Source organism: Bacillus sp. RC242 (genome assembly GCF_044908245.1).
Lineage (GTDB): Bacteria > Bacillota > Bacilli > Bacillales > Bacillaceae_G > Bacillus_A > Bacillus_A mycoides.
In genome coordinates this window covers 57,672-288,357 of sequence record NZ_JBIYCZ010000004.1, presented here as the reverse complement: position 1 = coordinate 288,357, position 230,686 = coordinate 57,672, and the positions used below count along the sequence as shown (strand labels likewise).

217 protein-coding genes, 12 pseudogenes and 2 riboswitches (2 of these 231 only partly in view) are annotated in these 230,686 nt (G+C 36.4%); of the genes and pseudogenes, 62 read left to right on the top strand and 167 right to left on the bottom strand.

The window, feature by feature from the left end; translation table 11 throughout:
- Both thiC and lldP read right to left on the bottom strand, forming a co-directional pair.
- Positions 1-1,447, bottom strand: the 5' portion of a protein-coding gene (gene thiC, locus ABH957_RS10525; protein ID WP_242310176.1) for a phosphomethylpyrimidine synthase ThiC. It extends 314 nt beyond the left edge of the window; 1,447 of the gene's 1,761 nt are visible here — the first part of the coding sequence; it begins with the start codon at positions 1,445-1,447; the stop codon falls past the left edge of the window.
- 112 nt (positions 1,448-1,559) lie between these two features.
- A riboswitch (TPP riboswitch) is annotated at positions 1,560-1,675 on the bottom strand.
- A 71-nt stretch (positions 1,676-1,746) separates the two neighbouring features.
- Positions 1,747-3,408 (bottom strand): L-lactate permease, encoded by a 1,662-nt coding sequence (lldP, locus tag ABH957_RS10520; protein WP_404511175.1) that lies wholly within the window; start codon positions 3,406-3,408, stop codon positions 1,747-1,749.
- Positions 3,409-3,853: 445 nt separating this feature from the next.
- Here lldP and tnpA point away from each other — a divergent pair, with 445 nt between their 5' ends.
- From tnpA to ABH957_RS29450, 3 genes and pseudogenes are all read left to right on the top strand, one after another.
- Positions 3,854-4,255, top strand: coding sequence for an IS200/IS605 family transposase (gene tnpA, locus ABH957_RS10515; protein ID WP_404511173.1), 402 nt, complete (start codon positions 3,854-3,856; stop codon positions 4,253-4,255).
- A gap of 5 nt (positions 4,256-4,260) precedes the next feature.
- Positions 4,261-5,340 carry an RNA-guided endonuclease InsQ/TnpB family protein gene (locus tag ABH957_RS10510; RefSeq protein ID WP_404511171.1) on the top strand — a complete coding sequence of 360 codons (1,080 nt, stop codon included), beginning with the start codon at positions 4,261-4,263 and terminating at the stop codon, positions 5,338-5,340.
- A 171-nt stretch (positions 5,341-5,511) separates the two neighbouring features.
- Positions 5,512-5,607: pseudogene (locus ABH957_RS29450) on the top strand (DUF4870 domain-containing protein); the annotation flags it as partial.
- A gap of 63 nt (positions 5,608-5,670) precedes the next feature.
- Here the strand turns inward: ABH957_RS29450 and ABH957_RS10505 are convergent.
- Together ABH957_RS10505 and ABH957_RS10500 are read right to left on the bottom strand one after the other, a co-directional pair.
- Positions 5,671-6,162, bottom strand: a complete 492-nt coding sequence (locus tag ABH957_RS10505) for a metal-binding protein (RefSeq protein ID WP_002089644.1) — start codon at positions 6,160-6,162, stop codon at positions 5,671-5,673.
- A 50-nt stretch (positions 6,163-6,212) separates the two neighbouring features.
- Positions 6,213-6,578 (bottom strand): YkvA family protein, encoded by a 366-nt coding sequence (locus ABH957_RS10500; RefSeq protein WP_002089647.1) that lies wholly within the window; start codon positions 6,576-6,578, stop codon positions 6,213-6,215.
- Positions 6,579-7,128: 550 nt separating this feature from the next.
- On the opposite strand from ABH957_RS10500, the gene ABH957_RS10495 reads away from it, so the two are divergent.
- The 6 genes from ABH957_RS10495 to ABH957_RS10470 all read left to right on the top strand — a co-directional run bounded on the left by ABH957_RS10495 (position 7,129) and on the right by ABH957_RS10470 (position 16,319).
- Positions 7,129-9,057: an LTA synthase family protein gene (locus tag ABH957_RS10495; RefSeq protein WP_002089649.1), complete on the top strand. Its 1,929-nt coding sequence runs from the start codon at positions 7,129-7,131 to the stop codon at positions 9,055-9,057.
- A 573-nt stretch (positions 9,058-9,630) separates the two neighbouring features.
- Positions 9,631-10,515, top strand: coding sequence for a D-amino-acid transaminase (locus ABH957_RS10490; protein ID WP_404511169.1), 885 nt, complete (start codon positions 9,631-9,633; stop codon positions 10,513-10,515).
- Between the two features lie 210 nt (positions 10,516-10,725).
- Positions 10,726-12,426, top strand: coding sequence for a C40 family peptidase (locus ABH957_RS10485; RefSeq protein WP_002192265.1), 1,701 nt, complete (start codon positions 10,726-10,728; stop codon positions 12,424-12,426).
- Between the two features lie 365 nt (positions 12,427-12,791).
- Positions 12,792-14,003 carry a NupC/NupG family nucleoside CNT transporter gene (locus tag ABH957_RS10480; RefSeq protein ID WP_002184643.1) on the top strand — a complete coding sequence of 404 codons (1,212 nt, stop codon included), beginning with the start codon at positions 12,792-12,794 and terminating at the stop codon, positions 14,001-14,003.
- Positions 14,004-14,265: 262 nt separating this feature from the next.
- The gene (locus ABH957_RS10475) at positions 14,266-15,021 is read left to right on the top strand and encodes a dGTP triphosphohydrolase (protein WP_404511167.1); all 756 of its coding nucleotides are present in this window, start codon (positions 14,266-14,268) and stop codon (positions 15,019-15,021) included.
- Entirely contained in the window at positions 15,018-16,319 is a 1,302-nt protein-coding gene (locus tag ABH957_RS10470) for a glycosyltransferase family 2 protein (RefSeq protein ID WP_000988776.1), read from the top strand. The genes ABH957_RS10475 and ABH957_RS10470 overlap by 4 nt, the downstream gene beginning before the upstream one ends.
- Positions 16,320-16,538: 219 nt before the next feature.
- Here the strand turns inward: ABH957_RS10470 and ABH957_RS10465 are convergent, their stop codons facing one another.
- Together ABH957_RS10465 and opuD are read right to left on the bottom strand one after the other, a co-directional pair.
- On the bottom strand, positions 16,539-16,673 hold the full coding sequence (locus ABH957_RS10465; protein ID WP_000833065.1) for a hypothetical protein: 135 nt from the start codon (positions 16,671-16,673) through the stop codon (positions 16,539-16,541).
- A 251-nt stretch (positions 16,674-16,924) separates the two neighbouring features.
- Positions 16,925-18,439, bottom strand: coding sequence for a glycine betaine transporter OpuD (opuD, locus tag ABH957_RS10460; RefSeq protein WP_404511165.1), 1,515 nt, complete (start codon positions 18,437-18,439; stop codon positions 16,925-16,927).
- A 677-nt stretch (positions 18,440-19,116) separates the two neighbouring features.
- On the opposite strand from opuD, the gene ABH957_RS10455 reads away from it, so the two are divergent.
- The 4 genes from ABH957_RS10455 to ABH957_RS10440 all read left to right on the top strand — a co-directional run bounded on the left by ABH957_RS10455 (position 19,117) and on the right by ABH957_RS10440 (position 24,878).
- The gene (locus ABH957_RS10455; RefSeq protein ID WP_404511163.1) at positions 19,117-19,992 is read left to right on the top strand and encodes a cell wall-binding protein EntA; all 876 of its coding nucleotides are present in this window, start codon (positions 19,117-19,119) and stop codon (positions 19,990-19,992) included.
- 85 nt (positions 19,993-20,077) lie between these two features.
- On the top strand, positions 20,078-20,380 hold the full coding sequence (locus ABH957_RS10450; protein WP_404491463.1) for a DUF3910 family protein: 303 nt from the start codon (positions 20,078-20,080) through the stop codon (positions 20,378-20,380).
- A 138-nt stretch (positions 20,381-20,518) separates the two neighbouring features.
- Complete coding sequence (locus ABH957_RS10445; RefSeq protein WP_002068435.1) at positions 20,519-22,138, top strand: SWIM zinc finger family protein; 1,620 nt, start codon at positions 20,519-20,521, stop codon at positions 22,136-22,138.
- Positions 22,122-24,878 (top strand): DEAD/DEAH box helicase, encoded by a 2,757-nt coding sequence (locus ABH957_RS10440; protein WP_404511161.1) that lies wholly within the window; start codon positions 22,122-22,124, stop codon positions 24,876-24,878. The genes ABH957_RS10445 and ABH957_RS10440 overlap by 17 nt, the downstream gene beginning before the upstream one ends.
- Positions 24,879-25,033: 155 nt before the next feature.
- Here ABH957_RS10440 and ABH957_RS10435 read toward each other — a convergent pair whose 3' ends face one another.
- On the bottom strand, positions 25,034-25,519 hold the full coding sequence (locus ABH957_RS10435) for a VanZ family protein (RefSeq protein ID WP_404454676.1): 486 nt from the start codon (positions 25,517-25,519) through the stop codon (positions 25,034-25,036).
- A 111-nt stretch (positions 25,520-25,630) separates the two neighbouring features.
- On the opposite strand from ABH957_RS10435, the pseudogene ABH957_RS10430 reads away from it, so the two are divergent.
- The 3 genes and pseudogenes from ABH957_RS10430 to ABH957_RS10420 all read left to right on the top strand — a co-directional run bounded on the left by ABH957_RS10430 (position 25,631) and on the right by ABH957_RS10420 (position 26,883).
- Positions 25,631-25,835, top strand: a pseudogene (locus ABH957_RS10430) (DUF1659 domain-containing protein).
- 21 nt (positions 25,836-25,856) lie between these two features.
- Positions 25,857-26,030, top strand: coding sequence for a DUF2922 domain-containing protein (locus ABH957_RS10425; protein ID WP_404511159.1), 174 nt, complete (start codon positions 25,857-25,859; stop codon positions 26,028-26,030).
- 199 nt (positions 26,031-26,229) lie between these two features.
- Positions 26,230-26,883, top strand: a pseudogene (locus tag ABH957_RS10420) (IS6 family transposase).
- A 243-nt stretch (positions 26,884-27,126) separates the two neighbouring features.
- Here the strand turns inward: ABH957_RS10420 and ABH957_RS10415 are convergent.
- Both ABH957_RS10415 and ABH957_RS10410 read right to left on the bottom strand, forming a co-directional pair.
- Positions 27,127-27,825, bottom strand: coding sequence for a hypothetical protein (locus ABH957_RS10415; protein ID WP_404511157.1), 699 nt, complete (start codon positions 27,823-27,825; stop codon positions 27,127-27,129).
- 753 nt (positions 27,826-28,578) lie between these two features.
- Positions 28,579-28,803 carry a hypothetical protein gene (locus tag ABH957_RS10410; protein ID WP_353050948.1) on the bottom strand — a complete coding sequence of 75 codons (225 nt, stop codon included), beginning with the start codon at positions 28,801-28,803 and terminating at the stop codon, positions 28,579-28,581.
- A 231-nt stretch (positions 28,804-29,034) separates the two neighbouring features.
- Here ABH957_RS10410 and ABH957_RS10405 point away from each other — a divergent pair.
- Both ABH957_RS10405 and ABH957_RS10400 read left to right on the top strand, forming a co-directional pair.
- Positions 29,035-29,202, top strand: a pseudogene (locus ABH957_RS10405) (ABC transporter substrate-binding protein); the annotation flags it as partial.
- A 19-nt stretch (positions 29,203-29,221) separates the two neighbouring features.
- A pseudogene (locus tag ABH957_RS10400) lies at positions 29,222-29,590 on the top strand (MFS transporter); the annotation flags it as partial.
- 76 nt (positions 29,591-29,666) lie between these two features.
- On the opposite strand, the gene ABH957_RS10395 reads toward ABH957_RS10400, so the two are convergent.
- A complete protein-coding gene (locus ABH957_RS10395; protein ID WP_404511155.1) occupies positions 29,667-30,065 on the bottom strand; it encodes a DUF4359 domain-containing protein in 399 nt (132 codons plus the stop codon).
- A 192-nt stretch (positions 30,066-30,257) separates the two neighbouring features.
- Here ABH957_RS10395 and ABH957_RS10390 point away from each other — a divergent pair, with 192 nt between their 5' ends.
- Positions 30,258-30,764 carry a competence protein ComK gene (locus ABH957_RS10390; protein WP_404511153.1) on the top strand — a complete coding sequence of 169 codons (507 nt, stop codon included), beginning with the start codon at positions 30,258-30,260 and terminating at the stop codon, positions 30,762-30,764.
- Positions 30,765-30,818: 54 nt separating this feature from the next.
- Here the strand turns inward: ABH957_RS10390 and ABH957_RS10385 are convergent, their stop codons facing one another.
- From ABH957_RS10385 to nuoA, 56 genes and pseudogenes are all read right to left on the bottom strand, one after another.
- Positions 30,819-31,289: a sigma-70 family RNA polymerase sigma factor gene (locus tag ABH957_RS10385; RefSeq protein ID WP_404511151.1), complete on the bottom strand. Its 471-nt coding sequence runs from the start codon at positions 31,287-31,289 to the stop codon at positions 30,819-30,821.
- 217 nt (positions 31,290-31,506) lie between these two features.
- A complete protein-coding gene (yknW, locus tag ABH957_RS10380) occupies positions 31,507-32,187 on the bottom strand; it encodes a YknW family membrane protein (protein WP_000425723.1) in 681 nt (226 codons plus the stop codon).
- Between the two features lie 124 nt (positions 32,188-32,311).
- Positions 32,312-33,514 (bottom strand): ABC transporter permease, encoded by a 1,203-nt coding sequence (locus ABH957_RS10375; protein WP_404511149.1) that lies wholly within the window; start codon positions 33,512-33,514, stop codon positions 32,312-32,314.
- Positions 33,511-34,191 carry an ABC transporter ATP-binding protein gene (locus ABH957_RS10370; protein WP_002089682.1) on the bottom strand — a complete coding sequence of 227 codons (681 nt, stop codon included), beginning with the start codon at positions 34,189-34,191 and terminating at the stop codon, positions 33,511-33,513. The genes ABH957_RS10375 and ABH957_RS10370 overlap by 4 nt, the downstream gene beginning before the upstream one ends.
- The gene (locus ABH957_RS10365; RefSeq protein ID WP_404511147.1) at positions 34,188-35,372 is read right to left on the bottom strand and encodes an efflux RND transporter periplasmic adaptor subunit; all 1,185 of its coding nucleotides are present in this window, start codon (positions 35,370-35,372) and stop codon (positions 34,188-34,190) included. Before ABH957_RS10365 ends, ABH957_RS10370 begins: the two co-directional genes overlap by 4 nt.
- 248 nt (positions 35,373-35,620) lie before the next feature.
- Positions 35,621-36,955 carry an MFS transporter gene (gene pgtP, locus ABH957_RS10360; RefSeq protein ID WP_002184617.1) on the bottom strand — a complete coding sequence of 445 codons (1,335 nt, stop codon included), beginning with the start codon at positions 36,953-36,955 and terminating at the stop codon, positions 35,621-35,623.
- 19 nt (positions 36,956-36,974) lie between these two features.
- The gene (locus tag ABH957_RS10355) at positions 36,975-38,009 is read right to left on the bottom strand and encodes an ABC transporter substrate-binding protein (RefSeq protein WP_002143816.1); all 1,035 of its coding nucleotides are present in this window, start codon (positions 38,007-38,009) and stop codon (positions 36,975-36,977) included.
- Entirely contained in the window at positions 38,006-38,788 is a 783-nt protein-coding gene (locus ABH957_RS10350) for a DUF3919 family protein (protein WP_002089688.1), read from the bottom strand. Before ABH957_RS10350 ends, ABH957_RS10355 begins: the two co-directional genes overlap by 4 nt.
- Positions 38,789-38,854: 66 nt before the next feature.
- Entirely contained in the window at positions 38,855-40,285 is a 1,431-nt protein-coding gene (locus tag ABH957_RS10345; RefSeq protein ID WP_002034822.1) for a HAMP domain-containing sensor histidine kinase, read from the bottom strand.
- A gap of 11 nt (positions 40,286-40,296) precedes the next feature.
- Positions 40,297-40,965 carry a response regulator transcription factor gene (locus tag ABH957_RS10340; protein WP_404511145.1) on the bottom strand — a complete coding sequence of 223 codons (669 nt, stop codon included), beginning with the start codon at positions 40,963-40,965 and terminating at the stop codon, positions 40,297-40,299.
- A gap of 120 nt (positions 40,966-41,085) precedes the next feature.
- Positions 41,086-42,078 (bottom strand): annotated as a pseudogene (gene galE, locus ABH957_RS10335) (UDP-glucose 4-epimerase GalE).
- A gap of 99 nt (positions 42,079-42,177) precedes the next feature.
- Positions 42,178-42,480: pseudogene (locus tag ABH957_RS10330) on the bottom strand (hypothetical protein); the annotation flags it as partial.
- Between the two features lie 150 nt (positions 42,481-42,630).
- Complete coding sequence (locus ABH957_RS10325) at positions 42,631-43,698, bottom strand: glycosyl hydrolase family 28-related protein (RefSeq protein WP_404511143.1); 1,068 nt, start codon at positions 43,696-43,698, stop codon at positions 42,631-42,633.
- 559 nt (positions 43,699-44,257) lie between these two features.
- Positions 44,258-45,073 (bottom strand): SGNH/GDSL hydrolase family protein, encoded by an 816-nt coding sequence (locus ABH957_RS10320; RefSeq protein ID WP_404511141.1) that lies wholly within the window; start codon positions 45,071-45,073, stop codon positions 44,258-44,260.
- A gap of 105 nt (positions 45,074-45,178) precedes the next feature.
- Complete coding sequence (gene tagU, locus ABH957_RS10315) at positions 45,179-46,084, bottom strand: polyisoprenyl-teichoic acid--peptidoglycan teichoic acid transferase TagU (protein WP_483862339.1); 906 nt, start codon at positions 46,082-46,084, stop codon at positions 45,179-45,181.
- 154 nt (positions 46,085-46,238) lie between these two features.
- Positions 46,239-47,249 carry a UDP-glucose 4-epimerase GalE gene (galE, locus tag ABH957_RS10310; RefSeq protein WP_404511139.1) on the bottom strand — a complete coding sequence of 337 codons (1,011 nt, stop codon included), beginning with the start codon at positions 47,247-47,249 and terminating at the stop codon, positions 46,239-46,241.
- A 197-nt stretch (positions 47,250-47,446) separates the two neighbouring features.
- Positions 47,447-48,769, bottom strand: coding sequence for a UDP-glucose dehydrogenase family protein (locus tag ABH957_RS10305; protein ID WP_404511137.1), 1,323 nt, complete (start codon positions 48,767-48,769; stop codon positions 47,447-47,449).
- A gap of 65 nt (positions 48,770-48,834) precedes the next feature.
- Complete coding sequence (locus ABH957_RS10300) at positions 48,835-49,617, bottom strand: glycosyltransferase family 2 protein (protein WP_404511135.1); 783 nt, start codon at positions 49,615-49,617, stop codon at positions 48,835-48,837.
- A gap of 75 nt (positions 49,618-49,692) precedes the next feature.
- Entirely contained in the window at positions 49,693-51,339 is a 1,647-nt protein-coding gene (locus ABH957_RS10295) for an asparagine synthase-related protein (RefSeq protein ID WP_404511133.1), read from the bottom strand.
- A gap of 28 nt (positions 51,340-51,367) precedes the next feature.
- Positions 51,368-52,900: a murein biosynthesis integral membrane protein MurJ gene (murJ, locus tag ABH957_RS10290; protein WP_404511131.1), complete on the bottom strand. Its 1,533-nt coding sequence runs from the start codon at positions 52,898-52,900 to the stop codon at positions 51,368-51,370.
- Positions 52,901-52,932: 32 nt separating this feature from the next.
- Entirely contained in the window at positions 52,933-54,015 is a 1,083-nt protein-coding gene (locus ABH957_RS10285; RefSeq protein ID WP_404511129.1) for an O-antigen ligase family protein, read from the bottom strand.
- 301 nt (positions 54,016-54,316) lie between these two features.
- Entirely contained in the window at positions 54,317-54,976 is a 660-nt protein-coding gene (locus ABH957_RS10280) for a sugar transferase (protein ID WP_404511127.1), read from the bottom strand.
- A gap of 19 nt (positions 54,977-54,995) precedes the next feature.
- The gene (gene galU / locus ABH957_RS10275) at positions 54,996-55,874 is read right to left on the bottom strand and encodes a UTP--glucose-1-phosphate uridylyltransferase GalU (protein WP_404511125.1); all 879 of its coding nucleotides are present in this window, start codon (positions 55,872-55,874) and stop codon (positions 54,996-54,998) included.
- Positions 55,875-56,119: 245 nt separating this feature from the next.
- On the bottom strand, positions 56,120-56,887 hold the full coding sequence (locus ABH957_RS10270; protein ID WP_404511193.1) for a tyrosine-protein phosphatase: 768 nt from the start codon (positions 56,885-56,887) through the stop codon (positions 56,120-56,122).
- A gap of 110 nt (positions 56,888-56,997) precedes the next feature.
- Entirely contained in the window at positions 56,998-57,702 is a 705-nt protein-coding gene (locus ABH957_RS10265) for a CpsD/CapB family tyrosine-protein kinase (protein WP_404511123.1), read from the bottom strand.
- Positions 57,692-58,426, bottom strand: a complete 735-nt coding sequence (locus tag ABH957_RS10260; protein WP_404511121.1) for a YveK family protein — start codon at positions 58,424-58,426, stop codon at positions 57,692-57,694. The genes ABH957_RS10265 and ABH957_RS10260 overlap by 11 nt, the downstream gene beginning before the upstream one ends.
- A 273-nt stretch (positions 58,427-58,699) precedes the next feature.
- Positions 58,700-59,371: a CpsD/CapB family tyrosine-protein kinase gene (locus tag ABH957_RS10255; RefSeq protein WP_404511119.1), complete on the bottom strand. Its 672-nt coding sequence runs from the start codon at positions 59,369-59,371 to the stop codon at positions 58,700-58,702.
- Positions 59,372-59,696: 325 nt separating this feature from the next.
- Positions 59,697-60,131, bottom strand: coding sequence for a 3-hydroxyacyl-ACP dehydratase FabZ (gene fabZ / locus ABH957_RS10250; protein WP_000931956.1), 435 nt, complete (start codon positions 60,129-60,131; stop codon positions 59,697-59,699).
- A 437-nt stretch (positions 60,132-60,568) separates the two neighbouring features.
- Complete coding sequence (locus ABH957_RS10245) at positions 60,569-61,387, bottom strand: poly-gamma-glutamate hydrolase family protein (RefSeq protein ID WP_404511117.1); 819 nt, start codon at positions 61,385-61,387, stop codon at positions 60,569-60,571.
- Between the two features lie 243 nt (positions 61,388-61,630).
- Positions 61,631-61,771 carry a CapE family protein gene (locus ABH957_RS10240; RefSeq protein WP_404511115.1) on the bottom strand — a complete coding sequence of 47 codons (141 nt, stop codon included), beginning with the start codon at positions 61,769-61,771 and terminating at the stop codon, positions 61,631-61,633.
- A gap of 20 nt (positions 61,772-61,791) precedes the next feature.
- On the bottom strand, positions 61,792-63,387 hold the full coding sequence (locus ABH957_RS10235) for a gamma-glutamyltransferase family protein (RefSeq protein WP_404511113.1): 1,596 nt from the start codon (positions 63,385-63,387) through the stop codon (positions 61,792-61,794).
- Positions 63,384-64,607: a CapA family protein gene (locus tag ABH957_RS10230; RefSeq protein ID WP_404511111.1), complete on the bottom strand. Its 1,224-nt coding sequence runs from the start codon at positions 64,605-64,607 to the stop codon at positions 63,384-63,386. Before ABH957_RS10230 ends, ABH957_RS10235 begins: the two co-directional genes overlap by 4 nt.
- Before the next feature lie 12 nt (positions 64,608-64,619).
- Entirely contained in the window at positions 64,620-65,069 is a 450-nt protein-coding gene (gene pgsC / locus ABH957_RS10225; protein ID WP_404511109.1) for a poly-gamma-glutamate biosynthesis protein PgsC, read from the bottom strand.
- 14 nt (positions 65,070-65,083) lie between these two features.
- The gene (gene pgsB / locus ABH957_RS10220) at positions 65,084-66,274 is read right to left on the bottom strand and encodes a poly-gamma-glutamate synthase PgsB (protein ID WP_404511107.1); all 1,191 of its coding nucleotides are present in this window, start codon (positions 66,272-66,274) and stop codon (positions 65,084-65,086) included.
- Positions 66,275-66,830: 556 nt separating this feature from the next.
- Entirely contained in the window at positions 66,831-67,832 is a 1,002-nt protein-coding gene (gene mreB / locus ABH957_RS10215; protein ID WP_404511191.1) for a rod shape-determining protein, read from the bottom strand.
- 161 nt (positions 67,833-67,993) lie between these two features.
- Entirely contained in the window at positions 67,994-68,266 is a 273-nt protein-coding gene (gene spoIIID / locus ABH957_RS10210) for a sporulation transcriptional regulator SpoIIID (RefSeq protein ID WP_002089714.1), read from the bottom strand.
- A gap of 309 nt (positions 68,267-68,575) precedes the next feature.
- Positions 68,576-68,710 carry a hypothetical protein gene (locus ABH957_RS10205; protein WP_002016211.1) on the bottom strand — a complete coding sequence of 45 codons (135 nt, stop codon included), beginning with the start codon at positions 68,708-68,710 and terminating at the stop codon, positions 68,576-68,578.
- A gap of 141 nt (positions 68,711-68,851) precedes the next feature.
- The gene (gene spoIIQ / locus ABH957_RS10200) at positions 68,852-69,835 is read right to left on the bottom strand and encodes a stage II sporulation protein SpoIIQ (protein WP_002167338.1); all 984 of its coding nucleotides are present in this window, start codon (positions 69,833-69,835) and stop codon (positions 68,852-68,854) included.
- A 162-nt stretch (positions 69,836-69,997) separates the two neighbouring features.
- On the bottom strand, positions 69,998-70,705 hold the full coding sequence (locus ABH957_RS10195) for an ABC transporter permease (RefSeq protein ID WP_061673793.1): 708 nt from the start codon (positions 70,703-70,705) through the stop codon (positions 69,998-70,000).
- A complete protein-coding gene (locus ABH957_RS10190; protein WP_404454745.1) occupies positions 70,705-71,547 on the bottom strand; it encodes an ABC transporter ATP-binding protein in 843 nt (280 codons plus the stop codon). Before ABH957_RS10190 ends, ABH957_RS10195 begins: the two co-directional genes overlap by 1 nt.
- Positions 71,548-71,726: 179 nt before the next feature.
- Positions 71,727-72,734, bottom strand: a complete 1,008-nt coding sequence (locus ABH957_RS10185) for a LytTR family transcriptional regulator DNA-binding domain-containing protein (protein WP_404511105.1) — start codon at positions 72,732-72,734, stop codon at positions 71,727-71,729.
- 102 nt (positions 72,735-72,836) lie between these two features.
- The gene (gene spoIID, locus ABH957_RS10180) at positions 72,837-73,856 is read right to left on the bottom strand and encodes a stage II sporulation protein D (protein WP_404442307.1); all 1,020 of its coding nucleotides are present in this window, start codon (positions 73,854-73,856) and stop codon (positions 72,837-72,839) included.
- A gap of 253 nt (positions 73,857-74,109) precedes the next feature.
- Positions 74,110-75,414 carry a UDP-N-acetylglucosamine 1-carboxyvinyltransferase gene (gene murA / locus ABH957_RS10175; protein ID WP_002068497.1) on the bottom strand — a complete coding sequence of 435 codons (1,305 nt, stop codon included), beginning with the start codon at positions 75,412-75,414 and terminating at the stop codon, positions 74,110-74,112.
- A 39-nt stretch (positions 75,415-75,453) separates the two neighbouring features.
- Positions 75,454-76,158, bottom strand: coding sequence for a YwmB family TATA-box binding protein (locus ABH957_RS10170; protein ID WP_181149507.1), 705 nt, complete (start codon positions 76,156-76,158; stop codon positions 75,454-75,456).
- Between the two features lie 51 nt (positions 76,159-76,209).
- Complete coding sequence (locus tag ABH957_RS10165; RefSeq protein ID WP_002113021.1) at positions 76,210-76,446, bottom strand: DUF1146 family protein; 237 nt, start codon at positions 76,444-76,446, stop codon at positions 76,210-76,212.
- A gap of 207 nt (positions 76,447-76,653) precedes the next feature.
- Positions 76,654-78,168, bottom strand: coding sequence for an NADH-quinone oxidoreductase subunit NuoN (nuoN, locus tag ABH957_RS10160; RefSeq protein WP_404511189.1), 1,515 nt, complete (start codon positions 78,166-78,168; stop codon positions 76,654-76,656).
- 7 nt (positions 78,169-78,175) lie between these two features.
- A complete protein-coding gene (locus tag ABH957_RS10155) occupies positions 78,176-79,678 on the bottom strand; it encodes an NADH-quinone oxidoreductase subunit M (RefSeq protein WP_404511103.1) in 1,503 nt (500 codons plus the stop codon).
- Positions 79,675-81,537, bottom strand: coding sequence for an NADH-quinone oxidoreductase subunit L (gene nuoL / locus ABH957_RS10150; RefSeq protein WP_219300841.1), 1,863 nt, complete (start codon positions 81,535-81,537; stop codon positions 79,675-79,677). The genes ABH957_RS10155 and nuoL overlap by 4 nt, the downstream gene beginning before the upstream one ends.
- 29 nt (positions 81,538-81,566) lie before the next feature.
- Complete coding sequence (nuoK, locus tag ABH957_RS10145) at positions 81,567-81,881, bottom strand: NADH-quinone oxidoreductase subunit NuoK (protein WP_000100081.1); 315 nt, start codon at positions 81,879-81,881, stop codon at positions 81,567-81,569.
- The gene (locus tag ABH957_RS10140) at positions 81,874-82,398 is read right to left on the bottom strand and encodes an NADH-quinone oxidoreductase subunit J (protein ID WP_001012819.1); all 525 of its coding nucleotides are present in this window, start codon (positions 82,396-82,398) and stop codon (positions 81,874-81,876) included. Before ABH957_RS10140 ends, nuoK begins: the two co-directional genes overlap by 8 nt.
- A complete protein-coding gene (gene nuoI, locus ABH957_RS10135; RefSeq protein WP_000677191.1) occupies positions 82,395-82,814 on the bottom strand; it encodes an NADH-quinone oxidoreductase subunit NuoI in 420 nt (139 codons plus the stop codon). The genes ABH957_RS10140 and nuoI overlap by 4 nt, the downstream gene beginning before the upstream one ends.
- Before the next feature lie 25 nt (positions 82,815-82,839).
- Complete coding sequence (gene nuoH / locus ABH957_RS10130) at positions 82,840-83,841, bottom strand: NADH-quinone oxidoreductase subunit NuoH (RefSeq protein ID WP_002068471.1); 1,002 nt, start codon at positions 83,839-83,841, stop codon at positions 82,840-82,842.
- Entirely contained in the window at positions 83,841-84,941 is a 1,101-nt protein-coding gene (gene nuoD / locus ABH957_RS10125; protein ID WP_404511102.1) for an NADH-quinone oxidoreductase subunit NuoD, read from the bottom strand. The genes nuoH and nuoD overlap by 1 nt, the downstream gene beginning before the upstream one ends.
- A 3-nt stretch (positions 84,942-84,944) precedes the next feature.
- Entirely contained in the window at positions 84,945-86,402 is a 1,458-nt protein-coding gene (locus tag ABH957_RS10120; RefSeq protein WP_404511101.1) for an NADH-quinone oxidoreductase subunit C, read from the bottom strand.
- A complete protein-coding gene (gene nuoB, locus ABH957_RS10115) occupies positions 86,399-86,917 on the bottom strand; it encodes an NADH-quinone oxidoreductase subunit NuoB (RefSeq protein WP_002089729.1) in 519 nt (172 codons plus the stop codon). Before nuoB ends, ABH957_RS10120 begins: the two co-directional genes overlap by 4 nt.
- Positions 86,908-87,276, bottom strand: a complete 369-nt coding sequence (gene nuoA, locus ABH957_RS10110; RefSeq protein WP_000179270.1) for an NADH-quinone oxidoreductase subunit NuoA — start codon at positions 87,274-87,276, stop codon at positions 86,908-86,910. The genes nuoB and nuoA overlap by 10 nt, the downstream gene beginning before the upstream one ends.
- Positions 87,277-87,582: 306 nt before the next feature.
- Between nuoA and ABH957_RS10105 the strand changes: the two genes are divergently transcribed.
- On the top strand, positions 87,583-90,312 hold the full coding sequence (locus ABH957_RS10105) for a putative bifunctional diguanylate cyclase/phosphodiesterase (protein ID WP_404511100.1): 2,730 nt from the start codon (positions 87,583-87,585) through the stop codon (positions 90,310-90,312).
- A gap of 17 nt (positions 90,313-90,329) precedes the next feature.
- On the opposite strand, the gene ABH957_RS10100 is transcribed toward ABH957_RS10105, so the two are convergent.
- From ABH957_RS10100 to ABH957_RS10000, 21 genes and pseudogenes are all read right to left on the bottom strand, one after another.
- Positions 90,330-90,983 (bottom strand): DUF975 family protein, encoded by a 654-nt coding sequence (locus tag ABH957_RS10100; RefSeq protein ID WP_404511098.1) that lies wholly within the window; start codon positions 90,981-90,983, stop codon positions 90,330-90,332.
- A gap of 44 nt (positions 90,984-91,027) precedes the next feature.
- Positions 91,028-91,156: pseudogene (locus ABH957_RS10095) on the bottom strand (DUF975 family protein); the annotation flags it as partial.
- 77 nt (positions 91,157-91,233) lie between these two features.
- Positions 91,234-92,355 (bottom strand): IS200/IS605 family element RNA-guided endonuclease TnpB, encoded by a 1,122-nt coding sequence (gene tnpB / locus ABH957_RS10090; protein ID WP_404454770.1) that lies wholly within the window; start codon positions 92,353-92,355, stop codon positions 91,234-91,236.
- 186 nt (positions 92,356-92,541) lie between these two features.
- A pseudogene (locus tag ABH957_RS10085) lies at positions 92,542-92,796 on the bottom strand (DUF975 family protein); the annotation flags it as partial.
- Between the two features lie 183 nt (positions 92,797-92,979).
- Positions 92,980-93,381, bottom strand: coding sequence for a F0F1 ATP synthase subunit epsilon (atpC, locus tag ABH957_RS10080; RefSeq protein WP_002016279.1), 402 nt, complete (start codon positions 93,379-93,381; stop codon positions 92,980-92,982).
- Positions 93,382-93,401: 20 nt separating this feature from the next.
- A complete protein-coding gene (gene atpD / locus ABH957_RS10075) occupies positions 93,402-94,811 on the bottom strand; it encodes a F0F1 ATP synthase subunit beta (RefSeq protein WP_002139020.1) in 1,410 nt (469 codons plus the stop codon).
- A 245-nt stretch (positions 94,812-95,056) separates the two neighbouring features.
- Complete coding sequence (gene atpG, locus ABH957_RS10070) at positions 95,057-95,917, bottom strand: F0F1 ATP synthase subunit gamma (protein ID WP_002016283.1); 861 nt, start codon at positions 95,915-95,917, stop codon at positions 95,057-95,059.
- A gap of 205 nt (positions 95,918-96,122) precedes the next feature.
- Positions 96,123-97,631, bottom strand: coding sequence for a F0F1 ATP synthase subunit alpha (gene atpA / locus ABH957_RS10065; RefSeq protein WP_113936192.1), 1,509 nt, complete (start codon positions 97,629-97,631; stop codon positions 96,123-96,125).
- An 11-nt stretch (positions 97,632-97,642) separates the two neighbouring features.
- The gene (gene atpH / locus ABH957_RS10060; RefSeq protein ID WP_002113044.1) at positions 97,643-98,185 is read right to left on the bottom strand and encodes a F0F1 ATP synthase subunit delta; all 543 of its coding nucleotides are present in this window, start codon (positions 98,183-98,185) and stop codon (positions 97,643-97,645) included.
- Complete coding sequence (gene atpF, locus ABH957_RS10055; protein WP_002113045.1) at positions 98,182-98,688, bottom strand: F0F1 ATP synthase subunit B; 507 nt, start codon at positions 98,686-98,688, stop codon at positions 98,182-98,184. Before atpF ends, atpH begins: the two co-directional genes overlap by 4 nt.
- 128 nt (positions 98,689-98,816) lie before the next feature.
- Positions 98,817-99,035, bottom strand: a complete 219-nt coding sequence (gene atpE / locus ABH957_RS10050; RefSeq protein WP_000052064.1) for a F0F1 ATP synthase subunit C — start codon at positions 99,033-99,035, stop codon at positions 98,817-98,819.
- 56 nt (positions 99,036-99,091) lie between these two features.
- A complete protein-coding gene (atpB, locus tag ABH957_RS10045) occupies positions 99,092-99,811 on the bottom strand; it encodes a F0F1 ATP synthase subunit A (RefSeq protein ID WP_002089740.1) in 720 nt (239 codons plus the stop codon).
- Between the two features lie 7 nt (positions 99,812-99,818).
- Positions 99,819-100,211: an ATP synthase subunit I gene (locus ABH957_RS10040; protein WP_002016288.1), complete on the bottom strand. Its 393-nt coding sequence runs from the start codon at positions 100,209-100,211 to the stop codon at positions 99,819-99,821.
- A complete protein-coding gene (locus ABH957_RS10035) occupies positions 100,211-100,435 on the bottom strand; it encodes an AtpZ/AtpI family protein (protein WP_002089742.1) in 225 nt (74 codons plus the stop codon). Before ABH957_RS10035 ends, ABH957_RS10040 begins: the two co-directional genes overlap by 1 nt.
- Before the next feature lie 26 nt (positions 100,436-100,461).
- Positions 100,462-100,575, bottom strand: a complete 114-nt coding sequence (locus tag ABH957_RS10030) for a DUF4024 domain-containing protein (protein ID WP_000232963.1) — start codon at positions 100,573-100,575, stop codon at positions 100,462-100,464.
- Between the two features lie 376 nt (positions 100,576-100,951).
- Positions 100,952-101,581 carry a uracil phosphoribosyltransferase gene (gene upp / locus ABH957_RS10025; protein WP_002139017.1) on the bottom strand — a complete coding sequence of 210 codons (630 nt, stop codon included), beginning with the start codon at positions 101,579-101,581 and terminating at the stop codon, positions 100,952-100,954.
- Between the two features lie 271 nt (positions 101,582-101,852).
- The gene (gene glyA, locus ABH957_RS10020) at positions 101,853-103,094 is read right to left on the bottom strand and encodes a serine hydroxymethyltransferase (protein WP_242310796.1); all 1,242 of its coding nucleotides are present in this window, start codon (positions 103,092-103,094) and stop codon (positions 101,853-101,855) included.
- A 253-nt stretch (positions 103,095-103,347) separates the two neighbouring features.
- Positions 103,348-103,920: a TIGR01440 family protein gene (locus ABH957_RS10015; RefSeq protein ID WP_002089746.1), complete on the bottom strand. Its 573-nt coding sequence runs from the start codon at positions 103,918-103,920 to the stop codon at positions 103,348-103,350.
- Between the two features lie 66 nt (positions 103,921-103,986).
- Positions 103,987-104,430 carry a ribose 5-phosphate isomerase B gene (gene rpiB, locus ABH957_RS10010; protein ID WP_002089748.1) on the bottom strand — a complete coding sequence of 148 codons (444 nt, stop codon included), beginning with the start codon at positions 104,428-104,430 and terminating at the stop codon, positions 103,987-103,989.
- A gap of 96 nt (positions 104,431-104,526) precedes the next feature.
- Positions 104,527-104,967, bottom strand: a complete 441-nt coding sequence (locus tag ABH957_RS10005) for a low molecular weight protein arginine phosphatase (protein ID WP_404454776.1) — start codon at positions 104,965-104,967, stop codon at positions 104,527-104,529.
- A gap of 247 nt (positions 104,968-105,214) precedes the next feature.
- Complete coding sequence (locus ABH957_RS10000; RefSeq protein ID WP_002016294.1) at positions 105,215-105,712, bottom strand: PTS sugar transporter subunit IIA; 498 nt, start codon at positions 105,710-105,712, stop codon at positions 105,215-105,217.
- A 387-nt stretch (positions 105,713-106,099) separates the two neighbouring features.
- On the opposite strand from ABH957_RS10000, the gene ABH957_RS09995 reads away from it, so the two are divergent.
- Positions 106,100-106,486: a DoxX family protein gene (locus ABH957_RS09995; protein ID WP_016093639.1), complete on the top strand. Its 387-nt coding sequence runs from the start codon at positions 106,100-106,102 to the stop codon at positions 106,484-106,486.
- A 167-nt stretch (positions 106,487-106,653) separates the two neighbouring features.
- Positions 106,654-107,265, top strand: a complete 612-nt coding sequence (locus ABH957_RS09990) for a flavin reductase family protein (RefSeq protein ID WP_404511096.1) — start codon at positions 106,654-106,656, stop codon at positions 107,263-107,265.
- Positions 107,266-107,627: 362 nt separating this feature from the next.
- Here the strand turns inward: ABH957_RS09990 and ABH957_RS09985 are convergent, their stop codons facing one another.
- From ABH957_RS09985 to spo0F, 16 genes are all read right to left on the bottom strand, one after another.
- Positions 107,628-107,906 (bottom strand): DUF3935 domain-containing protein, encoded by a 279-nt coding sequence (locus tag ABH957_RS09985; protein WP_002034899.1) that lies wholly within the window; start codon positions 107,904-107,906, stop codon positions 107,628-107,630.
- A gap of 81 nt (positions 107,907-107,987) precedes the next feature.
- Positions 107,988-108,119 (bottom strand): hypothetical protein, encoded by a 132-nt coding sequence (locus tag ABH957_RS09980; protein ID WP_001037634.1) that lies wholly within the window; start codon positions 108,117-108,119, stop codon positions 107,988-107,990.
- A gap of 19 nt (positions 108,120-108,138) precedes the next feature.
- Positions 108,139-108,687, bottom strand: coding sequence for a manganese efflux pump MntP (locus tag ABH957_RS09975; RefSeq protein ID WP_113936188.1), 549 nt, complete (start codon positions 108,685-108,687; stop codon positions 108,139-108,141).
- A 77-nt stretch (positions 108,688-108,764) separates the two neighbouring features.
- Positions 108,765-109,805, bottom strand: a complete 1,041-nt coding sequence (locus tag ABH957_RS09970) for an L-threonylcarbamoyladenylate synthase (protein ID WP_404511094.1) — start codon at positions 109,803-109,805, stop codon at positions 108,765-108,767.
- Positions 109,806-109,913: 108 nt separating this feature from the next.
- On the bottom strand, positions 109,914-110,372 hold the full coding sequence (locus ABH957_RS09965) for a GNAT family N-acetyltransferase (RefSeq protein ID WP_002016300.1): 459 nt from the start codon (positions 110,370-110,372) through the stop codon (positions 109,914-109,916).
- 49 nt (positions 110,373-110,421) lie between these two features.
- On the bottom strand, positions 110,422-111,282 hold the full coding sequence (gene spoIIR / locus ABH957_RS09960; protein WP_404511093.1) for a stage II sporulation protein R: 861 nt from the start codon (positions 111,280-111,282) through the stop codon (positions 110,422-110,424).
- Positions 111,283-111,682: 400 nt separating this feature from the next.
- Positions 111,683-112,534, bottom strand: a complete 852-nt coding sequence (gene prmC / locus ABH957_RS09955; RefSeq protein ID WP_002143879.1) for a peptide chain release factor N(5)-glutamine methyltransferase — start codon at positions 112,532-112,534, stop codon at positions 111,683-111,685.
- Positions 112,534-113,601: a peptide chain release factor 1 gene (gene prfA / locus ABH957_RS09950; protein ID WP_002139009.1), complete on the bottom strand. Its 1,068-nt coding sequence runs from the start codon at positions 113,599-113,601 to the stop codon at positions 112,534-112,536. The genes prmC and prfA overlap by 1 nt, the downstream gene beginning before the upstream one ends.
- Positions 113,602-113,830: 229 nt before the next feature.
- Positions 113,831-114,415, bottom strand: a complete 585-nt coding sequence (locus ABH957_RS09945; RefSeq protein WP_002016305.1) for a thymidine kinase — start codon at positions 114,413-114,415, stop codon at positions 113,831-113,833.
- A gap of 110 nt (positions 114,416-114,525) precedes the next feature.
- The gene (locus ABH957_RS09940; RefSeq protein ID WP_000643447.1) at positions 114,526-114,771 is read right to left on the bottom strand and encodes a type B 50S ribosomal protein L31; all 246 of its coding nucleotides are present in this window, start codon (positions 114,769-114,771) and stop codon (positions 114,526-114,528) included.
- A 96-nt stretch (positions 114,772-114,867) separates the two neighbouring features.
- Positions 114,868-115,263, bottom strand: a complete 396-nt coding sequence (locus ABH957_RS09935) for a hypothetical protein (RefSeq protein ID WP_404511091.1) — start codon at positions 115,261-115,263, stop codon at positions 114,868-114,870.
- A gap of 203 nt (positions 115,264-115,466) precedes the next feature.
- Entirely contained in the window at positions 115,467-116,738 is a 1,272-nt protein-coding gene (gene rho / locus ABH957_RS09930; RefSeq protein ID WP_002016308.1) for a transcription termination factor Rho, read from the bottom strand.
- Between the two features lie 504 nt (positions 116,739-117,242).
- On the bottom strand, positions 117,243-118,208 hold the full coding sequence (glpX, locus tag ABH957_RS09925; protein WP_002016310.1) for a class II fructose-bisphosphatase: 966 nt from the start codon (positions 118,206-118,208) through the stop codon (positions 117,243-117,245).
- A 183-nt stretch (positions 118,209-118,391) separates the two neighbouring features.
- Positions 118,392-119,681 carry a UDP-N-acetylglucosamine 1-carboxyvinyltransferase gene (murA, locus tag ABH957_RS09920; RefSeq protein WP_002034893.1) on the bottom strand — a complete coding sequence of 430 codons (1,290 nt, stop codon included), beginning with the start codon at positions 119,679-119,681 and terminating at the stop codon, positions 118,392-118,394.
- Positions 119,682-120,028: 347 nt separating this feature from the next.
- A complete protein-coding gene (locus ABH957_RS09915; RefSeq protein WP_002016312.1) occupies positions 120,029-120,886 on the bottom strand; it encodes a class II fructose-bisphosphate aldolase in 858 nt (285 codons plus the stop codon).
- 211 nt (positions 120,887-121,097) lie between these two features.
- A complete protein-coding gene (gene spo0F / locus ABH957_RS09910; protein WP_000398592.1) occupies positions 121,098-121,466 on the bottom strand; it encodes a sporulation initiation phosphotransferase Spo0F in 369 nt (122 codons plus the stop codon).
- A gap of 202 nt (positions 121,467-121,668) precedes the next feature.
- On the opposite strand from spo0F, the gene ABH957_RS09905 reads away from it, so the two are divergent.
- Positions 121,669-122,193: a DUF2529 domain-containing protein gene (locus tag ABH957_RS09905; RefSeq protein WP_404454780.1), complete on the top strand. Its 525-nt coding sequence runs from the start codon at positions 121,669-121,671 to the stop codon at positions 122,191-122,193.
- Positions 122,194-122,225: 32 nt separating this feature from the next.
- Here ABH957_RS09905 and pyrG read toward each other — a convergent pair whose 3' ends face one another.
- The 8 genes from pyrG to ABH957_RS09865 all read right to left on the bottom strand — a co-directional run bounded on the left by pyrG (position 122,226) and on the right by ABH957_RS09865 (position 132,148).
- Positions 122,226-123,833 carry a CTP synthase gene (pyrG, locus tag ABH957_RS09900; RefSeq protein ID WP_002016314.1) on the bottom strand — a complete coding sequence of 536 codons (1,608 nt, stop codon included), beginning with the start codon at positions 123,831-123,833 and terminating at the stop codon, positions 122,226-122,228.
- Between the two features lie 257 nt (positions 123,834-124,090).
- Positions 124,091-124,618: a DNA-directed RNA polymerase subunit delta gene (rpoE, locus tag ABH957_RS09895; RefSeq protein ID WP_002130074.1), complete on the bottom strand. Its 528-nt coding sequence runs from the start codon at positions 124,616-124,618 to the stop codon at positions 124,091-124,093.
- Between the two features lie 165 nt (positions 124,619-124,783).
- The gene (locus ABH957_RS09890; RefSeq protein WP_002034889.1) at positions 124,784-125,413 is read right to left on the bottom strand and encodes a TetR/AcrR family transcriptional regulator; all 630 of its coding nucleotides are present in this window, start codon (positions 125,411-125,413) and stop codon (positions 124,784-124,786) included.
- A gap of 64 nt (positions 125,414-125,477) precedes the next feature.
- Positions 125,478-126,617 (bottom strand): acyl-CoA dehydrogenase AcdA, encoded by a 1,140-nt coding sequence (gene acdA, locus ABH957_RS09885; RefSeq protein ID WP_002016320.1) that lies wholly within the window; start codon positions 126,615-126,617, stop codon positions 125,478-125,480.
- Between the two features lie 22 nt (positions 126,618-126,639).
- Positions 126,640-127,770, bottom strand: coding sequence for an acyl-CoA dehydrogenase (locus ABH957_RS09880; protein WP_404511090.1), 1,131 nt, complete (start codon positions 127,768-127,770; stop codon positions 126,640-126,642).
- Between the two features lie 72 nt (positions 127,771-127,842).
- On the bottom strand, positions 127,843-128,694 hold the full coding sequence (locus ABH957_RS09875) for a 3-hydroxybutyryl-CoA dehydrogenase (RefSeq protein ID WP_404511088.1): 852 nt from the start codon (positions 128,692-128,694) through the stop codon (positions 127,843-127,845).
- A 49-nt stretch (positions 128,695-128,743) separates the two neighbouring features.
- A complete protein-coding gene (locus ABH957_RS09870) occupies positions 128,744-130,027 on the bottom strand; it encodes an acetyl-CoA C-acetyltransferase (protein ID WP_078204707.1) in 1,284 nt (427 codons plus the stop codon).
- 9 nt (positions 130,028-130,036) lie between these two features.
- Positions 130,037-132,148 carry a (Fe-S)-binding protein gene (locus tag ABH957_RS09865; protein WP_002144705.1) on the bottom strand — a complete coding sequence of 704 codons (2,112 nt, stop codon included), beginning with the start codon at positions 132,146-132,148 and terminating at the stop codon, positions 130,037-130,039.
- Between the two features lie 378 nt (positions 132,149-132,526).
- On the opposite strand from ABH957_RS09865, the gene cls reads away from it, so the two are divergent.
- From cls to ABH957_RS09850, 3 genes are all read left to right on the top strand, one after another.
- Complete coding sequence (cls, locus tag ABH957_RS09860) at positions 132,527-133,720, top strand: cardiolipin synthase (RefSeq protein ID WP_215587108.1); 1,194 nt, start codon at positions 132,527-132,529, stop codon at positions 133,718-133,720.
- Between the two features lie 33 nt (positions 133,721-133,753).
- Positions 133,754-134,707 (top strand): UV DNA damage repair endonuclease UvsE, encoded by a 954-nt coding sequence (gene uvsE / locus ABH957_RS09855; RefSeq protein WP_404511086.1) that lies wholly within the window; start codon positions 133,754-133,756, stop codon positions 134,705-134,707.
- A 128-nt stretch (positions 134,708-134,835) separates the two neighbouring features.
- Positions 134,836-137,514, top strand: a complete 2,679-nt coding sequence (locus ABH957_RS09850) for a DUF4084 domain-containing protein (protein WP_404511084.1) — start codon at positions 134,836-134,838, stop codon at positions 137,512-137,514.
- A 16-nt stretch (positions 137,515-137,530) separates the two neighbouring features.
- Here ABH957_RS09850 and ABH957_RS09845 read toward each other — a convergent pair whose 3' ends face one another.
- A complete protein-coding gene (locus ABH957_RS09845) occupies positions 137,531-137,677 on the bottom strand; it encodes a quorum-sensing peptide PapR (protein ID WP_002016329.1) in 147 nt (48 codons plus the stop codon).
- 89 nt (positions 137,678-137,766) lie between these two features.
- On the bottom strand, positions 137,767-138,624 hold the full coding sequence (locus tag ABH957_RS09840; RefSeq protein WP_002016331.1) for a helix-turn-helix domain-containing protein: 858 nt from the start codon (positions 138,622-138,624) through the stop codon (positions 137,767-137,769).
- 410 nt (positions 138,625-139,034) lie between these two features.
- On the opposite strand from ABH957_RS09840, the gene ABH957_RS09835 reads away from it, so the two are divergent.
- Positions 139,035-139,358 carry a bacillolysin gene (locus ABH957_RS09835; RefSeq protein ID WP_050000808.1) on the top strand — a complete coding sequence of 108 codons (324 nt, stop codon included), beginning with the start codon at positions 139,035-139,037 and terminating at the stop codon, positions 139,356-139,358.
- 12 nt (positions 139,359-139,370) lie between these two features.
- On the opposite strand, the gene ABH957_RS09830 is transcribed toward ABH957_RS09835, so the two are convergent.
- The 4 genes from ABH957_RS09830 to ABH957_RS09815 are packed head-to-tail and all read right to left on the bottom strand — an operon-like array spanning position 139,371 to position 142,734.
- Positions 139,371-139,973, bottom strand: a complete 603-nt coding sequence (locus ABH957_RS09830) for a response regulator transcription factor (RefSeq protein ID WP_404511083.1) — start codon at positions 139,971-139,973, stop codon at positions 139,371-139,373.
- Positions 139,970-141,100 (bottom strand): sensor histidine kinase, encoded by a 1,131-nt coding sequence (locus tag ABH957_RS09825; protein WP_201057092.1) that lies wholly within the window; start codon positions 141,098-141,100, stop codon positions 139,970-139,972. The genes ABH957_RS09830 and ABH957_RS09825 overlap by 4 nt, the downstream gene beginning before the upstream one ends.
- Positions 141,101-141,835, bottom strand: a complete 735-nt coding sequence (locus tag ABH957_RS09820; protein WP_404511081.1) for an ABC transporter permease — start codon at positions 141,833-141,835, stop codon at positions 141,101-141,103.
- Complete coding sequence (locus ABH957_RS09815; protein WP_002034877.1) at positions 141,832-142,734, bottom strand: ABC transporter ATP-binding protein; 903 nt, start codon at positions 142,732-142,734, stop codon at positions 141,832-141,834. The genes ABH957_RS09820 and ABH957_RS09815 overlap by 4 nt, the downstream gene beginning before the upstream one ends.
- 157 nt (positions 142,735-142,891) lie before the next feature.
- Between ABH957_RS09815 and map the strand changes: the two genes are divergently transcribed.
- From map to ABH957_RS09800, 3 genes are all read left to right on the top strand, one after another.
- Positions 142,892-143,686: a type I methionyl aminopeptidase gene (gene map, locus ABH957_RS09810; protein WP_016121123.1), complete on the top strand. Its 795-nt coding sequence runs from the start codon at positions 142,892-142,894 to the stop codon at positions 143,684-143,686.
- 527 nt (positions 143,687-144,213) lie between these two features.
- The gene (locus ABH957_RS09805) at positions 144,214-145,614 is read left to right on the top strand and encodes a M28 family metallopeptidase (protein ID WP_404491418.1); all 1,401 of its coding nucleotides are present in this window, start codon (positions 144,214-144,216) and stop codon (positions 145,612-145,614) included.
- Positions 145,615-145,759: 145 nt separating this feature from the next.
- The gene (locus tag ABH957_RS09800) at positions 145,760-146,134 is read left to right on the top strand and encodes a hypothetical protein (RefSeq protein WP_404454806.1); all 375 of its coding nucleotides are present in this window, start codon (positions 145,760-145,762) and stop codon (positions 146,132-146,134) included.
- Between the two features lie 337 nt (positions 146,135-146,471).
- Here the strand turns inward: ABH957_RS09800 and argS are convergent, their stop codons facing one another.
- Positions 146,472-148,142: an arginine--tRNA ligase gene (argS, locus tag ABH957_RS09795; RefSeq protein ID WP_002016342.1), complete on the bottom strand. Its 1,671-nt coding sequence runs from the start codon at positions 148,140-148,142 to the stop codon at positions 146,472-146,474.
- Positions 148,142-148,579: a YwiB family protein gene (locus ABH957_RS09790; RefSeq protein ID WP_002089794.1), complete on the bottom strand. Its 438-nt coding sequence runs from the start codon at positions 148,577-148,579 to the stop codon at positions 148,142-148,144. Before ABH957_RS09790 ends, argS begins: the two co-directional genes overlap by 1 nt.
- A 148-nt stretch (positions 148,580-148,727) precedes the next feature.
- On the opposite strand from ABH957_RS09790, the gene ABH957_RS09785 reads away from it, so the two are divergent.
- Entirely contained in the window at positions 148,728-149,768 is a 1,041-nt protein-coding gene (locus tag ABH957_RS09785) for a S66 family peptidase (protein ID WP_404511080.1), read from the top strand.
- A 25-nt stretch (positions 149,769-149,793) separates the two neighbouring features.
- Here the strand turns inward: ABH957_RS09785 and ABH957_RS09780 are convergent, their stop codons facing one another.
- Positions 149,794-150,156, bottom strand: coding sequence for a YxeA family protein (locus ABH957_RS09780; RefSeq protein WP_002130097.1), 363 nt, complete (start codon positions 150,154-150,156; stop codon positions 149,794-149,796).
- 234 nt (positions 150,157-150,390) lie between these two features.
- Between ABH957_RS09780 and ABH957_RS09775 the strand changes: the two genes are divergently transcribed.
- Entirely contained in the window at positions 150,391-151,428 is a 1,038-nt protein-coding gene (locus ABH957_RS09775; protein WP_404511078.1) for a PTS sugar transporter subunit IIC, read from the top strand.
- 319 nt (positions 151,429-151,747) lie between these two features.
- Here the strand turns inward: ABH957_RS09775 and speB are convergent, their stop codons facing one another.
- From speB to ABH957_RS09755, 4 genes are all read right to left on the bottom strand, one after another.
- On the bottom strand, positions 151,748-152,620 hold the full coding sequence (speB, locus tag ABH957_RS09770; RefSeq protein ID WP_002016350.1) for an agmatinase: 873 nt from the start codon (positions 152,618-152,620) through the stop codon (positions 151,748-151,750).
- Positions 152,621-152,838: 218 nt separating this feature from the next.
- A complete protein-coding gene (gene speE, locus ABH957_RS09765) occupies positions 152,839-153,666 on the bottom strand; it encodes a polyamine aminopropyltransferase (RefSeq protein WP_000424693.1) in 828 nt (275 codons plus the stop codon).
- A gap of 186 nt (positions 153,667-153,852) precedes the next feature.
- On the bottom strand, positions 153,853-155,016 hold the full coding sequence (locus ABH957_RS09760; RefSeq protein ID WP_002089799.1) for an MFS transporter: 1,164 nt from the start codon (positions 155,014-155,016) through the stop codon (positions 153,853-153,855).
- Between the two features lie 5 nt (positions 155,017-155,021).
- Positions 155,022-155,429 (bottom strand): MerR family transcriptional regulator, encoded by a 408-nt coding sequence (locus ABH957_RS09755; RefSeq protein WP_002016353.1) that lies wholly within the window; start codon positions 155,427-155,429, stop codon positions 155,022-155,024.
- A 152-nt stretch (positions 155,430-155,581) separates the two neighbouring features.
- On the opposite strand from ABH957_RS09755, the gene ABH957_RS09750 reads away from it, so the two are divergent.
- Together ABH957_RS09750 and ABH957_RS09745 are read left to right on the top strand one after the other, a co-directional pair.
- Positions 155,582-156,307, top strand: coding sequence for a glycerophosphodiester phosphodiesterase (locus ABH957_RS09750; protein ID WP_219300794.1), 726 nt, complete (start codon positions 155,582-155,584; stop codon positions 156,305-156,307).
- A gap of 100 nt (positions 156,308-156,407) precedes the next feature.
- Positions 156,408-158,459: a transglycosylase domain-containing protein gene (locus ABH957_RS09745; protein ID WP_113936170.1), complete on the top strand. Its 2,052-nt coding sequence runs from the start codon at positions 156,408-156,410 to the stop codon at positions 158,457-158,459.
- Between the two features lie 32 nt (positions 158,460-158,491).
- Here ABH957_RS09745 and ABH957_RS09740 read toward each other — a convergent pair whose 3' ends face one another.
- Together ABH957_RS09740 and ABH957_RS09735 are read right to left on the bottom strand one after the other, a co-directional pair.
- Positions 158,492-159,001 carry a YwhD family protein gene (locus ABH957_RS09740; RefSeq protein WP_002016357.1) on the bottom strand — a complete coding sequence of 170 codons (510 nt, stop codon included), beginning with the start codon at positions 158,999-159,001 and terminating at the stop codon, positions 158,492-158,494.
- A gap of 25 nt (positions 159,002-159,026) precedes the next feature.
- Positions 159,027-159,701, bottom strand: a complete 675-nt coding sequence (locus ABH957_RS09735; protein ID WP_002016358.1) for a site-2 protease family protein — start codon at positions 159,699-159,701, stop codon at positions 159,027-159,029.
- 112 nt (positions 159,702-159,813) lie between these two features.
- Between ABH957_RS09735 and ABH957_RS09730 the strand changes: the two genes are divergently transcribed.
- Positions 159,814-159,999 carry a 2-hydroxymuconate tautomerase gene (locus ABH957_RS09730; protein WP_001147171.1) on the top strand — a complete coding sequence of 62 codons (186 nt, stop codon included), beginning with the start codon at positions 159,814-159,816 and terminating at the stop codon, positions 159,997-159,999.
- A gap of 39 nt (positions 160,000-160,038) precedes the next feature.
- On the opposite strand, the gene ABH957_RS09725 is transcribed toward ABH957_RS09730, so the two are convergent.
- The 6 genes from ABH957_RS09725 to ABH957_RS09700 all read right to left on the bottom strand — a co-directional run bounded on the left by ABH957_RS09725 (position 160,039) and on the right by ABH957_RS09700 (position 165,987).
- Positions 160,039-161,343 carry an HD domain-containing protein gene (locus ABH957_RS09725; protein ID WP_002089804.1) on the bottom strand — a complete coding sequence of 435 codons (1,305 nt, stop codon included), beginning with the start codon at positions 161,341-161,343 and terminating at the stop codon, positions 160,039-160,041.
- 145 nt (positions 161,344-161,488) lie between these two features.
- A complete protein-coding gene (locus ABH957_RS09720) occupies positions 161,489-162,427 on the bottom strand; it encodes an ABC transporter substrate-binding protein (RefSeq protein ID WP_404511076.1) in 939 nt (312 codons plus the stop codon).
- 202 nt (positions 162,428-162,629) lie between these two features.
- Positions 162,630-163,442 (bottom strand): ABC transporter ATP-binding protein, encoded by an 813-nt coding sequence (locus ABH957_RS09715; protein WP_000212073.1) that lies wholly within the window; start codon positions 163,440-163,442, stop codon positions 162,630-162,632.
- Positions 163,443-163,457: 15 nt separating this feature from the next.
- Positions 163,458-164,474 carry a FecCD family ABC transporter permease gene (locus ABH957_RS09710; protein WP_404442426.1) on the bottom strand — a complete coding sequence of 339 codons (1,017 nt, stop codon included), beginning with the start codon at positions 164,472-164,474 and terminating at the stop codon, positions 163,458-163,460.
- Complete coding sequence (locus ABH957_RS09705) at positions 164,471-165,526, bottom strand: FecCD family ABC transporter permease (RefSeq protein ID WP_000388282.1); 1,056 nt, start codon at positions 165,524-165,526, stop codon at positions 164,471-164,473. The genes ABH957_RS09710 and ABH957_RS09705 overlap by 4 nt, the downstream gene beginning before the upstream one ends.
- 236 nt (positions 165,527-165,762) lie before the next feature.
- Entirely contained in the window at positions 165,763-165,987 is a 225-nt protein-coding gene (locus tag ABH957_RS09700; RefSeq protein ID WP_002089811.1) for a YuzB family protein, read from the bottom strand.
- Positions 165,988-166,276: 289 nt separating this feature from the next.
- Between ABH957_RS09700 and ABH957_RS09695 the strand changes: the two genes are divergently transcribed.
- The gene (locus ABH957_RS09695) at positions 166,277-166,972 is read left to right on the top strand and encodes an RsfA family transcriptional regulator (protein ID WP_404511074.1); all 696 of its coding nucleotides are present in this window, start codon (positions 166,277-166,279) and stop codon (positions 166,970-166,972) included.
- A gap of 128 nt (positions 166,973-167,100) precedes the next feature.
- Entirely contained in the window at positions 167,101-167,946 is an 846-nt protein-coding gene (gene lipL / locus ABH957_RS09690; protein WP_002089815.1) for an octanoyl-[GcvH]:protein N-octanoyltransferase, read from the top strand.
- A 69-nt stretch (positions 167,947-168,015) separates the two neighbouring features.
- Here lipL and pta read toward each other — a convergent pair whose 3' ends face one another.
- Positions 168,016-168,987 (bottom strand): phosphate acetyltransferase, encoded by a 972-nt coding sequence (pta, locus tag ABH957_RS09685; RefSeq protein WP_219300788.1) that lies wholly within the window; start codon positions 168,985-168,987, stop codon positions 168,016-168,018.
- A 278-nt stretch (positions 168,988-169,265) separates the two neighbouring features.
- On the opposite strand from pta, the gene hemQ reads away from it, so the two are divergent.
- The 4 genes from hemQ (at position 169,266) to gerQ (ending at position 172,535) form a co-directional block, all read left to right on the top strand.
- Positions 169,266-170,009: a hydrogen peroxide-dependent heme synthase gene (gene hemQ / locus ABH957_RS09680; RefSeq protein WP_001287592.1), complete on the top strand. Its 744-nt coding sequence runs from the start codon at positions 169,266-169,268 to the stop codon at positions 170,007-170,009.
- Between the two features lie 195 nt (positions 170,010-170,204).
- Positions 170,205-171,482 carry a serine hydrolase gene (locus ABH957_RS09675; protein ID WP_404454827.1) on the top strand — a complete coding sequence of 426 codons (1,278 nt, stop codon included), beginning with the start codon at positions 170,205-170,207 and terminating at the stop codon, positions 171,480-171,482.
- 174 nt (positions 171,483-171,656) lie between these two features.
- Positions 171,657-172,079, top strand: a complete 423-nt coding sequence (cwlJ, locus tag ABH957_RS09670; protein WP_002089824.1) for a cell wall hydrolase CwlJ — start codon at positions 171,657-171,659, stop codon at positions 172,077-172,079.
- A 27-nt stretch (positions 172,080-172,106) separates the two neighbouring features.
- On the top strand, positions 172,107-172,535 hold the full coding sequence (gene gerQ / locus ABH957_RS09665; protein WP_002184497.1) for a spore coat protein GerQ: 429 nt from the start codon (positions 172,107-172,109) through the stop codon (positions 172,533-172,535).
- 32 nt (positions 172,536-172,567) lie between these two features.
- Here gerQ and ABH957_RS09660 read toward each other — a convergent pair whose 3' ends face one another.
- The 4 genes and pseudogenes from ABH957_RS09660 to ABH957_RS09645 all read right to left on the bottom strand — a co-directional run bounded on the left by ABH957_RS09660 (position 172,568) and on the right by ABH957_RS09645 (position 173,657).
- Positions 172,568-172,936, bottom strand: coding sequence for a DUF423 domain-containing protein (locus ABH957_RS09660; RefSeq protein WP_002016371.1), 369 nt, complete (start codon positions 172,934-172,936; stop codon positions 172,568-172,570).
- 63 nt (positions 172,937-172,999) lie between these two features.
- On the bottom strand, positions 173,000-173,287 hold the full coding sequence (locus tag ABH957_RS09655; protein ID WP_001198367.1) for a YwdI family protein: 288 nt from the start codon (positions 173,285-173,287) through the stop codon (positions 173,000-173,002).
- Positions 173,288-173,293: 6 nt separating this feature from the next.
- A pseudogene (locus ABH957_RS09650) lies at positions 173,294-173,587 on the bottom strand (cation:proton antiporter regulatory subunit); the annotation flags it as partial.
- Positions 173,556-173,657: an ion channel gene (locus tag ABH957_RS09645; protein ID WP_002130114.1), complete on the bottom strand. Its 102-nt coding sequence runs from the start codon at positions 173,655-173,657 to the stop codon at positions 173,556-173,558. The gene ABH957_RS09645 and the pseudogene ABH957_RS09650, both read right to left, overlap by 32 nt.
- 171 nt (positions 173,658-173,828) lie before the next feature.
- Between ABH957_RS09645 and ABH957_RS09640 the strand changes: the two genes are divergently transcribed.
- The 3 genes from ABH957_RS09640 (at position 173,829) to ABH957_RS09630 (ending at position 176,788) form a co-directional block, all read left to right on the top strand.
- Complete coding sequence (locus ABH957_RS09640; RefSeq protein ID WP_404454830.1) at positions 173,829-175,109, top strand: purine/pyrimidine permease; 1,281 nt, start codon at positions 173,829-173,831, stop codon at positions 175,107-175,109.
- 357 nt (positions 175,110-175,466) lie between these two features.
- Positions 175,467-176,288: a Cof-type HAD-IIB family hydrolase gene (locus tag ABH957_RS09635; RefSeq protein ID WP_002068608.1), complete on the top strand. Its 822-nt coding sequence runs from the start codon at positions 175,467-175,469 to the stop codon at positions 176,286-176,288.
- A 209-nt stretch (positions 176,289-176,497) separates the two neighbouring features.
- Positions 176,498-176,788: a DUF3817 domain-containing protein gene (locus tag ABH957_RS09630; protein ID WP_002144657.1), complete on the top strand. Its 291-nt coding sequence runs from the start codon at positions 176,498-176,500 to the stop codon at positions 176,786-176,788.
- A gap of 43 nt (positions 176,789-176,831) precedes the next feature.
- Here ABH957_RS09630 and ABH957_RS09625 read toward each other — a convergent pair whose 3' ends face one another.
- The 5 genes from ABH957_RS09625 to ABH957_RS09605 are packed head-to-tail and all read right to left on the bottom strand — an operon-like array spanning position 176,832 to position 181,297.
- The gene (locus ABH957_RS09625; protein WP_404511072.1) at positions 176,832-177,509 is read right to left on the bottom strand and encodes a uracil-DNA glycosylase; all 678 of its coding nucleotides are present in this window, start codon (positions 177,507-177,509) and stop codon (positions 176,832-176,834) included.
- A gap of 19 nt (positions 177,510-177,528) precedes the next feature.
- Positions 177,529-178,521 carry an ABC transporter permease gene (locus ABH957_RS09620; protein ID WP_002138969.1) on the bottom strand — a complete coding sequence of 331 codons (993 nt, stop codon included), beginning with the start codon at positions 178,519-178,521 and terminating at the stop codon, positions 177,529-177,531.
- The gene (locus ABH957_RS09615) at positions 178,514-179,431 is read right to left on the bottom strand and encodes an ABC transporter ATP-binding protein (protein WP_404511070.1); all 918 of its coding nucleotides are present in this window, start codon (positions 179,429-179,431) and stop codon (positions 178,514-178,516) included. The genes ABH957_RS09620 and ABH957_RS09615 overlap by 8 nt, the downstream gene beginning before the upstream one ends.
- Positions 179,428-180,309: an SGNH/GDSL hydrolase family protein gene (locus ABH957_RS09610; protein ID WP_113936155.1), complete on the bottom strand. Its 882-nt coding sequence runs from the start codon at positions 180,307-180,309 to the stop codon at positions 179,428-179,430. The genes ABH957_RS09615 and ABH957_RS09610 overlap by 4 nt, the downstream gene beginning before the upstream one ends.
- Before the next feature lie 10 nt (positions 180,310-180,319).
- Complete coding sequence (locus ABH957_RS09605; RefSeq protein ID WP_404511067.1) at positions 180,320-181,297, bottom strand: LacI family DNA-binding transcriptional regulator; 978 nt, start codon at positions 181,295-181,297, stop codon at positions 180,320-180,322.
- Between the two features lie 98 nt (positions 181,298-181,395).
- Between ABH957_RS09605 and ABH957_RS09600 the strand changes: the two genes are divergently transcribed.
- Positions 181,396-182,022: a YczE/YyaS/YitT family protein gene (locus tag ABH957_RS09600; protein WP_404511065.1), complete on the top strand. Its 627-nt coding sequence runs from the start codon at positions 181,396-181,398 to the stop codon at positions 182,020-182,022.
- A gap of 29 nt (positions 182,023-182,051) precedes the next feature.
- Here the strand turns inward: ABH957_RS09600 and ABH957_RS09595 are convergent, their stop codons facing one another.
- The 3 genes from ABH957_RS09595 to ABH957_RS09585 all read right to left on the bottom strand — a co-directional run bounded on the left by ABH957_RS09595 (position 182,052) and on the right by ABH957_RS09585 (position 185,672).
- Positions 182,052-183,347, bottom strand: a complete 1,296-nt coding sequence (locus ABH957_RS09595; protein ID WP_404511063.1) for a homoserine dehydrogenase — start codon at positions 183,345-183,347, stop codon at positions 182,052-182,054.
- A gap of 137 nt (positions 183,348-183,484) precedes the next feature.
- Positions 183,485-184,390, bottom strand: a complete 906-nt coding sequence (gene metA / locus ABH957_RS09590) for a homoserine O-acetyltransferase MetA (protein WP_404511061.1) — start codon at positions 184,388-184,390, stop codon at positions 183,485-183,487.
- A complete protein-coding gene (locus ABH957_RS09585) occupies positions 184,374-185,672 on the bottom strand; it encodes a bifunctional O-acetylhomoserine aminocarboxypropyltransferase/cysteine synthase (RefSeq protein WP_002068601.1) in 1,299 nt (432 codons plus the stop codon). Before ABH957_RS09585 ends, metA begins: the two co-directional genes overlap by 17 nt.
- 235 nt (positions 185,673-185,907) lie before the next feature.
- A riboswitch (SAM riboswitch) is annotated at positions 185,908-186,012 on the bottom strand.
- Positions 186,013-186,328: 316 nt separating this feature from the next.
- Between ABH957_RS09585 and ABH957_RS09580 the strand changes: the two genes are divergently transcribed.
- Positions 186,329-187,558 carry a chloride channel protein gene (locus ABH957_RS09580; RefSeq protein WP_404511059.1) on the top strand — a complete coding sequence of 410 codons (1,230 nt, stop codon included), beginning with the start codon at positions 186,329-186,331 and terminating at the stop codon, positions 187,556-187,558.
- 196 nt (positions 187,559-187,754) lie between these two features.
- Here ABH957_RS09580 and ABH957_RS09575 read toward each other — a convergent pair whose 3' ends face one another.
- Positions 187,755-188,450 (bottom strand): YjjG family noncanonical pyrimidine nucleotidase, encoded by a 696-nt coding sequence (locus tag ABH957_RS09575; RefSeq protein ID WP_404511057.1) that lies wholly within the window; start codon positions 188,448-188,450, stop codon positions 187,755-187,757.
- Positions 188,451-188,556: 106 nt separating this feature from the next.
- Here ABH957_RS09575 and ABH957_RS09570 point away from each other — a divergent pair, with 106 nt between their 5' ends.
- The gene (locus ABH957_RS09570) at positions 188,557-189,228 is read left to right on the top strand and encodes a transcriptional regulator YeiL (RefSeq protein WP_404442465.1); all 672 of its coding nucleotides are present in this window, start codon (positions 188,557-188,559) and stop codon (positions 189,226-189,228) included.
- Positions 189,229-189,285: 57 nt separating this feature from the next.
- On the opposite strand, the gene ABH957_RS09565 is transcribed toward ABH957_RS09570, so the two are convergent.
- The 3 genes from ABH957_RS09565 to ABH957_RS09555 form a co-directional block, all read right to left on the bottom strand.
- Entirely contained in the window at positions 189,286-189,912 is a 627-nt protein-coding gene (locus ABH957_RS09565; protein ID WP_404511055.1) for an FMN-dependent NADH-azoreductase, read from the bottom strand.
- Positions 189,913-190,102: 190 nt separating this feature from the next.
- Entirely contained in the window at positions 190,103-190,750 is a 648-nt protein-coding gene (locus ABH957_RS09560; RefSeq protein WP_002016393.1) for a response regulator, read from the bottom strand.
- A gap of 20 nt (positions 190,751-190,770) precedes the next feature.
- Complete coding sequence (locus ABH957_RS09555; RefSeq protein ID WP_113936147.1) at positions 190,771-192,342, bottom strand: GAF domain-containing sensor histidine kinase; 1,572 nt, start codon at positions 192,340-192,342, stop codon at positions 190,771-190,773.
- A 134-nt stretch (positions 192,343-192,476) separates the two neighbouring features.
- Here ABH957_RS09555 and pdxK point away from each other — a divergent pair, with 134 nt between their 5' ends.
- Positions 192,477-193,301 (top strand): pyridoxine/pyridoxal/pyridoxamine kinase, encoded by an 825-nt coding sequence (gene pdxK / locus ABH957_RS09550; RefSeq protein WP_002016397.1) that lies wholly within the window; start codon positions 192,477-192,479, stop codon positions 193,299-193,301.
- A 111-nt stretch (positions 193,302-193,412) separates the two neighbouring features.
- Here pdxK and ABH957_RS09545 read toward each other — a convergent pair whose 3' ends face one another.
- The 8 genes from ABH957_RS09545 to ABH957_RS09510 all read right to left on the bottom strand — a co-directional run bounded on the left by ABH957_RS09545 (position 193,413) and on the right by ABH957_RS09510 (position 202,725).
- Positions 193,413-194,468 (bottom strand): diguanylate cyclase, encoded by a 1,056-nt coding sequence (locus ABH957_RS09545; protein ID WP_404511053.1) that lies wholly within the window; start codon positions 194,466-194,468, stop codon positions 193,413-193,415.
- 147 nt (positions 194,469-194,615) lie between these two features.
- Positions 194,616-194,819: a YbdD/YjiX family protein gene (locus ABH957_RS09540; protein ID WP_002184484.1), complete on the bottom strand. Its 204-nt coding sequence runs from the start codon at positions 194,817-194,819 to the stop codon at positions 194,616-194,618.
- Positions 194,812-196,887 carry a carbon starvation protein CstA gene (gene cstA, locus ABH957_RS09535; protein ID WP_404511051.1) on the bottom strand — a complete coding sequence of 692 codons (2,076 nt, stop codon included), beginning with the start codon at positions 196,885-196,887 and terminating at the stop codon, positions 194,812-194,814. The genes ABH957_RS09540 and cstA overlap by 8 nt, the downstream gene beginning before the upstream one ends.
- A gap of 122 nt (positions 196,888-197,009) precedes the next feature.
- Positions 197,010-197,726 (bottom strand): LytR/AlgR family response regulator transcription factor, encoded by a 717-nt coding sequence (locus tag ABH957_RS09530; RefSeq protein ID WP_002089871.1) that lies wholly within the window; start codon positions 197,724-197,726, stop codon positions 197,010-197,012.
- Between the two features lie 208 nt (positions 197,727-197,934).
- Positions 197,935-199,134 carry an MFS transporter gene (locus ABH957_RS09525; protein WP_002016404.1) on the bottom strand — a complete coding sequence of 400 codons (1,200 nt, stop codon included), beginning with the start codon at positions 199,132-199,134 and terminating at the stop codon, positions 197,935-197,937.
- A 151-nt stretch (positions 199,135-199,285) separates the two neighbouring features.
- Positions 199,286-200,026, bottom strand: coding sequence for a WecB/TagA/CpsF family glycosyltransferase (locus tag ABH957_RS09520; protein WP_002016406.1), 741 nt, complete (start codon positions 200,024-200,026; stop codon positions 199,286-199,288).
- Between the two features lie 21 nt (positions 200,027-200,047).
- Positions 200,048-201,157, bottom strand: coding sequence for a glycosyltransferase family 4 protein (locus tag ABH957_RS09515; protein WP_088033868.1), 1,110 nt, complete (start codon positions 201,155-201,157; stop codon positions 200,048-200,050).
- A 95-nt stretch (positions 201,158-201,252) separates the two neighbouring features.
- On the bottom strand, positions 201,253-202,725 hold the full coding sequence (locus ABH957_RS09510) for an O-antigen ligase family protein (RefSeq protein WP_404442484.1): 1,473 nt from the start codon (positions 202,723-202,725) through the stop codon (positions 201,253-201,255).
- A 496-nt stretch (positions 202,726-203,221) separates the two neighbouring features.
- Between ABH957_RS09510 and ABH957_RS09505 the strand changes: the two genes are divergently transcribed.
- The 3 genes and pseudogenes from ABH957_RS09505 (at position 203,222) to ABH957_RS09495 (ending at position 205,277) form a co-directional block, all read left to right on the top strand.
- Positions 203,222-203,854 carry a trimeric intracellular cation channel family protein gene (locus tag ABH957_RS09505; RefSeq protein ID WP_000924380.1) on the top strand — a complete coding sequence of 211 codons (633 nt, stop codon included), beginning with the start codon at positions 203,222-203,224 and terminating at the stop codon, positions 203,852-203,854.
- Between the two features lie 124 nt (positions 203,855-203,978).
- Positions 203,979-204,476, top strand: a pseudogene (locus ABH957_RS09500) (protoglobin family protein); the annotation flags it as partial.
- A 99-nt stretch (positions 204,477-204,575) separates the two neighbouring features.
- Positions 204,576-205,277 (top strand): methyl-accepting chemotaxis protein, encoded by a 702-nt coding sequence (locus ABH957_RS09495; protein WP_002184479.1) that lies wholly within the window; start codon positions 204,576-204,578, stop codon positions 205,275-205,277.
- A 67-nt stretch (positions 205,278-205,344) separates the two neighbouring features.
- On the opposite strand, the gene ABH957_RS09490 is transcribed toward ABH957_RS09495, so the two are convergent.
- On the bottom strand, positions 205,345-206,658 hold the full coding sequence (locus ABH957_RS09490; RefSeq protein WP_404454857.1) for an ArnT family glycosyltransferase: 1,314 nt from the start codon (positions 206,656-206,658) through the stop codon (positions 205,345-205,347).
- Positions 206,659-206,957: 299 nt separating this feature from the next.
- Here ABH957_RS09490 and ABH957_RS09485 point away from each other — a divergent pair, with 299 nt between their 5' ends.
- The 3 genes from ABH957_RS09485 to ABH957_RS09475 all read left to right on the top strand — a co-directional run bounded on the left by ABH957_RS09485 (position 206,958) and on the right by ABH957_RS09475 (position 208,771).
- Complete coding sequence (locus ABH957_RS09485) at positions 206,958-207,470, top strand: acyl-CoA thioesterase (RefSeq protein ID WP_002144630.1); 513 nt, start codon at positions 206,958-206,960, stop codon at positions 207,468-207,470.
- Between the two features lie 209 nt (positions 207,471-207,679).
- Complete coding sequence (locus ABH957_RS09480) at positions 207,680-208,408, top strand: glycosyltransferase family 2 protein (RefSeq protein ID WP_113936141.1); 729 nt, start codon at positions 207,680-207,682, stop codon at positions 208,406-208,408.
- 6 nt (positions 208,409-208,414) lie between these two features.
- Positions 208,415-208,771, top strand: coding sequence for a DUF2304 domain-containing protein (locus ABH957_RS09475; protein WP_070145695.1), 357 nt, complete (start codon positions 208,415-208,417; stop codon positions 208,769-208,771).
- Between the two features lie 76 nt (positions 208,772-208,847).
- Here ABH957_RS09475 and ABH957_RS09470 read toward each other — a convergent pair whose 3' ends face one another.
- On the bottom strand, positions 208,848-210,125 hold the full coding sequence (locus ABH957_RS09470; protein ID WP_404454860.1) for a glycosyltransferase family 39 protein: 1,278 nt from the start codon (positions 210,123-210,125) through the stop codon (positions 208,848-208,850).
- Between the two features lie 225 nt (positions 210,126-210,350).
- Between ABH957_RS09470 and ABH957_RS09465 the strand changes: the two genes are divergently transcribed.
- The 7 genes from ABH957_RS09465 (at position 210,351) to ABH957_RS09435 (ending at position 221,210) form a co-directional block, all read left to right on the top strand.
- Positions 210,351-211,331: a glycosyltransferase family 2 protein gene (locus ABH957_RS09465; protein ID WP_404454863.1), complete on the top strand. Its 981-nt coding sequence runs from the start codon at positions 210,351-210,353 to the stop codon at positions 211,329-211,331.
- A 97-nt stretch (positions 211,332-211,428) separates the two neighbouring features.
- Positions 211,429-212,844: an oligosaccharide flippase family protein gene (locus ABH957_RS09460; RefSeq protein WP_404454866.1), complete on the top strand. Its 1,416-nt coding sequence runs from the start codon at positions 211,429-211,431 to the stop codon at positions 212,842-212,844.
- A 346-nt stretch (positions 212,845-213,190) separates the two neighbouring features.
- Positions 213,191-215,869: a YfhO family protein gene (locus tag ABH957_RS09455; protein ID WP_404511049.1), complete on the top strand. Its 2,679-nt coding sequence runs from the start codon at positions 213,191-213,193 to the stop codon at positions 215,867-215,869.
- 84 nt (positions 215,870-215,953) lie between these two features.
- Positions 215,954-216,892: a glycosyltransferase family 2 protein gene (locus tag ABH957_RS09450; protein WP_000175832.1), complete on the top strand. Its 939-nt coding sequence runs from the start codon at positions 215,954-215,956 to the stop codon at positions 216,890-216,892.
- Between the two features lie 129 nt (positions 216,893-217,021).
- On the top strand, positions 217,022-218,614 hold the full coding sequence (locus tag ABH957_RS09445; RefSeq protein WP_404454872.1) for an ABC-F family ATP-binding cassette domain-containing protein: 1,593 nt from the start codon (positions 217,022-217,024) through the stop codon (positions 218,612-218,614).
- A gap of 214 nt (positions 218,615-218,828) precedes the next feature.
- Positions 218,829-220,223 carry an MBOAT family O-acyltransferase gene (locus ABH957_RS09440; protein ID WP_404511047.1) on the top strand — a complete coding sequence of 465 codons (1,395 nt, stop codon included), beginning with the start codon at positions 218,829-218,831 and terminating at the stop codon, positions 220,221-220,223.
- Positions 220,224-220,235: 12 nt separating this feature from the next.
- On the top strand, positions 220,236-221,210 hold the full coding sequence (locus ABH957_RS09435; RefSeq protein ID WP_404511045.1) for an alginate O-acetyltransferase AlgX-related protein: 975 nt from the start codon (positions 220,236-220,238) through the stop codon (positions 221,208-221,210).
- 294 nt (positions 221,211-221,504) lie between these two features.
- On the opposite strand, the gene ABH957_RS09430 is transcribed toward ABH957_RS09435, so the two are convergent.
- Positions 221,505-222,374 (bottom strand): TetR/AcrR family transcriptional regulator, encoded by an 870-nt coding sequence (locus ABH957_RS09430; RefSeq protein ID WP_404491404.1) that lies wholly within the window; start codon positions 222,372-222,374, stop codon positions 221,505-221,507.
- A 299-nt stretch (positions 222,375-222,673) separates the two neighbouring features.
- Here ABH957_RS09430 and ABH957_RS09425 point away from each other — a divergent pair, with 299 nt between their 5' ends.
- The gene (locus tag ABH957_RS09425) at positions 222,674-225,790 is read left to right on the top strand and encodes an efflux RND transporter permease subunit (protein WP_002034974.1); all 3,117 of its coding nucleotides are present in this window, start codon (positions 222,674-222,676) and stop codon (positions 225,788-225,790) included.
- 25 nt (positions 225,791-225,815) lie between these two features.
- Here the strand turns inward: ABH957_RS09425 and msrB are convergent, their stop codons facing one another.
- From msrB to lytS, 7 genes and pseudogenes are all read right to left on the bottom strand, one after another.
- Positions 225,816-226,268, bottom strand: a complete 453-nt coding sequence (gene msrB, locus ABH957_RS09420) for a peptide-methionine (R)-S-oxide reductase MsrB (RefSeq protein ID WP_404442637.1) — start codon at positions 226,266-226,268, stop codon at positions 225,816-225,818.
- 45 nt (positions 226,269-226,313) lie between these two features.
- Positions 226,314-226,781, bottom strand: a pseudogene (gene msrA, locus ABH957_RS09415) (peptide-methionine (S)-S-oxide reductase MsrA); the annotation flags it as partial.
- 91 nt (positions 226,782-226,872) lie between these two features.
- Complete coding sequence (locus ABH957_RS09410; RefSeq protein ID WP_002089894.1) at positions 226,873-227,916, bottom strand: AI-2E family transporter; 1,044 nt, start codon at positions 227,914-227,916, stop codon at positions 226,873-226,875.
- 334 nt (positions 227,917-228,250) lie between these two features.
- Complete coding sequence (lrgB, locus tag ABH957_RS09405) at positions 228,251-228,943, bottom strand: antiholin-like protein LrgB (protein WP_000168872.1); 693 nt, start codon at positions 228,941-228,943, stop codon at positions 228,251-228,253.
- Between the two features lie 34 nt (positions 228,944-228,977).
- Positions 228,978-229,409 (bottom strand): antiholin-like murein hydrolase modulator LrgA, encoded by a 432-nt coding sequence (lrgA, locus tag ABH957_RS09400; RefSeq protein ID WP_088293190.1) that lies wholly within the window; start codon positions 229,407-229,409, stop codon positions 228,978-228,980.
- A 132-nt stretch (positions 229,410-229,541) separates the two neighbouring features.
- A complete protein-coding gene (locus ABH957_RS09395) occupies positions 229,542-230,282 on the bottom strand; it encodes a LytR/AlgR family response regulator transcription factor (RefSeq protein ID WP_088293189.1) in 741 nt (246 codons plus the stop codon).
- A protein-coding gene (gene lytS / locus ABH957_RS09390; RefSeq protein WP_002089899.1) for a two-component system sensor histidine kinase LytS crosses the window boundary here: on the bottom strand, positions 230,260-230,686 show its 3' portion. Its footprint extends 1,343 nt past the window's final position; the window shows 427 of its 1,770 coding nt (coding positions 1,344-1,770); the start codon falls outside the window, past its right edge; its stop codon occupies positions 230,260-230,262. The genes ABH957_RS09395 and lytS overlap by 23 nt, the downstream gene beginning before the upstream one ends.

Here is a 230,686-nt window from a genome sequence, read left to right as displayed (position 1 = left end):
CTTTCGCAAGATCGGCTGCATGCGCAGCGATTTTGTACGTAATAACCCCTTCGCGAACATCATCTTTATTCGGTAAACCTAAATGTTCTTTCGGTGTTACATAACAAAGCATCGCCGTTCCAAACCAGCCGATCATCGCAGCACCAATCGCTGAAGTAATATGATCATAACCTGGTGCAATATCTGTCGTTAACGGCCCAAGTGTATAGAACGGCGCACCCTGACAAATATCAAGTTCTTTCTCCATATTTTCTTTAATTAAATGCATCGGTACATGCCCAGGTCCTTCAATCATAACTTGCACATCATGTTTCCAAGCGATTTTTGTTAATTCACCAAGTGTTTCAAGCTCAGAAAACTGCGCTTCGTCATTTGCATCTGCAATAGAACCTGGACGTAATCCATCTCCAAGAGAGAACGAAACATCGTACTGCTTCATAATTTCACAAATCTCTTCAAAGTGAGTATATAGGAAGTTTTCTTTATGATGGAATAAACACCACTGCGCCATAATCGAACCACCGCGCGAAACAATACCTGTCATACGCTTTGCAGTAATTGGAATGTAACGAAGTAATACACCAGCGTGAATCGTGAAGTAATCAACGCCTTGCTCCGCCTGCTCAATTAACGTATCACGATACACTTCCCACGTTAAATCCTCTGCAATTCCGTTTACCTTTTCAAGCGCTTGATAAATTGGCACAGTTCCAACTGGTACCGGAGCATTACGAATAATCCACTCACGTGTTGTATGAATGTTTTTACCTGTAGATAAATCCATAATCGTATCTGCACCCCAGCGAGTCGCCCACGTCATCTTCTCTACTTCTTCTGCAATAGAAGACGATACAGCAGAGTTTCCGATATTTGCATTTACCTTCACGTGAAAATTACGTCCAATTATCATCGGTTCCGCTTCAGGATGGTTAATGTTCGCCGGCAAAATCGCACGACCTTCTGCAATCTCCTTACGAACAAATTCAGGCTCTACCCCTTCACGAATCGCAACATATTCCATCTCAGACGTAATAATGCCATTACGCGCATAATGCATTTGCGAAACATTTGCACCTTGCTTCGCTCTAAGCGGCTTACGATCCATTTGCGGGAAAACAGGTGTATGTTTTGAAGCCACTTTCACACCGTCATCCTCTGGTTTCACTTCGCGCCCTTCGTATGCTTCTACATCACCACGCCCCACAGTCCAAGAGTGGCGCGGCGCCTGCAACCCTTTTTCCAGCTCCACTTTATACTCTGGATCTGTATAAGGTCCACTCGTATCATACACACGGATTGGCGGATTTTGAACACCGTTCGTATCGCTTTGTTCAATCTCGCGCATTGGTACTTTCATACCTTCACGTGTTCCATCCACATACACTTTCTTACTTCCTGGTAAACTCGATTTCAATTCAATTTGCTCAGCTGAAACAGACTGTTTCATAACCTTTGTTGCCCCCCTGTTCGTGACAAGGACAAGATATGGCCAGCGCATGCCAAAATAAAAAGAGCCAGGTCCATAAAAGAATAAGGACCTGGCTCATAAAGACATAATTATGTAAAGCCGTTAACTTCCCTACGCTGGTACGAGCCAGATCAGGTCCAAAGGGTTAAGAAGTTCACACGCTTCTCTCTCAGCCTACGCATACGTTAGGCACCCCTAGTTTATCACTGATTTAATTTTCAATACTTTCCCATCATACACTATAATCTGAAAAATGCAAAGTTTATTTCTTTTGTTGTTTACGGAATCATCCAAGTTAAATAATAAGCCTGCACATACGTCATAATCCCAACAATAGTAACGAAGAATAAACTATGCTTCAATGTAAAGCGGAACAAATCTGACTCTTTCCCAGCAAGTCCAACTGCCGCACAAGCAATCGCAATTGATTGCGGAGAAATCATTTTACCTGTTACACCGCCCGTTGTATTTGCTGCAACGAGAAGTACTTCAGATACACCGACTTGCTGCGCTGTAATTGCTTGTAAATTCGAGAACAGTGCGTTCGCTGACGTATCTGATCCTGTTAAGAATACGCCAATCCATCCTAAGAATGGTGAGAAGAACGGGAATAGTCCGCCAGTTCCAGCAAGTGCTAACGCTAATGTAGAAGATAGACCAGAATAGTTTGCGATAAATGCGAATCCTAATACGAATCCAATAGATAGAATTGGCATTTTTAGTTCATTTAACGTTTCTTTAAATGTTGCTACTGCATCTTTTGCACTCATTTTCAAAATAAAGATAGAAATGATACAAGCAATTAAAATTGCTGTTCCAGTCGCTGATAAAACATCTAATTTCAAGATTGCTTCATAAGGTGTTGGTTTATTTACAATAGGCTCTGCTTTCATTACTAAATTGTGCAAGCTTGGAACTTCAAATTTAAATACGAGACTTTCTAAAGCGCCGCCCGGGGCGAATAACGCTTTAAAGAAACTCTGGCTCCAGATGACTACCATCACAGTCAAAATAATGAACGGAGACCACGCTTTTACTACTTTTCCTACCGTTAGTTTCGGCATAGATGTCGTTGTCGTCGCCGCGGCTACTTCACTATTCGCTTGCTTAGTTTGATAAATTTCTTTCGGCTGCCAAACTTTTAAGAATAGCGATAAACTTACTAAACTTACAAGCGCTGACGTAATATCCGGAAGTTCTGGTCCTAAAAACGTCGCTGTAATAAACTGTGTAATTGCAAATGAACTACCCGCTACAAATAAAGCAGGCCACGTTTGTTTTACTCCTTTAAAGCCATCCATTAAAAATACGATAAAGAACGGAACAAATAAAGATAAGAACGGTAATTGATGCCCAGCCATTTGTCCAATTTTATGCGGATCAATGCCTGTTACTTGTCCAGCAACTGTAATCGGAATCCCCATCGCTCCGAACGCTACTGGTGCAGTATTTGCGATTAAACAAAGACCTGCTGCATATAAAGGATTTAGCCCAAGGCCTGCCAGAAGCGCTGCCGTAATCGCTACTGGTGCACCAAATCCTGCTGCCCCTTCCAAAAATGCTCCAAATGAAAATCCGATTAAAATAACGAGTAAACGATGATCATTCGTAATGGATAATACAGATGCACGAATGACATCAAATTGACCTGTTTTCACAGAAATTTTATATAAAAATACTGACATAATGATAATCCACGCAATTGGCCATAATCCGTATAAGAAACCGTATCCGGTCGCTGCCATTGCCATTGTGAATGGCATTTTATACGCAAATAACGCCACCAAAATCGTTAATACAACTGTAATAAATCCTGCCACATACCCCTTCATGCGGAAAACTGCTAAAGCTAAGAAAAAAAAGATGATTGGAATAAGTGCGACTGCTGCCGAAATCCAAATGTTACCGAACGGATCGTAAACTTGTGTCCATGTGTTCATTGTTCTCTCCCCCTAAAGAATCCCCTTTTAAATAAGATATAACCTTATCAATAGACTACCAGGTCATCATACCTTTAAGTCTAAAAAATATAAAACGTTCAAGAAAACGTTTTCAATAATTTTATCACAACAATTTTCATTTAAAAAGATTTTTTTGAAAATTTTATCATTTGAAAAGGAAATCTTACAAAAGCGTCACGTTCTTGTAATGTTAATCGATAGGAAGCTTGCCAAATTTATCGCATACTAAAAGTATAACAACGGACATTACAGTCCTTTCCGAACGAGAAAGCCCATCGCCTTTAGGCATGGGCTGAAAGTGAGGTTGGATACGAAGTGCCCCTAAAAATCGCAAGGTTTGTGGTACTTTAAGTATCCAAAGTAGTATCTTTTATTTTTTCTCCTTTATGTTGTAGTTTTTGATAAGAACTGATACGTTGTAACTATGATAAATGATTATAGAAGAACTAAAACAACCGTATCATTCATTAACTATCATTTTGTGTTTTGTCCAAGATACAGAAGAAAGATTTTTCTAAACACAAAAGTAGAAGAACGTTTCAAATTGTTGGTTCAAGAAATATGTAACGAACTGGATATTGTTATTGTCGCAATGGAATGTGAAAAAGACCACGTTCACTTGTTTTTAAATACACTGCCAATGCTTAGTCCTGCCGATACAATGGCAAAAATTAAAGGAGTGACATCAAAGCGTTTGAGAGAAGAATTTCCTCATCTCATGCACTTGCCAAGTCTATGGACACGTTCCTATTTTGTTTCTACTGCTGGAAATGTATCAAGTGAGACAATAAAACAGTATGTTGAGAATCAAAAAACAAGGGGGTGAAACTTATGTCACAAACCATAACAGTTAAAGTTAAGTTGCTTCCAACAAAAGAACAAATCCGTTTATTGGAACAAAGTAGCCACGAGTATATCAAAGTCATTAATACACTTGTATCGGAAATGGTTGAAGCGAAGAAAAGCACTAAAAAAAGTACAAAAGGTATTGAAGCTAATATCCCAAGTGCGGTAAAGAATCAAGCAATTAAAGACGCGAAAAGTTTGTTTGCTACAAAAGTAAAGAAAAGCAAGTATAAAATCATTCCGATTTTAAAGAGACCTGTTTGTGTATGGAACAATCAGAATTATTCATTTGACTCCACTCATATTTCAATCCCGTTTAAGGTAAAAGGAAAGTCAACTCGTTTAAAGGTCCGTGCTTTATTAATCGATAAAAAAAATCGCAATTTGGATTTGTTAAAACATAAGTTAGGTACACTTCGTATCACAAAGAAATCGAATAAGTGGATGGCCCAAATATCTGTCACACTTCCTACAAATGAACGAGCAGGGACGAAAATTTTAGGAATAGACCTAGGTCTCAAGGTCCCTGCGGTAGCAATCACAGACGATGACAAGGTTCGTTTCTTTGGGAATGGTAGGCAAAATAAATATAGGAAGCGTAAGTTTCGTAGTGTTCGTAAGAAGTTAGGAAAAGACAAAAAAGTGAATGCGATTCGGCGATTTGATGATAAAGAACAAAGATGGATGCAAGACCAAGACCACAAAATAAGTCGTGAAATCATTAATTTTGCAACTGATAATAATATCTCTGTCATTCGATTAGAACAACTAACGAATATTAGACAGACGGCACGAACAAGCCGTAAAAACGAAAAAAATCTACACACTTGGTCCTTCTATCGTTTATCACAATTCATTGCGTACAAAGCGACATTAGTTGGTATTCAGGTTGAATATGTAAATCCGGCTTATACAAGTCAAAGCTGTCCGAAATGTTCTGAGAAGAACAAGGCGCAAGACAGAAAATATAAGTGCCCATGTGGGTTTGAGAAACATCGTGATATCGTTGGAGCGATGAATATTCGCTACGCAACTGTGATTGATGGTAACAGTCAATCAGCCTAAGCACCTATATGGTCTGGTTTAGGAGGGGCAATGAGGTGCCCTCATCTTGAAGGCTGTTCAAAACAGAAATGGACTGCGAACGTTTAGTCATTCAAGAATCCCACCCGTTAATCCGTAAGGATTAGGGCTTGCGACTTCAGTCGTGGGAGTCTCAATTATGAGGTGATATATATGAACGGAAACAAAATATTAGCAGCTTTATCATACTTTAGTGTATTATTTGCGCCTATCTTATTCCCTATTATCGTGTGGATTGTGGGCGATACGACAAGAATAACCTACCTATTAATCAGAAAAAACCGTCCCAAAATACCTTTTGGGACGGTTTTTTTATCTTCTGCGTTTCTTCTTTTTTCTCATCATTTTCTTTCGGCGCGTATTCGCTTTATCCGCTATAATGTGGAGCGTACTCGCTACAACAATCCCCATTACAAACGTTACAATTTCAACCTCGTGTTCCTTCGCAATTTCTATTAAATTTCCACCGAATGCGATTATATTTAATAGGAATAAAAACGGAGAAAACACGATTAACATGTATGCAATACGAATAATATCACCAATTATAATCGTATGTGTGAAGAAGGAACGATGGGGCATTACGCTCCTATATGGATACCAAAAAATGCGGAGGAATCCCCATTTATTATACGCATTACTGTACGTATCTAAATCCGGTGTTAAAAATGAAGTACCTACTAAAAAGCCAATTGCAAAAGTTAATAAAAAATCAAAACTTGTTAATCCATACGAAAAGAGCATAAACAAAACAACCGGAAGGGATATTAAGTTTATTTTCGTATGCGTTCTTCCTGATGGCATAATGCACTTCCTCGCTTACGTTCGCCCTGTCATCCTATGACAGTTCTCACCTATTGATCTAATTTTTGATCGATAAATGATGTGTCTATATCCGAACCAAACCATTCTGCCAACTTCACTCGCGACTTATCTTTCACATCTTCATTTACGTATATCGATGCTTGTAATAGTGCGGCCATTAACGCACCTAAATCATCCGTATAACCGACTCCAGCAATGAAATCTGGAATGGCATCAATCGGTGCAATGAAATAAGCAAGTGCTCCGATTACAATAATTTTCACTCGTTTTGGAACATCCGGCCTTTGCAAAACGTAAAACAACAATAAACTCGCGTAGATTACCGACTGCCCTGCCTGCTTCGCAACATGTTTTATTTTCTTCCAAAACGCTTCAACTGAAAATTTTTGTTTCATTCAAAAGCCTCCCTATTTTCAAAAGAAATAAGCTACAATATGTTATGTTATCAGTAAAAGTTCATCAAAATTACACATAATCTATCAATGAAATTTCATTGTAACAAACAAAACCAAAAAGAACAAGTGTTCGTTAATTTTTTCATATTTTCCTTCATATAATAGTTTTCTAGACAACCACTTAAAGATTTCTATTCCATATTTCTCAACCAAAAAACTTTCAATTCCGCTTAACATTCTTTTCTATTTTTGTTATATTTTCTAGTTGACGGGCATATAAACGAATGTTAAAGTTTTCTCTGGTAGTGACAAATCACATACAAAAAATGTAAAATGTTATAGTGTTTCTCAGAAATGAATTTTGTTGTATAATACAGAAATGACGTTATGCTTATGAGCAGCACAAGAAACCAAAAAGGGTATGCATAGTTAAAGTCGTATATGGGTGAATATAGAAACTCTAATTATGGCCAAGAAAACTATGTATTTTTTATTTTAGCATTTTTCGCTCCAAAATCGACCAAGCCTGATAGAGAAAGGGTGGAAATGAATGAAAGAAACCATGAAATCACAATTTCAAAATGTGCGTTTCACTTTATTCGTAGCTTTGGCCGTATGGCTAAAATCCTACATCATTACACGCACTAGCTTCGATTTAAAACTTGAATCTTTCATGCAAGAATTCATTTTATTCATTAGTCCATTAGCAGCATCATTACTGTTTGTGGGTCTTGCATTATTTGCAAAAGGGAAAAAACGTAACTATATAGCACTAGGAATTAACTTTATCTTAACGTTCATTCTTGTTGGTAACGTAATGTTCTACGGATTCTACAATGACTTCGTTACTTTACCAGTACTAGGACAAACGTCTAATTTCGGAAGTTTAGGTTCTAGTGTGAAAGAATTATTTAACTTCAAAATCATCCTTGCATTTGCGGATATTATCGTATTCTTCGTTCTATTGAAGAAGAAGAAAGATTTTGCACCGACAGAGCGGGTAGCACGTCCGATGCGTTCCCTATACTTCGTGTCAACAGTTGCTATTTTCTGCGTAAACCTAGGATTTGCAGAAGCTGAGCGTCCAGAACTATTAACACGTTCATTCGACCGCGTTATGCTTGTTAAAAACTTAGGATTATATGTACACCAAGCATACGATCTTGGCCTACAAGCAAAATCAAGTTCACAAAAAGCGTTTGCTGATAGTAGTAAATTACAAGAAGCAGAAAACTATGTGAAAACAACACAAAGTAAACCAGATCCAAATATGTATGGTACTGCAAAAGGGAAAAACGTAATTGTTGTCTCTCTTGAATCATTACAAACATTCTTAATTGGTGCGCAAGTTAATGGACAAGAAGTTACACCATTCCTAAACCAATTTGCGAAAGAAAGTTATTACTTCGATAACTTCTTCCATCAAACTGGGCAAGGTAAAACATCTGATGCTGAATTCTTAGTAGATACTTCGTTATATCCACTAGACCGTGGTGCTGTATTCTTCACACACGGTAACAACGAATATACAGCAACTCCAGAAATTTTGCGTGAGCAAGGGTATCACACATCAGTATTCCATGCAAACAACGCAACATTCTGGAACCGTAATATTATGTATCCGGCACTTGGTTATGATCGTTACTACAACGAACTTGACTACAAGATTACGCCAGAAACAAAATTAAACTGGGGACTAAAGGATATCGAATACTTCGATCAGTCTATCGATATGTTAAAACAAGTGAAGCAGCCGTTCTATACTCGCTTCCTTACTTTAACAAACCATTACCCATTCACTTATGATGACAGTACGAAATTAATCGACGAGTACAATTCTGGTGATGGAGTATTTGACCGCTATATGGTAACAGCTCGCTACTTAGACGAAGCAATGAAGCACTTTATTGAGCGTCTAAAAGCTGAAGGTATTTACGACAACTCTGTTATCGTATTCTACGGTGACCATTATGGTATTTCTGAGAATCATAACCGTGCAATGGCACAGTTCTTAGGAAAAGAAGAAATCACTACATTTGACCATATGAACTTACAAAAAACACCGATGTTTATTCACGTTCCAGGTCAAAAAGAGGGTAAAACAATTTCAAAACCAACTGGTGAAATTGACATTAAACCAACAATTCTAAACCTACTTGGTGTAGATTCTTCGAATCAAATCCAATTCGGTCATGATGTATTCTCACCAGACAATAAAGGATTCGTTGTTCTTCGTGACGGTAGCTTCATTACAGATAAGTACATGTACACAAACAGTACATTCTACGATCGTAACACAGGTGAAGTTGTACAATTACCGAAAGAAGAAGCTCAACCACTTATTGATCGTGCACAAAATGAATTGCACATGTCTGACAAAATCATTGAAGGCGACTTACTTCGCTTCTCTGAAAGCAATAAGATCAAAACTGGTGAAGTAAAAACGGTTATTAAAGAAGAAAAGAAGAGCGCTGAGTAACCTCAGCCTCTTTTTTATTTTCATCTCTACACATTCTTCTATACATTAACTTTAAAATTACATAACCTTCACCTAATATTTACACCACATTAACGAAACATTTTTATAATAAAATATGTAAACAAGGTTCTACATATTTCTTATCTCTCATCTTCAATAAGATCCCTTAAAGAAATATGTTCATCATTTGTTTTCAACTTTCTTATAATTGTCTTTCCAAGTGTTTTGTTTGCATAAATGAAACCTTTAAAGACGATTTCCCTATGAAAGATAGCTATCCTCCTTTTGCAACATTCCATACGAATGTTGCTTTTTTTTTTCAAAAAGCAGGATTCTTATTTCTCATTTCCGAATTTGTATATACAAAATGCTATAAAGTGAAACTTTCATCAGTGGGGGTTTTGTTCATCCCACACTGATTATTCGCCCTCACCAATCGGGCATTTACGGGCAGTTAATGCGGGATAAATCACCACTACTTCTCTGTGATTTACAAATACATATACGTCATATGTATAGAATTGCTTACATAAAAATTACTATAGTGATTTTTATTCATGTACTAACGAAAGGATGGGACGAAAATTGGCATACGAAAGATTTGTACTATGGAATGATGCAGTTATTGATACAACAAAACATCGCGCGTACATAGAAATTGAAGAAAGAGGTTTACAATTTGGCGATGGCGTCTATGAAGTTATTCGCCTTTATAACGGAAACTTTCACTTATTAGACCCACATTTAACAAGATTATATCGATCCCTTGAAGAAATAGAATTATCACTTCCTTTCTCAAAAGCCGAACTCATCATCTTACTCTACAAATTAATTGAAAATAATAATTTCCACGAAGACGGAACAATTTACTTACAAGTATCTCGTGGTGTACAAGCTCGAGCACATGCATTTTCATATGACATATCTCCGACAATCTATGCTTATATTTCAAAAAAAGAAAGACCATCTTTATGGATTGAATACGGTGTACGTGCTATATCAGAACCTGATACACGCTGGCTCCGCTGTGATATTAAATCGTTAAATTTATTACCAAATGTATTAGCTTATACGAAAGCTGAACGCAAAGGTTGTAAAGAAGCACTTCTCGTACGAAATGGTATTGTAACTGAAGGTAGCCACTCTAACTTCTTTCTTATAAAAAACGGAACACTGTATACGCATCCAGCCAATCACCTTATTTTAAACGGCATTATTCGTCAGTACGTCCTTTCTTTAGCTAACACTCTTCAACTTCCTGTAAAGGAAGAGCTTTTCAGCGTTCGCGATGTTTATCAAGCAGATGAATGCTTCTTTACGGGAACGACTATTGAAATTTTACCGATGACCCACCTTGATGGAACTGCAATTCAAGATGGTCAAGTTGGCCCTATCACAAAAATGCTACAAAAATCCTTTTTTCAAAGCTTGTTACAATCCAACATGTCATCTTCTTAAACACGAATAATTTCTATTCTCTCTACATCCAACATATGTATTTAAATAAAAATCAAGGTGTAGATTTATACCTTGATTTTTTCTTGTAATCTTTTTGTCATATTCAGATTCCCGCATAAGTCTTGACAGTAATCGACATGCTCTTTAGAATTTTTAACAGTTGGTAAATATTTCTTCACTACATTACAGACAGAAAGGAATCGACAAATTATGAAAAAATACCTTGCCGGTCTTGCGGCAGTGTCTGTAGCAGGAGGAGCAGCACCTATACTTGATAGCGTTCAAGCTGCCCCTGAACAAAACACACAAAAAGCTGCTACACAAACTGTCCAAGCTTCCGCATCAAACAGTTCATCTTATACGGTAAATGCTAGCGTGCTACATGTTCGCGCAGGATCTAGCACTTCTCACGATATTATCTCTCGCGTTTATAACGGTCAATCATTAAACGTAATTGGAGAAGAAAATGGTTGGTTCAAAATTAACCATAATGGGAAAACAGGTTATGTGAGTGGTGAATTTGTATCAAAAAATGGGGAAAAAACAAATAACAATGTAAGCACAGGTGGAAACAATAAAGTTACTGCTGATGTATTACGTGTACGTACCGCTCCTAACACTTCTAGTTCTGTTTCAGGACGTGTATATGAAGGACAAACATTAAACGTAATTGGTCAAGAAAATGGTTGGGTGAAAATCAACCATAATGGAAAAGTTGGCTATGTAAGTGGCGAATTCGTATCTGGTGTTTCTTCTAATGCAGGTTCTTCAAACAACAATACGAATAATACTGTAAAACCAGCAAGCGGAAACTATACAGTAAACGTATCTTCCCTTCGCGTTCGTACAGGTCCTAGCACTTCTCATACAACTATAGGTTCTGTGAAAAAAGGACAAGTAGTACAAGTTGTAGGCGAAGTTCAAGATTGGTTCAAAATCAATTATGCAGGACAAACAGCTTACTTAAGCAAAGACTACGTAACAAAAGGCGGTTCTAACGAAAACACCACGCAAGGTAACAACCAGGAACAAAACAATAATGTAACTGTTCAAACTGGTGGCACTTACGTCGTTAACGCAACATCACTACGTGTTCGTACGGGCCCTGCTACTTACCATAGCGTAATTGGTGGCGTATTAAATGGTACGAAATTAAACGTAATTGGATCTGAAGGTAGCTGGTTTAAAGTTAATTATCAGGGAAAAACAGGCTACGTTAGCAGCGAATTCGTAAAATTCGTTAAAGGTGGCACTACTACTCCTGAACAACCTGAGCAACCTAACCAAGGTGCAATTGGCGATTACTACATTAATGCTTCTGCACTAAATGTACGTAGCGGCGAAGGTACAAATTATAGAATCATAGGCGCACTTCCACAAGGACAGAAGGTTCAAGTAATCTCTGAAAACTCTGGATGGAGCAAAATTAACTACAATGGTCAAACTGGTTACATCGGAACACGTTTCCTATCTAAAACACCAGTTGGGGGCGCAGTAGATAATAAGCCTAATGAAAATCAAAACAATAACAATACAAGCAATAATAGCGGTGACAGTTCTTCTATACTTGCATACGCGAAATCTATGCAAGGCGTGCCATACGTTTGGGGCGGTTCTTCTGCTAATGGTGTCGACTGCAGTGGTTACATCTACCACGTATTTAAGAAATTTGGCCATAACATTAGCCGCCAAAGTGTTGCAGGATATTGGAGTAGCTTACCAAAAACTTCAAGTCCACAGCCAGGCGACTTAATTTATTTCCAAAATACTTATAAAGCTGGTCCTTCTCACATGGGTATTTACCTTGGAGGTGGATCGTTTATCCAAGCTGGAGATAAAGGTGTAGCAATCGCTTCATTAAGCAACTCTTATTGGAAAAGCCATTTCTTAGGGTATACGAAAGCACCTTAAGTGATAGTTTCAGAGGCTTCTAGTTTACTAGAAGCCTCTTTTTTTAAGGTTTCAATATATGAATCCCTCTTATTCTCTTTCTCACGAAAAAATTATGCGTTCATTCTCCTATTTCGTACACCATATTCTATAAAAATTGTCCAAAACGTTATCACAATGAATATATTTCAACAAAAAACATAACCTATTTCATGTCGATTCATTTTATATGTGTTTTTTCAAAGAATTTTCTTTTTATTTAAACTTTTCGTTAGACGTTTGACCTCCGATGTCCATTATGATAAGTTACTTAAGATGTTATATTCGCAAAAGTATAGACAACTGGTTTATACACTTTTTTACTATGAGGAAGGAGCATACACTGCATGAATGTTTTATGGGGAATTGGCGGCGTGATTGGAGTATTAGCAATCGCTTTCTTATTATCTTCCAACCGCAAAGCTATTAATTGGCGCACAATTTTAATCGCGCTAGCATTACAAATGTCATTTTCATTTATCGTATTACGATGGGATGCCGGAAAAGCAGGTTTAAAATACGCTGCAGATGGCGTTCAAGGATTAATTAATTTTTCTTACGAGGGAATTAAGTTCGTTGCTGGGGATTTAGTCAACGCAAAAGGACCTTGGGGATTTGTATTCTTTATTCAAGCACTACTTCCAATCGTATTTATTAGTTCATTAGTAGCAATCTTATATCATTTCGGTATTATGCAGAAATTTGTTAGCGTCGTTGGTGGTGCATTAAGTAAACTTCTTGGAACTTCTAAAGCAGAAAGCTTAAACTCAGTAACGACTGTATTTTTAGGACAAACTGAAGCTCCAATCTTAATTAAACCTTACTTAGCACGCTTAACAAATAGTGAATTCTTCACTATTATGGTAAGCGGTATGACAGCTGTTGCCGGATCAGTTCTTGTCGGCTATGCAGCAATGGGTATTCCGTTAGAGCACTTATTAGCAGCAGCAATTATGGCAGCTCCATCAAGTTTATTAATTGCGAAACTAATTATGCCAGAAACAGAAAAAGTAGATAACAACGTTGAACTTTCTACAGAACGTGAAGACGCAAACGTTATCGATGCAGCTGCACGTGGTGCATCTGAAGGTATGCAACTTGTTATTAACGTAGCAGCAATGTTAATGGCTTTCATCGCATTAATCGCTTTATTAAATGGTCTATTAGGATTAGTTGGGTCTTTATTCCATATTAAACTTAGCCTTGATTTAATCTTCGGTTACTTATTATCACCATTTGCAATCTTAATCGGGGTTTCACCGGGTGAAGCTATACAAGCAGCAAGCTTTATCGGTCAAAAACTTGCAATCAACGAATTCGTTGCATACGCAAACTTAGGACCTCACATGGCAGAGTTCTCTGCAAAAACAAATCTGATTTTAACATTCGCAATCTGTGGTTTTGCAAACTTCTCTTCTATCGCAATTCAATTAGGTGTAACAGGAACATTAGCTCCTACTCGCCGTAAACAAATTGCACAATTAGGGATTAAAGCAGTTATCGCTGGTACACTAGCGAACTTCTTAAATGCAGCAGTTGCAGGTATGATGTTCCTATAAATTAATGTACAGTCTCCTCTTTTAAAGAGGAGACTTTTTTGTATACTATAAATATAATTTTCATATATACTAAACACCACATGTCTAGATATCTAGATGATATGTTACGATAATTAGTATGTCTGTTTATTTTTTCTTGCACAAGAGGGATACTATTTGATGTCGCACGCTTTAAAAAAAATTCCAGCTACACGGTCCATTTATTAATAATTGTGCATACTACAAATATCCTGCATGAATTATCTTTAAGGAGGAAAGTTTCGTGAAAGATAAATCCTATAAAGTCCTTTCTATGTGGATTTTACAAATTTTATTTTATTTTACTACTGTACATGTGACGAAATATGAGCACGCGCTCATTTTTACAATTATATATGTCATCATAAATGTACTATTCCTATTTTTAGCTGATAAAACAGCATTTATTTTCTTTATACTGGGAACCATCATTTCAGTATTCTATTTATTTTATGAAGCGTGGCTTCACTTATGGAGTACATCAGATCAATGGGAATATATCATTACCCACTTCCTAATGGCAGCTAACTTCTTCATTGTTTATATTTCAACCCACCTATTAAAAAAGGTCATCCTTAAAAATAAAGAGTTAACTGAACGAGTGAGAGTGTTGGAGCAATACATCGGAGAATCAAAACTATTAACAAGGCAAGAATTCGAAAGACGACAAGCATTATTAAGGACTGCGATGGATCGTCGTAATGAAACAGGCATGATTATTTTCTTTGATTTCACTTCCTTTAGTAAATATACGAAGGAAAGTGTCATGGATCGTGTAGCTTCATTATTAGTTGATACAGTAAGAACTGACTTTGACCTTGCTGCTGAATATGAAAGCAATACATTGGTCATTTTATTACAAAACACAAATGAAGCTGGTGCTGATATTGTAATGAACCGTCTACATCCAAAAATGGAGCAATGGCTTGCCGCTGAAGCAATTCAAGATATTAAAATAAAACGAGAACAAATCAACACAAAAGGACAGACATTATTATGATGACACTCGTTATACTCCTTTTATTCCTTCTGTTCTGCGTACTCGTATTTTGGATTAGCATCACATTTTCAATCAAATATGTACTTATTTTTACTGCCTTTCTATTCTCAGGCCTACTCGTTTACTACTCTCTCTTAACACTCGCGGGCTTAATTCATCGAAATAGTAAACGAAAAGATCGTACGCTAGAACATTATCCAAGTGTAGATATTTTAATACCTGCCCATAATGAGGGTGTCGTTATTAAAGATACATTAGAAGCGATGGCAAAGATTGAATACCCGGGCAAATTAAACGTTTATTTATTAAACGATAACTCTCAAGATGAAACACCTGAAATTGGCGATGATTTCGACAAAGCTTATGCTCATATTCATCACATTCGTGTACCACCTGGCGAACCGAAAGGAAAATCGCGTGTATTAAACTACGGTCTTAGCATTTCAGATGGTGAATACTTCTGTGTTTACGATGCAGATAATCAACCTGAACCACATGCACTGCGAATGCTCGTAGAACATGCTGAAACCATCCAGGATGCCGTTGGAGCAGTTGGACACGTTCGTACAGTAAATGAAAAGAGAAATTGGCTTACACGAATGATTTCATTAGAATTTCAAATTTTCCAGCTCCTTATGCAATCTGGACGCTGGCTATTATTCCAAACAGGCTCACTGACCGGAACAAACATGCTTCTTCGTCGTTCCGCATTAGAAGAACTTGGCGGCTATGATCCTTATGCAATTGCAGAGGATGCCGAATTAACATTGAGAATTACCCAAAAAGGCTATCTCTTACCAATCGTCCCGGAATCGATTACATGGGAACAAGAACCTGAACATTTAAAAATTCTTATTAAACAGCGTACACGTTGGCTTCAAGGAAACTTATATATTTTAGAAAAAATGTTTTCTTCGCTAAGCTTCTTTAAAGGAAAGCTACTCGTCCATTCCTTACAGCAAGTTTTAGTATATGTCGTATTTTGGCTATTCTTAATCATTTCAAACGTTTGGTTTGTAATTGGACTGCTCGGGATATTCCAAATTCAATACAGCATTCCATTACTATTTATGTGGTATGTCGCATATATTACATATGTTTCTCAATTATTTAGTGCCCAGAGCGTCGAACGAACCTTTACACCAACCAACATTTTCATAAGCGTCATTATGTACTTTACGTACGCACAGCTCTTTACGTATTTGTTTATTCGCAGTCTCATTCTTTACTTACGTGCAAAGAGCAAGAAACAAGTAATTGGCTGGGATAAAACAGTACGATTTAAAAAGGAAAAATAAAGTGAAACTTTAATCAGTGGGGTTATTCATTTCCCACTGATTATTAGCCCTCATCAATCGGGCTTTTACGGAATAAAAAATAAGCACAGAGCGCCGTAAGCTCTGTGCTTATTTTTTACCGTAATACTATATATCAGACAATACCCCTTAGCTGAAAGTAATTTCACGTCCATCCCCCAACGAACGATCGACCTTCATTTATATACGAAAAAGTGATTGCTATTTTTGTAGAACCAGTTGCTTTTCTTGCTGCTCTTTGCGCGTTTCAGTCTTAGGTTCCGTGCTTTCTTGGACATTGCGATGTGCCACACGTTTCAAACAAATATGCTTCCACTTTCTTTCGTAACGTTTCATTATTCTAGATGTCCCCCTTGAATGCGATTTAAAAATATTTGAAATCGCTTACAGGAAATAATATAGCACATATACATAAAAGTGACAACACATTTCCGACATATTTTTGTCAAAAATATGAACATAATTTGCATAATATCGAATATTGTCGAAATATATCGATTTTCCTTTTCGAACTGCTGATATCACCCTTTTCCTAATAGGTGCATTAAAAAGGAGCTGATATAAAATCAGCCCCTTTCCTTCTATTATTAATGTTGTTTCATACGTCCTTCTTTTTGCAACTCTTTAAATAGTGCTGCAATCATAAAGAAAATAACAAATACGAACGGGAAGGCCGCAATAATCGACGCAGTTTGCAGCGCCTCTAATCCTCCGACATACAATAAGATCGAAGCTAACGCCGCTAGAACAATACCCCAAACCATTTTAATACGATTTGGTGGGTTTAAGCTACCATGTGTCGTTAACATCGCTAGAACAAACGTAGCAGAGTCTGCCGATGTAATAAAGAATGTTGAAATAAGTAAAATGGCTAACACACATAAAGCCGGTCCCATACTACCCATTTGGTCTAACATAGCAAACAATCCTACTTCTGTGCCCATTTCTTTAATTTGTCCATATATATTTGCATCATCAAATAGCTCCATGTGAATACCTGTTCCTCCGAAAACAGAGAACCAAAGCGCACCAATTACTGTTGGTACGAGTAACACACCAACAACAAATTCACGAATTGTACGCCCGCGTGACACACGAGCAATAAACGTACCTACGAATGGTGACCATGCAATCCACCATGCCCAGTAGAAAATTGTCCATGACTGAATCCATTGATTTCCGCCTTCATTTAATGGACTTAAACGGAAACTCATACTTGGCAATTCTTGAATGTATGAACCGATTGTTGAAGTGAAATAATTCATAATAAAGTTTGTTGGACCTGCAAATAATACAATTATCATAAGTGCAAACGCTAAAATAATATTCGCATTACTTAAATATTTAATTCCTTTATCGAGTCCCGTTTGTGCAGATAACATATAAAGAACAGTTACAATTCCTATGATTACTAGCTGTGTCGGTAATGAGTTCGGAATGGATGTTAAATAACTAACACCACCTGCAATTTGCTTCGCCCCAAGTCCTAATGATGTTGCCACACCAAATACTGTCGCAAATACAGCTAGAACATCAAACGTATGTGCAATACGGCCATGTTCACCGCCTTTAAATAGTGGACCCACTGTCGCACTAATTGTACTCGCTCTTCCTTTTCTAAATGTAAAATACGCAATACATAATGCTACAAGTGCATATAATCCCCACGGATGTAATCCCCAATGGAAAAATGAGAAACGAAGTGCAAGACGTGCACTCTCTTCAGTCGCACCCTCTCCAAACGGAGGTGTGTATAAATGATTCAACGGTTCTGCAACGCCCCAGAAAACCAAACCGATTCCCATGCCGGCACTAAATAACATAGCAAACCATGTCATATAACTATAATCAGGTTCATCATCATCTTTACCTAAACGAATCGAACCATACTTAGAAACAATTAAGAAAATAGCAATTCCTAAGAAAATAGAAACGGAAATAATATAGAACCATCCAAACTTACTAACTAACGCAGCTTGAATTACAGTCGTTACATTTCCTAAGCTACCTTTTCCAATAATAGATTCGGGAATAATCCCCCAAAGTGTAAATGCAATACATAATGTTAATGAGACAATAAATGTTTTCGTCAGTTTCCTCATCAAATCCCCCTTCGTATGTTTCATTTCTTGTAAAAATCATAAATTCCGATATGTTAAATCGGATAGAAAACCATAGTTTTTTGTGGTGATTTTCTTTCGGCTCTCTCAAGTTTGCCTTCACCAATTAGAGTTCTTATGGACAGCCTTACCTTCCGTACAACCTTTCCACTCTGCAAGAGCTACAAGATTGGAATACTACTGTCAAATTGTGTGAGAAAAATGCGGATGGGAAGAGATTTTCCCAAAAAAGGATGTGTTACAGTTTTAAAAAAGGGCAGATTTATTCTTTACAACCCTTTCTTCTTGTAACAATTATGCGGTTTTTTGCTAGTATATAGCGCGTGTTTATAACTTCACAAACGAGATGTTTATGTTTATATAACTATATTACCCATAAAACGGTAAAATACTCAAGGAATGTAACTGTATAGTAATCATTATGTAACACCTCTGTAATATTTTTATTTACACCGAAAAAAATATGTTGTATTAAATATTTTGAATATAACTAGAAACCTACTAATTATATGGAATGAAAAACGCTTTCCTTTCATTCAAGCTATATTACAAAGTGTTAACGACTTATTACGAATGGTTTGTAATTGTGTGTTTTCCCAAAATCCGAAAAAATCTGTTGCTATAATGAGGACACGAAAACAAACGCAATGGAGGCTATCATGAAAAAATTAATTGGAATAGCAACAGCAGCAGTTTTTGGTCTTGGGATTTTCACCGCATCTGCTAATGCAGAAACTGTTGTAACAACAGACGTACTAAACGTACGAGAAAACCCTACTACTGAATCAAAAGTTGTCGGTAAATTACAGAATGGTCATAAATTAGATGTTCTAAATACAGAAAACGGATGGTCACAAATCAAATTAGATGGTAAAGACGCATTCGTAAGTGCAGAGTTTACAAAGAACTCTTACTATGTAACAGCTAACGTATTAAATGTACGTGCTGAAGCGAACACAAACTCAGAAATTCTTGGAACGCTTAAGAAAGACGATATGATCGAAACAACGAACCAAGTACAAAATGAGTGGTTACAATTTGAATATAACGGGAAAACGGCTTATGTTCACGTTCCTTTCTTAACAGGTACAGCACCTGTTATCGAGAAACAAGAACAACCTGCTCCTGCTAAAACTGTAGCAGCAGCTAAGGCTCAAGCACCTGCACCAGTAAAAACAGCTGCTAAGCCTGCTGTGAAAGCTGCTGAAACTAGCGAACCTTCTAATGGTCGTGAGTTAACAGTTGTAGCTACAGCATATACAGCTCATCCGAGCGAAAACGGTGGCACATACGGCGGCCGTGTATTAACTGCAATGGGTCATGACCTAACAGCGAACCCAAACATGAAAATGATCGCTGTTGACCCGAAAGTAATCCCATTAGGATCTAAAGTATGGGTAGAAGGTTATGGAGAAGCGATCGCTGGTGATACTGGCGGTGCAATTAAAGGTAACCGTATCGACATTCTACTTGGATCAGATAGCGCTGCTAACAAATGGGGACGCAAAACTGTTAAAGTGAAAATTTTAAAATAACCAATGACTGCTAAGTTACAGCCGGTTCTCTTTATTGAGAGCTGGCTTTTATTTTTTATATAATACATATAAGGAGGTGACGTCCATGAATTTACAAGCTAAGGTAGACTGGGTCGGTACACCAAAACCGTACATATATAAAGATGATATAACATATGATGCTATCGCAATTGACTTCTCACTCGCAAGTGATGACAATCGCTATAAATTAATTGTGCTCAAGTCTGAAGAAAATACACATTACAAACTCGTACAATACGGAATAAAACCAGGCTCTCAAAAGCCATTCCCTATTGATATTCCATTCGAGCAAAACATGTTACCAATTATAAAACAAATATTACATGATCCATATGTAAAAGCGGTATTACAAGAATCACGCTCTTAATTCCCAAAAAGGATGCTACCTAGTAGGAAAGTTCAACTAGGCAACATCCTTTTTTGTAATCCAAATTTCATTTTTTCTGTTTTGAGCATTTTTTGTTTATAATGGTAAAGGAAAGAAATCTGTGTACGGAGGAATATTATGCTGCAAGACTCAATTACGAAAGATGAAATTATGATGATTGCGAATGAGTTCGTTCAAGGGCTTGATCCACAGCAAGTTGCTGATCAAGAGCATGTCGCTACAGCTCGGCAACTATATCGTAGTGGTGTTGTCTATAACGTTGACTTTGATGGCTATACGCTATCCGGAACTGTAAATGCTGAAGGCAGTGTATATAGCGTTCACATCCCGATTCGTAATGTCACTGAAAGCTATTGCGATTGCTTCGCGCCAACGCAATGTCAGCATATGCTTGCTGTGTTACTATCTGCAGCTTCTAGTTTTGGGCAAGTAGGAGATGTATTAACTTTATTCAAAAATAATACAAAACCTTCTCTTCCTCCTATTCGAACTGCACGACAAGTATTGCAATCATCAGCTTTTGAAGAAATGGATTATAAAAGTTGGCAAACATACTTTGAAAATGAATATGAATCATTTAAAAAAGAACAAGCGCGGCTCACTTATAAACAAATGTATTTTCTTATGAGTCTTTTTACAGACTTCTATACAAAATTAGAACGGAAAGCTCCGCGCATCGTTGCTATTCATGAATTATTTAAGTTGCACGCGGCACTTTATTGCTTTCAAAAATTATTAGAAGAAATTCAAGAATTTGAAGCAAACAAACTATATTCTTATCACCAACCAGTTAACGTCGTTCGCCTATTCGTTGATAAAGTTGAATCTACCGTTAGGGACCTAAAAACAGAGGCGATTCCAGAAGAATCCAAACCGATTTTAGAAGAAACAGCGCGGCTCATACATGAAGCATTCTTCTCTACCGATGCCTATACACAAGAGCGATTCTTCATTTATCGTCACGTATGGGGTGAACTGTTAAGAACAGAAGAGCAGCTACAAGAAGAAAAAAAACGAATCGATACTAAAATCAATCCACTTTCCAAAGCATTAGCATCTTCTCACCTGCTCTTTTTAAACGGTGAAGATGTATCGGCAATGGAATTACTGGAAAAACAGCCTTCTTCTGTTGTGAGCCTTTACTTCTATTGGTTAGAAGAATTATTAAGTGCGATGGAGTGGGACCGCGCTAAAGATTGGCTTTCCTTTACTTATAAACAAGTAAAAGAAACGATAACGGAACAAGAGAATACCGTCTTCATACAAGATATCGTTCGATTATTTGTGATGATGTATGAGACATATGCAACGCATACGAATGAACAAGCGGGATTAGAAATGATTTTACAAGAACTATTACCGTATAGTTTCACAAATTATGAACAATATGTACTTGCGAAGAAACAATACCATGCATGGACGGAACTTCAGCTCTTATATGGATTCGAAGTAATCGAACTTTTGAAAGAACCATTGAAAGATATTGAAAAAGAAGCGCCCGAAGCAGCACTTCCTCTCTATCACCATGCCGCAATGGAAGCAATTGAAGAGCGAAATCGCAAATCATATAAACGTGCCGTTCGTTACTTAAAGAAATTACGTATGCTTTATAAACGACTGAAGCGAACTGATGAATGGGATGCTTTCATTATTCATATCGCTAACTTACATTCACGTCTGCGTGCACTACAAGAGGAATTACGGAGAGGAAAATTAATCGATGATCATACAAACTGAAGTAACAATTAGGCTCCAGCACGTTAGTCAAGGTTGGTTCCTTTGGGTAGAAGATGATAGCGGTACTCTCTTATCCGTAGCAACTTGGAAAAAAAATGCATTCGCATGGCACTCTACTTCTTTCTACGGAACGTTTTTAAAAGAAGCAACGTACGAGGGAAAACAAGGCGTTATGTTAACGAATGCCCAGGCATTTGAATACATCGCAAATAAACCGATGAATTCATTTGCAAATATGCAAATGAACGGTCCTATTACGGCACTTACAAAGGACGCAAGTGAATTATGGGACGCTTTCGTCAGCGGCAGCTTCACACCTGACATGAAGCATTGGTCTCAGCAGCCATCTTGGAAAGTTCAGAATACCTCAATTGAAGATGACATGTTAGCATCTCTTTTCTCTGCCGCTGTGAACGAAAGTATTTTGCAAGATGCTCGCTCAAATGACGGATGGGAAGATGCAAAGAGACTATATGAACATTACGACTTTACGAAAAGGCAATTGGAAGCAGCACTACATGAAGAAGATTGGCTTCGAAAAATTGGTTACATTGAAGATGATCTTCCATTTACAGTCGGCTTAAGACTACAAGAACCGCAAGAAGAACTTGAAATGTGGAAGCTTGAAACAATCGTTACACCAAAACGTGGTGCACATCGCATATATGTATATGAAAGTATCGATTCCTTACCAAAACGATGGCACGATTACGAAGAACGTATCCTTGAAACACAAGAAGGATTCAGTAAGCTCGTACCATGGCTAAAAGAAGACGACAAGTTCCGAGAAGAACTCTTTGAAACGGAAGCTTGGAACTTCTTAACCGAAGCAAGTAATGAATTACTGGCAGCAGGTATTACAATTTTACTACCATCATGGTGGCAAAATTTAAAAGCAACAAAACCGAGGTTGCGTGTACAGCTGAAGCAAAGTACAGCACAAACACAGTCTTTCTTCGGCATGAATACGCTCGTTAATTTCGACTGGCGCATTTCAACGGACGGAATTGATTTATCAGAAAGCGAATTTTTCGAACTCGTTGAACAAAACAAACGTCTTTTCAATTTAAATGGTCAATGGATGAGACTTGATCCTGCCTTTATTGAAGAAGTAAAAAAACTAATGCACCGTGCCGATAAATATGGACTTGAAATGAAAGATGTGTTGCAGCAACATTTATCTAATACGGCAGAAACAGAAATTGTAGAAGACGATAGTCCGTTTACCGATATTGAAATCGAGCTAGATGGATATTACGAAGAGCTTTTCCAAAAACTTCTGCACATTGGAGATATTCCAAAAGTAGATGTACCATCTTCACTACAAGCAACACTCCGCCCGTATCAACAACACGGTGTTGAGTGGTTGCTATACTTACGAAAGCTTGGATTTGGAGCGTTATTAGCCGATGATATGGGACTCGGAAAAAGTATTCAAACGATAACTTACTTACTATACGCTAAAGAAAACAATCTCCAAACAGGTCCTGCATTAATTGTGGCACCAACATCAGTCCTTGGAAATTGGCAAAAAGAATTTGAGCGTTTCGCACCAAGCTTACGTGTTCAGTTACACTATGGAAGTAACCGATCTAAGGATGAGTCATTTAAAGATTTTCTTCAATCAGCAGATGTTATATTAACTTCTTATGCATTAGCTCAGCTTGATGAAGAAGAACTTAGTACGTTATGCTGGGACGCCGTTATTTTAGACGAAGCACAAAATATAAAAAACCCACATACGAAACAGTCGAAAGCAGTAAGAAACCTACAAGCAAATCACAAAATTGCTTTAACCGGTACACCGATGGAAAACCGACTTGCTGAGCTTTGGTCTATTTTCGACTTTATCAATCATGGGTATCTCGGAAGCTTAGGACAATTCCAGCGCCGCTTCGTCACACCGATTGAAAAGGACCGCGATGAAGGAAAAATCCAGCAAGTTCAGCGGTTTATCTCGCCGTTTTTACTGCGTCGTACGAAGAAAGATCAAACGGTCGCATTAAACTTACCAGATAAACAAGAACAGAAAGCTTATTGTCCACTAACTGGCGAACAAGCTTCCTTATATGAACAACTTGTTCAAGATACATTACAAAATGTAGAAGGATTAAGCGGAATTGAAAGACGCGGATTTATATTACTTATGCTGAACAAGCTAAAACAAATTTGTAATCACCCAGCCCTTTATTTGAAAGAAGAAGAACCACAAAATATCGTCGAGCGCTCTATGAAAACAAAAACGGTAATGGAGCTCATCGAAAATATAAAAGACCAAAATGAAAGTTGCTTAATCTTCACTCAGTACATTGGCATGGGGAACATGCTAAAAAGTATGTTAGAAGAAACATTTGGTCAGCGCGTCCTCTTCTTAAACGGGAGCGTACCGAAGAAAGAGCGTGACAAGATGATTGAGCAGTTCCAAAACGGAACGTATGACATCTTCATCTTATCGTTAAAGGCCGGCGGAACAGGATTAAACTTAACTGCCGCCAACCATGTCATTCACTATGACCGTTGGTGGAATCCAGCTGTAGAAAACCAAGCAACAGACCGTGCTTATCGCATCGGTCAAAAACGCTTCGTTCACGTTCATAAGCTTATTACAACGGGAACACTTGAAGAGAAGATTGATGAAATGTTAGAACGAAAACAATCATTAAACAACGCCGTCATTACAAGCGATAGTTGGATGACCGAACTATCAACCGACGAACTAAAAGAATTACTTGGCGTATAAAGTGAAACTTTAATCAGTGGGGTTTTGTTCATCCCCCACTGATTATTAGCCTTCACCAATCGGGCTTTTACAGGCAGTTAATGCGGGATAAGGTGGATATTTCTATTCCCACAAATAGCGGGATAAATGAAAAAGGAGCAAATCTCTAACTGAGATTAGCTCCTTTTTCTATGCCAAAACCAATTGCTTATTATAATTCCTGTTAACCCGCCGCACGTATCAAGCAATGAATCTTGCCACATCGGTGTACGGTCTCCCGTAAACCATTGATGAATTTCATCAAATGTTGCATACCCCGCAACGAAAAGGAGGGCGTATGCAAAGCACCTTTTTCTCGAATAACCCGATCGATGAAAAGCATAATACGTCAGTGAACCGAGCATAAAGAACACCATAAAATGAGCACCTTTACGAAGGAAAAACTCAACAAATCCACCTACACCTTTATTTGCGATACTAACAGGCGTACCTCCGCCATAATCAATAGATACCCATGAAAAATGCTCTTTTACAAACTCAACATTTACATATTGCTCAATATCCGAGCGCATATCCTGTTTTTTATATGGCTGTGCTGAAGAATAGAAAATAATCCCCATCCATAGTAATACAGGAATCCAAAATAACCATTTACGATTCATTCTCCCGAAAGCTCCTCTCTTAGTCTTTTAAGAGTACCAAAAAAAAGAAAAAATTTCACGCCAAAACATGACATTTACACCCTATTTATAAAGTGAAAGGGGGTGATAAACATGGTAGTTGAAACAATCGTAATGGATTTAACTTTACGCCTTGTATTAAACGGAGGATTAGACAAAAACGGTAAAACAGTTTTTAAGAACAAGCAATTCAAACGTGTAAAAACAAATGCAGATTTAGGAAAAGTACATGAAGTAGCACGTGCTCTTGCTTCACGCTGTACAACTTGTAAGCACGTCAGATCTTTCTAACCTATAAATAAAAAGGAGGGAATAAAGCATGCAAGTACTAGATTTAATTTTCGTGAAAGAAGATGGAAAAACAGTTGTCTTTTCTATCAATAATCCCATTACACCCGTAAATGAACACGTCGTAAATCAAGTAATGGATACCATTCTTTCTCCATCTGTATTTTCATCAATTGGTGAAAATACCTGTAAAGTAAGCGTCTAATACTCCCCACCTGCCATTTGTAAATAACCCATGAGATAATCTTCTTACATATTACATGTGGAGGTTTTTTTATGGAAAAACATCTATTAAAGAAAGACTGGGAAGCTGGTTCTAGTGCAAAAACTTCGAAGTATATGAAAATGATCTATTAAACTTGGAAATACTGATAGTGCTACTCTATAAAAGATGTGTGATCAGTATGGAAAAGGAGAATTTATTTAAGTGGAAACATTATCAACCAGACATCATCTTGTTAACTGTATGTTGGTACCTACGGTACAACTTAAGCTTTCGTGATTTGGTGGAAATGATGGAGGGACGAGGGTTATTCCTGGCTCATACAACTATTATGCGATGGGTACATCAATATGGGCCAGAGTTTGATAAACGAATTTGACGTCATCTCAAACAAACGAATAACTCATGGAGAGTGGACGAAACATATATAAAAGTAAAAGGACAATGGATGTATTTATATCGTGCCGTTGATTCTGAAGGAAACACGATTGACTTTTATTTGAGTAAATCTAGAAATCATAAGGCTGCAAAGCGATTCTTCAAGAAAGCCTTGCGGTCTTTTCATGTCTCAAAACCTCGTATCATCACGGTTGATAAGAACCCTGCTTATCCAATTGCTATCGAACAGCTGAAGAAAGAAAAAAGGATACCAATAGGCACCAAAATCCGAAGGATAAAATATTTAAATAACATAGTAGAACAAGATCATCGTTTTATTAAAAAACGTATACGCTCTATGTTGGGATTTAAATCATACAAAACATCAGCCTCTATATTGAGTGGTGTTGAAGCCATGCATATGGTCAAAAAAGAACAAATTGATTTGCAGGACTAGTCTGTCCAAAATCAGAATATTTTTATCAACCAGCTGTTTGGATTAACTGCTTAACAGGTGATTCCGTTAGGAATCCTTGATTTTTTTTATTTATCACCTTTTTGCACCAGAACCCGTTTTTCCGTATAGGGGGCACCATATCATTTCGGGAAAATTGTACGCTAAGGGCTGAAAACCCTTACTACAACAGTGTTCATAGAGGATAATTACATTTAAAATAAAGAGATGAATATTCTCTTTTTATTACTCAACGGGTATGTATTTTTGTAATTGTCTTAATTTTGAAATTTTATCGGACTTTTTATAGCTCTTTTTAATCCACTCTTCTTTTTTTTCTTCAATAATTTTTTTAACCTCCCTCCACGGTGTAGAGGGATCTAGTTCATAACCTACTTTATCTACATCTAGTCTAGAGATATCATTGAAATTAAAACACCTGTTATTATGCCAAATATCTTCCTTCTGTAATTGAAATATAGGTGCTAAATTAGTGCTATTCATATTTACAACAGGATGGTGATATTGAGTCAATAATAGATATTTAAAAACAGGTAAGTGTATACAATCAGAACCTTCAACTGATACACCATTATTAAGTTTATACTTTTGTTCTTGTAGAATTGCATAGTATTCATCACTTGATGTGCTTTTTATTTTCTCTAAAGAAATTTTCTCTGTTATTTCCTTTGCAAGGTCTATACTTTTAAATCTATGAAAATGACAATCACCGTGTAGGTTAGTACTAATTGCATTAATATTGGATTCGTTAATTAAATCAATTAGTACATTTCCCATACCATTTCCTTCTTTAATTGTTCTAAATACAAAGATAGATTCATACCCAAAATCAGCTTGATAATTAATACTCACAAAATCGTATCTGTATTTTGGGTTTAAAACCAATGATTCATCATATTTTAATCCATTTGTTATACTGTACATTTCCTTCTCCTTTTCGCAATATTATTTTCATATATGGTGACCCCTATTAGGCGTACCACCAGCATTCGTTAATTATCTTAACTTCGATGTGCGTGCTACCCCTTTAACTGAAATTTTATGCTTATTCATGCTTTATACCATTTTTCATACGTTTGTTAATTTTCAATTTGAAATAAAGGAACTTTCTAATTAAAGGCTAATGAATTCTCTATTCCCTGTCAACCTTAATAATAGTCATAAATTATATAATTTTACACTTATTCCCATGTCTTAATATTCTGATTTCAAGAAGCGAGGATGGTCTCGCCTATTTCATATTGAAATCGTAGTCTAATGTGTTCTAAAAAGAATGTTACAACTTGTTCACATTTTCACGTTTTTGTAAATCGTCAATTCATCTCCACTTTTATTACACCATAAGGTCTATGTTTTTGTTCACTGACTATCATGAAAAAGTTTTTTGTTTGTAAAATAGGTGAACTTTTGTCTCATTATTTTTGAGGTATTTTATGGACATGTATAAGTTCATTTTTTTAAAATAGCTATAAATCAACTTCTTTTAAGCAAAAACGATAGAGTCTCGTAAAAAGTGTGTCAAAAAAGTGTACTTTTTTTTGAGACATTTGTACACCTTTTCAAAATAAGTTGAGACTTTTTCCCATTAGTCAGAGTTAATAAAATTAAGACGTTATGTTATAATAACGCCTGTAAAATCATAAAAAATCCCTTTCGGTATTGGTAGCACCAAAAAGGTTAAAATACAACAAACTCAACGAGCCATCTTTCTGTTTTAGAAAGATAATTTTTCATATCTAAGACTTTACGAACTTTATCACACACATTATTCCACGTCACATCAGAAATAGATTCTGGTATAGTATTTAACATATAACTTAAAACATTTTCATTAGGGACATATAATTTAAAATCTTCCTTCGCCCTCGTAATACCTGTATATAATAAATTATTTGTATTCAATTTAGGTTAATTCTCTATAAATATAGCAACCTTTTCATATTCATTAGCTTGACTCTTATGAACAGTGAAAGCATATCACGAAACAACTTCCTCTGTATCCTCATATTTATAAAAAATCTCTCTGCCATCCAGATCAAGACACACACACCTTTATCATCATAAGCAATAATTTTCCCAGTATCACCATTACTAACATTTCTAGCTGAACTATTAGCAACAATCATAACCTGATCAGAAGAAGCGGGGCACATTTTAAAAAAAGTATCGTTTGGCTTACCGACGATGTTTGTGAAGAATGAGAAATAGATAGAAAATCAGCCAGTTAGAAGGACGAACAAAAATATATCAAATAGTGGAATAATCGAGATATGGAATAGGCAACGTCTCTCTCAAAAGTGAGAAAAGGAGACGAAATTATATGTTTAAAGGGCTTAAGCCAGCGCCAACAATCGAACGATTACCAGCAGATATGATTTATCGAGTATTACGTATTCGTGTGCTAATCGGGATTTCAGTTGGATATGCTGCTTATTACTTAGTTCGCAGTAACTTTACGTTATCTAGTACAAGAGTATGGTTTCAGTACATCACAAATCGGATTTTACTCGGTTCGATGATGGCAATTGTTTATGGATTTAGTACATTCTTTATGGGGAATTTATCCGATAAAGCTTTCGCCCAGCGCTTTATCGCAGTCGGTTCATTCTTATCAGGGTTTGTAAATATTTATTTCGGATTTACATCTTCATTCGGAATGATTGTTACATTACTTGTCGTTAACCCCATAAAAAAGGTGCACGCCTCATAGAAAAAACTGTATCTGAAGTTCAAATTACTCCGTAAATCAAAAAGACGAATCTGCATTATTTTGCAGATTCGTCTTTTTTCTTCGGCATTTCAATCGGGATAAAGATGTTTGAAAAACCAACACAAACATACTTATAATTCTCTCCGCCTACATCAAACTCTGTCTTATATGTCGAGAAGAAAATATAATCATTTCGCTTTGTATAATGATCAATTAATAATCCAACTTGTGGCTCAACATACTTATTTGCCAATTTCTTTCCCGCCGATGCTATATCGCCAAGTATACCCTCTTTGTTTTCTTTCTCAACCTCGTCTAGCTTCTTACTCACATCATTACGCTTCATAAATTGTTTTGCTGCCCAATCCGTATATTCTCCCTTACCCGGATTACTATTTGCTAAATAAACTAAGAGAATAACAGCTAGAGCCATAATAATATATTTTTTCTTCATGCTATATCACCGCCTACTCTTTTCTATTTTCATATATATGTACAAGCGATGCAAATTAGAAAGACTATCATCTATTGATTGTAAACGAACAGTAAAAATTTACAATACGCAACAGAAGATTAATAGTAACTTTACATAATTCATATATATAATTATATACGAATTAATTTCTATAAGGGAGGATTTAGAATCATGGATAATGAAAATGATATTTTTATTTCTCGTTCTACAATGATGCTCGAACCTTGCAAACACCCTTATTACCGGACAAAAATTATTGATAGTAGCGGTGACCCCCTGCACTCTTGCCAAACAGCTATCCAGCTCATAAAGAAATCTTGTCTAACAAATGTTCATTCTACTTATCAAGGTAGACGGCATGCAGTCCAAGCAAACTTTAATTTCAAACGAAATGTTCCGATTCCAATTAATCATAGAGAATATATTTGCGTTTTCCCAACAGAATCTCCTTCTTCTCCAAACTGTATTTGGTTGTTCTATAACCATATAGATGATATAGAGTTTTCTAGGAAAACTAAACCATCGATCATTCGTTTTTCAAATGGAACTACCGTAACAATACTAATCAGTCCTCATAAGTTGCAGCAACAATTCTTGAAAGCTGGGCATGTATTATCCCGAATGAACATGAAAGATTCACTACACGTAAAAAACCTCTTGCCACATTTAATGTATTAAAGTAAATAGAATGGAACGCAATATTTCCCTTGCCTTCCATTCTATTTATTATTCTTATCCCCTTACACTATCTCGCATTTTCTCAAGCGCTTGTCGATATAACCATCTCACTTGATAATACGTCATCCCTATTTCATTGGCTATCTCTCCCATATTTTCCCCTACAAAGAACCGCTCTGAAATGATGTGCTTCTCCCTATCATCTAACACACTCATAAAGTCCTTCGCTCTCGTTCCTGCATCTTCACACTCAAATCGTTCCTCATACTGATCAGTGCATACATACCTCTCTTGCACTACGCATTCTTTCTTCAACCTCTCCAATATATAACCACGTACCGATACAACCGCATAAGCAGGAAAACTACCTTTCTCCTCCTCATATCTTTCATAAGCATGCCAAAGGCCAATTAAACTACATTGATAATACTCTTCATAATCTTGGTAAATATTTAACCTCTTTATTTGATTTACAATCATACCTTCATACAAAACAACCGTATCTGCAAAAGTCTCTGGCTTCACAAAGTACCCGTTTCTAAAAGGTATACCTCTTCAGTATTCCGCGGTACCTCTACAATATAAAATAAAAAAAGAAATTTCATTGTGAGTAATTTCAAATACTGCTGACGGAACTTGAACTTACACTAGGCAGTATTTGAAATTCTGATGGGGGTATTTGAAATAGGGGTAAAAATAAAAAAGGTGACTCTCGAGAGAGTCACCTTTTTAAAATAATATGTTATGCACCAAAATCAGAGAACATGCCGCCTAACATACTAAACCCAATTGTAAGGATAAAGAATATAGAAATTAAAATTATTGCTTGTTTTTTACTTAAACCAGCAACGATATGCAAGCCTAATCCAGTTAAAATTAAGCTCCAAATGTTAAAGACTTCAAATGCAGAACCAATACCATATGCAATTGTTCCTTGTTCAAATAAAGGCCCTAAACTTGTATATTTATCAGCACCATTCCCACCAAGAATATATCCTAAAGCTACATTAAGAAGACTACCAACATAAAAGACAACATTTGCATATATATAAATAGATAATATCTTCATATACGGAGTATCATTGCTCATAAACATCATAATAACTTTATAAAATCCTGCTACCACAAAAAGACCAACAGCTGTTCCAACTAGACCTCCAATAGATCCAAATCCAAGTGTAGTCCACTTCATTATCCCCGTCGTATCATCCTTAACCAGCTTCGCTAGCTCCGGAGTATTAAGTAACCCTAAATAAGCTACCGCTGCTGATAAGATTGTCCCCATTAAAAGAAATAAGAAAAATCCTCCCCAGACTGGGCTTTTCGTCTTCATTCTCTCAAACTGTAAGCCTGGAGAAGTAACCATTCCAAATAATGACGGCTTCTTCGCACCTTCATCTTGCGTATTAATATTCATTTCCATTATAACGCCTCCCTCTATTTATATAACCCGTTCTAACGGGCGGTTCACATCCTCATGTAGAGGCTACGAACCGCCCACTAGAACGGTAACTTGTAGTAGAGAACTTCTCTACTACACTAATAATCTACTCATAACGAAGTGCTTCGATTGGATCTAATTTCGCAGCTTTGTTTGCTGGAATTAATCCGAAAATAATACCGAGTGTCATAGAGAACAATACGCCTCCAACGACAACTTCCCATGAAACGAGCGGTGGCCATTTCGCAAATGTGGAAACAATATATGCCCCGCCATATCCAAGACCAATTCCGATTAAACCACCTAGAAGCGTTAACATAACTGCTTCAATTAAAAACTGTAATAAAATTTTACTACGTGTTGCTCCAAGTGCCTTACGCACCCCAATTTCACGTGTACGCTCTGTTACAGATACGAGCATGATGTTCATTACACCGATACCACCAACGATTAATGAAATACCAGCGATACCACCGATGATCATCGTCATGATATTAGTAACTTTAGAAACATTTTCTTGGAACTCTTTTAAATTCACCAGTTCATATTTACCTGGAATTTCACTTGGCTTACGACTATTTAATACATCAACAGCTTGTTTCCCTGCTGATTCTAAATTGTCTACATTTTTAGATTGAATTGCTATACTTTGAATCTCATCTGTTCCGTATAAAACAGGCCATAAAGTAAGGGGAATTAACGCTTCTTCCATTTCAAATCCCATAAACTCATTGTCAGATGTATACACACCAATAATTTGCATTGGCTGCCCCTTCATCTCAATAATTTGTCCAACTGGGTTTACGTCCTTAAATAACGTCTGTTCTGTTTTTGTACTAATCATCACAACGTTATTTGCATGAGAAATATCGGATTCATTTAAAGTACGTCCCTTTACGACCTTTACTCTATTAACCGCAAAATATTCATTATCAAGACCAATAACATTTAGATTTGCTTTTTTATCATTTACATCAAGTACCTCTGAATTCTGGTTTGTCGTAATAACGTGTGAAACATCTTTCACTTGTTTTACTTCCAAAATATCCTCTTCAGTTAACTTCGGTATTTGAAATCCACCTATAGCAAACTCATCATTAATATCTGGTTTAAATTGAATTGGCATAAGGTTATTACCACCAGAACCTGCAAATTTCGACTTCAGCATCGCTTCCCCGCCTTGCCCAATCGCAACGACAGTAATAATAGAACCAACACCAATAATAATTCCGAGCATCGTAAGAGCTGAACGCAGTTTATGAGCTAAAATAGAAGATAGGGCAATTTTTATACTATCTAGTAAACTCATACTGCACACCTTCTATCTTCTGTAATTTTCCCATCTCGCAGTACAATGCGGCGGGAAGAATACGCTGCTACCTCTTCTTCATGCGTAACCATAACAATCGTCGTACCTTCTGCATTTAGCTTCGTGAAAATATCCATAACTTGTGCACCAGACTTCGTATCAAGCGCACCTGTCGGCTCATCGGCCATAATGAACGTTGGATTATTTGCAATCGATCTTGCGATAGCTACACGTTGCTTCTGTCCACCTGATAATTCACTAGGTAAATGGTCTACTCTATCTGATAATCCAACTTTTCCAAGCGCTTCAAGAGCTCTTTGACGACGCTCTGCTTTCTTCACTCCACCGTAGATGAGCGGAAGTTCAACGTTTTCCACTGCGGAAAGACGCGGCAGCAAATTAAAGTGCTGGAACACAAAGCCGATATATTCATTACGAATTAAAGCTAGTTTTGACTCGTCTGCTGTTAAGATATTCACATCATTCAACATATATTCACCTTCTGTTGGACGATCTAAACAGCCGATAATATTCATAAGCGTTGATTTACCAGAACCAGATGGTCCCATAATAGAAACGAACTCACCGCTTTGAATTGTTAAACTAATACCATGTAAAATCGGCACTGCCAATTTTCCTTGATAATATGTTTTAGCAATATTATTTAACGTAATCATTTCTCTTTCACTTCCATTCCGTCATACACGTTGTCGGAAGGATTTTTAACCACCTTTTGCCCCACTGTTACGCCTTCAACAACCTCTGTCCAATCTCCATCATTCGCACCTTTTTTCACATTTTGCTTACGAAGTTTTCCTTTGTCTTCGATATAAACATATGCATCTTCGCCTTTTTCTACAATGCTCTTACTTGGAACAGCAATCATCGTCTTATTCTCTAAATTTACTTGCAGAGAAACGTGATAACCTGGAGATAAACCATCTTGGCTATCAAGACTTGCTTTATATGTATATTGAGACATATTTTGAGTTCCCTCACCAGCAGCTTGAGCCATCTCTGCACTCGTTGGGAATTCACTTACTTCCGTAATCTTACCTGTCCACTTTTTCTTATTATTTGCTTTCGCAGTTACAGTGAACGTTTGATCTTTTTGAATTTGTGACTTTTGAAGCTCTGTTAAAGTCCCTTGAACTTGGAACGGGTCTTTAGAAGCAACTTGTAAAAATGCTTTCCCTTGACCACCTAACGCTTGAGATGAACTTTGTGCCGCATCTTTGTCTAACTTTTGTACAACACCAGTGAAATTACTATAAATCGTAAGTTCTTTCTGTTTTTTACTTAACTCTTCTTTTTGTAACTTCCCTTTTTCTTTCTCAAGATCAGTTGTTTTCTGAGCCATTTCTAACTCACTCACTTGCTCTTCCATTGGGTCTGTTACTTCTTTCCCAGCCCCGCCATCTTTTGCTTTCTTAATTTCTTTCTTCAATGAATCAATCTTCTTTTTCCCTTGATCATAACGCATATCAGCCATCTTCTGATCAAGCTCGGCTTGCTTCATTTGAAGATTAATTTCTTCATTATCATAAGAGAATAATTTCGTTCCCTTCTCTACCTCTTGTCCTTCTTTCACCGCAATATCTTTCACTTTTCCTTTAGTCGGATCCGCATAAAAACTTTCAATATTCCCTGGCTTCACCTGACCAGAAATTAACTTCGTATTATTAAGCTTACGCTCTGTCACTTTCTCAAAACTTACAGCATCTGTATTAGCCGTACCTTTCTTCTTACCTTGCATAACAAAAATATTAACTGCTGCTACAATAACAATTAGTGCAATAACTCCGATGATAATCCATTTCTTCTTCTTGTTTGGAGTACGAACCGTATTTGGTAACATATTCTCTCTCCTTTTATATCTTAATAGTTTAATAGATATTTAATTGTATAAAACTTTCGGAAAATTGCATCCCCACTTACATTGTTACACTCATTTTACAAAGTTTTACACAATCATTTATATTGTAACAAAAATACCAATGATTAGAAATATGACATTCTATCTTTTAAGATAGTTTTAAGGAAAGGTTTCCTTATATAAAAAAAGCGATCCAAAATAATGATTGGATCGCTTTTCTGAATAAACTATTACGCCACTTTAGGACCTTTTCTCTCATGTCCACGTTGAACGATAAATAAGAATACTGTTGATAAAATACCGCCTGCTAATAGTAAGATGAAGCAGCCATCCCAGCCAGAACGATCAACAATAACACCAATTGCTGCGTTTGCTACAAGACTTCCGCCTACATAACCGAACAGACCACACATACCAACTGTTGTACCTACTGCAAATTTCGGTACTAATTCCATCGCACTTAAACCGATTAAAAACTGTGGTACGTAAATTAAACAACCGATAATAGAAACTGCAATACTTACAACAAGTACGCTAGATGCTTGCCAATATACAACCGTACCAACAACAACTCCGGCCATACTCATAATACATAATGGCATACGTTTTCCTTTAAATAACTTATCACTTAAAAGACCAACGATTAATGAACTTGGAATTGCCATACCTTCAAAAATCGCGTATGCAGCATGCGCTTCTGCTTTTGAAAAACCTTTAACTGTCGTTAAATAAAGCGGAACCCAGTTAATAACACCGAAACGAATTAAGTAAACAAATGCATTTGCAATACATAAATACCAAACGAACTTATTTGTCACTACATATTTCATTAAAATTTCTTTTGGTGACATCTTATTAGCATTATCTGCTTTTTCAAGATTTTCATAGTCATTACGATACTCATCAATTGGAGGAAGACCTTCAGATTCTGGTGTATCCTTCGCATTAATCCAAACAAGAACTGCAATTACCATTGCGATAATTGCTGGGAAAATAAATACCCCGCCCTGCCAATGATTTTCACCGAAAATACCTACACCAATTCCGACAAGGGGCGGCACTAGCATTCCACCAACGTTATGTGAAATATTCCAAATACCTGTTTTCGTACCACGTTCTTTCTTCGAGAACCATTTCGTCATAACGATACTACAAGGTGGTGCTCCCATACCTTGTACAATACCATTTAAGACAAGTAATGTAACAATCATCCCAAATGAAGATGCAAAACCGAAACAAATATTTACAAGCCCTGATAAGAATAATCCGACTGCGATAAAGCGCTGGGCGAAAGCTTTATCCGATAAATTCCCCATAAAGAACTTACTAAATCCATAAACAATTGCCATTACTGAACCTAGCAATCCAATTTCAGCTGTACTAAAACCATATTCTTGTACTAAATACGTACTTGATAACGTAAAGTTACTGCGCACTAAATAATAAGCAGCATACCCAACTGAAATTCCCATTAGCACACGAATACGTAATAATTTGTATACCCTGTCAATCATATCCGCCGGCAATCTCTCAATTGCAGGTGCTGGCTTAAGCCATTTAAACATATTCTTTCGTCTCCTTTTCTCACTGCTGAGAGAGACGCTGTCTATTCCATATCTCGATTATTCCACTATTTGATATATTTTTGTTCGTCCTTCTAACCGGCTGACCTTCTATCTCTTTCTGATTCTTCGCAAACATCGTTGGTACGCCAAACGAAACTTTTTCTAAAATGTGCCCCGCTTCTTCTGATAAACAATAATCAATAAATAAGTCCGCAATAAAACCACTCGGTGCACGCTTCAGTTTCGAAATCGCATTAACAGATAAGCCTGTTTGCTCAGGTTCGTTACTTACAATAGGAAAGCCTTGTTTCTGAAGCATTCTCTGATCGCCCGCAAAATTGATGCCTATCATATATTCACCGCTCGCAACCAGTTCTGCGGGCATATAACCATTCACCGTTACTTCACCAACTTGCCTTGCAAGATTCTTAACATACTCTTTCGCTTCTTCTTCACCTAAAGTATCAATAAGTGATTGAAACAAAGTATATGCTGTGCCGGAAACGTTTGGATCAGGCATTGCAATCTTACCCGTATATACCGGATCTAATAAATCTTGCCACCTTGATGGATATGGAAGACCGAGCGGCGCTATTTCTTCATTCCACCGCTCTTTATTAATCGCGATTGCCAGTTTCTCCACTTCATAACCGTACCAATAACCATCTTTATCTTTAACAGTCTTTGAAATACGATTCGCATGCTGGGTCGTAACAGGAATAGAAAGGTTCTTTTGCTTCATCATTTGATGCGCATCTACTGTACCGCCAATAATAATATCCGCCTTCGGATTTCCAGCTTCCTCTTCTACTCTCCGAAGAAGTTCTTCTGTCGATAGACGAATAAATTCATATGTACACCCGCGTTGTTTACAAAATGACGAAAGCAAAGCTTCACCAACTTCCTCGCGGGCCGCTACATACGCAACGAGATGACGATCATCCAAAATAGGGAGACCACTTTTATTATATTTAATAGAGGTTGTATCTCGAGAGCAACTAGACATCGCTCCTCCGATTACTAGCAAAAAGAAGAAAAAGGCTATCTTTCTCATGACACACTCTCCTTTACAAGGAATTCTGCTAGGGAGCCCTTCATATACATGACATTCCCGTTATTATCACCGAGATATTGCACAACAAAGTACGATGGATACACAGAAATAGTTAGAATATCCTCCCGCTCATTCTTTACACGTTTGCCTGTTTTATAGGCAGTAATATAAGCAATCGGCTCATTCTGTGATTGTAATAATTTCTGAATTTCTCCGTAATCTGTAATTTGCTTTGCGTATCGAATAGAATCAAATATTTGCGTAAGATCTATAGTACGTATTACATCCCCTTGCCTCACTACAACTTCCTTTGCCTCCGCAAAGAAATTACTAATGCGCTCTGGTGTATAATACAGACTTAACAAATACGTTTGAAATGCTGAGATCATCGGATCCGTACCATTCTTTCCGTATACATTAGCCTCGTACTGGAACAAGTCACCTACTGCAAAAGTACGTTTATGTCCATTCAAGTACGTTACTTCTCCAGTAAATACTTGTTCTTGATTCCTCGCTTCTCTCGGCTCTATTCGAATTCGGTCAAAGAATGAAACAATCGTATGCAAACGAACTTCATCCGTTACAACAATTTCTCCCCACTTCTCATGCCTTACTTTCACTTCAGTAGGAAGGGATTCATTCACTCTTTGTAAAACGGCTTGTTTGTCATCCACAATTGTAATTCGATTATATATTTGCTTCTCAATAACATAAAACAAAATAAGAGAAACGATCATACAAAAGACAAACATAAGAATTTGAAATGATAGCCTTTTCATTCCTGCCTACCTCCAAGATAAAAAAACGTTGTTTCGAAAATACCGCATAATTGTTTCATAAATGTATCATTTAACCGCTTTCAAGTTTTTTATGTCTTCCATCCGTCTCGGGAGTAAAAATGTAATGCATATTGTAGTTCCCATTTCTTCACTACTCTCAATTCGCATACTTCCGCCTTGCTTCTTCATAATCTCCTGACAAATGTATAAGCCATAGCCATTCCCGTAACTTGAAGGAAGCACCTTACCTTCCGGAGACTCATTCCATTCTGCAAGCACACCTTCATCCATACCAATACCATCATCATGAACAAAAACTTTCGCTTCCTGCTCATTTATAATTACATTCATACGAACTTGCGTAGCATCACTATATTTAATCGCATTATCAAGCACATTCAAGAAAATTTGCTTCGTCTTATCAAAATCCGCAACGACGTGTACTTCTGTTAACTCATTCATAACTTCAATTTCAAACTGCTGCAACCTAAGTTTCACAATCGAAACCGCTTCTTCTGCCAATTCTTTAATATTCACGACTGTAGGTGACACTTCAAACGTACTCTTCCCGTACTTTGAAGACTTAAGTAATTCCTCTACAAGTGATAATAGACGCTCACTTTCTACAGACACATAACGGAGGCTCTCCTGCACATCCTCCTTCGACTGCAACTTCGGAATTAAATCCACATAACCGATAATCGCTGTTAGCGGTGTTTTCAGCTCATGCGTAATGCGGTCCAAGAAATCTTTCTGTTTCTCTTTCTCTTCCTTCAGCTGCTTAATATGCAGCTCAATCCCATCAGCCATCGCATTAAAGGACGCTGAAAGCTGCGCAATTTCCACATACTCATTCAGCTCAATCTTACTTTCATAATCTCCATTCGCAAGCCGATATGCCATTTGCCTTAACTGATCAATTGGTTTATGAAGAGACTTCGCCAAACGAATCGCAAAGAAAATACCAGCAGCTACTAAACAAAGCGACGTCATTAAAAACGTCCAACTTACATTTGTTAAAACTTCCTTCTCATCCGTTAACTCATTTATAAAACGAATACTTCCAATGACATCGTTTCCATAATAAACCGGACTTGAAAACAAAAGAATTGGAGCTGGGTCTCCCTCCTCGAAAACATACGATTTCTTTCCCTTCAAAGAACTCTCGATGTCAATATTCCGATGAAGTAACGCTCCTTTTTGTGTATCTGCAACAACATCTCCATTCTTCCCAATCATCTGCACCCGGACATCCATTCGCTTCGCTAAATACGAAGCAATTAAAAGCGAATTAGGCCCTAACGTCTCTACTTCTGCTTCTTTCTCTAAATAATTCATCGTATAAATTTGCGCTTCCACACTTAGCTTTTCTAAGGAATCTGCCGCATTATGATACACATTCTTCTCCAGTGCAATATAAACAACCGCATACAAAAGAACAAGAATTGGAATCAACAATCCAACTATCCCAAACACCATATTTCGTTTTAAAGACATATCATCACCTTTTAGCAATCCAGCTTATATCCCACACCATAAATTGTCTTAATATACTCCCCGCTCGTACCTAGTTTCTTTCGAAGCCTTTGCACCATAATATCAACCGCTCTCGTATTTCCGATATACTCAAACCCCCATACCTTCTCTAATAGCTCATCTCTCATGAATACACGCTGCGGATTCGAAACAAACAACTGACACAAATTAAACTCTCGGTACGTTAATTGAATCTCCTGCCCTTCGACATGTACCTTTCTCTCCTTAGGACAAATCACTAACTCACCTGCACGAATTACTTCGTGGCTTACAGCTACCTCCTTCTTCACACGCCTACTCATATTCTTCACCCGAAGAATAAGCTCCGCATAATTAAAAGGCTTCGTCACATAATCATCTGCTCCAAGCTGTAAACCAAGCAATTTATCATTCATCTGACTCTTCGCAGTTAACATAAGCACTGGGATATCTCTATCTTTTTCACGGAACAAACGAAGTAACTCATACCCATCTGTATCTGGAAGCATAACATCCAAAATCAATACATCTGGCCCTTCATTCCATTTCTCTAAAGCTTCCTTCCCGTCAGCCGCTGTCAATACTTCATATCCTTCCATCTCTAACTGCATCCGAATCAAATTACGAATACTCGATTCATCATCAACTACAAGTATTTTCATCATTTCCCTCCTTCCATCCTGTATTATAGTACAGTTTAGTATAGCAAAAATCATACAAAAAAAGAGAGAGTATTGTCGAACATATTTTGTCGACGATACTCTCTCTTTTTCTTATTATATTTATTTAGCATATCCATTCGGTTGTTTTTGATGCCAATTCCATGCATGCTCGATAATTGTCTTCACATTTAAATACTCAAGATTCCGTCCTAACTTCTCTTTCGCCTTTTGAGAAGAAGCCACTAAGCGTGCTGGATCTCCTGCACGACGTGATGCTACCTCAGCTAGGATCTCATGATTCGTAACTTTACGAACTGCATCAACGATTTCTTTCACACTAAAGCCATTACCATTCCCTAAGTTGTAGAAATCACTTTCCCCACCATTTTGCAGGTCCTTAAGCCGTAAGAAATGAGCTGCCACTAAATCTTCAACATGAATATAATCACGGATACAAGTACCATCTGGTGTATTGTAATCCTCACCAAACATCATAATCTTCTCACGTTGCCCTAACGCCACTTGTAAAACAAGAGGAATTAAATGTGTCTCTGGACGGTGATCTTCTCCAATACTACTGCCTGGAGTTGCACCAGCTACATTAAAGTATCTGAAAATCTTATATTTCAAGTTAGAAGCTTGGCTATACCAATGAAGCATCTTTTCAATCGCTAATTTTGTTTCTCCATATGTATTCGTTGGATTTGTTACAGTTTCCTCAGTAATAAGATCCACATCTACCTCACCGTAAGTAGCCGCAGTAGAAGAGAAGATAAACTTATCTACTTTAAACTCGTCCATCACCTCTAGCAAGCAAAGTGCACCTTACACATTATTATTATAATATTGAAGAGGCTTCTCCATGCTAACTCCAACTAAAGAATCAGCTGCAAAATGCATAACCGCCTCGATACTTTCTTGTTTAAAAACATCTCTTAAAAATGCTTTATCACGAAGGTCACCATTATAAAACTTCGCACCTTCCGTAATCGCATCTTCATGACCAGTTTGTAAGTTATCTACTACTACTACAGATAAACCTTCATCCACTAGTTTTTTAACAGCGTGAGAACCGATGTAGCCAGCCCCGCCACAGATTAAAATTGAACTCATGCTCTTCCTCCTACTCATATGTTAAAATCCTATAATTACTTTCCCATTATAAAAGGTATACGATTTATCGTATACCTTCTTATATATGTATATCATTCGTTATTTAGCTACAAAATAATCCGTAACATATTGTGCCCAAACTTCATACCCTTTAGCACTTGGGAAACCAAATTCCTCTTGTAAGTACGGTAAAATTTCTTTCGTAGTAGCATTTGGCCATGCTTCCCAATGGTCTATATATGCATAACCATTTTGCTTCGCAATCCCTTGAGCACGCTTATTTGCAATTAATTCTTCTGTGCTTTCATTCTTATATTCCGTAACTGTAACATTCCATAAACCTTTACCGTAATTGGCATCTAAATTAAATACGAACTTAGATACCCAAGCATCTTTACTTGATAACCATATAATCAAGTAACAAAGTGCTTCCGAACATTTATAAATTATTAATTTATCTACTCCAAACGTACCTTTAATATATTTAAATATATCCCGCGAGCATATCCGCGTAACCCTATATTGATTCTTATTCAAATTCATCTTTACACATTATTGGATTTTATTAATTAAATTTTGTTTCGATGCCCCATCTTCTGTGATATTTATTATGCTTGGTTCGAATGTTGAAGCTGAAAAAATATTGGTATCTAAATAATCTTTTCCCTTTGTTACAAAACGGGAATTTGTAATAGTGGCTATAGTGTTCTCTCCAATATACACCCTTGTTTTTTCTGAACTATCTGAAAATTCATTTTTACTTGTAAAATAACAGCTATCGAATTTCACAAGTGTTTGAAATTTAGTTCCTTCTATTTTTATGTCTATGGGACTTGACCAAGTTAATAATTCCTTATTCTTCGCCGCTTGATAATTGGCTTCAAAATAACAATTAGTAAATAATAGCGGTGAAATCCCCTTACTTATAATCGCAGTTTCCTTACTTTTTTCGAATGTACTGGAATCAAAATGAATCCCCATAGATACTACTTGTCCATCTAAAAAAACTGCATTTTTTGCGTTCTGTATAAATATAGAAGAAAAATTTATTCCATTTACTTGTTCCTGTCCAGATGGGCTCATTATATGTAAACCATAGTTTTTACAGCTATTTATATATATATCATTAAACGATGCATACCATGTTTTTGCTAGCCTAATCCCTATATCTACATTTTCTATTCTAACATCTTGGATACGACTCCCATTTACAAAATAGTATGCATCTATCCCAATTTGTCCTTGTTCACCCGTACCTACAATCCCTAAGGATTCAATTGTTACTCCTACTTTAGCCATTTTCGAACTTAAATCTATAGCCTTAATAGGTCCATTTAATTTTAAAACCGAATTATACTTTCCCTCCCCTTTTATCTGAATACTTTTATTAATTTTAATTGATGATTTTATAAGATAACTACCCTTAGGAAAATATAAGACCCCTCCACCTTTTTCCTCTAAATACCGAATAGCCTCTTGAATTGCGGGTGAATCATTTATTTTACCATTACCCTTTGCACCAAAATCTTTAACTGATAGACCGCTCCTCAATTCATAGTTAGAATTAGGATCTCCTTCGTTTTTTTCCCAAAATAAAAAGAAAGCAAAAAGTACTATCAATATACATATAACAAACGCGTATATTCGAAGATACTTAAGAAAATGAACCATGTTATTCACCTTATTCCCCTGTAATAATGTAACTATATACTCCTAATGTAACATATCCCAGTTCGGTAATCTGAATTAAGCTTCTTTAATAATTCAAGCAAAAATATTTTTCTAACATAAAATAAATAACCTTCGCCTATTCAAATCACCATTCAGATGTAAATTCTCCAGAGCTCTTCCTACTTTTTAGAAAACCATGTTTTCCATTGGAAAATGAACCCTATTTTCGCAAAAAATTCATCTTCTCCACACTAAACTTCTCATTATGTTGCACGACACAAATATAACTATACTATCATTACGACAAAAACAAATTAGTTAACAAACAATTAAATTAAATAATTCGCCATAAAAAACTACTAAACTATTAGAAGAATTGTTAATTAGTATGTTTTCATAATCACTGTTACATAATCTTATGCATTTTTAACTACCAATGTCTGCCCTTTCTTCCTCAATTAAATGTTACTCAAGTTTATAAAAAGAAAAAGGAAATTAGACGGTTATTTTATTTAGCTACAAAATAATCTGTTACATATTGCGCCCAAACTTCATAACCTTTAGCGCTTGGGAAACCGAACTCCTCTTGTAAGTACGGTAAAATCTCCTTCGTATTAGCATTTGGCCATGCTTCCCAATGGTCTATATATGCATAACCATTTTGCTTCGCAAATTGCTTTAATGCTTCAATTGCCTTCGGATAATTTTTCGCGCCATACACTGGATTTGATGGTTGAATCATAATCGTAGCATCTTTCGCACTACTAGAAAGTGCTCCAACAAATTTTTGTGCATTAGCGACAGAGTTTCCATTACCCGTTTTATTATTGTCTGTAATAAACGGTGCTTCAAACAAAATAACATCTGGATTTGCTTGCGCAATCTCTTGAGCACGTTTATTTGCAATTAGTTCCTCCGTACTTTCATTCTTATATTCCTTAACCGTCACATTCCATAAACCTTTACCATAACTTGCATCCAAGTTAGCAGTAAATTTAGCTACCCAAGTATCCTTTTCAGATGAAGAAGATTCTTCACCAACAATAACAAGATTTACCGCCTTTTTATCAGCTGCAGCTTTCTTTAACTTCTCTTTTACTGCATCTGGTAAATTCTTTGCATATGCTTCGTTAAAAGATACCTTTGCATCTTGTTTTTCTTCTTTTTTCGTCTTATTATCCTCTACTTTAGTCTTTGCCGTTTTCACTTCATTTGTTTGTGCTGTTGCATTCACAACTTTCTTATTCCAGTGTATCTTACCACTTACAATAGTAGCTACAAACAATACGAACATAACAAGGACCGTTATTACTTTTTTACTCATAGATTCACCTCGTCTAATAGTCTTACATTATATAATACTAATATAAAAACACACAAAAATAAACCCAACTATTTCCAAAAGAGTTGGGTTTATTCGTATTATTACTTATTTTAACTCAAGATGTGCTCTTAATTTATTCGTTAAATCTTGCTTTGCTGCATCTGGAACATAGTAGTACCAAATACCATCAGCGGCTTTGTGACCGTCACCTGGGATTTGAATATCCTCACTATTCTGCAGACAATTTTTATAATTCTTTTGCATATCAAACATTTGATCTTGTGTTAAGTTTGTTTTCACGTTCTTTTGAATCGCTGTAAGTACATCTCCATAACTTGCTAAAGAAGAGAAGCTTGCGCCTTTCTTAATAACAGCCTGCATAACTTGACGTTGACGCATTTGGCGTCCGAAATCGCCTCGTGGGTCTTCCTTACGCATACGTGTGAATGCTAGAGCTTGATCGCCCGTTAAATGAATATTTCCCTTCTGGAAGTGCTTCCCTTCTAGAGAGAACTCTAAATCATTATTAACATCGACACCACCTACTGCATCAACAATGTCTTTAAATCCTTCCATATTCACTTCAATATAATAATTAATAGGAACATTTAAGAATTTTTCTACTGTCGCTACAGACATATCTACGCCACCAAACGCATAAGCATGGTTAATTTTATCACTTTTACCTTTTCCAACGATCTCTGTATATGTATCACGAGGGATACTTACTGTCTTCATAGAATTATTCTTTGGATTTAGCGTAATGACCATTAGAGAATCTGAACGCCCTTTATCTTCACCACGTTCATCTGCACCTAGCAACAGGATTGAAACAGGTTCAGATTTATTAATTTTTTCTTCTTGTTTATTGTTTTGATCACGCTTTAAAGGCTTATGAACTTCATCTAATGTTTTTGAAACAGAAGAGTATATATTATAAGCGTAGACTCCCCCACCTATAATTAGTACTCCTATGATTCCTAATATCCAAAATAGGATTTTCTTTTTCATTATCTTAACCTTCTTTCTTCAGGCATTGCTATCAGATTGATTGTACAATAACACAGTAAATCTATTATATATAAAATAAGATAGCCCAGCTATATCATAACTTGATAAACTTTTTTATTAGCCCTCTAGAAAAATTAACATTAAAATATCCCTCTTATTTATACCCATCCTTATTCGTAGATTGCCATCTCCAAGAATCTGCACACATTTCCTCTAATCCACGCTTTGCTTCCCATCCTAATTCACGTTTCGCTTTAGATGCATCCGCAAAGCATACAGCTACATCCCCAGGGCGACGCTCTGTAATTTTATAAGGAACATCTCTTCCGGAAACCTTTTCAAAAGCTCCAACCATCTCTAACACGCTATAACCAGTACCAGTACCAAGGTTGTATGCATCTATTCCAGTTGTATCAAGTACCTTTTCAAGTGCCTTTACGTGACCATTTGCTAAGTCTACAACGTGAATGTAATCACGGATACCAGTGCCATCTTTTGTTGGATAGTCGTTTCCAAATACACTTAATTCCTTTAACTTACCAACTGCTACTTGTGTTACATATGGCATTAAGTTATTTGGAATTCCATTTGGATCTTCCCCAATACGTCCACTCTCATGTGCACCGAATGGGTTGAAATAGCGAAGTAATGCAATACTCCATTCTCCATCAGCGAACGCTACATCACGCATAATTTGTTCAATCATTAGTTTCGTTTGACCATATGGATTTGTTGCACTTAATGGAAATTCTTCTGTAATTGGTGATGTCTCCGGGATTCCATATACTGTTGCAGATGAACTGAAGATCATCTTCTTCACATTATGCTTCTGCATCACTTCGCATAGCACTAATGTGCTTGTAATGTTGTTATGATAGTATGTTAATGGAATTGCTACTGATTCTCCTACAGCCTTAAAACCTGCAAAGTGAATAACAGCCTCAATTGTATTTTCTTCAAAAATTGTATCAAGTGCCTCGCGATTTAAAATATCTTCTTTATAAAATTCAAATTGTTTCCCTGTTATTTCTTTTACTCGATTTATAGGCTCTACTGAGCTATTTGAAAGATTATCCACTACTATAATTTCGTAACCGCTATTCAGTAATTCTACGCATGTATGACTACCAATATATCCTGCTCCACCTGTTACAAGTATTGCCATAATTATAAACCTCCTACTCCCCTTATAAACAAGAAAATATTTAACTTACCGTAAAATAACTAATTCTTTCTTAAATCTTAATTATAATATATAAAATAAACCCGGCTACTATTTAAAGTAACCGGGCTTATACAATAATTTCTTTATTTACAATAAAACAGTCTTAAAGTTTCTTATTCCTAAAATTAAAATACATATTATAAAACAACTTTTTCACGGACTACTGCTGGTCTTCCTACTGAATAGTAGTCTACATCAAATTGCTGCACATATTCTAAACCATGACAATTACGTCCATCAAAGATAATAGGTTGTTTCATTAATTCAATGTACTTTTCAATTGAAAATGTTTTTATATCATCCCATTCAGTTACAATAAGAGCAATATCAGCTTGCTGAACAGCTTCCTCTACCGAAGACACATATTCTACTTCGTTTGGTAACAATAACTTAGCATTCTCAATTGCAATAGGATCATAAGCTACAACTTTAGCACCTAATGATACTAATTTTTCGGCAAGTACAATAGAAGCGGCTTCTCGCATATCATCTGTATTAGGTTTAAATGCTAATCCTAACATTGCAATACGCTTGCCATCAAGATTTCCTACTTCTATTTCCATCTTTTCTACAAGAGATGCTTGTTGATTATTATTTACCGTCACAACGGATTTTAACAATTCAAAATCATGTTCTACATTACCAGCGATTTGTATCAAGGCATGTGTATCTTTTGGGAAACAAGAACCTCCGTATCCAATACCTGCTTTCAAAAATTGCGTCCCGATTCTTTTATCTAATCCCATACCATTAGCAACATGTTCAACATCTGCACCTAATTTTTCACAAATATTAGCAATTTCATTAATAAAACTAATTTTAGTAGCTAAAAAAGCATTCGCTGCATACTTAATCATTTCAGAGCTTCTAATTGTTGTTTTAAAGACTGGAACATTAAATGGCTTGTTGACTTCTTCCATTTTATGAGCTGTTTCAGTATCATCAGTTCCAATAACTATTCTATCACCATAAAAACTATCATGAATTGCTGATCCCTCTCTTAAAAACTCTGGATTGGATACCATACTAATTTTCACATTAGCTTTTAAATTTTTTTCAATTATATTTTTCACATGATTGTTTGTTCCTACAGGCACAGTACTTTTAATAACAACAATCGCCTCATTTGTAAGACTACCTGCAATGTCTTTCGCTACTTGCTCAATGTATTGTAAATTTGCTGAACCATTTGCCTTCTGTGGCGTTCCTACCGCAATGTATATTACCTCTACATCATTTAACGCCTCTTTACAATTAGATGTAAAATGTAACCTTTCTTCCTTAATATTTTTAAACATTAGCTCATCTAATCCAGGTTCATAAATAGGCGATTCGCCATTTTTCATTTTTTCTACTTTTTTCTCATCAATATCGATACAAGTTACATTATGCCCTATATCCGATAAACATACTCCTGTTACTAACCCTACATAACCTGTACCAAAAATAGCTATATTCATTCTATATCCCCCTAAATTATTAATCATCAAAAAAAGCCTTTTACTATAAAGGCTTTTTTTGAAATTTATTTAATAATGTGCTTAATAACACCATTCAGCGCGTAGTTCACGAAACACCATGCAGATTTAAAAACACTTAAGCCTTCAATATCCCTATACAACTTCCAATTCATTTTAGCCATTTTAAACTTCTTACTCGAAATAGAATTTTCCACCTTACGGTATTCAGACAATACTTCATCTAACCCATAAGCATAGTGACCCTGCTTTAATATTTTCAACCATGTTGCTGTATCTTGACGGGTTCTAATATTAGGCATTTGTACCTTCCCTAATTTATTAATATCAAGCATGACAGTTAAACAACCTATTATTGTATTTTTTAAAAGCCCATTATAATCAATTTTCTGAGGTACATTTATTACTTTATCCGTTAGCACACCATCTTGATTCATTATTTGATAACTAGTAAATGAAAAAGCTATATTATTTGTTTGCATAAAAGCTAATTGCTTTTCAAGTTTCTGTGGTAACCATAGGTCATCGCTATCCAAAAAGGCTATATATTGCCCTTTCGCTTGATTAATACCCGTATTTCTAGCAATAGCCGCTCCACTATTTTCACTTAGCTGTAATATCTTTATTCTAGTTTCCTTCTGATATTTTTCTCTAATAAGCTCCACTGTTTTATCCTGCGAGCAATCGTCCACTATAATCAGTTCCCAATTCGAATAAGTTTGTAATTTTATAGACTCTATCGTCTCAATAATAAAGCGTTCTGCATTATAAGTAGGAGTAATTACAGAAATTAGTGGTAAAACATTTGTTTTTTCATTTTGTATATTCATCCCATTCAAACTCCATTTCTAACTACATTTTTCTATAAAAATGGTACCACTTGCTTCTCTTCATAATCCTTTTACTTAAAATTTAGTAAAATTATTCTTTAATAAGTACAGCGTTATTAGTCTGAAAGATACTGCCGTTTCTTTAAATCTAGTATAAGAAGCTTTACTATATTGGTTAAAATTAATCCCCATTGCATTCGTAGCAAATGGAATAGATTTGTCCAGTAATGTCGCTAGTTCAGAGTCTAGTAATTCATGATGTTTTTCATAAACCATAGATTTACCAATTTTTATTTTCCCCTTAGTGGCTAGATAACCAAATACATATGCCCCTAAAAATATTTTTCTGATGTTAGGATATAATTTCTGTGCAAACGGAATATTATTAGGGATAGTTTGATCTGGAATATCAAAAACGGATGGGAATAGTTCTCTTCCAGCTTTTTGATACATATAACGATCCACTCTTAGCTCGTACGGTAACTCACTAAAAAAGTTTGCATAATCTCTTGAAGCAAAAGGCCTAATTATAGTTGAAAAGTTTTCAATAGGTGCAAAAACATTTGAAATTAGACCAAACTGTCTATCCATATCTTTAATATATTCTGCTAGATGACAAGGTAGATTTGTAACACAACAATCTTGCATTGCCTCTTCCAAATCCTTTTTAATTTCTGCCTTATCATCTTCACTTATTTGAGACCATAGCGTATGATGAACGAAGTATTTATTCAATACATAATCTATCGATTCACCCTCCGTCATGGAAAGGTTTTTAGATATACTTTCCTGATTAGCACCCGTGTATGTGCCTCCTAAGAAGCCATGGACTATGTATTTAGGCATAATATTATTTGCTTTCAATACAGCATATAAGTGAGTATGCATTGGACTACTTAATCCGCCTGTCATTTCCACAACATCTTTACCATATTCGAGATAATAGCTATCTAATAGCTCTGTATGCTTTAAGCTAATATTTAATTCTTCAGCAATTTTATTAGCAACATTAATTTCATTAGATTCCTTAGGTCCGAAGACTAAGCTATTAAAATTAACTCCTTTTTGTTTAGCTAAGCTAGCTAATAAACGTGAGTCATATCCACCACTTAAAGGAATTAGTACCTCTTCATTACTAAATAACTCTTCTTGGTATCCATCCAGTAAACTACTAAGAATGTCTTTTGCATCCTTTAGATAAGTGGACTCATTTGCTTCAAGGCCTTTAGTATTAAATTTAGGGTTCCATATCACCTTACTTTGCTTCTTCATCGTTTTTAAATTAAATTCTATACTTTGGCCCGCTATGCATTTTTTAATTTCTTTATATAAAGTCCTGCTTCTTAAAGGAACATCTATTATACATTCTTCTATAAAAGCAATTCTATCCATTTCAATTTTAATATTATGCGCCTTAAGCTTTTCTACTAATTCCTTAAGATCATAATGGATAAATAAGATATTTTCGCCTTCATTCACATAATAAAATAATGGATATTCTCCATACCAACTATTCTTAATCACCAATGCATTATTATTTAAGTCTATATGAATAATCTGTTTATCCTCTAAATCATCACTAACTACATTATTATTTATAACACTATATAATCCGCCATTCTTCCCATTCCTAGGGGATATTAGACAATTTGTAAAATTATTTATTTCTAGGAGTGATTTTATATCACCGTTCTTGTACTCAAATAAGATACTACTGTACATTCTTTTCCCACCTTATTTAGATGTTATATTAATTAGTTATTTTTTTCTTAATTATATTTATTAGCCAATTAACTTCCTCATTTTTGAATAATAAGAGTAATACTACATATATCAGGATAGATACTAATCCTACAACTATTAAAATGACCAGTGTGTAAATATTGTTATAAGTACTAATATCAACCCCTATCCACTTTATCCCATTGTTAATTATAAAAGTAATAAAAATAGAAATACCTAATATATAAAATATTTTTCTTAACATCAGGTATATATCTTTCAAGGCAATATACTCCCTAACACTTATTAATAAATACGTAACTGCTATAACATTTGCTATTAAACTAGCTAATGGTACACCGTACTGTTTGAAGAAGAAACATAAAATAAAAGTTAAAGCTACACTTAATATCGACAATATAATACTTGAAATAAATGGGCTCTTCTTATTTGCAGTTGCAAAACAAAAACGAAATAATAACTCTCTTATAGCACTTGGAAATAATCCCATTATAAATACAACTAATGCCTTAGCGGTAAGTTCTGTGCCCCTTTGATCAAAAGCACCTCGTTCAAATAAAACTCTTACTATTTCCTCACTAAAACAGATAATAAAAACTGTAGAGGGAATTAGCACCATTATCAAGAAATTAATACTATTAATTAAGCGCACCCTTACCATCGTATAATCTTTAACAATAAAACTTTTATTAAATAGAGTATATAGTATCGAAAATGACGACATTGCAAGTAATAAAACCGGTAACCTTGATATAGTAAATGCATAGTTCAAACTAACTAATGCTCCTGATTCAAACCATTGTGTTAAGAATCTCCCTAATAACATAGGAAATGTAGGGGCTATACTAGATATTAATGCAGGGACAAAAAAATACATAAAAGCTCTTAGTTCCCTTTTATCTAAATTTTTATCTCCCAAAAATATATCGCTGTTTCTTTTAGTCCTTAATAACATATACATCTGGAAGAAACATGCAATTAATAACCCATAACATAAATAATAAATATTCTCTAAATATGCCCCTACAAAAATTGCAATTATAAAAAATACATTTATTGATAGGTTGGAAATAGATGGTAACAAATAACTACTCTCTGCCTGGTGTCTCCCTCGTTCTATACCATGAAGGTTAAGTATTAATATTGTAGGAAGTAATATTAATGTCATATATAGGACATCTGCTGAATACTCCCTCTCTATTCCCATACCATAATAGGTAGAAATAGTTACGCCTATCCCTATTAGCATAATAAATATAATTCCTACCTTAAAAAGCCAACGTCTAATACCATAATAAAACTTAATAGCTTTTGGTTCAGATTCTGATTTTATATTCAAATAAACAGGTATTAATGACGTTGTTATTGCTTTTCCAATAGCAGGAAGAACCGTTAAAGGTAAAAAGGAGGCTATAATAAAAGCCTCCAAGTCTATAGATATTCCAAAATACTTTGCTAATAGCGTCTCTCTTAACAAGCCTAAGATAGCACTAAATAATGATATCAATAACATAATTAATGATGTAGAAATTAGCTTCATTACTTTCCTTCTTTCTCGATGTAGCTCATAATTCAGTCCTCTGTTAACCCTATTAATATCCACAATAACGTAGCACACGAACTCGTTCCCCAGAAAAATCCTCCATCTATAAAATCATGCATAAATGCTCCTATCATAATCGCTAAAACAACTATGCTATATTGATGCTTTACAAATTGTCTTTTATTCAATGAATATATATCTCGAATTAGATTAAATAAAAGCATAAAATAGATAATAATTCCAGATAATCCAAGGGTCACGATTAAATCTAAGAATAAATTATGTGGATGCGGCCACTTCGAACCATAAAGGGAATATATTCCGTACTCATTTAGTGTTTCATAAAAACGATAAAAACCTATCCCTTTCATCCAATTATCTGAGAATATTTGTAAGGCCCCCTGCCACAAGAACCACCTTCCTTGCTCTGAAAGAGTTTTTCTTAAAAATTCAAAGAAAGTGCCATCAATAAATCCTAAGCCTAGTAATAACATTAGAATTATAAATGGAGAAAAAATAATAGTTAATTTCTTTAAAGATGTTAGTTTCTCTATCATAATAATTACTATAGCTATTATTAGTCCTATCATTGAACCTTCTGATTCTGTCCAAATAAAATTAATAAATAGTAATAAAAATAAAGGTATTTGAATTAAAAAACCCTTTAAGCACTTTTTTCCCCATATCCAATTACCGATAATAAGTGCTAGTCCAATGAATAAATATCCTCCATATCCATTAGTATTATTAAAGAAGGCCGTAATCCGACTTGTACCCGTAGAAGATTCTCGAACTGTTTGCGACCAAAGCCAATTCATATCGGTGAAGTACTGCAATACCCCTATACATGCTGAAAAAAACATCCCAAATAAAAAGTACTTTATAATTTTTTTAATTTCTGTCTCACTGAATTTTATTTTAGCTAAACAATAATAAGTTAAAAATATAACTACATATTGAAATATCTTTAATAAACTTTGAAAAATTGAATCACTTAAAACAGAACTAATAATCCCAAATACTGAAAATAATATCATCACATTTAAATATCTAGGGCGATGTTTCACCTGGGAAAGTCTATCACTATATTTATAAAATAGTATTAGAACCATTAAAAAAAGTAATAATATTTTCGCGAATTTTGTAACTTCAAGGGGAATTACATATAATGATTCTATTGGCATTACTAAACCTAATATTAAGAATGGATTATAAAAGAAAAATATCAAACCTAAAACTATACAAATTAATATTATAAAACTGCTACTTAACAGGACACTTTGTGATAACAACCCTATTAAAATTATTAAACTAACATATACTAATAACTTCAATTTATTATCGTAATTATAACTTAAGTACTTCATTCTTAAATGATACAACCCTTCTGTAATACAAAGCACTTGTATTTTATTATCTTGCCCCTTCGCCAGTAATAACTACTCTAATGGTTTTTAAAATAATTTTAAAATCTAATAATAGATTAGCATGATTGATATAATAAACATCTAAGTTTAATTTTTCTTTCGGCGTAATTTCATAACCACCATTTACTTGTGCCCACCCAGTCAATCCTGGTTTGACCTCTAATCTTTTCTTAAATCCAGGTATATCTCTTTCAAATTTCTCCGTAAATATCGGTCTTTCTGGTCTTGGTCCTACAAGAGACATATCACCTTTTAAAATATTAAATAATTGCGGTAGTTCATCAATTCTTGTTTTACGAATAAATAATCCTATTTTTGTAACACGTGGATCGTTCTTTTCTGCCCACTTTGCCCCATTTTTTTCTGCATCATTCCGCATGGAGCGTAATTTAATAACTTTAAATCTCTTCCCGCTCAATCCTAATCTTTCTTGCAGATAAAAAGGAGACCCTGGAGACTCTAAAACAATAAGTATACTAAATATCATTATAACAGGCATCAATATAATTAATCCTACTAAAGAAAACATAACATCTACTAAATACTTAATTCCTAAATAGATTTTAGATTGATTACTTTCTATTTGAATAGTTTGAGCATCAGATGTAATTCGATACTCCCTCGCTATATTTTCACCGGTCTTCATATTCCCTCTCCCCCTACAATTATTTGATTACTTCTTTATGTACTAGTTCATTCATATATTCCATGAGTTGTTCTTTTAATTCTTTATGTTGCAGTGCCACTTCAATTGTCGTTTTAATAAACCCGAACTTCTCCCCAACATCATAACGTATGCCTTCAAAGTCATATGCAAACACGCGCTGAATTTCATTTAAACGTTGAATTGCATCTGTCAACTGAATTTCTCCACCAGCACCTGTTTCTTGATTTTCAAGAAACATAAAAATTTCTGGCGTTAATACGTAACGACCCATAATCGCTAAATTTGATGGCGCCGTCCCTGAAGCTGGCTTTTCTACGAATTGACGAACTTGGTAACGACGGCCATCTTGCTCTGTCGGATCAATAATACCGTAACGGTGTGTCTCATTTTCTGGCACTGTTTGCACACCAATTACAGATGATTGTGCTCCTTCATATTGATCCATCAATTGACGTAAACATGGTGTTTCAGCTTGTACAATATCGTCACCAAGTAATACCGCAAATGGCTCATTGCCAATAAATTTACGTGCACACCATACTGCATGCCCTAACCCTTTCGGTTCTTTCTGTCTTATGTAATGGATGTTTATTTTAGAAGAAGCTTGTACTTTTTCAAGCATTTCATACTTCCCTTTTTCTAATAAGCTTTGTTCTAATTCAAAGGAATGATCAAAATGATCTTCAATTGCACGCTTTCCTTTTCCAGTTACAATAATAATGTCTTCGATTCCTGATTCAATTGCTTCTTCTACTATGTATTGAATTGTCGGTTTATCAACGATCGGCAACATTTCTTTTGGCATTGCTTTCGTCGCTGGTAAAAACCTCGTCCCTAGTCCAGCAGCTGGAATAATCGCTTTTCTTACTTTTTTCAAATCTAGTCCCCCCAAAATATCTTTTTTATCTATATGTAGCAATACAAAAAACCCTACCTATAGGTTCGTATTTACAACTCCATAGGTAGAGTTTCTAACATAAATAAATTATGGGCATCTAACCCATCCTCACGTCACACTCCCGACGACAAGCGTCTAAGGTAGGTTGAAATATAATTTTTACCCACAGCACAACCGAGTGCCCCCGTTGATAACGGTTAGGAGACATCACCAGAGCTCTTTAATTAAAAAATACCAAACAATTTTTTTCGACGAATTTGTTCTGGATCTTCTTTATAAACTGCCTTGCCATTTATTAATACAGAAGGATTTTCTCTCAAATCGCTCATGACATCTATTCCAAATTCCTTCTGTATTAGATCATAACTTGCACCTAAGTGAAATCCTCGGGACGTCGTATTATGCGCATCTGATGCGATCATATGCGTTAACTTATGTTCAACAAGTTGTAAGGAGAATTTTTTTATCTTTTTACCAAAGTTCCCGAGAAGACTACCTGCTGTTACTTGCGTTAATGCACCTTTACTAACGAAGTTATATAATTTATCTGGTCGCTCAATTAACTCGGCATTACGTTCAGGATGAACAATAATGGGTGTCATACCTTTTACACATATTTCGTATAATAGTTGTTCTGCATATCGTGGTACGTGATTGGATGGAAATTCTATTAACATATATTTATGATTTTCATTTAAAGTGACAATTTTACCAGCTTCATAGTCTTCTACTATATCACCATATAACCTGACCTCTTGTCCTGGTAAAATGTTTAGTGGAATATTAGTTCGTTGTAGTTCATCATTTAATTGCTTCACTTGAGGAATAATATGCGTACGCTCATTATCGTATTTCCCGTTTTTATGGTGTGGCGTTGCAACAATCGTATGAATCCCCTCTGCTACTGCTTGCCTTGCCATTTCTAAACTATCCGTTACCACCCCGGCCCCGTCATCAACACCAGGCAAAATATGACAATGTAAGTCAATCACTATTTTCATCCTCTCCTTTAGAAGTAAATCCTTTTTCCGATGTATATAAATCTATATTTATATACATCGGAAAAAGGGAGATATGTTTTTCACATATCTCGTCTCTCTTATTAATTAACACCGTAATAATAATATAAATTTTCCTCGCGCTCACAATCATTTAGGACGGCACCTAATAGCTTACCTTTTGCTGATTGTAATAAACCTTTTGCTTTCACAGCATCTTCTTTTTTCGTCACTTCACTACGAATAACAAAGATAGATGCATCACATTGATTTGCCATAATTTGCGCATCGGCAACAGCTAACATCGGTGGTAAATCAAGAATGACTAAATCATACGTATCGTACGTTTTTTCAAGTAATTCTTTCATTGATTTAGATCCTAACAACTCTGCCGGGTTTGGCGGAATTGGACCACACGGTAAAAAGTGTAAATTTTCAACAGATGTTGTTTGTACACATTTTTCAAATCGTTCATTATGCGTTAATACATTCGTTAATCCGAAAATGTTATTCACTTGGAACATTTGATGCATCGCTGGCTTACGCATTTCTGCATCAATTAATAACACTTTCTTACCTTGTTGGGCAAAAACAACTGCTAAGTTAGCTGTCGTTGTCGTTTTACCTTCGCTCGGGTTTGCAGAAGTTACGATTATCGAACGAATATTTGTATCAATCGCTGCAAATTCAATATTTGTTCGAATGTTACGATATTGTTCTGCAATAGGTGATTTCGGTTTTTGATGAGCAATTAACTGGCGACGTTGGCGATAATTTCTTTTGCTTCTGAATACTTTTTTAAGAGCCAATTGATTGTCCCCCCACTTTCATTGAAGAAGTATTTGCTGTATTTGTATCCTCTTCCATACGTGCGACTACACCTAATACTGGTAATCCTAATAATTTTTCAATATCCTCTTCTTTTTTCACAGTATTATCTAAGTATTCTAGTAAGAATGCTAAACCAACTGAAGCCATTAATCCAACAACGAAGGCAATTGCTATATTTAACATCGGACGTGGTTTAATTGGTGATTGGTTTTCAGCTATTTCTGCTTTTGATAATACTGTTACGTTATCAACATTCATAAGTTTCGCAACTTCACCTTTAAACACTTCAGTTGTTGCATTTGCAATATCACGAGCTAATTTCGGATCTTTATCATCAACAGTTATAGAAATAACTTGGGAATCCTTTTCATTCGCAACGTTAATTTTATTTGATAAAGCTTGTGGTGTAATGTTTAAACCCAATTTTTCACTTACTTGTTCTAAAATGACAGGGCTTTTAATAATGACCTTATATGTATTTGTTAACTGGATATTCGTTTGAATCTCACCAGCTTGAATAGTTGCACCTGCTTGTTTCTTCTGATTTACAAGAATTTGCGTTGAAGATTGATAGATTGGTGTCATAAAGAAAAAGCTAATACTAGCACTTACTATTGCGGCACCAAATGTAACGATGAGGATCATTGCTAAACGTTTTCTTAAAATATGAAATAAATCTTTCAAACTAATTGTTTCTTCCATACGTTCCTCCAACTTTCTAAATTTTTCGCATAGGAAAAATTATAGCATAAAATTTCTAAATTCTTTTTTATTTTACTAATTTTTTATTAGTTTCTCTTAAAACCAACTATAATCTTACAGAATTATATTAAATATGACAATAGATTCCACTATATTTCCAAAATTTCCACTAGGTTTTTTAATTTATAATAGAAAAAGACAAATAACAAACAAAAAAACCCGAAAAACCGACAATTATTTGTCGGTTTTTCGGGTTTTTTGTAAAAATATAATTTAATAATAGCCATACGCTTCTTTATGTTTCTTTTTATCATTTAAAACAACGCCGAGCAATTTCCCTGATGTTTGTTCTAACACTTGTTTCGCCTTTACCGCTCTTTCTTTCTCTGTTTGTTCACTGCGAATAATCAATATGATTCCGTCACATTTATTAGCGATTAACTGTGCATCTGTAATAACGAGAACAGGCGGTGTATCAATTAAAACGATGTCAAACAGCTCATACGCTTCTACAAGTACTTCATCCATACGCTCAGTTGCTAATAATTCCGCTGGATTTGGCGGTATAGGTCCTGCCGGCATTACATATACATTCTCAACTGCTGTTTCTTGTACACACTCAGTAAATGAAGATTGCCCTGATAATACGTTCGTTAATCCTTTCGTATTATGAATTGCAAAGAAATTTTGTACAGTTGGCTTCCTTAAGTCCGCCCCTACTATCAATACTTTTTTTCCTTGTTGTCCAAGTACAACGGCTAAATTTGAAATTGTTGTCGTTTTTCCTTCCTCTGGATCTGGGGAAGTTATCATAATAGAACGCATCTTATTACCTACAGATGCAAATTGAATATTCGTACGAATGTTACGAAATTGTTCTGCAATTGTAGATTTCGGTTCCTTATGTGCGATTAACTTTCCCTTCGTTGTCTTTCTTTTAAACATTTTGGCACTCCTTTTCTCGTCTTATACTCGAATACTAATCCCCTTTTTCCTCACATCACGCCACTAAATCCCCTATATATTCCACCCTGATAATTTTTTTGTATATAAAATTTGTCATCTCTACACCTATTCTATGATCATATCTTCTTCTTTCTATCTATATAACTTCTCGAAATTGAGATATTATGGAAGGTGTTGTTTATATGCTAACATAAATCCGTAACATACATTTATAATAATTAAAAATTATTATATTACAATTAAATAAATTAAACTATCCAAAAGTCCCTCCCTCAGTATTAGAAAGGCTTTTGGATGTTGCAATTTATTCTTTTTTATCACCAATTGCAAAAGTAATTTCTGCTTCACATGCAATTTCACCATCTACTGTTGCAATCGCTTTTCCTTTTCCAATCGGACCACGTACGCGTGTCATTTCTACTTCTAGACGAAGTTGATCACCCGGACGCACTTGTTTTTTGAAACGGCAGTTATCGATACCTGCAAAAAAAGCAAGTCTTCCGCGATTTTCTTCTTTCTTTAATACAGCAACTGCTCCAACTTGCGCTAATGCTTCTACAATTAATACGCCCGGCATAACTGCATAGTCAGGAAAATGTCCATTAAAGAATTCTTCGTTTGCGGATACATTTTTAATTCCAACCGCTCTTTTGCCTTCATCTACTTCCAAAATTTTGTCGACAAGTAAAAACGGATAACGGTGGGGAATAATTTCTTTAATTTGCTCTATATTTAACATATCACTCTCTCCTTATACACCAAATTGGTCATACCACTAACACACATGACTTTATTATCCCATTTCGTCAATCATTTGTCATTATGAAAAAACGAAGCAATATATTTGCTTCGTAGCGTTTTAAAAAATATATACACTCTTTTCAGTATAACAAAATAATTATTATTGCTAACACAGCGGTTAAAAAGAGTGTATATCCACGTTAGGGAAAGGCAATTTGTACGACTTGCCTTAAGTCTCGTATTCAAATCACATTATATAATAGAAAAAGCGAAATGAAAAATTGTATATTTCATCCTTTATTTCCCTTAATCTTTATTTTTTCTAGTTTCCTTGCAGATATCATTTTCTAAATTTTATATTAAAATTTAGACTTAAACTTTTCTTTTCAACAAAGATTAATTAATAAATGTATTAGAAATTATATAAGAAATCTTTCAACTACGACTCTTTTCCTCATTTTCATTTGATAAATGTTCATGCTTATATGTTAGCGTAGCCTGTTCTAATGCACGAATAAATTTTGAAAATTCTTTAGTCGTTTTTGCTTCTTCATCAAGAAAAAATTCATTATTTTTAAAGAAGCTCTTTCGGAGCGCTGTCGATAATTCTAATTGAACACCTTCTCCAAGTCCATTACGGTTTGCTATGTTATCTGGATTCATTGCCCTTAAATTTTCAGGAGCTAACTCTACCGAAAATCCTTCTTCTTCTAAAGAATCTTTCATAATTTTTCGATATACTTTATTTCTTCCACCAATATACACATTCTCATTCTCTTCATCATAGTAACCGTGAATTGATAAAATTGATTTAGATTCCCCCGACATTTCAATAGCTTTTGGTTCATCATATAAAGTAGATTCAATATGTAGTTTCCAATTATCTCTAGGCTTTAAAGCCTCAAATGTATACGTATCGGCTCCTAGTTTTTCTCCCAATTTCTTAGCTACTTGATCCGTTCCTAATTCAATAAATCCTCCATGTATCGCCATTACTAATATTTCACTGTTACGTTTTTTAGCCGTTATGCGATAATCCTTACCTTCATCTTCATTTTGTTTTAAATCTGCAAAACTTTTATAACTCACTACCCCTTTTGGTTTTTCTTTCCCCTCGCTACTTTCATACTTCTGTAATTTTTCAAAGTCATTATTTTTCCCTTTCTCAATCACATACTCTTCTTCCTTTCCTCTTAGCATAAATATAACTATTACTATCATAAAGATTGTAAAAATAATAATTCCATTTTTCATTTTTTAACCCCTCTTTATAATTAAGAATCAATTATTCTATGAGCTACTACTCAGTTCCAATATTCCTTCCTTTTTATCATTCTTAATATCCCTACTGTGTAACACATTGTATCTCAAATACCTTTTATATATTCCAAATTTCTTATTATTTAAAGAACAAAAAAGCTTTGTTCTTCAAAAGAATACAAGAAGAACAAAGCTTTTCCAATTATTATCATACTATATATATTACTTTTAATTACATTATTTTAGATTATTTGTATACTGCTGAATTTTTTGTGATTCATCTTTCGTTACATCTTCCATACGCTTAAACATGCCTAAAGTTAAAAGTAATACTGTCACGATTGCAGCTGGTACTAACCATCTTCCAATAGATTTCATCGTAACCCCTCCACCTTCTATTAATGTGCTTTCCAAATCCCATTTCTTCTTTTATCACTAGCCCCAGTTATCGTATAATCTTTCTCATTTTTTATTAAAGCTTGTACTCCACCATAAAACATTGGAGCATCCTTATATACAGCTTTGTATCCCTTACTAGAGATTTCCTGATTTATTTTAGGGTTCAGTGGAAACTCTGTATATACGATATCTTTTTCAAAAGCAAAACGGGCTTCGTCCACAATTTCTTGGAAATCCGTTTTACCATTTACATACTTATCTAACGCTTGCACCAACATCTGAGGAATACGGTTTCCACCCGGAGAACCAATCCCCATTACAACTTCGCCTTTTTTCTCCAAGATAGAAGGTGCTGTAAATGTCCTAGATCGTTTTCCAGGTTCAAATTGGTTAGGAGTATTTCCAAAATTATCAAGCTGGTTATTTAAGAAGAAACCGTTCGTTAATTTTCCTGAACCAAAGAAATTACTTAACGTATTTGTTGCAGAAACTACAGTTCCTTCCTTATCAATAACCACAAAATGTGTGGTACTTTCGTGTTCTTCAACATCATTCGGTAACAAACCATTCTGCCCTTTTTTCATTTTGGTATCTAGTTCTGAAATATACTGATCACTAACTAATAAATCAGAATCTACTTTAGTAAATTTAGGATCTGCAATGTGCTCTAATCGGTCTTGATATACCACACCTGTAAATCTTCCAAATTCCCCAATATAATCTGCTGTATTACCTATTTTCTGATACACATTCTCTTTTTCGGAAAATTTCAATATTTGAAGGAACGTAATTCCGCCAAATGGCGCCGGAGCTGTATACACATCAAAACCTTTATACGTTCCATGTACTGGTTCAAGCTCTTGGGCTTTATAATTTTGCATATCTTCCACAGGAATATGGGCTACATTATAAATATCTTGAGTGATACTGCTATTATAAAATCCTGCTGGTCCCTCTGTCTCAATCATCTGCAACGTATCTGCTAAATCCTTCTGAATTAAGGTTTCACCCTCTTGAATCGCTTCTCCATCTGGGTAGAAAATATTTGACTCATCCGTATTCATGCGATATTGCGCCGCTTCTAGCCGTCTCATTAATCCTCCATCTACTTTAAAGCCTTTCTCTGCATAATGAATAGAGGGCCTTAATAATTTCTCCATAGATAACGAGCCGTATTTTTGATGAATTAAATCCATACCAGTTACAAATCCTGGCACTGCTGAAGAACTACTTTGACCATTTTTAAAATTTGGAGCTGTTTCACGGTAATCAATAAATTTCTTTTGACCATCTTTATAGGATATTAACATTCCACCACCGCCGCCTATTCCGGAAGCATATGGCTCTACTACACCTAGCATATAGGAGATTGCAATTGCTGCATCAACAGCATTTCCCCCGCTCCGAAGAATCTTCATTCCCTCCTCTACAGCAAGAGGATTCGAGGCACTTACACCATACGTTTCATTCGAAACCATATCTGTTACATATCCCTTGACTTGTTCAACAGTATTTTGTCCACCGCATCCTGCTAAACTCAGGAGCAAAATCATGCTTACAATTAATCTAATTCTTACAGCTCTAATAAATCTCAAGCTGCTTTCCCCTCTTTCGCTTCTACTTCTGCATCATTCTTTGCATTATTTCTATTTTCTTTATGCTCTAAAACATGTTTATGATTTATAAGTATTTCAAACTTATCTTGTTTTTTATCTACTAGCACATTGCTTGGTGTATATTTTGTTAATTCTTGATAGATTCTCCGTTTATCTAGCCAACTTGCCGCTGGTCTAGGTGTCCCCTCTTTTATTATTAAAGGAACAATCTCAATTTTCGCCTGTCCATTTGCACCTAAGTTATATTGAACTAATGCACTATCTTTTGTTTTTGTCCATCCTTGATCAAAAACAAAATTTCCAAGGCTATAAAAAATAATACCTTGTTTATATACCTCAACAGATTGAAGAACATGTGGATGATGTCCAATAATAATATCCGCACCAGCATCTATCATCGCTCTTCCAAGTTTCTCCTGTCTTGGACTCGGTTCTGAATCATATTCTTGACCCCAGCTTGCATTTACTACAACAAGGTCAGCATTTCCTTGACTTGGATCTTTCGCTTTTCCAATTAGTTCAAATAGTAAGTCTGGATCCATAGTTAAAACGCCCGCTCTTTTATCAGTTGCGTTAGATTTTTTAGAATATGCATCAGTAAAACCTACTGTGGCCACTCGGATTCCATTAATCTCTTGATATGCAATATGTTTTGCAGACTCTAAATTTTTACCTGCACCAACTGCATTTATCTTTTCCTTCTTTAAGGTTTTTAGTGTATCCGTCAAACCAGCTTTTCCATAATCCATCATATTTGTATTCGCTAGATTAAATAATGTAAAGCCTTGCTCTTTCATCATCTTTACAACATTTTCATTAGTATGTAAGCCCATTTGTTCATCTGCTTTTTTATATTCTTTTTCTTCTTTTAAAAGTACCGGTTGGTCAAAGTTACCACTTACATAATCGGAGTTTTTAAAATATGGAGACACATACCGAAATACATACTCAGTACCATGCTGCTCCACAACACTATTAACATATCTTCCCATCATAATGTCCCCGACCATAGTCATAGTCAGCTCAGAACCTTTGCTTAGTTTCACTTTTTTCACTGATTGTGTTCTTTCAAACCAAGTCGATCCTATTAATATAACTATAATAATTGGTAATAAAAACATAATATAGCGACTGTTCTTCTTCTTCGTCCGTTTAATAAACACTAACAACTTTTCTTTTGAATTCAAATTACGTTTCATCGATATGCCACCTTAAAATAAGTAATAAACATTCATAATACCAAATGTTAAACCGCTTAATAACAGTGTACTACCTACTGTTAAAGGTAAGCCTTGCTTTTGCATCGTATTGGCAATAAGTCCTGGTACGATAATACCAATTCCTCGAAGTTCAAAAATATCAAACGGCATAACTGGATAAAAATAATCAAATATTAATTTTAAACCGATACCCGTAATAAGCATCGCAGCGAATTTCCTACGTCCATATAAAATCATATATCTTGAAACGCCATGTACGACAATAACATAAGTTAAAATACTAAGTAAAAGTACAACTAGCATAAAGATAGGTTGATTAAATACTAATGCTAAGTATCCTGGTACAACAAGACCTGCAGGTAAAACACCTGTTTTTTCAGTAAAAATAAGGCTCAATGTAACTCCCAAAATTAATGCAATATATAAATCTGATCCAAACATTCCTGTCCCTCCACTTAAATCGCTTTCGCTTGTTTTTTGCCAATTTGTTCTTCCATCATCATATCGATTAATGGTTCAGCTGCACCATGGATATTACCTACTCCATATACGATACGATCTTTTAAATATGGTCGCATGCGAGTCATAATTTCATTTGTTGACCAACCTTCTAAATCCCAATACTCTTTTGTTGGAATATTGCCGGCTTCATACGCGGCCGTAATTGGTGATGTTGTATCCCCAATAGCAATGACTACATCTGCTTTAATATACGGTAATACATCCCTTGCAAACTGCTCGGTACGGTCAACACGGTCAGGACGACAGTTCATAATTACAATTGGAGCTAGATTACTATATCCAAAAGAATCCACACGTTCCCAAATACGCAATGTTGATGATGCATCATTCGCTGCAAAACCATTTACAAAGAATGCAGGATTAGATCTGTCACCAAAACGTGTAATTCTCATTGCCCCTGGATCTGGATGGGCATTTAACATACCGCGGAATGCTGTTTCCTCATCAATTCCAAGAGCCTCTGCTACCGCTAAAGCAAGCGATGCATTATCTGGGAAGACCATGTAATCAAATTTACGTAAGAATTCTTCTGAAATTCTAGAATTATCCGCAACAATTACTTTTGTATTTCTCTCTTCTGCAACCTTTTTAAAATAATCTAAATATTCACTTTCAATAGTAACTAAATGTCCATTATATGGGATGGTAGCAGTGAAAGCTTCCGCTACTTCATCAAGTGTAGGTCCCATAACATCCATATGATCTTCTAAAACGTTTACAATAACCCCAACATTTGCTTGAATCATTTTATTTTGGAAGATAACTTGATAGTCCGGTTGAACTGCCATACATTCACAAATAAGTGCTTCTGCTCCTAAATTAGCAACCTCTTTAACTACCCTACGTTGTTCACCAATATTAGGACCTTCCTTACGGCGCTTAATCGGTTTCTCCTCATCAGTAAACCAATAAATCATTCGTGCTGAAGTACCAGTTGTTTTCCCTACAGTCTTATATTTCGCCTCTTGTACAACACCTGTAATTAGTCGTGTAACAGTCGATTTCCCTCTAATGCCATTTACATTCACACGAACTGGAATAGAATCTAATCGTTTTTGGTGCATAATTTGTTCTACGACACCGTAAATTACTAAGAACAGTGTGCATATACCTATAATAATCATCTACTTTAAACCGTCCCTTTCCTTGATCTAATTAACGACATACCCTAATTCATTGGCTTCATATTTGTCATTGATACACTATACAAATTAAAAATACTAAGAAAAATTACATTTATCCTCGCTTGTATATGCCTCAAATGTAATATGTAATAATTTGTCTAGTAGCCTTCAAATACTCCAATCTAATAACACATCCTATAATTTAACATAAAATGCATACCAAAAAAAAGGATTTGTCATAAAAGGCCCTAAATTACTCAAGGATAAAATATAGAAATAGAAAGAAATATTGTGCTCATATAATCCACCTATGAAACATAAAATCCCCCTTTAAATCAATAGTTCGGTAGATCCTTATGAAGGTGATATTGTTTAAAAAAGAAAACCTTAAAAATATTTTTCACCATATAAAATTCTTGTTTTCAAACAATCCCAAATTTTATCAGTAAATGCAAAAAATATAAAGGTAATATTTTCACTAAAAAAATCTAATCTCCTAATAAAAAAAAGGATTACATTAATTTGTAATCCTTTTTTACCATATGCTCACAATTTATTATTTCAACATACGCTTCGGCAATTTATCGATATTCTCTAACATGACACCTGTACCAATCGCAACACATTGCATTGGGTTTTCAGCAATTAATACTGGTACCTTTAATTCTTCTGCTAGAAGCATGTCGATACCGTGTAATAAAGCTCCACCGCCTGTTAGAATAACACCGCGGTCGATGATGTCCGCAGATAGTTCTGGTGGTGTGCGCTCTAGTACGCCTTTTGCAGCTTGTACAATGATAGCTGCGTCTTCTTTTAGTGCTTCTGTAATTTCTTCAGAGCATACTGTAATTGTACGTGGTAAACCAGTTACCATGTCACGTCCGCGAATTTCAAGCTCTTCACTGCGTGCACCCGGGAATACTGTACCAACTTTAATTTTAATATTTTCTGAAGTACGTTCTCCAATCAATAGCTTATACTTACGTTTAACGTAGTTTAAGATCTCCATATCAAACTTATCGCCAGCCATTTTGATAGAGGAAGAGGTAACAATATCACCCATAGAAAGTACGGCAATATCTGTTGTACCTCCACCAATATCAACAACCATGTTTCCGCTTGGCTGGAAGATTTCCATACCAGCACCAACTGCGGCTACTTTTGGTTCTTCTTCTAAAAATACTGTTTTACCACCTGAACGTTCAGCAGCTTCACGAATTGCTTTTTGTTCTACAGATGTGATATTTGTTGGACAGCAAATTAAAATGCGAGGTTTTGAAAAGAAGCTCTTCACGTCCAATTTGTTAATGAAATACTTTAACATCGCTTCTGTAATTTCGAAATCTGCGATTACACCATCTTTAAGCGGACGAATCGCCACAATATTACCAGGTGTACGTCCCACCATACTTCTTGCTTCTTCGCCTACCGCTAATACTTTTCCACTATTACGATCAATTGCCACAACAGATGGCTCATTTAATACAATACCCTTACCTTTAACATGAATTAATACGTTAGCCGTACCTAGGTCAATTCCGATATCTCGCGCAAACATTCCCGTCATTTCCTCCTCGATATTCAAAATCAGGTTACACCCGAATTCTTTTACACCTAATTTCTGATTTTATCATAAATTTAACAGAAACGTAATATTCGCAAAAAGAATTCTTCTGAAAAATATTACCGAATTCACAAGGAATGTTTGCTATTTTAGATTTATTGGCGCACAGGGTTTTCTGTATCTTCTTTTCGATACTTTTGCTTTGTTGCTTCTCCACCTCTTAAATGACGAATAGACTTATGATAATCAAGAATTTCTTTCACTTCATTTGCCAGCTCTGGATTAATTTCTGGCAAACGTTCTGTTAAATCTTTATGGACTGTACTCTTTGATACCCCAAACTCCTTTGCGATTACACGCACTGTCTTTCTTGTCTCCACGATATACTTGCCAATCTTGATAGTTCTCTCTTTGATGTAATCGTGCACACCACTCGCCTCCCTAAATTGGATGTGAGAAGTGTGAAATGAGACTCGCTGCATACGACTATGAAGTAAATGTGAGTGCTGTTTGTAAGCGTTAAACATTCTTGGATTTATAATGAAATGATTCACGATTTCTCACCTCAAACACTCTCTTTGCATTGGTTTATACCATTGTATTGCCCGCACTACTGATATATGCTACATGTTCACTATTTTTGCGGACTAAGTTAAGAAAAATTACGTTTTTTTGTGAGAAATACGTTAACGATGACAATTATGGCGAAAAAAAGTGACACCTCTTTATAAAAGGTGTCACTCTTCTCTTTCATATTCTTCTTCTAATAACTGATGGTGGGGAACTTCTTTCTTACCGGCAATATAATAATATAAAGCGAATAAAACAAACAATAAAATGATAGCAATCGACAGAACAGATAAAAATGACACAGTATCCCCTCCCTTTTGTAATATATATTCGAGAATCTCGTCATTTTTCCTTGTTATTGCAACTTTTTTCTCGAAATTGATTATTTTTATATGAAAATAAAAAAATCAGTTCTCCTAATGAGAACTGATTTTTTCACTTTATTATTCTTGTGAAGAAGAACCGTTAGATGATTCTGTAGAACCATTCGTTGATTTTTCTTCTTTTTGAGATTTGTCATCTTGTTTGCCGTTCGTCTCTTTATCACTAGTCGAACCGCTTGTTGATTTCTCTTCTTTTTGAGATTTCTCATCTTGTTTGCCGTTCGTCTCTTTATCACTAGTCGAGCCGCTTGTTGATTTCTCTTCTTTTTGAGACTTATCTTCTGGTTTCGTACTTGTCGACTTTTCTTCTTTTTGAGATTTGTCATCAGCTTTTTTACCAGAAGCATTTGTCGCCTTTGCAGCACCTGCATCAGCTTTAATTTCTGCTACTGATTTATTTAAATAACGCTCAGGGTTCACAGCCACATTGTCTTTACGTACTTCAAAGTGAACGTAAGAACCTGCATCTTTATTCATTGCATTTAGACCTGATTTTCCTAACACTTCACCTTGCGCGACTCTTGCACCTTTTTCTACTTTCACACTGCCTAAGCTTTGATAAGATGCTGCTACACCATTTCCACTATCTACTGTTACAACATAACCAAGAAGTGAATCTTTTTCAGCTTTCGTTACTGTACCACTTAAAGCAGCTGTAACATCGAATTCTTTTCCGTTTTTCGCAGCAATGTCAATTCCTTTATTCGGGGAATATGTGTTGTTATAAAAGACAAGTGCTTTTTCTTGTTCCGCCTCTGATGCTGCATCTTCATAGAATTTCTTCTGTACTACTACTTCTGCATTTGCTGCAGTTGGCATTTTCACTACTTCTGAAGATTTTGTTACTGGTACTGCCGGATCTTCCGTTTGTGTATACGGTGTTGCTTGATCTTGGTTCGGAGCTTTCTTTGGATTAGCTCCCTGGAACCATAGCGCAACCATTAAGATTACCGCTGCACAAGCAATGTATAGTGCCGGAAACACCCATCTTTTTTGAAATAAATGTACTACTTTTTGCGACTTTTTACTATTTCTTCCTCGCATTCCATCATCACCTCAGCAATCATTTTGAACAATATTCACTCATCCTATACAACCTATAACTAATTACTTTTCGACAAATTCTGTAAAAATATGTATAGGAATTGCAAAATTTCCGAGGAAATGATAGAAAAAGGAAAAAACTGAGCGTTTCAGCTCAGTTTTTTAGTCTAGTTGTTTCTTTTTATAAACGATAATACAAAGAATAATAGAAAGTACGCACCAAATTATTATATTTATTAAATCACCACTAACAGTCGATAATCCCTTTCCGTTCATTAGCTTCGGCATTGCATCCGCAAGGTGTTTCGTTGGAAGAAAATCAATCATTTTTTTTACAAAATCATTTTTTAAAAAAACTCCTAATATTGGAGCTAGAAGGAAAATAAATAAGATTGGCATACCTACTACTGATGTTGATGCTGTTGTTTTAGCTATTAATCCAATCGCCGTACCTAACATAAGAAAGAAAAATATACTAATAAGTAAAAATAGCACTATTAATGGAATATTCCCCTTTACTACACCTAAAATTGCGAAGTTACTAAAACAAATTGCAAATGTAATAAGACCTGTTAATGCGCTTTTTCCTAGTAACACTTCTAACGATGATGCTGGTGATAACATCAGCACACGTAGCGTATGCTTTTCTTTTTCTTCTGCAATTAAAGCCGCTTGAACAAAGCTTCCTACCATTGTTAAAGCCATTAAAGTTACCATATTAGATATTTCATCTTTCGGTCCATCCATCTGTCCATAAACAAAAGCAAATATAATTGGAAGTATTGCCATTACAAGTACAGATGCATTTGCTTTAATATCCTGTACCTCTTTCCAAAAAATCGCTGAAAATCTTCTCATCGAAAACGTCATTATAATCCCCTCCCAGTAACTTCAATAAAGATATCGCCTAAAGTTGGCTCTTGTGAATGAATGGATAGTAGCTCGCCCTTTTTCATCCATTCTGAAATACGTTTTGCACCTAATTCATCTTTTTGCACTATTTCTTTCTTCTTATCTGTTAATACGACTCGTATTTGATCTTTCGCGTATTGCAAGCGAAGGTTTTCTGGTGTATCAAGAGCTACAATTTCTCCGCCGCACAGAAAGGCAATACGGTTACAAAGCGTTTCTGCTTCGTCCATGTTGTGCGTTGTTAAGAAAATCGTTGTTCCTTCTTTATTTAGGTCTTTTAAGATTTTATGAATGTTTTGTACGTTTACTGGATCAAGTGCAGATGTTGGTTCATCTAAGAAGAGGATATCTGGTTTGTGAAGGATCGCTCTCGCTAGCGTGACACGCTGCTTCATTCCTTTTGATAATTTTTTCACTTGTGTTTTTTTATCATCCAATAAGTTCACTTGTGCTAACACTTCATCAATTCGTTCTTTTTTGCAATCGTATAAGTCACAAAATAATAGTAAGTTATCATAAATGCTAAGTCTTTCGTATAAGCCGCTATTGTCTGTTAAAATGCCGATTCGTTTGTAATCGATGCTGCTTGGTCCTGTAATATCTTTCCCCAACACTCGTACCGTTCCAATACTATGAAGCAATTGAGAAGTTAAAATCTTTACTGTTGTTGTTTTCCCAGATCCACTCGGTCCGAGGAATCCAAAGATTTCTCCTTGCTTCACCTCAATATTTACATTTCGAAGGGCCGTTTTTCCATCGAAACTTTTCATTACATCTTTCATTTCAATTGCCAATGTCATTTCGTCATCCCCTTTGTTTTTCTTTTTATAGATGAAAGTCGCTTTAGCGCTTTTCGTTTGTTTGTTTCGCTTTTCTTGACTCAATCATATGAAAAACAAAGGGGTTACGCAGTAAAATACCGGTAAAAGGAGTATTTTTACCGGTGAATGAATCATATTTTGAGCTTATCGGAGCATTTTTATAGCCCAATTACACCTTTTAATTCATCCATTCGTCCTTTTGAAAGCGGGATTGAACTTTTTCTTTCGTCATCCAAAATTAAACTAAAACTATTACGTGTCCACGTAATAACTTCTCGTACTCTTTGTAAATTGACGAGGTACGAGCGATGACATCTAAAGAATCCAAATCCTGTTAATCTCACTTCTAGTTCACTTAATGTTAATGCGCATACGAAATCCCCTTCGCGCACATGAATATGTGTCACTCCATTTTGCGTTTCAATGAAATGGATTTCCATCGGATCCAGTAAAATGATTTTATCATTCACTTTCGCTGGAATTCTTTCAAGTTTCATTTGCGGAATCATTTGAACTACTTTTTCTTCATCGACTTCTTCAACTTCCTCTTGCTCTATTTCTATCTTTTTCACACCATCGTTGTTTAATATGTACACATCTTCTGTCAGCGAAAGGGCATCTGATAAAAAGGAGGACGTGATAAAGATTGCCTTTCCTTGCTCATTCATTTTCATAATCGCTTTTCGAATAATGATCGTACTCTCTGTATCGACATTTTGCTCTGGCTCTTCTAAAATAACTAAATCCGGATTATGAATCATAACTCGCCCAAGATGAAGACGGCGTTTCTCTGAAAATGATAGTTTTTCTATTTTAACGTTCAACTTATCTAGGAGACCGACATATTGTACTACTTCTTCCATACTCATGTTAGATTCATAAAGCCCTAATATAAACTTGAAGTACTCCCTCACCTTCAAACGATCGTATGCTTCATCTTTCAAAAAACAAAAACCAATGCGGGAATAATTCTTCTTTCCAATCGCTGTGCCTTCAAATAGTACATTCCCAGTTGAAGCTTCTTCTTCACCGATAATGATGCGGTGCAACACTTTAGCTGTATGGTTATTACACTGCAAAACAACACATTGCCCTTTTTCAACCTTCAGTTCAACTGCCGGTAACTGGTTCGTCTTCCCTAACTGTTTCAACTCCAATAACGCCATTCCGTCTCCTCCAAATGTTTTTATCCTATTATACCAAACAATTAATGGAAAATTATGATATTTTAAACAAAAAAGAAGTAGGTATCAGGAAACCCCTGACACCTACTTCTTCACCATCAACTTTCCTTCATAATCATTCATCGTCTTTATTTCAATGCCTTTATAGTAATGAGCGACTATCTCTGTATATTTCTTACCTTCCGCTGCCATACCATTCGCGCCGTACTGGCTCATACCGACGCCGTGACCGAACCCTTTCGTTGTAACGGTGATGTTATCTCCTTCTTGTTTCCACGTAAAGTCTGAGGAGCGTAAATCTAACTTTTCACGAACTTGTTTTCCTGTTAATGTTTTTCCTTGAAACTCTACATCCTTTACTCGCTTTCCTTCCGTAAGGTCTTTAATATTACCAACCTTTCCGTTTGCTAGTACTTTCACACCGAGGCGTTTTTGAAAATCAGCTACTGTGAATTTTTGCTCACTCGTAAATTTTGGAGAGGCTTGATCCCACGGACTATCTACACTCTTTAAGTACGGATAATCATTCCCCCAATAATCAGCTGCATTTTCTGTTCGTCCGTTACTCGTTGAGAAGAAGGATGCTGAAATTGGTTTTCCATCATACGTTAAAACTTGTCCTGCGGTTTTCGAAACGGCTTCCTCAATTTTCTTTAAATTATTTTCGTAGTTATTACCCCATTGTTTCTTCAATTCCTCTTTGCTTTTGTACACTTGATCTTTCACCGTATCTGTCACGTCCGCATTGTTTTTCTTACCTCCGCTTAGCATACGCTGCACTACAAATGTTCTTGCTGCTAATGCCTGCGCCTTTAGCGCCTCTATTTCAAAGCTGGCATTCATCTCAGAAGCTACTACACCGGCCACATACTCCTCCATAGGCAATGTCTCTACCTTCTTCTGCTGATCACGATATACAGCAACTTGAACCGCTGTATCCACTTTCCCTGGAGCTGGTATACTTTCTATCGCTGGAGGAGTTTTAGAAGCTGCTTCTTCCCCTACTTTTGCTTTCGCAAACGGAATAACAAGAGAAGCAGGTACAATGATAACGAGCGCTATTAAGAGCGCTACTGTAATGAAAAGTGGCTTTGAAAATTTCATCCTATTCCCCCAATATAAAGTTGGATTCCTTTCATTCTTATGGAAATACGGGATCTTTTAGAACATACTTGGGGGTATCGTTATAAAGTGAAACTATAATCAGTGGGGTTTTACTGACCGCAAATAGTGGAATAAAACAAAAATTTTCTAAATATTTTTACTGAGACGTGCATAAGTATAGAATTTATTGACTATAACAGTAATAACCCAAAAAAAATAGCCCCTATGTCAAAAGACATAGAGACTACTTCAATTAAGCGTGAAGATCAGAAACTTCTTGTTCTTTCACTTCTTCTACTTTTTCGTTTACACGTTCAATAGTTGCACCTAATGCAGCTAATTTCTTATGGAAGTCTACATAACCGCGGTCAAGATGTTTTAACTCTGTTACACGAGTATAACCTTCTGATACTAAACCAGCTAAGATTAATGCTGCTGCTGCACGTAAATCAGTTGCGCCAACTTCAGCTCCTTGCAAGCTACTTGGACCGTTCATAATTACAGAACGACCTTCGATTTTAATATCAGCATTCATACGACGGAATTCTTCAACGTGCATAAAGCGGTTTTCGAATACCGTTTCTGTAATCATACTTGTTCCATCAGCATGTAGTAATAATGCCATCATTTGTGATTGCATGTCTGTTGGGAAACCTGGATGAGGCATAGTTTTAATATCAACCGCTTTTAACTTATCTGGGCCGATAACACGTACACCTTCATTTTCCTCAATAATTTTAACACCCATTTCTTCCATTTTCGCTGTAATTGAGCGTAAATGTTCAGGCACAGCATTTTCAATTAAGATGTCTCCACCTGTAATTGCCGCTGCAACCATGAATGTTCCTGCTTCAATACGGTCAGGAATAATAGGGTGGTTCGCACCATATAATTTTTCAACGCCTTCAATACGAATCGTTCCAGTTCCAGCTCCGCGTACTTTCGCTCCCATTGCATTTAAGAAGTTAGCTAAGTCAACGATTTCTGGCTCTTTCGCTGCGTTTTCAAGGACTGTTGTCCCTTTTGCTAATGTAGCTGCAGACATAATGTTTTCTGTCGCGCCTACGCTTGGGAAGTCTAAATAAATTTTAGCTCCTTTTAGTTCGCCCTCTACGTGTGCCTCAACAAATCCGTTACCAACTTTTACTTTCGCTCCCATTGCTTCGAAGCCTTTTAAATGTTGGTCAATTGGACGTGAACCAATTGCACATCCACCAGGAAGTGCAATACGAGCACGACCGTTACGTGCTAATAATGGTCCCATTACTTGAACAGATGCACGCATCTTACGTACATACTCAAATGGTGCTTCAATGTTTAATTCTTTAGAAGAATCGATTGTTACTTGGTTATTTTCAAATACGACTTCAGCATTTAAATGACGTAATACCTCGTTAATTGTGTATACATCAGATAATACTGGTACTTCAGATAGTACATTCTTTCCGTCACTCGCTAATAGGGCTGCAGCGATTATAGGTAATACAGCATTTTTTGCGCCCTCAACACGCACTGTGCCGCTTAACCGCTTTCCGCCACGGACGATGATCTTTTCCAAATTATTCCCCTCCGTGTCCTTTTTTCAGTATCTATTCACTCAATACTCAGAAGTTATGATCGGTGTGCCAACCACAATTGTATCTTTGTTGTTTGTAGAACGTATTGCTATTTGCACATTTATTTTCTCTCTATTTGTTGAAAGAGCGTCATTCCACTTTTTATTATATGCGGAGACTGATACAAATGCTCTTTCTTCTATCTGTTCGATCGCTCTTGCTGAAAGATCTTTCAAAACCTGATTGGTTTTATTTTGCAAAACACCTTCAATCTTATCATTCAGTACACCTTGAACACAAGTGTAAATTATAGGTTTTTCACTAAAAATTTTATCTATGTTCTGAACGTACTTCGGGTCCCATTTCGCCCCGCTCACTTCAAAAATAATAAAAGTGTTTTCTTTAGTATTTTCCTTACTCCAAGTTACTACTATTCGTTCTTCATGTGAAGAAGATTTTTTATAGGATGTAGCCTTATATCCATCTGGAGATTGTTCTAATTCCCAACTTTCGATGTTTGCCTCTTCCTTCACATCGTTTAACAATTTTTGAAACGTATGTATATTAGAAATTGTTTTCGTTTCTCGCGCTAACCATGACCACCGCTCTACTTTTGCATCGTTCTTCTCTAAAGCTGCAATCATGCTCTCCATTTTCTGTTCATCGCTTATAGGTTTCATCTCTTTATATCCAACCAAAAATAAAACAACACTTACGATAACGATAAGAATGGCTTTAAACTTCAATTTCATCCCCTCCTATCCCCATTGTTAACGGAGATATGAGGTTCTATACACTTACTTTACTAAATACGTTAAACTCTTTGAATAGCCTAAATAATCAAGGAAAAAGTTACTTACAGATGTCCCAATTGTAATTGTAATTAGGATAAGTAATACTCTCGTCTGCATCACTTTTCCAGACTTCATTAAGCGCTCAATGTGAATACCTTGTAAGGCCCACCACGTAATGGTAATAAACAATAAATGCGAAACAATGGCAATCAGTGCTTGTTGCCCTAAAAGATGTGCCAAAAAATCGACCCCTTTTTTGCTTGGCTACTACTTACGCAAAATGTAAAAAACGATACCATAAATAAGTAGGAGCCACACTTTTTCAAACGCAAATAAGCATCTTACATCGTAATTTCCTCTCGGAAAACATATACCTATAGACGTTTTCATTTGTTGTTACTCCAAAATAAAAAGCGTAGAGTACGGACTCTACACCTTTTATTTCCACTATTGTACCACGTTCCCCAAGAAGAAGAAATCCTTCATTAATGGAAAATGTTCATAAAAGAAATTGTAACCAATCATCGGCATAATCCCTAGTATTACAATTGAAATTGCGCAAAGACTCATGACAATCTTTATATTTAACGGTAATCGGAGCTTTTCTTCTGTCTCTCCCTTGCGGAAAAACATTTGCTGTAATATTTGGAAATAATATATGAATGAAATAACCGTCGTCCCCATCATAATAGAAGCTAATACGTAATGAGCAGGTTCAACATGAAGTGCCCCTAAAAAAATGTTAATTTTCCCGATGAAACCTGCTGTCCCCGGTATTCCAGCTAACGATAAAATAAAGACCGTCATCACTATAGCTGTAAAGGGGGATCGCTTATATAACCCTGTAAAAATCGTCATGTTTTCCTTATCATTTTGTAAGATTAATCCGTGGATGATTGCAAATGCTCCTATATTCATAAGCATATATGCAAGCATATAAAACCACATACTATCCATCGTAAACTGTGATAGCGCTACAAGAGGGACTAGCAAATACCCAGCATGCGCGATACCTGAATAGGCAAATAGACGTTTTACGTTGTATTGCTTTAATGCTACTACGTTCCCAACAATCATCGTAATACTAGCTAGTACCGCAATGTATATACTCATACGCCCGTACAAAGATTGTGCGTCTCCTTGGATTGCCACACCTGCAAACACCATAAGAAACAAACGCGTAATGAGTAGAAAACCAGCAATTTTAGAAATCGTTCCGAGAAAAGCAGTGACAGGTGTAGCCGCTCCCTCATACACATCTGGTGCCCACATATGAAATGGCACTGTTGCAATTTTGAATGAGAGTCCAACGAGCAAAAGTAGAAATGCGAGGGCTAACAATAACTGAATGCCCCCGGCCAATCCTTGCGTAAATACCTTTTGCATTTCCACTATGTTGGTCGACCCTGTAATACCGTATAAATAACTCATTCCAAAGAGTGTAATTGCTGTTCCAATTCCTCCGTTAATGACATATTTCATTGCAGCCTCATTCGATGCGCGATTTCTTTTTCGGATTCCTACTAAAATATAGGAAGAAAGCGAAAGCAACTCTAAACCAACGAACAATGTGATGAAATCAACGCTAGACGCCATGAACATCGCTCCAAGAAGCGCCATTAAAAACAAATAATAATATTCCCCTTTATCTTGAATAGGCTCCTTCTTGTCATCGCTTATTGCCATACATAAAACGAGAGCTGATCCACCTAATAACAACGTTTTAAATCCTTTTGAAAATCCATCTAGTACTAACGATCCATTTAAAATATCTCCTGCCGGTTCGCTATATAGCGTCATTAATGACACTATCGCTAACAAGGCAGCGGCAATTGCACCAATCGCAACGTACCTATGGTTCAGCTTAAAAAACAAATCACATATGGAAAGAAGGATGGCTGCCCCGAGAATAATGAATTCTGGTACCATGAGATGCCATGATAAGCTAAGTAACGTGTTCATATCCATCCTACTTCACCCCCAATGTTTTCAATGTAGTTTGAAGTGGATCCCCTAGTAGTTCTGGCATTACCCCAATTGCAATAATACAAACGATAAGCACTATAACAGGAACGTACTCCCATCCGTGTATATCAATTTTCGCTTCCCATTCTTTCTTACCAAATATCACTTGAAGTGTCGCTCTTAATACGTATACAGCGGTTAAAATAATTCCAATTACACCGACGGCGGCGATAACAGGTTTCCCTTGGAATAAACCGAGAAAGGCAAGGAATTCGCTAATAAATCCGGACATCCCTGGCATTCCAAGCGATGCCATACCGCCAGCTAGGAAGAAACCGCTAAGCACCGGAACACTTTTTGCAAGTCCACCAAGTGCTGTAATATCCGAAGTCCCGAAACGCTCTTCAATAATGCCAAGCAAGAAGAAGAGTAAGGCCGCAATTAAACCGTGAGACACAACTTGGAACAATGCCCCTTGTGTACCTGGTGCATTTAACGCCGCAAGCCCCATTAATACAATGCCCATATGCGAAATACTAGAGTAAGCAAGTACCTTTCTAAAGTCCGTTTGGATGAGTGCTAGAAAGGCTCCATACAATAAATTAATTACCCCTAAAATCGCGATTAGCGTTGCAAAATCACGAAAATATTCTGGGAATAATCCTTTCCCGAAGCGAACAATACCGTACGCGCCAATCTTCAGCAAAACCCCCGCGTGAAGCATAACTACAGCAGGATGCGCTTCTATGTGTACATTGACCATCCAGCGATGCAAAGGGAAAACAGGGAGTTTAATCGCAAAAGCAATCATTATGGCAAGAAACAAGCCGAACTGTACGCTACTTGAGACGGCCATTCCTCCCCCAGCACCTACACTCGTTAATATTTCTTTAAGCTCTGCAATATTTGTTGTACCTGTTTTCGCAAATAAAACCGAGAAAACGATAAGTAAAATAGCTGATCCAATACCGTTATATATTAAATAACTATATGCAGCCTTTTCACTCGACAATTTCCCCCACTTGCCAATTAATAAAAACATTGGTGGCAACGTAATTTCAAAGAACATGAAGAACAACATTAAATTTTGAGCAGCGAAGACACCGAGCATACCTATTTCTAACATGAGTAACAGCATGTAGAATGCTTTCAAATTTCTTTTAATAGAAAATGCCGCAATAGCTGCAAGCATCGCTAGAAGGGCTGTGAGCACCATCATTACAAGCGATAAACCATCAATACCAAGCTCGTAATAAATTGAAAACCACCTTTTGTCCACTGCTGTGAAATCCCCAAATTTAATCCATTTCACTTTTTCATCAAATATCGATAAGCTCTTTCCTGAAGCGTATGTACAAGCAAGAACGATAGCAATTCCAAATGGAAGCGCCGTTCCGAATACACCAAGCGCCTGCACTGTACGCGATTCTCGTTTCGGCGTTAATAAAAGCAAGAGAATTCCTAAAAGCGGGGAAAAAATGAAGAACGTTAATAGCAATCCATTCACCGTAAATCCCCTCCCGTATATAACAAAATAATTAGGAGAACTGCGAGCGAAACTGCTGTTACAGTTCCGTACACTTGTACATTCCCGTTTTGAAGCCGCGATCCTAGACCACTCATACCTTTAACCAATCCAGCAATTAAAACTGCGATTCCTTCTACAACGTATACTTCAAATAAGCGAAGCACATGAGCGATTCCTTTCGTAATAGGAAGCACCGTCACATTGTATAGTTCATCCACATAATATTTTCCTTTCAAAAGGTTATAAAGAGGCGTCCCTTCTCCGCCGGCCCAATCTCTAGAGATAGATTTCTTGCCGTATATGAAATATGCAAGGGCAATTCCCGCAAATGAAACGAGCGTCGCAACAACCATAATCCAAACAGGTCCATGCACTTCCTTCACCTGGAATCCTATATCTTTCGTAAGCCAATCCCCAAGAAACGTTCCGAACCACGGTGTATTTATATAACCTGCCACTACCGCAAGAACACCAAGGACAATCATCGGATACGTCATTGTGCGAGGTGATTCATGCACCTCTTCCTCCGTCTTCGTTTCCCCTGTAAAAACAAGAAAGTATAGACGGAACATATAAAATGCTGTTAGAAATGCCGCAATTACTGCTAAAACGAATAGAAAGTAATTGCCATTCATCCAAGCCGCCGCTAAAATTTCATCTTTACTAAAAAATCCGGAAAGCAGAGGAACACCACTAATTGCAAGTGTGCCTATTAAAAATAGTGCACCGGTTACTTTCATCTTTTTCTGTAAACCGCCCATTTTATTAATGTTTTGCGTATGGACTGCATGAATTACGCTTCCTGCTGCCAGGAACAATAATGCTTTAAAAAAGGCGTGTGTCGTTAAGTGAAAGATACCAGCTACATAACCCGCCGAGCCTAGCGCAAGCATCATATACCCGAGCTGACTAACTGTAGAGTAAGCAAGAACCCTCTTAATATCAGTTTGTACTAGACCAATAGAGGCCGCAAAGATTGCGGTGAAAGCCCCAACGATTGCCACAGTTTGCATCGCTACCGCACTTGCTGAAAATAGCGGGAACATCGTCGCTACTAAATATACGCCGGCTGCAACCATCGTTGCCGCGTGAATAAGTGCCGAAACAGGCGTCGGTCCTTCCATTGCATCTGGCAACCATGTATGAAGCGGGAACTGACCCGATTTCCCCATCGCACCGATAAAAATTAATATCGCCGTTATTGTAATCATAGAAGGAGAGAGGTCGCCCGTATGAATCGCTTTAAAAATCGCGTCATATTCAAAACTACCTGCGTGCCAAAAAATTAATATCATCCCAATAAATAGCCCAACATCCCCAATGCGTGTCATAATAAAAGCCTTTTTCGCAGCAGCTTTCGCTTCTTCTTTAAAGAAATAAAAACCGATAAGTAAAAACGAACCAAGGCCGACTAACTCCCAAAATATATAAAGCTGTAATAAATTCGTCGATATAACTAGCCCAAGCATCGCAAAGGTAAAGAGCCCTAAATATGCATAAAAGGTTGGTAATCTGGTGTCACCTTTCATATAACCTTTTGAGTACACATGTACAAGAAAACTCACAAGCGTAACGATAAACAACATTAAAGCCCCTAATGCGGTAACTTCAAAACCAAATGATATATCTATATCTCCTACCCTAAGCCATACCCACTTATGCTTCACTGCCTCGGATGAAAACCGTTCTATTAGTACCACTACCGCGGATATAAAGGAGAGAAAGGTAAAGAAAATACCTAGTACACTACTTCCCTCTCTAATTTTCTTCCCGAACACAATAAGTAACAAAAACGAAACAAGCGGGAAAAGCGGTATGAGCCATGCATAATCGATCATTGTTTCCTTCCCCCTTTTCGGTCACAATGCTATCCTTTGAGCGTATCCATCTCATCTACATGAACTGTCGGGCGATTACGGTACAAAGCAATCAAAATTGCAAGACCTACCGCTGCCTCCGCTGCCGCTACAGACATCGTAAACAGCGAAAAAATTTGTCCTGTTAAATTCGGAAACAAGCCTAATTTACTAAACGCTACTAAATTTAAATTGGCGGCGTTTAACATCAATTCGATACAAACTAGTACAATTACTGTATTTCGCTTTGTTAAAGCTCCAAATAAGCCGATGCAAAACAAAATAATCGCAAGTGTTAAATACGCAGAAGCCGGAACGCTACTCATGGGAATCCTCCTCTCCCTCATCCTTCTTCGCAAGGATAATCGCTCCTACAAGTGCTACAAGTAAAATAACTGAGGTTAATTCGAATGGAATAATATATTTTGAATAGAGAAGTGTACCGATTTGAAGTGTGTTATTTTCATGGAGAGGTAAACTTCCTTGTGTGCTTTGATTTGAAAAATCGATACTATTAACAGCGAAATACATAACCGCTCCAAATGCTACAACCGCAAAGAAGATAATCCATTTTCGAAGAGTAAGGCGCGATTCATTTTCCGCGTTATGTTTCGTTAACATAATGCCAAAAATCATAATAATAGTGATTGCACCAGAGTAAAGTAAAATTTGTGCCACTCCGATAAATTCGGCTGATAAGAGAAAGTACAAACCCGCAATGCTAAGGAACGTAAGCACAAGGGCCAGCATCATATGCATTACTTTCGTTAAATTTAGCATAAGAACGCCGCCGATAATCGCAGACAAGGATAATATAAAGAAAGCTACAAACTCGCCATTCATGCTTTATTCTCCTTCCTGACGTTCTCGTCGTTCTCGTCAAGCCACTGCAAATTTTTAAATAAATCATCACGTGAATACTCTGCGAGTTCAAAGTTATTTGTCATTACAATCGCCTCTGTCGGGCAAACTTCTGTACATAAATCGCAAAGAATACAAATTTCGAAATTAATATCATACGTGTCGATAATTTTCCCTTTTTTTGTAGGATCAGGATGTTTTTTTCCTGTTAATTGAATGCAATCTGTCGGACAAATGTTGGAACACTGATTACAAACAATACATTTCTCTGGATAAAACTTTTGAATACCTCGAAAGCGGTCTGGTAATGGCAACGGTTGATTTGGATAATCATACGTCACCTTTTTCTTACTCAAATTACTAAGCGTATATTTTAACCCTTTAAATAGTCCTTTCATCTCTTGCTGGCACCCCCTTTATAGATTAGAAGAATAGCTCCTTAATCAATGCCGTTAAGAAAATATTTGCAAGTGCGATTGGTAATAATACTTTCCATCCAAACTCCATTAACTGGTCACCTCTTATACGCGGGAACGTAACGCGGAACCAAATCAATAGAAAGACCACACTGCTGAATTTTAAAGCAAACCATACGGCTCCTGGAATAAATCCAAGGAACATAACTGGATTCCATCCGCCTAAAAAGAGTACTGTAATTAAAGATGACATCCCGAAGAAATACACATACTCTGAAAGCATGAAAAACGCCCAGCGAAACCCTGAGTATTCCGTATGGTATCCTGAAACAAGTTCTGACTCCGCTTCTGGTAAATCAAACGGCGTCCTATTTAACTCTGCAACTGCCGCGATTAAGAAAATGACGAAACCGATTGGCTGTGCGAAAATGTACCATACCTTCTCCTGCGCCGCTACAATTTCATTCAAGTTAAGACTACCAGCTAACAAAACGACACCAATTACACTCATCACAAGTGGAATCTCATAAGAAATCATTTGTGCCGCCGCACGCATCCCTCCTAAAAGGGAATACTTATTATTTGATGCCCATCCCCCAGTTACAACTCCGATCGTCGTAATCCCAGAAACAGCAATGTAATACAGTAACCCTACGCCAATATCCGCGAACTGAAATTTATCAGTAAACGGGATAACCGCAAGTACCATAAATGCTGGTGCGAATGCAATAACAGGTGCTAATATAAACAACGGTTTATCAGCAGCTTTCGGAATGCTATCTTCTTTTAATAATAGTTTCAAAACATCAGCTACCGTTTGGAGTAAACCGAACCGGCCTCCAACTTGGTTTGGTCCAATCCGTCCTTGCATAAATCCCATCACTTTCCGTTCTGCCAAAATACCGTATGTAACGAAGCCAAGGACTGCAAATAATAGAAGCACCGCTAACCCGAAAAAAATGAAGAAATTCGTCCAGCTTGAAGGTGATTGTAAGAGCGTCTCAATCATTAGCCGTCAACCTCCCCAAGTACAATATCAACCCCACCTAAAATCGTAATTAAATTGGCGATATTTTCACCTTTCAATAATTTCGGTAAGATTTGCAAATTATAAAAAGACGGTCTGCGAAATTTCAAACGGTACGGCTCTTTCTTTCCATCACTAGCAATATAACAGCCAATCTCCCCACGTGGTGACTCTATACGGACGAACGCTTCTCCCTTAGGTGCTTTAATAATTTTCGGGACTTTCGCCAGCACAGCGCCGTCTTTCGGGAACTGCTCGGCTGCTTGCTCAATAATTTTCAATGACTCCTCAATTTCCTCCATCCGGCAAACGTAACGATCCCAAGCATCTCCCGTGCTCCCAACAGGAACATCAAAGTCAAAACGATCATAAATAGAATACGGCTCATCTTTGCGAAGATCAAAGTGAACTCCCGTGCACCGCAAATTTGCGCCGCTTAAAGAATACGAGATCGCCTCTTCCGCGCTATATACGCCAACGCCCTTCACACGATTTAAGAAAATTTCATTTCCGCTAACGAGGTCGTGGTAACCTGCCAATTGCTCTCTCATATACGGAACAAACTCTTTCACCTTTTCAATCCAGCCGTCTGGCGCATCCCACTTCACACCGCCAACTCTCATATAGTTGAAAGTAAGCCTTGCACCGCACAATTCACTTAATAAATTTATAATCATCTCTCGTTCACGAAAGGCATATAAAAATGGACTAACCGCTCCTATATCAAGCAAGTTCGTTCCCCACCAGACGAGATGGCTCGCAACCCTCCCAAGCTCCATCGCAAGCACCCGTAAATATTCAGCACGCTCTGGAATCTCAAGATCTATCATCGTCTCTACAGCGTGGCAAAGGACGTAATTATTCGTCATTGCTGATAAATAGTCCATTCGATCTGTATACGGGATAATTTGTGTATATTGCAAGCTCTCAGCGATCTTTTCTGTTCCGCGATGCAAATATCCGATAACCGGTGTAGCCTCTTTAATAATTTCCCCGTCAATCTTAATCACAAGCCGAAACACACCATGTGTACTCGGATGCTGCGGCCCTACATTTAAGAGCATCTCTTCCGTACGGATCACAAGCTACACCTCCACATCATACGGTTCATAATCTTTCCTAAGCGGATACCCCACCCAATCATCCGGCATTAAAATGCGAGATAAATTAGGATGACCTTCAAATATAATACCGAGCAAATCATACGCTTCACGCTCCGGCCAATCTGCCCCTTTCCAAAGCGGCGTCACCGATTTCACTTGCGGCGCTTCCCTATCTAGCTTTACCTTCACTGCTACTGACTGTTTCTTTCCATATGAAAATAAATGAACGTATACTTCCATATGTGTCACAAAATCCGTCGCATGTAGCTCTGACATATAATCAAAAGCAAGTCCTTCATGGAATCGCATTAATTCCATCACTTCATAATATTTCGAAGGCTCCGCCACAAGCGTTGGAACATCTTTTGAAAGCTTATTAATATAGGAATCTACTAATGCATATTCTCCTACCCTCTCCTTAACAACCTCCACATAGCGATTTAAATATGGTTGGTTAACTGATGGTTCTTCCTGCTGCAGTTCGTCTTCTATCTTATTTACAGATCCCTTTGCCCTTGCCGCAGCAGCGGCTTTCGCTTTCGCGGCTGCAATTGCCTTTGCTTTCTCATCTCCAGAATCCCTCTCACCTTGTGAGGCTTTCTGCTTCGCTAACGCTGCTGCTTTTGCTTTTGCAGCTGCTACGGCCTTCGCTTTGGCTTTTTCTTCGTCCGTTACTTCTTCTGATCCTTCTCGCTTCTGTTTCGCTAATGCCGCTGCTTTTGCTTTTGCGGCTGCTGCAGCTTTCGCCTTCGCTTTGGCTTTTTCTTCGTCCGTTACTTCTTCTGATCCTTCTCGCTTTTGTTTCGCTAATACCGCTGCTTTTGCTTTTGCAGCCGCTGCGGCTTTCGCCTTCGCTTTGGCTTTTTCTTCGTCCGTTACTTCTTCTAATCCTTCTCGCTTCTGCTTCGCTAATACCGCTGCTTTTGCTTTTGCGGCTGCTGCGGCTTTCGCCTTCGCTTTGGCTTTTTCTTCGTCCGTTACTCCTTCTGATCCTTCTCGCTTTTGCTTCGCTAGTGCCGCTGCTTTTGCTTTTGCAGCCGCTGCAGCCTTTACCTTCTCTTTAACCTTTTCCTCTTCCGTGGCTTCTTCTGACTCTTCTTGCTTCTGCTTCGCTAGTGCCGCTGCTTTTGCTTTTGCGGCTGCTGCGGCTTTCGCCTTCGCTTTGGCTTTTTCTTCGTCCGTTACTTCTTCTGATCCTTCTCGCTTTTGTTTCGCTAATGCCGCTGCTTTTGCTTTTGCGGCTGCTGCAGCAAGCCGTTTCGCTTCTTCTACATTAATCCCCTTATCTTTTGGCAGCGCTTTCTCTTTTTCTCGATGTTCTCCTTCAAGTTTAGACATTTCCGCCTCATGTTTCGCAGCAAGACGTTTTCGCGCTTCCTCTTTCGCATGACGGGCTGCTTCTTTTTTCATACTTTCTAAGTCTTTATTTGGATCACTCATTTATTCGTCACCTGCTTCCCGGTCCTCGCCTCGTAACGAATTTTTTCTTTTAATTTATTAATTCCATAAATTAAAGCAGCAGGATTTGGAGGGCATCCAGGAATATACACATCAACTGGTACAATTTGATCTACACCTTTCACAACAGCATACGAATTCACATACGGACCACCGGCTGTTGCACAAGATCCCATCGCAATTACCCACTTCGGTTCAGGCATTTGATCATATAGGCGCCGAACAATAGGTGCCATTTTCTTCGTTACCGTTCCTGACACAATCATGACGTCCGATTGTCTTGGTGAAGTCCGAAAAAATGACCCAAATCGATCTAAATCGTAATGTGATGAACCTACTCCCATCATTTCAATCGCACAGCATGCCAGTCCAAATGTCATCGGCCATAAAGAGTTGCTCCGCGCCCATCCCTTCAACTGTTCCAATGTAGAAAAAAAGATATTTCTTTCTAATTCCGCTCGCTCCTGTGGGTGTAATTCCTCAAAATTTATAACCATTGTAACACCTTCTTTTTCCAAGCATACGCTAATCCAACTAGCAACATCACAACGAAAATTAGCATTTCGATCAGTGCAAATAAACCAAGCTTGTCATATGCAACAGCCCATGGGTATAAAAATAAAGTTTCTACATCAAAGATGACGAACAATAAAGCGAAAATATAATAACGAGCATGAAACCGAATATTTGCATCATGAAAAGGCTCAATTCCACTCTCATACGTCGTCGCTTTCGCTGCACTCGGTTTGTTTGGACGCAGCATTTTCCCTAATGTAAGAGCCACTACCGGCAGCAATATACCTAATAGCAAGAAAATCAAAACGATCATATAACTATTTTCATATACACTTGCCATTGTGAAACCCTCCCCCCTGAATTAAGAACAAGTTCACATAGTAAACAATATGTCTTACTTGCATCATTTATTATTTTTAAATTTTTCTAAATAATGCAACTATTTAATTCATTATAGCAAACTTCAAATTCCTATGTCGATATATTGGGAACAGAAACAACAATTAATACTTGCTGAGCAAATCTATTTTTACAACTCATAATAAATGTGTAAAATAAATATAGAAATTCTATATGTTTTCAAGCAATCATAAAAAACATAAACTACAAAAAGGTGGTTCTTATGTATATACAGTGGGTGATATAAATGAAAAAACAAACACATGTAAGTATTCTTATAAGCATTTCATTGTTGTATATAACTATTCATTACGTATCAATGCCCTTTTTATATGAATACGCACTTCCATTTCAAATTTTGACTGGAATAAGTACCATATTAATTGATATTACAATTTACAGTTATATATTTTACTTTTCAAATGTAAAACAAGGATTAGCACGTTTATTTTGGATAATATTAACTATCGGAACCTTCTCTTATTTCATCGGTGATATAATAGTTGCTTATCAACGCTTAATTTTGCATGACTACTATACATTCGTTGATCCATCAGACTTTTTTTACTTATTATTTTTAGTTAGCTTTGCATTTGCCTTTCTATATGAAATTATTTATGGCCGAGACTTATTGGAACAGCTTTTTACGATATGTGATATTTGTATTATTGTTACGGCTCAATTTACTTTAAGCTACTATTTGCTTATTGAAAGAACCATTCATATTTTTACAACATCATATATCGACATGTTTGTTCAACTCACGTATCCAATGGCTGATCTACTCTTTCTTTTAATAGGAATCAACCTTTTATTCAAACCATTATTCTTACTACCAAAACAAGTTGGCGCTCTTCTTGGCAGTGCTTTAATTTTGTATGCTACTACGGATGCTATTTATGCTTATATAAAATATTTCCAGCCCGAGCACTCTATGTTCACAGTTGCTCCATTATATCAAGTAACCTTAGTATTAGTAGCAATCGCTTGTATACTTCATACAAAAGATTCTGAAAAACAAGAACAAGTATTACTAACGCCTCAATTGGGTGAATCCATCCGATTATCATTACCATATATTTCTGTCGTGATGCTTATTGTTTTTATATTGGTCGAAAATGTTTTTGCACCTATCGTAGTAATTGGGCTTATGGTAACCTTCGCCTTCGTTCTCATACGCCATATGTTAGTTCGAAGACAAAATAAAATATTATTGCTAGCACAAATGCAATTCAGCTTAGAACTCGAGAAACAAATCGAACTACGTACAGAAGATTTAGTAGAACAAAAAAATGAGTTATATCATAACCAACAAATGTTTAAATCTTTATACGAGCATCATCCAGATCCAATTTTTACATTAGATTTGTACGGTAATTTTCTCAATGTGAACAACGCTGGAACTACTTTACTCGGTTATCAAACGAATGAATTATTAAACCAACCATACTATTCACTTATGTATGAAGAAGATTTGGAAGAAATCATTAATACCTTTCATCAAGTGAAAAAAGGGAAATCTATTTCTTTAGAAATACGGGCATATCATAAAAATAGAGATATTTACTACTTGCTTGTTACAGCTGTTCCCATCTTTTTAAAGGAACATATTTCTGGGGCCTATTTAATGATTAAAGATATTACAGAAAGCAAGCAGCAACAAGAACAAATTAATTTCCTAGCATATCACGATACTTTAACGGAACTTGCAAATCGCCGTTCATTTCATCAGTATTTAGAAAAAGCAATTGCACGAGCAAAAATATCGAAAAGCCCTTTTGCTGTTATGTTTCTAGACCTAGACCGCTTTAAAGTTATTAATGATACCCTCGGTCACCGGGTAGGAGATCTTCTATTAATTGCAGTAGCAAAAAGGCTCGAGCGAATATCAACACATAATATGAAACTTGCTCGGTTAGCTGGGGATGAATTCACAATCCTTATCGAAAATTATCAAAAAAGGACAGATGTAAAGAAGATAGCTGATATGATTGTAGCAGCCATGAACGAACCATTCGAAATCGAAAATCAACATTTACGAATCTCACCGAGTATCGGAATTGCCATATACCCTGAAGCAGGCGAAGATCCGCTGTCTATTTTACAACATGCTGATATGGCCATGTACGAAGCAAAAAATAAAGGGAAAAATCGGAGCTCTCTTTACACGAAAGAACTATATAAAAAAATGGAACGAAAAGCTCGAATCGAAAAAGATTTGCCACTCGCTTTAGTAAACAACGAATTTTATCTCGTCTATCAACCACAAATTGATACGACAGCAAATAAAATTATCGGTGCTGAAGCATTAATACGTTGGAAACACCCGCTCCTAGGTGACATTTCACCATGTGAGTTCATTCCAATTGTGGAAGAGACTCCGCAGGTCATCCCACTTGGACATTGGGTGCTACGAGAATCTTGTCTTCAACTAAAAATATGGCAAAGTTTTGGATACACAAACTTAAAAATGAGTGTCAATTTATCAGCGAAAGAATTTCAACAAAATCAATTAATCGAAAATATTTCACGAATACTAAAGGACGTTAAGATTGACCCGAAAGATGTAACACTTGAACTAACAGAACGAATTGCGATGATTGATGAAAAAGAAACATTATCGAGACTAAAGCAATTAAAAGAATATGGTATTCAAACGTCCATTGATGACTTCGGTACCGGCTACTCTTCTCTTGCTTATTTATCAATTTTCCCTATCGATACATTAAAAGTACCAAAAGAATTTACACAACTAGCCGATCATCGGCCTGAAGAAAGAGCCATCGTTTCCACTATCCTTTCCCTTGCAAATACTTTAAATCTCTCTGTCGTTGCTGAAGGAATTGAAACAGAAAAACAGCTTAAGTTTCTGCAAAAAAACAACTGTAAATACATGCAAGGTTACTATTTCAGTAAACCTCTAACAAGTAAACAGTTTATAAAATTTCTACAAAAAACACCCAGTATGAACCAATAGTTCACACTGGGTGTTTTTTAAAGTGTCGGAATTCTTTTTTCGTAATATTCTTCTGCAATCTCTTCGTAAAAAGCTGCTGTCGTTGTATAAAAATACGGAATCAACCATAAAAATCCAATCCCTAATGTAATACAACTTAATATAAACCAACCAATAAAACTTAAACATAAAATGAAATACTCCATCTTATGTCCAGCCATCATACGACGACTTTCTGTAATAGCTTGATTTATTGAATACTCAGGATAATCATTTATAATAAAATACGTCATCGCATAAGAAAATGATTTAATAATGCCTGGAATAATAAATAGTAAACACCATAAGAAAATATAAATGTTTACTACTATATATAATAAAAATGACCTTATAAACTTACTTCCTTCTGTAAACCATCTAAATATATGCCCAATACGCGCTTCTTTTTCACGTATTATATGTAGTGCTAAACAATAACCCCCTAGCGTTAAAGGCCCCACCAGCAATATTGTAATAACATCTATTGAAAGTGAGCTATTCACTTCTTTCCACTCCCAAACCTGAGAGAGAAGGAACTGAATACTAAAACTAAAAGCTGAAGTAAGAATCGAAATAAGTAATGTTGCCCCAACAGCTAAGCCCCATTTTCCTTCCAGTGAATCTAGCGCTTCTCCTTTTAAATCACTAATCATACTTAACCTCCTATACGTAATAATTCTATTAGTATAGCACGTCCCTACTGCAATTCACCTTTTGCAATATAGCGATAAAAATGTGCTGTCGTTGTACCTACATATGGACTAAGCCAAAGAAATCCTATTCCAAGAGTAAGAATTGCTAAAATAGCCCATCCTATGAAGCTAAGCCTTGAACTACCCCCACTTTCACTTCGTTTAGAAGTGGGGGATTCCTAAGTAAAGAGTTCTATTGAACTCTAATTTATTAGGCTATCTCCGCAGTCCTTGCGGTTAGAAGCCTTATCGCTTCATTCTTTAGATTGATACTTGCGTTAATATCCCTATCATGGTGTGTAAGGCAAGAAGGGCAGTCCCATTTACGTAGGTTGAGATTTTTAACGTCTTTGTTTTGATATCCACAACAAGAACATAATTGGCTTGAAGCAAATGTTTTCGATACGACAATGATTTGTTTGCCGTACCATTCCGCTTTATATTCCAACATGGTTCGAAACTGTGACCATGATACCTCACTAATCGCTTTTGCTAACTTATGATTCTTTAACATATTAGATACTTGCAAATCTTCTATACCGATAACATCGTGGTTTTTGATGATTTCAGTTGAGATTTTGTCCAAGTAATCTTTTCTAGCATTTGCTATGTATTCATGAATTCTAGCTACTTTTACTCGTTGTTTATTCCAGCGAGAAGATCCTTTCATTCTTCTAGAAAGAACACGCTGTGCTTTTGCCAACTTCTCTTCTAACGATCGAAAAAACTTCGGATTTTTATAGGTTGTTCCATCTGACAAAATGGCGAAATCTTTTAGTCCCACATCCATTCCAATGTAAGAATTTGTTTTCGGAAGTTCTTGCACTTCTGTTTCAACTAACAATGACACAAAGTATCTGCCAGAAGAGTTCCGTCTAACCGTAGCATTTAAAATACGTCCCTTTATTTCACGACTTTTGGCAAATCGAACAAGACCTAGTTTTGGTAATTTTATTTTGTTTCCTATAACGGAAATGTTTTCATTTGTTTGTTTTGTGGTGTAAGATTGTACGTTGTTTTTCTTAGACTTGAAACGCGGGGCACTATTTTGTTTTTTAAAAAAGCGTGTATACGCATCCGCAAGGTTGCGAACAGAAGACTGAATCGCAATACTATCCACTTCTTTTAGCCAAACAAACTCTTTCTTCATGGCAGGAAGTTTGGCAGAGCATGTACCATATGTCAAACCTTTTCCTGTTTCTTTGTATACATTATCCCATAGAGATAGGAAATGATTGAATACAAAACGAGAACAGCCAATCGTTTTATTGATTAGGGTCGCCTGTGCTTTATTTGGATAGATACGAAATTTATATGCTTTATTGATTATCATTCGTTTCACCCCCATTTCGATATGTGCCTATTATACAACAAACGTACATTTGATAGGTAGTGAAGTAACAGTTTATGTATGTCGAACAATTAAGACGGCTTCCTGCCATCCCTTGTCCGAAGCCAATTCATCTCCCACCTACTCACTTCGCGTTCCTTGAGGAAGGAGTCTTCTTGGCTAAAATGATAAAAGAAATAAATCTAGTTTATGTCCCTTCATAACGTTCTTACTTTCTCTCATTGCTTGTGAAACGCTATAATTTGGATTTTCAACCATAACATAATACGTCATCGCATAAGAAAAATACATCACAATCATTACAACAATCGAAATAGCTAATAGTACAAAGAAAGCAATTGTTAACGATACATTCCCTTCCTCACCAAAAAACGCGAATACACCTAGTAACAACATCGGAATCCACGTACCTGTATATAACAAAAAACGAACCTGCAGTTCTTTTTATTTCTTGATTTTCACACTTGGCATCGGGCAGAAAAAGGATCTGACCGCTTCTATGCACGGCTAGATGCTCTCTCCTACCTAAAGAGAGGCGTTTTTTTCCTCTTTTTATTTATATCCACAACAAAAAATCCGTAAAGGCAAGAGCCCTTACGGATTTTTTTACTTCATATCAGAAACGTTTAAACGGTTCACAGCACGCTGCAAGGCCATTTCTGCACGTCTAAAGTCAACATGCGCTTGTTTATCTTGCATACGTTGCTCAGCGCGACGTTTCGATTCATTTGCACGATGGATATCGATATGGTTTGCTTCTTCAGCAGATGATGATAATACAGTTACTTTATCTGGACGAACTTCGATAAAGCCACCGCTTACTGCTACATAATCAGTGTGCCCACCATTTTTCAGACGAACCGCACTAATTTTTAAAGGTGCAACAGTTGGAATGTGACCTGGTAAGATCCCCATTTCCCCACTCTCTGCTTTTACGCTTACCATTTCTACTTCTTTTTCGTAAACCGGTCCATCAGGAGTTACAATACTGACTGGAAATGTCTTCATAATTCGTCCCTCCTAAGGCCTTACGCCATCATTTTCTTCGCGTTTTCAATAACTTCTTCAATGCTACCAACAAGACGGAACGCATCTTCTGGAAGGTCATCATATTTTCCTTCTAGAATTTCTTTGAAACCACTAACTGTATTTTTTACAGGTACGTAAGAACCTTTTTGACCTGTAAACTGTTCAGCTACGTGGAAGTTTTGTGATAAGAAGAATTGAATACGACGAGCACGATGTACAACTAACTTATCTTCTTCAGATAACTCATCCATACCTAAGATAGCGATGATATCTTGAAGCTCTTTATAACGCTGTAAAGTTTGCTGTACTTGACGAGCTACTCCATAATGCTCTTCTCCTACGATTTCTGGAGAAAGCGCACGAGATGTAGATGCTAATGGATCTACGGCTGGGTAAATACCCATTTGTGTTAAACGACGCTCTAAGTTTGTTGTTGCATCTAAGTGAGCGAACGTTGTAGCTGGTGCTGGATCCGTATAGTCATCGGCTGGTACGTATACCGCTTGGATAGACGTGATAGATCCTTTATTTGTAGATGTAATACGCTCTTGTAATTGACCCATTTCTGTTGCAAGTGTTGGCTGGTAACCTACCGCAGATGGCATACGACCAAGAAGGGCAGATACTTCAGAACCCGCTTGCGTGAAACGGAAGATGTTATCGATGAACAATAGTACGTCTTGTCCTTGCTCATCACGGAAATGTTCAGCCATTGTTAAGCCTGTTAATGCAACACGTTGACGTGCTCCAGGTGGCTCGTTCATTTGTCCGAATACCATCGCAGTTTTCTTAATTACGCCAGAATCGCTCATTTCGTGGTATAAGTCGTTACCTTCACGAGTACGCTCACCTACACCAGCGAATACAGAGATACCACCGTGCTCTTGTGCGATGTTGTTAATTAATTCCTGAATTAATACTGTTTTACCTACACCGGCACCACCGAATAGACCGATCTTACCACCCTTAATGTAAGGAGCAAGTAAGTCTACTACTTTAATACCAGTTTCAAGAATTTCTACTTTAGTAGATAACTCTTCGAATGCAGGCGCTTGACGGTGAATTGGATCACGACGTACATCCGCAGGAACATCACCATCTAAGTCAATTGCATCACCTAATACGTTAAATACACGACCAAGTGTTGCATCACCAACTGGTACAGAGATTGCTTTACCAGTATCTTCTACTTCTGTGCCACGAACAAGTCCATCTGTGGAAGACATTGCAACTGTACGAACTGTGTCATCACCTAAATGAAGTGCAACTTCAAATGTTAAGTTAATGCTTGCTCCGTTTTCGTTGCTTTGTTTTACCGTAAGGGCGTTGTAGATTTCTGGTAGCTTTCCGCCATCAAACTTAACGTCTACAACCGGACCCATGATTTGCGTAACGCGCCCTTTATTCATCGGGTTCCCTCCTAGCTTTCTTTTAATTAGCCAGCTTTCTAAGAGAAGTCGGCTTTTAATTTTTATTAGTTTATAGCTTACGCGACTCTCCTGTTCTGGACGAACCGCCTACGCTTTTTATTGAATCTAGCTCCAGCGGTTAGAATGTTCGGTGGCTTCGCTTTTTCCTGCGAGGCACAAATCGCCTCTACGTCAAAAGCTCCATCCCCCTCTCATTCTGAACGAACCGCCTACGCTTTTTAATACTATTCTAACGCCGCTACTCCACCAACGATTTCCGTAATTTCTTGCGTAATCGCTGCTTGACGCGCACGGTTGAATGAAAGTGTAAGTGAATCGATAACTTCCATTGCGTTGTCTGTAGCACTCTTCATTGCTGTCATACGCGCCGCATGCTCACTTGCTTTACCGTCTAGTAATGCACCGTACACTAAGCTTTCTGCGTATTGTGGCAATAATACTTTTAAAATTTCTTCTTCAGAAGGTTCGAATTCATAAGCTGTCGTCGGTTTATCAGACGCCACATCCGTAAGCGGTAAAATTTTATTTTCCGTTACTTCTTGTGAAATTTTACTTACATAATGATTGTAGTAAATATACAGCTCGTCATAAGCACCATCTGCGAACATCGCAATTGCTCGAGAAGCAATATCTTTAATATCAGTAAATGATGGGTGGTCAGATAATCCAACTACTTCATCAATGATGTTAAAGCCGCGACGTTTTAAATAATCACGTCCTAGTCGTCCAAGCACAATAATTGAATATTGGTTTGAATCCATATTATGACGTTCACGAATTACGTTACTTACTGTACGTAATACGTTACTGTTATAACCACCTGCTAGTCCGCGATCAGATGTAATAACGATGTATCCTGTACGCTTTACAGGACGCGCATTTAGCATTGGATGATTAATCCCTTTACTTCCTTGCGCAATGCTCGCTACTACTTCTTGAATCTTTTCCATATACGGAACGAAAGATTTAGCATTTTGCTCTGCACGGTTTAACTTAGATGCAGATACCATCTCCATCGCTTTCGTAATTTGACTCGTTTTCTTTGTCGAGTTAATCTTCGCTTTTATATCGCGTAAAGATGCCACAGGTTTTCACCACCTTTTTTCCGGAAGTTGGCACGATTAGTAAGAATCCTCTTCCTAATCTACGTTGCAAGATATTCTTGCTCATGATTGAAGGAAAAGAATAGGTGCACCTACTCTTTTCCTTTACATAACCGTCAGCAATCTCAAAAGCTGAGATGCCTTTTATATGATCTAGCTAAGCCACAGTCGACTTCACTTTTAATTATTATTCAGAAGCTACGAATACTTTTTTAAATCCGTTAATTGCTGCTGCAAATTTGTCGTCATCCGCAAGTTTCTTAGTTGTGCGAATTTCGCTTAATAAGTCAGTTGCATTTGAATCTAACCAAGCATGGAATTCTTCTTCGAAACGAGTGATATCTACTACTGGGATATCATCTAGGAATCCACGTGTTAAAGCGTAAAGAATGATAACTTGTTTCTCTACACGTAACGGTTTGTGTAATCCTTGTTTTAATACCTCAACTGTACGAGCACCACGGTTTAGTTTCGCTTGTGTTGCTTTATCAAGGTCAGAACCGAACTGAGCGAACGCTTCTAACTCACGGTAAGATGCAAGGTCAAGACGAAGTGTACCTGATACTTTACTCATCGCTTTAATCTGAGCTGATCCACCTACACGAGATACAGAAGTACCCGCATCGATTGCTGGACGTACGCCAGAGAAGAATAGGTCAGATTGTAAGAAGATTTGTCCATCCGTAATAGAAATTACGTTTGTTGGGATGTAAGCTGATACGTCCCCTGCTTGTGTTTCGATGAAAGGTAGTGCAGTTAAAGAACCGCCGCCTCTTGCATCACTTAATTTTGCTGCACGCTCTAATAAGCGAGAATGTAAGTAGAATACATCCCCTGGATATGCTTCACGACCTGGAGGACGACGTAATAGTAATGAAAGCTCACGGTAAGCCGCTGCTTGTTTTGATAAGTCATCATATACTACTAAAACGTGTTTACCATTGTACATGAACTCTTCACCCATTGTTACACCAGCGTAAGGAGCTAGGTATAATAATGGAGCTGGTTGAGAAGCTGATGCAGTTACAACGATTGTGTAATCTAATGCACCGTGCTTACGTAGTGTTTCTACTACGTTACGTACAGTTGATTCTTTTTGTCCGATAGCTACATAGATACAAACCATATCTTCATCTTTTTGGTTAATGATTGTATCAAGTGCAACTGCTGTTTTACCTGTTTGACGGTCACCGATGATTAACTCACGTTGACCACGGCCAATTGGTACAAGAGCATCGATCGCTTTAATACCTGTTTGAAGTGGCTCATGAACAGATTTACGATCCATTACACCTGGTGCTGGACTTTCGATTGGACGAGTGTTTGTTGTATTGATTGGGCCTAAACCATCAACTGGTTGACCTAATGGGTTTACAACACGACCGATTAGTTCTTTTCCTACTGGTACTTGCATGATGCGACCAGTACGACGAACTTCGTCACCTTCACGGATTTCTGTGTAAGGTCCTAAGATAATGATACCTACGTTGTTTTCCTCTAAGTTTTGTGCTAGTCCCATAACGCCGTTAGAGAACTCTACAAGTTCACCAGCCATAACGTTATCAAGACCATGAGCACGCGCAATACCGTCACCAACTTGGATAACTGTACCAACATCACTAACTTCGATTTCAGACTGATAGTTCTCGATTTGTTGCTTTATCAGTGCGCTAATTTCTTCAGCTCTGATGCTCATGTGCTTCACCCCTATCTATTCTTCATTAATTCACGCTGAATACGTGCTAATTTTCCTTGTAAGCTTCCGTCGTAAATGCGATTTCCAATACGTACTTTAATGCCGCCTAGTAAATCTTCATCTACAACATTTTTCACGCGAATTGCATCTTTTCCTGTTTTTTTTGCAAATGCTTCTGCAATGTTAAGTTTTTCGTCTTCTGATAGAAGACGAATAGAATATACAGTTGCATCCGCTACGTTACGTTCTTCATTAGCAAGAACAACATATTCATCTGCAATTTCAGGTAGAATATCAATACGCTTGTTATCAATTAAAATATATAACGTATTTAAAATAGATTCAGAAACAGATGCGAATACGTTTGCAAGAAACGTTTTCTTCTGCTCTTTTGAAATGTTCGGTTGCGTTAAAAAGCTATGTAGTTCTCCGTTCTTTACATAAACGTTTTGTACAAGGCGTAATTCCTCTTCAAACATTTCTAATACGTGTTTTTCTTTTGCAATTTTGAAAAGAGCGACAGCATAACGTTTTGCTACAATCCCATTGCTCATCGCGCTTCTCCTACTTCTTTAATATAATCGCGAATTAACTTCACTTGATCTTCTTCTTTTAACTCTTTTTCAATTACTTTAGAAGCAATTTGAACAGATAAAGAAGCGACTTGTTCTTGTAAAGCAGCAATCGCTTGCTCTTTTTCGCGTTGAATTTCTTGTACAGCAGATGTTTTAATTGATTCTGCTTCTTCTTTCGCAGCAGCAACAATAACATCTTTTTGATCTACAGCTTGTTTTTTCGCTCTTTCGATTAACTCTTGTGCTTCAACACGCGATTGTTTTAACATTTCACGTTGTTCTTCTACTAACTTCTTCGCTTCAGTGTTACTTCTTTCTGCAGCGTCGATTTCATTAGTAACATGCTCTTCACGTTCTTTCATAATTCCCATTAAAGGACCCCACGCAAATTTGCGTAGCATTACTAATAGAAGTAAGAAAATGAACAATGTATAAGCAATCGTTCCAAATGGAATGGAAGCCCCTAATAATAAAGTTGGCACAAGGATTCACTCCCTTCAAAATATCTAAATTGATCATATGAAAAAAAAAGACATACGTTTAGTTCATAAAGCAATGGCGAAGAAAGTTCAAAAAACACTCTTCGCCATCTATGTAAGGGGAGTCTCCCTTATTTGTTCATTACGATGAAAGCAATAACTACACCGATAATTGGAAGTGCCTCAACTAATGCAACCCCGATGAACATAATTGTTTGAAGTGCGCCTTTTAATTCTGGTTGACGAGCAACACCTTCGATTGTACGTGATACGATAAGACCGTTACCAATACCTGCACCTAATGCTGATAAACCAATTGCAATTGCAGCTGCGATTACACCTAAACTCATTTAATTTGTCCTCCTTTGTATTATAAAAAAATAAATTTTTTCTTACTTAAATTATATTAATGGTCATGGCTTACTTTATGAGCCATATAAACCATCGTTAACATTACGAAAATAAATGACTGGATTGAACCAACGAATACGCTGAATCCCATCCATGCTAACATCGGTACAAGTGCACCTAATGCTCCTAAGAATGATGCCCCACCTAACTTAGCAAGTAATCCTAATAAGATTTCACCCGCGTAAATGTTACCAAATAAACGAAGACCTAACGTTAATGTGTTAGCAAACTCCTCAATAACCTTTAATGGGAATAAGAATTTCATAGGTTGGAAATAACCTTTAGCATATTCTTTCGTACCCTTCATCTTAATTCCATAGTAATGGGTGAGGGTAACTACCATCACGGCTAATGTTAATGCAACTGCTGGATCAGACGTTGGTGATCTCCACCATGCAATATGTTCGCCAGCCTCAACTGTTGAATACATGAATGGTAAACCAAGGAAGTTCGATACGATGATAAACATGATAAGCGTAACGCCAAGCGTTAAGAATCGTCCACCTGTTTTCCAGTCCATCGTACTATTGATAATCCCTTTCACGAAGTCAAACACCCATTCCATGAAGTTTTGCATTCCGGTTGGGCGAAGCGCTAAGCTGCGAGTTCCGATAACAGCGATTAAGAAAACAATAACTGCTGCTACAGTAACCATCATAACTGATGACAAATCGAACGTTAAACCTAGAAATTCAACTAATTTACCGTGTTCCACTAGTAATTCACCTCTCTTCCCTGCTCGTATACTCTAAATAAAGAAAATCTATGATCATGACAAGGTATCCTGTCAGCAATCCTACACCTAAGCCCCACATCGCAATTAACTCTTGATATTTGGCTGCAAATAAAATTAATAACCCAATCGTGGCGAATCTTGAATATGTACTTACCGCTGTCGCCTTAAACTTCACGTTTTCTCCATTTGTTACGCGATCTAATAGCTTGTCTGTTCTACGTGCAATGATGCGCAAACTAAGAAAACTGAAAATCGTTCCGATAATCAGCCCAAGAAATACATCCTTGTAAGAGGTAATTCCCCATCCTAGCACTAGAAGCGCAAGCAAGTAGTACATATATTTCTTTTGTCGTTGGACAAGTCCATGTACGTCTATCATCATTGCTCTCCCGAATAGTAATGTTGAATGAGTCGAATCATTGCGTATACCCCTGTTCCTAACCCGAGTAATAACCCTATAATAAGAAACAACGGAAACGTTCCAACCTTATTATCAATCCATTGCCCACCAAAGATTCCAATAAGAATAGAACCAACTAACTGAGCAAGTATTCCTGACATTAAAGCATACGCTTTTATATGGCTGCGATCGTTTTTTTGCAAGGATTCATCCCTCCAATATGTAACCCTCATTCACGATGTGTTAATAATAACTCATTTTTCTGCATAAATTCTATACAAAATAAAAAGTTTACATTTTCGTCACGGAATAGATGCATTTTTGTCACTGAAAGCCCTACCATCTATCCCCGTTGTTAGCATACAATAGGGTATTAACAGTGTCAACGAGAAATCGTAAAAAATCAAAAAATTTGAGTATTAGGCATTTCCTCCCAAAAATGAAAACGTTCCCCTTCTAAATACTGGTTAGAGATATGCAATTTCTAACAGTTTTCTCTTTATAATAGAAGAAAATGTTCACAAGTTTGTCACTATTATATTTTTAAGATATAGCGCTTTCCTTCCATAATATAGTGTCCCCGAGACGTAAGACTTCTATATTATATGTGATGTGTATATAACTTATGTTGTATATACCCTGTATATTTATCTCCCCCTCCCCCGTGCGCTGAGGGCGAAAAAAAAACGAGCGGGGAATCCCCCCTCTCGTCTGTTGTCTTACTTCGTTCCGAATAAACGGTCACCAGCATCACCAAGACCTGGAACTACATAACCATGGTCATTTAACTTCTCATCTAATGCCGCTACATAAATATCAACATCAGGATGCTCTTCCTGCACTACTTTTACTCCTTCTGGAGCAGCTACGATACACATTAATTTAATTTGCTTTGCACCGCGCTTTTTCAGAGAATTAATTGCTTCAGCCGCAGAACCACCTGTTGCTAGCATCGGATCTAGTACGATAAAGTCACGCTCTTCTACATCCGTTGGAAGTTTCACATAGTATTCTACCGGTTGCAATGTTTTAGGGTCACGGTATAGACCAACGTGTCCTACTTTTGCTGCTGGAATTAATTTCAGAATTCCATCAACCATTCCTAAACCTGCACGTAAAATCGGAATTAAACCAAGTTTTTTACCAGCGATCACTTTTGTTGTCGCTTTGCTTACAGGTGTTTCAATTTCAATGTCTTGAAGTGGAAGGTCGCGAGTAATTTCGAAAGCCATTAAGCTTGCTACTTCGTCCACTAATTCACGAAAATCTTTCGTACCTGTATTCTTATCGCGAATATATGTAATCTTATGTTGAATTAACGGGTGATCAAATACATACAGTTTTCCCATGTGAATCTCTCCTTTAGATGATATTCATGCGTTTACACGCTTTTTTACACTATTTACGATTGTAAAGAAAACGCTACTAATATTCAAGGGCAAATTTGGTAAAATCGTGAATTAGAATGAATCTATCTAGTATCTTTACCAATTATGGGAGCTGTATCCTTCATTATATCGCCAAAATTTATTCATCATTTGTATACATACTTTAAAAATAATATATGTCCACAAAAAAGACTGCCAAAACAATTACGTTTCAGCAGTCTTTTTCAATCTATTATAGACTTGTATACATTGGGAATTTGCTCGTTAACGCTTCTACACGCTTACTTGCTTCTTCTAATGCAACTTCATTCTCATGATTTTTTAATGTATAAGCAATAAGTGCCGCAATTTCATCCATTTCTTCTAAACCGAAACCACGAGATGTTACAGCTGCTGTACCGATACGTACGCCGCTTGTTACAAATGGGCTTGCTGTTTCAAATGGAATTGTATTTTTGTTCACTGTAATACCAACTTCATCTAATACGTGCTCTGCTACTTTACCTGTAATTTCTAAGTTACGAACATCAATTAAGATTAAATGATTGTCTGTTCCGCCAGAAACAAGTGTAAGTCCTTCCTTTTGAAGGCCTTCAGCTAAACGATTCGCATTATTAATGATATTTTGTGCATATGTTTTAAAATCATCTTGTAGTGTCTCACCAAATGCAACAGCTTTTGCAGCAATTACGTGCATAAGTGGACCACCTTGAATACCAGGGAAGATTGATTTATCAATTTGTTTTGCAAATTGCTCTTCACATAAAATCATACCACCACGTGGACCACGTAATGTTTTATGTGTTGTCGTTGTAACGAAATGTGCATGTGGTACTGGGTTTGGATGTAAACCAGCAGCTACTAGACCAGCGATATGTGCCATATCAACCATAAAGTATGCGCCCACTTCATCTGCAATCTCACGGAATCGTTTGAAATCGATAACACGAGGATATGCACTTGCACCTGCAACGATTAATTTTGGTTTATGTTCTTTCGCTTTTGCTAATACATCATCGTAATTAATACGGTGAGATTCAGCATCCACGCCATACTCTACGAAATTATATTGTACTCCACTGAAGTTAACAGGGCTTCCGTGTGTTAAGTGACCACCATGAGATAAATTCATACCAAGTACTGTATCGCCTTGCTCTAAAATCGTAAAGTATACTGCCATGTTCGCTTGTGCACCAGAATGTGGTTGAACATTTACATGCTCTGCGCCAAAAATTTCTTTCGCGCGATCACGTGCGATATCTTCTACTACGTCTACGTGTTCACAACCACCATAGTAACGTTTTCCAGGATATCCTTCAGCATACTTATTCGTTAGAACAGAACCTTGCGCCTCCATTACTGCTTCACTTACGAAGTTTTCCGAAGCAATTAACTCGATCTTTGAACGCTGTCTTCCTAGTTCTGCCTCAATTGCAGCAAATACCTTTTCATCTTGACGTTTTAAATGATTCACCAAAATCCCCCTTTTCTGAACGAATTACATCAATTCCCAATAGTTTTTTCTCATTTATTCAGAAAAAACGAAAATTCAGGTTGTAATTCTTTCGAACCTTCATGTTTTCAACTACATTCTAACATGACTTTCTATATCATAAAAGAAAAAAAAAGACCAAAATTGGTCTTTTCTTTCTTCTATTATAAAGTCAGACTACATACCTTTTACCTTTCGATATAAAGCTGTTATAAGACTTTATAATTTTTCATGTTTAACGGCAAGGAATAGCTTCTTCATTTGCCGCATAAACGGCACGTGCTCCACCTATTAGTTTCCCACGTGTTTTCGCCATCGTTACATGCGCACTTCCTATTTCCTTCACACTTGTACGAACCGGTACAGCTACATGCTTTAAATGCATACCGATAAATGTATCGCCGATATCCATTCCTGCATCTGCTTTAATAAACTCAATTACTACCGGATCTTTAAAATTGTGATACGCATACGTCGCTAATGCACCACCTGCTGATCTAACAGGCGTAACTGTTACAATTTCAAATTGATATTTCATCGCTACATCTCTCTCAACTACTAAAGCACGATTTAAATGCTCACAACATTGAAACGCCAATTCAATACCTGTTCTCTCTTGAAATTGTTTTAATTCAGAAAAAATCGCCTCTGCCACTTCCATCGTTCCTGATGTTCCAATTCTTTCACCTAGCACTTCGCTCGTGCTACACCCCACTACAAAAATTTGGCCTCTTTGCAGCGTGGCTTGTTCTTGGAAATCAGAAAGCGACATTTGTAGCTGTTCTCTTACCTTTACGATTTCTGTCATTACGCCTCTTCCTTTCACAGGTTGGTTCACCAAATTATATTTCATACTACTTATAGTTAGAATCTATTACTTTGTTTCGTACGTTTTAATTTTTCCTACGCGGTTTTCGTGACGGCCACCTTCATAGTCAGTTGTTAGCCAAATTTTCGCGATATCACGCGCTAGACCAGCTCCAATTACACGCTCGCCCATTGCTAACATGTTAGTGTCATTATGCTCTCTCGTCGCTTTCGCACTGAAAGTATCATGAACTAATGCACAACGAATACCATTTACTTTGTTTGCTGCGATTGACATGCCAATGCCTGTCCCGCAAACTAAAATACCACGATCCACTTCACCATTCGCGACCATTTCTGCTGCTGGAAACGCAAAATCAGGGTAATCAACAGAACCAGCTTCACATTCACAACCTAAATCAATATATTCAATATTTAACTCTTCTAATAAATTTACAAGTTCTTTACGGATATTCATACCGCCGTGATCAGATGCTACTACTACTTTCATTTTTACCCCTCCGAAGTCTCAATCAATTATCTTCATTTCACACTCGCTACCTTAATGGAACAAAGTGATCTCCAATATCGTATTATACACGAAACATCAACCTTCTGAATGTTTTTTCAGTAAAGTTTGTACAAGTTTTTCCATCTCTTCTAACGTTTCTTTATAAATAGAAAGCGATCCGCCAAATGGGTCTGAAATATCCTTACTTACACCCTCAGTTAATCCATATAATGTATCCAATTTCTTTTCAACACTCGGATAATGCCCAAGTACAATTTGCTTATGGTTTTCCGTCATTGTTACTACAATATCCGCCCAATCAACCAAAGTATCGTTTACCTGCTGCGCGGCATGATCGATTACAATTCCTTTTTCAGCTAAAGCTTCCTTTGCATGTACCGACGCATCGCTTCCAGGATAGGCGAAAACACCAGCAGATTGCACTTCAAATTTACCTTCTCCATAATGGCGAAGCAAAGCCTCAGCCATCGGACTACGGCATGTATTTCCAGTGCAAACAAATAACACCCGTTTCATCTAAACCCACCCCTTTTTTTCTGTTTCCTACCATTTATCATAGCGTACATTAGAATAGAACAAAAGGAATGTGAATATACGAAAGGCGCATTTCTCTTATATTTTTTCTAAGAAAAATGCGCCTTATCCACATATATGTGAAACCCTATTTCCAAGTGCCCAAAGTATTTCACCATACATAATGAACACACTACGAAACAAAAGAAGGAATCCATTTCATATGAAACGGATTCCTTCTATCAAATAATTATTTCATTGTAACTTTCATTACTTCTGTTGAACCTTTTGTAGCTGTTACACCTACAGTTGTCTTAATAGACTCAGCTGCATCTGTGTTTGTAATAACGATTGGAGTAATTGTGCTTTTCGCTTTTTCACGAATTAATTCTAAGTCGAATGAGATTAATTTATCTCCAGCTTTTACAGCTTGTCCTTCAGAAACGTGAGCTTCGAAACCTTCACCTTCCATTTTTACAGTTTCTAATCCAACGTGGATTAAAATTTCTGTACCGTTTTTCGCTTTAATTCCAATAGCATGTTTCGTGTGGAATAATTGTACGATTTCACCATCAACTGGAGATACAACTACACCTTCAGTAGGATCGATCGCAACACCGTCACCCATCATACGACCAGCGAATACTGGATCTGGTACTTCTTCAATATTTTTCACTGCTCCAGTTAATGGAGCTACGATTGTTTCTTCATTTGTTTTTGAACCAAAACCGAATAATTTTTTAAACATAGGATAGTCCTCCTTATAATTTACCTAAAAGTTTATAGGGCAATCTCTATTCAAGATCGAAATACACGTAAGACTTCATACTTCGAATGTTATACTGTAAAAACTCTTTCGAAATAAATCATGTCATTACTACTAGACTCTTATTGTAGCGCTTCACAAAATTCCAGTCAATTCTGATTGTCTGAACAACAATGAGAAGTTAACTTCTACTTATATTTTCTCTTTTTTTCACTTACTTGTCTAGAGGTCTTTACTACATTTTATTTTTTGTTGTTAATTTGTAAAATTACTTTCAAATTTTTGTCGAAATCCACTTGACTAAAGTAAGTAACTATTTTATTATTACTTACATAAGATAAGTTAATAACTTTTAGGAGGTTTTTTAAAATGATGGATATCGGTCTTCTTATTATTCGTCTTATTATAGGAATTACATTCATGGGTCATGGTGCTCAAAAATTATTTGGTTGGTTCGGCGGTTACGGCTTAAAGGGAACTGGCGGCTGGATGGAGTCAATCGGCTTACGTCCTGGTGTATTTATGGCATTTATGGCTGGCGCAACTGAACTATTAGGTGGTTTCTTATTCGCAGCAGGTATTTTCACTGTAGTTGGTTCATTATTTATCTTAGGAACAATGTTAGTAGCAATTTTCACAGTTCACGGAAAAAATGGTTACTGGGTAACACAAAACGGATTCGAATATAATTTAATGTTAATCGCTGTCGCTATCGGTGTAGCTTTAATCGGTCCTGGCGCTTACGTTTTACTTTAATGTTTATCTCTATTTCAAGATATTTACAAAAAAAGAGATTACTTCAGTACAATCGAGGTAATCTCTTTTTTTTACATCATCAAAAAAATATTATTTTCAGCAGGAGATTCCCATTGATATCTTGTAAAGGAACAATAAGTATTCATATTTAGAAAGGGGATTACAACATGTTATCCATTAATCCAAACGAACAAACCGAAAAAGATAATTACAAATTACTAACTGGAAGTATCATTCCACGTCCTGTTGCATTCGTTACTTCTGTAACTAAAGATGGCGTATTGAACGGTGCGCCATATAGTTATTTCAATATCGTCGCTGCCAATCCACCACTTATCTCAGTTTCAGTACAACGCAAAGAAGGAAAACCGAAAGACACTTCCAGAAACGCAATAGAAAAAGGGGAATTTGTCGTACATATTTCTGATGAATCTTACGTAGAAGCGATCAACGAAACAGCAGCGAACCTACCTCCTAATGAAAGTGAAATCGAATTAGCAAAACTAACACCGATTGACAGTGATGTCATTTCAGTACCAGGGGTTAAAGAAGCAAACATTCGAATGGAGTGCATATTAGAACGCGCTATACCGCTCGGCGGAACCGACGACTCGCCAGCTTGTGACCTACTAATCGGCCGCGTCGTTCGCTTCCACGTCGCTGAACACTTATACGAAAACGGCCGAATTCACGCCGAAGAACTAAAACCAATAAGCCGCCTAGCAGGACACAACTACGCAAAACTAGGAGAACAATTTGAATTAGTGAGGCCCATTTAAAGGCGGAAGCGGCTCGTTCAGAATCGCAGGGCATTGGAACTCTCGACCTTGAAGCGCTTTTTGCTTCGAGCGAGAGAGTGAAATGACCGGAGATTCTAGCCGCTGGAGCTGGATACAACTAAAGGCGGAAGCAGCTCGCTCAGAATGAGAGGGGGATGGAGCTCCTGACGTAGAGGCGCCTTTTGCCTCGCAGGAAGGGGCCCGCTTAGCTCTGACCAGCTAAGGTTCTCTCGCACAAAAGGTGCTTTATACCTGCGGGAGGTTCTTAGACGCGAAGAGCTGGCCACTGGAGCTGGATGCCACCGAAAAGCTCCAGCTTCATCACTCAAACATACCCCCCCCCGCTGAAAGCGGGGGATTTTTTATCGTAATTCTTCGTTCTTCTCCTCTAATGCCGGGAATTTCTCTTTTTTAGATCTACCAAGCTTTATTACAAAGAAATATAAGGAAAGTAACGTAATAAGGAAAACAATTAAAAACGGGTACGGAGAATAAAAAGTACGCGCCGCCTCCGATTTTCCTGCAACAAACTTCAATGACTCAATATCTAAAAACTCAGCAAACATTTGTACACCGAGCATACTGAACCAAAAAACAAAAAAACTAATAATAATACCAAAAACTTGCTTCAATCTCGTCATCCATCTCATCCTTTCTATATTTGTAATTTTTTAGTGTGATCAATATAGTACAAACGAAACTATGCACAGAAAGGAACGATCTCACCATTCACGAATTAACTTAATCCAACCTAACATCGAAATTTGCAAAATAATACCCCAGATTATTAGCCTTCTTAGCCATCTAGGAAAGAAGGTTAAAAACTTAACATACCATTCCAATAACTTGTTCATAATTCCCTCCTATATAAAATTATATAGGAAAAAGGAGATATAATCCAAATCCAACCAGAATGATACCACCTACTATTTCACCATATGTACCAAGCATATTTTTGGCATGCCTACCGAGCAATAAACCCATCCACGCCAGTAACATACTTATTAGTCCGAACAATAATATCGTAATAATTGTCTCTGCTCCGTAAATTCCAAGACTAAGACCTACTGAAAAACTATCTATACTGACACCAAATGCAAATACAAATAAACTAATTCCAATTGGAGCAGTTCTAGTCTCTTCACTTTCTAAAATAGACGAATATACAATATAGAACCCTAGCCCAATTAATAAAATAGCTCCTGCAAAATTCGCGACATCCCCATACTTCTCTGATAGAAAACGTCCTAGTACCATTCCGATAAATGGCATAATAATATGAAATATCCCAATTGTCATACCTATATAAAGGATTTGTCTTAACTTTAATGTTACCATCCCCATACCGAGGCTCACTGAAAATGCATCCATCCCCAGGGCAAATGCCATAATTATTAAAGGTATTAATTGTTCAAGTGTCATTCATATCCCCCCTCGGACGTGCTACTTCACAATATGCTTATCCGAGGAAAAATATTCTGTTTGCTAAAGGTACATTATCATTCAGTGATAATATGATGTCCCGCAGCTTTTGTTAAACGATTCATAATTGCATTTCCTATGCCTTCATTCGGGAATGATTCACTAAAAATAACATCTACTTCACTTGCATCAAACGTTCTAAGCACATCATATAACTTAGTCGCAACGCTGGCTAAATCGCTTCGCACACCACAAGACAATACAACATCTGCACTATACACATGTTGATACTCTTCGGTCGTTAATACACCTACTTTAAATCCTTCTTTCTTTTTCTCATCCACAATACGTTGAATAAACTCACGGGATCCTTCAACAATACTAAGTGGCGCTTTCGGTGCATAATGTGTATATTTCATTCCAGGCGCTTTCGGTTTTTCTTTCTCATCCTTTAAAGCTGGATCTAAAGAAACATTTCCTATTACTGCTTCCAATTGTTCCTGCGTAATCCCACCAGGACGTAAAATCGTCGGAACTTCGCTCGTACAATCAATTACAGTTGATTCAACACCTACTCCTGTCGCCCCGCCATCAACAATACCAGCAATTTTCCCATTTAAATCTTCATACACATGAGAAGCTAACGTTGGACTTGGGCGTCCTGAACGATTCGCACTCGGTGCCGCAACAGGCACGTTTGCCTCTTCAATAAGGGCGAGCGCTACTGGATGATCCGGCATCCTCACTCCGACTGTATTAAGTCCTGCCGTAACCCTCTCTGAAATCCCTTTTTTTCTCGGTAAAATGATTGTTAATGGTCCTGGCCAAAAATGCTCCATTAACTTTTCTGCAACCGGCGGAATTTCTTTTACGATACCATCTAACTGAGATTTTGTTCCTATGTGGACAATCAGTGGATTATCGCTCGGTCTCCCTTTCGCTTCAAAAATTTTCGCTATCGCTTCATCATCCATTGCGTTTGCTCCTAACCCATAAACCGTTTCCGTTGGGAAGGCCACCGCTTCATTTTCTCTTAATAATCTCGCTGCTTCTTTTAATTGTGGATAATATTTTTTTCTTTCCACAACATTATCCACAACCCACATATTTGTATGCATTTTTTCCCACGTCCTTTTCTACCATGAAATACTTGTCTATTTTTAGTTTACTATGAGATTTATCCAAAAGACAAACAAGGTTTATCCACAAAATGTGGATAAACCTTGTTAATCCGTGGATAACTTTGTGAATAGCTGACAATTTAGTATTATTGCATTTAGCTCTTTTATATTTTTACAAAAGTGTTCTAACTGTCGAATTTCCTCTGGCACTTCCTCTTTCTCTATAATGACAAAGTTAAAAAACTGAAAGATGGTCACAGATTGTGGATGATTTGTGAGTAAGTACAATTGTCGAATATCTTTTTCTTTCATATACTGCAAAAACATCTCGAAAAAATATAAGAAAGTCTGTTTATCCACATTAGGTGTGAATAAACAAGAACGGATAAGTGCATTTTCTCCACTTTGTTCATATCCAATTACCGCTCGTATTTCTCCCGCCTCTTCCAAGATCATAAATTGTGCGTACAACTCATTTATTTTATCATCTTTTTTATTAGCTTGTCCGAAAAAAGAATGTAATCTTTCTACATCTGCTTTCGTAGCAAAATACACGTTCTTCATAGTAAATCCCTCCTCATTGATATATATGAGGAAGGATTTATTAATAGCACTATTTAGAGAATAAAGATGTAAAAGCTTCGACGATAAATAATTTAACCTCTGGTTTCTCTTCCTCTTCTACTGTTACATACTCATTTTGCTTTTCTTGTTTTTGCTCCACAGGTTTCTCCACTTTTTCCACAGTTTTTGTTTCTACTTTTTTTACAGGCTGTTCTTCTACTTGTGTTTCGTGTTTTACTACTTTCTTTTCAGAATCTGTTACTTTTTTTGCGACTTCCTGCTTTACAACCTTCGTTTCTTTCACTTTACCCTCTTTCTTCTCTGGTACATCCACTACTTCCTCATCTTGCTCCTTAACTTCCCCCTCCTCAGGAGATTCAGCCTTCACAACATATTCTTCTTTTCTTACAGCTGTACCACTTGAAAAATCTAAGAAACACATCGGTGGAAATAATACACACCACCAGTTTGCACCTTCACCTTTTCCAATTGTAATAAGTACCGCTTCATATTCTCCTGCCGGATAAATAAAATTCCCATATACCTTTGTAGGAAACTTCACATTCTTACCGAATTTCACTTGAAACGCCTCTTTACTTCCTTCTCTTTTCAGCGTATTCGCCACTGTCTTTTCAATTTCAGGAATATGATTTTGAATTACTTTTCGAGCTTCTTCAAATGACGTTAAATCCGCTACCCATCCATCAATTTGCGCTTTCACTTCATCACGTACTTTACGTTTTAATGCCTGATCTTTATCGGAATCACTATTAGCTAAAATACGTAATCGAACGGCCTCTTTCGGAATAACAGTAGGCCCTTTTGCATCAGCTTTCATATATCCAAACTGCACAAGTAACTGTGCACCAATTAATAATAAAAGAAAGTAAGCAATAACTTGTTTTTTCATTTCCTCCACCGTCCCCTCTAAAAACAGTGTGGACAGACTTTCATCTTTCTAAACTATTAAATTCAAAATCTATATGAATTTTTGTAACTAATCAGCCACTCTATGAAAAACCGACAGAAAAACATTTTTTTAAATAGACGAGAGGGACTGGCTATGCACAGGAGCGGTCAGGGCCTTTTCCTGCCACGCGCAAAGTTTTAAAACAAAGAAAGCTAGCAAAGTGTATGTCCATTTTTATCTTCGTGGCAGCAATCTATATGCTGAAAAATGAAAATAACTTTCTATAGGTAATAAGAGGCGTATTTTCTCTGGAATAATACCCCTTACCAAAATTCTAAATAAAATGTATGGCTGAGTAGTTACGAATTTTTCATACAAAAAATAGAGTAAGGCTTATGCCTTACTCCATCTCTGCAAATACCATGCGATCTTTTCCATTAATATCAAATACAACTTCAACTTGAGCGCGCGGGAAAGTTTGCTGTAATAATGCTTTCACATCTTCACCTTGCCCTACACCAATTTCAAACGCCACAATCGCCTTTTTCTGTAATACATTCGGCAATTCTTCCATAAAACGACGATAGAAATCTAGTCCATCTTCACCACCAACAAGCGCACGCTTCGGCTCATGCTCCTTCACAACAGTAGAAAGACCACGCCAATCTTCCTCTGGTATGTACGGAGGATTGGAAACAACAACATCTAACTTCTGACCTGTTTCATAAAACGGAGACAGTAAATCGCCGTGATAGAAAGTTACATCCGCCCCTAAAGTTTTTGCATTTTCTTTTGCAACTTCAATCGACTCCTGTGCGATATCTACTGTATACACATGAAGATTTTTATTTTCTAAAGCGAGCGTAATAGAAATCGCTCCACTACCTGTTCCAATATCCGCTATGTGAAGCTCCTCATTACCGAAATGGCGCTCAATTCTCTCTAGCACTCCAACTATAAGTTCCTCTGTTTCCGGTCTTGGTATCAATACCTCTTCATTTACAAAGAATGATCGGCCATAAAACATTTCATAACCGAGCATATATTGGATCGGAATACCTTCTACATGGTTGTGGATAAATTCTGCAAAACTTTTCTCTTGTTCCGCAGTTATTTCTTCACGCATATTCATGAGCATTCCGGTTCTGTTTGTCTTTAATACATGACAAAGGACAATTTCTCCCGCATTTTCATCTCGTCCATTTTCCTGTAAAAAAGAAGAAGCCCATTTCAGGGCTTCATAGACACGCATTACTCAGCTGCCTCCATCTTTTGCGCCTGATCTTCCATCACTAAGGCATTGATGAAATCATCTAACTTACCTTGTAGGATTTGATCTAGCTTTTGAATCGTTAAACCGATTCGATGGTCTGTAACACGGTTTTGCGGGAAGTTATACGTACGAATACGCTCTGAACGATCTCCCGTACCAACAGCTTGTTTACGGTTTTGATCATACTCAGCTTGCGCTTCTTGTCTAAATTTATCATAAACACGTGCGCGTAATACTTTCATCGCTTTTTCTTTATTCTTAATTTGTGATTTCTCATCCTGACAAGATACAACTACACCAGTCGGTAAATGTGTTAAACGTACCGCTGACATCGTTGTATTAACGCTTTGTCCACCAGGACCACTAGAAGCAAACGTATCAACACGAACATCTTTTTCATGAATATTAATTTCTACTTCTTCTGCCTCTGGTAGTACAGCTACAGTTGCTGTAGATGTATGAATACGTCCACCAGATTCCGTTTCTGGAACACGTTGTACACGGTGAGCACCATTCTCGAATTTCAGCTTCGCGAAAGCACCTTTACCATTAATCATAAAGATAATCTCTTTATATCCACCTAACTCTGTATAGCTCGCTTCGATAATTTCAGTTTTCCAACCTTGCACCTCAGCATAACGGCTATACATACGATATAAATCACCAGCAAATAAAGCTGCCTCGTCACCACCAGCAGCGCCACGAACCTCAACGATAACGTTTTTATCATCATTAGGGTCTTTTGGAACAAGTAAAATTTTCAGACGTTCTGATAATGTTTTCTCTTGTCCTTCTAATTCAGAAACCTCTTCTTTTACCATATCACGCATATCAGCGTCTAACTTATCTTCTAACATTGCTTTTGCATCTCGTAATTGCTCACGAACATCTTTATACTCACGGTACACCTCTACCGTGTCCTGAATATCAGATTGCTCTTTTGAATACTCACGAAGCTTATTTGTATCGCTAATAACCTCTGGGTCACTTAACAATTCATTCAACTTCTCATAACGATTTTCTACAGCTTGCAAACGATCTAACACACCATTCACCTCTACATCCTAGTATCTAATACAAATAGTATATGGTACTTAATCAAAAAAACGCAAATTATATTTAAAAGCGCAGGTGGCTTGTTCAGAATCGCAGGACATTGGAACTCTCGGCCTTGAAGCGCTTTTGCTTCGAGCGAGAGAGTGAAATGGCCGGAGATTCTTGCCACCAATCTTCATCTATTTTCGAAAAAAACCCGCTCTACATAGCGAGTTTCACTTATCTTTGTTTTGTAGGTACTGCATGACAATGACGACAACGTGGTTCATACGATTCTGAAGCCCCAACTAAAATAATTGGATCATCAAATGCCGCTGGTTCTCCATCGATTAAACGTTGCGTACGACTTGCAGGAGATCCACATTCAGAACAAACTGCCTGCAATTTAGTTACATGTTCAGCAATCGCCATCAGCTGAGGAACTTGTCCAAATGGTAGACCACGGAAATCTTGGTCTAATCCAGCTACAATGACACGATAGCCACGATTTGCCAATACTTGCACCACTTCCACAATGTCCCCATCAAAAAATTGTACCTCATCGATTGCAATAACATCCATTTCTTCTGTTACATGGTTAAATATATCTTTTGAAGCTGAAACAGGAACTGCTTTAACCTTTAATCCATTATGTGATACAACATCTTCTTCACTATAACGATTATCAATACATGGTTTAAATACAATTGCATGTTGTTTCGCAAATTGTGTACGGCGTATACGGCGGATGAGCTCTTCTGATTTTCCAGAAAACATACTCCCGCAAATCACTTCAATCCAACCATTTTGATTCATTAAGTACATTGAGCTCTCCTTTCATCTACTTTCCTAATCCAAAGTAGGGCAAAGGTTTAATATTTTCGCAAAAAAAACAGACAAGCGAATACATACACTTGCCTGTTTTATGTTCTTTATTACTTAATACCGTATTTCTTATTGAAGCGGTCAACACGTCCGTCTGCAGTAGCAAACTTCTGACGTCCAGTGTAGAATGGGTGAGAATCAGAACTGATCTCAATTTTTAGTAATGGATAAGTGTTACCATCTTCCCACTCAACAGTTTCGCTAGAGCCTTTTGTAGACCCGCTTAAGAATTTGAAGCCAGTGTTCGTGTCCATAAATACAACTTTATTGTAATTTGGATGGATTCCTGCTTTCATTCTTTTCATCTCCTTCCGCCCTGAATCATTTTCGAAACAGAGTTTTTCATCTTCAGCTGCTTACACAACTATATTGATGAAACACATATGATGAAATTATAACAAGGCTAACTCCATTTTGCAACTACCTGTTTTTGTCTTTTTAAAAATTAAAAGCGCAAGCGGCTCGTTCAGAATCCAGGTCACTTCAAGCTCTCGACCAAGAAGCGCTTTTTGCTTCGACCGAGAGAGCGAAATGGCCGGAGATTCTAGCCGCCGGAACTGGATATCAATTAAAAGCGCAAGCGGCTCGTTCAGAATCCAGATCACTTCAAGCTCTCGACCAAGAAGCGCTTTTTGCTTCGACCGAGAGAGCGAAATGGCCGGAGATTCTAGCCGCTGGAGCTGGATATACCTAAAAGCACAAGCGGCTCGTTCAGAATGAGAGGGGGATGGAGCTTCTGACGTAGAGGCGCTTTTTGCCTCGTAGGAAGACGCGAAGCCACCGACCATTCTCTAGCCGCTGGAGATGGAACTAGATACACCTTAAAGCGCAAGCGGCTCGCCCAGAATCGTAGGGCACTTCAAGCTCTCAATCCAAATATGATTTCCATCTCAAAAAACAAATTTTTTCCATATATTACTCTCTCTAATATTCCCTTAAAAACATAAAAAACTCGCTTACTACGAAATAAGCGAGTCCCCATCTTTTCCCTTTACTTAGTGGTTACATACCTTTTTGAGTCTGCAACAATGTTTTGTAAAAATTCTTCATTTGTCTTTGTTTGACGAAGTTTACGTAAGAAGCCTTCAACAAAGTCTGGTGTATCACGCATTGTTTTACGAATACCCCACAGCTTGTCTAAATGTTCTTTCGGAATTAATAGGTCTTCTTTACGCGTACCAGAGCGACGAATATCAATCGCTGGGAAGATACGGCGCTCAGCTAATGAGCGATCTAAGTGAAGTTCCATATTTCCAGTTCCTTTAAACTCCTCGTAAATTACATCATCCATACGAGACCCTGTATCAACAAGCGCTGTTGCTAAAATCGTTAGGCTACCGCCCTCTTCGATATTACGCGCAGCCCCAAAGAAACGCTTCGGTCTATGAAAAGCAGCAGGATCAATACCACCCGATAAGGTTCTACCACTTGGCGGAATAACAAGGTTGTAAGCACGCGCTAAACGGGTAATACTATCCATTAAAATAACAACGTCCCTTTTATGTTCTACAAGACGCATTGCACGCTCTAATACAAGCTCAGCTACTTTAATATGATTCTCTGGCACTTCATCAAAAGTAGAACTTACAACATCACCTTTAACAGAACGTTCAATATCTGTTACTTCCTCTGGACGCTCATCAATTAAAAGTACAATTAATTCTGCTTCCGGATGATTTGTTGTGACACTGTGTGCAATTTCTTTTAACAGACTTGTTTTACCAGCCTTTGGAGGCGCAACAATTAAACCACGTTGTCCAAATCCAACTGGTGCGATTAAATCCATGATGCGTGTCGGTAACTTTTTCGTTTCCGTCTCCAATTTCATTTGGCGATCTGGGTATAACGGTGTTAATGCAGGGAAATGTACACGCTCTTTTGCTGAGTCTGGATCATCTCCATTTACAGCTTCAACTTGTAGCAATCCAAAATAGCGCTCATTTTCTTTCGGAGGTCGTACTTTACCAGAAACCTTATCTCCATTACGTAAATCGAAACGACGAATTTGCGAAGCCGAGATATAAATATCTTCTGAGCTTGGAGAATAATTGATAGGACGTAAGAATCCAAATCCTTCTGATTGAATAATTTCTAATACGCCTTCCATGAAAAAGAAACCTTCTTTTTCTGCTCGAGCTTTTAAGATAGAGAAGATTAGCTCTTTTTTCGTTAACTTGCTGTAATACGAAATCTTAAATTCCTTCGCAAGCTCGTATAACTCTTTTAATTTCATGTTTTCTAATGCTGCAATTGACAAATTCATTCAGACACCACACTTTAACTTTATTCTCTTTTCACATGGGTAAAGGGAAAAATACGGAAGGCAAATAAATAATAATGAAAGGCAATAAGTTCAAGTAGGATAATATTCACTATTGTAACCCTTTTATCTAGTTTTAATCAATACGTTGAAACACAAATACAAGAAGCGAAGACAAGAAAATTTGTCTTCGCCTTTTCATATTTCTTTCTTTTTTCTACTCACCTGATTTTAAGGTAGAATAGATAAGGTATTTCTGCTTGTATTTAATCCAGTTCCGGCGGCTAGAATCTCCGGTCATTTCGCTCTCTCACTCGAAGCAAAGAGCGCTTCAAGGTCGAGAGCTTGAAGTGTCCTGCGATTCTAAACGAGCCGCTTACGCTTTTTATTTAATCCAGCTTCAGCAGCTAGAATGGTCGGTGGCTTCACTTCTTCCTGCGAGGCAAAAAGCGCCTCTACGTCAGAAGCTCCATCCCCCTCCCATTCTGAACGAGCTGCTTACGCTTTTTATTTAATAACCAAATTCGGTTTTTTATTTAAGCTATGGCGGCCGTCTACGAAGCGTACTGTGCCTGATTTTGCACGCATAACAAGGGATTGTGTTGTTCCAACGCTACCTTTAAATTGAACGCCTCGTAATAGTTCTCCGTCTGTTACACCTGTTGCTGCAAAGATTGCATCGTCACCTTTTACTAAGTCTTCCATACGAAGGATACGATTGATATCTTCAATACCCATTCTTTTACAACGAGCTAGTTCAGCTTCGTTTTGAGGTAAGAGCTTCCCGTGAATTTCTCCACCTAAGCATTTTAATGCGACCGCAGCTAATACACCTTCAGGTGCTCCACCAGAACCGAATAGAATATCTACACCAGTACGGTCAAATGCTGTATTGATTGCTCCAGCTACATCTCCATCGTTAATTAATTTAATACGAGCACCAGCTTTACGAATTTCTTCGATAATTGCTTGATGACGTGGACGGTTTAAAACTGTCGCTACAACATCTTCGATATCTTTATTTTTCGCTTTCGCCACTGCACGTAAGTTGTCGATAATAGGTGCGTCAATATCAACTGCACCAACTGCTTCTGGACCAACCGCTATTTTATCCATGTACATGTCAGGAGCATGTAACAAATTGCCGTGATCTGCAATTGCAATAACAGCAAGCGCATTCCATCCGCCAGCTGCTACGATATTTGTCCCTTCTAAAGGATCAACTGCAACGTCTACGCGTGGTCCATATCCTGTACCCAACTTCTCTCCGATATATAGCATTGGCGCTTCATCCATTTCACCTTCGCCAATTACAACTGTACCTTTCATCGGAATTGTATCAAATACATCACGCATAGCTGATGTTGCTGCACCATCTGCCTCATCTTTTTTTCCGCGCCCCATCCAACGCGCTGATGATAATGCTGCAGCCTCTGTTACACGTACTAACTCCATAGATAAACTTCTTTCCACGATAATCCCTCTCCTTTAAGTCTTTATATTTCTGCCGTATTTTGTGAACCTTGTTTTTCTATAAAGTGTACTTCCGTTAGTAGTGATTCTTCGCTCCCCATTAACGGAAGTATCACCACCTTATCCCGATTGGTGAGGGTTAATAATCAGCGTGGGATAGCCCATACTGATTAAAGTTTCACTTTATGCATTCTTCATTTCTTCAATTTCTTGCTTTGTCATTTGTTCTCGCCAAATGTTTGCACCAAGCCCTTTAAGCTTGTCTACTATATTTTCGTAACCTCGATCAATATGATCAAGTCCCGTTACTTCTGTAATGCCATCTGCCATTAAACCCGCAATAACAAGGGATGCACCAGCTCGTAGGTCACTCGCTTTCACCTTCGCACCTTGCAATAAAACCGGTCCAGTCACAATTGCTGAACGGCCTTCTACTTTAATTTGCGCGTTCATACGGCGTAATTCATCAATATGCTTGAAACGTGCGCTGTAAATTGTATCAGTTACAACTCCTGTTCCATGCGCTTTTGTTAAAAGCGTTGTAAACGGCTGTTGTAAATCTGTTGGAAACCCTGGATATACAAGCGTTTTTACATCAACTACTTTTAACCTTCTATTGCCGTTCACTGTAATTTGGTCATCGTTCGTTTCAATTTGAACACCAGCTTCTCTTAGCTTCGCCGTAACGGATTCTAAATGCTGAGGAATAACATTATCAACTGTTACTTCTCCTCCTGATGCTGCTCCTAAAATCATATACGTACCAGCTTCAATACGGTCTGGAATAATAGTGTGGTGACAACCGTGCAGTGAATCCACACCATCAATTCGGATTACGTCTGTACCAGCACCTTTAATACGTGCTCCCATACTCGTTAACAATGTAGCTACATCAATAATCTCTGGTTCTTTCGCTGCATTTTCAATAACAGTTCTACCTTTCGCTCGTACAGCCGCTAGCATAATATTAATCGTAGCTCCTACACTAACAACATCTAAATAAATACGTGCCCCACGTAGTTCGTCTGCTCTTAAATAAATGGCACCTTGTTCATTTGTAACATATGCCCCTAACGCTTCAAACCCTTTAATATGCTGATCAATCGGTCGTGGCCCTAAATGACATCCACCTGGAAGCCCAATAACAGCTTTTTTAAAACGGCCAAGCATTGCACCCATTAAATAATAAGAGGCGCGCAATTTTTTCACTTTTCCATTTGGTAAAGGCATCGCAACCATGTTAGAAGGATCGACTACCATCTCTTCTTCCTGCCCATAAGTTACTTTCCCTCCAATTTCCTCTAGTAAGTCTCCTAACATTTTCACGTCCGAAATATTAGGAACACCGCCAATAGTTACTGGAGTATCTGCTAAAATTGTCGCTGGAATTAGTGCAACAGCACTGTTCTTTGCACCACTCACACGAATCGTTCCATTTAAAGCTCTTCCGCCTTCAATTAGCAACTTTTCCATATTGAGCTCCCTTCTTGTGAATGTATTTATCTTCTACTTCTTTATAAGAAGTAGAAGATTCCCCCTTAAGAATCTCAATCACTCTTTCCATCCTGAAACTCAATAAGTAGAAAACCATCACCTGTAGCTCCCCTGCTGTACAAATAGATGAAGATTAACTATTCATCGAATCAAATTACTCAATTCAGATACTTACCACATTTATTAATAGGACTATGCACATTATTTTCTATATTCGCAAACCAAAAATTCACTTTATAAAATCTTTAGACTTGTTCGCGCTTTCATTATACAACGAAAGGAAACCGTCTAAAAGACTAGACGGTTTCCAAAACGGAATTTTATTCTTACGCTTTACCGTTAGAACCGAACTCACGCATTTTACCAGCAACAGTTGCTTTGATAGCGTCGCGGCCAGGTCCAATATATTTACGAGGATCGTAAACTTCTTGGTCTTTGTTTAATGCTTCACGAACAGCTTTTGTAAACTCAATTTGGTTCTCAGTGTTTACGTTAATTTTTGAAGTACCTAAAGAAATAGCTTTTACGATATCAGCAGTTGGGATACCAGTACCACCGTGTAATACTAAAGGTACGCCAGTGAAGTCGCGAACTTGTTCCATTTCAGCGAATCCTAAGTTAGGCTCACCTTTGTAAGGACCGTGTACAGAACCTAAAGCTGGAGCTAGGCAATCGATACCTGTTGCTTCAACAAGGTGCTTACACTCTGCTGGATCAGCGTAAATTACGCCTTCAGCGATGATGTCGTCTTCTTGTCCGCCAACTGTTCCAAGCTCAGCTTCAACAGATACGTTACGAGCGTGTGCGTATTCTACCACTTTTTTAGTAGTTTCAACGTTTTCATCGAATGGGTGGTGAGAAGCGTCGATCATTACAGATGTGAAACCTGCATCAATTGCTTCTTTACATTTTTCGAAGCTTGAACCATGGTCAAGGTGAATCGCTACAGGAACAGAAATGTTCATTTCTTCGATTAAAGCTTTAACCATAGCTACAACTGTTTTGAAACCAGTCATATGACGAGCTGCACCCTCAGATACACCTAAGATTACAGGAGATTTTTCTTCTTCCGCAGCAGCTAAGATAGCTTGAGTCCACTCTAAGTTGTTCATGTTGAATTGACCAACTGCGTATTTTCCTTCTAGTGCTGTGTTTAGCATTTCTTTCATAGAAACTAAAGGCATGGTGAATCCTCCTAAAAAACGTTTTTTGTATCCGATAAATTCTTATCGCTGGTAGTATGACCAGAATAAGGTAAAATATGTATATTTACATACCGGACTTCTTTCTACACTCAATAGGATAACAACTTGTACTCAAAAACTCAACTGTATTCACCTGCTCAATAGTCCATGTAAACGCTTTTTTCCATATTTTTTATAAAAAATTCATTTTTTACGCCTCTACAGCAAGCTGATCTCTCACTGCTTGACGAATCTCATCAATATCAAACGGTTTAGCAAAGTGCATTAAAGCTCCTAAATCTTTCGCTTCTTGAATCATATCCAATTCTCCATAAGCAGTCATTAAAATCACTTTAATACTCTCATCAATTTCTTTTACATGTTTTAAAATCTCTATACCATCCATACCTGGGATTTTCATATCTAACACTACTAAATCCGGATTATCTTTTTTCACGATATCTAAAGCTTGAAATCCATTCGCTGCTTGGAACGTCTGATAACCTTCTTTTTGGAACACTTCATGCAATAAAACACGAATGCCATATTGATCATCAACGATTAAAATTTTCCCTTCCATAACTCCCAACCTTTCTGTGTAAGTACAAGATTTAAAGCTTCTTATATCTTATCGGTTTATTTTCGCTACTCTTTGCCAAATCCCTTCCTATTCTTTCTTATTTTACCGTTTCCTATTTTGTTATGCCACCCTACTATTTCCCCTTTCCAAAAAAAATAAGCTATAATGAGAACCAGCTAACACGAAAGAAAGGAGCAACAACATGTTAAAAATTTTCTCGACTCAATTAAGTGGATATTTCTCTCGAATTTCTCAAAAAGAGGAATTGAATATAGAAGATAGCGCTCGTCTACTTGCCCAGGCGTTAGTTGGCGACGGCTTCATTTACTTGCATGGTACAAACGAAATGGAAGGTATTTTTTCAGAAGCATTATTTGGCGCCGAACCAATGAAACAAGCAAAACGTTTAATAGAAAACGGTGAACCGGCGGCAGTGACTTCTGCGGACCGCGTACTTCTTATTAGTCGTTTTTCGACAGATGAAGAAATTATAAAAACCGCGAAAAAACTTCATGAAGAAGGCCAATCTATCGTTGGAATCTCGGCTATTCAAGAAGGTGTTGAATCACTGGAACAATATACAGATGTACATATTGATACAAAGCTGTTAAAAGGTCTTATTCCAGATGATGAAGGTAACCGCTATGGGTTCCCAAGTTTAATTATAGCTTTATTTGCTTATCACGGATTGAAATTTACAATTGATGAAATGTTAAACGAATATTAAAAAAAGCGCCCTATTTCAGGCGCTTTTTTTTATTACTTGCTCTCTTTATTCGTAATAGAAGCACTTACGAAGTCATGGAACAATGGTTGTGGACGGTTTGGACGAGATACAAGTTCTGGATGGAACTGTGCTGCCACGAACCAAGGGTGATCTTGTAATTCAATAATTTCCACTAGACGACCGTCTGGGCTTGTACCAGAGAATACAAATCCTGCTTTTTCCATATCTGGACGGAATTGATTGTTGAACTCATAACGATGACGATGACGCTCATATACAACCGGCTCATTGTAAGCATTGTAAGCATTTGTTTCTTCAGCAAGCTTACATGGATATAGACCAAGACGAAGTGTACCACCTAAATCTTCTACATCTTTTTGTTCTGGTAATAAATCGATAATTGCATAAGGTGTGTCAGGATTAATTTCAGAAGAGTTAGCTCCTTCTAATCCTAATACGTTACGTGCAAATTCGATTGATGCAAGTTGCATACCTAGGCAAATTCCTAAGAATGGAACTTTGTTTTCACGAGCATATTGAATTGCAACGATTTTACCTTCTACACCACGATCGCCGAAGCCACCTGGTACAAGGATACCATCTGTGTCGCCAACTAATTCTTTTACGTTCTCTGCTGTTACGTGCTCAGCATTTACCCATTTTACTTCTACATCTGTGTCGAATGAATAACCTGCATGACGAAGCGCTTCTACAACAGAAATGTATGCATCTTGAAGCTCTACGTATTTACCAACAAGAGCGATTTTTGTTTTCTTAGAAAGGTTACGTACTTTATTAACTAGCGCAGTCCAATCTGTCATATCTGCAGCTGGATTGTCTAACTTCAAGTGATCACAAACGATTTGGTCCATGTTTTGTTCTTGAAGAGATAATGGAACCGCATATAAAGTATCTGCATCGCGTGCTTCGATAACTGCTTTTGTATCGATGTCACAGAATAATGCAAGCTTGTCTTTCATGTCCTGAGAAACAGGTAGTTCTGTACGAACAACGATAATATTTGGTTGAATACCTAAGCTGCGAAGCTCTTTAACGCTATGTTGCGTTGGTTTTGTTTTCATTTCACCCGCTGCTTTTAAGTACGGGATTAACGTACAGTGAATGTACATTACATTGTCACGACCGATGTCGCTCTTAATTTGACGAATTGCTTCTAAGAATGGTAAAGACTCGATATCACCAACAGTTCCACCGATTTCTGTAATAACAACGTCGGCATTTGTTTCGCGACCAGAACGATATACACGTTCTTTAATTTCGTTAGTAATGTGAGGAATAACTTGAACTGTTCCTCCTAAATATTCACCACGACGCTCTTTTTGAAGAACTGAAGAGTAAATTTTACCTGTTGTTACGTTGCTGTATTTGTTTAAGTTGATGTCGATAAAACGCTCATAGTGACCTAGGTCTAAGTCCGTTTCTGCACCATCATCTGTTACGAATACCTCACCGTGTTGGTAGGGGCTCATAGTCCCTGGGTCTACGTTAATGTATGGATCAAACTTTTGAATAGTTACGTTTAAACCACGATTCTTTAAAAGTCTTCCAAGAGATGCTGCTGTAATACCTTTACCTAAAGACGATACTACACCGCCTGTTACAAAAATATACTTAGTCATGAAAATACTCCCTTCTACTTCGTTGTTATATAATCACCGTTGCAAAGCGCAACGTATGTAGATAACACTGTATCTATCTTATTGTTAGGCTCTTTTTATTTTCTAAACAAAAAACAAAAAAGAAAATTGCTCCCCTCATCACATAAAGTAATAAGTAGGGAGCAATTTTCTTTTATATTTACACTTTAAAAGTATTATCGTCTTTTTTTAAAGAGCCCAAAAATGATTCTACATGGACGATAATGAAAAGTCAAGAACTACCGCTCTTCCTCTTCTTCTTCTTCAGTTTCATCATACTCAAGTTCTTCTTCTGCGAAGTCTTCATTATCTTCTTCTAAATCATCAAGATCATCATCTTCATCGTCTGCGTCTTCGTCTTCAAGAACTTTGTCCAAATCTACTACATCTTCTTCTACTTCTTCTGCTTCTTCTTCTACATCATCTTCTTCAATGTAGTCGTCAAAACCGTCTTCTTCAACTTTGCGTTTCTTCTTCGGTTTTGGCTGAGGCAGAATTTCTTCATCAATTTGCTCATATGGGTACCAGCTACGTAGCCCCCAACGATTTTCTCCTAAATTAATGAAACGTCCATCGATGTTTAAATCTGTATAAAATTGTGCGAGTTTCGTATTAACTTGCCCTTGAGATAGTCCCAGCACTTGAGCGATTTCTTGAACCAACTCGTTGAATGTCGTTGCTTGTCTTTTATTCCCTAAAACACTATGTACAACTTCAATCATTGAACATTCTTTTAGCTCTTCTGGTGAATATTGCTTAAAACCCACTTATGCGGCACTTCCTTTCTTCAAATATAAGCTTATATATAACGGTCTGCTTAAAAAAATCCATACTATTCATTATAAACAAAAGTCGCACAAATATGCTACAAAAAAAACGGGAAACTTTTATCCCGCTATTTACGGGCAATAAAATTATAATTTGTCCATTCTTTATTTCGGAGACATATGTGCTCCTTGCAGTACATACCTAATTTGCATTTCTGTATATTCTTCGAGAGTATACAGTTTTTGCAGGGCCCAACGTCTAAATCCCCACATTTGTCCTTGTATGAAAATATTATGTGCAAGAAGCTGTATCTCCTTTTTATTTAGTGTAAATGTCCCATTTTCCGTACACTGCTCTAAAATATCCTCAAACATCCCGACCATTTGAAACTCTTTTTCTAATACATATGGGAGTGATTCTTTCGGTAAAAAACGTACCTCTTGATACATAATTAATACTTCTTCTTGCAATTCATCCATCACTTTAAAATAATTCATTATCGCTATCTTTAAGCTTTCTATACTTCCCTTCTCTGTACACACTACTTCCTCTAATCGCTCTTTTACATGTTCATAAATACTATCACAAACTAAATATAATACATCATCTTTTGTGCGAATATACTCATAAAGTGTTCCGATACTAAATCCAGCCGCTTTCGCAATTTCTCTCGTTGTTGTACGCGGGAATCCTTTTTGCTTAAACAGCTGCACCGCACCTTTAATCATTTGTTCACGTCTTAACGCAACTAATTTTTCATCTTTCACTGACGCATGTACATTATGTTTAACCATCCCTTCACCTCTCTCTATTATTTTTGGAAGTAAAAAGCGTAGGAAAATACCTACGCTTTCGTTCCTACTTCGTTAACATACGAGAAATTACAAGCCTTTGAATCTCTTGTGTTCCCTCATATATTTGTGTAATCTTTGCATCGCGCATATAACGCTCTACTGGATAATCTTTCGTATAACCATAACCACCAAATACTTGTACCGCTTCAGTCGTTACCTTCATCGCTGTATCACCTGCAAATACTTTTGACATCGCTGACTCTTTCCCATACGGAAGCCCTTCAGATTCAAGCCAAGCCGCTTGATATGTTAAAAGACGCGCTGCCTCTACATCCGTTGCCATATCCGCAAGTTTAAAGCCAATTCCTTGTTGCGCTGCAATTGGCTTCCCAAACTGATGACGTTCTCTTGCATATTCTACAGAAGCATCTAAAGCGGATTGTGCAATACCGACTGCTTGTGCCGCAATACCATTACGGCCGCCATCTAATGTCTGCATCGCAACTTTAAATCCTTGGCCCTCTTCCCCTAGTAAATTCTCTACAGGAATACGGCAGTCTTCAAATATAATTTCAGTTGTTGGCGAAGAACGAATCCCTAGCTTACTTTCCTTCTTCCCAACCGAAAATCCTAGCGTATCACTCTCCACAATAAATGCACTCGTGCCGCGCTGCTTCGAATCAGGATCTGTTAATGCAAAAACAACATAAATATCAGCAATACCGCCATTTGTAATAAAGATTTTCGAACCATTTAAAATGTAATGGTCTCCATCTCGTTTTGCAGTCGTCCTCATTCCACCAGCATCTGATCCAGAGCTTGGTTCTGTTAAGCCATATGCACCAATTTTCTTCCCTTCAGCCATTGGGCGCAAAAACTTTTGTTTTTGCTCTTCCGTTCCAAATTTAAAAATTGGCCATCCAGCAAGTGAAGTATGTGCAGACAACGTTACACCTGTAGAAGCACAAACGCGGGATAATTCTTCAACGGCAATTACATACGCCAAGTAATCGCTTCCAATTCCGCCGTATTCTTCAGGCCACGGAATACCGGTTAAACCAAGCTCTGCCATTTGATCAAATAAAGCGCGATCAAACCTTTCTTCCTCATCACGTTCAGCTGCTGTCGGTGCTACTTCATTCCTTGCAAAATCCCGAACCATTTTTCTTATCATTTCATGTTCTTCTGATAATTTAAAATGCATTCCCGTCTCCCCCTCTGCCTTTTTATAAAGCTCGACTAATTACAAGCTTTTGTATTTCGCTCGTTCCTTCGTATATTTGTGTGATCTTCGCATCACGGAAAAATCTTTCTACTGGATAATCTTTCGTATAACCATAACCACCAAATACTTGCACCGCTTCAATCGCAACTTCAACAGCCGTCTTAGAAGCAAATAATTTCGCAATAGAAGCCTCTTTACCGCATGGTAATCCTTGTGCTCTTAGCGATGCTGCTCTGTATACAAGTAATCGCGATGCTTCTACACTTGTTGCCATATCTGCAAGTTTGAATCCGAGTCCTTGCTGCGCCGCAATTGGCTTTCCGAATTGCTCACGCTCTTTCGCATAATCAATCGCACATGAAAGCGCCGCTTCCGCGATTCCTAATGCTTGCGCTCCGATTCCAATTCGCCCAACATCTAAATTCGCCATTGCCACCTTAAATCCTTGTCCTTCTTCGCCAAGTAAATTCTCGGCCGGCACTTTCATATCTTCAAACGTAAGTTGCACTGTACGAGAACCAAGAAGACCCATCTTATGCTCATCTTTTCCAATGATTAAGCCTGGTGTATCTTTCTCTACTATAAATGCTGAAATCCCGCTTTTCCCCGCATCTGGATTTGTAGACGCGAAGACGATATATGTACTTGCTTCACCACCATTTGTAATAAAGACTTTCGATCCATTAATGATGTAGTGATCGTCTTTCTTTACAGCTCTTGATTTCAAACTACCTGCATCTGATCCTGCATTCGGTTCTGTTAGAGCAAATGCGCCTAAATACTCACCAGTCGCCAATTTAGAAACATATTTCTGCTTCTGTTCTTCTGTTCCAAAGTATAAAATCGGATTCATTCCAACTGACGTATGTACAGCTAAAATTACACCAACCGTTGCACTTACCTTTGAAATTTCCTCAATTGCTAGAATGTAAGAAATAAAATCCATTTCTGCCCCGCCATATTTTGCAGGCACTGGAATACCCATTAGTCCAAGCTCACCCATCTTTTGCAAAATCTCTTTCGGGAACACCCCTTGTTCCATACTAGGAACAAAGGGAGCTATTTCCTTCTGTGCAAAATCTCGAACCATTTTCCTCATCATTTGTTGCTCTTCAGTAAAATGAAAATTCATGTACTTCGCCTCCGTTTGCTATATATCTTTTTAACAATCTGGTAAGACCACTACTTCAATAAAGGGAGGCCTTTATTCGTAAACGTAGAAACCACGACCCGTTTTACGTCCTAACCATCCTGCATTCACATACTTACGTAATAATGGACATGGGCGATATTTACTATCTCCTAATCCTTCATGCAACACTTCCATAATGTATAAACACGTATCTAAACCGATAAAGTCAGCTAACGTAAGTGGTCCCATCGGATGGTTCATACCGAGCTTCATTACGTCATCAATCGCTTCTTTCGTCGCTACTCCTTCGTATAACGTATAAATCGCTTCGTTAATCATCGGTAATAAAATACGGTTCGATACAAACCCTGGGAAATCATTTACTTCAACTGGCACTTTCCCGATTTTTTTCGTAATATCCTCAATCGTTTCGTACACTGCATCATCTGTAGCTAAACCACGAATAATTTCAACGAGTTTCATAACTGGAACCGGATTCATAAAGTGCATGCCGATTACTTTCTCAGGACGTTTCGTTACCGCTGCAATTTCCGTAATTGATAACGATGACGTATTCGTCGCTAAAATTGCGTGTTCTGGAGCGATTTCATCTAAATTCGCAAAAATTTTCTTTTTAATATCCATTTTTTCAACAGCTGCTTCAATAATAAGATCAGCTTCTTTGACACTATTTAAATCGAGCGTCCATGTAAGACGATTTAAAGTCGCATCTTTCTCTTCTTCCTTCATACGGCCTTTTTCTACTTGGCGGGCTAAATTTTTCGAAATAACAGCTAGCCCTCTATCTAATTGCTCTTGCTTTAAATCTTGCACTTTCACATCATAGCCTGCCATTGCACACACTTGTGCGATACCTGAACCCATTTGCCCTGCACCAATTACAACAATCTTTTGTACACTCATTTTTTCTTCCCCCTTAATTGTTAATAAACTATATATCTTCTAATCTTAATTAGTGAACTTCAATCATCACTGCATCACCTTGACCGCCACCGCTACAAATAGAAGCAATTCCAATTCCGCCGCCGCGCTGCTTCAGTGCATGGATAAGTGTAACGATAATACGTGCTCCGCTCGCTCCAATTGGATGCCCCATTGCTACAGCACCGCCATTTACATTCAATTTTTCCGGATCGATCCCTGCGATTTCTGTACTTGCAATTGCTACCGCTGCAAATGCCTCATTGATTTCAAATAGATCTATGTCTTCAATTGTCTTACCTGTCTTTTTCAGCAATTCATTAATTGCATAACCTGGTGTTCTTGGGAAATCCTTCGATTCTACCGCAATCGCCGTATGCGCCAAAATTGTCGCTAATGGTTTTCTTCCTTCTTGCTTCGCTCTGTCCTCGCTCATTAATACAAGTGCAGCACCGCCATCATTTAGTCCCGGAGCATTACCTGCTGTCACCGCTGACGTCTTATCAAATACAGGCTTTAATTTCGCTAATTTTTCAATCGTTGTATCCGCGCGTGGTGCCTCATCCTTAGCCACGACGATAGGATCGCCTTTTCTTTGCTGAATTGTTACTGGTACAATCTCCTCTTCAAAACGCCCTTCTTTATGTGCCGAAACCGCACGTTGATGGCTACGATATGCCCATTCATCTTGTGCTTCGCGAGAGATTCCATCTTCCTTCGCAACTTCTCCGCCATAAACACCCATGTGTATACCTGAAAATGCGCATGTTAAACCGTCTGCAACGTTTAAATCGATAACTTCGTTGTTACCCATTCTGTATCCCCATCTTGCCCCTCGTAAAATGTAAGGGCTGTTACTCATCGATTCCATTCCACCAGCTACAATCAGTGATTGATCACCAGTACGAATAATTTGATCTGCTAACGTAACTGCACGAAGCCCTGATGCACAAACTTTATTTACTGTTTCTGTCTGCACTTCCCAAGGAATGCCGGCCGCTCTTGCTGCTTGGCGTGATGGAATTTGTCCTTGTCCTCCTTGGATAACCGTTCCAAATATAACTTCTTCAACATCACTAGCGGAAACATTCGCCCTTTCAAGCGCTGCCTTAATTGCGATTCCTCCAAGCTCTGTTGCTTTCACGTCTTTTAAAGTTCCTCCAAATTTTCCAACCGGTGTTCTTGCAGCACTTAAAATAACTGTTTTACTCATGTTTCTTTCCCCCATTTCTTTTTTTAGCACCGAGCGCTCGCTCGGTATCCTTGCGCCTAGAAGAGGTGCAATTATTGCACCTCTTTCTAAATTTGAATGCATTCCTACAAACTACATTGCTTCTTTCTTCTGTCCGATAACTGAGCGTTCTAAAATCTCTGTTACGTCCAAAGTTTGAACTGTTTCTTCAACTTCTTTCGCTTTCGTGCCGTCACTAATCATCGTTAAGCAATACGGGCATCCTGTACCGATAATTGACGGCTGTACAGCTAGCGCTTGTTCTGTACGAGCAACGTTAATACGAGAACCTGTCGTTTCTTCCATCCACATTAGGCCGCCACCCGCACCACAGCACATTCCCGTTTCACGGTTACGCGCCATTTCTACAAGGTTTACACCTGGAATTGCTTTTAGAATATCGCGCGGTGCTTCGTATACTTCGTTGTATCTTCCTAAGTAACAGGAATCATGGTACGTAACTGTCTCTTCAATAGAATGGACAGGTTTTAAACGACCTTCCTTCACCCACTGGGCTAGTAATTCTGTATGATGATAGACTTCTGCCTGTAAGCCAAAGTCCGGGTACTCATTTTTAAAAGTGTTATAAGCATGAGGGTCAATCGTAACGATTTTCTTCACTCCTGCTTTTTCAAATTCTTCAATATTTTTAGTCGCCATTTCCTGGAATACAAATTCATTTCCAAGGCGGCGCGGTGTATCACCAGAGTTCTTTTCCTTATTACCAAGAATTGCGAATGAAATGCCTGCTTCGTTCATTAGCTTCGCAAATGATATCGCAATCTTCTGACTGCGATTGTCATACGAACCCATTGATCCAACCCAGAATAAGTATTCAAACTCTTCGCCAGCTTTTGATTTCTCCTTTACAGTTGGAACTGTTACTTCATCGTCACCTTGGCGCCATGTTTCACGCTCTTTACGGTTCAGTCCCCACGGATTACCTTGACGCTCAATGTTTGTCATTGCACGCTGCGCTTCCGCGTCCATTTTTCCTTCTGTTAAAACGAGATAGCGGCGTAAATCAATAATTTTGTCAACATGCTCATTCATAACTGGGCACTGGTCCTCACAGTTACGACACGTTGTACATGCCCAAATCTCTTCTTCTGTAATAACGTCTCCGATTAAACTTGGGTCGTACGCTAGCGCTGTAGCCGCTGATTCTTGTTGTCCTTTTCCAGCTGCCATCATCGCTAACTGATTTCCTTGTGTATTATTAAAAGCAACAACTGGAACCCACGGTGCTTTTGATGTTACCGCTGCTCCTTTATCAGTTAAATGATCACGAAGTTTTAAAATTAAATCCATCGGTGATAACATTTTCCCTGTTCCTGTTGCCGGACACATATTTGTACAACGACCACATTCGACGCAGGAATATAAGTCGATAAGTTGATTTTGTCTAAAGTCTTCAATTTTACCAACACCGAATGTTTCTTGCGTTTCATCTTCAAAATCGATTTTTTCAAGTTTTCCTGGATTTGAAAGACGACCAAAAAATACGTTAACTGGTCCAGCAATTAAATGCGCATGTTTTGATTGTGGTACATAAACTAAAAACGTTAACAAGATTAATAGATGCACCCACCAAGAGAAATAGAACACTGAAATGGCTACGGTTTCATTTATCCCTGAGAAAACGTAAGCGATTGCAGAAGCGATTGGTTCACTCCACGAAAGCTCTTCGCCGTGCCATATAATTCCCATCCCATTACCAAGTAGCACAGAAATCATTAAGCCACCAATAAAGATAAGAACAAGACCTGATTTGAAATTACGTTTTAAACGAACAAGCTTTTCAACATAGCGTCTATGAAAAGCCCAAAAGACTGCAATTAAAATAACGAGTGTGACAATTTCCTGGAAGAATGTAAATGCAGGGTATAGTGGTCCAAGTGGAAGATGCGATCCTGGTGCAAGTCCTTTCCAAACGAAGTCAATTGCTCCAAATTGGACAAGAATAAATCCGTAAAAGAACATAACGTGAATGATGCCGCTCTTTTTATCTTTCAGCAGCTTTTTCTGACCGAAAACATTGACCTTAAGAAGATCCCAACGCTCTTTAAAACGACGGTCAAATTCGATCTTTTTTCCTAATTGTATGTAGGCCATCCTTGTTCGTATAAGATATACAAACAAATACCCCGCATAAGCAATAACAGCAATGGCAGCCAGCCAATTAATGATTAGTAAGCTATTCATTTTATGCTACCCCTCTCTTTGTAAGCTCTCTTTCTTTTTTAGAATCTTCGAAAATATATAATTTTCTGAATTATATCCCCTGTTCCCATTATATAATGAGTGAGCATTCAGTCAACAGTTTTTTGTTATACAACAACACATTTTTTAATAAAGCTGTTTATTTCGGTGAAACTATAAAGTGAAACTTTAATCGGCGGAGAGCTATTCATCCCCACTAAGTATTAGCCCTAACCAATCGGGCTTTTACGGGCGGCCCGAATCCCAACCAACTTCTTTGCTTTAGGTGGGCGTCTTACTGCCCGCAAATAGCGGGATACAGTGAAATTTTGATTTGTAAAAAATTGATGGTGAAAAGACCGTGAAGGTGGGAATTTACTTATGTTTTTCTTATCTCTCTTGTTATTAGGCAGCGCTCTCTGGATTACAATCGACCTTTCATATGGGAGAATTGTTCATTTAAAGCGTGTACGTTCTCGTTCTTTCCCTTTACGTCAAAGTGATTTTCGCCTTTATACATATGGAAATGATCTATACGATGCTCTCTTTACTGATATAAAACAAGCTAAACACCATGTGCACGTTTTATTTTTTATTGTAAAAAACGATGATATAAGTCGTACGTTTTTAAAGTTACTTATCGATAAAGCACAAGAAGGAATTGAAGTAAGACTTTTACTCGACCGGTTTGGAAGTCATTATTTATCAAAAGAAGCGATTTACTCCCTACAAAAACATGGTGTCTCTTTTTCATTTTGTCATAAAGTGAAATTTCCTTTTCCTTTCTTTTCTGCAAATCAAAGAAACCATAGAAAAATTACAGTTATTGACGGGAAAATTGGTTATATTGGTGGATTTAACATTGGCGAGGAATATTTAGGGCATAATCAAAGGTTAGGGTTATGGCGAGATTATCATTTACGTCTTACAGGAGAAGGGATACAAGATTTACAAAAACAATTTTTACATGATTGGCTCGACGATACAGACCAAAATTTATTAGATTCATCTCTTTATTTTCCTACGCAACAGCCAGGGACCGTTCTACATCGTTTCATCCCTACTGATGGTGCCTATTTACAAAATACATTTTTACATTTAATCGAAAGCGCGAAAAAAGAACTCTTTATCGGTACACCATATTTTATTCCTGGAAAAAAAATTATGAATGCATTATTAAAAGCGCGAAAACGTGGGGTTCAAATAACTATTCTCGTTCCACAAAAGGCTGATCACGCCCTCGTTCGAGAAGCAAAATTCCCATATTGCCGAAAGTTAATACAAGCTGGTTGTAATATTTACGCTTTTCAGCAAGGATTTTTCCACGCAAAAATTATTATAGTAGACGATCATACTTGTGATATCGGAACTGCTAATTTCGATATGAGAAGTATATATATTAACCATGAAATCAATTGCCTTTTATACGATAAACATTTCATACAAGAAGTAAAACGTAAATTCGAGGAAGATTTGGGACGCTCCTCATTACTTTCCTTTGAAGATGTCAGCCCCCTCTCCATTATCGATAGAGGAAAGGAATGGATAGGAACGATACTCGCGTTCTTTTTATAGAGAAATTTCAAGAGCCAAGGAGGTGCATCACATATGATAATTCGATTTGGATATGTCTCACATGCTACGGCATTATGGGACTGTTCGCCTGCCAAAACAATGACATTTACAAGCTGGAAAAAGCTAAAAAAACAAGAGCGTGAAGATAAATTATATAATGTTACACTGCAAAATCTAGAACACACAATACGCATCCTTCATTACAATATTGCACACGAAATTCCATTATATCGTTTATCATCTTCTATCGTCCCGCTTGCAACACATCCTGAAGTTGAATTTGATTACATTCAAATATTTGCTCCACTATGGCGTAAAATAGGAGCATTAATTCAAGAACACAATTTACGCGTAAGTTTTCATCCCAACCAATTCACACTATTTACAAGCGACAAACTACATATTACAACTAATGCTATTACAGATATGACCTATCATTATAATGTGTTAAATGCTATGGGAATTGCAGATTCTTCCTACATTAATATCCATGTAGGTGGTGCGTATGGAAATAAGGAGAAGGCAATCGAACGTTTTCATGAAAACATACAAAAACTCCCTTACCATATAAAAGGACAAATGACTCTTGAAAATGACGATAAAACGTATACAACTTCTGAAACTTTGGCCATTTGTCAAAAAGAAAAAATCCCTTTCGTGTTCGATTATCATCATCACATAGCGAACCTTTGTAATGAACCGCTAGAAGAATTGCTTCCTATGATATTTAAAACTTGGTCACATACAAATGTCCTTCCTAAAGTTCATATTTCTTCTCCTAGATCAGAAAAAGAATTTAGGGCCCACGCAGATTATATTGATTTAGAATTTATTAAACCCTTTTTACACATTACAAAAAAAATTGATCATGATTTCGATATTATGATTGAAAGTAAACAAAAGGATTTAGCACTTCTTCAGTTAATAGATGAAATCTCTTCTATAAGAGGGATAAAAAGAAAAAATGGCGCAACGTTACAATGGTAAATTGTAACGTTGCGCTATTTTTTTCAAAAAAAAGTAATTTTTATAGTAAAAAACATCCCCGTTTGTATGCTATTATTTAGATTAGCATTTTCCCCTGAGATTCAACCTTATTGAAACGGAGTCATAATATGATTAATCAAAAAAAATATGTACAATTTGTCATGATGTATATAATTATATTTTCTCTTTGGATATTCCTTATCCCTAAGGATTTAAATATAAAAGAAATTGGAATTCTCTTCTTATTTTGTTTTGCTGCACTCTTTTCTTGCTATTGCTTATATAAAGCAATTAAAAAAATGAAGCGCGGTGATAAACTATTTTGGGTTTTACTACTATGTACTTGCATATGTGGACTAATTATGGAAATAACTTTATTTCTTCATTCACTTTCTATTTATGATCAAGTTATATTCTCATATGAATCACTACCTTTTTTCATCATACAATATATTTTGCTTTTTTCTGGCTTTGCTATAAAGTTTATAAAACATTACTCCATTAGGGGTCTTGCTCAATTTTCATTCGATAGCATATTCATTATTATTATGAATATTTATTTTACCTTAACCTTTATTTTAGATATTTCAAGCTTTCGTATGTTAACAAAGGACACGTGGATTTTGATTGGGTATTTTATCGCACAATCATTAGTAATTTACGCCGTTATTAGCCTATATAGAAGAGAACGGTATTCTTCTAGTAGAATCTCATTAATTATTGGCTTTACTATCATACTTGCATACGGATATATACATCTATTCCAATTAAAAATGGGAATGGGAACTTCTTCTGAAGTCTCTTATTTAATACATACTGCTTCGATTTTACTAATCGGTTTATCGTCCATACTGTACATTTTGGATAAACCAATGCAACATGAAACGAAAACGAAATATTATCGATTCGATTATGTACGCTTTATATTACCTTATTTTAGTATAATCATTACTTTTTCCTTTGTTGTTATTCAACCTTGGGATGATAAGTTCATGCTAATCGGTCTAGTATTATCACTAGTATTATTATTCCTACGACAACTTTACATGTGGAAAGATAATCAAGTATTAATCGATACGTATGAACAGTTGACTACACAACTAGAAGATGAAGTTGAAGAAGGCGTATCTGCCCTATCAAAAAGTGAACAACGTTATAAATCTTTATTCGAAGATCATCCTGATGCTGTTTTTTCTTTAAATATGAACGGGATTTTTCAACAATCTAATAAGGCTTGTGAAAGTTTATTTACAGCCTATTATTGTGAAGTAACAAGCTATTCTCTTCAACACTTCATTGATCCACAAGATCATGAATTATTGAAGAAATCTTTACAAATTACAAAAGAAGGTAGACCACAAACTCTAGAAATTCGTACAAAAGAAAAAGAAGGCTATTATTATCACCTTCACATTACATTCATCCCTATTTTTATAAATAAAGAAGTTGTTGGGATGTTTGGTATAGCACGTGATATTACAACTTTATATGAAAAACAAAAGCAAGTAGAGCATATGGCTTTCCATGATGCACTTACAGGACTACCGAATCGACGGAAATTCGAAAAAGATTTAAAAACGATTTTAAATCTAGCTCAAAACAACACTAATGACGTTGCGGTTATGTTCCTCGACCTAGATCGATTTAAAAAAATTAACGATCGACTCGGCCATGATGTCGGGGATTTATTATTAATTGAAGTAGCAAAAAGATTACGTGGATGTTTACGTTCAAAAGATATCGTTGCCCGCCAAGGCGGAGATGAATTTACGATTCTATTACCAGATATGTACTCTGAAAAAAGTGCTTCTTTTATAGCTGAACAAATTTTAACTATCTTAAATAAGCCTTACTTTATTAAAGATGAAGAACTTTCTGTTACACCGAGTATCGGAATTACAATGTACCCTGACTATGGAACCGATGTAACCGAATTAATGAAAAATGCAGATATGGCTATGTATCGAGCAAAAGCAAATGGAAAAAACAGATTCGTTTTCTTCTCAAAAGAAATGAGTATTGCGCAAAATGAAATACACTTCCTAGAAGGTGAGCTTTCAAAAGCACTACAACAAAATGAATTTTTCCTTGAATACCAGCCACAAGTAAACACAAAAACAAAACAAATTATCGGTTTCGAGGCGTTAATTCGTTGGAAACACCCAAAACTCGGAATTGTATCACCTGCCCAATTCATCCCTCTAGCAGAGGAGACAGGATTTATTATTGAACTTGGTAATTGGATCTTACGTACAGCCTGCTTAGAAGCAAAGAAGTGGCATAACCAAGGGTTTTCTCACTTAAAGGTTGGTGTGAATTTATCTGTTGTTCAATTTAACCGTTCAGATTTAATCCCAACTATTTCAAAAGTCTTGGAAGAAACCGAACTAAAACCGGAAGCACTAGATATTGAGATTACGGAAAGTATCGCGATTAATCAAAATCATTCTGTAATTGCTAAACTAGAAGAACTTCAAAATCTCGGTATTCAAATTTCAATTGATGATTTTGGAACTGGTTATAGTTCTTTAGCTTATTTAACGAAATATCCAATCAATACATTAAAAATTGCTCGAGAATTTATTTGTGGAATTACAAATAGCCCTTTAGAAGAAGCGATTATCGCTTCCATTATTAAGCTATCGAAAGAATTAAATTTAGAGGTTATTGCGGAAGGTGTAGAAACAGAAGAACAATGGAAGTTTTTACATGAACAAAACTGTGACCATATTCAAGGATTCCTCTTTAGCAAACCTGTTTCTAGTAAAGATGTTTGGATGTTACTCCACAAAAAAACAACCGTCTAAGTAAGACGGTTGTTTTTTAGTACTCAAAAGGTACATCTGAAGCTAATTGTATCTCTTGATCATTATAGGAAATCACTTGACTTTTCTCTAAAGCTGTATCTCCTAGTGAAATACCCCATGCCATCGCTAACGTTAATAGACTACCAATAAGTAGTTTTTTCATATTCCATCACCCACATTTTTTCTTTAAATATATCATGAAAATTTATCCATATCGTATGCAATTATGCATATTTGTTTTTTAGGTCTTTTTTATTTCTTCATTTTTTTTATAAGTGATTCTTTTAATGCATGGATTCCTAATATATCGAAAAAGAAGCACGCTTTTTCATAAGCATCTTCAATTTCTGCTCTATCACACTCTAGCTTTTCTAGGCATTCACCTTTTTGATAGTATAACTGTCCAATCAATGTCATACTATTAATTTGACACGATAGTTCAATGGCTTTATTTACGTGACAAAGCGCTTCTTCATATTGATTATCTAAGTATAATGCTTTTGCATGATTATGTCTCACCTTCACATCAAACTCTTTATTATCATGCAATGCCTCTAATTGTTTTAATATATTTTCAAATAACTCAATACTCTTCTTAAAATAGCCATTTTCAGCATAAATGTTTGCAATTGCGTTTTCAATATAAAGATTCTGATATACATCTATTCCTACCAATTGTTGATTGAGCAATTTCTTTAATTCTAAAATACAATAATCGTAATCGATTTTTTTCAATATGTAAGCAGCTACATGATATTGCCATTGAAGAAATTGCTCAAGCTCGGGATGATATTCTTCCTTCTTCAACTCATTCCATACCCTATTATAAATTTCTTTATATTTCTTTTGCTTACAAAGCATAATAATTTGATCTTTTAACTGCTTATTCCTCTCAATATCAGAATAAATGAGTACCTCATAAAAATGAATAATGGGAACTTGTAATTTCGCCGCAATACCTTGCAATATATCCATACTTGGGTATACCGCGCCCGATTCAATTCGGCTCACTTCCGATTGGTGACATATATTATCGGATAACCGTTTTTGTGTTAATCCTCTCATCACCCTAATTTTCTTTATTTCGCTTCCTAATTTTTCTGCGTGCATACTTACTCACCATCCCATTATAACAATCTAATTTTTTAAGTTGTCATACCACTACAATAATGTGAATTCGACAATTTTTGATATGAAATAATGCATAATATATATAAAATTCGGCAAATTTTTCATACAATCCATCTCACATAATATAATAGACTAGTAATTTTATAGATAAATTATAGAAAATTTGCCCGTGCTTTCGTTACATTCGGTCTTCTTTATCCTTTATCAGCAGAAGCTATTCACACCCAAGAATTAGATAAAAATGAAGTAAAAGTTGAAATTGCTCAGCCTAGTTTAACGATAAAAAAATTAACACAATCTCAAAATAATACGAAAAAAATATGGCGAAAAAGTATTTAAAAGATGAGATAAACGAGGCTAAAGCCCAACAAGAGTGAGTGACAACTGAAATGAATGTAGATTCCCAACCTACAAATAAAGATACAAAAGCAAATAAAACCGAAGTTCGCCTTGCACAAATTCACAAAAACTATAAAGTATATGGTCAAGATCTCATTGTAAAAGTAGATAAAAATGGAGTAATTACAACTGTTAGTGGCAAAGTTGTCCAAAATTTAGACCAACAACCTAATCTTACTATAACAAATTTTTTGTCGAAAAATGAAGCAAAATCTACATTACGTACTACACTTCAAATTCCAAGCGACTCAGCTGAGACGGAATTCTCTAGTGAAACCGTTGTTTATAAGAAAAAAGAAGTTTACCACTCATAGGTAAACTTCTTTTTATATCCATCCCTTTTCTTCCGCAATTGTAATTGCCTCAATTCTATTTTTTGCTTCCAGTTTCGCTAATACTTCAGAAATATAATTACGTACTGTACCAGGCGAAAGATAAAGCATCTTAGCAATTTCATTTGTAGTCTTTCCTTCTTTCGCAAGTAAAAGCACTTCTTTTTCACGTTCTGATAACGGATTTTTCTCCTGCCATAAGCCAAACATTAACTCCTGAGAAATCTCTCGCTTCCCTTTCATAACATTTCGAATTGCTGAAGCTAAATCTTCACTCGGGCTATCCTTTAATAAATACCCGTGAACACCAGCTTTCATTGCCCTTTCAAAATAACCAGGACGCGCAAATGTTGTTAAAATCATTACTTTACAAGATGATTTTTCTTTCTTTAAAATTTCAGCAACATCTAAACCACTTTGGATCGGCATTTCAATATCCATAATACTTATATCTGGCTTTAACGATTCAATTAATTTTAACGCTTCTGCACCATTCGCAGCTTGCCCAATTACTTCAATATCGTCTTCTAAATCAAGTAGGGCTCCTAATGCACCACGAAGCATTCGTTGATCTTCTGCAATAATAATTCGAATCATGCCCTCACCTCATCTTTTCCTGTTCTAATTACAATTGGAACTTTCACCGTTAACAGTGTCCCTGGATTGATCGTATCCAGTTCAACTATTCCATCAATAAGGGAAATCCGCTCCTTCATACCTCGAATACCGTTTCCATCATGACTTTGATTTTCCAAACCTACGCCATTATCTTCTACTTTCAAAATTAACTCACCCTGTGATTCTAATATAGAAACTGTACATGCCTTTGCCTTACTATGCTTCACGACATTCGTAACAGCTTCACGTAAACACATACCTAAAATATTTTGCTCAATTGGCGATAGCGAACTAGAATTAGCCTCTTGCTTTACTTCCAATTCAATATTGGCTGCTTGCAAAATCGCTTTTATTTGCTCAAGTTCTTCTTCCACTGTAATCATACGCATATCCGAAATTAACTCGCGCAGTTGTTTTAAAGCTGTACGAGATGTTTGTGTAATCTCCTTCGCCTCTATACTTGCGCGTTCTGGATTCTTCACAATCAGTTTCTCCACAAGCTGACTTTTTAAAGTAATAAGAGATAGTGTGTGTCCTAATGTGTCATGAAGATCTCTTGCAATTCGCTGCCGTTCCTCACGTTTTACTAAGTCTTTAATTTGTTCGTTTGCTTCGTTTAGTTGATTTTTCAACATCTTTTTTTGATTAAAATTACGCATTCCAAATGGCGTAAGAAGCATTAAAATAAACATCGGAACGATATTCACTAAACTCGGGATTGTTAGTTGATTAACATTTATAAATATAAAAGCCCCAAGCATTACAACTAATAAACATAACAACACACGAAATGCCTTCTTACTTGGCGCAAATCCCATCGCACTTGCCGTAAAAAAACCAAAGAATATCATGAAAGGATTATAAAATACGGCAAATAAACAGGTTAGTATCATTTGAATACACGCCCACAACACGAACGTCCTCTGAACAAAATAAAGTTGACGGTATGTGATAATGAAAACTATCAACATACCGATCCCTATTACAAGCTTCCATCCCGATACTTGTGTTAAATTATAAATTGGAAATAATAAATACACTAACCACATATATGGGAAGAAACCCATATGTTTCGGAAAAAACTCAAACCTCTTCTTCTCTATCATTTATACCGCTTCCTGTCTCTTTCTTATATATATTGATACTACAACAAATATAAGGAAATAACCTCCTAGTGCCGCGATATTTTCCCATCCAATTGATTTTCCAGCTACAATATCCCATGCCCCGCTACCAAAATGATATGTTGGTGTCCATTCTCCAATGGTTCTTAATACTTTTGGGAATACTTCAATTGGCATCCATAATCCGCCAACTACAGCTAAGCTCATATTTAAAATATTAGCCAGGCCAGCAGCTGCATCCGCCTTTTTGATCGAACCTATTACTGTTCCGAGTGCTAAAAATGGTGTCACGCCTAATAATAACCATAATCCGGCACCAATCCATTGGCCTATCGTTAACTCAACATTATTAATTAATATTCCTGCCATAAAAATAACTAAGATTGAAAAAGCATTCACTACTGTTTGAGCAATAATTTTAGCTGCTAAATATGCTCCCTCTGGAAGCGGTGTAATTTTTAACAAATGTGTCCATCCTTGCCCTTTTTCCTGAGAAAGTCTCACACCGAAACTAAAAAGGGCAGTCCCTACAATACTGAAAGTCGCCATTGAAATTAAATAATGTGCTTTCCATGCATCTCCGTTTTGCGGGACTTGAATAACATTTGTAAAGATGTAATAAAACATAACTGGCATTAATAATGAGAAAAAGATGAATAATTTATTGCGGAACGTACGTAAAACCTCTATTTTACATTGCATCCATAGTGCTCTCATGCGATTTCCCCCTTCTGATTTGCGACAAACTGTTCAAATGCTTCATCGAGACTTCCACGTTCAACTGAAATATCTGTTACAGGTAAGTTCTTTTGATAAATTGCTTGTAACGTGGCATCGGTATCCTCCGTTGTTAAAATAATCCGCCCCTCATTTGACTGTACTCCTGTTACATTCGGCAATTCCTTTAGCAGGCCCGTAGGGATACTTTCTTTTGAATAAAACGAGATCGTTTTTCGAGAAATCGTCGCTTTCATTTCATCCGGCGTACCATCTGCGATAATTTTTCCGTTTGCGAATAATAAAATACGGTCCGCTAACGCATCTGCTTCTTCTAAATAGTGCGTCGTTAAAATAATCGTTTTCCCTTCACTTGCTAACTTTCGAATCGTTTCCCAAAACACTTTTCGAGACGTAATGTCCATCCCTACAGTTGGTTCATCTAAAAATAATAAATCTGGATTTCCCGCAAGTGCGAGTGCAAAATTCAACCTTCTCTTTTGACCACCTGATAACTTTTCACATCTTTGCTTTCGCTCTGATTCTAAATTCGATAGCTGAAGTAATGTTTCTTTCGCTACTGGATTCGTATAATAACTACGGAATAACTCAATTGCCTCTTCTACTGTGATGCTGTCAATAACGCTTACTTCTTGCAACATCGCACCGAGGCTATTACGAACATCTCTATGCTTCGGGCTCTTTCCAAATATCGAAACATTCCCTTCTGTCGGATCTTTTAATCCGAGCATCATTGAAATTGTCGTTGTTTTCCCCGCACCATTTGGGCCGAGTAATGCTACTATTTGCCCTTTATTTACATGAAATGAAACGTTATTTACTGCTTTTTTATGTTTAAATGTTTTAGAAACACCATTTACTTCAATAATCTTTTCCATCTCTCCACCCCCGCCGTTTCTTATATTTACATTGTATGCGTTGGAAAAGTTAGGAAACAGTATGATGCGTCATGACATCCATATGACAATTGTCATGTATTCTTTATGAGAGGAATCAGCCTGCATACCGCATGCGAGTAGCAGTACAAAAACAAACATGATACAATCGGATAAGACATATATTCGAGGAAGGACAGTGGTTTTCATGATTATTCGTAATGAACAAGATTTAGAAGGTTTACGAAAAATCGGCCGCATCGTTGCACTTGCACGCGAAGAAATGAAAAAACAAGCGAAGCCAGGTATGACAACGAAAGAGCTTGATTTAATTGGTAAAAAAGTATTAGACGAGAACGGTGCTATTTCAGCGCCTGAAAAAGAATATAAATTCCCAGGTGTAACTTGCATTAGTGTAAACGAAGAAGTTGCTCACGGTATTCCAAGCGATCGCGTATTAAAAGAAGGCGATTTAGTAAACGTAGACGTATCGGCAGCACTTGACGGATATTATGCAGATACAGGTATCTCATTTGTTCTTGGTGACGATGAAGAAAAAGAAAAACTTTGCCAAGCAGCAGTAGACTCATTTTGGGAAGCAATGAAAAAAGTAAAAGCTGGCTCAAAACAAAATCAAATTGGTCGTGCTGTTTCTAACTTTGCACATAAAAGTGGATATAACGTTATTCAAAACTTAACTGGTCACGGTATTGGTCTTAGCTTACACGAAGCTCCAAACCACATCTTAAGCTACTATGATCCAATGGATAATGCGCTTCTAAAAGACGGTCTTGTTATCGCTGTAGAACCATTCATCTCTATGAAAGCTGATCATATCATTGAGCGCGGTGATGATGGTTGGACATTCGTTACACCAGATAAAAGCCTTGTTGCACAATGTGAACATACAGTTGTCGTCACTCGTGGCGAGCCAATTATTTTAACTCAACTATAATCAAAAATAGCCGTTTTGTAGATTCCTTCTACTAAAGCGGCTGTTTTTGATTATGTAACATCCCCATAAACAGAAAGCTTATAAAAATAAAAAGGTGATACATCAAAGTATCACCTTTTTAACGGGGTGAGGCTGTCCAAAAGTACGGAAAACTCTTGAACAGCCTCGTATTTTCATATGGATGCCTTACATATATCACTGATGATAATTATGAAATGCGGAAACATAGTTATCATCACATGATTCAAACAAAAGAAAAGAAATCCTATAACGGATCTCTTTTCCCTACATAATCTAAAGTTTGGGTACACTAGATTCATGCAATGTAGGAGCCTTCCAAACAGAAAGCGATCCTTCATTTAAAATGATAGCATACATATCTCCGCTAAAAATATGCAAATATGCATATAGCGTTTTTTATTTCTCAACATACATTTATTGAAAATTCATACATATAAAGGTAAAATATAGTCGTTATCCGTCTTCTTTTGTCAGTCAGAGAGAATAGAAGAATGGGAGAGGAAAAAATGAGAAAATCACTGAAACAAAAAATAGTAAGCTCCTTGCTTGCTGTATCACTCGCCGTTAGCTTAGCTCCAATCGGACAAGCAAAAGCTGATTCCACGTCAGAAATTACACAGACTCCACCTATTACAAAACAAGTTGATGCAAACCGCGCCATCGAGCATATCCGTTTCTTATCCGAAACAATCGGTCCCCGTCCAGGTGGTACAAAATCAGAAGAATGGGCTTCTCGCTATGTTGGTATGAAGCTTAAATCAATGGGATATGAAGTAGAGTACCAACCCTTTCAAGTGCCGGATCAATACGTTGGATTTATCGAATCACCATTAGGGACAAAGCGTAATTGGCAAGCTGGTGCTGCTCCAAATGCACTAATTTCTACAGAAGCTGTTACAGCTCCGCTTATCTTTGTTCAAGGTGGTACAAAATTAGACGATATTCCAAATGAGGTAAACGGAAAAATTGTTTTATTCGAAAGAGGTGCAACAGTAGCAGATTATAATAAACAGGTTGAAAATGCTGTTAGTAAAGGGGCAAAAGGTGTTCTTTTATACAGCTTAATTGGCGGACGCGGAAACTATGGACAAACTTTCAATCCTCGCTTAACTAAAAAACAGGCTATCCCTGTCTTCGGTCTTGCTTATGCTCAAGGAAATGCATTTAAAGAAGAAATCGCTAAAAAAGAGACAACAATTCTTTCCCTAAAAGCGAGACATGAATCTAATTTAACATCCTTAAATGTCATCGCTAAAAAGAAACCAAAAAATAGTACAGGTAATGAAAAGGCCGTCGTTGTAAGTTCACACTACGATAGTGTCGTTGGAGCACCTGGGGCAAATGATAATGCTTCTGGTACAGGATTAGTATTAGAACTGGCTCGTACTTTTCAAAATGTAGAAACTGATAAAGAAATTCGTTTTATTGCTTTTGGTTCTGAGGAAACTGGCTTACTTGGCTCTGATTATTATGTTAATAGTCTGTCCCAAAAGGAACGTGATCGAATTTTAGGTGTCTTTAACGCAGACATGGTTGCAACAAATTATGATAAAGCAAAAAATTTATATGCTATGACTCCTGATGGTTCTACAAACCTTGTAACAGATGCTGCCTTGCAAGCAGGTAAACAATTAAATAATAATCTTGTTCTTCAAGGAAAATTCGGCTCTAGTGATCACGTACCATTTGCTGAAGTGGGTATTCCTTCTGCACTATTTATTTGGATGGGCGTCGATAGTTGGAATCCATTAATCTATCATATTGAAAAGGTATATCACACACCTCAAGATAATGTATTAGAAAACATTTCGCCAGAACGTATGAAAATGGCATTAGAAATCATCGGAACAGGCGTTTATAACACACTCCAAAAACCTGTTAATCAAATAGAACAAAAAGCGGCTTAATAATACGTAAAACCATCGATCTCTTCGGTGGTTTTTTATTGAGAAAAAATATATATGCATAAACGCATATTTTCTCCTATCAATTATCGTATACAATGTTAACTGTAACGAAAATGATTACAACTAATAAGGAGGCTTTTCTACTATGAAAAAAATTATTCTAGCAGGCGCATTGACTTTAGCAGGTGTTACAGGAGCTACCGCTTTTATTCCTGAAACAAAGGCTGCTGCAGCTACTCAAGAACAGAAATTCACAAAATTTTATTCTATTCAAACTGGCAGTAGCTCTGAAAAAGAACCAATTTACCTTAAAAAAGGACAAGAGCTAACAATTCATCCTAATAGTAAAACCCCTAGTTACAGCATTTACGATACAAATAATAATCTCATCGGACGTTATTCTGATGGTTATGGGAGAATTTTTACCGCAAAAACAGATGGGAATATGTATGTTCAATTTCATGCACCTTTCGTTTACTACAGTCCTGTTAGCTTTTCTGTTACTTATACAATTCAATAGAAAAAGGGCCTCTTACAAGGCCCTTCTTTATGAAACAAATCCAATACTCGATCTCTCCATCTTTTCTTCCATCGTACCCCCCTGTCACTTATATAAGACGATGCAAGCTCTCCTTTTGTTGGATAATTTTTTTTATTATTCCATATAAAAAAGCAATCACAACATCATGTGATTGCTTTTTATTTAAAACGAACACTCGGCTCCGCTTTTCTTTATGTCTAGCTCTGCCTCCTAGCCCCTTCTGTCTAAGAACCTTCCCCACGAGAAGATAAAATGCATCTTCTGTGAGAAAGAACCTTAGCCTTCGGGACTAAACAGTCGGCTCCGCTTTTCTTTATTACATTTTTTCTGGTGCAGATACTCCTACGATTGCTAATGCATTTTGAAGTGTCGTGCGTACTGCTTTCATTAATTCGTAACGAGCTTTACTTAATTCTAAGTTATCTTGGTTTAATACTTTTTCTGCATTGTAGAAGCTGTGTAATGCTGCAGCTAATTCAAATGCATAGCTTGTAATGCGGTGTGGCAGACGTTTTTGCGCTGCATCCGCAACTACAGCTGGGAATTCACCAAGTTTTTTCAGTAACTCTACTTCTTTCTCAGAAGTAACAAGTTTGTAATTTACGTCTCCGCCTGTAGCTAATCCTAACTCTTCACCTTGACGAAGGATACTGCATACACGAGCATGTGCATATTGTGCATAGTATACTGGGTTTTCATTAGATTTTGATACAGCTAAGTCCATATCGAAGTCTAAATGAGAATCACCGCTACGCATTGCGAAGAAGTATCGCATTGCGTCCACGCCTACTTCTTCCATAAGCTCACGAAGTGTAACTGCTTTACCTGTACGCTTACTCATTTTCATTTTTTCACCATTTTGGTACAGTTGTACCATTTGGATGATTTCTACTTCAAGTGTTTCTTTATCGTAACCTAGTGCTTGAATAGCAGCTTTCATACGAGGAATGTAACCGTGGTGGTCAGCACCCCAAATGTTGATTAGCTTATCGAAACCACGCTCTAATTTATCACGGTGATAAGCGATATCTGGCGTTAAGTATGTGTAAGAACCGTCATTTTTAATTAATACACGGTTTTTGTCGTCACCGTAAGTCATTGAACGGAACCAAGTTGCTCCGCCTTCTTCAAAGATTTCGTCACGCTCTTTTAATACAGCAAGAGCCTGATCAATTTTTCCGTTTTTGTATAATGATGTTTCTGAGAACCACACATCGAAGTTAACACGGAAGCTTGCTAAGTCTTTTTGAAGTTTTGCTAACTCATATTTTAAACCGTATGAACGATAGAATTCATAGCTTTCTTCTGCATCAGCTTTTGCATAACGATCGCCAAACTCTTCAGCTAAACGTTTACCGATTCCAATGATGTCCGCACCATGGTAACCGTCTTCTGGCATTTCTTTCTCTAAACCTAAAGCTTGCATGTAACGAGCTTCAACAGAAAGAGCTAAGTTATGAATTTGGTTACCAGCATCATTAATGTAGTACTCACGAGATACATCATATCCTGCTTTTGCTAATACGTTACATAAAGTGTCACCTACTGCCGCACCACGTGCATGTCCTAAGTGAAGATCGCCTGTTGGATTCGCAGATACGAACTCAATTTGTACTTTTTCACCTTTACCAGTATTCGTTTCACCGTATGCTTCACCAGCGTTGACGATTGTTGGGATTAAGTCTGTTAAGTAGCTATTATCCATGTAGAAGTTAATGAAACCAGGACCAGCGATTTCAATTTTTTCAATAGAAGCTTTTGCTTTATCGAAGTTTGCAACTAATTCTTCTGCAATCATACGAGGTGCTTTTTTCGCAACGCGTGCAAGTTGCATTGCCATATTTGTAGAGAAGTCACCATTTGTTTTATCTTTTGGAGATTCTAATACAACGTTTGGAATTTGTTCTTCTGTCGCTAGTTCTGCCTTTAATACAGCAGCTTGAATTTCTTCTTTAATCAATCCTTTTACTTGTTCTAAAGAATTCATTATTTTGCCTCCTTCAAATTAAGTGTAATTGTATATCTGCCAGCTTCTTGTTCACTTAGAAGCAATGCGTACGTTAAGAAGAGTTGTCCTTTTTTCTTTTCATCCGACCATTTAAAAAGAACGTTATCAGTTTTCGTTTGCAATGCAAACGTACCAAGTTCACTCGTATACGTACCAGTTGTCCATTCACCTTTCACATGCGTCTGACGCATAGAAATAGCACCTGAACGCATAATGAGAACTTGTTCATCTTGAATTTTAATAATTGTTTTCACTTCGCCTTGTTCGTTCGGCTCTTGGAATGTTATATATGTACCTTGACCTTTTACATAGTATTGACCATTTGCTTCAAAAGCAACGGTTTCCTTCCTCGCCCCTTCACGGATTTCTGTTACGAAATGAACGTGTACCGGCAAGCCTGCAAGTTGTTTCTTCACGTCTTGCACACCCTTCAAATGTTATAGATATTAAATACTACTTATAATAAATCACTTTTCCTATCATATCAAAAAAAGACTCTGTCTGTCTGCTGAAAAATCAGGAAAACTCCTTTTCAAAAAATAATTCACCTTCACTTTATTTCATATGTTAAAATATTTTTTAAATCTAAATATTCTTTCATTTCAAGGGGTGAATTTGGTGCTACTAACAAAATTAAAAAAAGGTGATGAAATAAGGGTTATTTCACCATCTTGTAGTTTAAGTATTGTCTCAAATGAAAACAGAGACCTTGCTATAAAAAGATTAACCGACATAGGCTTTCAAGTTACATTCTCAAAATATGCTGATGAGATAGATCGATTCGCTTCCTCTTCTATTTCTTCACGAGTTCAAGACCTCCACGAAGCATTTAGAGATCCTAATGTAAAAGCCATTTTGACGACACTTGGCGGATACAACTCTAATGGTTTATTGAAACATCTCAATTATGATTTAATTCGAGAAAATCCGAAAATTTTCTGCGGTTATTCTGATATTACCGCTTTAAGTAACGCGATTTATGCTAAAACAGGCTTAGTTACATATTCAGGTCCTCACTTCTCTTCATTTGGAATGGAGAAAGGACTCGATTATACGACCGATTACTTTTTAAAGTGCTTAACTTCTCATGAACCTATTGAAATCCTACCATCTGAAACATGGAGCGATGATTCTTGGTATATGGATCAAGAAAATCGAGAATTTATTAAAAATGAAGGATATGTTTCAATTCAAGAAGGGGAAGCGATGGGAGATATTATTGGTGGCAATATGAGCACATTTAATTTACTGCAAGGTACAACATATATGCCAAGCTTAAGAAATAAAGTTTTATTTCTTGAAGAAGATAGTTTAACGGGAAAAGCTACACTTAAAACTTTCGATCGATATTTACATTCTCTTATGCAGCAAACTGATTTTGAATACGTAAAAGGCATCGTTATAGGAAGAATGCAAAAAGGAACAGAATGTATGATAGAGGACATTCAAGAAATGATTGCTTCAAAGCCTGAACTTGCTCATATCCCTATTATTGCGAATGCCAGTTTCGGACATACAACTCCAATCTTTACTTTCCCAATTGGCGGAAGGGCAAAAATCATTTCTAATAAAGAAAGTTCAGCTATCACCATTTTAACGCACTAAAAAAGGAGCGAACGATTCGCTCCTTTTATGGTTTTTCTATTTTTTGCAACGCTTTTTGCGGGATTGATTCTTTCGAGATTTCAGCCCATCCTTTTCCCTGCATACCTTTTGCATAAATTTTTATAAAAGCACCCGTATGCAATTCACGGTTCACCATTCTTTTAATAACTTGTAGCTTTCCATCTTCTGTATACCCTTTAAATGTATACAAATATTCATCGTCTTTTTTCTCACTTTTATCTATAACAGCATAATAATCTTGTATTTCTTTATTTGAAAAGAAGTTGTCTACAAAAGCATGCACACCTTCTGTTTTCGTGTTTAAATAATATGCTGTTCCACCTAAAATAATGGCGAACACAGCTAAAACTTTAATTACCAATTTCATAAATGCGCCTCCTGTTTGCACTGCTTTCTCACTAGCCGTATGTCTATACCTGTATTATACGAAAAAAGGCATACTATACTCTATCGAAATGCCTTACACTTTCCTTACATTATTGTAAGAGTTTTTCACCTTACAGCGATTTCCCAATAAAAAATTTTTCCGTTTAACAAACTTTTATATTATTATTGAATGATACAAATTTTTATTACAAAAATCAAAGGAGACAATTTTCAAATGGCTATCTTGCAAGGTTTAGCACTATTACTTGTTGTACTTTGTCTATTTACACTTTTCAGTTACCGTGCGCCTTACGGAATGAAAGCAATGGGCGCTTTAGCTAATGCAGCAATCGCAAGTTTTCTTATTGAAGCATTTCACCGTTATATTGGTGGAGAAATGTTTCATAATGACTTTTTACAATCAGTAGGAGTAGCTTCTGGTAGCATGAGCGGTGTCGCAGCGGCAATTTTAGTCGCATTAGCAATCGGTGTCTCACCCGTATACGCTGTTTTAATCGGTATCGCTACTAGCGGATTCGGTATTTTACCAGGATTTTTCGCTGGATACGTTTGTGCCTTCGTCGTGAAGTTTCTCGAAAAGAAATTACCAGCTGGTGTAGAGTTTTTAGCAATCCTATTTATCGCTGCACCAATTTCACGCGGAATGGCCATGCTTATGGATCCACTCGTTAACGCAACACTTGGTAAAATCGGTTCTATGATTTCAGTTGCAACTACAGAAAGTCCTATCATTATGGGTATTATGCTTGGTGGATTAATAACAGTTATTTCTACATCTCCATTAAGTTCTATGGCACTAACTGCAATGCTTGGATTAACTGGTTTACCAATGGCAATTGGTAGTCTTGCCGTAGCAGCTTCTGCCCCAATGAACTTCATTTTCTTTAAACGACTAAAAATCTGTTCAAAGAAAGATACAATCGCCGTGGCAATCGAGCCGTTAACACAGGCCGATGTTGTCTCAGCAAATCCAATCCCTATCTATATGACAAACTTTGTTGGCGGTGCGCTTGCCGGTATTATTACGTCGCTATTCCAGCTCGTTAATAATGCACCAGGGACAGCATCACCAATTCCAGGACTTCTCGTACTGTTCGGATTTAATGATGTAATAAAAGTAACGATTGCTGCCGTATTATGTGGAATCGTTACCACTATTGTTGGATACTTCGGGTCCATTGTGTTCCGCAAATATCCAATCCGTTCTGCTGATGAAATTCGCGGAATTACTTCGGAAGAGAAGGTTGCGTAAAGAAAGGGAGCTATTCTCATCGTTTGAGAATAGCTCTTTTTTATGTCGCGTGACGGTAAGTGAAATTATATTGAACACAACTCCGCATATATCGACGTTTCGACAAAGGATATCGACTTAACTACTAAATAAGACAATAATAACCTACCTATTAATAAAAGAAGCCGGCTCAAAATACTTTTTGAGTCGGCTTCACTTTTACTTTATCTAGCTACAGCAGCTAGAATCTCCGGCCATTTCACACTCTCGTTCGAAGCCAAAAGCGCTTCTCGGTCGAGCGTTCCAATGACCTGCGATTCTGAGCGAGCTGCCTACGCTTTTATTTAACCCAACCGAGCAGCATTTCCCGCACGAATTTGCTTGCTGCGATTGGTGTTTGATCACTATGATCGTAGACTGGAGCTACTTCTACTAAGTCTGCTCCGACTACTTTTATATTTGAATTTGCAATTGCTACGATGGACTCTAATAGTTCTTTAGATGTGATACCTCCAGCTTCTAATGTTCCTGTTCCAGGAGCGTGAGCTGGGTCTAATACGTCGATGTCGATTGTGACATAGACTGGGCGTCCTGCAAGTTTCGGTAATACTTCCTTTAACGGTTCTAATACGTCAAATTTATATAAGTTCATACCTACTTCTTTTGCCCATTCGAATTCTTCCTTCATTCCAGAACGAATACCGAAAGAATATACGTTTTCCGGACCAATTAAATCGCACACTTTACGAATTGGTGTAGAGTGGGATAAAGGCTCTCCCTCATATGACTCACGTAAGTCAGTATGAGCATCCATATGGATGATTGCTAAATCCGGATATTTTTTTGCCATTGCCTTAAAAATTGGCCAAGACACTAAGTGCTCTCCGCCGAGACCTAGTGGAAACTTACCGGCATCTAATAGTTTTGTTACATATTCTTCAATCATGTCTATGCTGCGCTGTGGATTCCCAAATGGTAATGGGATATCACCCGCATCAAAATATTTTACCTCTTCTAGTTCACGATCTAAATACGGACTATATTCTTCAAGACCGATTGATACTTCACGAATACGTGCAGGGCCAAAGCGAGATCCTGGACGGAAACTTACTGTCCAATCCATAGGCATCCCGTAAATAACTGCCTCTGACTCTTCAAAACTTGGATGACTTTTAATAAATACTTTACCTGAATAAGCTTCATCAAAACGCATATTCTTTTCCTCCTTATGTGGAACTTAAGGTATCCCAACCTTTCACTATTTCTCAAATTTGGAGCGCATTGCTCCTCTTTCTCGATTTACCTGGGCCTTCTTGTTATCACAAGAAGACTACTTCATTTGTAGCAGTGTAAGTAACTAGCATGTTCAAGCCTTCTAGACAAACACCTTAAATGAGTTACTTACACTTTATTTATTTCAATTTAACGCTCTTACTTAATTAAATCGCCAACAAATTTCGGTAATGCGAATGCTGCATTGTGTAATTCTTTTGTGTAATATTTCGTTTCGATTTCATGGAAACGCTCTTCACTTACTTCTAATGGATCATGTTTTTTAGATCCGATTGTGAACGTCCAAAGTCCACTTGGATACGTCGGAATGTTTGCTGTGTATAGACGAGTAATTGGGAAAATCTCTTTTACGTCTTTAAACACAGTTGTAATTAGTTCTGGTGTAAACCAAGGGTTGTCCGTTTGGGCAACGAAAATACCATCTTCTTTTAACGCTTTTGAAATTCCAGCGTAGAAGCCTTTTGTAAATAAGTTTACTGCTGGACCTACTGGCTCAGTAGAATCTACCATAATTACGTCATATTCGTTTTCGCTTTCTGCGATGTGTAGGAAACCGTCTCCTACTTTTACTTCTACACGCTCATCATCTAATGCACCTGCAATTGATGGTAAGTACTGCTTAGAGTACTCAATTACTTTTCCATCGATTTCAACAAGAGTTGCTTTCTTCACGCTTGGGTGTTTTAACACTTCACGAATAACACCACCATCGCCACCACCAACAACTAATACGTTCTCAGGGTTTGGATGTGTAAATAAAGGTACGTGCGCTACCATTTCATGATAAACGAACTCGTCCTTTTCTGTCGTCATAACCATGCCGTCTAAAATAAGCATGTTTCCGAACTCTTCCGTTTCAACCATATCAAGCTTTTGAAATTCTGTTTGCTCCGTATGTAATGTGCGGTTAATACGCGCCGTAATTCCAAAATGCTTTGTTTGTTTTTCAGTGAACCATAGTTCCATCGTACAATCACGCCTTTCGCTGCAAATTTATAATGGGGACATCATTAATGTCCCCTACCAAAAATAAAACAAAACATCCAAAAAGTATAGTTAAAAGTAAAAAAATACCGAAAATATATTTTAGTCAGAGGGTTCTAACATATATGTAAAAAGGGTTTGCTCTGTAATAGGAAAGAAAGCCCTTTCTTAAGAAAGGGCTTCTGTCTCTATTTCTACCGGTTTACGAATCGGAATTAAGATCATTACGCAACCAACTAACACAACAATTCCACCGACTAAAAACGGACTTTGTGGTGAAACTGTATGACCGATGACTCCTGATAAAATTGGAGCAATCGCGCCCCCTAACCAACGAACGAAGTTATAAACACCTGATGTAACAGATCTTTCATAAGGTGAAATATCCATTACATAACTTGTAAATAACGCGTTATTTAAGCCTGATGCTAATCCTGATAGAACGATTAATACGATTTGTAACCACATAATTTTAACGAAGAATAGTGCAATTAAGAAAATCGCAAATACGAGTAAACTACCTTTTAACAATGTTTTCGGTTCATATTTACCTTCTAGCTTATGCGCTAAAATTGCTGATCCGTAAGCTAATGCTAATCCCCATCCGCAAAATACAAATCCTAATTGAATAGCAGATAAATGCATAATAAGTGGTGAATATGCTAACACGACGAAAAATCCGTAGTAATATAACATCCCGGAAATGGCACCTTGCATAAACGGTTTATACTTCACCAGGTTAAGTAATTCACCTACGCCTGCTGCTTTACGCTTCACTTTTCGCTCCGGTTCTTTTACAAAAAAGAAAACTAAAATAAATGCTAAAGAAATTAAAATACTCGTCGCAAAAAATGGGTAACGCCAAGAATGTCCACCTAATATACCACCTAACAATGGGCCACCTGCCATCCCTAAACCGATAGCTGCTTCATATAATCCTACTGCTTCATGAACTTCTTTACTTAATGCAATTAATAATGTCATCGCCGTTGCGAAGAACATCGCATTTCCTAATCCCCACCCCGCGCGGAAAAGAGATAATTGAGCAATCGTTTGCGATATACCACATATAAATGCAAATACAGTTACAATCGCAAGACCGATTGTCATCATTCGTTTATCACCAAATCTTGATGCAAATATTCCAGCTGGTAACATCATAATTGCCATCGTTAAAATATAAGCTGTAAATAACATCTCGACTTGCCAATGCGAAGCACCAATTTGTTCAGCAATACTTGGTAAAATTGGGTCGACTACTCCTATACCTGAAAAGGCAAGGAAGGTAGCCACCACTGTAATCAATCTCCCTAATTTTTGTTTGCTCTCCATTTTGATTACTCTCCTTTTGTATTCTCTAAAAATGTAACTGCACGGCTTAAACTATCCTCTAGCTCTGCCTTAACACGCTGCATTTGCTCCATTTTTTCGTCTAACGTTTGCACTTGTTTTTCAAGCATCTCTTTAATTTCTTGAATCACTTCACGGTCACGCGGATTCTCACTATTTCTTCTTTGTTCCATTCTTTCTTTTAACGATAAGAAATGTTGCATTTCTTGAAGCGTAATTCCTAGTACTTCTTTCGCTTCCACAATCCTTTTAATTCTCGCAATGTCCTCGTCTGTATACAGGCGAATGTTCCCCTCACTTCGTTCTGGGGGATGAATTAAACCAATTTCCTCATAATAACGAAGTGTACGCTTTGTTAAACCAACTTGCTTTGTTACTTCATCGATTTTATACATGTTTATTCCTCCCTTCACTTGATTGTTACATTTTACGTTAACGTTAACTTTTATGCAACTGTTAGACTTTTGTAAATGTTTGTCCTATTCAATTGTATTTTTTCCAAGGCAGTTTCATAATGAAGAAAAAGAGATGATAAGGAGATTTTCACATGAATAAACCACTTATTTTCGCTCACCGCGGGGTAAAAGGGACACATCCAGAGAATACGATGATTGCCTTTCAAGAAGCCGAACGCATTGGTGCTCATGGAATTGAACTTGATGTCCATTTATCAAAAGATGGTGAACTTGTCGTAATTCACGACGAAACCGTCGATCGTACAACAAATGGCATAGGACTTGTTTCTGAAAAAACTGTAGAGGAATTACAAGCTTTAGATGCTGGTAGCCATAAAGATCCTTCTTTCCATGAGGCGAAAATCCCAACATTACGAGAAGTATTTATTTGGCTCTCTACAACAAATTTACAACTTAACATTGAATTAAAAACAGATGTTCTTCATTATCCAAATATTGAAGAAAAAGTTGTTGCTCTTGTTCGTGAATATCATCTATCCAATCAAATTGCATTTTCATCATTTAACCACGATTCCGTTTCATTATTAGCAGAAATTGCTCCAGAAATTCCAAGAGCGATTTTGTACGATACACCACTTGCAGATCCTATTGCTGAAGCAAAAAGGCGCGAGGCGACTGGATTACATCCAAACTTTCAATTATTAACGAAAGAGTTTGTCCAATTAGCACAGGGGCAAGGATACGTTTTTCGTCCTTACACCATTAATGAATATAAAGATTTACAAACTATGATTGACTATGGTGTAGATGTCATCATTACCGATTGGCCAGCACGTGCCTTTGAGCTCCTTTCTTAATTGAAGGGGCTTTTTTGTTTTCAAAATTTCATTGTTTAAAATAAACGAAAACCCTCAATACTAATACAATAATGCTTGTATTAATGAGGGGCTGAAAAAGATGGATCAAACTATGAATCCAAAACTTAAAAAATATAAACGTCTTTTCTTCACCGTAATGTTTTCTTGTGTTCTTTTTTTCGTTTTTTCCTTTTTTATTATCATTATAGCTGCAAAAATTATGGGGCCTCCCCCTGTTGCAGTGCCGCAAACGAGTGTCTTTTACGCTAATGATGACACTGTTATAGGACAAAGTAACGAAACACAAAAGCGCTATAATGTATCTCTTGATGAAATTTCTCCTTATGTAAAAGAGGCAACACTATCTATTGAAGATCAACGATTCTACAAACATCATGGATTTGATATAAAGCGCATTGTTGGTGCCATTGTTGCCGATTTAAAAGCAATGGCAAAAGTACAAGGTGCTAGTACTATTACACAACAGTATGCTCGTAACCTATACTTAGATCATGATAAAACGTGGAAGCGTAAACTATTAGAGGCAATGTATACCGTTCGCCTTGAAGTGAACTATAATAAAAATCATATTTTAGAAGGATATTTAAATACAATTTATTACGGGCATGGTGCTTACGGAATCGAAGCTGCTTCTCGCTTGTATTTCGATAAAACTGCAAAAGAATTAACATTAGCAGAAGCTAGTATGCTCGCAGGCATTCCGAAAGGACCTAGCTTCTACTCTCCCTTTTTAAAAGAAAAGCGTGCTAAAGGGCGTCAATCTCTCATATTAGATGAAATGGTAGAACAAGGTTATATTACAAAACAGCAAGCTACCTCAGCAAAAAAGGAAACACTTACTTTTGCTTCATTGGATACGAAAAAAGTTGCAGAAATTGCACCTTATTTCCAAGATGCTGTACAAGCTTCTCTTCTTCGTGATATCGGATTAGATGAGCAAGCCTTACAGCGAGGTGGCTTACGTATTTATACAACGCTAGACCCTAAATTACAATCTGTAGCAGAGCAAGCTGTAAAAAATCATATACCTGAAACAACAAACATCCAAACTGCCCTCGTCTCTATGAATCCAAAAACGGGTGAAGTGGCTGCCCTTGTTGGTGGAACTGATTATAATACGAGTCAATTTAACAGAGCTACACAAGCCGCTCGTCAGCCCGGCTCTACATTTAAGCCATTCCTATATTACGCAGCCTTAGAACGAGGATTCACCCCTGCTACGCGCTTAAAAAGCGAATATACTGTATTCACTTTAGGTGACGGTGTTTCCAAATATAAACCGAAAAATTATAAAAACTATTATGCAGACGACTTTGTGACAATGGCACAAGCACTCGCTGTTTCTGATAACGTATATGCTGTGAAGACAAATCTATTTTTAGGCGAAGACATTCTTACAAAAACAGCGAAGCAATTCGGTATTACTAGCGCATTAAAAGATGTTCCGTCTCTTGCTCTCGGCACATCTCCTGTAAAACCAATTGAAATGGTCAATGCTTATAGCATGTTTGCAAACGGCGGGAAAGAAGTAAAACCAATCTTTATAAGGCGCATCGTTGATCACGAAGGAAATATGCTATACGACGCTCATTTAGAAAGTAAACAAGTTCTAGATAAAAGCAAAGCCTTTGTGATGGAAGAAATGATGGCAGGTATGTTTAATAAAAAACTAAGCAGTTATGCCGCTGTGACCGGTCAATCGATGTTATCAAAACTATCAAGAACATATGCTGGAAAGTCTGGTTCTACAGAAACTGATAGTTGGATGATTGGATTTACCCCACAACTTGTAACAGGGGTTTGGATTGGATACGATCAACCTAAATCCATTTCAAACGTAGCAGAACAAGGATACGCAAAAAAAATATGGACCGATACAATGGAAAAAGGATTAGATGGACAGCCTAAACAAGAATTCAAACAACCAGCAGATGTTGTTGCAGTCGATGTTAATCCTGAAAACGGTAAGATTGCTACAAAAAACTGTCCCATTTCTGTGAAAATGTATTTCGCAAAAGGTACAGAGCCAACAGAGTATTGTATGGATCACGTTGATGATAAGGAAGAGTTCGAAAAGGTTAGTGAAGAGAAGAAAAAGGCGGGTTGGTGGAAAAAATATCTCCCGTGGTAAAAAAATAGCTGACGGAAATCCGTCAGCTATTTTTATTCGCCTAATAATGCGTGGCGCAATTCTTCACTAGATTCGTTCCAAATTGCTTCATTATGCTCTTTTAAGAATGTACCAAGTACTTTTTTAGATGATTCATCCATATGATCAATCATGATGTGACGCTTTAGTGATTTATCCATTTTATTTACATGCTCTGGAAGTGATTTATATCCGCGGCGAATTTCACGATCAACTGTCATTTCACAGGCTGTTGCACCTGCGTAATAAGCACCGTTTGGTGTTCTTTCAATTGTTACCCAAACGAGCCAAAACGGTTTTCCGTTTGGAACTTCATCTTTATTTGTTAAAAACTTAATTCCTTTTTCTACTGTACTACGCGCATGCATCGCACCGATATCAACGAACGCAGTTTTCTCTAATACATCAACAAATACAGGAGAAATATTTTCTAAACTTAATGCCCCAACGCCAAAACCACCATGTCCATCTGTTGAATCATTTTTCACGATATTAAAACCGATTTTTTTCTTTTTCTCTGTCATATGTAAACTCCTCCTCACTTAATGATTAAAAAAGCCTGAAAATAGGCGCAATGATATTTTGTAAAAATACTAATACATATGGAATAACAACATTGAAAATAGGTTGAATTGTGTAATTGCTAAGCGGTGTAATAACAAGAATTAATAACGCAATTGATCCATACTTTTCATACTGTGTCATTTTCGCACGAATATTTGCTGGTGCTAAATCTTCCACAACGCGATACCCATCAAGTGGCGGGATTGGTAATAAGTTAAATACAAGTAAAACAATATTAAGCATAATAAAAATTTGGAAAAATTGATCCAGCGTATCTGCTACTGCAAGTGGCATCGCATCTAACACACCAAATGTTATTAAGCTATACCAAATAATTAAACCAATTGCACTTAAAATAAGATTACTTATCGGTCCCGCAATAGAAACTAATATTCCTGCAAGACGCGGTCTTTTAAAGTTATATGGGTTAACAGGCACGGGTCTTGCCCAACCGAATCCAAGAATTAATACCGCAATCATCCCGATAGGATCTAAATGAGCCATCGGTGATAACGTTAACCGTCCTTGTTTTTTCGCTGTATCGTCTCCAAATTTATATGCAACATACGCATGTGCAAATTCATGCACAGATAGCGCAATAATAATCGCCATTGCTACCAATGGAATTTGTTGCAACGGGTATCTAAATAACTGATCCATAACTCATCTCCTCTTCAATATGTCAAAAAAAGAAATTATTCGTTTTTCCGATTGTTCTTCTTCATAATCCGCTATAATAAGAGTGTAACTTACATAAAAGGAGCGATTGTACATGCCATACGTAACAGTGAAAATGCTAGAAGGACGCACAGAAGAACAAAAGAAAGCTCTTGCTGAGAAAGTAACCGCAGCAGTAAGCGAAACAACTGGTGCTCCTGAAGAAAACATCGTTGTTTTCATCGAAGAAATGTCTAAAAACCATTATGCAGTTGGCGGAAAACGCTTAAGCGACAAATAATTTCAAGTTTTTTCATAAGAAGCAGCTCTTAGCTGCTTCTTATTTCTTTCCTTCTAACAACTCGATAATTCTCTCTTTATATTTTCCTTTTCTTCCATCTTCATAGATTAAATCATGCGGATAGAATAACTTTTGATCCGTTCTCTTCTTACCCGTAATCGCCTCAACAATATCCGATTCACGCGAAAGCTCTCTAAGTTCCCCATTCGGCATAAGGAGTAAGATTGGCAGACGCTCTTCTTCTTCTCCTGCACGGTAAAAGTCATACGGTAAGTCTGATGTTGAATCAACAACTAAATAATACTCTGGATCTAGTCCAATCTTCTTAAATAAGCTACTTAATTCCATCCAATTATCTAAACCGTGCTTATCTGTAAACTCTACATATTTAAATAGATTTCGATTCATAAAACGACGGCATAAGTCACTTAAAATTGGATCTTCTTCCTCTTGCCATACTTGGAAGTAATAATACATTACGTTCTCGTCTAACTTTAAATAATCCTCTACTGTCACTTCTTCTTCAAATAAAGAATAGAAATGAACAGGATGATATTTAAACGCATAATACTTCTCATGCAACGATTTAGCTCGGTGTAAAATCTTCGTTAAAATAACTTCTGCACTACGTGTTACCGGATGAAAATATACTTGCCAATACATTTGATAACGGCTCATAATATAATGCTCTACAGCATGCATACCACTATTTTTAATGACAACTTGATTACCGTACGGGCGCATGACACGCAGTATACGTTCCATATCAAAATTCCCATACTTTACGCCAGTAAAATATGCATCTCTTAATAAATAATCCATACGATCAGCATCAATTTGGCTTGAAATCATACTAATCGCTAATTTATTAGTAGATGTTTTCGCAATTACATCTGCTACCTTTTGCGGAAACTCCTTATCAACACGGCTTAACACATCGTTAATTTCCGTATTGCCAACGATAATCTTTTGCGTAAATTTCTCATGATCTAACGAAAATACTTTTTCAAACGAGTGAGAAAACGGGCCGTGACCGACATCATGAAGTAATGCCGCACATAAACATAATAATCTATCTTCAGCATTCCAATTTGGTCTGCCATCAAACACATCATCAATCATACGACGAATAATTTCATATACACCTAACGAATGAGTAAAGCGACTATGCTCTGCACCGTGAAATGTAAAAAATGTCGTTCCAAGCTGCTTAATACGGCGCAAGCGTTGAAATTCTTTCGTTCCGATTAAATCCCAAATAACACGATCACGCACGTGCACATATTTATGTACTGGGTCTTTAAACACTTTTGTTTCGCTGAGTTTGTCGTTTAAATATACCACCTTCCGACATCCCCCTTTCTTTACTGCATTCTTACTATATATTATAAACGATATAGGAAACAGAAAGAAATGAAAGACTGTATTAATTCCTTGTATATAAAGAAAAATCACTTTTACCGAAGTAAAAGTGATTTTTCTTTATATATTATTTTCCTAAAACAAACTCAGCAACTTCGTCTAAGATCATTTCTTTACCTAGTGGGAAGTATCCTTTATTTAGGTCTTCATTGCTAATTGTAAATACGTGGTTGTTTTTAACAGCGTTCATGTTTTTCCAAATTGATTCTTCTTGGAATTCTTTTAAGCGCTGAGAACCATCACCCGTTGTAAATACGAATAAGTAATCTGGGTTGTAATCAATTAAAGCTTCTTTTTGTACTTGTACTAGCGGTTTATCAGTTGGTGTACCTTTAACTGCTGGTAATTTTAAGTCATTAAAGATTACGCTACCGTAACCGTAGTCACCGTATACGCGGAATGCGTTTGGATATGCAGCCATTTTCATGAATGTTGCATATCCAGTTTTAGCGATGATTTTGTCATGTAATTTGCTTGCTTTTTCATCATACTGTTTGAACCATTCTTTTGTTTCTTTCTCTTTACCTAAGATTTGACCTACTTCTTCGAATTTTGGACGCCATTGGTCTAATGGAGTTTTTAACATAACTGTTGGTGCAATTTTAGATAATTGATCATAAATTTTTTCTTGACGATTGTTTACAATAATTAAGTCTGGTTTTGCAGCAGCCACTGCTTCGATGTTAATTTTATCGCCCCAAGCAGAACCAACTGGTTTAACGTCTTTTAATTTATTTGCAATATGTGCATCAATTTTTTCTTGAGATGTATTAGCAGTAATAATTGGTTTCATACCAAAGATTAATAATTCTTCTGTTGAACCACTAAGGTCAGCAATTTTCTTTGGATTTGCAGGAATTTTAATTTCCCCTTTTGCGTGTTGTACAGTGCGCTCTTCAGTCTTCGCATCTGCTTTCTTTTCTTCTTCTTTGTTAGAACAAGCTGCAAATAGTACAGAAGTAACAACTAGTACCATTGCTAATAGTGCCATTTTAAAATTCTTCATATTCCGACTCCTTCTAGCTGTATTTCTCTTATAATTTGCATGTAACTATAAGAAACGAAAACAACATTTAATTAATATATTTTTATTAATTGTTGTTTATAACCCGTTCTAACGGGCGTTCAACTTCCCATCCGTGGGTAAGAAGCTCAACGTCCATTAGAACTCCCCCTCTCACCTCTTTAAGAGGGGGAAATTCTATTAATTATGCTTTTTTACGCAATTGATTATTAATCATCGCTAAATCGTATGTTAAACAAATTGGTTTACAGTTTACTGGACATGGAACGATTTGAGCTTCGATTTCAAATACGTTACGAAGCGTTTCACTTGTCATAACTTCATCTGGCGTTCCTTGTTTCATTAACTTCCCAGCTTTTAATGCAATCATATGATCAGAGAAACGAGAAGCATGATTTAAATCGTGAATAACCATAACAATCGTTCTGCCTTCTTCTTTGTTTAACTTCTTCAGTAAGTTTAATACTTCAAGTTGATGAGCCATATCTAAGTATGTTGTTGGTTCATCTAACACGAGTAAATCTGTTCCTTGTGCAAGAGCCATCGCAATCCATACACGCTGACGCTGACCACCTGATAAAGCTTCTGCTGGGCGATTTGCAAATTCTGTCATCCCCGTCACTTCAAGTGCCCAATGAATGTAGCGATAATCCTCTTCTTTCAATGTTCCAAATCCTTTTTGATGAGGAAAACGTCCATATGAAACAAGTTCAAACACAGTAAGGCCTGTTGGCACTTCTGCAGTTTGTGGTAAAATCGCCATTTTCTTTGCGATTTCTTTCGTTGGCTGTTTCTCAATTGCTTTTCCATCAAGATAAACAGTACCTCGTTTTGCTTTCAAAATACGAGAAGCCGTTTTTAATAATGTGGATTTCCCACAACCATTTGGTCCAATAATCGTTGTAATTTGTCCTTCCGGAATTTCAACCGTTAATCCATCTATAATTAACCCTTCATTATACCCAACAGATACCGCATCAACTGCTAAAGTTGCCATACAAAAAGCCTCCCTTTATTTTGTCCTCATAAGTAAATATATGAAATATGGTGCGCCAATTACAGAAATAACAAGACCGACCGGTATTTCTGAAGTTGGTAACACACTTCTTGAAATTACATCTGCAAATAAAAGTAAAAACGTTCCTATTAATGCAGCCGTTGGTAACATAATTTGATGTTTACCACCAACGAGGCTTCTCGCTAAATGCGGAGCCATTAAACCGATAAAACCAATACCGCCCGCAACAGCGACAGATGCACCAGCTAAACAAACTGCAATAAATAATAATTTACGTCTTTCCTTTTCTACGTTTACACCAAGACCAACTGCTGTAGAGTCGCCTAAATTCATTACATTTAATATGTGCGCTTTACTAATGGCCAGTGGTAAGAAAATAACCATCCATGGGAGTACACTTAGTACGAACTTCCAATCTGTTCCCCATAAACTTCCTGCCAACCAAATCGTTGCAAAACGGAAGTCGTTCGATGTCATCTTCATAGAAAAAATTAAACTAACAGCACCAAATCCGGCTGCAACAGCGATACCAACAAGAATTAATCGAGTGGATGAAACACCGTCTTTCCATGCTAGTAAATAAATAATAACCGCTGCTAATATCGCACCAACTAGCGCGAAGAATGGAAGGATAAATACAGATAAAAATGTACCAGTTCCAACTTTTCCAAAGAAAAAGTAAACGAATACTACAACTGTTAATCCCGCTCCGGCGTTAATACCGATAATACCTGGATCAGCAAGTGGATTTCGTGACAGCCCTTGCAAAATTGCACCTGACATAGCTAATGCAGAACCGACTAATATAGCAATAACCATACGTGGCATACGAAATTCAAATAAAATAACAGATTGATCTTCTGCACCTAATCCAACCAATGACTTTAATACATCCATTGGAGGTATTTTAAATGTTCCTGTATTTAAGCTTACTAAAAATACAGCAACGATTAATCCTACTAAAATTGTTAAAATAGAAATGTTCTTTTTTGTTAAGACGCTCGTCCTCACATTTTTCCTCTCCCTTCATTACGTGCTAAGTAGAGGAAGAATGGAACTCCAATTAGCGCTGTAATTGCTCCAATTGGCGTTTCAAATGGTGGATTAATAACGCGAGATAACATATCTGCACATTCAATTAACAATCCACCTAAGACTGCAGAACATGGAATAACCCATCTATAGTCTGAGCCTACAAGGAAACGAGTCATATGCGGAATTACAAGTCCAACGAATCCAACCGATCCTGCCATAGAAACCGCAGAACCTGTTAATACAAGAACAAGTACTGTTCCGATAAATTTAATTAATGTCGTATTTTGACCAAGTCCAATCGCAATTTCTTCACCAAAGCTTAAAATGGTAATATACCTCGACATCATAATTGCTATAATGAGACAAACAAGACCAATCGGTACTAACATATTAATACTTTGCCATTTCACTCCAGCAACACCGCCTGCATTCCACATACTTACCTCTTGGGCAAGGTTGAAATACAATGCAATTCCAGATGAAATTGCCCCTAATAAAGCACTAATTGCCGCACCAGCTAAAGCTAATTTCACAGGCGTTAATCCACCTGGTGAAGAAGACCCAATGCCATATACAATGCTCGCTCCAAACGCAGCTCCAATAAAAGATGCAATAACAAACATTAAATAAGGTGAATTAGGGAAAAATGCATACATAATTGCAATCCCGAATACAGCACCATCTGTAATCCCCATTAACGATGGGGATGCAAGTGGATTTCGTGTCATACCTTGCATAATTGCTCCTGATACCGCTAAAAAGGCACCTGCAACTACGCCCCCTATTGCTCTAGGCATGCGAAGTTCTTGAATTACGTTATGATGCGTTATAGACCCATCAAACTGAAATACAGCTTGCCAAACGGTCTTTAAACTAATATCTGCAGCACCAAACGAAATAGAAACTGCCATGCTTAAAGCTAACAAAATTGTGCCTGCTATTAAAATAATAGAGGCAACGAGCGGTCTGCTCTTAATCTCTTTAACATTCACATCTTGCTGTTCTATACTCCTTGCGCTCGCTTCCATCCCTCAACCATCCTAACCAACAACATATATTTAATAAAATGAAATTTATTCTCAAATAGTAATAAAAAAATTAGATGAATTGATTTTTTCCTGATAATGATTCTCAGAATCATACACTTTCTATTCTACCTACCACGTCAAAAGACTGTCAACCATTATTTTGAAATACGAATTCATACAAAACGCTATCTTATGGACATAAAAAAAGAAGAGTAATCTGTTCACTCTTCTTTTTCTTACTTATTTAACTTTGCTTCAATTTTTATAATTAATTCGTCTTCTGTTGGAGCCGCAACTGGACGATTATTTACAAACGCGAATGATTTTTTACGACCAGGACCACAGTAAGACTGACATGCAACCTCGATCGTTGCACATGAATCTACTTTTTTTAACTTCGGAATCAACGTTTTAACGTTCGTTGCCTGACAATCATCACACACACGAAATTCGTTTCCCATTATATATAACACTTCCTCTATTTTAAACTTTTCACAAGTACATTTAAAAATAAACACTAAATGGTATTTTACCGCTCTTTGAAGCTTGTTGCAAGTCTCCGGGCGTAGCTCTATTCCTATATAAAGCTACCTATTTTTTATATTTTCTCCTTCAAAAGCTTTCATCATTCATAGCCACATTTCTTCTCTTCATTGAAATCTACCATATTTTTAAAAGCTTTGTATAAAAGCTCATTTTTTTGCCCATTATAAAAATAGGAAGTTCATAAAAAGAAAGGGAGTTGAATCTATGAAAGTAAGACAAGATGCTTGGACAGACGAGGACGATTTATTACTTGCTGAAACGGTGCTTCGCCATGTTCGAGAAGGAAGTACTCAATTAAATGCTTTTGAAGAAGTAGGAGATCAGTTAAATCGCACATCTGCTGCTTGTGGTTTCCGCTGGAATGCTGTTGTTCGCTATAGCTATGAACAAGCTCTTCAACTAGCAAAAAAACATCGTAAAGATAAAATGCGTGCTGCGGGCGGTGAACAGACAAAAAAACGTTTGCTTTACACACCACCAGCTTCAGCGGCGGCGATAACTGATTATGAAGAATACGTACCGTATGAAACAGCTGTTCAATATACAGAAGCTACTCCATATCAAGAGCCGACTGTCCCTGCTCCAAAAAGCTCAATAACAATGCAAGATGTTATTTACTTTTTACAAACAGTTGGATCTTCAAATATAAAAGTAACAGCTCTTGAAAACGAGAATACGAGATTGAAACAAGAAATTAAAATGCAAATTCTGCGAAATGAAGAGCTAGAAAAGAAACTAGAAAAATTAGAACAACAATCTCATACTGTACAAGAGGATTACGAAACGCTTATGAATATTATGAACCGTGCTCGTAAATTAGCAGTAATGGATGATGAGGAACGCTCGCAAACATCTTTCCGCATGGATCGAAACGGTAATTTAGAAAAAATTGCAGAATAAGAAGGATGCATGCAATGCATCCTTTTTATTCTTTCACCTCTAAACTTTCCCTTTATATATGGGAAAACCCCTTTCTACATTTTTTGCTATAATAGAGATTGTCATTTTAAAAATAAGGGGTTAGTTATATGAGCAATTCCCGTTCGATTTTATCTCAGCCAGAGTGGCGTATTGTGGATCAGTCTAGTTTAGGACCAACATTTCATGCACTTCAGTCATTCGCAATGGATGACACGTTATGCACAAGTATCGGAAAAGGCCAATCCGCTGCAACAATGCGTTCTTGGGTTCATCACAATACAATTGTTCTTGGCATTCAAGATTCACGTCTCCCACATTTAGAAGAAGGTATTTCCTTTTTAAAAGAAAACGACTTCAATGTTATCGTTCGTAATTCTGGTGGACTTGCTGTTGTACTTGATGAAGGTGTTTTAAACGTATCACTTTTATTCCAAGAAACAGAAAAGGGTATCGATATCGACCTTGGATACGATACGATGTGGCATTTAATTAAGGAAATGTTAAAAGATTACGATGTTACTATCGAGGCAAAAGAAATTGTTGGTTCTTATTGTCCTGGTAGCTACGATTTGAGCATTCGCGATCAAAAATTTGCTGGTATTTCTCAGCGTCGTATTCGCGGAGGCGTTGCTGTACAAATTTACTTATGTGCGACAGGAAGCGGATCTGAGCGTGCCGCACTCGTTCGTGATTTTTACAACGTAGCAATTCAAGGCGAAGAAACAAGATTTACGTATCCCGAAATTGTACCGAGTACGATGGCTTCACTATCTGAATTACTTGGCGAAACAATTACAGTGCGAGATTTAATGATGCGCCTTTTAAAAACGTTGCAACAATTCACTCCAAAGTTAACACCATCTCAGCTGACAGTAGATGAAGTTCCTTTATATGAGACGAATTTACAACGTATTATTGACCGTAATAATAAGGCACTTGGTTTAGAAAAATAGAAACCAAAAAGACCACCCTCATTTCAAAAGAAATAGGATGGTCTTTTTTCATATTAATTCGTTATAGAATTAAAGTGCTTGAGCTGCTGTAATTAAAGCTAACTTGTACACTTCTTCTTCGTTACATCCACGAGATAGATCATTTACAGGCATGTTTAAACCTTGTAAGATTGGTCCTACTGCTTCGAAGTTACCTAAGCGTTGAGCGATTTTGTAGCCGATATTACCAGCTTCTAGGCTTGGGAATACGAATACGTTAGCATCACCTTTAATTGTAGAACCTGGAGCTTTCTTCTCAGCTACAGATGGTACGAATGCAGCATCGAATTGGAATTCTCCATCTAAAGTTAATTCAGGAGCCATTTCTTTCGCAATGCGAGTTGCTTCTACAACTTTTTCTGTTTCTGGAGATTTCGCAGAACCTTTTGTAGAGAAGCTTAACATAGCAACGCGTGGGTCAATGCCGAATAGTTCAGCAGTTTTCGCACTTTCGATACCAATTTCAGCTAAATCTTGGCTGTTTGGTGCAATGTTAATTGCGCAATCAGCGAATACATACTTCTCTTCTTCACGTACCATGATGAATACGCCTGAAGTTTTTGTAACGCCTGGTTTTGTTTTAATAATTTGAAGTGCTGGACGAACTGTATCAGCTGTAGAGTGAGCTGCACCACTTACTAAACCTTGTGCTTTGCCCATGTATACAAGCATTGTACCGAAGTAGTTTTCGTCTTTAAGAATTTTACGAGCATCTTCTTCTGTTGCTTTACCTTTACGGCGTTCAACGAAAGATGCTACCATTGCATCCATCTCTTCGTATGTAGCTGGATCGTAAATATCAACGCCTGCTAATGTTAAGTTCATGCTAGCAGCTTTTGCGCTAATTTCTTCTTTATTACCAACTAAAATTGGTTTTACTAACTCTTCTTTTGCTAAACGCTCTGCAGCGCCTAAAATTCTTTCATCAGTTCCTTCAGGAAGTACGATAGAAATGCCTTTTCCTTGAACTTGTTCTTTTACTGTTGTAAATAAGTTGCTCACGAATAAACCCTCCTACATATGTTAAAAAACTCTATCTTTAAGAATACTGCTTTTCCTCTATATTTTAAACTTATAGCTCCCAAAAAATAGATAAAATGAAAATAATTATATTTTCATAAAATTCAGCATATAAATAAAACCCCTTTAAGCCCTATCTCCTCCTATTTTCAAGTGAATTTAAATGTGACAATTTTATGCGCTGAAACTTTATGTAGATGTTTTTAATCCTATATATGCTATAGTTAACGTGTAAAATATCATTAACTGAGGTGAATAGAATGAGTGAAGCAACAACAACGTTAGATGGCTGGTATTGTTTACATGATTTACGTTCTATTGATTGGGCAGCATGGAAAACATTATCTAGTGACGAACGCGGACAAGCAGTGTCTGAATTTTTAAATGTCGTTGAAAAATGGAACGAAGTAGCTACTGCAAAAAAAGGCAGTCATGCAATGTATACAGTTGTTGGTCAAAAAGCAGATATTATGCTTATGATCTTACGTCCAACAATGGAAGAGTTAAATGAAATCGAAACAGAATTAAATAAAACAACATTAGCTGAATATTTAGTTCCTGCATATTCTTACGTATCTGTTGTTGAACTAAGCAACTACCTTCCAGCTGATGAAGATCCATACCAAAACCCACAAATCTTAGCTCGCTTATATCCTGAGTTACCAAAAGCAAATCATATTTGCTTCTATCCAATGGACAAGCGTCGCCAAGGTGATGACAACTGGTACATGCTTCCTATGGAAGAACGTAAAAAAATGATGTACAGTCACAGTAAAATCGGTCGCCAATACGCAGGGAAAGTACGCCAAGTAATTTCAGGATCAGTCGGATTCGACGATTTCGAGTGGGGCGTAACATTATTCGCTGACGATGTTCTTCAATTTAAGAAGCTTATATATGAAATGCGCTTCGATGAAGTAAGTGCCCGTTACGGTGAATTCGGTACATTCTTCGTTGGGAACATTTTACCAGACGAAAAAGTAGAGAAATTTTTACACATATAATAATGAAAAAGGAACGAATTTCGTTCCTTTTTTTATTATCCTCTATATTTACCCACAAAAAACTTCTTTTCTATGCAAATTTGAACAAAAATCGACAAATTCTTTTCAATTTCCTTACAAAATTGTAACCTTTCTATATCCAAATTTATGCTAAAATGGTACGAGCTATATGCTAATAACGATGCGAAGGTGATAATGTATATGAAGAAAATCTTGTCTATTTTACTAGTGTCTCTATTGTCAATTTCTTCCTTAGGAGTAACAACATCCCATGCAGAAGAAAAAATACATATAGAGGCAGCTGCTGCACTGCTATTTGATGCGGATACAGGAAAAATACTGCATGAACAAAATCCAGATGAATTACTAGCTATCGCTAGTATGTCAAAATTAATTGTTATTTATGCCGTATTAGAAGCAATTAAAGAAGGAAAAATCACTTGGGATACGAAAGTAACTATTTCTGATTACGCTTATGAAGTTTCACGTAATAATGAATTCTCTAACGTGCCGTTCGAAAAGGGACGTCAATATACTGTAAGAGAATTATACCATTCTATCGTTATCTTCTCTGCAAATGGATCTAGTATTGCTTTAGCAGAATTACTTGCAGGAAGTGAAAAGAACTTCTTAAATCTCGCAAATGAACATGCGAAAAAACTAGGGTTAAAGAAATATAAATTTGTAAACGCTACTGGGTTAAATAACGCTGATTTAAAAGGAAAACATCCTGAAGGAACTGATCCGAATGGAGAAAACTCCATGTCAGCTCGCGATATGGGTATTCTTTCAAAAACAATTATTACAAAGTATCCAGAAATGCTAGAGGATACAAAACAAAGATTTAGAAACTTCCCAGATAATCATCCAAAACCAATTCGTATGGAAAATTGGAACTGGATGTTACCAGGTGCTGCTTTCTCTTATGAAGGAGCAGATGGTTTAAAAACAGGAAGCTCTGATACCGCTGGGTATGGTTTTACCATTACAGCAAAACGCGGTGATTTACGTCTTATTTCTGTTATTATTAAAACGAAATCAATGGACGAACGTTTCACAGAATCTCGCGCATTAATTGAGTATGGATTTAATAACTTCGAAAAACAGAAATTAAAAATAGATAAAAACAACAAAATTTCTGTAGTAAAAGGAAAAGAAGACTACGTAACAGTTGCACCAGAAAAAGAAGTGACAGTAGTTACTGCAAAAGGTAGCAAATCACCTTACAAAATTTCTACTGAAGCAGATAAATCACTTGCTGAAGATGGGCATTTAGTTGCTCCTATTAAGAAAGATGCAAAGGTAGGTTCAATCGTCTTAGAACCATCTGATAAATATGGTTTCTTAGACGGAAATAAAAGTATAAAAGTTACTGCAAAAACGACTGCAGAAGTAGAAAAAGCAAATTGGTTCGTATTAACAATGCGTTCAATTGGCGATTTCTTCTCAAATTTATGGTCTAAAGTATTTTAATGATGAAAAGCTAGCTCACGCTAGCTTTTTTTATTTTCCCCTCTAGATGTAAAACTTCGTTTGGTTGTCATATCTGCGTCCTTTTTCTCATACGTATGAACTAGTAATTGTTCCACACTTCATCTAAGAAAAACCTCTTTCCAAAGGGTATTCCAAAAAGAGAGGTGACACATAATGGGTGTTATCGCACATACAGAAGAAGATGTAAAGTTATTAGCTAGACTCATGCGTGCTGAAGCTGAAGGAGAAGGACAACAAGGCATGCTAATGGTTGGAAATGTCGGTGTAAATCGTGTCCGCGGAAATTGTTTAGATTTTAAAAAAGTACGGAACTTACGTCAGATGGTTTATCAAAATCCTGGTGGTTTTGAAGCTACTCAAAAAGGGTATTTTTATCAACGAGCAAGAGAACAAGATATTGCCTTAGCCCGTCGAACAATTCAAGGGCAACGTTTTTGGCCTGCAAATTTCGCTTTATGGTTTTTTAGACCTGAAGGTCCTTGCCCACCAACTTGGTATAACCAGCAAAACTCTGGACGTTTTAAAAAGCACTGCTTCTTCCAACCATCCGGGGAGGATTGTCCAAGCGTATATTAAGGAATGAAAATGAGGAGGGATTTTTGAATGACACAGCAACAAAACCCGTACTACGGAACAGGTTTTTATCAACCATCTGGAACTTATGTGCAACCGCAACAAATGACCGCGCAGCAACAGCAACAACAGCAAGCGATGCAACAACAAGCTGCTCAGGCTCAACTTGCAGTTTCTCAAGGTATGTTACCACTAGAGCAATCGTATATTGAAAACATCCTTCGTTTAAATAAAGGTAAGCCAGCTACAGTTGTAATGACTTATGAACGCGGTAGTTCGCTTGGTACACAATCTTATACAGGGATCATCGAGGCAGCTGGCCGTGATCATATCGTAATTAGTGAGCCGAAATCTGGAAAACGCTTTTTACTACTAATGATTTATTTAGATTATGTAGAATTTCCAGGAGAAATTACGTATTTACCTGGTCAACAAGCAACTTATGCTCCAAGACCATAAAAAAAAAGCTGGCGAATGCCAGCTTTTGTTTTTTATAACCCTTTTACAACTGCAGTTCCGACTAAAATCCACGCCACAATAAACGCTACACCACCAAGGGGTGTAATTGGACCAAAGAATTTAATACCTGTTGTACTTAATGCATAAAGACTGCCTGAGAACATAATAATCCCAGCTACCATAAGCCAACCCGCAGTGCTTAAAAGTGATGATTGCATTTTGTCCATTAATAGAGCAACTACGAATAAGCCACCTGCATGAAACATTTGATATGTAACGCCTGTCTTCCACACTTCTAACATTTTTGCAGAAATTTTATTTTCTAAACCATGTGCTCCAAAAGCCCCTAATGCAACAGATAGCCCCGCTGCAATACAACCTAGTAAAAAGAAAATTTTCATCTTAATTCCCCTTTTTATTTTTATCATAAGCAATTTTCACATATAATCCAAACGATTTAATCCCTAAAAATCAAATAAAGAATTACCATTTGCACCTTCTTCTTTTATATACACAGGTTCTCCAGAAACTGGCATAACCGGTTGAACTGTTGTTATAGGCTGAGATCCGATTATTTGTGATTGAACTTGTGGTTCTCTATACGTAGAAGGCTCAACTTGTTCATCTAATAATAAATCACATAATGCACGCACAACTAATAAATGCTCTTTTGATTTTTGTCCTTCACTACTTTTTGCCTTTGCAATTTCACTCGCCATTTTATTTAAAACCTTATCGCTAGATACTTGCATTCCTTGTCACCTCTTACTTTGTAGTTCTTTCTCAAATTGCCTCAGTTTCTCCACTGAACCAAATACTATTATCATATCATGTTCTTGCAGTTTTTCCTGCCCCGTTGGATTATGGATAATATCCCCATCTCTTAAAATCGCTAAAATTGTTACACCAAATTGATTTCTCACATTACTCTCTAATAACGATTTACTAGCTAAGTTAGAATCTTTACCAACTTGAATTTCTTCAATTACAAATGATTGCTCTATTCTATACAATACTGTATCAATATAATGCACTGTTAACGGATTCGCAATATCCAACCGTTAATACCGTAATCATCGTCATCCAAAATGCTTGAAACAGGCTAATCTCTTCAATTGTCATAAATCATAGCATTCCTAGAATTACAACAAAAGTCATACATATAATCGCTATCCATAATTGCTTCCGTACATTCATATTATGTTTCAACTCTTTTCTCTATCTACAATCTTTGCCAGAGGAAATGAAATACGTATATACTAGAAAACGGAATCTATGAAAGAGGTTGATATAATGAAGCTATTTCTTTCTGCCTTACAATGGGCACTATTTATTTTAGCTGGAAGTCTTATTGTACCAATTAGTGTCGCAACTAGTTACGGCCTTGATGGCACTGAAGCTATCGCGTTTGTACAAAGAACATTATTTGTTCTCGGTTTTGCCGGCCTACTGCAAGCTATATTCGGTCATAAACTTCCTATTCAAGAAGGTCCCGCAGGCCTTTGGTGGGGAATTTTCTCCCTATATGCAAGTTTAGGCGTCGTATTATTTGGATCAAGCAATGAAACACTTAAGGTCCTTCAGTACGCTTTCCTACTAAGCGGAATTATTTGTATTATTCTTAGTGTTTTTGGACTTATTGATAAACTAGTTCGCTACTTTACACCGACAGTAATTGGAACGTATTTATTCCTTTTGGTCGCACAACTTAGTGGCTCCTTCTTAAAAGGCATGTTTGGCCTTGATGGACAACATACAGAAGTACAGCCAAAGGTATTTATTCTTTCACTCGTTGTTATTTTACTATCTTTTTTCATTATGAAGCTATCTATTATTGGACAATATTCCGTTCTTTTCAGTATCGTCTGCGGCTGGATATTATTTGCGTGCTTCGGATTATCTAATCCAGTAACACCTGTAACAGATATAATTCGTCTTCCATCTCTGTTTGTTTTCGGAATGCCTCGCATTGAATGGAACATGGCAATTACGGTAGTTTTCGTCACACTACTACTTCTAACAAATATGTTAGCAAGTATTCGCGTTGTACAAAAGGTTGTTTCTAAGTATGAAGAAAATGCTCCAGATCGCTTCAAACAAGCTGGCATTATAACAGGAATAAATCAATTGCTAGGCGGTCTATTTTCAGCCATTGGCCCTGTTGCCATTTCTGGATCCGCAGGGTTTATTGCAACAACAAATATTTATAAGCGCCTTCCATTTATGTTAGGGTCAAGCTTTATCATTCTTGTTAGTATATTCCCAAAGATTACTTCATTCTTTGCAGCCATCCCCATTGCAGTTGGGTATGCTGCAATTTATCCTGTATTTGCAAGCATGATTGGTCTAGCTTTCCGCGAATATGACACTGTACAAAATAAAGAACAATTATTTAAAGTAGCAGGTCTTTCAATCTTTACAGGAGTCGGCGTTATGTTCGTTCCAGCAGGAGCGTTTTCTACGCTACCACCATTTTTAGCATCATTTTTAAGTAACGGTCTTGTTCTTGGATCTGTAATGGCTATCTTGCTGGAAATATTATTTTCTCGTTCGCACGAAAAACAACCATCGTAAATTGGAAAACTTCCATTATTGCACTCTATCTTTAGAGTTGTTACGATAATGATAAAGTGAAACTTTAATCAGTGGGGGGGTGTTCATCCCCACTGATTATTAGCCCGCACCAATCGGGCATTTACGGGCAGTGGATCCCCCATCTAACTTCGTTGCTCCAGCTAAATTTTGAGTTGGGAGTCTTACTGCCCGCAAATAGCGGTATAAATTATCATGGGCAACACGCTCATGATAATTTATACTAACAATGCAGAACTTCTCCTAGTTTCATGCAAAGAAGTTCGATGTCTTACTATATATTCCCCACTATCTTCATAAAAATTTATTTCTATTTCAACAAAGAAAGGAATTTTCTATATGACTTATAAAATGATTGTTTTAGATTTAGATGATACTTTATTACGCGACGACCATACAATTTCACCTCGTACGAAAGAGGCTTTAATGACAGCACAAGAGCAAGGAGTTAAAGTTGTACTTGCTTCTGGGCGCCCAACGTTTGGTATGCGCAATGTTGCAAAAGAACTTCGTTTAGAGGAATACGGTAGCTTCATTCTATCTTTTAACGGCGCAAAAATTATTAACTGTAAAACAAATGAAGAAATCTTCAGTAGCACGCTATCTCCTGAAATCGTTCACAACCTATTTGAAATTAGTAAAACTGAAGATGTATGGATTCATACTTATATTGGCGATGATATCGTAACAGAAGAAAATAATCCTTATACTAAAATTGAGGGCGAAATTACTGGTATGCCAATTATTGAAGTAGATGATTTTAAAACTGCTGTTAAAGAGCCTGTAGTAAAAGTATTAATGAATAAAGAAGCTGAACGCCTTGTTGAAGTAGAAAAGAAACTACAAAAACAACTAGAAGGTCAATTAAGTGTTATGCGCTCTAAACCATTCTTCTTAGAATTTACTGAACATGGTGTTACGAAAGGAACGAGCTTAAACCAATTAATCCAAAAACTTGGTATTAAACGCGAAGAAGTTATCGCAATGGGCGATAGCTATAACGATCAAGCGATGATTGAATTTGCTGGTCTTGGCGTTGCGATGGGCAATGCACCAGATGATATTAAAGAAATTGCAAACTATGTAACAGATACAAATATGAACGATGGCGTTGCTAAAGTTGTAGAGAAATTTGTACTAAAAAGCAAAGCGCTTGTTTAATATTTTCATTCATAAAACCTATTTGAAGTCAAATACTTCAAATAGGTTTTTATTTAAATTGCAATGCTTTTGTGACTATATTTTGAACTTTGCACTATTCTCGTAGTGTAAACTTTCTTTTTGTATATAATTAAACAAAATAGACTATTTCATTTTGAAAAAGAATACAAATTTACTATATACAAGCATACATTAAAGGAGGCTACTTCATGTTATCTACACCAATCGGAAGATTAAGAGCAATCGGCTTAATTGAGGGGATTTCTTTCCTATTACTATTATTTGTAGCAATGCCATTAAAATATTTTGCAGGGTTTGCAACAGCTGTTAAAATTACAGGTATGGCTCATGGCGTTTTATTTATTCTATTCATCTTTGCGGTAATTCAAGTAACAATCGTACACCGTAAAACAATTTTATGGGCACTTGGTGCACTTGTTGCATCAGTTATCCCATTTGGTACTTTTGTACTAGATGCAAAACTAAAAAATGAACAGTAATAGTAAAAAGGTAGTTAACAATCGTTAGCTACCTTTTTTGCGTTTATATATTCGGAATTTGCCAATCGATTTCTTTTTCATCCATGTTAGATAAAATCTCATTTACTTTAGAGTACGGCTTACTTCCAAAGAAACCACGTCTTGCTGATAATGGACTTGGATGTACGGACTCAATAATATAATGATTCGTATTCGTAATTAACTTTTTCTTCGCCTGAGCATGGCGTCCCCATAATATGAAAACAACTGGCTTTTCACGTTCATTTAATAGCTCAATTACGCGATCTGTGAAATGCTCCCATCCTTTTCCTTTATGAGAATTCGCCTCACCTTGACGAACCGTTAACACAGTATTTAATAGTAAAACCCCTTGCTCCGCCCATTTTACTAAATAACCATTATTCGGAATTTCATAACCGTATTCATCTCGAAGTTCTTTGTACATATTTAGCAATGATGGCGGTGTTTTAATACCAGGTTGTACCGAAAAGCTTAAACCATGTGCTTGATTCGGTCCATGATATGGGTCTTGTCCTAAAATAACAACCTTTGTATTTTCATAACTTGTATACTCTAGAGCGTTAAAAATATCTTCTTTCTTTGGATAAATCACATGCTCCTCATACTCTTCTTTTAAAAAGTTAGCTAAAGCTTGATAGTATTCTTTCTCAAATTCTGGCCCAAGTAATGGTCCCCAATCATTCTGCAAAATGTTTTCCATGCCTTCACTTCCTATCCAATTAATTCACCATATCCTGCCTTGTAAATACTACAAATGAAATGATAAGGGAAACTACTGCCCAAACCGTTAAATTCATTAAAGAAAATCCCATCGATAATCCTTGTAATGCAGGCAGTTTTCCTGATAAATAATCCGTTAGCGATAAGTTGACACTAAAAATGTATTTCGCCCCTTCCCAAGACGTTGCGAATGAACTTAAAATGCCGCCTGCGATTAACGCAGCTAACATAACGCCCATTCCAGCTGGTGTATTCCGAATTAAAACAGAAACCATAAATGATATAGTTCCAACCACAATAGCAACAAACCAAGCTAGTCCGTACGCCATTAAAATGTATTGCCACTGCGGAATAAGGTGTACAAAGTTTGTATTTAACGTTTCCTTATCAATGACGAATCCTGTTAACACAGGTAAATTCCATCCAGAGTATCCAAATACAAGCCCTGATAATGCGTAAGCAAACAAACCGACAAGAAGCAATATGAGCGAAATGAAAAATAACATCGTCACATATTTACTAAGGAGTATTTTCCAGCGCCGAATTGGCCTCGTCAGAAGCATTTTCATCGTACCATCGCTTCGTTCTCCTGAAACAATATCAATGGCGACAATCATAACGAGCAATGGAATAAATAACGTTATTCCTTGTTCAATAAACGCCCTCACAAATGTCGGTGCTCCTGGCGCTGTCGGATTAATATTATGATCTAAATAATATTGTTGTTGTTCCACTCTTACTTTTAACCAATCCCGCCATTCTTCTGGCAATCTAGAATTGTTCAAGCGGTTTTGTGAATCAACAATTTGTTGCTGTAATGATACTTTCCAATCGGTCGTACCAAGCCTTTTTTGCGTCGTTTCTATTTCACGATACTGAGCATACACAAAAAGTGGAATCAAGATTGCTAAAATAAGCATGACAACAACAATTCGTTTCTTACGATAAATCTTTTCTGATTCATTTAAAACTAGATTCGCAAATTCACGCATATTGCTCACCCCTTGTGAGTTCAATAAATAAATCTTCTAGCGTAAATACAAGCTCTTTGACGCTATGTACATCTATCCCGTTTTCTACAAAGTGCTTATTCCAAACATTAATAGACGCAACATCCATACGACATAATAAACGCTCATCTTCTACACTAACTTCCTCTATCTCTTCAGCAGCGTCTAACATGTCTTTCGCTTTGGAAATCGGTGTAACGACCCATTCCACACGATCACTCGCTGTTTTGATCAACTCTTCAATAGGTGCAACTGTTATCATTTTTCCTTTATGAATAATAGCAACACGGTCGCATATCAGTTGCACTTCACTTAATAAGTGACTCGAAATAAATACACTCATATTTTCTTCTTTTACAAGCTTATGTATAAATTCCCTAAGCTCTCTAATCCCAGCTGGATCTAAACCATTCGTCGGTTCATCTAATATGAGCAATTTCGGGTTTCCAAGTAGCGCCTGTGCAATTCCAAGGCGCTGCTTCATACCAAGGGAATATGTTTTTACCTTATCGTGAATACGCTCATCTAAATGAACCATTTTTGCAATTTCAACAATACGTTCATCTGATATATCACCAAGCATGCGCGCAAATTGCTTTAAGTTTTCCCATCCCGTTAAATATGTATAAAGCTCTGGGTTTTCAACGATACTTCCAATTTGACGCATCGCTTCTCTGAAATTTTCCTTAATAGAATAACCACCGATAGAAATAGTACCTTCTGTCGCTTTAATCAGTCCGACTAACATTCGAATTGTTGTCGTTTTCCCGGCTCCGTTCGGTCCTAAAAAGCCAAACACTTCTCCTTGTTTTACATCAAATGAAATGTCCTCTACAAGAGTCTTCTTTCCAATTACCTTCTTCAAGTCTCGTACAGAAAGTATCGTCGTCATTTTACCCCTCCTTGCTCTAGTTTTAATTTACTTACAACATTTTGGACTAAACGCTCCGCCATATATGTGTAACCTACTTCATTCGGATGAAAATGATCTGAGTATAATAAATCTTTCCCACGATTTTGGAATAAATCAAATGTCGGTGTAATATATACGTTTTTATCATTTAATGCTAACTTCTCTAAAGAAGCGTTCCAATCAACAACAATATTTGATGAACCTCTCAAATCTTCTACATCTTCAAAAGGATTGTATAATCCTAACCAAAAAATAGGGCTATCTGTGTTTAATTTACGAATTTCTTCTATAATTTTCTTCGCTTCATTTTGAAACGTTTCCGTATCAGGACGATACGTCTCTAAATCTATCTTTCCGAGCGATTCCCATCCTGGGAACAAATCATTTCCTCCAATTGTTAAAACAATTACATCTGCTTGCTTAATTGAATATTGAGCTCCGCTGCTTTCGATTTGTTTTAACAAATCGGGCATTTTCGCACCACTAACTGCCAAATTGCTTAGTGCAACTTTTTGTTTATAATCTTTTTGTAAATTCTCTTTCATTCGTCCAATATAGCCAATTCCTTCTTTATCACCAACGCCGCGCGTTAACGAATCACCTAAACTAACTACTTGTAACGTTCCTGTTTTCTTTTTCTCTTTTTCCACTACGTCAGTCTTCGTAATTAATTTTGAAGCTTTCGGATTTAATACATCATTTACACCCGAAACAAAACCATATGCAAATAAACAGAAAGACGCAATTGTAATGAGTAGAATTACTTTTACTAATTTTGATCTCATATCAAAACCCCTTTTAGCCCCTATAGATTGTCCATAATTATACCAAACGAATTTTCGAAAAGCGATTTTCACACCTTCTCTATTATGTCGTTTCCCTATCTACCAAATTTGGTAATAACTCTACATGTTTCACATCTATTTCCTCATCATTAATCTTTTCATATAATAATTCAAATGCCTTTACACCAACATTTTTACTGGAATGCGAAATCGTCGTAATACCTAATATATTTGCCACCTCTTGATCATCACATCCGATAATCGTAATATCCTCTGGGATACGAATTCCTTGTTTTTTCGCCTCCGTTACCATTCCTGCAGCAATATGATTGCAAGATACAAGAAAAGCCGTCGGTTTTACAGACATACGAGCCCATTCCCTGACTACATTGCGCCCATCTTCCATCGTAAAACAGCCCTTAAACTTCCAGGCATCTAACGGTGTTACAACAATCTGTTGAAGTGAATCCTCATACGCTTTTTTTCGCCTCTGGCTATTAATACTATTACTTCTTCCAATGCAATATCCGATACGTGTATGACCAGCATCTATTAAGCTTTTCATCCCGCGCAAAAATACTTTGTAGTAATCAATATGTACACTCGAAATGAATTTCGAATCTATTTCTTCACACATCACAATTGGACCAAACTTCGTATACTCTTCAAGCTTTTCCTTACTATTTGTCCGTGAACATATAATTACTCCATCAAGCTTTTTCATTTTTAGCATATGTAAAATTTCAAGCTCTTTTTCTTCGCTATAATTTGTCTGGCAAAGCATCATATTATAATTGTTCTTTGCGGTTTCCTTTGATATCCCCCCAATAATGGCACTGTAATATTGATCATTTACGTGCGGCAATAAAACGCCAATTACATTCGTTTTTCCTTTCACTAAATGAATCGCATTCACATTTTGCGTATAATTTAATTCTTCAATAATCGCTAAAATCTCTTTTCGTTTCTGTTCATTCACATACGGATGATTATTGAGTACACGTGAAACAGTTGAAACAGATACCCCAGCAAGTTCAGCAATCTTTCTTATATTAGTCATCTCATTCTCCCCTTCCCCTCAAAAATTCCCGCTTGACCTGGTAAGCTTTCCACAGTATATCCTTTCTTAGCAAATACATTTTGAAAGGATATACAACTATGCTTCGATTCAAACTAGAATATATATTTTTCATTGGCGGTTTACTCATTCTCGCCATCGGTATTAATATGATGACGACAATTACTTCCTTTGGACTTAGCCCTTATGATTCCTTCTTTATTGCACTATATCAAAATTTTGGGATAAGTATTGGTTTTTGGATTTTCATGATTAACTTTGTTTTTACCCTGATCGTACTCTTTTGGGACAAAAAACAAATTACAATCGGCACAATTGTCACAATGATTCTTATTTCTCTTTTAGTTGATTGGGTTGGTTCTATTACGACTATTATGGATGCTATCCGCTCTCTTCCAAAATATATAACACTTGTTTGCGGAAATCTATTCGTCGGAGCCGGAATTGGTCTTTACGTCTCTACTAACCTTTGCGCAGCACCTCAAGAGGCTTTCGTTTTAACTGTTGCTGAGAAAAAGAAATGGACATTTAGAAGAACAGAAATTTCATTAGCTTTTTTATTTTTAACATTAAGCTTCTTATTAGATGGGCCAATCTATTTTGGAACAATTATCTTATCCTTTACAACAGGTTGGATTATTCAAGCTTTTATTCAAGTTGGTACGCAGATTTTAAATAGAAAAAAACCTATTAAGCAAGCCGCTTAATAGGTTTTTTCGTTTTATTAGAAGGGATACTACTTAGCATCTCCTTCAATTCGATAATTTGCTTTCACACAATCTATTTCTTCATACGATTGCAATGTATGTAGAATGTACTCATAATCCGCAAGAGAAGCACGATGCGTTACAATTACGATTTCTGCTTTCCCTTTCTCTTCAAGTGGCATTTGAATGATCTTTTCAAAACTAACACCGCGTTCAGAGAACAATGATGTAATTTTTGCAAATACACCAATTTCGTCTTTCACATGAAGTCTTAAAAACTTTTTCACAATAATTTCATCTGGCTCTTTTAGTACCTTTTGATATTGCGGGACTACAGCACTATTTCCGTTTACACCTAACCTAATATTTTGCATTACAGCAACTAGATCTGACACAACAGCTGTCGCTGTCGGTAAGCTTCCTGCTCCCGGACCATAAAACATCGTTTCTCCTACCGCTTCACCATACACATACACAGCATTATATTCATTTTGTACTGCCGCAAGAGGATGTGCATTTGGAAGTAACGTTGGTTCAACTGTAACCTCTAATTTTTCACCATCTCTTTTTGCAAGACCAATTAATTTAATTGTATAGCCTAAGCTCTTACTATATTCAATATCTTCTGCTGTAATAGAAGTAATCCCTTTTACCTTCACATCTCCAAGCTCTACATTTGTAGAGAAACCGAGAGTAGCCAAAATCGTCATTTTTCTTGCTGCATCTAAACCTTCTACGTCTGATGTTGGATCTGCTTCTGCAAATCCAAGCTGCTGAGCTTCTTTTAACACGTCGTTATATGCTCTCCCTTCGTCTGACATTTTCGTCAAAATAAAATTTGTCGTTCCATTTACAATTCCCATTACTTTCGTAATAAGATCTGAAGAAAGTCCTTCTACGATGCTTCGTAAAATCGGAATTCCTCCCGCTACACTTGCTTCATAAAATAGATCAGCCTTATTATCCTTTGCTACCGCTAATAATTCCGCTCCGTGTAACGCCATTAAATCTTTATTTGCAGTCACAACGTGCTTCCCACTTTGTAAAGCTTGTAAAATATATGCTTTTGCATCATCAATGCCACCCATCACTTCGATGACAACATCAATATTAGGATTATCTAAAATTTCATTCACATCTTGTGTTAATAGAGTAGAAGGCACGTCGACCTCTCTCTCTTTCTCAATGTTTTGCACCAATACTTTCGTTACTTTCACTGGACAACCTACTTGGTGTATAAGTCGTTCTTGATGATCTGTAATAATACGAACTACACCACTACCAACTGTCCCAAGACCTAATAACCCCACTTGAATTTCTTTCATAATACTGTCCACCCCTCAAAAATTGTGTTTAGATGAATTATATAGACGAAAAATCTGAAAAACAATGAATTTAGAACATTCGGAAAAATAAAGGCTAATCTTTACAAGGAAAACGCTACCACGTGTTACACAATCATTTACAATACATAAGGGGTTTCTTGATACACGTAATAATTCAACCAATTAGAGAATAATAAATTCCCGTGACTCCTCCACCTAACAAGTGGCTTCTCATTTGGATTATTATGTTTAAAATAATTTTTTGGCACATCAATATTTAACCCTTTTTGGCAGTCCCGTTCGTATTCTTGCTTTAACGTATCACAACTGTATTCACTATGTCCGAGTGCGAAAACTTGCCTTCCATCTTGCCCAATAGCAAGATGAACACCTGCTTCTTCAGAATTGGCTAATAACGTTAATTCTTTCACCTTTTCAATATCACTCTCTCTTACTTCTGTATGACGAGAATGCGGAGCAAAAAACACTTCATCAAACCCTTGTAACAATTTCACATGTTGCTCGCGAACCTCATGTTCAAATACACCAAACATTTTTTCCGCAAGAGGATACTTCGGCACACCATAGTGATAATACAAACCTGCTTGTGCCCCCCAGCAAATATGAAGCGTAGATGTTACATTCGTTTTTGAATACTCCATAATATGTTCAAGCTCTTCCCAATAATCTACCTCTTCAAAAGAAAGAGTTTCAACTGGTGCTCCTGTAATAATGAGTCCATCAAATTTTTCATCCTCAATATCACGAAATGTTTTATAGAAGCTCGTTAAATGGTCCTGCGCTACATTGCGAGACAGATGCGATTCCATATGAAGTAAATGTACATCTAATTGCAACGGCGTATTTCCAATTAAACGAAGTAATTGCGCCTCTGTTTCTTGCTTTGTAGGCATTAAATTTAATATAGCAATTTTCAAAGCACGTATATCTTGTGTTACTGCTCGCTCCTTCGTCATTACAAAAATATTTTCCTTCTGCAATACTTTGCGAGCTGGTAAATCTTTATCAATTATGATCGGCATGTTGTTTGCCTCCGACTAGCGCCGCTTCTAAATCTGCAATAATATCAGAAACATCTTCTATACCGACCGATAAACGGATTAAATCAGATGTAACGCCAGCTAAACGCTGATTTTCTGCGCTTAATTGTCTGTGCGTCGTACTAGCAGGATGTATTACACAAGTTCTTGCATCAGCTACATGCGTTACAAGAGTTGCAAGCTTTACATTTGCGATAAATTCTTTCGCTGCTTCTAATCCGCCCTTAATACCAAATGTTAAAACTCCACTAGCACCTTTTTTCAAATACTTTTGTGCTAACGAGTAATTTTCATTACTATCTAACCCTGGATAATTCACCCACTCAATACGATCATGATTAGCAAGCCACTTAGCAACTTCGAGAGCATTTTCACTATGACGCTCCATTCGTAAATGCAATGTTTCCAGGCCAATGTTGCTAATATATGCATTGAATGGGCTCATACAGTTTCCGTAGTCTCTTAATAACTGAACGCGTGCTTTCACAATATACGCTGCTGCTCCAAAATTTTGAACATAGCTTACGCCATGATAACTCGGGTCAGGTTCGACAAGCTCAGGGTATTTTCCATTTGTCCAATCGAAGTTCCCTCCATCTATTACAATCCCACCTAGAGAACTTGCATGGCCATCAATATATTTCGTTGTAGAATGGACAATGATATTTGCCCCATGTTCAAACGCCTGGCATAAATAAGGCGTCGCCAATGTATTATCAACGATAAAAGGTACTTCTAATTCTTTTGCTGCCGCTGAAAGTTCTTTGAAATTCAAAACGTTCATTGCTGGATTTCCTAACGACTCTGCATAAACGAGTTTTGTCTTATCATTAGCAAGTGCCGCAATTTCATCTGCCGTTAAATTAGGATTAAAGAACGTAACATCTATGCCCAGCTTTCGCAAACTCACTCCAAATAAATTAAACGTTCCTCCGTAAACAGTTGAAGAACAAAGTAAATGGTCTCCACTACTGCAAATATTTAAAACCGCAAGCATAATGGCTGCCTGCCCAGAAGCTGTTGCAACAGCCCCTACACCGCCTTCTAAATCTGATAACTTCTGCTCAAATGCAGCTAGAGTAGGATTTCCAATACGCGTATATATATATCCTTCTGCCTCTAAATTAAATAGTGCTGCTAAATCATCTGACGTATCGTATTTATACGTTGTACTTTGATAAAGCGGCAAAACACGCGGCTCACCATTTTTTGGCGTATAGCCGCCTTGCACACAAATCGTTCCTTTCCCCCATGATTCTCCCATCTCTCATTCTCCTTTCTTTTATCCCGCTATTTGCGGTCAGTAAGACTCCCACCTCAAAATTCGGCGAATGCGAGGAAGTTAGGCGGGAGATAACTACCTGATTGGTGTGGGCTAATAATCCGCGGGGGAGGGACAAAACCCCCACTGATTAAAGTTTCACTTTATGCAAAATAAAAAACTGCCCCTTTCCTGAAAACAAGAAAGGAGCAGTTTGAAAACACGCTCTAAAGGATCTTTCTTATCTCTCAGGATTATTACCTGCAGGATTTGGCACAATTCCGTTATACGGCTGTTGCCAAGGTTTCATCGGGCCTGTCCCTCCACCTTTTCTTGATAAGACTATGCAATTACCGTTGATTTTATAGCAATAATTTCCTGATGTCAAATAGTTTTTCTGAATGTTCTAAATTAAATGCAAGAAATTTAATACAAACAATAAAAGAAATATATTCCATATTCATTTGAAAAAGACCTTTTAAAAACTCCAATCCATATATAGAATTAAATAAGTGGTTTAACCGCGTTGGTTTCAAATTTTCATGAGATCCCAATATATTGAATAAGCCACCCCCTCAAAAAGATACTATATATATATTCAATTCACACTAGCATATTTAATCCTTTCTACATGAAAATTTACATAACGGAGGTACAACATGACAAATAAAAAGGACATGCACCATATACTCGTCCTATATGGCATTCTTTTAGGCTCTATAGTCGGAGTCACGGTCTGGTCATTTTTAGTCACAATAAATATCGGAATTCACTTTATTTGGGGATACTTACCTACTCTTTTCTCTTCTCCCCCTTATTACACCATTTGTGTAACAATCATCGGTGGTATCCTCGTTGGTTTAACACAAAAATACTTCGGTACATATCCACGTCTTATGCCGGAAGTGATGGCTGAATATAAAAAAACAGGTAGAATTGAATACCGTTTTGTACATAAAGCTACTTTAACTGCGATTATCGTTTTAATATTTGGAGCTAGTTTAGGACCAGAAGCTGCACTTGTTGGAATTATCGGTGGACTCTGTACATGGGTAGGAGATCGCTTTAAATTTGCTTTAAAGGGAATGAATGAACTAACAGAGGTTGGAATTGGTGCCACTTTAAGTGTTATTTTTAATGCACCATTATTCGGTTATTTAGCTCCGAATGAAAATGAGGATAAGCAAATTAATGAATTTTCAAAAGGAAAAAAAGCAATCGTATATTTAGCTACCACTTTTGCTGGTTTTTCCGTTTATTTATTGCTTAGTAAACTCGATAATCGTGGATCCTTTATTGTTGATTTTGGGGAAGGGTCTCTTGCTCTTAATGAATGGATCGCCTTTCTACCACTTGCTAGCATTGGTGCTATAGTTGGTTTCTTTTATTTCAAATTAGAATTCACATTAGAGAAATTAATCCACCCCTTCAGGGAATACAAGGTATCACTTGGAATTATAGGCGGTATTTTATTAGGGGTTACAGGAACTTTTCTCCCGTACACGTTATTTTCAGGGGAACATCAATTAAAAGATTTAGTTGTTGAATGGAGCCATTTATCCTTCTGGGTACTACTTCTTTCAGGAATTTTAAAATTATGTATTACTGCCGTTTGTTTAAATACGGGTTGGCGCGGCGGACATATTTTCCCAATTATATTTGCTGGATCAAGTATCGGATATGCTATAGCTTCTATTATCCCTATAGATCCAATAGCTTCTGTAGCCATCGTCACGACAGCTATTTCAAGCTATTCATTAAGAAAACCAATAGCTATAACATTACTATTACTCATGTTTTTCCCGCTCAATTTATTATTACCGATGCTCGGGGCAGCAGCGATTGGGAATGCATTTCCGCTTCCTAAAAACAATGAAGCTACAAACTAATACATACAGGCAGTAGGGACAAAAGTTCCACTGCCTGTTTTTATCCCGCTATTTGCGAGCAGTAAGACTCCCACCTCAAAATCCGGCAAGTGCGAGGGAGTTGGGTGGGAGATAACTGCCCGTAACTGCCCGATTGGTGAAGGCTAATAATCAGTGGGGGATGGCCAAAATCCACACTGATTAAAGTTTCACTTTATTACACATGCTGCTTTAATAGCGCGTATAACGCTTCAAAACTATGCACTTCATATGTTGGCACAATCTCGCTATTATTTGGTTTCTTTTCTGAATTAAACCAACAAGTATCAATTCCCGCTACATATCCACCTTTAATATCGGCACTTAACGAATCCCCAATAATGAGCCCTTCTTCAAAAGCGAAATTAGGAATCCTTTCAAAAACATAATCAAAATACTCTTTCATCGGCTTTTGGAATCCCGTATCTTCAGAAACAAAAATATCTTTAAACAATGAATGTAATCCTGCATTACGTAAACGTTTATCTTGCGTCTTATAAATACCGTTTGTCACTATATATAAATCATACTCACTTTGGATTTGATTTATAAATTCAAATGCACCTTGCATGAGTTGGTTTCCTTCTTCTAAGTAGATACGATAATTATTTTCGAATAATATCCCATCTACTTCTTCCCCGTACTCTTTAAACAAAATCGAAAATCGTGTATTTACGACTTCATCACGGTTTATTTCACCTTCTTCAAAAGCATCCCAAAGGCTTTTATTATTTTTTTTATACTGCGCTTCAACCTCGCTAGTTAAAGGAATCCCTTTCTCTTCAAAGAGCATACGTAACGCCACTTTCTCTGCCTTCTGAAAATCTAACAATGTATCATCTACATCAAATAGCAATGTTTTATATTTTTTCATAAACCCCTCACACTCTCTTTTCTACAAAAACAAATTTACATAAATCGTATCATTCTTCCTTGTAAAAATAATAGGAGATATCTCATACTAAACATGAGGTGAAAACATGAAAGTCAGTAAAAATAGCGAAGAAATCTCTCATTACATGCAAACTTATAACTTCCATACTCTTTTTTCTTTTGATGTCTTACCGTATGCTGAACTACATTCTTTTCAAAAGAAAGAAAGGATATGTAAGGAGGGAATCGACCTCCCTTATCTCTATTACTTAATTTCCGGGAAAGCCAAAATATATATGAGCCATAAAAATGGGAAAGTTTCTTTAATTAATTTTATTCAAGCACCTTCATTCATTGGGGAATTAGGATTAATTGGCGTAGAATCTGTTACGAAAGCGGTTGAGGTGATTGAAGATTGTATTTGCCTAGCGCTTCCTCTTAAAGATTGTCAGCATCTTTTATTGCAAGATGCTACCTTTCTACAGAAACTATGCAAATTTATCGGCGAAAAAACAATTACCCGAACAGAAAGTTACGCCAAAAACAATAGTTATCCGTTCGAAAATCAATTAGCGGCTTTTATTCTATTAACAGAACAAAATAACAGTTATACAGAAAAACATACTGAGGCTTCGGAATACTTAAATGTCAGCTACCGTCACCTTTTATATGTATTAAACCAGTTTTGCCAGCAAAACTACTTAAAAAAGGAAGGGCGAACATATTATATACAAGATCGAAATCAATTAGAAAAACTTGCTGACGAGCTAAAAATATAAAAAACAGCATTAACATAAAAGTTAATGCTGTTTTTTGAGTGGCGATTATAATTTAAATTAAAATTTACTTGCTACTTTAGCCGCTTCTTCAAGACCTGCTGCAATGATCTCTTCTGCTTTATCTGGGAATTGGTTATGTCCTTCAATAACTACCGTTTCCATATTTGTTGCGCCGAAGAAGCCCATCATGCTCGCTACATATTTTACAGCCATTTCCATATCAGCTGCTGGTCCTTCAGAATATACGCCACCGCGTGCATTTAATAACGCAATCTTCTTATCTCCAATAAGCCCAACTGGACCTTCTGGTGTATATTTAAACGTTTTACCAGCACGGTTTAAATAATCAATATACGTGTGTAATACGGCCGGAATCGTTAAGTTCCATAACGGGAAACCGAAAACTACTTTATCAGCTTCTAAGAATTGATTTAAATACTTATCAGCAACTGCTACCACTTTTGCTTCTTCTTCTGTTAAATCAAATCCTCTACCTGCTTTGAATGTACCATTAATCATATCTACGCCTACATATGGTAATTCTTCTTTATATAAATCAAGTTCTACCACTGTATCATTTAGATGCGCTTCTTTATAGTTTGCTAAAAATGCCTCGTATAATTTCACACTAACTGCTTGTTCCGCTGGGCGGTTGTTTGCTTTTACAAATAAAACTGTTGCCATTGTTTTTCCTCCTACTACTCACTCTTATGTTGTTATATATCACTTACGAAAAAGGGTACTCCCTTATAATTATTGTTGCTTACAAATACATTTTATCTTTATATCAAAACAATTACGTCCTCACATAGACGTATTTTTCCATAAAAAAAGTCCACCTTCTAAAGGCGAACTAGGTCTTACGACTTTTGTCTTATACGATTCCATTTTTCACTGCATATAATGCTGCTTGTGTGCGATCGGATAAATGTAACTTACTCAAAATACTACTCATATGAGCTTTTACCGTTTTTTCTGTAATAACTAAAACAGAAGCAATTTCTTTATTACTCATCCCTTTCGCCAATAACTGCAATACTTCATTTTCTCTCGCTGTTAATACATCCACTTGAACGGAAGGTTCTTCTTCTTTCTCTTCCTGTGGTAATGTTTGAGAAAGAAGGGCATTTGCTATATCTGGATGTAATTGAATATTACCTTTATACGCGCTTCGAATAGCTTCAACAAGCTGATCTGGTTCGATATCTTTTAAAATATAACCGCTCGCCCCAGCTTTTAGTGCCGGCAATACATGAGCTTGATCAGAGAAACTAGTCAATACAATTACTTTCACGTTTGGATATTCTTTTTTAATACAAGCTGTTGCCTCAATTCCATCCATCTCAGGCATATATAAATCCATTAATACGACATCTGGACTTGTTTCGCCTACTTTCACTAGCGCCTCTTTCCCATTATTTGCTTCACCAACTAATTCAAAATCTTCCTGTGTGCTTAGAAAAAATGCTAATCCTTTTAAAACAACTGTATGATCATCAACTAACAATACTTTTATTTTCACAAACTTCCCTCATTTTCACATCATAATGGTACATTTACTTTTATACTCGTTCGTTTCTTACTACTTACAATTTTAATTGTTCCACCAACTAATTCTACTCTTTCACGCATCGTAGTCATACCGAGTGATTTCTTCTCTTTTATATCCTTTTCTACAAACCCATTTCCTTGATCGACTATTTCTAATGATACATTTTTCTCCGTCACTTTGAAATAAATCGTCGCTTCTCTTACATTCGCATGCTTACTTACGTTATTTAAAGCTTCTTGTCCAATTCGCCATAGCGCTTCTTCTACTACACGCGGCAAATCACGTACACCTGTAACTTGTTCCCGAATTTTCAATCCTAAACTTTCACCATATTGCTTTAAAGCTGGTAATAACCCTTTCTCTAATCCAGCCGGACGGAGCTGCCAAATTAATGTCCTCATTTCTTTTAAGGCACCTTGTGCTAATTCACGCATCTCATACAAAGACTGATCTACCTTTTCATTTTGACCCTTTAAGACAGCTTCAGCGCCTTTCGTCATAAACGTTAATGAAAACAACTTTTGTGAAACAGAATCATGTAAATCTCTAGCTAAACGATTACGCTCTTCCATTCGTACAAGTTCGCGGCGTTTTTCATTTAATCTTAAGTTCTCTATCATTAATGAAATATGATTTGCTAACGCTTGTACTACATCTATCGTATTTATATCAAATTCTCCATTATTAGAACTTACACTTAATACTCCAAATATATGATCTTGAATATGTATCGGAATAGCGATAACTGCCCTATTGGGATGCTCTATATTACCAACCTGACGCTTCAACAAAACAGATTCTTCTTTTTCCAACGCTTCCTGTGCTGCTGCCCTCAAATCATCTTGTAGTTCACCTTTCTTATAAGAAGCTCTCACAGCTAGTTCATTTTCTTCTCTAATAAAGAATACAACTTGCTCCCATAGAAATAAGCTCCCTATTTGCATTACAATCTCTTCTGGTAATGCATTAAATTTATGAATTGTCCTTAAAGCTTGAATAAAGCGTTCTAACTTTACATAATAATGAGCTCTTCTCTTTTCATTTTCATACAGTTTTGTACGCTTTAATGCCGTTCCAATTTGAAAGGCAACTGATTGTAATAGTACTAATTCTTCTTCCGAAAAATGCGTTTTACCTGGGCTAGCTACATTTAACACGCCAAATTCATCTTCTCCCGCTTTTAGCGGTACTGTCGCATGATGTACAATCCCTTCTGTATCTCCCCAGTTGTATTCAATCGCATTATTAATTCTCTTACATTCAATAATATTAACTGCTCGCTCTAGTTTTCCTTCCACAAAACGGTGTAAGCACCAGCAATTCCCCTCACACATCGGTCGTTTATTTTCGAATTTCAATCCCTCTGGTAATTGGTAATCAATTAATTTTGTATATCTACCATTTTCATCCGCAAGGAAAATCCATCCTGTCGTTAAACCAGTTACATTCAACAGCTTTTCCAGCACAGCTTGAAGTACGTGATATGTATCATTTGAGGTATTTAACGTTTCTGCAATCTCTTTTAATATAACTAATTCATTTGTACGATTCTCTTGAAACATAATTCGTCTCCTACATACAAGATTTTAAATAGTACTTAACATAAATCATCTACTTTTCACTTTGTACTTATTCGTAACATTGATATAATGGTGAAAACATAGTTTTCATTATATCACTTGAGGGGGCTTTCATAATGACATTAAATAAGGCACTTACTATCGCTGGTTCTGACACAAGTGGCGGTGCTGGTATACAAGCAGATTTAAAAACATTCCAAGAACTTGGTGTATACGGAATGACATCTCTTACGACAATCGTAACAATGGATCCACATAACGGTTGGGCACATAACGTATTCCCAATCCCAGCTTCTACATTAAAACCACAATTAGAAACGACAATTGAAGGCGTTGGCGTAGATGCTTTAAAAACGGGTATGCTTGGATCAGTAGAAATTATCGAAATGGTTGCGGAAACAATTGAAAAGCACAATTTCGAAAATGTAGTAGTTGATCCTGTTATGGTATGTAAAGGAGCGGATGAAGCGTTACATCCTGAAACAAATGACTGCTTACGTGACGTTCTTGTTCCAAAGGCATTAGTCGTAACGCCAAACTTATTTGAAGCATATCAATTAAGTGGTGTGAAAATTAATTCTCTTGAGGACATGAAAGAAGCTGCAAAAAAAATCCATGCTTTAGGTGCTAAATACGTACTGATTAAAGGTGGTAGCAAACTAGGCACAGAAACTGCTATTGATGTGTTATATGACGGCGAAACATTCGATCTTCTAGAATCAGAAAAGATTGATACGACAAATACACACGGTGCAGGTTGTACATATTCTGCTGCAATTACAGCAGAACTTGCAAAAGGAAAAACGGTGAAAGAAGCAGTAAAAACTGCGAAAGAATTCATCACAGCTGCAATTCGTCATTCATTTAAGATTAACGAATATGTAGGACCAACACATCACGGTGCATACCGTAAATTCGTTGCACCGAAAGAACTTGTCTAACACAAAGCTTTTTATTAATAAATTTAAAAATAGATTAAAACCCACAGAACATTTATTGTTCTGTGGGTTTTAATTACTTTACAGAAATGTTTTAAAGTACTCCCCAAATTCCTATGATGCTGAACTAACCTTGTTTCTACCATTTCTTTTTGAATAATATAACGCATCATCCGCTGATTGAATAAATTGCTCAGGTGATTTTTTATATTCTGAAAGCCCAACAGAAACTGTAATTTTAATTTTTTCCCCATTTTGCAGTTGAAATGAATGCTTTTCAACTGCTAGTCGAATTTGTTCCCCTATACGAGTTCCAAATGCTACCCTTTTTTTCGGTAACAACAGAGCAAACTCTTCGCCACCCTTTCGAAAGACTAAATTTGGGAATGGTGCATTTTCTAACAAAATACGCCCTAGTTGTTTTAACACTTCATCTCCAGCAGGATGACCGTACGTATCATTTACATACTTAAAGTGATCAATATCTATAAGTAATAAACAAAGTGAATCATTTTTCATATGCTTGCTACCAATATGACGATTCATCTCGAAATCAAACTGTCTTACATTTCCTAGATTCGTTAATGCATCTATCGTTGCATAATGCTTCATCGTTTGAAATAATTCATTGGATTGCAATACGTAACTTGCACTTACAAATGTGATGTATGCCGCTACAATACAACAAATTAAATATAATACCACTACATATATATCCTTAAATAAAATATAAATTGGTAGTATTAAAATAGACAAACTGTACACATTAAACCATATCCATTTTGTAAATATAGAAATCTTCATCCGCCAAATGAGAGTAATGCCAATCCCTATTGCCACGATAGTATAGCAGGCCAATTCAGAGGCTAAAGAATATTCAGTAAAAAATACCCGTGTTATTAAAGTGATCATAACTGTTATACTACTAGCTATCGGGCCACCGATTATAATCGCCAAAACAACAGCTAAATAACGTAAATCCAACATAATATCTTCAATATGCACACCAAAATGCATCAATAATATACTTAATATTCCAGTTAAAATACCGACCAAACATTTCTGCCAAAAAGAGAATCCTTCTTTTAATGGCTTATCTCTTAAAAGCTGAGCACCTACAAAGATAAAGGACAGAATGATTGTCATATTTACAAATAGATCTCTAAACATAAAATAATCTCCCTACTTTTTCTTTTCCATCTATCCCTTTCTATATGTTATTGTATTACGAAATCCCTATAATTCCCAAACTTTTTTATTATATTGTTCCACGTGGAACAGCAAAATAAAAAAGGAGACGAAATTTCGTCTCCTCCATTAACAACATCGCGATATCTTTCCGCCTTTTGCATTAAATCTAGCTTCTTGTGCCTCAGCAAAAAATTGCTTTTGACATAAAATTTTCTCTTCTGGATGATGTAATTTCATGTGATTTACATACGTTTCATAACTTGGAACTCCGACAAGTAAACTAATAAATTGCTTTCTCTTTCCCCATACGTTCCGTAAATTTTTAAGCATAGTTCCTCGACTCACTTTCATCTTTTGGAATATATGGTGCCTCTTTTAACGGCATTGGCTTATTTCTTAATACTTGAATCCAAATTCGAAGTGCAGAAATTAATACAGCAATTACAACTATCATAAAAATTCCACAAAGTGCTGCATCAATATAGTCATTAAAAATAATTTGTTTCATTTGCGCAACATTTTTAGCTGGAGCTAATACCTTACCATCATCTAATGCTCCCTGAAATACTTTCGCATGTGATAGAAATCCTATTTTAGGATTTTCATGAAATAACTTTTGATAACCAGCTGTCATCGTTACAATAAGTAATCCTATAGTCGGAATAAGCGTTACCCAAACGTATGCCTTTTTCCCCATTTTGAATAAAATTGTCGTTCCAAGTAATAGTGCAATCCCCGCTAACATTTGATTTGCAATACCGAAAAGTGGCCATAGCGTATTAATTCCACCGAGAGGGTCAACCACCCCTTGATATAAGAAGTACCCCCAGCCTAATACGCATAACGTTGTAGCAACCACATTCGCTATTGTGGAATCTGTTTTCGCAAACGGCTTGTACACATGCCCTAAAATATCTTGAATCATAAATCGTCCTACGCGTGTTCCAGCATCAATCGTTGTTAAAATAAATAGTGCTTCAAAAAGAATCGCAAAATGGTACCAAAATGCCATCATCGCCGTTCCACCTATTACTTGTGAAAATATATGTGCCATACCAATTGCTAATGTTGGTGCGCCACCTGTACGTGATAAAATGGTCTGTTCTCCGACATTAACAGCAAGTTCTTTTAATTCATTCGGTGTAATAGCAAATCCCCACGAAGAAATAACTTGAGCCGCTTGTGATACATCTGTTCCGATCAGTGCTGCTGGACTATTAATTGCAAAATAAGTTCCTGGTGTTAATACACAAGCTGCAATCATAGCCATCGCTGCTACAAATGATTCCATTAACATTGCCCCATAACCAATTGGCTGTGCATGACCTTCTTGCTCAATCATTTTCGGCGTCGTACCTGATGAAACGAGAGCGTGGAATCCAGAGACAGCACCGCAAGCTATTGTAATAAATAAGAACGGAAATAAATTCCCGGAGAAGACAGGGCCTGTTCCATCAATAAACTTAGATACTGCCGGCATCTTCAAATCTGGAGCTACAATTAAAATACCAATTGCTAATCCAAGTATCGTTCCTATTTTTAAAAATGTACTTAAATAATCACGTGGTGCAAGGAGCATCCAAACTGGTAATGCCGATGCAATGAATCCATATACGATAAGCATAATAGCAATTGTTTCACCACTAAAAGTAAACATACTTGCAAGTGTTGGATTTTCTGCTACATACTGTCCACCAATAAGCGATAGAACTAGTAGAACAATACCGATTACTGACCCTTCCCCTACTCGTCCTGGTCTAATGTAACGCATGTAAACTCCCATTAAAATAGCAATTGGAATTGTTGCTGCGATTGTAAACATTCCCCATGGGCTTCCAACAAGTGCCTTCACAACTACTAAAGCTAATACTGCTAATAAAATTATCATAATACCTAAAATACCAATCATCGCAATTAATCCTGTAACAGGACCAATTTCATCTTTAATCATTTCTCCTAATGATTTACCATTACGTCTCATCGAAGCAAATAAAATTACAAAATCTTGTACAGCTCCGGCAATAACTACCCCAACGATAATCCAAATAGTTCCAGGTAAATACCCCATCTGCGCCGCCAAAATTGGTCCTACTAAAGGACCCGCCCCTGCAATCGCAGCGAAGTGATGTCCGAATAAAACCCATATATTTGTTGGAACATAATCCTTCCCATCATTTAACGTATGAGCAGGCGTTTGCCTATTACTATCTAGGCCAAAAACTTTCCTTGCTATAAATCTACTATAAAAGCGATAAGCAATCGCATACACTGATACAGCAGCAACTAATAGCCATACAGCATTAATTGTCTCACCTTGTGATAAAGCTATTACACCAAAAGCAGATGCTCCTACCGCTGCAATAACTCCCCAAAGTAAAATTGATTTCAATGTTTTCACGTACAATCCCCCCATTACTACTTCTTAGAGGAGATTGTACTAAATTTTCTGAATATTTAATTTGAATCCTCCTTATCATGAAGGATTTCTAGGCTATTATGTTAAAATTCTCTCATTACTTGTCATAGCTCAATTTTATTTCGAAGCCGTTTTACATAATTACGGCTTACTGGAATCGGTTGCTCATCATACCTGTCTAAATGCAAATTATACGTGCCATTATAATAAGGTTTAAGTTCTTGTACATATGACATATTAATTAAATAGCTTTTATGTACACGTAAAAAATCATATGCATTTAGTTTATTTTCTAATTCCTGGAGTGTGTATGTTGAAATATACTGATTATTCGTTGTATAAATTGAAACGGTTTTATTTTCCTTATTTTTACTAATATATACAATATCCTCCGGGAGAATATATCTAATCCCCTCATGGCCTTCTATCGGCAGTTTACGCAGATGACTCTTTGCTTTCTCACCTTGTTCTTTTCCCATTTTATATAAAATGAATTGTAAATCTTCTTCACGAAATGGTCGTAATAAATAATAAAACGCTTGGAAACGAAAAGCTGTAATTGCCTCTTCTATATCCTCACCAATAAAAATAAATTTCGTATAACAATTCACTTCTCGTAACAAACTCGAATATTCAAAACCAGTACCATCCATTAATTGCGAATTTAAAAAAACAAAATCAGGTGTATGTTTTTTCATTATTAGCAAAGATTCTGTTCCAGTTTTCGCTTCAAAACATTCTACATTTCGAATGTTTTCAGTAAAGTTCTCAACTAATTTTCTTCGCTCTTCTGTTTCTTCCATGATAAGTAAGATTTTCATTTATCCAGCCACCTAATTCCTTTGTCCATATGTCTTGTTGTATACATTCGCTTTAGTAAGAAACATTCCCTTTTTCTTACTATACCATTATTTATCTAAAAAAACAGAAAAAAGGAAACCACTTTGGTTCCCCTTTTCCTTTATCCCGATTGGTGCGGGCTAATAATCAGTGGTTGATGGACAAAACACCACTGATTAAGGTTTCTCTTTATACTAATTCCCTCTGTTTCGTTTCTTGACCAAGTATAACTACAGCAAGTGCCCCAATTAAAATTGATCCACAGAAAATCGTAAATATTAGCGATAGTGAAGCTTGTGAAGCAACTAAATACCCTACTAATAGTGGTCCAAGAATACCACCAATACGCCCAAATGCAGCTGCCATTCCTGCACCTGTACCGCGAATAGTTGTTGGATATTGTTCCGGTGTATAAGCGTATAATGCACCCCAAGCACCTAAATTAAAGAAGGATAGTAACATACCCGCCACTATTAATGCTGTTAATGAATCCGCAATTCCGAACACATAAGCACTACATGCTGTACCAATTAAATACGTAACCAATACAAATTTACGACCAAGACGTTCAATAAACCATGCAGCTGTGAAATATCCTGGAAGTTGAGCTAAAGTCATAATGAGTACGTACTGAAAACTTTTTATTAAACTAAAGCCTTTCAGTACCATTACACTAGGTAACCAAAGGAACATTCCATAATAGGAAAAGACCACACAAAACCATAGAATCCATAACATAATTGTTGCTTTACGATATTCTCCAGACCAAACCGATTTTATATTTTCAATAACAGATGGCCTTTTTGCAACCTTTTGGAATCTTGGAGAATCGGGTAAATTCCATCTTAAATATAAAGCATATAACGCTGGAACTGCACTTAATACCATAGCAACTTCCCAACCGTATTTAGGAATAACAAAATATGAGATAAGAGCTGCGATTAACCAACCACCAGCCCAAAAGCTTTCTAATAGTACAACTATTTTTCCACGTTCGTGCGCTTCAACACTTTCTGATACAAGAGTAGATGCAACTGGAAGTTCCCCGCCAAGTCCCATACCAATTAAAAAGCGTAAAACGAGGAACATCGCGAATGTCGTCGTTAAAGCAGTTAAACCACTACCGATAGAAAATAGTAATAATGTAATAATAAAGACTGATTTCCGTCCTATTTTATCTGATAGTATCCCAAAAAGGAGCGCTCCTACTGCCATACCAATTGAATTAACGCTACCTATCCAACCCATTTCTTGAGTACTTAATCCCCAATCTTTTTGGAGTGCTACGATTACAAATGAAAGCATTCCAACATCCATTGCATCAAATAGCCAGCCAAGCCCTGCTATACCAAGTAGCTTTCGCTTCGAAATTTCTTTTACCTTGCTCACAAGAAGTCCTCCTTACACAGCTGTCTTTACACATCATTTTACATGTGTGTATTGCATAAGTAAAATACTTTCTTATAAAAAATTCCCCTTCATCATTCCCAAAAAGTAAAATGTTTATCAAAAATAAATAAAAAAAAGTAGCGATGTTCCGCTACTTTTTTGAACGCATTACTTCTTTTAAAAATTCAGCTAATACTAACTGACGACGCCAACGTGTTGGATTACTACATAATCTGTAAAACCACTCTAAATGAATAGATTGAATCCATTTTGGCGCACGCTTTACCTCTCCAGCCCACACATCTAAACTACCGCCTACTCCAACAGCCATTTTCGTTTCTAAACGATGCTTATTGTTTTGGATAAAGTTTTCTTGTCTTGGAAAGCCAAGTGCGACAAGTAATAGATCTGGTTTTGCCTCTTGAATACGTGAAACAATATTCTCTTCTTCTTCTTGTTTAAAATATCCATCTTGTATCCCCACGATAGATGCAGCCGAATATGTCTTCGTTAAATGATCAGCCGCGGCTTGTACAACATGTGGTTTTGCACCTAATAAGAAAACAGATACTGGTTTATTCTCTTCTGATAACTTCGCAAATAAATTACACATTAAATCAAAACCTGCTACACGTTCTTTTACAGGTGTACCAAGCATACCACTTGCTTTTACAACCCCAATACCATCAGGTGTAATTAAATCGGTATTTAGTAATGTTTTATGGAACTCTTCATCCTTTTTTGCACACATAACAATTTCAGGATTTGCTGTTACTACCTGAAAAGTATGAGTTTGCTCCAATTCTAGTTGTTCCTTTAAATATTGGACCGTTTCATCCATTGTCATTGTTGAGAAAGGAACACCTAGAATATCAACCGTTTGTACTGCCATATTTAACTATCCTCTCTATCATTAAAGGTTTTTTGCTATTAATTGCTTATATGTTTCTTTCGTATCTTCATATAATTTTTGAAGTGAGAAGTTCATAGTAGCATGCTCATAAATATGCTTGCCCATTACTGATAACTCTCCAGTTTTCCACTTATCATACGCCTCTTCTAATGCCGATGCCAATGCTTTTCCATCACCAGTTGGTACAATCCACCCATAAGTTTCATCTGCAATTAACGGTTCGATTTCTCCAGCTCTAGTCACAATTGATGGTACACGTTGATTTGCCGCTTCTAATAAAACTAATGGAAATCCTTCACTATGGGAAGTTAACAAATTGACATGTGATGAAGCAAATAATTGTTTCACATCTTGACGATGCCCTAAAAATTCAACTTTATCATTAATCCCTTTTTCAGTAGCTAACGCCTTTAGTTCTCTTTCTAACGGCCCGTCACCAACTAATAACACTTTAATTTTCTCCAATTTTGTTTGTTGTAACGCATCGAATAAAACTTCATGTCCTTTAACAGGATGCAAACGCGCTACTTGGATTGCCGTAAACACATCTTCATCAATATTAAACATTTCCTTTTTATTATAGCCATCTGCTTTTTCCTGATCATATTCAATCCCGTTATAGATAACATGCATCTTTTCATTTGAAATACCTAATGCGGCTAAGCTTTTTTTCAACCTATTCGTTACAACAAAAAATAAATCTATATTTTTTAAAGCTTTCAAATTTAATTTAGTAAAAATCCAGCCTTTTAAGCCTTGTTTAGTAAAGTCTTGAAATGGATCACTATGAATTGTCGTAACCCATTTTGCCGCGAATTTCTTCTTCATTAGAGAAACAAAGAAATTCGCCCTAGGACCGTGTGTATGAACTACATCAAATTTTTCTTTATTAATGAATTCACTTATGTTCTTTAAAATGGATAAATCATAGCGAGATTTTTGTGAAAACACATGAACTTTTATTCCTAGCTCTCTTGCTTCTTTCGCAACAATTCCATCTTCAAATACTGCTAATTCTACTTCACCATTCGGAAATTGATCGAGCAGTGAAATAATATGTGTTTTTCCTCCACCATCTTCTGCTCCTGCATTCATATGCAATATCCTCATATTTTTTCCTCCTTTAAATCCTCGCTACATTTCCATCTATCTTTATTTTACTGTACTAAAAAATAAAAGCTAACAAAAGTTAGCTTTTATTTTTATCATTCAATTTCTAAATCTACGATTAGATAAGCTAACACCACTACAAAGTAAATCCCTACTCCTGGTGCTGTCAAAATATGTCCTGCAATATATGCAATACCTAATGCTAATACTAAGCTTGCTGTAATCATTCCATATTTCACATTAAATATTTCCTTAAATCTTGTAATAAATGCTAGTAGGATTCTTACGCCGTAATAAATAAATGGAATCATCATTAACGCAAAACCAATAATTCCGAAATCATAAAACCAATCATGGAAGTCCATTTCGATTAGCTTCGGATCTGGCTGCTTTTGTTCATTATATTTATAGTTACCTGCATAACCCATTCCTAATAACTTTTGTGACGTTGGCGCTTCTTTAAAGAACTGCTTATGTCTCTCTTCATATACTTGACGTCCACTGAAAATAAGATTCTCTTGATTTTCTTTCTTTTGCTCTTTCTCAAGCTCTTTCTTAACTTCAGCTTCTACCTTCGCCTTTTCTTCTGGTTTCTCAACTTTATGTTGTTTTTCTTCTTTTTCTTTAATTTCTTGTTCTTTTTTCAGTTTATCTTTAATTTCTTGTTCTTTTTGACCGTGCTGTGCTACATTTTGTTCTGCTAAATAGTTATTATGAATGCCCATATTTTGTGCTAATGGCGTCATTTTAAATGTTCCAACTACACCAGCTAATAGGACAATCGCAATTAATGCATTAAGTGCAAGAGATTTTTTGTTCGGATTTCTTCTATCAAATAATAATTGTAGTACAATAATCCCAATTGCTGCCGCTAATGTAGCACCAATTGAGCCCATTCCTACTTTCGTACCAACTTGAATTAAAGAGTAAATCATTAGAAGCGATGGAATCCAATATAAAACGTGCTTCACGCTCTTTGTTTTTTGAATAGAATATAATACCACAATAGGGAAAATAATAGCTAAGATTGACCCTAGTTCATTACCTGCATAGAACCATCCTCGGGAACCAACCTTCATCCACTCATAACTTCCAAAGTCTGTAGAAGTTGTAATAGAAATAACCATAATAGCATTAATAATTAATGTTGAATACACAATGTTATTTCTAACTTTATCGCTAATATTTACTGTCTTCTTCAGTGATTTTAAAGCTAAAATGTATGAAACAAGCATAATATATATATATAATGCTTTTCCAATGAATTTAACTTCTTCTGCGATTACAATAGGACTCTTGATTAACTTATTATTAATAAATCCTATTCCTAATATAGCTCCTAGTAATACAAGATAAATCAAAAACTTCCTATTTTCTCTTTCTTTTGCCTGAATTAAAATATAAATACCACCCATTGCCATAATGAGGAATCTTACCATAATTCCAACTGTCGCATTTACTTTTAATAACTCAATGCTAAGAGACGTTAATAAATCTAAAACAGGCTGTAAAATAATAAAAATGAGCAAAAAATGCTCAAATCTAACCCTAGCTTGATTTGCTAACATTCCAAGACCTCCATACAAAATCTTCACATTATCTTTTAATCATAGTTTTCTACTGTTTAAACATACCTAGCAATTATAACATAACTCATATTTAAATTGAGAACTATTTTTCATGCCGAAACTAGTCAAATCCAGCATTATTAGTAACCGAAAACATTGTCTTTTAGCTATCCTTCCCTATCCCTATAAAAACTATCTAACACATATACACTTATTTTCGACCGTACAGAAATATTTTTTTATCATTTTATACAAATGTACAAAACGGACTTCTCCTATTGTACCATCCCTCTAACTAAGCTACATCAAAAAAACTATGCAATGAATCTTCCCACACTTTTTCACTTTACTTTATCGCTACTTATCAAGCATTTTCAAACGCTTTCTTTAGCTATTTCATCCATTTTTCTACATGTAGCGAAAAGTAATTGTTATTTCCAAAACTTTAGTGTATATTTTTTCTCTGGAACATCTTTAAGAGGAAGGAATTAAAGCCATGTTATTAATCGATATATTTACGTTTCTTGGCATTATCGCCGCTGCCATTTCTGGTACATTAGTTGGTTTGAAAAAAGATCTAGATTTATTTGGTGTCCTTTGTTTAGCTGTAGCTACTGCGCTCGGCGGCGGTATTATTCGTGATATTATGATTGGTAACCTGCCTCCTGTCGCATTTGTAAAACCCATTTACTTTTTCGTAAGTGTACTATCAGCATTATTCACATGTATGTTTTTTGAGCGCATTAATAAACTTCAAGTCGTTATTATGCTTTCTGATGCTGTTGGTTTAGGTGTATTTACAGCTATTGGTGCAAATGCAGCAATGTCACATCACGTTGACGCCTCGTTTTTAGTCGTTTCAATGGGAGTTATTACAGGTATTGGGGGCGGTATTTTACGCGACATTTGCGCTCAAGATATCCCGTATGTATTCCGAAAAGAAATATATGCAATTGCTTCTATTTTAGGAGCAGTTAGTTTCCTAATTACACATGCAATGGGGGCACACGTCTTAGCTTTCTATGTTTGTTTATTAATAACATTCGTTATTCGTGTAGTCACCGTAATATATAATGTACATTTCCCAGTTTTCTTTAAAACACATGCAAAAATTAATAAAGGCCATTAAGAGAATTCTGCATAGAATTCTCTTAATTTATATACAATTCCATATACTATAGAGTAATTGTATATAAAAATATATAATTACATTAGAATAAAAAAATGAAAACGTTTTATAAACAGGGGGAAGAATGATGCTTGGGGTTTTTAAAAAAAATAAAACAAACACCAGTATAATTGAATTAAGCAAAGGCCAACAAATCATATTTAACGTGCCTGCTAATTCTGAACTAAAAACTCAAATGGATATGCTACATATTTCAAAGGAAGATTTACAAATTGTTAAAGTATTACAGCCATTTATTTATGAGGAAATAGATTGGATAACAGAAAAATTCTACACCAACATCACAAAACAACCTAATTTAATTGCTGTTATTGAACGCTACAGCTCTATTCCAAAATTAAAACAAACTTTAAAGACACATATTAAAGAATTGTTCAGCGGGAATATGAATGAAGATTTTATTGAACAACGTGTTAGAATTGCAAAAAGGCACGTACAAATTGGTTTACATAGAAAATGGTATACCGCTGCTTATCAAGAATTATTCCGCTCCGTCATAAAGATTTTGCAAACGAAAATTTCAACGATAGACGATTTTTCTTATTCTATAAACGTAATAAATAAATTATTAACATTAGAACAAGAACTCGTTATTGCAGCTTATGAATCCGAATATGAAAGAATCCAAAAAGAACATGAAAAAGAAAAAGAACTGACAGCTATGACGATTACACATATTGCAACAGAACTAGCAGCAGTATCTGAAAAAACAAGCTCTTCTATTCAACAGTTAACATCTAAATCAGAAAGTATCGTAGGAATTGCAAAAACAGGTACATCATTAGCTACGACATCAGAAGAAAAGGCCAATAAAGGAAAAGAACAATTAAATCTGCAAAACAAACGAATGGAAAGCATCCAAACGAATATGGAAACTATCATTACTGATACTCATGAGCTTCTTGATATTTCTAACAAAATTAACGAAATCATTGATATTGTAAAATCAATCGCCGAGCAAACAAATTTACTAGCATTAAATGCTGCTATTGAATCTGCACGTGCTGGCGAATTTGGTAAAGGTTTTTCAGTCGTAGCGGGAGAAATCCGAAAGTTATCAGAGCAAACGAAAGAATCAATTTCCAACGTTACAAAACTCGTTGAAAAAACTAATGAACAAATTATACACGTCTCTTCTTCCGTGGAACAAATAAGCTCTCTCGTATCTGAAGGGACAGATAGTATGCATGCGACAGATCAATATTTCCAAGAAATCGTAAAAGATATGTCTAACTCTAAAGAACAAAATAAAAAAATTGAAAATGAATTAGAGACTATCTCACAAGTAATGAAGAGTATTCAAGACGATTCCTCAACAATGGCCTTAACAGCGGATAATTTACAACTAGAACTAAACCGATAAGACGAATCTCCACTTTGCATTCATCCTTATCATCCATCTACAAAAAAAGAATCCAAAATGGATTCTTTTATTTTCTGAAAAATATTTTTTGGCAATAAAAATAACTCATATAAACGCCAAAGCTTTGTAAAATAAACAAGGCTGGCATACTGATATTATAATATGCCATATCTACTCGGAAGAGCCTTAACGACACATATCCGGTAATTAATAATACAAACAACATATATCCTTCATTTTGTTGTTTCTTGATTAGAAAATGTAATAAAGCTATGGCCATAAACAATGTCACCACTATATATATAAGCTTTTCACTTTTAAATAGAATAGAGTTTGTTCCCTCATCTGAAAATTTGTTAATAACCGGTTTTAAGGGTTTAAATCTTTCTTCTTCAATTTCTTTTAACTCTTGATCAATATGCTCTTTTACACTTTGATTTTTGAATATTTTTTCTTCACTTTGACTTTTTCCAATTAAAACAGTTTGAACATAAGTCTCATTAGAAATTGTATACTGTGACATTCCCATCATCTTGATACCATAACTCACACCAAAATGAGTACTATAAAATACAATAAGGAGTCCTATCATTTTTAATAGTAATTTTTGTTTCGCCCCTGATTGAAATACTTCAATTAACAGCACATATGCAGCTATAAAAATAGGTGAAAATAACCCCATCGGGAAAATCATATTGCTAAGCGCAAATAAAATGGCTGAAATTACCCACATATAAGGATGGTCTAATCCCTTATATAAAAATATGTAACAAGCACAATAAAATAAAAATATTGCGAGTGATTCCGCCGTTAATACAGAACTCATAAATATATTTGGAATATATAAAGCGTAAAACATTGATGCAATACGACCACACTCTTCTCCAAAGACCATTGACGCAATGCAATAAATGAAAAATGCAGTTCCTGTACAAAATAAAATATTAAATAATTGTAAAGCGAATACCGTATCACCAAATATACGAATGATGATCGATTCATAAATAATAAAAGGTAACTGTGCTATATTTTCTATATTATTGCCAATTGCAATCTGCTTTGCAGACTCATACATAGCTTTCATATCACCTATCATCGGACTGTCTACAAATAGAACTGTAATCAGTCTTGCAACTATAGATATGCTTATAAGAAAAATAAGAAATTGCTTATCTGTAAAACGATATTGCAAAATCGATGCTATTAACAAAATAAGAATAATAAAAATCACTAATACGATTGTAATACTTGTTGTACTTCCTCCAAAAAATTGCTTACTTGTTTCAAAAGCCGACCAACAACTATAAACAAAAAATGCGAGTATCGTACCAATCATTATTTTACTAAAGAAAGAAGAAAAATTTGTTCTTATATGATTCATATGTCCATTGCACCTCTATTTCCATTCATAACAAAACGATTCTATCATGAATAGGCACAAGGTTAACAGGGAATTTCTATGACAAATACATGGTCATTACTTTTTCACTTGCAATGTAAGCGAATCCTCTTTTACACTACATTTTAGATAAAATAAATTTTCTTTCAGTTACATGAATACAAATACAGAAGTTTAACTAATCATCTTTTAGAATACACTTTACTTCATTAAGTATCTAATATGAGTATTCCACTTACACATTTCATTCTGATTGAAAACAGACTATAGGGGCTGAATATATGGAAAAGAAATTCATGCGAGAATCAAAAGCAATTAAAACAACACGTGTTTTTCCGAACGATTTAAATAATCACCAAACACTTTTCGGAGGAAAATTATTAGCAGAAATTGATAGTATTGCTTCAATTGCAGCTGCGAGACATAGCCGCAAACATTGCGTAACAGCATCTATCGATTCCGTTGATTTTTTAACTCCAATTCACCAAGCAGATTCTGTTTGTTATGAAGCATTTGTATGTTATACAGGGAAATCTTCAATGGAAGTTTTCGTAAAAGTAATTGCAGAGAATTTATTAGCAGGCGAACGTAGAATTGCTGCTACTTGCTTCATTACATTTGTGGCAATAAAAGATGGAAAGCCTTCGTCCGTACCACAAGTACTCCCTGAAACTAAGGAAGAACATTGGTTACACACAACCGGTTTAGAACGCGCGGAAAATCGAAAAAAGGGACGTTTAAAAAGTAAAGAGATGGCTGAAGTTTTAACTTTAAGTAAGCCTTGGAATATTTAACATAATCTTCTCATCATACATGCACGGGCTCTTCCTTGCATGTATTTTTTATTATAAAAAATACTATTTCTTGCCTATATATTCAGTGGCCCCCTCCTAAAGTCACCCATTAGTTTTTCCTTTATTTCCTTATACTATTAATGGTATATTAAGTAAAGTTGTTTGAAAATAACCATAATGTAGTTAAATATGTAAGGAGTGGTGCGATAATGTCTATCGAGGTACCAATTTCAATACCAAAAACGCTAATTATTATTCCAGCATATAATGAGGAAGAAGCAATTGCAGATACATTAACAAGATTATTAGAACTAAAACAACATTTTACAAGATTAAGCATTTGCGTTATTAATGATGGTTCACAAGATAAAACAGCTCAAATCGTAAAAAATTTCCCTGTTCATCTTATTAATTTACCATATAATCTGGGCATCGGTTCAGCTGTACAAACTGGCTATAAATACGCATATGAGAATGGATATGATATTGCAATTCAGTTCGATGCTGATGGACAACATAATCCGGATGATTTATACAAAATTATACAGCCTATTGCTGAAGGCCAATGCGATATGGTGCTAGGTTCACGCTTTACAGAAAAAACAGCTTATAAAGGTAGTATTTCAAGAAGAATCGGTATTTTTTATTTTACCGCCCTATTGAAAGTGTTAACGAAACAAACATTTATGGATCCAACTTCTGGATATCGTGCTATCAATCGAGAAGTAATTAAGATTTTTGCACACAATTATCCAAAAGATTATCCAGAGCCAGAAGTCCTTATTCATTTAAAAAAGAAAAAACTTCGCATTAATGAGATATCTGTAAATATGCAAGAGCGACAAGGTGGACAATCTTCCATCACACCTCTTAAATCTGCATATTACATGGTTAAAGTAAGCCTTGCTATATTGATGCAAAAAATCGTGAAAGGTTGATAGTGAATGCATATAATTACCTTTTCATTCATCTTTATTTTGTTATTATTCTTCTTAATTATTAATTCTATTCGTCGCGGGACTTTAGAAACAAAATATGCTATTTTGTGGATTTTCGTTTGTGTTGCAATGGCTATTTTAAGTTCTACTGATAAAATTATAAATTGGATTGGAAAACTATTAAAAGTAGAATATCCACCATCCATTTTATTCTTATTTGGATTATTATTCTGTTTCATCTTAATTTTTGACCTAACAAGAAAAATTTCTAAGCTACACCATCAACTTGTAACATTAACGCAAGATTATGCATTATTAAAGCAAAAATTAAACGTAACGCAAACTGAAACAGATAACGAATAATTTTTTCCATTTAAATACTAATATATGCAAAAAGCCCCTTGATTCTTCTAAGAATCAAGGGGCTTTTCATTTCAAACTATTTGTTTCTAATTAATAGTTTACTAATTTTCATAACCGTTGCCACGGTCCCTACTCCAATTATAATAAATAAGAATGGGATTAATGGTAATGCATATCTTTCATATGCAGCATAAAAGCATGTTAAAGCTGTTTGCAGTAAAAGGATTGACCATAAAAATGTAGTCTCTCTCCACCTTTTTAAAAGGAAGATAAATGAAAGTATTGTACATATTAAGAACATCGTCTTAATAAAATTATGTATTTCATTCATATCCTTTGCAGAAACATTGAATACTTCAATATTATGCTCTATAGAATAATACGGTTTTTTCCACATAATTTCTGGCTTCAAGATTAAATAACTCTCTATCATGGAGGTCTTATCTGTTTTCCACCATTCTTTCATTTTATCTTTCGCTATTTTTTCTTCTAATTCCATAAATTCATGTGCTTCCAGGTTAGGGTACTTTGCGTGTAATTCTATTTCAAGTGTTGCCATATCCTTACCTTCTGGGTAGCCTTTCCCTTGATACGTTCCAAGTAATAACGGATTCCCTGCCCCAGCAGTTAGTGGAATAAATTTATCAAATTGAATGTAATTGCGGGCCCACCATGGTCCAAGTACGATAAGTCCTATTCCTATACTTATAATCGCTTGCTTCATCATAACGCGGAATGGATAGCGCTTCATTAAGAGATATATAAATAATGGTATTGGATATAAAGCAACTTGTACGCGTAAGTACAATGCTAAAAAGTAGAAAATTAATACAATTAGAAAATGTTTCGTTTTATGAGTATCAGCTAATTTTAAGCTCCAATATAATAATCCCAATGAAAAGAATAAAAACGGTCCTTCTGTTAAAGTTAAATTTTCTATAACAATCTCTGGAGGATACACAGCTAATAAGAAAGCACCTATTAATCCTGCAGCGGGATTCAATAAATAAGTACCAATCTTATAAGTTAGTAAAATACTAAGTACCCCTAATAGGATAATAATTAATTTAGCTACAAAAAGGCCTTCATTACCATTTCCAAAAAAGTAAAATACAGTAGCTAAAAACGCTGGAAAACCTGGCATAATATGAATAGTTGGTTTATCCGGCTCATGATATGTTAACATTCCTGTTTCCAATAAAATGGTTGCCGTTTTTTGATAACCAATATCATCGCTAGCTATAGTCAAATCTGCACCATGTGTTTGTAAAGTTGCAAAACGAAGCGCAAAACCGACTATCATAATAATCCCTAAAAGGATTACATTAGATTTGCGAGTAAATCGCCTTAACATCTCATCTTCTCCTTTCAAATACATAATTTTCAAATTATGTTTCTATATTTTTACAAGACAATATATTCTATAATAAATACTTTTTATACAAAGTACAATAATAGAAAGTTGATTTACAAAGTTTATATGCGTTAAACTGATACAGATGTTCTTGTAATCTTCTTCCTTTCAAAAGGCTTGTATATATGGTGCAAGACATAAAAAATTTGAGGAGATAAAAATTCTATGATGGAACAAAAACAACTTGTTTCTGTTGTCATACCCCTGTATAACACAGAAAAATATATTGAAGAAACGATGCAGTCAATACTGGATCAAACATATAAAAACATTGAAATTGTAATTGTAGATGATGGAAGTAAAGATCAATCACCTTCTATCGTAAAAAATCTTGCAGAAAAATATCCGGGTCAAGTAAAATACGTTCACCAAAAAAACCAAGGTGTTTCAGTAGCTCGTAATACAGGAATTGAAAATGCTAGCGGAGAATACGTCGCTTTCCTTGATAGTGACGACTTATGGCATCCAACTAAAATTGAGAAACAAATCGAGAGTATGCATAAAAACAACATGGACGCGTGCTATTGTGGTTATATGAATTTCTACGAAGAAACAGGCGAAAAGGTTGATCATACAACAAACTTTATTAAAGGTGATATGGCAAAAGCATTCTTAACACACCAAGTTGTTGCTCAAACAAGTACTTGGGTTTTCAAACGCTCTATCGCAATGAATCATAATATCCGTTTTACACCAGGATGTAGCTGGGGAGAAGACTTGGAGTTTCTATTTAAATTAATGAGCGTAACAAACGTATGCTATGTAGATGAATATTTGACATATTATCGAATTTTATCAGAAGGAAATCTTTCTTCTAAATATAAAGATTACGAATTAAAAACAACTAAAGAACTGGAAGTATTCAATCGTATGAAAGACTGGGTACATAATAAATCTCAAGACTTCATTACGAAAGACCCTCAGTCACTTATTGAGATTCTTGAGACCTATTTATTCCCTTATACGGTTATCAATAATGCTTGTATATACATTAAAGAAAACTCTCAATTAGATAATTCCCAAGTTCAATTAATCAAAAAAGATATAAAGAAATATTGCCGTAAAATCTATTCAAAAAACGGAAAGCGTAGTAAAAAACTATATGCAATGCTTTGGTTTGTACGAATTAAATTTCTGTTTTCTTAAACCGAAAATATAGTACTCACCTCTCTTTCCATAAACAAATCAAATTTACAAATAGGACAAACTAACAAGGTCCTAAAGAATAGAAAGGTCTTTTTCCATGAAAACAAACAAAATCCTTAAAAATGCCTCCTACCTCTTTGTAGGAAATATTACGGTTCGATTTGTACTTGCTATTGCGACGATTCTCTTTGCAAGATATGTTTCACCAGATGAGTATGGGATGTTTACAGTTGCATTAGCAGTTTCCGCTGTCATTTGTTATTTTACAGATGCAGGCTTGACACATACGTTTATGCGTGAAGGAACAAGAAGCGGCGCTAACATTAGCGTATTAATCAGTAGTTATTTACGTATTCGTTTCGTATTAGCTGTCGTAATTTCTGTACTCTTCGCTATTTTTGCTCAGTTCTTCTATACGGATGCCTACTTACGTGCCATGGTATATTGGGTTGTACTACCGACAATGTTTGGAGCAACTTTACAAGGCGTTGGAATGGCTTATTTCCAAGTAACAGAACGTATGCAATTTACAGCGATTATTTCTGTACTACAAGGTGTAACAGCCGCAGCTGCGCTTCTACTAGGAATGTCATTTAAATGGTCACTTATGATGGTCGCTGCCATGTACGGGGTCTCTAGTCTTATAACAGGAGTCATCGCCTTCATAATGGTGCTCCGCCATACAACAGTTCATAAAGGCTGGGACAAAGGTATTTTAGATCAACTGCTTATTTTCACAATCAATGGCATTATCATTATGCTTTTACCGCAGTTAGGTCCTATTATATTAGAAAAAGTTTCAACACATGAGCAAGTTGGATTCTTTGGGGCTGCCTATAAAATACCTGCCGTACTTTATCAAATACCTGGTGTGATTGCAGCTGCCTTTTACCCAAAGTTATTTGCTTTTGGAAATGAAAAGAATATTGATGAACATAGAAAGCTATCTCAGTTCGAATTAAAACTTATGTCTTTCTTAGGGATGGGAATCTCGATTCCATTTATCGCCGATCCAAGTTTTTGGATTGTTACTTTATTAGGCAAAGAATATGCACCAGCTGGTGATGCTCTTGCAATCTTAGCCTTTATGGTTATTTTACAATCTATCAACTATCCACTTGCTGATAATTTAACAACTATTGGTCAACAGTGGAAGCGTGCGACAACGATGGGAATTGGATTAGCTGTCGCTATCATAAGTTACATCGCATTAGGCAGCCAATTTGGAATGATGGGAGCTGCGGCAGCTGCGATCATTACCGAGATTACATTATTGATCGGATTTACTTTATTCGTTCGCAAAGGTTTTTCATTACTATTCAAAGGAATAATATTCAATGCACTAGCGTTTATAATCAGTTACGCAATATACCGTACAGCATTAATTAACTTACCCCCACTAATAGCTTTAACACTTACTGGTATATTGTACGGTATTATCGGTCTTGCCATTGACCCACAAATACGTGGATTGATTTTAGGATTTATAAATAAAAAGCTGGCTCGAAAATAAATAAAAATAAAAACTTCAAATTTAATTTGAAGTTTTTATTTTATCTTCTTCACTTAGAATGAGCCCTGTTTTCAATCCATATCTTAAATTGACTTGCCTTTCTGGAATGATTATACTTGGAAACGAACAGCCCTAGATGTACAACACCTAGTATTAAAGCAATTCACAGTTAATCTTTTATACAAACATTAACTCGTTACACCATAAATTACACAACAGAAAACTTTATTACTACCGTTAAAAATCGTCGATTCATCCATAGTTTTTCTTCATTATAAGACAATATCTAAATATGGAGAATATGGATTAAATCTTAATAATTGTATTGGGGAGGCTTATTCATTTAATGACTTCAGAGGTAAATAAAAGAACATTTTTTACTAAAAGCACACTTATTATCATTCCATTATTAATAATATGTGCATTTGCTTTTCATTACTTTTTCTTAAAATCAGACAGTGTATTTTCTAGTACGGGAGATGCATTATCACAATTCAGCTTCTTTACATTCCTTTTACAACATGCATTTAAAGATGGGAATTTATTTTGGTCTTGGGATTATGGCTTAGGTGGAGATTTATTCGGGGAATTTAGTTATTACTATAGTACAGCACCATTTTTCTGGCTTACGCTTCTACTTCCTAAACTAAATTTTGACCAAATCTTTGAGATGAAGCTATATATGAGTATTTTAAAAAGTACATTAGCGATGTTATTCATGTATGGTTCTTTACGTTATCATAATAAAACTATTTTTTCTTCTTTCATTTCTGCCATTATATATGGAGGATGTGTGACTTTTATTCGCCATTCTTTATTATGGGATTTCATGGCAGATGCTATAGTGTTTTTACCTTTAGTAATATGGGGATTAGATAAATATATTTTAGAGCGAAAAAAGGGATTATTCCTGCTTGCAACAGCACTTATGCTTGCATCAAATTTCTATTTCGCTTTCATTACTAGTATTTTCATCTATATTTATGCCTTTTTCCAATATTTTGCTACACAGCAGAATAAAACAATTAAAACATTTATAACTTATTATATTAGAATTTCTTTCCTATATTCTTTATCACTAGGTTTAGCCGCTGTTTGCTTTATACCATCTGTAAATGGGGTATTTAGTTCAGATCGACTAGCTACAAAATTTACTATTCCATTATTTTTTGAAGATACGTTTTATAAAAACTTAATAGAAAGTATCTTTTTCATTAATAATACAGAGGATTATCAGCTCGCATTCCCAGTTTTCATCCTCTTCCTTATTACAAGTGCGCTTCTAATACGCAATAAACTTGTCACAAATAAGTTACTCTTTACTGGGTTTATGTTAGTTCTATATATGCTTCCATATACGTATTCCGTATTTAATGGCTTTTCCGCTATGCAATACAGATGGTTTTACTTATTTGCATTTGTAGTTGCGCAAACTGCCGCCTACATTTTAGATTGGATGCTACTTAACAAAAAGAAGGTCAACTCTTTAATAGGTCCTTTGCTAGCAACAGCACTATTTATTTACGCAGTCTATAGAAAAGTAAATATAAACGGACAACCACTAGAAACGATTGATAAAATTTTAATCGGTACTACTGTTTTATCTATTATTACAATATTACTATGGCGCTATTTGTCAAAAGCAGTCTTACAATCTTTCATTATATTGAATGTACTGGTCAATGTAATATGTATTAATTACATCTATGCAGATACAGCTCTTAGTAAACACTTTAATCAAGCAGGCGCAACAAAAGAATCATTACATGGTCCAGGTCTCGATAATAAGGATGAAATTGACGCAATTCATTATATACAAAATCAAGATAAAGATTTTTATCGAATTATCAATCCAAACAATAATTATAAGAATACACCGATGCTGCAAGGTTATCATGGTACAAGTACTTATCAAAGCTTAGTCAATCGTGATGTTCATGACTTTATGAAAAATAAGTACAATGTTTTCCAAGGATATGATAGTCCATCTATGTTCTTCCAGTTAGATAAACGACTATTCCTTGAGAACATGCTAGGGGTAAAATATTATGTATTAAGTGAAGGTGCTAATAAAACTGATATTCCGTATGGTTATAAATATTTACAACAAGTAGGTCCTTACAACATTTATAAAAACGAATTTGCACTACCATTAGGCTATGTATACGAAGCTGGAATAAGTGATGAAGAATTTTCAAAACTTAATTTTGCTGAGAGAGATCAACTTTTATTAGATGCTGTAGTTGTAGATAATGTTGGAAGTCTTCCGTTAAAACAATTTAATACAAAACAGCTAGATTCAAAACAAATTAAGATTAATCCAAATAAAATTAAGTGGGAAAATATAGATAAAGAGAAAGATATACTCACTGTTCATGAAAATGGGCGTATAATAGTACCTGTTGATAATACCGATATGTTAGGTGATCTCCTTGTTGAAATTAAAATTAGAAATATAAATAAGGAATCATTTGGGGTTACTGTGAATGACAAATCTATGATAAAAGGTAATGAAGATGGAGCTTATGCTTACCCGTTAGAAAGATTTGTTTACAATTTAGGAAAAGATGCGAAGCCAACTGAGCTAATCATTTCTATCCCTACTCCTGGCCAATACGAGTTGAAAGACTTACAAGTCAACAGTACCAACTATAAAACTGTCCCGAAAAAAGTGAATACTTTAAAAGAAAATAGCCTACAAAATATTTACTATAAAGGTAACTACTTAAAAGGTAATATTAATTCTACTAAAGATGGATTACTATATTTATCTGTACCGTATAGTAAAGGATGGTCGATACAGGTTGACGGTAAAGAAACTGAGTTTACGAAGGCTAATTCTTCCTTTATTGGTGTTCCTATTTCAAAAGGGCAGCATGTAGTTGAAATGAAATACGTCACACCTTATTTCAAAATGGGTCTCGTTATTTCTATCATTTCATTTATCATTTGTATCTCGCTTCTAGTTCTTGGAGATAAGGATCGATATAAAAAATTTAAAAGTCGTTTTAAAAAAAGTTATTAAAATAAAGTGAAGTAAAAGTTGAAGATAATTGCTTGAGCTTTTACTTCATGCCCAGTTTAAAATTACACCTAAGGAGGTCCTAACATGACCCTTTCAATAGTAGTACCTTGTTATAATGAAGAGAAGGTACTCAGAGCTTTCTATTCAGAGACTTCTCTTGAAATTCATAAACTAACTACTGATTATGAATTTGTTTTCGTCAATGATGGAAGTAAAGATAACACACTAGAAATTCTACGTGACCTAGCCGATTCAGACTCAAGTGTGCATTATATATCATTTAGTAGGAATTTTGGAAAAGAAGCTGCTATGCTTGCCGGTCTAAAGTATGCTACAGGCGACGCTGTGGTTATTATGGATGCTGATCTACAACATCCACCCGAACTAATAAAAGATATGCTAGACGGCTATAATAACGGCTATGATCAAGTAATTGCAAAGCGAACTAGAACGGGTGATTCACCAGTACGTTCTTTCGTTTCTAGCTTATATTATAAAGTCATGAATAAATTCGTTGATATTGAGCTAGTAGATGGCATCGGTGATTTTAGACTTTTAAGTAGAAGTGCAGTCGATTCACTACTATCTCTAACTGAATACAATCGTTTTTCAAAAGGTTTATTTTCTTGGATTGGTTTCAAAGAACAAATTATTGAATACGAAAATGTATTACGTTCTGACGGAGAAAGTAAATGGACTTTCTCTAAGTTATTAAATTACGGGATAGATGGTGTAATTTCGTTTAACAATAAACCATTGCGATTATCTATATACCTTGGATTATTAACAACGCTTTTAGCTGTTTTATATGTAATCACTACATTTATTCAAATTACCGTTAGCGGCGTCGATGTACCAGGATACTTTACATTAATTTCTGCCATATTATTTATCGGTGGTATTCAACTCATTTTCCTAGGGGTTATCGGTGAATACATCGGTCGTATTTATTATGAAACAAAGCGTAGACCACATTTCATTGTAGCAGAAAAAAAAGTTAGTAAAGTAAAACAAAAAGCTTAGTAAAAAAGTTACTTCTGTAAATAGAAGTAACTTTTTTACTATTATATTTCCCAAAAAAATTAACGCAAAATAATTCTTGAAAAAAGATACATTTTGAAAGGATAGCATTATACTCAATAATTTAGTATCATGATTCAAGGTACTATTTCAAGTTGGACGGAGGATACTATGAGCTTATTAACAGTAGAAAAACTAGGCCATACATTTGGCGATCGCACATTATTTAAAGATGTATCCATGCGTTTACTAGCAGGAGAACATGTTGGATTAGTCGGTGCAAACGGTGTTGGCAAATCAACATTTATGAATATTATTACTGGTCAACTTATCCATGATGAAGGCCGTGTAGAATGGACACCTGGTACAAATTACAGTTACTTAGACCAGCATACAATTTTAACACCTGGTCGCACAATTCGTGATGTATTAGCTGACGCGTTTTTACCTTTATTTGAAAAAGAAAAAGCTTTAAATGAAGTTGCAGAAAAAATGGGAACGGCAACACCGGAAGAATTAGAGGACCTTCTTGAGCAGATGGCAGAAATACAAGATGCTCTCGAAGCAGGTGGTTTCTATTTACTAGATATGAAAATCGAAGAGGCAGCAAGAGGTCTTGGAATTGATGCAATCGGTTTAGATCGTGATGTTTCAGCACTAAGTGGTGGGCAACGTACAAAAGTATTACTTGCAAAACTATTACTTGAGCAACCAGAAGTGTTATTACTCGATGAGCCTACTAACTATTTAGACGTTGAACATATTCATTGGTTAACGAATTATTTAAAAGAATATCCACATGCATTCTTATTAATTTCTCATGATACGGAATTTATGAATAAATGCGTTGATGTTATTTTCCATCTAGAATTTACAAAAATGACGCGCTATACTGCGACATACGAAAAATTCCTAGAACTAGCAGAAATCAATAAAAATCAACATATAAACGCTTATGAAAAGCAGCGCGAGTTTATTAAAAAGCAAGAGGACTTCATCGCAAAGAACAAAGCTCGTTATTCAACTACAGGTCGTGCAAAGAGTCGTCAAAAACAGCTTGATCGCATGGAGCTTATCGATCGTCCTGAAACAGCAATTAAGCCAGAATTCTCATTTAAAGAATGTCGCGCAAGTAGCCGTTTCGTCTTTGAAGGTGAAAATGTAGAAATCGGATATACACATCCGTTATTACCAAAACTAACAATGACAATTGAACGCGGTGAAAAAATTGCCATCGTTGGTTGTAATGGTGTTGGTAAATCAACATTACTAAAAACGATTTTAGGAAAAATTAAACCTTTAAGCGGTAAAACAAGTCTTGGTGACTTCTTAGAGCCTGCATACTTCGAGCAAGAAGTAAAAGCTGATAATATAACACCAATTGATGACGTTTGGAACACATTCCCTAGCATGGACCAACATCAAGTTCGTGCAATGTTAGCGAAATGCGGATTAAAAAACGAGCATATCTCTCGCCCGCTAAATCAATTAAGTGGTGGCGAACAAGCAAAAGTTCGTTTATGTAAGTTAATGGGTGAAGAAAGTAACTGGATCCTATTTGATGAGCCAACAAACCATCTTGATGTTACAGCAAAGGAAGAACTTCAAAAAGCTCTGAAGGCATATAAAGGGACCATTCTTCTTGTATGTCACGAACCCGACTTCTATGAAGACTGGATAACAAAAGTTTGGAATATTGAAGAATGGGCAGAAAAAAATAACTAAATTATTTCATGTCAGTAAAAAAGGGCCGTTCCTAAAAGGTAATTAGGGACGGCCTTTTTTTATAAACAAAGATTCTTTTCTCTCTCACCACTTAAGAGAACTTCTCACAATATAAAGAAATTAAAAATGTAAATAATATCCTGAATTTTATAAACTTACATTTAGAAGATAATTTTGGTATCATTTAGATAAAATAGGAAAGGAATTAATTAAAATGGTATTTAGTAACCTTGTCTTTTTATGTTTATTTTTACCCGCTGTACTCTTAATTTATTATGCTGTACGCAAAGAACTACAAAATATAGTTTTATTATTTTTTAGTTTAGTATTTTATGCTTGGGGCGAACCCATCTATGTTTTCCTAATGCTGTTCTCTATCTTTGTTAACTATTGGTTTGGTATCTTGTTAGGGAATAGTCGCTTCACAAATGGGCAAAGAAAACTATTATTAACGTTTGCAATTATAATGAACACAGCTATTTTAGGATATTTTAAATACGCAAACTTTTTAGTGGATAATATCAATTCTATCTTCCATACCAATATTATTCTTGAAAAAATACCTTTACCAATTGGTATTTCATTTTTCACGTTCCATGCGATGAGTTATATTATCGATATTTATAAGAAAAAAGTCGATGCTCAACGAAATATCTTTGATTTGGCTTTATACTTTACTGTATTTCCACAATTAGTAGCAGGACCAATTGTTCGTTATAATACAATTTCTCACCAATTACACCAGCGAACTGTTGATGCCGAAAAATTCTCTGAAGGAGTTCGCCGTTTTATTATTGGTTTGGGGAAAAAAGTTTTAATTGCTAACCAATTAGGTGCTATAGCCGATGAGATTTTCGCAATGAATCCTTCTGATATGAGTGTATCATTAGCTTGGATGGGAGCCATTTCCTATACGCTACAAATTTACTTTGATTTTTCTGGATACAGTGACATGGCAATTGGATTAGGAAAGATGTTTGGATTTGATTTTCTAGAAAACTTTAATTATCCATATATCTCAAAATCCATTTCTGAATTTTGGCGTCGTTGGCATATTTCGCTCGGTTCTTGGTTCCGTGACTATGTCTATATTCCTCTTGGAGGAAATCGCGTTACAACTTGGAAAATTTATCGTAACCTCTTCATTGTATGGGGATTAACCGGGTTTTGGCATGGTGCCAGTTGGACCTTTATGATTTGGGGTATTTATTATGGAATTCTAATTGCACTTGAAAAAGCAGGACTTGAAAACCTACTTCAGAAATTATGGAGTCCTCTCCAACATATTTACGTTATGTTTTTAGTTATTATTGGATGGGTATTTTTCCGAGCAGATAATTTCAGTTATTGCCTTGAATTTTTAAAATCCATGTTCGGATTTAACGGTCCATTAACAGACATTAATAGTTATTTCTATGTAATGAATTATTGGGGAATTTTCCTATTAGCTATTATTACTGCAGCGCCCGTATTTCCATGGTTACAAAAAGTGTTATCAACAAAAAGATTTGCTGTTTTATCGCCAATTTATTATTTAAGTATTTTAGTCATTGTTTTAGTATTCCTAACAAATGCAACTTATAATCCATTTATTTATTTCCGTTTTTAAAGGAGGTTCACTATGAAAAAATTTCAAAACCTCACTTTAATAATGGGGTTTCTTACAGTTATTTTTGGAGTGGGTATTTGGACAGCAAAAGTTATCCTTATAGATAAAAAAACATTTTCTGAATTTGAGAACAGAAACTTAGCAATTAGACCTGCTGTAAATGCTTCCACTATAAAAACTGGCGAATTATTTAAAGGTATCGAAACACATTTTACAGATCATATTGGACCTAGAGATTTCTTTCTTGAAAGTTATATAAAGTTCCAATTGTCTATGAATCGAACATTCGTAAACAACATTCATGTTACAAACGATCAATTTATTTTTAATAGGCCTAATATGGAAAATCATTTAAACGATGTTGATGCTGGGGTTCATGAATTAAATACTTTGAAAAAAGATTTTCCTCAAACAGAATTCTATTTTTCTTTAGTTCCTAGTAAGCAAACAGCGTTACAATATAAGCTTCCCTCTTACCTAAATCTTGGGTACGAACAAATACTTAGGGATCACCTTGCTGAGAAATTGGCAGAAACTAAATTCCCTATTATTGATGTATTACCGATGTTTAAAGAAAGTTTTACTAACAAAGAACTAGAACGAATGTATTTAACTACAGACCATCATTGGAATATGGAAGGTGCCTTTTATGCATATGAGGATACGATGAATTTTATTAATTCTCATTCAAACAAATATAAAGGGCAACCAATAAAGAAAGATGACTACACCATTAACTGGGAAAAACCGAAAGGAAAGTTTGTTGGTAGCTGGAATAATCAATTGTACCGCTTAATTGATACTTCATCTGTACAAATTCCGTATGTCCATTATAATTCGGGTGAATCTTGGGACGACTACACAGTTTACTATGGTGCTATTAAAGATGATACCGCTAAGGAATCTATGGCTCAGTTTTACGGAAAAGAAAAAATAGTCCTGCTCCTGGATATGCTAATGTTTATCAAACGGATTTCCCTGAAATAAACATCATTAATGAAAAGGCAGACAACGATTTACACATTGTTATCTTAAAAGATTCGTATGCTGATGCTACATATCCTTTATTTGCGCGTAATTTTGCTAAAACAACTTTTATTGATCCTCGTTACACTCAAGGAAAAAGTGTGAAACAGCAAATAGAAGAACAAAATGCAGATATTGTATTGTTTATATACAACGACACCAACGTTTATGGTGATATGTATAAATTTCAAAATGTAAAATAAAAACTTATTTTCAACTATAATCAGTGGGATTTCAATCCCACTGATTATAGTCTCAATTTATATAGTAATATCGGGCTAACCTCAATCTAAAATCATTCAAATCATTATACGTTTCCAAATTCGCTAACATCCCTCGAATAACTGGAATCCTTGGATTTTGAACTCTCATTTCGGATTCTAAAACATCTAAAGTGACTAAAACCTCATCATTTTCTAATTGATCAGCTAATGTTCGTTTAAATACAATAATTTCACTTAGAAAATGTTCCTTCACCTGTTCCTTAATAAGCTCGGAACTACAAAGAAATTCTCCTAGTCTCTCTTCATGTAGGACAGGTTCCTCCGAAGATTCTAGAAGCCCCTCTACTAAATTGTCTATCCTTTTTAAAATAAAAGCTGAGACATAGGACAAATCAATTTCTGGTGCATTTAAAATAATTAATTCTAAATACCCACGGCATATCCCTTCCACCATAATTACTAGATCTAACAAGTATGGAATAACCTTTTCACCATAAATGGACAGTAAGCTATTCCGATAAAATGCATGAGACTCTAATTTCATCCTCATCATAAACTCTTCTACTTCTTTATTAAACGGAATTGCATTTTCTCTTGCATGCATAATAATAAATTCTTTATGTTTTTGCACATCAGTAAACTGACAATATAATTGTTTTTCAAATTTTTCACGTGGTAATAAAGATTCTTTTTCAATATCCAGCATTTTCTTCTGAATCTTGTCATAATAATATCGAAGTGTGGCCAATAATAACTCGTCTTTTGATTTGAAATATAAATAAAAAGCTCCTTTTGATATACCACATGCGGTTACGATTTCTTGTACTGACGTTGCATTTACACCCTTAGTTGCAAATAACCTCATAGCCATCTCTATAATTAAGCGCTCTTTTTCTTTCATATTCTCTCTCCTAAATTTAATCTCGCATCTTATGTAAATTCAAACTTGATTTTATTCCACATTAACTGAAAATAAAACTCCCCATATAAAATTTAATGGAGTAAATGGTTTATATAGAAGCCTTTCCATCTATAAAATTCGGTTAGTAAAAGCCAATGATCAGAAAAAGAATAGGAAACCGACTACTTACAGTTTGATTTTATTATACCATCTCTTTTCATTGACGACTGACCAATCGGTCAGTTATATTATGTATTAGACTGACCGATTGGTCAATATAATAAAAAGGGAGCGCAAACATGAACAAAATCATCAATTTCACGTTAAAAAATAAGTTCGCAGTTTGGCTACTAACCATTATTGTTACTATTGCGGGTATTTATTCTGGACTCAATATGAAGCTGGAGACAATTCCTGATATTACAACACCGATTGTAACAGTAACCACGGTTTATCCTGGTGCTACACCAGAAGAAGTAGCCGATAAAATTTCAAAACCAATGGAAGAGCAACTCCAAAATTTAAGCGGTGTAAACGTTGTTAGTTCATCATCTTATCAAAACGCATCTTCTATTCAGGTAGAATATGATTTTGATAAAAATATGGAAAAAGCCGAAACGGAAATTAAAGAATCGCTCGCAAACGTGAAACTGCCAGAAGGTGTGAAAGACCCGAAAGTCTCACGAGTAAACTTTAATGCCTTTCCTGTTATTTCATTAAGCGTAGCGAGTAAAAATGAATCTTTAGCTGCCTTAACAGAAAATGTAGAAAAAAATGTTGTTCCTGGATTAAAAGGACTTGATGGTGTCGCATCTGTTCAAATCGCAGGTCAACAAGTAGATGAAGTACAGCTTGTCTTCAAAAAAGATAAGATGAAAGAATTAGGTTTAAGTGAAGATACTGTAAAAAATATGATTAAAGGTTCGGACGTATCGTTACCACTTGGCTTATATACATTTAAAGATACGGAAAAATCAGTTGTTGTCGATGGTAACATTACAACAATTAAAGCATTAAAAGAATTAAAAATTCCAGCTATCCCTTCATCACCGAATGGTCAAGGTAGTCAAAACGCTGGTGCTGGAACACAAGCACCACAGATGAATCCGGCCGCTATGAATGGCATACCAACGGTTACATTAGAAGAGATTGCTGATATTAAAGAAGTTGGAAAAGCGGAATCCATTTCTCGAACGAATGGAAAAGAAGCAATCGGTATTCAAATTGTGAAGGCTGCTGATGCGAATACAGTTGATGTTGTAAATGCAGTTAAAGATAAAGTAAAAGACCTTGAGAAAAAATATAAAGACTTAGAGATTATTTCAACATTCGATCAAGGTGCGCCTATTGAAAAATCAGTCGAAACAATGCTTAGCAAAGCTATTTTCGGTGCTATCTTTGCGATTGTTATTATTATGTTGTTCCTGCGAAACATTCGAACAACACTAATCTCTGTCGTTTCTATACCACTTTCTTTATTAATTGCAGTTTTAGTAATAAAACAAATGGATATTACCCTTAACATTATGACACTTGGAGCAATGACAGTTGCTATTGGACGCGTTGTTGATGACTCAATTGTTGTTATTGAAAATATTTACCGACGTATGTCTTTATCAGAAGAGAAATTACGTGGGAAAGATTTAATTCGTGAAGCTACGAAAGAAATGTTTATCCCGATTATGTCTTCTACAATTGTGACAATCGCTGTATTCTTACCTCTTGGGCTTGTAAAGGGTATGATTGGTGAAATGTTCTTACCATTTGCTTTAACAATTGTTTTTGCCCTACTTGCTTCCTTACTTGTGGCAGTTACAATTGTGCCGATGCTAGCACATTCCTTATTTAAGAAGGAAAGCATGAGAGAAAAAGAAGTACATCATGAGGAAAAACCAAGCAAATTAGCAAACGGCTATAAACGTATACTTGAATGGGCGTTAAACCATAAAATTATTACATCAAGTATCACAGTCCTCCTATTAGTAGGCAGCCTTGCACTTGTACCAATCATCGGTGTCAGCTTCTTACCATCTGAAGAAGAAAAAATGATTATCGCAACGTACAAACCTGAGCCAGGTCAAACGTTAGACGACGTTGAAAAAATTGCAACGAAAGCTGAAAAGCATTTCCAAGATAAAAAAGACGTCAAAACGATTCAATTCTCATTAGGCGGCGAAAACCCAATGAGCCCTGGTCAAACAAATCAAGCGATGTTCTTCGTTCAATATGATAACGATACGAAAAACTTTGAAAAAGAGAAAGAACAAGTCGTTAAAGATTTACAAAAGATGTCTGGAAAAGGTGAATGGAAAAACCAAGATTTCGGAGCAGGTGGCGGTAGTAACGAAATTAAGCTATACGTTTATGGAGATAGCTCTGAAGAAATTAAGCCTGTCGTGAAAGACATTCAAAATATCATGAAGAAAAATAAAGATTTAAAAGACATAGACTCTAGTGTTGCAAAAACATATGCAGAATATACTTTAGTCGCTGATCAAGAAAAGTTAAGTAAAATGGGGCTAACTGCTGCTCAAATTGGAATGGGACTTTCTAATCAACATGACCGCCCTGTTCTTACAACAATTAAAAAAGATGATAAAGATATAAATGTATATGTAGAAACTGAAAAACAAAACTATGAAACGATCGATGACTTAACAAATCGTAAAATTACAACACCACTTGGTAATGAAGTTGCTGTTAAAGATGTTATGACTGTAAAAGAAGGTGAAACTTCTAACACAGTAACACATCGTGATGGCCGTGTTTATGCGGAAGTTAGTGCAAAACTAACATCTGATGACGTTTCAAAAGCATCTGCCGCTGTTCAAAAAGAAGTAGATAAAATGGATCTTCCTTCTGGTATAGATGTTTCTATGGGTGGTGTTACACAAGATATTCAAGAATCATTCAAGCAACTTGGCTTAGCGATGTTAGCTGCGATTGCCATTGTATACTTCGTTCTTGTTGTTACATTTGGCGGTGCCCTTGCACCATTCGCAATTTTATTCTCGCTACCATTCACAATCATTGGTGCACTCGTTGCCTTATTAATTTCTGGCGAAACGTTAAGCGTATCTGCGATGATTGGGGCTCTTATGCTAATTGGTATCGTTGTAACGAACGCAATCGTGCTCATTGACCGTGTTATTCATAAAGAAAATGACGGCCTATCAACACGTGAAGCATTATTAGAAGCTGGTACAACACGCCTGCGTCCTATCTTAATGACTGCAATTGCAACAATCGGGGCTCTTATCCCGCTTGCATTAGGATTTGAAGGTAGCGGCTTAATTTCTAAAGGACTTGGCGTAACAGTAATTGGTGGATTAACAAGTTCAACATTATTAACACTTCTTATTGTTCCAATCGTTTATGAAGCATTAAGCAAATTTAAAAAGAAAAAAGTAAAATAAAAAAATAACCTCGCTGACTGCGAGGTTATTTTTTATTCCCAAACAAGATTAGGAAATCACCATATCCTTCTTTTTCTAAATCTTCTTTTTGAATAAAGCGTAGCGCTGCCGAATTAATACAATAACGAAGGCCGTTTTGTCCCGGGCCGTCTGAAAATACATGCCCAAGATGTGAATCTCCTTCTTTACTTCTCACTTCCGTACGCGTCATATTATGGCTAACATCCATTTTTTCTTTCACACTAGCTGACATAACTGGTTTCGTAAAACTCGGCCATCCACAGCCGCTATCGAACTTATCGAAAGAAGTAAATAATGGTTCCCCCGAAACAATATCTACATAAAGCCCTTCTTCTTTATGATTCCAATACTCATTTTGAAAAGGCGGTTCTGTCCCATTTTCCTGTGTTACATAAAACTGCATCTCGTTTAATCTTTCTTTTAAATGAGCATTATTCTTTGGCCAATGTTGTTTAATAAAAGCATCTCGACCTGAGCCTTTACGATATAACTCATAGCGAAATGTATTCTTCTTATAATATCCTTGGTGATATTCTTCAGCTGGATAAAACGTAGCAGCTGGCAATATTTTTGTCGCAATTGGCTTCGAAAAATGCCCACTTTTCTCGAGCTCTTCTTTTGAAGCCTCTGCCTTTTTATGTTGTTCTTCATTATGATAAAAAATCACCGTTTCATAAGACTGCCCGCGGTCGTGGAATTGTCCCCCTATATCAGTCGGGTCAATTTGTCTCCAATATATATTTAACAACTCTTCATACGGCATTTTATTTGCATCAAATGTAATTTGTACTGCTTCATAATGCCCAGTTGTTTCCGAGCACACTTCTTTATACGTTGGATCCTCTTTATGGCCACCTGTATAGCCTGAAACAACCTGTATAATCCCTTCCATCTCTTCAAATGGCGAAACCATACACCAGAAACACCCTCCGGCAAACGTAGCTAACTCTATCTTTTCATTTACAGCCATTATTTCACCCCTATTCTATCTTCTCCTTACAGTATGGCATAAGGAACGTCATGTTATAAAAGAAAAAGCATCGAACATCGATGCTTTTTCTTTACTTCACTTTATTTTTTTCAACGTCCTTCTCCATTTCATCACTTGTCACATCTAAGACATCTAATAAGAAAATGAAGATTGGAATACCGATAATAAGTCCCCACACACCTAAGAAATGCTCAGAGAAAATTAATACCATAAATGTGTAGAAGATTGGTAAGTTTGTTTTTTGAGACATAAACTTCGGATTTAATACATAGCTCTCAAGTGCATGAATTACTGTTACGATAACTACAATATAAACGACATACATAATACCGCCAATATTGTAAGCAATCATACAGAGTGGGAATAACGAGATAATAACACCCGCCACTGGAATTAAACCAAGCAAGAAAATCATTAACGCTAAACCTAGTAATTGCGGGAATCCTAATATCCATAATGCAATAACAGATAAAACACAGTTAACAATTGCAATTAAAAATTGTGCTTCGATTACTTTTCCAAATGAGCGTGCAAATTTCTTTCCGAAATACTCTATTTCGTTATAGAAAATTGCAAGTCGGCTTTCTTTAAATTTCGAAGTAAAAGCAACGATACGTGCTTTTTCAAGTAAGAAAAATAAACTTAAAATTACAGAAAGTAAAACTTGAAGGCCAAATTTCCCAACATTCGTAATAGATTTATACAAAATGTCTACGCCTTGCCCCACATATTTAGAAAGCTCCATATGATTAACAGCATTAACTGCATACTTAATTAATTCACTATCAGGTGGATTTCTTAAAAATACATTAAATTGATAAATCAATTGTGAAATTTGTATTGTTAATACCGGTAAGTATTTAAATAGCGTAATGGCAATTCCTGCCACTAACATTACATATAAAAGCGCTATAATAATTTTTCGATTAATTGGCATGAAATGATCTAATTTACGAGAAATAAACTTTTGGAATCGATCCATTAAATACGTCAACATAAACGTAATTAAAATTAAATTTAACATACTTTGCATCCCATACAATATGAGAGCAAGTAATACTAATACGATTAACCTCTGAAATCCTTTGCTTTGAAACAGGTTTTTTATTTGCATAATCGACGAGTACTCTCTCCTGTCCTATAAAGTAAAACGTTAACAAGTAGATCTCTCTCTATTTTCTACTTATAATTATCCTTTAATATTAAAGCCATTGCGAGCAATTTATATTCAACCCTAACCACCCGTTAATTGTGCTATATATTATGTTACTTCTTATTTTACAATACAATGACCTATTTCAGAACGCATTATACGTAGTATTAATGAAGATTTAAGGAAACTTTTATCCTTCAATAGGTCTTACCACTACTGTAACATAAAAAGCAAGCTATCAGTAGAAATCCGTCCTACAAATAACTTGCTTTTATATTTTTTTTAGTAAGTTTTATCATCCAATAAACGGCATGAACATTGGAATAACCACCACTGTTACGACACCAACCACTGTCACAGCGATACTGGCCATAGCTGCTTCTACTTCACCCATTTCGATACCTACTGCAACCCCTAACGCATGTCCTGCTGTTCCAAGCGCTAAACCTTTAGCAATCGGATGTTTAACTCTAAATGTTTTTAAGAATAAAGCTCCTAATGCGTATACGATAACAGCATTAAAGATAACTGCAAATGATGTAATTGCTGGAATACCACCGATACTTTCAGAGATTGGTAATGCAATTGCTGTTGTTGCTGCCTGCGGTAACATTGAGTTCATTACAGCTGTATCTAGACCAATTGCTTTTGCGACAATGAACACAACAACCACTGAACAAATAGATCCAACCACAATAGCCGATAAAATTTGCCACCAATATTTTTTTAACTTATCAACTTGTTTATATAATGGAATTGCAAACGCGATTGTTGCTGGTTCTAAGAAGAAGCTAATCATTTTTCCGCCAGTATTATATTCTTCAAAAGTAAAGTTACCTACTTTTAGAAAGACAATCCCTAATACCATCGCTACGAATAATGGTGTGAATAAGAAGAATCCTTTTGAATGCTTAAATAATAATGTTCCGATTCCGTATGCGATTAATGAAACGACGATTCCGAAATATGGAGTCATTGTGCTTGCCATGTTCATTCCCTCCTAACAATATATACTAAATTGGTTACGCAACTTTTCCGTGCTTGCGTCCTTTATCTACTACTTTCAATTCTTTCGTATCTTCTATTTCTTTATCGTCTTTTCCTAAAATAAATTGTGCAAATAATCCTGTTACAGCGAGTAAAATAATTGTTGCGACAACAATTACAGTTAAAATTTGTACAAAATATTGTCCCATTACACCGAGAGAATTAATAACCGAAATACCTGATGGAACGAAAAGGAATCCGATAATACCTGTTAAGGCCGTTCCGAATGATTCAACTTGTTCCAATTTAATAACTTTTAAACATAATAGGCTAAATAAAATAACTAATCCGATCACCGATGAAGGCATCGGAATTGGTAAATGTGTTGCAATAATATTAGAAACTAACATAATAGCTGAAAATATGAATGCTTGTGATAAGAAACTATATACTTTTTTCGTACTCATTTTGGCCACCTCTTTCGATTTGGTACCTTTATTGTATAAGATAAAAATAAAACTGTAAGCGTTTACACAATAGAACGTCAAATATACAAAATTAGTTACAAAAATAGGCAGACGAAATACAAAAGCTGCTTCTTAAATACGAAGCAGCTTTTTAAGTTCTTTTGCATATGTACGGCTAACCGGGACTTTGGATCCCTCTTTCATAATTAAGTTATAAGTCGAATTAAACCACGGCTGTATCTCAGAAATATGATTAATATTAGCAACGAAACTACGATGAACACGCATAAAAATTGTTTGTGGTAATTTCTTTTCCAAAATGACAAGCGTATCATGTGTTACATATGTTTCTTTCATTGTTTTTACAGTTACTTTCCCATCTACAAGCCCTACATAAATAATATCTTCAATGTTAACAAGTACAATTGATTCCTCAATTGGTAATGCTAATTTATGCATCTCGGCCGTTACATCTACACTCTTTACATCTTGCTTTGTTTCTAACTTTGTTTGCTTTTGTTTTTTATATTTCTTTAATGTCTGTACGATACGTTCTTCATCAAATGGCTTTAAAATGTAATCTAACGCATCTACTTCAAATGCTTGCAATGCATATTGATCATAGGCAGTAGCAAACACAATTGAAGGTGGGTTTTTCATTTTCTTTAATATATTTGCGATTTCAAATCCATTATCATCAGATAATTGAATATCTAGAAAAACAATATCCGGTTTGTTTTTCATTAATTCTTCTAATGCATCCTCTACACAATCCGCCTCACCAATTATCTCTACTTCTTTTGTTTTCTCTAATAAATATTTCAATTCATCCCGTGCTAACATTTCATCATCAACTACTAATACTTTTAACACTCCGTTTTTCCTCCTCTACTTTTTTCGGAATCACAAAGAGGATCTTTGTCCCTTGCTCTAATTCACTTTCAATTTGAAGCATTGTCTCTTTCCCAAATAACCCGATAAGTCGTTCATTAATATTATATAAGGCTGTTCCCGTCCCTTTCTTTGATGGAACTACCATTTTTCCTAATTGCTCTAGACGTTCACTCTCAATCCCTTGTCCATTATCCTTTACTTCAAAGTGAACCATCCCTTCTTTTTCAAACACATGTACCTCGACTTGGCACACTGGCTGCTTTTTCGGAAAAGCATGGCGCAATGCATTTTCAACTAATAGCTGAAGCACAAATGGTGGAACTAAAGTCACCTTTAGTGCCTCTTCAATGTACATCTTCACTTCATACTTATTCGGAAACCTC

Coding starts and splice junctions, on each gene's coding strand:
- ABH957_RS10305 (WP_404511137.1), bottom strand. CDS start 48,769: ATGAATATAGCTATTTTTGGTACAGGTTATGTAGGGTTAGTAACAGGA.
- mreB (WP_404511191.1), bottom strand. CDS start 67,832: ATGTTTGCGCGAGATATCGGAATTGACCTAGGTACGGCTAACGTATTA.
- nuoI (WP_000677191.1), bottom strand. CDS start 82,814: ATGAAAGGACTATTTAAAGGGTTAAAATATACGCTTAGTAATTTGAGT.
- ABH957_RS09820 (WP_404511081.1), bottom strand. CDS start 141,835: ATGAGAGCACTATGGATGCAATGTAAAATAGAGGTTTTACGTACGTTC.
- ABH957_RS09965 (WP_002016300.1), bottom strand. CDS start 110,372: ATGAAGAACGTGTATTTTGCTACGAAAGCAGATGTAGAAAGATTACAT.
- upp (WP_002139017.1), bottom strand. CDS start 101,581: ATGGGAAAACTGTATGTATTTGATCACCCGTTAATTCAACATAAGATT.
- ABH957_RS10300 (WP_404511135.1), bottom strand. CDS start 49,617: ATGAATATACAAAATGAAAAAACAAATGTTTTACCACTAATTTCTGTA.
- gerQ (WP_002184497.1), top strand. CDS start 172,107: ATGACACAGCAACAAAACCCGTACTACGGAACAGGTTTTTATCAACCA.
- ABH957_RS09935 (WP_404511091.1), bottom strand. CDS start 115,263: ATGGTCGGTGGCTTCGCGTCTTCCTACGAGGCAAAAAGCGCCTCTACG.
- ABH957_RS09740 (WP_002016357.1), bottom strand. CDS start 159,001: ATGACAGAGAAAAAGAAAAAAATCGGTTTTAATATCGTGAAAAATGAT.
- ABH957_RS09775 (WP_404511078.1), top strand. CDS start 150,391: ATGGCTATCTTGCAAGGTTTAGCACTATTACTTGTTGTACTTTGTCTA.
- ABH957_RS10245 (WP_404511117.1), bottom strand. CDS start 61,387: ATGAAAAATGGAATTATTATTTTTACAATCTTTATGATAGTAATAGTT.
- ABH957_RS09975 (WP_113936188.1), bottom strand. CDS start 108,687: ATGACACTTGAACAATTAATACCTTTAATAATTATGGCATTTGCCCTG.
- ABH957_RS09760 (WP_002089799.1), bottom strand. CDS start 155,016: ATGGAGAGCAAACAAAAATTAGGGAGATTGATTACAGTGGTGGCTACC.
- ABH957_RS09425 (WP_002034974.1), top strand. CDS start 222,674: ATGAACAAAATCATCAATTTCACGTTAAAAAATAAGTTCGCAGTTTGG.
- argS (WP_002016342.1), bottom strand. CDS start 148,142: ATGAATTCTTTAGAACAAGTAAAAGGATTGATTAAAGAAGAAATTCAA.
- ABH957_RS09890 (WP_002034889.1), bottom strand. CDS start 125,413: ATGGTTAAACATAATGTACATGCGTCAGTGAAAGATGAAAAATTAGTT.
- ABH957_RS10015 (WP_002089746.1), bottom strand. CDS start 103,920: ATGACAGAAATCGTAAAGGTAAGAGAACAGCTACAAATGTCGCTTTCT.
- ABH957_RS10190 (WP_404454745.1), bottom strand. CDS start 71,547: ATGACATTGGCAATTGAAATGAAAGATGTAATGAAAAGTTTCGATGGA.
- ABH957_RS09870 (WP_078204707.1), bottom strand. CDS start 130,027: ATGCATTCAAATTTAGAAAGAGGTGCAATAATTGCACCTCTTCTAGGC.
- ABH957_RS09635 (WP_002068608.1), top strand. CDS start 175,467: ATGACTTATAAAATGATTGTTTTAGATTTAGATGATACTTTATTACGC.
- ABH957_RS09440 (WP_404511047.1), top strand. CDS start 218,829: ATGGTATTTAGTAACCTTGTCTTTTTATGTTTATTTTTACCCGCTGTA.
- ABH957_RS10040 (WP_002016288.1), bottom strand. CDS start 100,211: ATGATAGACGTACATGGACTTGTCCAACGACAAAAGAAATATATGTAC.
- ABH957_RS10510 (WP_404511171.1), top strand. CDS start 4,261: ATGTCACAAACCATAACAGTTAAAGTTAAGTTGCTTCCAACAAAAGAA.
- ABH957_RS09585 (WP_002068601.1), bottom strand. CDS start 185,672: ATGGGAGAATCATGGGGGAAAGGAACGATTTGTGTGCAAGGCGGCTAT.
- atpA (WP_113936192.1), bottom strand. CDS start 97,631: ATGAGCATCAGAGCTGAAGAAATTAGCGCACTGATAAAGCAACAAATC.
- ABH957_RS09825 (WP_201057092.1), bottom strand. CDS start 141,100: ATGATAGAGAAGAAGAGGTTTGAGTTTTTTCCGAAACATATGGGTTTC.
- pgtP (WP_002184617.1), bottom strand. CDS start 36,955: ATGTTTAAATGGCTTAAGCCAGCACCTGCAATTGAGAGATTGCCGGCG.
- ABH957_RS10505 (WP_002089644.1), bottom strand. CDS start 6,162: ATGCCATCAGGAAGAACGCATACGAAAATAAACTTAATATCCCTTCCG.
- ABH957_RS10490 (WP_404511169.1), top strand. CDS start 9,631: ATGGGACGAAAATTGGCATACGAAAGATTTGTACTATGGAATGATGCA.
- ABH957_RS09830 (WP_404511083.1), bottom strand. CDS start 139,973: ATGATTCGAATTATTATTGCAGAAGATCAACGAATGCTTCGTGGTGCA.
- nuoH (WP_002068471.1), bottom strand. CDS start 83,841: ATGATTGAGACGCTCTTACAATCACCTTCAAGCTGGACGAATTTCTTC.
- spoIIQ (WP_002167338.1), bottom strand. CDS start 69,835: ATGCGAGGAAGAAATAGTAAAAAGTCGCAAAAAGTAGTACATTTATTT.
- pdxK (WP_002016397.1), top strand. CDS start 192,477: ATGACATTAAATAAGGCACTTACTATCGCTGGTTCTGACACAAGTGGC.
- ABH957_RS09915 (WP_002016312.1), bottom strand. CDS start 120,886: ATGCCTTTAGTTTCTATGAAAGAAATGCTAAACACAGCACTAGAAGGA.
- ABH957_RS09430 (WP_404491404.1), bottom strand. CDS start 222,374: ATGAAAGAAAAAGAGCGCTTAATTATAGAGATGGCTATGAGGTTATTT.
- rpiB (WP_002089748.1), bottom strand. CDS start 104,430: ATGAAAGTAGTAGTAGCATCTGATCACGGCGGTATGAATATCCGTAAA.
- ABH957_RS09460 (WP_404454866.1), top strand. CDS start 211,429: ATGAAAACAAACAAAATCCTTAAAAATGCCTCCTACCTCTTTGTAGGA.
- atpE (WP_000052064.1), bottom strand. CDS start 99,035: ATGAGTTTAGGTGTAATCGCAGCTGCAATTGCAATTGGTTTATCAGCA.
- ABH957_RS09840 (WP_002016331.1), bottom strand. CDS start 138,624: ATGCACGCAGAAAAATTAGGAAGCGAAATAAAGAAAATTAGGGTGATG.
- ABH957_RS09465 (WP_404454863.1), top strand. CDS start 210,351: ATGATGGAACAAAAACAACTTGTTTCTGTTGTCATACCCCTGTATAAC.
- nuoB (WP_002089729.1), bottom strand. CDS start 86,917: ATGGTTATAAATTTTGAGGAATTACACCCACAGGAGCGAGCGGAATTA.
- rho (WP_002016308.1), bottom strand. CDS start 116,738: ATGAATTTGTCAATTGCAGCATTAGAAAACATGAAATTAAAAGAGTTA.
- ABH957_RS10345 (WP_002034822.1), bottom strand. CDS start 40,285: ATGTCTTTAAAACGAAATATGGTGTTTGGGATAGTTGGATTGTTGATT.
- ABH957_RS09695 (WP_404511074.1), top strand. CDS start 166,277: ATGAAAGTAAGACAAGATGCTTGGACAGACGAGGACGATTTATTACTT.
- atpC (WP_002016279.1), bottom strand. CDS start 93,381: ATGAAGACATTTCCAGTCAGTATTGTAACTCCTGATGGACCGGTTTAC.
- ABH957_RS10495 (WP_002089649.1), top strand. CDS start 7,129: ATGAAAGAAACCATGAAATCACAATTTCAAAATGTGCGTTTCACTTTA.
- ABH957_RS09410 (WP_002089894.1), bottom strand. CDS start 227,916: ATGCAAATAAAAAACCTGTTTCAAAGCAAAGGATTTCAGAGGTTAATC.
- ABH957_RS09565 (WP_404511055.1), bottom strand. CDS start 189,912: ATGGCAACAGTTTTATTTGTAAAAGCAAACAACCGCCCAGCGGAACAA.
- lipL (WP_002089815.1), top strand. CDS start 167,101: ATGAGCAATTCCCGTTCGATTTTATCTCAGCCAGAGTGGCGTATTGTG.
- ABH957_RS10465 (WP_000833065.1), bottom strand. CDS start 16,673: ATGAAACGTTACGAAAGAAAGTGGAAGCATATTTGTTTGAAACGTGTG.
- lldP (WP_404511175.1), bottom strand. CDS start 3,408: ATGAACACATGGACACAAGTTTACGATCCGTTCGGTAACATTTGGATT.
- spoIID (WP_404442307.1), bottom strand. CDS start 73,856: ATGAAATTTTCAAAGCCACTTTTCATTACAGTAGCGCTCTTAATAGCG.
- ABH957_RS09480 (WP_113936141.1), top strand. CDS start 207,680: ATGTCTATCGAGGTACCAATTTCAATACCAAAAACGCTAATTATTATT.
- ABH957_RS09520 (WP_002016406.1), bottom strand. CDS start 200,026: ATGGCAGTACAAACGGTTGATATTCTAGGTGTTCCTTTCTCAACAATG.
- ABH957_RS09640 (WP_404454830.1), top strand. CDS start 173,829: ATGAAGCTATTTCTTTCTGCCTTACAATGGGCACTATTTATTTTAGCT.
- ABH957_RS09700 (WP_002089811.1), bottom strand. CDS start 165,987: ATGGGAAACGAATTTCGTGTGTGTGATGATTGTCAGGCAACGAACGTT.
- spo0F (WP_000398592.1), bottom strand. CDS start 121,466: ATGGAAGGGAAAATTTTAATCGTTGATGATCAATATGGCATTCGTGTT.
- ABH957_RS09490 (WP_404454857.1), bottom strand. CDS start 206,658: ATGAATCATATAAGAACAAATTTTTCTTCTTTCTTTAGTAAAATAATG.
- ABH957_RS10485 (WP_002192265.1), top strand. CDS start 10,726: ATGAAAAAATACCTTGCCGGTCTTGCGGCAGTGTCTGTAGCAGGAGGA.
- ABH957_RS09865 (WP_002144705.1), bottom strand. CDS start 132,148: ATGAATAGCTTACTAATCATTAATTGGCTGGCTGCCATTGCTGTTATT.
- ABH957_RS09750 (WP_219300794.1), top strand. CDS start 155,582: ATGAATAAACCACTTATTTTCGCTCACCGCGGGGTAAAAGGGACACAT.
- pgsB (WP_404511107.1), bottom strand. CDS start 66,274: ATGATTATTATAGGTATATGCACACTGTTCTTAGTAATTTACGGTGTC.
- ABH957_RS09845 (WP_002016329.1), bottom strand. CDS start 137,677: ATGAAAAAACTACTTATTGGTAGTCTATTAACGTTAGCGATGGCATGG.
- ABH957_RS09445 (WP_404454872.1), top strand. CDS start 217,022: ATGATTCAAGGTACTATTTCAAGTTGGACGGAGGATACTATGAGCTTA.
- hemQ (WP_001287592.1), top strand. CDS start 169,266: ATGAGTGAAGCAACAACAACGTTAGATGGCTGGTATTGTTTACATGAT.
- ABH957_RS10185 (WP_404511105.1), bottom strand. CDS start 72,734: ATGGCGTTATTGGAGTTGAAACAGTTAGGGAAGACGAACCAGTTACCG.
- ABH957_RS09505 (WP_000924380.1), top strand. CDS start 203,222: ATGTTATTAATCGATATATTTACGTTTCTTGGCATTATCGCCGCTGCC.
- map (WP_016121123.1), top strand. CDS start 142,892: ATGATACAATCGGATAAGACATATATTCGAGGAAGGACAGTGGTTTTC.
- ABH957_RS09515 (WP_088033868.1), bottom strand. CDS start 201,157: ATGAGGATATTGCATATGAATGCAGGAGCAGAAGATGGTGGAGGAAAA.
- ABH957_RS09645 (WP_002130114.1), bottom strand. CDS start 173,657: ATGACAATTGAAGAGATTAGCCTGTTTCAAGCATTTTGGATGACGATG.
- ABH957_RS09815 (WP_002034877.1), bottom strand. CDS start 142,734: ATGGAAAAGATTATTGAAGTAAATGGTGTTTCTAAAACATTTAAACAT.
- ABH957_RS10295 (WP_404511133.1), bottom strand. CDS start 51,339: ATGTACAGTAGTATCTTATTTGAGTACAAGAACGGTGATATAAAATCA.
- atpD (WP_002139020.1), bottom strand. CDS start 94,811: ATGAATAAAGGGCGCGTTACGCAAATCATGGGTCCGGTTGTAGACGTT.
- ABH957_RS09435 (WP_404511045.1), top strand. CDS start 220,236: ATGAAAAAATTTCAAAACCTCACTTTAATAATGGGGTTTCTTACAGTT.
- ABH957_RS09545 (WP_404511053.1), bottom strand. CDS start 194,468: ATGTTTAGAGATCTATTTGTAAATATGACAATCATTCTGTCCTTTATC.
- ABH957_RS09715 (WP_000212073.1), bottom strand. CDS start 163,442: ATGGCAACTTTAGCAGTTGATGCGGTATCTGTTGGGTATAATGAAGGG.
- murJ (WP_404511131.1), bottom strand. CDS start 52,900: ATGAAGCTAATTTCTACATCATTAATTATGTTATTGATATCATTATTT.
- ABH957_RS09605 (WP_404511067.1), bottom strand. CDS start 181,297: ATGACTAATATAAGAAAGATTGCTGAACTTGCTGGGGTATCTGTTTCA.
- ABH957_RS09745 (WP_113936170.1), top strand. CDS start 156,408: ATGGATCAAACTATGAATCCAAAACTTAAAAAATATAAACGTCTTTTC.
- ABH957_RS09530 (WP_002089871.1), bottom strand. CDS start 197,726: ATGAAAATCTTACTTATCATGGAAGAAACAGAAGAGCGAAGAAAATTA.
- lrgB (WP_000168872.1), bottom strand. CDS start 228,943: ATGGCAAGCACAATGACTCCATATTTCGGAATCGTCGTTTCATTAATC.
- ABH957_RS10415 (WP_404511157.1), bottom strand. CDS start 27,825: ATGTACAGTATAACAAATGGATTAAAATATGATGAATCATTGGTTTTA.
- ABH957_RS09555 (WP_113936147.1), bottom strand. CDS start 192,342: ATGTTTCAAGAGAATCGTACAAATGAATTAGTTATATTAAAAGAGATT.
- ABH957_RS09600 (WP_404511065.1), top strand. CDS start 181,396: ATGCTTCGATTCAAACTAGAATATATATTTTTCATTGGCGGTTTACTC.
- ABH957_RS10500 (WP_002089647.1), bottom strand. CDS start 6,578: ATGAAACAAAAATTTTCAGTTGAAGCGTTTTGGAAGAAAATAAAACAT.
- ABH957_RS10355 (WP_002143816.1), bottom strand. CDS start 38,009: ATGAGAAAGATAGCCTTTTTCTTCTTTTTGCTAGTAATCGGAGGAGCG.
- ABH957_RS09720 (WP_404511076.1), bottom strand. CDS start 162,427: ATGAAGAATTTTAAAATGGCACTATTAGCAATGGTACTAGTTGTTACT.
- lrgA (WP_088293190.1), bottom strand. CDS start 229,409: ATGAGTACGAAAAAAGTATATAGTTTCTTATCACAAGCATTCATATTT.
- ABH957_RS09485 (WP_002144630.1), top strand. CDS start 206,958: ATGGAAAAGAAATTCATGCGAGAATCAAAAGCAATTAAAACAACACGT.
- ABH957_RS09470 (WP_404454860.1), bottom strand. CDS start 210,125: ATGTTAAGGCGATTTACTCGCAAATCTAATGTAATCCTTTTAGGGATT.
- ABH957_RS09995 (WP_016093639.1), top strand. CDS start 106,100: ATGATGGATATCGGTCTTCTTATTATTCGTCTTATTATAGGAATTACA.
- ABH957_RS10445 (WP_002068435.1), top strand. CDS start 20,519: ATGCTGCAAGACTCAATTACGAAAGATGAAATTATGATGATTGCGAAT.
- ABH957_RS09705 (WP_000388282.1), bottom strand. CDS start 165,526: ATGGAAGCGAGCGCAAGGAGTATAGAACAGCAAGATGTGAATGTTAAA.
- cls (WP_215587108.1), top strand. CDS start 132,527: ATGTTTTTCTTATCTCTCTTGTTATTAGGCAGCGCTCTCTGGATTACA.
- ABH957_RS09785 (WP_404511080.1), top strand. CDS start 148,728: ATGTTAAAATATTTTTTAAATCTAAATATTCTTTCATTTCAAGGGGTG.
- ABH957_RS09630 (WP_002144657.1), top strand. CDS start 176,498: ATGTTATCTACACCAATCGGAAGATTAAGAGCAATCGGCTTAATTGAG.
- pyrG (WP_002016314.1), bottom strand. CDS start 123,833: ATGACTAAGTATATTTTTGTAACAGGCGGTGTAGTATCGTCTTTAGGT.
- prmC (WP_002143879.1), bottom strand. CDS start 112,534: ATGCGTGTCTATGAAGCCCTGAAATGGGCTTCTTCTTTTTTACAGGAA.
- ABH957_RS10100 (WP_404511098.1), bottom strand. CDS start 90,983: ATGATTAGTGATTTAAAAGGAGAAGCGCTAGATTCACTGGAAGGAAAA.
- ABH957_RS10280 (WP_404511127.1), bottom strand. CDS start 54,976: ATGAAGACCGGTGAAAATATAGCGAGGGAGTATCGAATTACATCTGAT.
- ABH957_RS10435 (WP_404454676.1), bottom strand. CDS start 25,519: ATGAATCGTAAATGGTTATTTTGGATTCCTGTATTACTATGGATGGGG.
- ABH957_RS09675 (WP_404454827.1), top strand. CDS start 170,205: ATGTATATGAAGAAAATCTTGTCTATTTTACTAGTGTCTCTATTGTCA.
- ABH957_RS09450 (WP_000175832.1), top strand. CDS start 215,954: ATGACCCTTTCAATAGTAGTACCTTGTTATAATGAAGAGAAGGTACTC.
- ABH957_RS09625 (WP_404511072.1), bottom strand. CDS start 177,509: ATGGAAAACATTTTGCAGAATGATTGGGGACCATTACTTGGGCCAGAA.
- tnpA (WP_404511173.1), top strand. CDS start 3,854: ATGATAAATGATTATAGAAGAACTAAAACAACCGTATCATTCATTAAC.
- ABH957_RS09835 (WP_050000808.1), top strand. CDS start 139,035: ATGAATGTAGATTCCCAACCTACAAATAAAGATACAAAAGCAAATAAA.
- pgsC (WP_404511109.1), bottom strand. CDS start 65,069: ATGTTTGGATCAGATTTATATATTGCATTAATTTTGGGAGTTACATTG.
- ABH957_RS10470 (WP_000988776.1), top strand. CDS start 15,018: ATGATGACACTCGTTATACTCCTTTTATTCCTTCTGTTCTGCGTACTC.
- ABH957_RS09945 (WP_002016305.1), bottom strand. CDS start 114,415: ATGTACTTAATGAATCAAAATGGTTGGATTGAAGTGATTTGCGGGAGT.
- ABH957_RS09620 (WP_002138969.1), bottom strand. CDS start 178,521: ATGCGTGAATTTGCGAATCTAGTTTTAAATGAATCAGAAAAGATTTAT.
- galE (WP_404511139.1), bottom strand. CDS start 47,249: ATGGCAATACTTGTAACAGGTGGAGCAGGATATATTGGTAGTCATACA.
- ABH957_RS10425 (WP_404511159.1), top strand. CDS start 25,857: ATGCAAGTACTAGATTTAATTTTCGTGAAAGAAGATGGAAAAACAGTT.
- ABH957_RS09850 (WP_404511084.1), top strand. CDS start 134,836: ATGATTAATCAAAAAAAATATGTACAATTTGTCATGATGTATATAATT.
- ABH957_RS09780 (WP_002130097.1), bottom strand. CDS start 150,156: ATGAAATTGGTAATTAAAGTTTTAGCTGTGTTCGCCATTATTTTAGGT.
- ABH957_RS09800 (WP_404454806.1), top strand. CDS start 145,760: ATGAAAAAAATTATTCTAGCAGGCGCATTGACTTTAGCAGGTGTTACA.
- ABH957_RS10230 (WP_404511111.1), bottom strand. CDS start 64,607: ATGAAACGTAATTTGAATTCAAAAGAAAAGTTGTTAGTGTTTATTAAA.
- ABH957_RS10450 (WP_404491463.1), top strand. CDS start 20,078: ATGAATTTACAAGCTAAGGTAGACTGGGTCGGTACACCAAAACCGTAC.
- ABH957_RS09595 (WP_404511063.1), bottom strand. CDS start 183,347: ATGAAAGAAATTCAAGTGGGGTTATTAGGTCTTGGGACAGTTGGTAGT.
- nuoA (WP_000179270.1), bottom strand. CDS start 87,276: ATGGCAAGTGTATATGAAAATAGTTATATGATCGTTTTGATTTTCTTG.
- fabZ (WP_000931956.1), bottom strand. CDS start 60,131: ATGTTAAATATAGAGCAAATTAAAGAAATTATTCCCCACCGTTATCCG.
- ABH957_RS09455 (WP_404511049.1), top strand. CDS start 213,191: ATGACTTCAGAGGTAAATAAAAGAACATTTTTTACTAAAAGCACACTT.
- acdA (WP_002016320.1), bottom strand. CDS start 126,617: ATGCATTTTAAATTATCAGAAGAACATGAAATGATAAGAAAAATGGTT.
- ABH957_RS09615 (WP_404511070.1), bottom strand. CDS start 179,431: ATGACGACGATACTTTCTGTACGAGACTTGAAGAAGGTAATTGGAAAG.
- ABH957_RS10350 (WP_002089688.1), bottom strand. CDS start 38,788: ATGAAAAGGCTATCATTTCAAATTCTTATGTTTGTCTTTTGTATGATC.
- ABH957_RS09495 (WP_002184479.1), top strand. CDS start 204,576: ATGACGATTACACATATTGCAACAGAACTAGCAGCAGTATCTGAAAAA.
- ABH957_RS10390 (WP_404511153.1), top strand. CDS start 30,258: ATGGATAATGAAAATGATATTTTTATTTCTCGTTCTACAATGATGCTC.
- ABH957_RS10365 (WP_404511147.1), bottom strand. CDS start 35,372: ATGTTACCAAATACGGTTCGTACTCCAAACAAGAAGAAGAAATGGATT.
- ABH957_RS10480 (WP_002184643.1), top strand. CDS start 12,792: ATGAATGTTTTATGGGGAATTGGCGGCGTGATTGGAGTATTAGCAATC.
- ABH957_RS10195 (WP_061673793.1), bottom strand. CDS start 70,705: ATGACGTTTTCGATGAGAAGATTTTCAGCGATTTTTTGGAAAGAGGTA.
- ABH957_RS10260 (WP_404511121.1), bottom strand. CDS start 58,426: ATGGAAGAAACAATTAGTTTGAAAGATTTATTTCATATTTTAAGAAAA.
- nuoN (WP_404511189.1), bottom strand. CDS start 78,168: ATGAACACGTTACTTAGCTTATCATGGCATCTCATGGTACCAGAATTC.
- cwlJ (WP_002089824.1), top strand. CDS start 171,657: ATGGGTGTTATCGCACATACAGAAGAAGATGTAAAGTTATTAGCTAGA.
- ABH957_RS10105 (WP_404511100.1), top strand. CDS start 87,583: ATGAAAAAACAAACACATGTAAGTATTCTTATAAGCATTTCATTGTTG.
- ABH957_RS10000 (WP_002016294.1), bottom strand. CDS start 105,712: ATGTTTAAAAAATTATTCGGTTTTGGTTCAAAAACAAATGAAGAAACA.
- atpH (WP_002113044.1), bottom strand. CDS start 98,185: ATGAGCAATGGGATTGTAGCAAAACGTTATGCTGTCGCTCTTTTCAAA.
- ABH957_RS10255 (WP_404511119.1), bottom strand. CDS start 59,371: ATGTTTAAAAGAAAGACAACGAAGGGAAAGTTAATCGCACATAAGGAA.
- yknW (WP_000425723.1), bottom strand. CDS start 32,187: ATGGAAATGAATATTAATACGCAAGATGAAGGTGCGAAGAAGCCGTCA.
- ABH957_RS09940 (WP_000643447.1), bottom strand. CDS start 114,771: ATGAAAGCAGGAATCCATCCAAATTACAATAAAGTTGTATTTATGGAC.
- ABH957_RS09655 (WP_001198367.1), bottom strand. CDS start 173,287: ATGCAAGTATCTAGCGATAAGGTTTTAAATAAAATGGCGAGTGAAATT.
- nuoL (WP_219300841.1), bottom strand. CDS start 81,537: ATGATCGATTATGCATGGCTCATACCGCTTTTCCCGCTTGTTTCGTTT.
- ABH957_RS09880 (WP_404511090.1), bottom strand. CDS start 127,770: ATGAATTTTCATTTTACTGAAGAGCAACAAATGATGAGGAAAATGGTT.
- ABH957_RS09970 (WP_404511094.1), bottom strand. CDS start 109,805: ATGCATACAAATATGTGGGTTGTGGATAATGTTGTGGAAAGAAAAAAA.
- murA (WP_002034893.1), bottom strand. CDS start 119,681: ATGGAAAAGTTGCTAATTGAAGGCGGAAGAGCTTTAAATGGAACGATT.
- ABH957_RS10285 (WP_404511129.1), bottom strand. CDS start 54,015: ATGGTTCTAATACTATTTTATAAATATAGTGATAGACTTTCCCAGGTG.
- ABH957_RS09980 (WP_001037634.1), bottom strand. CDS start 108,119: ATGAACAAGTTATTGGAATGGTATGTTAAGTTTTTAACCTTCTTTCCT.
- ABH957_RS10340 (WP_404511145.1), bottom strand. CDS start 40,965: ATGAAAATACTTGTAGTTGATGATGAATCGAGTATTCGTAATTTGATT.
- ABH957_RS09575 (WP_404511057.1), bottom strand. CDS start 188,450: ATGAAAAAATATAAAACATTGCTATTTGATGTAGATGATACATTGTTA.
- ABH957_RS09570 (WP_404442465.1), top strand. CDS start 188,557: ATGAAAGTCAGTAAAAATAGCGAAGAAATCTCTCATTACATGCAAACT.
- ABH957_RS10375 (WP_404511149.1), bottom strand. CDS start 33,514: ATGAGTTTACTAGATAGTATAAAAATTGCCCTATCTTCTATTTTAGCT.
- ABH957_RS09985 (WP_002034899.1), bottom strand. CDS start 107,906: ATGACGAGATTGAAGCAAGTTTTTGGTATTATTATTAGTTTTTTTGTT.
- ABH957_RS09475 (WP_070145695.1), top strand. CDS start 208,415: ATGCATATAATTACCTTTTCATTCATCTTTATTTTGTTATTATTCTTC.
- ABH957_RS10240 (WP_404511115.1), bottom strand. CDS start 61,771: ATGAAATCTATTGGAAGATGGTTAGTACCAGCTGCAATCGTGACAGTA.
- ABH957_RS10030 (WP_000232963.1), bottom strand. CDS start 100,575: ATGGTAGGGCTTTCAGTGACAAAAATGCATCTATTCCGTGACGAAAAT.
- ABH957_RS09990 (WP_404511096.1), top strand. CDS start 106,654: ATGTTATCCATTAATCCAAACGAACAAACCGAAAAAGATAATTACAAA.
- speE (WP_000424693.1), bottom strand. CDS start 153,666: ATGGAACTATGGTTCACTGAAAAACAAACAAAGCATTTTGGAATTACG.
- ABH957_RS10140 (WP_001012819.1), bottom strand. CDS start 82,398: ATGAATGGCGAGTTTGTAGCTTTCTTTATATTATCCTTGTCTGCGATT.
- spoIIR (WP_404511093.1), bottom strand. CDS start 111,282: ATGAAAAAACAAGTTATTGCTTACTTTCTTTTATTATTAATTGGTGCA.
- ABH957_RS09510 (WP_404442484.1), bottom strand. CDS start 202,725: ATGTTAGCAAATCAAGCTAGGGTTAGATTTGAGCATTTTTTGCTCATT.
- ABH957_RS10440 (WP_404511161.1), top strand. CDS start 22,122: ATGATCATACAAACTGAAGTAACAATTAGGCTCCAGCACGTTAGTCAA.
- ABH957_RS10120 (WP_404511101.1), bottom strand. CDS start 86,402: ATGAGTGATCCAAATAAAGACTTAGAAAGTATGAAAAAAGAAGCAGCC.
- ABH957_RS09875 (WP_404511088.1), bottom strand. CDS start 128,694: ATGAGTGTACAAAAGATTGTTGTAATTGGTGCAGGGCAAATGGGTTCA.
- ABH957_RS10455 (WP_404511163.1), top strand. CDS start 19,117: ATGAAAAAATTAATTGGAATAGCAACAGCAGCAGTTTTTGGTCTTGGG.
- ABH957_RS09730 (WP_001147171.1), top strand. CDS start 159,814: ATGCCATACGTAACAGTGAAAATGCTAGAAGGACGCACAGAAGAACAA.
- ABH957_RS09660 (WP_002016371.1), bottom strand. CDS start 172,936: ATGAAAATTTTCTTTTTACTAGGTTGTATTGCAGCGGGGCTATCTGTT.
- ABH957_RS09540 (WP_002184484.1), bottom strand. CDS start 194,819: ATGCTTAAAAATTTACGGAACGTATGGGGAAAGAGAAAGCAATTTATT.
- tagU (WP_483862339.1), bottom strand. CDS start 46,084: ATGAAAAAGAAAATCCTATTTTGGATATTAGGAATCATAGGAGTACTA.
- ABH957_RS09805 (WP_404491418.1), top strand. CDS start 144,214: ATGAGAAAATCACTGAAACAAAAAATAGTAAGCTCCTTGCTTGCTGTA.
- metA (WP_404511061.1), bottom strand. CDS start 184,390: ATGCCGATCATAATTGATAAAGATTTACCAGCTCGCAAAGTATTGCAG.
- ABH957_RS10395 (WP_404511155.1), bottom strand. CDS start 30,065: ATGAAGAAAAAATATATTATTATGGCTCTAGCTGTTATTCTCTTAGTT.
- tnpB (WP_404454770.1), bottom strand. CDS start 92,355: ATGATAATCAATAAAGCATATAAATTTCGTATCTATCCAAATAAAGCA.
- speB (WP_002016350.1), bottom strand. CDS start 152,620: ATGCGTTTTGATGAAGCTTATTCAGGTAAAGTATTTATTAAAAGTCAT.
- ABH957_RS10320 (WP_404511141.1), bottom strand. CDS start 45,073: ATGAGTAAAAAAGTAATAACGGTCCTTGTTATGTTCGTATTGTTTGTA.
- ABH957_RS10005 (WP_404454776.1), bottom strand. CDS start 104,967: ATGAAACGGGTGTTATTTGTTTGCACTGGAAATACATGCCGTAGTCCG.
- ABH957_RS09735 (WP_002016358.1), bottom strand. CDS start 159,701: ATGGATCAGTTATTTAGATACCCGTTGCAACAAATTCCATTGGTAGCA.
- nuoK (WP_000100081.1), bottom strand. CDS start 81,881: ATGAGTAGCGTTCCGGCTTCTGCGTATTTAACACTTGCGATTATTTTG.
- ABH957_RS10370 (WP_002089682.1), bottom strand. CDS start 34,191: ATGATTACGTTAAATAATATTGCTAAAACATATTATCAAGGAAAATTG.
- opuD (WP_404511165.1), bottom strand. CDS start 18,439: ATGAGGAAACTGACGAAAACATTTATTGTCTCATTAACATTATGTATT.
- ABH957_RS09905 (WP_404454780.1), top strand. CDS start 121,669: ATGTTAAAAATTTTCTCGACTCAATTAAGTGGATATTTCTCTCGAATT.
- ABH957_RS09755 (WP_002016353.1), bottom strand. CDS start 155,429: ATGTATAAAATCGATGAAGTAACAAAGCAAGTTGGTTTAACAAAGCGT.
- uvsE (WP_404511086.1), top strand. CDS start 133,754: ATGATAATTCGATTTGGATATGTCTCACATGCTACGGCATTATGGGAC.
- ABH957_RS09580 (WP_404511059.1), top strand. CDS start 186,329: ATGACAAATAAAAAGGACATGCACCATATACTCGTCCTATATGGCATT.